Origin of the sequence: Anaerocolumna sp. AGMB13025 (genome assembly GCF_029689925.1) — a bacterium.
Taxonomy (GTDB): Bacteria; Bacillota; Clostridia; order Lachnospirales; family Lachnospiraceae; genus Anaerocolumna.
The window spans coordinates 3,945,243-4,175,928 of record NZ_CP121445.1 but is presented as its reverse complement, the minus strand read 5'-3'; the positions used below and the strand labels follow the sequence as shown (position 1 = coordinate 4,175,928).

Annotated in this window: 197 protein-coding genes, 2 pseudogenes, 2 riboswitches and 1 other annotated feature (2 of these 202 only partly in view); of the genes and pseudogenes, 162 read left to right on the top strand and 37 right to left on the bottom strand. The window is 38.1% G+C overall.

Annotated features, from left to right (window positions below; translation table 11 throughout):
• The 22 genes from QA584_RS17315 to QA584_RS17210 all read left to right on the top strand — a co-directional run.
• Positions 1-145, top strand: the 3' portion of a protein-coding gene (locus QA584_RS17315; protein WP_278270343.1) for a phage tail protein. Its footprint begins 464 nt before the window's first position; the window shows 145 of its 609 coding nt (coding positions 465-609); its start codon lies off the left edge, out of view; its stop codon occupies positions 143-145.
• Entirely contained in the window at positions 142-606 is a 465-nt protein-coding gene (locus QA584_RS17310; RefSeq protein WP_278270342.1) for a hypothetical protein, read from the top strand. Before QA584_RS17315 ends, QA584_RS17310 begins: the two co-directional genes overlap by 4 nt.
• Positions 606-977 carry a hypothetical protein gene (locus tag QA584_RS17305; RefSeq protein ID WP_278270341.1) on the top strand — a complete coding sequence of 124 codons (372 nt, stop codon included), beginning with the start codon at positions 606-608 and terminating at the stop codon, positions 975-977. The genes QA584_RS17310 and QA584_RS17305 overlap by 1 nt, the downstream gene beginning before the upstream one ends.
• 2 nt (positions 978-979) lie before the next feature.
• Positions 980-2,434 (top strand): phage tail sheath family protein, encoded by a 1,455-nt coding sequence (locus tag QA584_RS17300; RefSeq protein ID WP_278270340.1) that lies wholly within the window; start codon positions 980-982, stop codon positions 2,432-2,434.
• 2 nt (positions 2,435-2,436) lie between these two features.
• The gene (locus tag QA584_RS17295) at positions 2,437-2,949 is read left to right on the top strand and encodes a phage major tail tube protein (RefSeq protein WP_278270339.1); all 513 of its coding nucleotides are present in this window, start codon (positions 2,437-2,439) and stop codon (positions 2,947-2,949) included.
• Positions 2,949-3,278, top strand: coding sequence for a phage tail assembly protein (locus QA584_RS17290; protein ID WP_278270338.1), 330 nt, complete (start codon positions 2,949-2,951; stop codon positions 3,276-3,278). The genes QA584_RS17295 and QA584_RS17290 overlap by 1 nt, the downstream gene beginning before the upstream one ends.
• 17 nt (positions 3,279-3,295) lie before the next feature.
• Positions 3,296-3,427 (top strand): hypothetical protein, encoded by a 132-nt coding sequence (locus tag QA584_RS17285; protein WP_278270337.1) that lies wholly within the window; start codon positions 3,296-3,298, stop codon positions 3,425-3,427.
• Positions 3,411-6,809, top strand: a complete 3,399-nt coding sequence (locus QA584_RS17280; RefSeq protein WP_278270336.1) for a phage tail tape measure protein — start codon at positions 3,411-3,413, stop codon at positions 6,807-6,809. Before QA584_RS17285 ends, QA584_RS17280 begins: the two co-directional genes overlap by 17 nt.
• Complete coding sequence (locus tag QA584_RS17275; RefSeq protein ID WP_278270335.1) at positions 6,806-7,006, top strand: tail protein X; 201 nt, start codon at positions 6,806-6,808, stop codon at positions 7,004-7,006. The genes QA584_RS17280 and QA584_RS17275 overlap by 4 nt, the downstream gene beginning before the upstream one ends.
• Complete coding sequence (locus QA584_RS17270) at positions 7,006-8,004, top strand: phage late control D family protein (protein ID WP_278270334.1); 999 nt, start codon at positions 7,006-7,008, stop codon at positions 8,002-8,004. Before QA584_RS17275 ends, QA584_RS17270 begins: the two co-directional genes overlap by 1 nt.
• A gap of 23 nt (positions 8,005-8,027) precedes the next feature.
• Positions 8,028-8,390 carry a hypothetical protein gene (locus QA584_RS17265; RefSeq protein ID WP_278270333.1) on the top strand — a complete coding sequence of 121 codons (363 nt, stop codon included), beginning with the start codon at positions 8,028-8,030 and terminating at the stop codon, positions 8,388-8,390.
• Positions 8,387-9,067, top strand: coding sequence for a phage tail protein (locus QA584_RS17260; protein ID WP_278270332.1), 681 nt, complete (start codon positions 8,387-8,389; stop codon positions 9,065-9,067). Before QA584_RS17265 ends, QA584_RS17260 begins: the two co-directional genes overlap by 4 nt.
• A gap of 19 nt (positions 9,068-9,086) precedes the next feature.
• Positions 9,087-9,374 (top strand): hypothetical protein, encoded by a 288-nt coding sequence (locus QA584_RS17255; protein ID WP_278270331.1) that lies wholly within the window; start codon positions 9,087-9,089, stop codon positions 9,372-9,374.
• Complete coding sequence (locus tag QA584_RS17250) at positions 9,364-10,518, top strand: baseplate assembly protein (protein WP_278270330.1); 1,155 nt, start codon at positions 9,364-9,366, stop codon at positions 10,516-10,518. Before QA584_RS17255 ends, QA584_RS17250 begins: the two co-directional genes overlap by 11 nt.
• On the top strand, positions 10,511-11,071 hold the full coding sequence (locus tag QA584_RS17245; protein ID WP_278270329.1) for a phage tail protein: 561 nt from the start codon (positions 10,511-10,513) through the stop codon (positions 11,069-11,071). The genes QA584_RS17250 and QA584_RS17245 overlap by 8 nt, the downstream gene beginning before the upstream one ends.
• A gap of 3 nt (positions 11,072-11,074) precedes the next feature.
• Positions 11,075-12,043: a phage tail-collar fiber domain-containing protein gene (locus QA584_RS17240; protein ID WP_278270328.1), complete on the top strand. Its 969-nt coding sequence runs from the start codon at positions 11,075-11,077 to the stop codon at positions 12,041-12,043.
• A gap of 12 nt (positions 12,044-12,055) precedes the next feature.
• Entirely contained in the window at positions 12,056-13,174 is a 1,119-nt protein-coding gene (locus QA584_RS17235) for a hypothetical protein (protein ID WP_278270327.1), read from the top strand.
• Between the two features lie 11 nt (positions 13,175-13,185).
• Complete coding sequence (locus tag QA584_RS17230) at positions 13,186-13,518, top strand: hypothetical protein (protein WP_278270326.1); 333 nt, start codon at positions 13,186-13,188, stop codon at positions 13,516-13,518.
• A 14-nt stretch (positions 13,519-13,532) separates the two neighbouring features.
• Complete coding sequence (locus QA584_RS17225; protein WP_278270325.1) at positions 13,533-13,667, top strand: XkdX family protein; 135 nt, start codon at positions 13,533-13,535, stop codon at positions 13,665-13,667.
• Positions 13,668-13,744: 77 nt separating this feature from the next.
• Positions 13,745-14,050: a hypothetical protein gene (locus QA584_RS17220; protein WP_278270324.1), complete on the top strand. Its 306-nt coding sequence runs from the start codon at positions 13,745-13,747 to the stop codon at positions 14,048-14,050.
• A 24-nt stretch (positions 14,051-14,074) separates the two neighbouring features.
• The gene (locus tag QA584_RS17215) at positions 14,075-14,350 is read left to right on the top strand and encodes a phage holin family protein (RefSeq protein WP_278270323.1); all 276 of its coding nucleotides are present in this window, start codon (positions 14,075-14,077) and stop codon (positions 14,348-14,350) included.
• Between the two features lie 2 nt (positions 14,351-14,352).
• Positions 14,353-15,216 (top strand): N-acetylmuramoyl-L-alanine amidase, encoded by an 864-nt coding sequence (locus QA584_RS17210; protein ID WP_278270322.1) that lies wholly within the window; start codon positions 14,353-14,355, stop codon positions 15,214-15,216.
• Between the two features lie 74 nt (positions 15,217-15,290).
• Here the strand turns inward: QA584_RS17210 and QA584_RS17205 are convergent, their stop codons facing one another.
• On the bottom strand, positions 15,291-15,752 hold the full coding sequence (locus tag QA584_RS17205; protein ID WP_278270321.1) for a hypothetical protein: 462 nt from the start codon (positions 15,750-15,752) through the stop codon (positions 15,291-15,293).
• Positions 15,753-15,825: 73 nt separating this feature from the next.
• Positions 15,826-16,266, bottom strand: a complete 441-nt coding sequence (locus QA584_RS17200) for a hypothetical protein (protein WP_278270320.1) — start codon at positions 16,264-16,266, stop codon at positions 15,826-15,828.
• A gap of 407 nt (positions 16,267-16,673) precedes the next feature.
• Here QA584_RS17200 and QA584_RS17195 point away from each other — a divergent pair, with 407 nt between their 5' ends.
• Positions 16,674-17,522: a hypothetical protein gene (locus tag QA584_RS17195; protein ID WP_278270319.1), complete on the top strand. Its 849-nt coding sequence runs from the start codon at positions 16,674-16,676 to the stop codon at positions 17,520-17,522.
• 35 nt (positions 17,523-17,557) lie between these two features.
• Here QA584_RS17195 and QA584_RS17190 read toward each other — a convergent pair whose 3' ends face one another.
• Together QA584_RS17190 and QA584_RS17185 are read right to left on the bottom strand one after the other, a co-directional pair.
• Positions 17,558-18,664, bottom strand: coding sequence for a discoidin domain-containing protein (locus QA584_RS17190; RefSeq protein WP_278270318.1), 1,107 nt, complete (start codon positions 18,662-18,664; stop codon positions 17,558-17,560).
• A gap of 84 nt (positions 18,665-18,748) precedes the next feature.
• On the bottom strand, positions 18,749-19,684 hold the full coding sequence (locus QA584_RS17185; RefSeq protein WP_278270317.1) for a LysM peptidoglycan-binding domain-containing protein: 936 nt from the start codon (positions 19,682-19,684) through the stop codon (positions 18,749-18,751).
• A gap of 523 nt (positions 19,685-20,207) precedes the next feature.
• Between QA584_RS17185 and QA584_RS17180 the strand changes: the two genes are divergently transcribed.
• Positions 20,208-20,669, top strand: coding sequence for a YgaP family membrane protein (locus tag QA584_RS17180; protein ID WP_278270316.1), 462 nt, complete (start codon positions 20,208-20,210; stop codon positions 20,667-20,669).
• A 282-nt stretch (positions 20,670-20,951) separates the two neighbouring features.
• Here QA584_RS17180 and QA584_RS17175 read toward each other — a convergent pair whose 3' ends face one another.
• Positions 20,952-21,434, bottom strand: a complete 483-nt coding sequence (locus QA584_RS17175) for a MarR family winged helix-turn-helix transcriptional regulator (RefSeq protein WP_278270315.1) — start codon at positions 21,432-21,434, stop codon at positions 20,952-20,954.
• A gap of 522 nt (positions 21,435-21,956) precedes the next feature.
• On the opposite strand from QA584_RS17175, the gene QA584_RS17170 reads away from it, so the two are divergent.
• The 14 genes from QA584_RS17170 (at position 21,957) to QA584_RS17105 (ending at position 40,314) form a co-directional block, all read left to right on the top strand.
• The gene (locus tag QA584_RS17170; protein ID WP_278270314.1) at positions 21,957-22,502 is read left to right on the top strand and encodes a glutathione peroxidase; all 546 of its coding nucleotides are present in this window, start codon (positions 21,957-21,959) and stop codon (positions 22,500-22,502) included.
• A gap of 418 nt (positions 22,503-22,920) precedes the next feature.
• Complete coding sequence (locus tag QA584_RS17165) at positions 22,921-24,621, top strand: ammonium transporter (protein WP_278270313.1); 1,701 nt, start codon at positions 22,921-22,923, stop codon at positions 24,619-24,621.
• Between the two features lie 1,028 nt (positions 24,622-25,649).
• Complete coding sequence (gene nifH / locus QA584_RS17160; RefSeq protein WP_278270312.1) at positions 25,650-26,471, top strand: nitrogenase iron protein; 822 nt, start codon at positions 25,650-25,652, stop codon at positions 26,469-26,471.
• Between the two features lie 28 nt (positions 26,472-26,499).
• Positions 26,500-26,826: a P-II family nitrogen regulator gene (locus QA584_RS17155; protein WP_278270311.1), complete on the top strand. Its 327-nt coding sequence runs from the start codon at positions 26,500-26,502 to the stop codon at positions 26,824-26,826.
• A gap of 159 nt (positions 26,827-26,985) precedes the next feature.
• Complete coding sequence (locus QA584_RS17150) at positions 26,986-27,369, top strand: P-II family nitrogen regulator (protein WP_278270310.1); 384 nt, start codon at positions 26,986-26,988, stop codon at positions 27,367-27,369.
• A gap of 16 nt (positions 27,370-27,385) precedes the next feature.
• On the top strand, positions 27,386-28,981 hold the full coding sequence (nifD, locus tag QA584_RS17145) for a nitrogenase molybdenum-iron protein alpha chain (RefSeq protein ID WP_278270309.1): 1,596 nt from the start codon (positions 27,386-27,388) through the stop codon (positions 28,979-28,981).
• A complete protein-coding gene (locus QA584_RS17140) occupies positions 28,975-30,339 on the top strand; it encodes a nitrogenase component 1 (RefSeq protein ID WP_278270308.1) in 1,365 nt (454 codons plus the stop codon). The genes nifD and QA584_RS17140 overlap by 7 nt, the downstream gene beginning before the upstream one ends.
• A gap of 341 nt (positions 30,340-30,680) precedes the next feature.
• Positions 30,681-32,024, top strand: a complete 1,344-nt coding sequence (gene nifE / locus QA584_RS17135) for a nitrogenase iron-molybdenum cofactor biosynthesis protein NifE (RefSeq protein ID WP_278270307.1) — start codon at positions 30,681-30,683, stop codon at positions 32,022-32,024.
• A 54-nt stretch (positions 32,025-32,078) separates the two neighbouring features.
• Positions 32,079-34,751 (top strand): nitrogenase cofactor biosynthesis protein NifB, encoded by a 2,673-nt coding sequence (gene nifB / locus QA584_RS17130; protein WP_278270306.1) that lies wholly within the window; start codon positions 32,079-32,081, stop codon positions 34,749-34,751.
• A 285-nt stretch (positions 34,752-35,036) separates the two neighbouring features.
• Complete coding sequence (locus tag QA584_RS17125; protein WP_278270305.1) at positions 35,037-35,345, top strand: 2Fe-2S ferredoxin; 309 nt, start codon at positions 35,037-35,039, stop codon at positions 35,343-35,345.
• A gap of 53 nt (positions 35,346-35,398) precedes the next feature.
• Positions 35,399-36,370 (top strand): homocitrate synthase/isopropylmalate synthase family protein, encoded by a 972-nt coding sequence (locus QA584_RS17120; RefSeq protein ID WP_278270304.1) that lies wholly within the window; start codon positions 35,399-35,401, stop codon positions 36,368-36,370.
• A complete protein-coding gene (locus tag QA584_RS17115) occupies positions 36,357-37,163 on the top strand; it encodes a homocitrate synthase (protein ID WP_278270303.1) in 807 nt (268 codons plus the stop codon). Before QA584_RS17120 ends, QA584_RS17115 begins: the two co-directional genes overlap by 14 nt.
• A gap of 769 nt (positions 37,164-37,932) precedes the next feature.
• Positions 37,933-38,706, top strand: a complete 774-nt coding sequence (locus tag QA584_RS17110) for a hypothetical protein (RefSeq protein WP_278270302.1) — start codon at positions 37,933-37,935, stop codon at positions 38,704-38,706.
• A gap of 312 nt (positions 38,707-39,018) precedes the next feature.
• Positions 39,019-40,314 carry a cytochrome P450 gene (locus QA584_RS17105; RefSeq protein ID WP_278270301.1) on the top strand — a complete coding sequence of 432 codons (1,296 nt, stop codon included), beginning with the start codon at positions 39,019-39,021 and terminating at the stop codon, positions 40,312-40,314.
• A 751-nt stretch (positions 40,315-41,065) separates the two neighbouring features.
• On the opposite strand, the gene QA584_RS28735 is transcribed toward QA584_RS17105, so the two are convergent.
• A complete protein-coding gene (locus tag QA584_RS28735) occupies positions 41,066-41,191 on the bottom strand; it encodes a hypothetical protein (protein ID WP_278275200.1) in 126 nt (41 codons plus the stop codon).
• A gap of 341 nt (positions 41,192-41,532) precedes the next feature.
• Here QA584_RS28735 and QA584_RS17095 point away from each other — a divergent pair, with 341 nt between their 5' ends.
• The 10 genes from QA584_RS17095 to QA584_RS17050 all read left to right on the top strand — a co-directional run bounded on the left by QA584_RS17095 (position 41,533) and on the right by QA584_RS17050 (position 51,030).
• On the top strand, positions 41,533-42,144 hold the full coding sequence (locus QA584_RS17095; RefSeq protein WP_278270300.1) for a DedA family protein: 612 nt from the start codon (positions 41,533-41,535) through the stop codon (positions 42,142-42,144).
• Positions 42,145-42,360: 216 nt separating this feature from the next.
• The gene (locus QA584_RS17090; RefSeq protein WP_278270299.1) at positions 42,361-42,669 is read left to right on the top strand and encodes a hypothetical protein; all 309 of its coding nucleotides are present in this window, start codon (positions 42,361-42,363) and stop codon (positions 42,667-42,669) included.
• 62 nt (positions 42,670-42,731) lie between these two features.
• The gene (locus QA584_RS17085) at positions 42,732-44,744 is read left to right on the top strand and encodes a V-type ATP synthase subunit I (RefSeq protein WP_278270298.1); all 2,013 of its coding nucleotides are present in this window, start codon (positions 42,732-42,734) and stop codon (positions 44,742-44,744) included.
• Positions 44,737-45,219, top strand: coding sequence for a V-type ATP synthase subunit K (locus QA584_RS17080; protein WP_278270297.1), 483 nt, complete (start codon positions 44,737-44,739; stop codon positions 45,217-45,219). Before QA584_RS17085 ends, QA584_RS17080 begins: the two co-directional genes overlap by 8 nt.
• Before the next feature lie 19 nt (positions 45,220-45,238).
• Positions 45,239-45,835 carry a V-type ATP synthase subunit E gene (locus QA584_RS17075; RefSeq protein WP_278270296.1) on the top strand — a complete coding sequence of 199 codons (597 nt, stop codon included), beginning with the start codon at positions 45,239-45,241 and terminating at the stop codon, positions 45,833-45,835.
• Positions 45,836-45,862: 27 nt separating this feature from the next.
• Complete coding sequence (locus QA584_RS17070; RefSeq protein WP_278270295.1) at positions 45,863-46,831, top strand: V-type ATPase subunit; 969 nt, start codon at positions 45,863-45,865, stop codon at positions 46,829-46,831.
• Complete coding sequence (locus QA584_RS17065; RefSeq protein ID WP_278270293.1) at positions 46,824-47,144, top strand: V-type ATP synthase subunit F; 321 nt, start codon at positions 46,824-46,826, stop codon at positions 47,142-47,144. The genes QA584_RS17070 and QA584_RS17065 overlap by 8 nt, the downstream gene beginning before the upstream one ends.
• 60 nt (positions 47,145-47,204) lie before the next feature.
• On the top strand, positions 47,205-48,974 hold the full coding sequence (locus tag QA584_RS17060; RefSeq protein WP_278270292.1) for a V-type ATP synthase subunit A: 1,770 nt from the start codon (positions 47,205-47,207) through the stop codon (positions 48,972-48,974).
• Complete coding sequence (locus tag QA584_RS17055; protein ID WP_278270291.1) at positions 48,974-50,350, top strand: V-type ATP synthase subunit B; 1,377 nt, start codon at positions 48,974-48,976, stop codon at positions 50,348-50,350. The genes QA584_RS17060 and QA584_RS17055 overlap by 1 nt, the downstream gene beginning before the upstream one ends.
• 14 nt (positions 50,351-50,364) lie before the next feature.
• Positions 50,365-51,030 carry a V-type ATP synthase subunit D gene (locus tag QA584_RS17050; RefSeq protein WP_278270290.1) on the top strand — a complete coding sequence of 222 codons (666 nt, stop codon included), beginning with the start codon at positions 50,365-50,367 and terminating at the stop codon, positions 51,028-51,030.
• Between the two features lie 282 nt (positions 51,031-51,312).
• Here QA584_RS17050 and QA584_RS17045 read toward each other — a convergent pair whose 3' ends face one another.
• The 3 genes from QA584_RS17045 to nagB all read right to left on the bottom strand — a co-directional run bounded on the left by QA584_RS17045 (position 51,313) and on the right by nagB (position 53,717).
• Positions 51,313-51,486: a DUF1540 domain-containing protein gene (locus QA584_RS17045; protein ID WP_278270289.1), complete on the bottom strand. Its 174-nt coding sequence runs from the start codon at positions 51,484-51,486 to the stop codon at positions 51,313-51,315.
• A 380-nt stretch (positions 51,487-51,866) separates the two neighbouring features.
• Positions 51,867-52,997, bottom strand: coding sequence for an N-acetylglucosamine-6-phosphate deacetylase (gene nagA, locus QA584_RS17040; RefSeq protein ID WP_278270288.1), 1,131 nt, complete (start codon positions 52,995-52,997; stop codon positions 51,867-51,869).
• A gap of 9 nt (positions 52,998-53,006) precedes the next feature.
• Positions 53,007-53,717 (bottom strand): glucosamine-6-phosphate deaminase, encoded by a 711-nt coding sequence (gene nagB / locus QA584_RS17035; RefSeq protein ID WP_278270287.1) that lies wholly within the window; start codon positions 53,715-53,717, stop codon positions 53,007-53,009.
• 447 nt (positions 53,718-54,164) lie between these two features.
• Here nagB and QA584_RS17030 point away from each other — a divergent pair, with 447 nt between their 5' ends.
• The gene (locus QA584_RS17030; protein ID WP_278270286.1) at positions 54,165-54,860 is read left to right on the top strand and encodes an N-acetylmannosamine-6-phosphate 2-epimerase; all 696 of its coding nucleotides are present in this window, start codon (positions 54,165-54,167) and stop codon (positions 54,858-54,860) included.
• A 27-nt stretch (positions 54,861-54,887) separates the two neighbouring features.
• Positions 54,888-55,739, top strand: coding sequence for a MurR/RpiR family transcriptional regulator (locus QA584_RS17025; RefSeq protein WP_278270285.1), 852 nt, complete (start codon positions 54,888-54,890; stop codon positions 55,737-55,739).
• Between the two features lie 316 nt (positions 55,740-56,055).
• Here the strand turns inward: QA584_RS17025 and QA584_RS17020 are convergent, their stop codons facing one another.
• The 3 genes from QA584_RS17020 to gpmA form a co-directional block, all read right to left on the bottom strand.
• Complete coding sequence (locus QA584_RS17020; protein ID WP_278270284.1) at positions 56,056-57,372, bottom strand: hemolysin family protein; 1,317 nt, start codon at positions 57,370-57,372, stop codon at positions 56,056-56,058.
• 297 nt (positions 57,373-57,669) lie between these two features.
• Complete coding sequence (locus QA584_RS17015; RefSeq protein ID WP_278270283.1) at positions 57,670-58,254, bottom strand: acetylglutamate kinase; 585 nt, start codon at positions 58,252-58,254, stop codon at positions 57,670-57,672.
• Positions 58,255-58,354: 100 nt separating this feature from the next.
• Positions 58,355-59,098 (bottom strand): 2,3-diphosphoglycerate-dependent phosphoglycerate mutase, encoded by a 744-nt coding sequence (gpmA, locus tag QA584_RS17010; protein ID WP_278270282.1) that lies wholly within the window; start codon positions 59,096-59,098, stop codon positions 58,355-58,357.
• Positions 59,099-59,397: 299 nt separating this feature from the next.
• On the opposite strand from gpmA, the gene QA584_RS17005 reads away from it, so the two are divergent.
• From QA584_RS17005 to QA584_RS16990, 4 genes are all read left to right on the top strand, one after another.
• Positions 59,398-59,532: a hypothetical protein gene (locus QA584_RS17005; RefSeq protein WP_278270281.1), complete on the top strand. Its 135-nt coding sequence runs from the start codon at positions 59,398-59,400 to the stop codon at positions 59,530-59,532.
• 14 nt (positions 59,533-59,546) lie between these two features.
• A complete protein-coding gene (locus tag QA584_RS17000) occupies positions 59,547-59,717 on the top strand; it encodes a hypothetical protein (RefSeq protein ID WP_278270280.1) in 171 nt (56 codons plus the stop codon).
• A 414-nt stretch (positions 59,718-60,131) separates the two neighbouring features.
• Positions 60,132-60,515 carry a hypothetical protein gene (locus QA584_RS16995; RefSeq protein ID WP_278270279.1) on the top strand — a complete coding sequence of 128 codons (384 nt, stop codon included), beginning with the start codon at positions 60,132-60,134 and terminating at the stop codon, positions 60,513-60,515.
• A 179-nt stretch (positions 60,516-60,694) separates the two neighbouring features.
• On the top strand, positions 60,695-60,883 hold the full coding sequence (locus QA584_RS16990) for a DUF6199 family natural product biosynthesis protein (protein ID WP_278270278.1): 189 nt from the start codon (positions 60,695-60,697) through the stop codon (positions 60,881-60,883).
• Between the two features lie 154 nt (positions 60,884-61,037).
• On the opposite strand, the gene cooS is transcribed toward QA584_RS16990, so the two are convergent.
• On the bottom strand, positions 61,038-63,185 hold the full coding sequence (gene cooS / locus QA584_RS16985) for an anaerobic carbon-monoxide dehydrogenase catalytic subunit (RefSeq protein WP_278270277.1): 2,148 nt from the start codon (positions 63,183-63,185) through the stop codon (positions 61,038-61,040).
• Positions 63,186-63,565: 380 nt separating this feature from the next.
• Here cooS and sufC point away from each other — a divergent pair, with 380 nt between their 5' ends.
• From sufC to sufU, 5 genes are all read left to right on the top strand, one after another.
• The gene (gene sufC / locus QA584_RS16980; RefSeq protein ID WP_278270275.1) at positions 63,566-64,318 is read left to right on the top strand and encodes a Fe-S cluster assembly ATPase SufC; all 753 of its coding nucleotides are present in this window, start codon (positions 63,566-63,568) and stop codon (positions 64,316-64,318) included.
• Between the two features lie 13 nt (positions 64,319-64,331).
• The gene (sufB, locus tag QA584_RS16975) at positions 64,332-65,747 is read left to right on the top strand and encodes a Fe-S cluster assembly protein SufB (protein ID WP_278270274.1); all 1,416 of its coding nucleotides are present in this window, start codon (positions 64,332-64,334) and stop codon (positions 65,745-65,747) included.
• Between the two features lie 237 nt (positions 65,748-65,984).
• Positions 65,985-67,079 carry a Fe-S cluster assembly protein SufD gene (sufD, locus tag QA584_RS16970; RefSeq protein WP_278270273.1) on the top strand — a complete coding sequence of 365 codons (1,095 nt, stop codon included), beginning with the start codon at positions 65,985-65,987 and terminating at the stop codon, positions 67,077-67,079.
• Complete coding sequence (locus QA584_RS16965; protein ID WP_278270272.1) at positions 67,072-68,301, top strand: cysteine desulfurase; 1,230 nt, start codon at positions 67,072-67,074, stop codon at positions 68,299-68,301. The genes sufD and QA584_RS16965 overlap by 8 nt, the downstream gene beginning before the upstream one ends.
• Positions 68,291-68,728 carry a Fe-S cluster assembly sulfur transfer protein SufU gene (gene sufU, locus QA584_RS16960; RefSeq protein WP_278270271.1) on the top strand — a complete coding sequence of 146 codons (438 nt, stop codon included), beginning with the start codon at positions 68,291-68,293 and terminating at the stop codon, positions 68,726-68,728. The genes QA584_RS16965 and sufU overlap by 11 nt, the downstream gene beginning before the upstream one ends.
• A 279-nt stretch (positions 68,729-69,007) precedes the next feature.
• On the opposite strand, the gene QA584_RS16955 is transcribed toward sufU, so the two are convergent.
• Entirely contained in the window at positions 69,008-69,199 is a 192-nt protein-coding gene (locus tag QA584_RS16955) for a ferredoxin (RefSeq protein ID WP_278270270.1), read from the bottom strand.
• 269 nt (positions 69,200-69,468) lie between these two features.
• Here QA584_RS16955 and QA584_RS16950 point away from each other — a divergent pair, with 269 nt between their 5' ends.
• The 6 genes and pseudogenes from QA584_RS16950 to QA584_RS16925 all read left to right on the top strand — a co-directional run bounded on the left by QA584_RS16950 (position 69,469) and on the right by QA584_RS16925 (position 78,330).
• Entirely contained in the window at positions 69,469-70,707 is a 1,239-nt protein-coding gene (locus tag QA584_RS16950) for a [Fe-Fe] hydrogenase large subunit C-terminal domain-containing protein (protein ID WP_278270269.1), read from the top strand.
• A gap of 391 nt (positions 70,708-71,098) precedes the next feature.
• The gene (locus tag QA584_RS16945) at positions 71,099-73,573 is read left to right on the top strand and encodes a CoA-disulfide reductase (RefSeq protein WP_278270268.1); all 2,475 of its coding nucleotides are present in this window, start codon (positions 71,099-71,101) and stop codon (positions 73,571-73,573) included.
• 249 nt (positions 73,574-73,822) lie between these two features.
• Positions 73,823-74,524, top strand: a complete 702-nt coding sequence (locus tag QA584_RS16940; protein WP_278270267.1) for an HDIG domain-containing metalloprotein — start codon at positions 73,823-73,825, stop codon at positions 74,522-74,524.
• Between the two features lie 597 nt (positions 74,525-75,121).
• Positions 75,122-76,540: pseudogene (gene pyk, locus QA584_RS16935) on the top strand (pyruvate kinase); the annotation flags it as partial.
• 90 nt (positions 76,541-76,630) lie between these two features.
• A complete protein-coding gene (locus QA584_RS16930; RefSeq protein ID WP_278270265.1) occupies positions 76,631-77,509 on the top strand; it encodes a GNAT family N-acetyltransferase in 879 nt (292 codons plus the stop codon).
• Positions 77,510-77,565: 56 nt separating this feature from the next.
• A complete protein-coding gene (locus QA584_RS16925) occupies positions 77,566-78,330 on the top strand; it encodes an N-acetylmuramoyl-L-alanine amidase (protein ID WP_278270264.1) in 765 nt (254 codons plus the stop codon).
• A gap of 206 nt (positions 78,331-78,536) precedes the next feature.
• Here the strand turns inward: QA584_RS16925 and ilvN are convergent, their stop codons facing one another.
• Genes ilvN through ilvB (QA584_RS16910) form a run of 3 tightly spaced genes read right to left on the bottom strand, consistent with a single transcriptional unit; the run spans position 78,537 to position 81,127 of the window.
• Positions 78,537-79,034 (bottom strand): acetolactate synthase small subunit, encoded by a 498-nt coding sequence (gene ilvN / locus QA584_RS16920; protein WP_278270263.1) that lies wholly within the window; start codon positions 79,032-79,034, stop codon positions 78,537-78,539.
• On the bottom strand, positions 79,031-79,342 hold the full coding sequence (locus QA584_RS16915) for a hypothetical protein (protein WP_278270262.1): 312 nt from the start codon (positions 79,340-79,342) through the stop codon (positions 79,031-79,033). The genes ilvN and QA584_RS16915 overlap by 4 nt, the downstream gene beginning before the upstream one ends.
• Before the next feature lie 18 nt (positions 79,343-79,360).
• The gene (gene ilvB, locus QA584_RS16910) at positions 79,361-81,127 is read right to left on the bottom strand and encodes a biosynthetic-type acetolactate synthase large subunit (protein ID WP_278270261.1); all 1,767 of its coding nucleotides are present in this window, start codon (positions 81,125-81,127) and stop codon (positions 79,361-79,363) included.
• A 67-nt stretch (positions 81,128-81,194) separates the two neighbouring features.
• Positions 81,195-81,458 (bottom strand) — a binding site (T-box leader).
• Between the two features lie 233 nt (positions 81,459-81,691).
• Here ilvB (QA584_RS16910) and QA584_RS16905 point away from each other — a divergent pair.
• The 27 genes from QA584_RS16905 to QA584_RS16775 all read left to right on the top strand — a co-directional run bounded on the left by QA584_RS16905 (position 81,692) and on the right by QA584_RS16775 (position 110,295).
• A complete protein-coding gene (locus QA584_RS16905; protein WP_278270260.1) occupies positions 81,692-83,359 on the top strand; it encodes a S8 family peptidase in 1,668 nt (555 codons plus the stop codon).
• Positions 83,360-83,480: 121 nt separating this feature from the next.
• A riboswitch (glycine riboswitch) is annotated at positions 83,481-83,576 on the top strand.
• 3 nt (positions 83,577-83,579) lie between these two features.
• A riboswitch (glycine riboswitch) is annotated at positions 83,580-83,659 on the top strand.
• A 205-nt stretch (positions 83,660-83,864) separates the two neighbouring features.
• Positions 83,865-84,947 carry a glycine cleavage system aminomethyltransferase GcvT gene (gcvT, locus tag QA584_RS16900; RefSeq protein WP_278270259.1) on the top strand — a complete coding sequence of 361 codons (1,083 nt, stop codon included), beginning with the start codon at positions 83,865-83,867 and terminating at the stop codon, positions 84,945-84,947.
• A 176-nt stretch (positions 84,948-85,123) separates the two neighbouring features.
• Positions 85,124-85,495: a glycine cleavage system protein GcvH gene (gene gcvH / locus QA584_RS16895; protein ID WP_331487656.1), complete on the top strand. Its 372-nt coding sequence runs from the start codon at positions 85,124-85,126 to the stop codon at positions 85,493-85,495.
• Positions 85,496-85,498: 3 nt separating this feature from the next.
• Positions 85,499-86,827: an aminomethyl-transferring glycine dehydrogenase subunit GcvPA gene (gene gcvPA / locus QA584_RS16890; protein WP_278270258.1), complete on the top strand. Its 1,329-nt coding sequence runs from the start codon at positions 85,499-85,501 to the stop codon at positions 86,825-86,827.
• Positions 86,827-88,266: an aminomethyl-transferring glycine dehydrogenase subunit GcvPB gene (gene gcvPB, locus QA584_RS16885; protein ID WP_278270257.1), complete on the top strand. Its 1,440-nt coding sequence runs from the start codon at positions 86,827-86,829 to the stop codon at positions 88,264-88,266. The genes gcvPA and gcvPB overlap by 1 nt, the downstream gene beginning before the upstream one ends.
• A 171-nt stretch (positions 88,267-88,437) precedes the next feature.
• The gene (locus QA584_RS16880; RefSeq protein WP_278270255.1) at positions 88,438-89,436 is read left to right on the top strand and encodes a lipoate--protein ligase; all 999 of its coding nucleotides are present in this window, start codon (positions 88,438-88,440) and stop codon (positions 89,434-89,436) included.
• Positions 89,437-89,668: 232 nt separating this feature from the next.
• Positions 89,669-91,093 (top strand): dihydrolipoyl dehydrogenase, encoded by a 1,425-nt coding sequence (gene lpdA / locus QA584_RS16875; protein ID WP_278270253.1) that lies wholly within the window; start codon positions 89,669-89,671, stop codon positions 91,091-91,093.
• 338 nt (positions 91,094-91,431) lie between these two features.
• The gene (locus tag QA584_RS16870; RefSeq protein WP_278270252.1) at positions 91,432-92,013 is read left to right on the top strand and encodes a TetR/AcrR family transcriptional regulator; all 582 of its coding nucleotides are present in this window, start codon (positions 91,432-91,434) and stop codon (positions 92,011-92,013) included.
• A 185-nt stretch (positions 92,014-92,198) separates the two neighbouring features.
• Complete coding sequence (locus QA584_RS16865) at positions 92,199-92,507, top strand: hypothetical protein (RefSeq protein WP_278270251.1); 309 nt, start codon at positions 92,199-92,201, stop codon at positions 92,505-92,507.
• Positions 92,508-92,518: 11 nt separating this feature from the next.
• Positions 92,519-92,974: an FMN-binding protein gene (locus tag QA584_RS16860; protein ID WP_278270250.1), complete on the top strand. Its 456-nt coding sequence runs from the start codon at positions 92,519-92,521 to the stop codon at positions 92,972-92,974.
• 20 nt (positions 92,975-92,994) lie between these two features.
• Positions 92,995-93,525 (top strand): flavodoxin family protein, encoded by a 531-nt coding sequence (locus tag QA584_RS16855; protein WP_278270229.1) that lies wholly within the window; start codon positions 92,995-92,997, stop codon positions 93,523-93,525.
• 177 nt (positions 93,526-93,702) lie between these two features.
• Positions 93,703-94,173 carry a DUF1648 domain-containing protein gene (locus tag QA584_RS16850; protein ID WP_278270228.1) on the top strand — a complete coding sequence of 157 codons (471 nt, stop codon included), beginning with the start codon at positions 93,703-93,705 and terminating at the stop codon, positions 94,171-94,173.
• 399 nt (positions 94,174-94,572) lie between these two features.
• Complete coding sequence (locus tag QA584_RS16845; protein ID WP_278270227.1) at positions 94,573-95,493, top strand: ArsR/SmtB family transcription factor; 921 nt, start codon at positions 94,573-94,575, stop codon at positions 95,491-95,493.
• Between the two features lie 116 nt (positions 95,494-95,609).
• On the top strand, positions 95,610-96,773 hold the full coding sequence (locus QA584_RS16840) for a galactokinase (RefSeq protein ID WP_278270225.1): 1,164 nt from the start codon (positions 95,610-95,612) through the stop codon (positions 96,771-96,773).
• 30 nt (positions 96,774-96,803) lie between these two features.
• Complete coding sequence (gene galE, locus QA584_RS16835) at positions 96,804-97,796, top strand: UDP-glucose 4-epimerase GalE (RefSeq protein ID WP_278270224.1); 993 nt, start codon at positions 96,804-96,806, stop codon at positions 97,794-97,796.
• A gap of 182 nt (positions 97,797-97,978) precedes the next feature.
• Positions 97,979-99,559 (top strand): UDP-glucose--hexose-1-phosphate uridylyltransferase, encoded by a 1,581-nt coding sequence (locus QA584_RS16830; protein WP_278270223.1) that lies wholly within the window; start codon positions 97,979-97,981, stop codon positions 99,557-99,559.
• A gap of 670 nt (positions 99,560-100,229) precedes the next feature.
• Positions 100,230-100,910, top strand: coding sequence for an L-serine ammonia-lyase, iron-sulfur-dependent subunit beta (gene sdaAB / locus QA584_RS16825; RefSeq protein WP_278270222.1), 681 nt, complete (start codon positions 100,230-100,232; stop codon positions 100,908-100,910).
• 118 nt (positions 100,911-101,028) lie between these two features.
• Positions 101,029-101,901 carry an L-serine ammonia-lyase, iron-sulfur-dependent, subunit alpha gene (sdaAA, locus tag QA584_RS16820; protein ID WP_278270221.1) on the top strand — a complete coding sequence of 291 codons (873 nt, stop codon included), beginning with the start codon at positions 101,029-101,031 and terminating at the stop codon, positions 101,899-101,901.
• A gap of 244 nt (positions 101,902-102,145) precedes the next feature.
• Positions 102,146-103,279, top strand: coding sequence for an ABC transporter ATP-binding protein (locus QA584_RS16815; RefSeq protein ID WP_278270220.1), 1,134 nt, complete (start codon positions 102,146-102,148; stop codon positions 103,277-103,279).
• Complete coding sequence (locus QA584_RS16810) at positions 103,276-103,932, top strand: ABC transporter permease (RefSeq protein WP_278270219.1); 657 nt, start codon at positions 103,276-103,278, stop codon at positions 103,930-103,932. Before QA584_RS16815 ends, QA584_RS16810 begins: the two co-directional genes overlap by 4 nt.
• A 31-nt stretch (positions 103,933-103,963) precedes the next feature.
• A complete protein-coding gene (locus tag QA584_RS16805; protein ID WP_278270218.1) occupies positions 103,964-104,860 on the top strand; it encodes a glycine betaine ABC transporter substrate-binding protein in 897 nt (298 codons plus the stop codon).
• Positions 104,861-105,198: 338 nt separating this feature from the next.
• Positions 105,199-105,828, top strand: coding sequence for a TrkA C-terminal domain-containing protein (locus QA584_RS16800; protein WP_278270217.1), 630 nt, complete (start codon positions 105,199-105,201; stop codon positions 105,826-105,828).
• A gap of 562 nt (positions 105,829-106,390) precedes the next feature.
• Positions 106,391-106,711 carry a PadR family transcriptional regulator gene (locus tag QA584_RS16795; protein WP_278270216.1) on the top strand — a complete coding sequence of 107 codons (321 nt, stop codon included), beginning with the start codon at positions 106,391-106,393 and terminating at the stop codon, positions 106,709-106,711.
• Complete coding sequence (locus QA584_RS16790) at positions 106,712-107,575, top strand: DUF1700 domain-containing protein (RefSeq protein ID WP_278270215.1); 864 nt, start codon at positions 106,712-106,714, stop codon at positions 107,573-107,575.
• The gene (locus QA584_RS16785) at positions 107,572-108,579 is read left to right on the top strand and encodes a DUF4097 family beta strand repeat-containing protein (protein ID WP_278270214.1); all 1,008 of its coding nucleotides are present in this window, start codon (positions 107,572-107,574) and stop codon (positions 108,577-108,579) included. Before QA584_RS16790 ends, QA584_RS16785 begins: the two co-directional genes overlap by 4 nt.
• Positions 108,580-108,592: 13 nt before the next feature.
• Positions 108,593-108,781 (top strand): PspC domain-containing protein, encoded by a 189-nt coding sequence (locus QA584_RS16780; protein WP_278270213.1) that lies wholly within the window; start codon positions 108,593-108,595, stop codon positions 108,779-108,781.
• Positions 108,782-109,077: 296 nt separating this feature from the next.
• The gene (locus tag QA584_RS16775) at positions 109,078-110,295 is read left to right on the top strand and encodes a GerMN domain-containing protein (protein WP_278270212.1); all 1,218 of its coding nucleotides are present in this window, start codon (positions 109,078-109,080) and stop codon (positions 110,293-110,295) included.
• A 195-nt stretch (positions 110,296-110,490) separates the two neighbouring features.
• Here QA584_RS16775 and QA584_RS16770 read toward each other — a convergent pair whose 3' ends face one another.
• Together QA584_RS16770 and QA584_RS16765 are read right to left on the bottom strand one after the other, a co-directional pair.
• Positions 110,491-111,357, bottom strand: coding sequence for a DUF6544 family protein (locus QA584_RS16770; protein ID WP_278270211.1), 867 nt, complete (start codon positions 111,355-111,357; stop codon positions 110,491-110,493).
• Complete coding sequence (locus tag QA584_RS16765) at positions 111,335-111,799, bottom strand: MarR family winged helix-turn-helix transcriptional regulator (protein WP_278270210.1); 465 nt, start codon at positions 111,797-111,799, stop codon at positions 111,335-111,337. The genes QA584_RS16770 and QA584_RS16765 overlap by 23 nt, the downstream gene beginning before the upstream one ends.
• A gap of 268 nt (positions 111,800-112,067) precedes the next feature.
• Here QA584_RS16765 and argS point away from each other — a divergent pair, with 268 nt between their 5' ends.
• The 8 genes from argS (at position 112,068) to QA584_RS16725 (ending at position 121,330) form a co-directional block, all read left to right on the top strand.
• A complete protein-coding gene (argS, locus tag QA584_RS16760) occupies positions 112,068-113,840 on the top strand; it encodes an arginine--tRNA ligase (RefSeq protein WP_278270209.1) in 1,773 nt (590 codons plus the stop codon).
• A gap of 327 nt (positions 113,841-114,167) precedes the next feature.
• Positions 114,168-116,363 carry a methyl-accepting chemotaxis protein gene (locus QA584_RS16755; protein WP_278270208.1) on the top strand — a complete coding sequence of 732 codons (2,196 nt, stop codon included), beginning with the start codon at positions 114,168-114,170 and terminating at the stop codon, positions 116,361-116,363.
• Positions 116,364-116,400: 37 nt separating this feature from the next.
• On the top strand, positions 116,401-117,729 hold the full coding sequence (locus QA584_RS16750; RefSeq protein ID WP_278270207.1) for an ATP-binding protein: 1,329 nt from the start codon (positions 116,401-116,403) through the stop codon (positions 117,727-117,729).
• A 193-nt stretch (positions 117,730-117,922) separates the two neighbouring features.
• The gene (locus tag QA584_RS16745) at positions 117,923-118,135 is read left to right on the top strand and encodes a FeoA family protein (protein ID WP_278270206.1); all 213 of its coding nucleotides are present in this window, start codon (positions 117,923-117,925) and stop codon (positions 118,133-118,135) included.
• Between the two features lie 12 nt (positions 118,136-118,147).
• Positions 118,148-118,372, top strand: a complete 225-nt coding sequence (locus QA584_RS16740; RefSeq protein WP_278270205.1) for a FeoA family protein — start codon at positions 118,148-118,150, stop codon at positions 118,370-118,372.
• Between the two features lie 42 nt (positions 118,373-118,414).
• On the top strand, positions 118,415-120,562 hold the full coding sequence (gene feoB / locus QA584_RS16735) for a ferrous iron transport protein B (protein WP_278270204.1): 2,148 nt from the start codon (positions 118,415-118,417) through the stop codon (positions 120,560-120,562).
• Position 120,563: 1 nt separating this feature from the next.
• On the top strand, positions 120,564-120,704 hold the full coding sequence (locus QA584_RS16730; protein WP_278270203.1) for a FeoB-associated Cys-rich membrane protein: 141 nt from the start codon (positions 120,564-120,566) through the stop codon (positions 120,702-120,704).
• An 83-nt stretch (positions 120,705-120,787) separates the two neighbouring features.
• Positions 120,788-121,330 (top strand): Fur family transcriptional regulator, encoded by a 543-nt coding sequence (locus tag QA584_RS16725; RefSeq protein ID WP_278270201.1) that lies wholly within the window; start codon positions 120,788-120,790, stop codon positions 121,328-121,330.
• A 198-nt stretch (positions 121,331-121,528) separates the two neighbouring features.
• Here QA584_RS16725 and QA584_RS16720 read toward each other — a convergent pair whose 3' ends face one another.
• Entirely contained in the window at positions 121,529-122,578 is a 1,050-nt protein-coding gene (locus QA584_RS16720) for a LacI family DNA-binding transcriptional regulator (RefSeq protein ID WP_278270200.1), read from the bottom strand.
• Positions 122,579-123,043: 465 nt separating this feature from the next.
• On the opposite strand from QA584_RS16720, the gene QA584_RS16715 reads away from it, so the two are divergent.
• From QA584_RS16715 to QA584_RS16660, 12 genes are all read left to right on the top strand, one after another.
• Positions 123,044-124,021 (top strand): ABC transporter permease, encoded by a 978-nt coding sequence (locus QA584_RS16715; RefSeq protein ID WP_278270199.1) that lies wholly within the window; start codon positions 123,044-123,046, stop codon positions 124,019-124,021.
• Between the two features lie 29 nt (positions 124,022-124,050).
• On the top strand, positions 124,051-124,971 hold the full coding sequence (locus QA584_RS16710) for a carbohydrate ABC transporter permease (protein WP_278270198.1): 921 nt from the start codon (positions 124,051-124,053) through the stop codon (positions 124,969-124,971).
• A 122-nt stretch (positions 124,972-125,093) separates the two neighbouring features.
• Positions 125,094-126,596 (top strand): ABC transporter substrate-binding protein, encoded by a 1,503-nt coding sequence (locus tag QA584_RS16705; RefSeq protein ID WP_278270197.1) that lies wholly within the window; start codon positions 125,094-125,096, stop codon positions 126,594-126,596.
• A 148-nt stretch (positions 126,597-126,744) separates the two neighbouring features.
• Complete coding sequence (locus tag QA584_RS16700) at positions 126,745-127,734, top strand: glycoside hydrolase family 130 protein (RefSeq protein ID WP_331487653.1); 990 nt, start codon at positions 126,745-126,747, stop codon at positions 127,732-127,734.
• Positions 127,735-127,844: 110 nt separating this feature from the next.
• The gene (locus QA584_RS16695; RefSeq protein WP_278270196.1) at positions 127,845-130,934 is read left to right on the top strand and encodes an alpha-mannosidase; all 3,090 of its coding nucleotides are present in this window, start codon (positions 127,845-127,847) and stop codon (positions 130,932-130,934) included.
• Positions 130,935-131,482: 548 nt separating this feature from the next.
• Positions 131,483-133,912, top strand: a complete 2,430-nt coding sequence (locus QA584_RS16690; protein ID WP_278270195.1) for a glycoside hydrolase family 3 N-terminal domain-containing protein — start codon at positions 131,483-131,485, stop codon at positions 133,910-133,912.
• A gap of 417 nt (positions 133,913-134,329) precedes the next feature.
• Positions 134,330-135,379, top strand: coding sequence for a LacI family DNA-binding transcriptional regulator (locus QA584_RS16685; protein ID WP_278270194.1), 1,050 nt, complete (start codon positions 134,330-134,332; stop codon positions 135,377-135,379).
• Positions 135,380-136,049: 670 nt separating this feature from the next.
• A complete protein-coding gene (locus QA584_RS16680; RefSeq protein ID WP_331487652.1) occupies positions 136,050-136,988 on the top strand; it encodes an ABC transporter permease in 939 nt (312 codons plus the stop codon).
• Between the two features lie 15 nt (positions 136,989-137,003).
• Positions 137,004-137,909 (top strand): carbohydrate ABC transporter permease, encoded by a 906-nt coding sequence (locus QA584_RS16675; protein ID WP_278270193.1) that lies wholly within the window; start codon positions 137,004-137,006, stop codon positions 137,907-137,909.
• Positions 137,910-137,968: 59 nt separating this feature from the next.
• Positions 137,969-139,591: an extracellular solute-binding protein gene (locus QA584_RS16670; RefSeq protein ID WP_278270192.1), complete on the top strand. Its 1,623-nt coding sequence runs from the start codon at positions 137,969-137,971 to the stop codon at positions 139,589-139,591.
• Positions 139,592-139,776: 185 nt separating this feature from the next.
• Positions 139,777-141,522, top strand: coding sequence for a glycoside hydrolase family 35 protein (locus tag QA584_RS16665; RefSeq protein ID WP_278270191.1), 1,746 nt, complete (start codon positions 139,777-139,779; stop codon positions 141,520-141,522).
• A gap of 6 nt (positions 141,523-141,528) precedes the next feature.
• Positions 141,529-142,464, top strand: a complete 936-nt coding sequence (locus QA584_RS16660) for an AraC family transcriptional regulator (protein WP_278270190.1) — start codon at positions 141,529-141,531, stop codon at positions 142,462-142,464.
• 158 nt (positions 142,465-142,622) lie between these two features.
• Here the strand turns inward: QA584_RS16660 and QA584_RS16655 are convergent, their stop codons facing one another.
• Entirely contained in the window at positions 142,623-145,016 is a 2,394-nt protein-coding gene (locus QA584_RS16655; RefSeq protein WP_278270189.1) for a glycoside hydrolase family 2 TIM barrel-domain containing protein, read from the bottom strand.
• Positions 145,017-145,245: 229 nt separating this feature from the next.
• Between QA584_RS16655 and QA584_RS16650 the strand changes: the two genes are divergently transcribed.
• The 10 genes from QA584_RS16650 to queA all read left to right on the top strand — a co-directional run bounded on the left by QA584_RS16650 (position 145,246) and on the right by queA (position 156,992).
• The gene (locus QA584_RS16650) at positions 145,246-146,196 is read left to right on the top strand and encodes a family 43 glycosylhydrolase (protein WP_278270188.1); all 951 of its coding nucleotides are present in this window, start codon (positions 145,246-145,248) and stop codon (positions 146,194-146,196) included.
• A gap of 177 nt (positions 146,197-146,373) precedes the next feature.
• Positions 146,374-148,383 (top strand): beta-galactosidase, encoded by a 2,010-nt coding sequence (locus QA584_RS16645; protein ID WP_278270187.1) that lies wholly within the window; start codon positions 146,374-146,376, stop codon positions 148,381-148,383.
• Positions 148,384-148,909: 526 nt separating this feature from the next.
• Positions 148,910-150,598, top strand: coding sequence for a S41 family peptidase (locus QA584_RS16640; protein WP_278270185.1), 1,689 nt, complete (start codon positions 148,910-148,912; stop codon positions 150,596-150,598).
• A gap of 53 nt (positions 150,599-150,651) precedes the next feature.
• Positions 150,652-151,017 carry a GntR family transcriptional regulator gene (locus tag QA584_RS16635; protein ID WP_278270184.1) on the top strand — a complete coding sequence of 122 codons (366 nt, stop codon included), beginning with the start codon at positions 150,652-150,654 and terminating at the stop codon, positions 151,015-151,017.
• Positions 151,018-151,084: 67 nt separating this feature from the next.
• The gene (locus QA584_RS16630) at positions 151,085-151,774 is read left to right on the top strand and encodes an ABC transporter ATP-binding protein (RefSeq protein WP_331487651.1); all 690 of its coding nucleotides are present in this window, start codon (positions 151,085-151,087) and stop codon (positions 151,772-151,774) included.
• Between the two features lie 15 nt (positions 151,775-151,789).
• Positions 151,790-152,542: a hypothetical protein gene (locus tag QA584_RS16625; RefSeq protein ID WP_278270183.1), complete on the top strand. Its 753-nt coding sequence runs from the start codon at positions 151,790-151,792 to the stop codon at positions 152,540-152,542.
• A gap of 382 nt (positions 152,543-152,924) precedes the next feature.
• A complete protein-coding gene (locus QA584_RS16620) occupies positions 152,925-153,407 on the top strand; it encodes a hypothetical protein (RefSeq protein WP_278270182.1) in 483 nt (160 codons plus the stop codon).
• Positions 153,408-153,801: 394 nt separating this feature from the next.
• Positions 153,802-154,917, top strand: coding sequence for a cysteine desulfurase family protein (locus QA584_RS16615; RefSeq protein WP_278270181.1), 1,116 nt, complete (start codon positions 153,802-153,804; stop codon positions 154,915-154,917).
• Between the two features lie 14 nt (positions 154,918-154,931).
• Entirely contained in the window at positions 154,932-155,789 is an 858-nt protein-coding gene (locus tag QA584_RS16610) for a tRNA 2-thiocytidine biosynthesis TtcA family protein (RefSeq protein WP_278270180.1), read from the top strand.
• Between the two features lie 171 nt (positions 155,790-155,960).
• A complete protein-coding gene (queA, locus tag QA584_RS16605) occupies positions 155,961-156,992 on the top strand; it encodes a tRNA preQ1(34) S-adenosylmethionine ribosyltransferase-isomerase QueA (RefSeq protein ID WP_278270179.1) in 1,032 nt (343 codons plus the stop codon).
• 142 nt (positions 156,993-157,134) lie between these two features.
• On the opposite strand, the gene aroA is transcribed toward queA, so the two are convergent.
• The 3 genes from aroA to aroF are packed head-to-tail and all read right to left on the bottom strand — an operon-like array spanning position 157,135 to position 160,615.
• Positions 157,135-158,424, bottom strand: a complete 1,290-nt coding sequence (gene aroA, locus QA584_RS16600; RefSeq protein WP_278270178.1) for a 3-phosphoshikimate 1-carboxyvinyltransferase — start codon at positions 158,422-158,424, stop codon at positions 157,135-157,137.
• A 47-nt stretch (positions 158,425-158,471) separates the two neighbouring features.
• Positions 158,472-159,581 carry a prephenate dehydrogenase gene (locus tag QA584_RS16595; RefSeq protein ID WP_278270176.1) on the bottom strand — a complete coding sequence of 370 codons (1,110 nt, stop codon included), beginning with the start codon at positions 159,579-159,581 and terminating at the stop codon, positions 158,472-158,474.
• 20 nt (positions 159,582-159,601) lie between these two features.
• A complete protein-coding gene (gene aroF, locus QA584_RS16590; RefSeq protein ID WP_278270174.1) occupies positions 159,602-160,615 on the bottom strand; it encodes a 3-deoxy-7-phosphoheptulonate synthase in 1,014 nt (337 codons plus the stop codon).
• A 461-nt stretch (positions 160,616-161,076) separates the two neighbouring features.
• On the opposite strand from aroF, the gene fusA reads away from it, so the two are divergent.
• The 4 genes from fusA (at position 161,077) to QA584_RS16570 (ending at position 169,203) form a co-directional block, all read left to right on the top strand.
• Complete coding sequence (gene fusA / locus QA584_RS16585) at positions 161,077-163,167, top strand: elongation factor G (protein ID WP_278270173.1); 2,091 nt, start codon at positions 161,077-161,079, stop codon at positions 163,165-163,167.
• Positions 163,168-164,001: 834 nt separating this feature from the next.
• Entirely contained in the window at positions 164,002-165,651 is a 1,650-nt protein-coding gene (locus QA584_RS16580; RefSeq protein WP_278270172.1) for a DUF1538 domain-containing protein, read from the top strand.
• A 16-nt stretch (positions 165,652-165,667) separates the two neighbouring features.
• Positions 165,668-166,375 (top strand): P-II family nitrogen regulator, encoded by a 708-nt coding sequence (locus QA584_RS16575; RefSeq protein ID WP_278270171.1) that lies wholly within the window; start codon positions 165,668-165,670, stop codon positions 166,373-166,375.
• A 560-nt stretch (positions 166,376-166,935) separates the two neighbouring features.
• The gene (locus QA584_RS16570; RefSeq protein WP_278270170.1) at positions 166,936-169,203 is read left to right on the top strand and encodes a YgiQ family radical SAM protein; all 2,268 of its coding nucleotides are present in this window, start codon (positions 166,936-166,938) and stop codon (positions 169,201-169,203) included.
• Between the two features lie 170 nt (positions 169,204-169,373).
• Here QA584_RS16570 and QA584_RS16565 read toward each other — a convergent pair whose 3' ends face one another.
• Both QA584_RS16565 and QA584_RS16560 read right to left on the bottom strand, forming a co-directional pair.
• Positions 169,374-170,084, bottom strand: a complete 711-nt coding sequence (locus QA584_RS16565) for a gamma-glutamyl-gamma-aminobutyrate hydrolase family protein (protein WP_278270169.1) — start codon at positions 170,082-170,084, stop codon at positions 169,374-169,376.
• A 15-nt stretch (positions 170,085-170,099) separates the two neighbouring features.
• Entirely contained in the window at positions 170,100-170,990 is an 891-nt protein-coding gene (locus QA584_RS16560; protein WP_278270168.1) for an aldose 1-epimerase family protein, read from the bottom strand.
• Positions 170,991-171,226: 236 nt separating this feature from the next.
• Between QA584_RS16560 and QA584_RS16555 the strand changes: the two genes are divergently transcribed.
• From QA584_RS16555 to QA584_RS16480, 16 genes are all read left to right on the top strand, one after another.
• Positions 171,227-171,733: a YqeG family HAD IIIA-type phosphatase gene (locus tag QA584_RS16555; protein WP_278270166.1), complete on the top strand. Its 507-nt coding sequence runs from the start codon at positions 171,227-171,229 to the stop codon at positions 171,731-171,733.
• Positions 171,734-171,803: 70 nt separating this feature from the next.
• Entirely contained in the window at positions 171,804-172,319 is a 516-nt protein-coding gene (locus QA584_RS16550) for a shikimate kinase (RefSeq protein WP_278270164.1), read from the top strand.
• On the top strand, positions 172,316-172,747 hold the full coding sequence (aroQ, locus tag QA584_RS16545) for a type II 3-dehydroquinate dehydratase (RefSeq protein WP_278270163.1): 432 nt from the start codon (positions 172,316-172,318) through the stop codon (positions 172,745-172,747). Before QA584_RS16550 ends, aroQ begins: the two co-directional genes overlap by 4 nt.
• Positions 172,748-172,858: 111 nt before the next feature.
• Complete coding sequence (gene efp, locus QA584_RS16540) at positions 172,859-173,416, top strand: elongation factor P (protein ID WP_278270161.1); 558 nt, start codon at positions 172,859-172,861, stop codon at positions 173,414-173,416.
• Positions 173,417-173,779: 363 nt separating this feature from the next.
• Complete coding sequence (locus QA584_RS16535; RefSeq protein WP_278270160.1) at positions 173,780-174,556, top strand: hypothetical protein; 777 nt, start codon at positions 173,780-173,782, stop codon at positions 174,554-174,556.
• 111 nt (positions 174,557-174,667) lie between these two features.
• Positions 174,668-175,378, top strand: coding sequence for a GNAT family N-acetyltransferase (locus QA584_RS16530; RefSeq protein ID WP_278270159.1), 711 nt, complete (start codon positions 174,668-174,670; stop codon positions 175,376-175,378).
• Positions 175,379-175,744: 366 nt separating this feature from the next.
• Complete coding sequence (locus tag QA584_RS16525) at positions 175,745-175,933, top strand: hypothetical protein (RefSeq protein WP_278270158.1); 189 nt, start codon at positions 175,745-175,747, stop codon at positions 175,931-175,933.
• Positions 175,934-176,339: 406 nt separating this feature from the next.
• Positions 176,340-177,086 carry a hypothetical protein gene (locus tag QA584_RS16520; protein ID WP_278270157.1) on the top strand — a complete coding sequence of 249 codons (747 nt, stop codon included), beginning with the start codon at positions 176,340-176,342 and terminating at the stop codon, positions 177,084-177,086.
• A 910-nt stretch (positions 177,087-177,996) separates the two neighbouring features.
• Complete coding sequence (locus QA584_RS16515; protein ID WP_278270156.1) at positions 177,997-178,629, top strand: hypothetical protein; 633 nt, start codon at positions 177,997-177,999, stop codon at positions 178,627-178,629.
• Between the two features lie 224 nt (positions 178,630-178,853).
• Positions 178,854-179,381 carry a GNAT family N-acetyltransferase gene (locus QA584_RS16510; RefSeq protein WP_278270155.1) on the top strand — a complete coding sequence of 176 codons (528 nt, stop codon included), beginning with the start codon at positions 178,854-178,856 and terminating at the stop codon, positions 179,379-179,381.
• 756 nt (positions 179,382-180,137) lie between these two features.
• A complete protein-coding gene (locus tag QA584_RS16505) occupies positions 180,138-180,815 on the top strand; it encodes a hypothetical protein (RefSeq protein WP_278270154.1) in 678 nt (225 codons plus the stop codon).
• Between the two features lie 545 nt (positions 180,816-181,360).
• Positions 181,361-182,584, top strand: coding sequence for a peptidase T (pepT, locus tag QA584_RS16500; RefSeq protein WP_278270153.1), 1,224 nt, complete (start codon positions 181,361-181,363; stop codon positions 182,582-182,584).
• 154 nt (positions 182,585-182,738) lie between these two features.
• Complete coding sequence (gene ilvD / locus QA584_RS16495; RefSeq protein WP_278270152.1) at positions 182,739-184,409, top strand: dihydroxy-acid dehydratase; 1,671 nt, start codon at positions 182,739-182,741, stop codon at positions 184,407-184,409.
• Positions 184,410-184,501: 92 nt separating this feature from the next.
• Positions 184,502-186,184, top strand: coding sequence for a biosynthetic-type acetolactate synthase large subunit (gene ilvB, locus QA584_RS16490; protein ID WP_278270151.1), 1,683 nt, complete (start codon positions 184,502-184,504; stop codon positions 186,182-186,184).
• A 363-nt stretch (positions 186,185-186,547) separates the two neighbouring features.
• The gene (serC, locus tag QA584_RS16485) at positions 186,548-187,633 is read left to right on the top strand and encodes a 3-phosphoserine/phosphohydroxythreonine transaminase (protein WP_278270150.1); all 1,086 of its coding nucleotides are present in this window, start codon (positions 186,548-186,550) and stop codon (positions 187,631-187,633) included.
• Between the two features lie 21 nt (positions 187,634-187,654).
• Positions 187,655-188,815: a phosphoglycerate dehydrogenase gene (locus QA584_RS16480; RefSeq protein WP_278270149.1), complete on the top strand. Its 1,161-nt coding sequence runs from the start codon at positions 187,655-187,657 to the stop codon at positions 188,813-188,815.
• Between the two features lie 348 nt (positions 188,816-189,163).
• Here QA584_RS16480 and QA584_RS16475 read toward each other — a convergent pair whose 3' ends face one another.
• The 4 genes from QA584_RS16475 to QA584_RS16460 all read right to left on the bottom strand — a co-directional run bounded on the left by QA584_RS16475 (position 189,164) and on the right by QA584_RS16460 (position 194,467).
• A complete protein-coding gene (locus QA584_RS16475; RefSeq protein ID WP_331487649.1) occupies positions 189,164-190,399 on the bottom strand; it encodes a YibE/F family protein in 1,236 nt (411 codons plus the stop codon).
• A 135-nt stretch (positions 190,400-190,534) separates the two neighbouring features.
• Positions 190,535-192,073 (bottom strand): alkaline phosphatase, encoded by a 1,539-nt coding sequence (locus QA584_RS16470; RefSeq protein ID WP_278270148.1) that lies wholly within the window; start codon positions 192,071-192,073, stop codon positions 190,535-190,537.
• A gap of 469 nt (positions 192,074-192,542) precedes the next feature.
• Positions 192,543-194,102 (bottom strand): M56 family metallopeptidase, encoded by a 1,560-nt coding sequence (locus tag QA584_RS16465; RefSeq protein WP_278270147.1) that lies wholly within the window; start codon positions 194,100-194,102, stop codon positions 192,543-192,545.
• Positions 194,103-194,104: 2 nt separating this feature from the next.
• The gene (locus tag QA584_RS16460; RefSeq protein ID WP_278270146.1) at positions 194,105-194,467 is read right to left on the bottom strand and encodes a BlaI/MecI/CopY family transcriptional regulator; all 363 of its coding nucleotides are present in this window, start codon (positions 194,465-194,467) and stop codon (positions 194,105-194,107) included.
• Between the two features lie 284 nt (positions 194,468-194,751).
• Here QA584_RS16460 and QA584_RS16455 point away from each other — a divergent pair, with 284 nt between their 5' ends.
• Positions 194,752-196,002, top strand: a complete 1,251-nt coding sequence (locus QA584_RS16455; RefSeq protein WP_278270145.1) for a DUF1015 domain-containing protein — start codon at positions 194,752-194,754, stop codon at positions 196,000-196,002.
• On the opposite strand, the gene QA584_RS16450 is transcribed toward QA584_RS16455, so the two are convergent.
• Positions 195,995-196,324: a branched-chain amino acid transporter permease gene (locus QA584_RS16450; protein ID WP_278270144.1), complete on the bottom strand. Its 330-nt coding sequence runs from the start codon at positions 196,322-196,324 to the stop codon at positions 195,995-195,997. The two genes, QA584_RS16455 and QA584_RS16450, sit on opposite strands and share 8 nt — an antisense overlap.
• On the bottom strand, positions 196,324-197,013 hold the full coding sequence (locus QA584_RS16445; protein WP_331487648.1) for an AzlC family ABC transporter permease: 690 nt from the start codon (positions 197,011-197,013) through the stop codon (positions 196,324-196,326). The genes QA584_RS16450 and QA584_RS16445 overlap by 1 nt, the downstream gene beginning before the upstream one ends.
• 259 nt (positions 197,014-197,272) lie before the next feature.
• Between QA584_RS16445 and QA584_RS16440 the strand changes: the two genes are divergently transcribed.
• From QA584_RS16440 to QA584_RS16405, 8 genes and pseudogenes are all read left to right on the top strand, one after another.
• Entirely contained in the window at positions 197,273-199,525 is a 2,253-nt protein-coding gene (locus QA584_RS16440; RefSeq protein ID WP_278270143.1) for a YcdB/YcdC domain-containing protein, read from the top strand.
• A 708-nt stretch (positions 199,526-200,233) separates the two neighbouring features.
• On the top strand, positions 200,234-201,166 hold the full coding sequence (gene manA / locus QA584_RS16435; protein ID WP_278270142.1) for a mannose-6-phosphate isomerase, class I: 933 nt from the start codon (positions 200,234-200,236) through the stop codon (positions 201,164-201,166).
• 18 nt (positions 201,167-201,184) lie between these two features.
• Positions 201,185-201,835, top strand: coding sequence for a YesL family protein (locus QA584_RS16430; RefSeq protein WP_278270141.1), 651 nt, complete (start codon positions 201,185-201,187; stop codon positions 201,833-201,835).
• 61 nt (positions 201,836-201,896) lie between these two features.
• Positions 201,897-204,146: pseudogene (glgB, locus tag QA584_RS16425) on the top strand (1,4-alpha-glucan branching protein GlgB); the annotation flags it as partial.
• A gap of 222 nt (positions 204,147-204,368) precedes the next feature.
• Positions 204,369-205,289 carry a mechanosensitive ion channel family protein gene (locus QA584_RS16420; protein ID WP_278270140.1) on the top strand — a complete coding sequence of 307 codons (921 nt, stop codon included), beginning with the start codon at positions 204,369-204,371 and terminating at the stop codon, positions 205,287-205,289.
• 306 nt (positions 205,290-205,595) lie between these two features.
• Complete coding sequence (locus QA584_RS16415) at positions 205,596-207,701, top strand: glutamine synthetase III family protein (RefSeq protein ID WP_278270139.1); 2,106 nt, start codon at positions 205,596-205,598, stop codon at positions 207,699-207,701.
• 401 nt (positions 207,702-208,102) lie between these two features.
• The gene (truA, locus tag QA584_RS16410; RefSeq protein ID WP_278270138.1) at positions 208,103-208,849 is read left to right on the top strand and encodes a tRNA pseudouridine(38-40) synthase TruA; all 747 of its coding nucleotides are present in this window, start codon (positions 208,103-208,105) and stop codon (positions 208,847-208,849) included.
• A 269-nt stretch (positions 208,850-209,118) separates the two neighbouring features.
• Positions 209,119-210,129: a substrate-binding domain-containing protein gene (locus QA584_RS16405; RefSeq protein WP_278270137.1), complete on the top strand. Its 1,011-nt coding sequence runs from the start codon at positions 209,119-209,121 to the stop codon at positions 210,127-210,129.
• A 294-nt stretch (positions 210,130-210,423) separates the two neighbouring features.
• Here the strand turns inward: QA584_RS16405 and QA584_RS16400 are convergent, their stop codons facing one another.
• The 3 genes from QA584_RS16400 to QA584_RS16390 form a co-directional block, all read right to left on the bottom strand.
• The gene (locus QA584_RS16400) at positions 210,424-210,933 is read right to left on the bottom strand and encodes a flavin reductase (protein ID WP_278270136.1); all 510 of its coding nucleotides are present in this window, start codon (positions 210,931-210,933) and stop codon (positions 210,424-210,426) included.
• Positions 210,934-211,613: 680 nt separating this feature from the next.
• Entirely contained in the window at positions 211,614-213,437 is a 1,824-nt protein-coding gene (gene glmS / locus QA584_RS16395) for a glutamine--fructose-6-phosphate transaminase (isomerizing) (protein WP_278270135.1), read from the bottom strand.
• Between the two features lie 193 nt (positions 213,438-213,630).
• Positions 213,631-213,756 carry a hypothetical protein gene (locus tag QA584_RS16390; protein WP_278270134.1) on the bottom strand — a complete coding sequence of 42 codons (126 nt, stop codon included), beginning with the start codon at positions 213,754-213,756 and terminating at the stop codon, positions 213,631-213,633.
• A gap of 508 nt (positions 213,757-214,264) precedes the next feature.
• On the opposite strand from QA584_RS16390, the gene rhaB reads away from it, so the two are divergent.
• Positions 214,265-215,665 carry a rhamnulokinase gene (gene rhaB / locus QA584_RS16385; RefSeq protein ID WP_278270133.1) on the top strand — a complete coding sequence of 467 codons (1,401 nt, stop codon included), beginning with the start codon at positions 214,265-214,267 and terminating at the stop codon, positions 215,663-215,665.
• Between the two features lie 278 nt (positions 215,666-215,943).
• The gene (locus tag QA584_RS16380) at positions 215,944-217,197 is read left to right on the top strand and encodes an L-rhamnose isomerase (protein ID WP_278270132.1); all 1,254 of its coding nucleotides are present in this window, start codon (positions 215,944-215,946) and stop codon (positions 217,195-217,197) included.
• A gap of 289 nt (positions 217,198-217,486) precedes the next feature.
• Here the strand turns inward: QA584_RS16380 and QA584_RS16375 are convergent, their stop codons facing one another.
• Together QA584_RS16375 and QA584_RS16370 are read right to left on the bottom strand one after the other, a co-directional pair.
• Positions 217,487-219,322, bottom strand: a complete 1,836-nt coding sequence (locus tag QA584_RS16375) for a sensor histidine kinase (RefSeq protein ID WP_278270131.1) — start codon at positions 219,320-219,322, stop codon at positions 217,487-217,489.
• Positions 219,319-220,875 carry a response regulator transcription factor gene (locus tag QA584_RS16370; RefSeq protein ID WP_278270130.1) on the bottom strand — a complete coding sequence of 519 codons (1,557 nt, stop codon included), beginning with the start codon at positions 220,873-220,875 and terminating at the stop codon, positions 219,319-219,321. The genes QA584_RS16375 and QA584_RS16370 overlap by 4 nt, the downstream gene beginning before the upstream one ends.
• Positions 220,876-221,392: 517 nt before the next feature.
• Here QA584_RS16370 and QA584_RS16365 point away from each other — a divergent pair.
• From QA584_RS16365 to QA584_RS16325, 9 genes are all read left to right on the top strand, one after another.
• Positions 221,393-222,901 (top strand): sugar ABC transporter ATP-binding protein, encoded by a 1,509-nt coding sequence (locus QA584_RS16365; RefSeq protein ID WP_278270129.1) that lies wholly within the window; start codon positions 221,393-221,395, stop codon positions 222,899-222,901.
• Between the two features lie 15 nt (positions 222,902-222,916).
• The gene (locus tag QA584_RS16360; RefSeq protein ID WP_278270128.1) at positions 222,917-223,912 is read left to right on the top strand and encodes an ABC transporter permease; all 996 of its coding nucleotides are present in this window, start codon (positions 222,917-222,919) and stop codon (positions 223,910-223,912) included.
• Between the two features lie 2 nt (positions 223,913-223,914).
• Positions 223,915-224,925 carry an ABC transporter permease gene (locus QA584_RS16355; RefSeq protein WP_278270127.1) on the top strand — a complete coding sequence of 337 codons (1,011 nt, stop codon included), beginning with the start codon at positions 223,915-223,917 and terminating at the stop codon, positions 224,923-224,925.
• A 90-nt stretch (positions 224,926-225,015) separates the two neighbouring features.
• On the top strand, positions 225,016-226,104 hold the full coding sequence (gene rhaS / locus QA584_RS16350) for a rhamnose ABC transporter substrate-binding protein (RefSeq protein ID WP_278270126.1): 1,089 nt from the start codon (positions 225,016-225,018) through the stop codon (positions 226,102-226,104).
• 213 nt (positions 226,105-226,317) lie between these two features.
• Positions 226,318-226,644: an L-rhamnose mutarotase gene (locus QA584_RS16345; RefSeq protein ID WP_278270125.1), complete on the top strand. Its 327-nt coding sequence runs from the start codon at positions 226,318-226,320 to the stop codon at positions 226,642-226,644.
• A gap of 159 nt (positions 226,645-226,803) precedes the next feature.
• Positions 226,804-227,601 carry a class II aldolase/adducin family protein gene (locus QA584_RS16340; RefSeq protein ID WP_278270124.1) on the top strand — a complete coding sequence of 266 codons (798 nt, stop codon included), beginning with the start codon at positions 226,804-226,806 and terminating at the stop codon, positions 227,599-227,601.
• 30 nt (positions 227,602-227,631) lie between these two features.
• Positions 227,632-228,279, top strand: coding sequence for a GlcG/HbpS family heme-binding protein (locus tag QA584_RS16335; protein WP_278270123.1), 648 nt, complete (start codon positions 227,632-227,634; stop codon positions 228,277-228,279).
• Positions 228,270-229,661 carry an aldehyde dehydrogenase family protein gene (locus QA584_RS16330; protein WP_278270122.1) on the top strand — a complete coding sequence of 464 codons (1,392 nt, stop codon included), beginning with the start codon at positions 228,270-228,272 and terminating at the stop codon, positions 229,659-229,661. The genes QA584_RS16335 and QA584_RS16330 overlap by 10 nt, the downstream gene beginning before the upstream one ends.
• 39 nt (positions 229,662-229,700) lie before the next feature.
• Positions 229,701-230,686, top strand: the 5' portion of a protein-coding gene (locus tag QA584_RS16325) for a zinc-dependent alcohol dehydrogenase (RefSeq protein ID WP_278270121.1). Its footprint extends 220 nt past the window's final position; the window shows 986 of its 1,206 coding nt (coding positions 1-986); its start codon is at positions 229,701-229,703; its stop codon lies beyond the right edge, outside the window.

The window sequence follows — 230,686 nt, the reverse complement described above, 5'->3', positions numbered from 1 at the left end:
AAATTGGCTAAGACTATCCCTTTCGGTTCCGCAGATGATTAAAAATGAAACTATTTATTCAGAGATTAAAAACAGGTCAATGCAGAATCTGCGGCAAAGAGTGGAGCATGAGATTGAATATGAGTTAGGGAGGCTTCAAAGATGATACCATTTTTCTTACAACAGGCGCTGGTGAAAGAACTGAAAGAACTTTTTAAAGGTTATAAACTTTACAATTCAAAGAATGAATTTGTTGATATTAATGTATTCTCTCAGCACCTGCCTTACCGAAAAAAAGAGGATGACAAACCGCCATTTCCATATATTCTGGTATGTCTGGAAGAAGGGGAAATCCCAAATGATGAAGTACATAATGTGCAGATATACCTGGTAATTGGGGTTTATGATTCGAATGAAAATGCCCAAGGTGATATGGAAGTAGTTAATATTATCACTACTATTTATGAGCATCTATTTTATAAAAGAATCATAGATGAGCGGTATGAAATTGATTATCCTTTCAAATGGGTACTACAGGATGAAGATACATTTCCCAAGTTTAAAGGTGGAGCTGAAACGAATTGGAAATTAAGAACGATGAAACAGAAGGAGGATGAGTTCATCTAATGGAAAGAATGAAAAAATTAACGGCTACAACTGAGACAGAGAAGTTAGACGTAACTGTTACAGAGGACGTTTTTGCCGGAAAAGAAGAAGCTGCTACTAAAGCTTCAAAAGCAGAAAGTCAAAAGAAGTCGGTCCATAAAGCGAATGCCGGGATACTGGTTTATTGTGGACCGACCATTAAAGGGATTGCCACTCAGTATGCTCATTTCAACAATGGGCTTCCCAAGAAACTGAATGAGTATTCTCAAGAAAATAAAGATGTTAAGAGGTTAATCGTTCCGGTTGAGAAATTTATTGACACTAAGAGAAATATTCATACAAAAGGAACGATTGAAAACCTCTCTTTTATCAGGATCCAGGAAGGAGATTAAACATGTCTAATTATGAACATGGCATTATATCAAGCGAAGTCGCTACACAGATAGCGAAGCCAACACCGATTACCAGTGCAATTGGCGTTGTAATTGGTACAGCACCGGTTAATTTATTACGTAACCCATATGGTGCGGTTAATGTACCAATTCTGTTATCTAATTTCAATGAAGCTGCCGAAAAGATTGGATTTTCTTATGATTTTAAGAATTATACAATCTGCCAGAGCATCTATGCAAGATTCTTACTATTTAAAAAGGCACCTTTAGTTGTGATTAATGTCCTTAATCCTGCAATACATAAGAAAGATATCGAGCCTGTAAACTTTACGGTTGCCAACGGTAAAATATCAATTGATGTTCAGGGAGTTTTGTTAGATAAAATTAAGGTTCAATCCACGGACGGAACAACCACTTATGCAGCAGGAGAAGATTATGTAGCTTCATTTACTGATGACGGAACAGTTTCTTTAGCAGTTATTCCGGATGGAGCAATGGGAAGTACAGCAAATTTAAAAATAGGCTATACCATGATTGATCCTACCATGATAACGAATAATGATATCATCGGTGGGTATGATACTGAAACAAGGAAAAGAAACGGTATTGAATGCGTAAATATGGTACAACCCACTCTGGGGCTAGTTCCCTGTCAATTGCTTGCACCGGGGTGGTCACATATCCCCACGGTAGCAGCCATGTTAAATGCCAAGGCAAAACTAATTAATGGGTTATATAATGCAATATCTATAACCGATTTAGACACCGAGGCAATTGCATCTATAGATGAATTATTAGAGTACAAAGTAAGCAATGGATATGATGATAAATTTAATATACCATGCTATCCCAAAGTAATAAAAAATGGGTATGAGATGTTTTATTCTGCCATTATAGATTGTGTGATAGCAAGTACTGACAGCCTAAACGGAGGTCCTTATACATCACCCTCTAATAAGTTAATCTACATTGATGGTACCTGCCTTGAAGGGGGCGAAGAGATCTATTTCGATATAACTGAGGCGAATGAAATCAATGCTGCTGGAATTATGACAGCCCTCAACCTGAATGGGTGGAGAAGCTGGGGGAATGAGATGGGGTGTTATCCGGCTAATACTGATGTTAAAGACCGTTTTATTGTATGCAGGCGTGTTTTTAACTACCAGGATAACACGTTTAAGTTAAATTTCTTCGATCGCGTGGATAACCCAACTGATTATAAACTCATCGAAGCAATTGTGAATTCGGAAAACCTTATGTTAGCTACGCTTGCTTCCGAAGGTAAAATTGCCGGCGGCAGTTTAAGTTTTGATAAAGCTGAGAATCCAGCGGAGCAGATTTTAGATGGATATATTATTTTTAGAAGAAAACTGTCACCGTTTACACCGGCTAAAGCAATAGAAACTGTAACAGAATTTGATCCGACGCTTAACAGCGCGGCACTAGGAGGTGAATAACAATGATAATACCTGAGGCAGTACATAGTTACAACGTATACAATGGGACAAACAGAATCATAGGAATTACAGGAGCGGTAGAATTACCAGGCTTCCAATACATAACCAATTCCATATCATTAGCAGGTATGCCAGGAGAATATGACGCACCGGTTCTTGGACATGTTGCGTCCCAGAAGATTAAAATACCTTTTACGATGATTGAACAAGATGGATATTTTGCCATGGTAAAAGGTGGAGACGATATTGTTTTACGTGCCAGTATTCAGACCAAGGAGGCTGAAACAAGTAAACTGGGTACGATCGGCATGGTGGTAACGATAAGAGGTATTACGACTGAGTATAATTTAGGTTCATTGGAAAAGGCGAAACTAATGAATTCGGATATCACCAAAGAAATAACCTATATAAAAATTGTGATCGGCAATGTCGTGTGCCTGGAATACGACAAATTTAATAATATCTACGTAATTAACGGAGAAGACATGTTAGCGAAAGTGAGGGCAAATTTATAATGAATGAAAACGAAGTAAAAGTAACAGAAGAGTTAACGAAGGTAAGAGTAATTAAATTCAAAGTACCCTATACATTTGAGTGCACAGATTATAAGGAAATCGATTTATCTGGCTTGGATAATTTAACAACGGATGACTTGTTACAGGCTGAAACGCTGTATTTACGGACTGGCGGCACCTCGATTAATCCTGAGACAACCATTCTTTACAGCATGATCCTGGCCCACATCGCAAGCGATAAACCATTAGAATTCTTTGGTAAGCTTCCGGCAAAAGAAGCCATGAAGATAAAAAGGGAAGTTTATAGTTTTTTCTACACAAGGGCGTAAATTATGGTACTGGTAAATTGTTAAGTAAGGCCTGTACCAGACTGGCCATGTCCAGGTTAAATGTAAGCCTGGAATTTTTACGAAAGCTGCCCATCGAACAATTAATTGAAATCATGGAGGAGGTAAAAACAGTTGGCAAAAAGAACTGAATATGAACTCCAAATAGCTATCGGTGGAAAGGTAGATAACTCCCTTAGTAAAAGCGTCAGTGAAATTAATAGAAAACTAGATTCTGTAGGATCAACAATGAAAGCAGTAGCGGGTATTGCAGCTACTGCTTTTACATCTATTAAGATTAAAGATTTCTTTGACGAAACAACGGAAGCTTCCAAGGAAATGCAGTCTTCCATGGCTGGCGTTGCAAAGGTCGTGGACGGTCTTAAGGACGCAAATGGCAAGGTAACGAAATCCTATTATGAAATGAAAGATTCCATCCTGGACATGAGTGAGAACCTGCCAAAGACAGCGGAAGATATCGCAGCGATCATGGAAGCGGCAGGGCAATCCAATATCGCAAAAAATGAGCTTGCCGAATTTGCTGAAGATGCTACCAAAATGGGTGTTGCCTTTGATGCCACGGCAGAACAGGCAGGGGACTGGATGGCAGCCTGGAGAACCGCACTAAAGCTCGATCAGAGCGGTGTAGTTACCCTAGCTGACCAAATAAACTATTTAGGCAATACAACATCAGAAAATGCTCTTAAAATAAGTGATGTGGTTACCAGAGTTGGTGCACTGGCCAATACAGCCGGTATCTCCGCCGCAAGCGTAGCAGCACTGTCAGCATCCATGACGAAAGTCGCTCCTGAGGTAGCAGCCACCGGTATAAAGAACTTTTCACTGGCTTTAGTCTCTGGTGAAAGCGCAACGAAAAAGCAAGCTGAAACATTTAAAGAACTGGGCTTGGAAGCCGGTAAAGTTTCAAAAGCAATGCAGACGGATTCCCAGGGAACGATCCTTGATGTTTTAGAGAGAATCAATAAACTGGATAAAGATAAACAGACCGCTATCATGAAGAATTTATTCGGAAGTGAATCACTGGCTTCCATTGCTCCGTTAGTAGCGAATCTGGATAATCTGAAAGAACAATTTAAGAAAGTCGGTGACTCTGCCCTGTATGCCGGCAGCATGGAACAGGAATACATCTCTGCTTCCTCTACGGCTGCCAATGTTGATGTATTAAGAGATAATAAGATTAAGGCAATGCAGATTAAAATAGGTGATACGTTGTTGCCGCTTTCTACAATGGCTTCTGAGACAACCGGGAATTTGGCGAAGATGTTTGGAAACTTTGTGGAAGAGAGCGCACCAGAGATTAATAAAGCGGTGGAAGGCATCACCGATACGTTTCAGGAGTACCTTCCGGATGCAGTGTACGGACTGAAATCCTTTGCTAAAGGTAGTAAGGAATTTTTATCTGGGTTAAAACCAGTCATTCACTTATTGGAGGATAATCCGGATTTGATACCAAACTTTCTTAAATCCACCGGAACCTATCTTGTTACCTATAAATTAGGAAAAAATATTGGCGAGATAGTAAAAAATCTTGATCATGCAGGCAGCCCATTAAAGCTTTTAAAAGGTATCATAACAAATCCATGGGCACTCGCTATTGGTGCGACAGCCGGATCAATCGCATTTCTTGCAACCAGTATTTCCAGTGCAAAAAATGAGTTAAAAGAAGCAAACCTGGATCAAAGATTCGGTGATATAACGCTGTCCCTTGAAGATATTGATACTGCAGCATCCGACATCATAAAAAGTAATAATCTTGGGAAATTATCGGAATCATTAGAAATGTCAGATACCTTAGATTCATTGAAGGATACGATTGATGATTCCATGAAAGAACTAAAGAAATTTAACTGGAAAGTGAATATAGGGCTGGCTTTATCCGAGGAAGAGCAGGGACTGTACAAAAGGGATATCACTGATTTTATCAGCGATACACAAAATTTATTACTGGAAGATCGATATAAATTAGACATTAATATGGATCTGTTTCTGGATGGAAGTAAAGCAGGCGACGGTATCCGAACCAAAATGGATGCATTTTATAATACCAATTATAAAACAGTCCAAAGCCTGGGAGAAGACCTCCAGAAAGCAGTCAATGAGGCATTCTCGGACGGGCTATTAAGTATCGATGAATCCAAAGTAATATCGGATTATATGCAGCAGATGGCTGAGATTAAAGAACAGATGGCAGATGCGAAGCTGGACGCCAAAATGACTGCACTGGAAACTGATTATGGTACAAATCTAACCCCCGAAAGTTTTCAGAATCTTCAAACTGAATTAAATGAACAAGTTGAGGAAACAAAAAAAGGGTATATTGAGGCTTTATCAGATACACTGCAATCATTTTCAGCAGCCTTTAACCAGGGGGATCTTACCAAGGATGAATATGATAATGCTGTCAGTATGGCAAAAGAAAAATATCGTGACCAAGTCGGAGAGCTGGTCGGGAAATCCTTTAACTTTCAGTACAGTACGATAACAAAGGCATATTCGGACATATTTGGGTCTGCATTACCCGACCTAGATAGTTTGATAGAAGAAAACAAAGGAAATTTAAAAGGGTTATATGGAAAAGACCTGGCAGACTTTTATTCAGGCCTTGCGAAAGACGCAGGAAATATTCTTGATGAGGATGACAAGCTCGCTATTAAGCAGTTATTTTCTTCTCTTGAATCGGCACAGACACAGTTAAAAGATTTAGCAGCAGAGTATTCATCTAGTAATGGCTTGATACCGGATGAACTAGATACAGCTATAAAAAATAGTTCTTTCATCGGTGCCCTGACGGGAAACTTAGATCAGGTAAAATCAGCAATAGGAAATTCCTTCGCGGAATCAGAAGGATTGAAAACGCAGACACAAACCTACTGGGATAACATGTCTGATTCGATGAACTGGTCATTAAAAGAAAACTACCCGGAGTTTGAAAAATATGGGACAGATGCAGGAAACCATATCAAAGATTCTTTAAGAGAGCTATTATCAAAACCGCTTAGTGTGACTTTGCCAATAAACATAACGCCTGAGGTAACCACGAACAATAAATTATCAGGTATACTTGATACGATGCAGTCCAAGTCTAAATTACCTTCATGGAAACTGGGGGACGTTAAAAGTAATGCAAAAGGATCCATTGTGACACATCCTATATTAACGACATTTGCAGAAGAGGGTCCAGAAGCAGCTATACCATTAGACGGGTCTGAGAATGCGATAAAGTTATGGTATACAGCAGGTCAAATCCTTGGCATGTTTGACCTAAGCAATGAGTATAAGAACAGAGGAATTTCGATTCCGGAATCGTATCAGCAGTTGGTAAATAGTACGTCATCGAACAGCAGCGTTACCAATGCTCCTACATTTAATATTGAATACAATATTAAAGTAGATAAAGGTGCTGATGCTGAAAAGGTCAAGCAGGCAGTTACAATGTCACAGGAACATTTTAATTATATGATGGAACAATATGAAAAGGGTAAAGGAAGAGTCAGCATGGGAGGTAAACGATGAGTATATATACTACCGTTCAAGGAGATACCTGGGACTTAATCTCTTATAAGGTTTACGGCACATCAAAGCATATCGGATTATTGATGCAGAGTAACTATAATCTTCTGGACACCTTTATCTTTAGTGCCGGAATAGAAATTATGGTACCAGAACTTACCGAGGAAGAAACCGATGAACTACCGGATTGGAGGAAATAATGAACAGCCCAAGGAGAACATCACTGTCACTATCTTACAATGGTAAAAATGTTACAACTGCAATTACTAATCAACTGGAAAGTTTTACATATACAGACGTAGCGAGTGGAGAAATGGATACACTCGCTATTGTTTTGTCTGAAACGAAACATAAATGGATTAACGCTTGGTTCCCAGCCGAAGGGGATTACATTGAATCGACCATACAAATTATAGACTGGAACTCCCCAGGGGACAACAGGCAGCTAAAATGCGGGAAATTCTTAATCGATGACTTTACTCTCCAAGGTCCTCCGGATACCTTTAACCTAAATGCCATTTCCTGTCCAATAGATAGTGACGTTGCATCTACGACCAAAAGTAAAACATGGAGTAAAACCACGTTAAAAGGCATTGCTTCCACAATTGCCAAAACAGCAGGTATCACACTCTATTATGACGCAGAAGCGTATAAAATCGATAAGCTGGAACAGTCCAACGAAACGGATATTTCTTTTTTATTTCGGTTATGTGAAAGCTACGGTCTTGCAAAGAAAATATACAATTCCAGGTTAGTAATCTTTCACGAAGAGAGCTATGAAAAGAAAGCCGCAATCGGAACCATAGATAAAACAAACTGTGAAACCTACAACTTAAACGGTACCTTGGTCGGTAAATACAATGGTGTCACCATAAAATACAAGGTTGCCAAAAGCAATAAAACATTTACCTATAAATACATGGAAACCAAGGGCAACCGTATCTTAAAGATAAATGAAAAAGCAGACAGCCTGGCTGATGCAGAAATCAAAGCAAAAGCCAGACTAAGAAAAAGTAATAAAGATGCACGCACAATAAACCTGAACTTAAAGGGTGATGTGAACTATCTAGCCGGTACCTGCTTTCACATTACCGGCTTCGGAAAGTTCAATGGGAAATATTACATTGACAAAGCAGTACATACACTAACCGGCGGCTACACCGTGAATCTACAGATGCACCAGGTAAAAAGTAAATAAATTGAGATTGTGAGTTGATAAAAATGAATGATTTAATCCGGATCGGTACCGTAACAAGTGTAAATTATGCAGAAGGTACCGTCAAAATTGTACAGGAAGATAGAGATGATTCGGTTTCCTTTGATCTGCCGCTATTAAGTTTTGAATATGCTCCGCCAGCCATAGGAGATATGGTATTGGCTGTATTTTTGGATAATACCCAGGGCTTTGTTCTGGGTAAGCCATTTAACATAAACAATCCCCCAAAAAAGGGTAATAAGAATATTATCCGTAAGGACTATGATGTTGACGCATTTGCCGAATACGATAAGAGTACCAAAACCCTTACCATAAAAGCAGAACACATCATAGTACAGGGGGAATTTAGACAAGAAGGTGGCACATGAGCGTTGGGCATTTTGGAAAAGTCTATTTTACCGTAAGCAGAAAAAAGGCGTATTCCTTCAATAATTTTAAACATACCAGATCAGCGGAATGGAAAGAGCATACCAGGTATAATAACAAACCGTTATCAGAGTTTACCGGTACCGGCCTTGAAACGATTACCTTAGATATATTCCTGGATGCAAGCCTTGGTGTAAAACCAAGGGAAGAAATCGAACGCTGGGGGAAGCTCGTAGACAGCGGGCATCACGACATGCTAGTGATTGGCGGGCAGCAGGTGGGGAAATATGAGTGGAAGATAGAAAGCATATCCGAAGACTGGAAAGACTTTTTAAACAAAGGCGAACTGCTTACGGCAAACCTGTCTATTACGCTATCGGAATATGTAACAGATAACCCCAAAAAGAAAGAAGCATCAAAGACCACGAAAACGAAAACCTATTTAGCTACCCCTAAAGCAACCGTGAGTAGCCTGGTAGTGGGTGGATCCTATAAAGTAGTCGCGTTATTGACCGGATATTACACCTCCATGGAGGCGAAAAACCTGCAAGCCACGAACCGGACCGGAAAAGTGTATCCGGGAACTTATTACATTTTTAATCTGGCAAACGGCATGGTAAATGTTACAAAGGTCAAAGGCTCCCCCGGATCTTGGATTAATCCAAGTAAAAATAAATAGGAGATAATAGGAGGTATCCATGTATGAAGTAGAAGAAATCGAAGCATCGGAGGACATATCCGAAGCAGAAATCAATGATTTGAAAATTCTTTACCAAACTCCGGTCGGATCCATTCCAATGGAACGGGAAAAGGGAATTGACATGGAGTTTTTAAGCATGTCGACTGAGGTAGCAAAGAATATGTTTGCAGTTGAGATCATCAAAAAGACCAGACTTTATTTTGGCTTGAAAGTGACAGACATCCTGTTTAATCAAGATGACGATGGGAAAATTACAGTAAAGGTGGTGATAAGTCGTGGCGAGTGATGTTGAGAAACTGAACAGCCTACCGGATATCAGTTTTATCGATGGCATAACCGCAGATACCGTATTGGATGAAATGATAAACGATTTTACGAACCGGTATTACGAGCTGACCGGAGAATACGAACCCCTGGGGGAACTGGACAAGTTACGGATCCTGATGAATGCGGCATCTTTGAAAATCTATCAGGCATATCAGTATATTGAAAAGACAGGGAAGATGAATTTATTAAGGTATGCCTCCGGTGATTATCTCCTTCATTTAGGGGCAACCCGGGGAGTAGAAATTAATGAGGAAAAGGCAGCAGTTTGCCAGATTAAATTTACCTTAAGTGACCTTCAGACTAGTACAGTTGCAATACCAAAAGGCACGCAGGTAACAGCTGGTGATGGAGTTTACTTTGAAACAGAAGAGTATGCAGAAATCCCGCCAGGCATGTCAGATGTAACCGTAAGCGCGGTGTGTCAGGCAACCGGTACGGTGGGAAATGGTTATACCATCGGACAGTTAAATGTTTTGGTAGAGCCGATTCCTTATGTGGAAACTGTCATGAATACATCGGTATCCGCTGGTGGGGAAGATATCATGTCAGATGATGATTTCCGGCAGAAAATATTCTTAGCCCCCAGCTCTTACTCCACAGCAGGACCGGAGGATGCATATGTATTTTGGGCAAGGCAATACAGTGCTTTGATATCAGATGTAAAGGTAATCACTCCATCGGATGATACAGTACAAGTAATCATCCTGCTAAAAGATGGAGCAATTCCAGATGCCAAATTATTGCAATCAATTGAAGATTACATAAATGACGGCAACAAAAAGCCACTCACGGAAAAAGTCATGGTAACAGCTCCTACTGTGATTGGTTATGATATAGCCGGTACCTATTACATAAACAGCAGTGATAAAAATAATGTAACAGTGATTCAAAGTGCAGTAGAAGCCGCAGTGAGTGAGTATGTAAAATGGCAGAAAGAAAAGATAGGAAGGGATATTAACCCGTTCCATTTGCAGTATTTGCTCATGAAAGCCGGTGTAAAGCGCATGGAACTTACTTCACCGGTATTTGCAACTGTTGATGATACTTCTATCGCAATTGAAGGTACTGTGAACATCACTTACGGAGGGATTGAGGATGATTAGTCTTTATGAAAGCGAACTGGTCAGCATACTTCCGGACTATTTGAAAAAGGATAACCATGTGAAAGCAGTTTGCTATGCAGTAGATAAGCAGGTAAAAAAGATACTGGATAGATGCAAAAGCCTTGAAATATGGTCGAACCTGCCGGAAGTGGATGAAACTTTACTGGATTACCTGGCAGCAGAACTTCGCACGCAGTATTATTCAACGGATCTTAGTGTGGACGTGAAGAGGAACTTAATAGCGAATACATTAATCTGGTACCAGAAGGCTGGGACAGTTGCAGCGGTAAATGAATTAGTATCTGCGGTATTCGGTGGAGAAGTCAGTGAATGGCATGAATATGGTGGGGAACCACATCATTTTAAAATCGTGACAGATAATCCAAATATAACAGGCGATTCCCTTCAGAAGTTTGGTGATGTTATAAGCATGATAAAGCGGAAAACTGCTATCTTAGATTCAGTAGAAATTGCTTTGAGTGCTTCCATGAATATTTATTACGGATTTTCGTTACAAACTGGCGATTATATTACATTAAGACAGGAGGGATAAGGATTGAGTTTTAGTACAATATTGTTTACAGAAAAGGGGCGCGCCCTTCAAGCGAAAGCACAAGCAGGAACGACCTTGAATTTTACTAAGTTAGCTATGGGATCCGGTTCATTAGGCGGGCAAAGTCAAATAACGCTTACCGCGTTAATAGATCCCAAAGTAATACTGCCTATAAATGAGATAAAAAGAAAGCCTAATTATGCAACCATAAAAGGTATATTCAGTAATCAAGATATCAGCACCGGTTTTTATTGGCGTGAGATTGGTTTATTCGCTCAGGATCCGGATATCGGGGAGATACTTTACTGCTATGGAAATGCCGGTACCCTGGCAGAATACATACCACCGCAAACTTCCGAAATCATTGAAAAGGTTGTAAGTATAACAGCTATGATAGGTGATGCTGCCACAGTGACCGCATCAATCGATGAATCACTGGTATATGTGACTAAGCCGGAACTAGATGCAGTTAGCCAAAAAGCAGACCAGGCTTTTCAGTCAGCCAGTAATCCACCAAAAGTAAATAACCATACCGTAGAATCGGATGTACCAGCAAATGCAAAATTTACTGATACGGTCTATACTCATCCTACTAGCCATCCCGCGTCCATGATTACAGGTTTACCTACAAGTTTACCTGCAAATGGCGGTAGTGCAGATTATGCAACCAGCGCGGGTAATGCATCTAATGCTGACAAAGTTGGTGGATTACAACCATATCAATTAGGTTCTCTTGCGCAGGATGGAGGATCACACGGAACTCAGTATGCAGCCACACCTAAATATAATGTTAATGGCGATAATCGATTTAGATTAGATATTTATAATGGTGGTGGTGTTACCCATGGCGTAAGAGTTGGTTATGCTGATGGAGCAGATAATGCCGATACAGTAGACGGTATTCATCTCCTTACATCAACTACTATTCCAACATATCTCCCAAATAATGTATTGTGTATAGTGTATGAATAGGAGGTTCTAACCATGGCAAAAGGGATTTATTTTGGAGTTGGAGGAGCTGCAAGAAAAGTAAGTAAATTATATTATGGCGTTGGTGGGGTAGCACGTAAAGTAAAGAAAGGCTATATAGGAGTTAATGGTGTTGCTAGACTATTTTTTAATAGTGCACCAGAAAAAGTAGCAAGTGTTACACCTTTGTCTGTAGCTTCGGCTGGTACTTCTGTAGCTTTTACTGGCGCCTATGCTGTGGTTGCAAACGGTTCTGATAATAATGGATATCCTACAAAGAGTGTAGATGCTTATAATGCTTCCTTAGTAAAAGTTGCAGCACCTGCATATGATACTAAATATAGATCTGGTATTACTCCAGCTAGTATAGGCGGTTATGCTTGTTTTTATGGTGGTGTATGGACTGACACTAGTTCTAACTATGCTAGTATGATTAGGTATGACCCATCGCTTATTAGAACTATAGCGGCTACTTCTTTAGCTAAAGGAGGAATGGCTGTCGCAAGAAATACCACCTATACCGTTTTTATAGGCGGTAGTACGTATAACGGGGTAACACAACGTACAGCTGATACTGTAGCAGAAAATTTCCTTACACAGACTTTACCCGATGTATCTGCTAATGATATTTGGCAACGAGACACAATGGTGGCAAGTACACCTAATTATGCAGTATTTTCTAAAGACCCATTTAATGTAGCGTATGATAATGCCCGTGTGCAAGTCGCTTTCTCATCACCAGGAAATAAACAAGGTATAGGGGCAACACTTAAGAATTATATACTACTCGCTGGTGGTATTATGTCAAATGCCATAACAAACCAAGTAGCAGCGTATGATTACAATTTAACAAGAATAGCTACAACAACTTTGAATATACCTTTACGATATTCTTCAAGTGTATCTAGAGATGACTATGCTATTATTGCTGGTGGTCAATATGGTAGTGGCCAAATAGATTTAACAGGTGAAGCTTGCTACTTTGATACTTTTTTAGTTAGAGATACTTTACCTAGCTTAATTACTAATATGTATGGTGCTGGTACATTTAGTATAGGCGACTATGCTGTATTTGCTGGCGGTCGTCATCCTACTTTAGGTGTTACTGCAAATGTAGAAGCTTATAAATTTTAAGGAGGATTAACATGAAAAAATATGTGGAGCTTTATGACAATACAAAAACGTATATATTTCCTAACATGGCGGTAGCAACGCCTGATATTGTCGGTATGAACTATGCCGTAGTTAATACAGGTCAACCCGTAGTTATAGAAACAGATGAAAGCCGTATTATGCTATACTCTATAGATTTACTAAGTGCAACAAAAAGTCGTTTAGGTATAGAGTTAGACTTATCCATAGAGGATACTTTAGCTACTATAGAAGAGATTTTAAATGCACCTGTGCCTGAACCAGAACCTGCCGCTGAAGAGAGAATAGCAGCAGCGTTAGAATTTCAAAATTTACTAAGTATGTAAGGAGGTAAGCTATTATGACATTTGAAACAATTAAACGTAACTATGACCGTAAGCTCTGGAATAAGCAAATGGTTAAAACCGCGGTTATTAAAGAAGTGATTACACCAGAGCAATACCAGGAGATCACCGGAGAAGCTTACACAGAGTAGGCAGTTATATTACTACATAGAAGCCCTTATATGGTAAAACATATAGGGCTTTATTATTGAAAAGGAGTTTATTGCCTATGACAATAGAGGTAGCTTTATTAATTTCTGGTGTATCCCTGGCGTATGGGATATATACTGGAATAACAAATCTAAAAAGAAATCAGACAGCTGATGCGAAACAGGATGCCAGTGAGCTAACAACAGTTATTGTCAAGCTGGAGAACATCGGGAACGGTGTAACAGAAATCAAGTCCGAATTGATTAATGTAAAAAATGATGTAAAAGAGGACCGGGAGAGAATTATCCGGGTTGAAGAATCAGCGAAGCAAGCCCATAAACGGCTTGATGTTATGGAAAACTATAAAAGAGGTTTGGACGAATAGTCTTGAAAGTGAGGTTTTAAAATTATGGATTTAACATTTTTAAATCAGTACATCAATTTAGTGGTTTTAGGAATTTGTCTTTGCATTGGGTATGTTATAAAGACAAGTTTAGATTTTATCAATAATAAATACATACCTGTAATTATGTTGGTAGTTGGTACCGGAATTAATATGGCTACTAATTTATCAAATATTAATGCAGCTGTAATCCTGGGCGGTATGATCAGCGGCTTGGCCAGCACCGGTTTATACGAGGCAATGAGAAATTTAATTGATAAAGACGGTAAGAAGGGGGAATAAGTATGGGTTATTTAATTGCAGTTGACAGTGGACATGGAATGGAAACGGCAGGGAAGCGAACTCCTGCCATACCGGAAGCCTGGTTCGGTAAAAAGAAAGGCGAGGTGATTCATGAAAAGGAATTTAATAAACCGGCTGCCGAATACCTTATCGCTGCTTTAAAACGGTGTGGTTTTGATACAATCAATGTTAGTCCAGGAACTGATGATGTACCGTTAAAAGACCGGTATACCGCTGCAAATAATGCTAAGGCAGATGCCTTTATTTCCAAACACTATAACGCTTCAACCGGTAACTGGGGTAATGCCCGGGGAATAGAAACAATCATATCCCAATATGCCGGTGAGGATAGCAAAAAGCTTGCCAGTTTGGTGCAGGCAGAACTGGTACAAGCCCATAAAAGGGAAGACAGGGGTGTTAAGGCAGATATTAAGCAATCAGGTATTAACATAGCTGTATTACGTAATGCCATTATGCCAGCCATACTAACAGAATCAGGATTTATGGATAACCTTACCGAAGCAAAAACCATGCTGGACTCGGAATTTCAGAGGGCGGATGCTGAGGCAACCTGCAGGGGAATATGTAAATACTTTGGAGTTACATATAGGGGGAAAACACAAATGCCAAAAGACAACGTAACCAGAAACTCGCCAAAAGAAGATATTAAGTGGTTACAAGAACAGATTAACAAATCAGGAATTGATTGCCCGTATTTACCATTTAAGATAAACGGGATATATGACGATGGATTAAGAATTGCAGTATTAATGTACTGGAAACAAAAGAGGTGGAATCAAGACGGCAGAAACACAGGGTGGATAGTTGGTCCAGGGACCAGAGAGGCTTTAGTTAAGCGAATGTAATTAAAACTGAAAGGCTGCCTTTCGGCAGCCTTAGGTTAAAGAAACAAAATATAGCTAATAGTTAAATTACATTTCTAATTGGTGTAAAAGAACCCCAAATATTCTTTTACCGCTATAGTATCAGATAAAGCAATTACTGCTAATTGATAATACCCGTCTGTCGGCGTAGCTGGCAACTCAATATAAGTATGTGTTGAATTATAAAATTCATTGCTATAATATACATCATTTACACCATTTCTTAGTATTATGACTTTGTATGAGCAGGGGTATGCAAATGTTATATCAAAGCTAATTTCTTTATCTGCCGGCATATACCACTTATTATCAGATCGTGTTGTATTATGTAATGTTGCAGCGAATCCTGTTTTTACGATTAACGGGGTTGGTTGATATTCATACCCCTTAATCCACCATTCATCAGCAACTAACACTGGCTGTGGTGTAGCAGCCAATGCTGAAGTTGGAGCTGTAAAAAATACAGCAACTAAAGCTAGAGCAAGAATTCGGGATAACATACTTTTGATTTTTTTCATAATAAATAACCACCTTTCTACATTATCTGTAGTTAATTAGTTACACTTCCTTATTTTTATATAATTAAATCAATTAATAAATATCAGCATAATAAGCTGAAATTGATAAATTATCTATAGCTCTTACCCATACACCATACTTTACATCTTTGGTCATCGCTGGTATCCAGCAACCTTCTCCACTGGATACTACTCTATCAAAGACAATACCAAGCCCTTCTTGATAAATGAATACTTCAAAAGTACCTGGCGAATCAAGATGGAATAGGAATTCTTTACCTGCAGGAACTGACCAAAAGCCATTACTATTTGGACCAGTGACGTCAAGTAGGTTTGTGGCATTTCCAGCAGCTACTGCTAATGGAGTAGGTTGATATTGATATATTTTAGAATCCCCATCAGAATATATCAAAACTGGTGTTGATGCTGCTGTAGCTGCCATAGTAGTTGTTGGAGCTGCAAATAATACTGAAATTAATGCGATAGCAATAATTTTCGATAATAATTTTTTCATGTAAAATAACCACCTTTCTACATTATCTGTAGTTAATAAGTTACAGTTCCTTATCTCTATATTAAAGTATCTCCATCCGGATTTAAAATTTAGAGGATACTATAATATCATGATTGAATCACTTATATTTAATAGTTATTTAAGCAAGACAAGACTAACATAATTTCCATAATATATCAATATTATCTGCGTATTCTACATGTTTTTTGTCGATTCTACATTTTTATACTTAATTAAACGCTTTAGCACAAAATGATTCATATTAGTTATGGTCTGAGTCTGGAATATAATACTAACCTTTAATTGTATAATGAATATTTTTTTAATAACAGACTGCTTTTTTTAGTACCCTTATAATATAATTTGGTTAACAAAAATAATTAATTACTTAAACTAAGGAGAAAATCATGAAAAGATTTAAAGGGTTATTAGTTTTTATTTTAGTTTTTATCTCAGTAATTATGGTTTCAAAAACAAAGTATTATGCAGAGGAAACACAGTATACAGATAATGTAATACCAACCATGACAAGTAATACTTCGCCAAGTGGAGAAGTTAATACTAGTAGCTATTATACAGATAGTGATGGATTTATATATTCAGCCTGGAGAGCATTTGATCAATCTAACATATCTTATCATAACGGTTGGGCATCTATAAAAGGTACGACAACAGGTTGGTTAGAATATAAATTTTCATCAGAAAAATGTATAACTAAATATGCATTAACATCAAGAACGTCAGCCGACCACGATATAAATATAAATGAATGTCCGAAAAATTGGACATTTGAAGCTTGGGATGAAGAAATAAACAATTGGGTTGTATTAGATACTCAAAATAATATTACAGATTGGACATTTGATGCAACAAAGGAATTTACTTTTAATAATATAAAAAAATATGAAAAGTATAGAATTAATATAACTGCAAATTGTGGTTATGCAAATTATACTGCAATTGGAGAATTAGAAATGATGGAATCTATTAATATACCTCCTAAAGGTACATGGATCTCAGGAGACAGAGCAATATTAGTAATTACTACAACTTTAGATACCGATAAAGAATATGATTTATCTGCCAGTGAAATAGATGCATTTCTTAATTGGTATGATGCTAAGTCAGATGGAAATGGAAAGGCATATTTTACTATCACTAAGCATAGTATCGTTAAACCTTTCATAAGTAGAAAAGAGTATATAAATTATAATAGTATTGAGAATTTTGAGGTAAAGGACTATTACGAAGAATAAATTTAAAGCCCGGACTATTACGTCCGGGCTAAGTTTTATTGATTATATTCTTTTACTTCAAAGCTTGAAATCTTATCGAATGTCACATATTCTTTAACACTTAAGTAAGGTGCAATATTTGTAGTTTTTGTGAAAGTATAGTAAGCTCGTCCTTCTCCATTTGATCTAATATCATACCAGTATAGAAAAGCATCTAATTCAGCAAGGGATACATTGTAGACTTTATCATCACCATTTGTCATAGTAAGTAAAAGCGTTGCGGTATTACCTGTATGGTCTGGTGGTGTATTTTCTCCAGTGGGGGTAGCTGATACCTCATTGGAATCAGGACTTTCTATTCCTGATATGATAGCACTAACAACAAAATAGTATGTTGTGCCTGGAGTTACATCATTATCAACAAATGTAATAGAGGAGCCAGTTACAGTTGGTTCATAAGGTATAATTTTGTCATATGGTCCGCCAGGTGTTGTAGAACGTTTTATATTATAGTATTGTGAATTTGTAACAGAATCCCAAGATAAATTTACAGCGGAATTATTAACTGATGCAGTGAGGTTTATTGGAGCTGAGACTGTTTCCATCATCTGAATTTCGCCAATAATAACAGGATGAGTTCCATCTCCATTTGCAGTTATATTTATTCTATATTTTTTATAAAGAGTTGTATTTTGAAAAGTAAATTCCTTTGTTTCACCTAGTGCCCAATTTGTGATATTTGATTGAGTATCTAATACAATCCATTTACTTAATTCTTCATTGTATGCTTCGAAAGTCCAATTTTTGGGTAATTCTTTTATTGATGAAACCGGATTCCTTGAAACTAATGAGTATTTTGCAATACATTTATATTCTGGAAAATCATACTCTAGCCATCCATATGGGGTATTGAGTGCAGAGGCCCATGCACTTGAAACTGTTGAACTATCATGATCGAAAGCTAAATAAGCAGGATATGTAGTACCGTTAGAACTATAGATACTACTTGCACTTGCTTTACCGCTTGGTAATGTATTACTTGTCATTGCAGGTATAACATTATCGGTGTACTGTATTACCTCTGCGAAACTCTTTGTGTTGCTAAACATAATTGTTGAAATAAAAACTAATACAAAAATTAATAACCCTTTTAATCTTTTCATAACTTTTCCTCCAATTGTAAATTGTTATTTTGTCTTTGGTGTCATAATTATAAAACGTTCCCATTCTAAGAAACAGTCTATTAATTAAAAAATATTCATTATACAATAAAAGATTGGTATATTAATCCAGTAAAAATACAACCTATATCCTACACGCCCATATGTATACCCCCATTCATATGTCATCAACAAAACAAGATCCGCTATTCCTCCAATAGTAGGATAATCATGCGCAGAATATAATAAACCGGCCTGATCTCCCGAAGTTTTAGGAGCTAAGGCAACAGTTACGATATAACCTTGGGGTTCTAGAGCATTTTTTAGATTGGTTATAAAATCGATAAATAATTGTTTATCTTCCGGTAATACAAACTCGAAATCCACATCTACGCCCTTGTAATTTTTAGCTTTTAGGGTAGATAATATATTCTGGATTAACTGGTTTTGTCCCTGGGGGTTCGTAAACATAGCATGGGCAAGTTCATTGCTAAAGGCACCATTTGCGTCCATTGGTGCAAGTACCATTAAAGGTGCAACGTTAAAATCCAGGGCAAGTTGAATCAGTTCTTCGTCATCCGGTGCTATTAGTTCTCCTTCTGGTGTAAAACCATAGTTAAAAATAGACAAATAAGTAAGGTAAGGCAGGGTTTTCCTTAAAACAGTGCGGTCGATAAAGGGATAAGCATATCCATTAATAGTAATATTACCAAGGTTCTCATCCTTTACAAAACTGATTACGACCAACTGACCGGGAACCAGTCCCTCGGCTTCGCTGATCCAGGGGTTATTCTGCAATATCTGGGTGGGAGTAACTCCGTACTGGTCTGCGATTCCATATAAGGTATCTCCCTGAACCACAGTATGGGTTACATCTGTATATAATATTGCTAAAGCTTGCCCGACAACTAAATTATTAGGGTTTGGCAGTTCGTTATCCGTTATGATTCTATCCTGTGTCACGCCGTATTGATTTGCAATGGAACTTATAGTATCTCCCGGCTGAACGACATGAATTGTCATATAAACCTCGCATTCTCTGGCAGAAATAAACTTTTATAACTAGTATATGCAGGTTGCATCGGGGTGTGAGGATATAAAAGAAATACCCTTAAATTGAGGGCATGCAGCATTGCCCTGGTAAAATGACCGGCATGTTCCGTAATCTGGTCCTGTTTATATTCCTCCTGACCCAAAGCCGGTATTTCATGAATTCCTGAAAAATTATTCTGATGTTTTAAATTAAGTTCAACCAGTGCCTTTTGTGATCCTTTAAAATTAGGTCTTATTTTTGCTGCAAATAACCAACCAGAAAATAAAATCAGAGGTATGGGAATACAAGTCAGCTAAAGATAAGAATGATAAAAATAAGAATAAAAATAAGAATAATTATAAGAATGATATGAAAATATAGGCACATACTAATCCAGACGAATGATAGGAATGTGATTAGGTTAAAAAGAATATATTTTAAACCTTAAAAAGTACAAGAATGTGCTTTTCACTCAATATTTGCTTGCCGTGAATGCGGCAGATGGAGGTTACTATGAAGAAACAAATGAAAAAGATACCGCATACTACCCATAGGGTACCCTTAAAAACTTGCCCAAGTCAAAATAATATGATTAGGAACCAGACAATCTGTAAGCTAAACAGGGCTAAAAATAGCAGCAAAGCTCAGTTATCAAAGCAGATTAAACAGCTAAACTGTGAATGGGATACCGAAAGGGTTTTGGAAGTACATGCAGCTTCCGTAATTCTATTAAGTACACTTATGGGTGTAAAAGGTTCAAGATGCTGGTTTTGTGTAACCAGTATGGTGGGAGTATTTTTATTAAATCACGGTCTTTACGGGTGGTGCCCCTCACTGCCGATTATAAGGAAAATGGGTATAAGAACCGCAGAAGAGATTAATATTGAAAAGACTGTCCTGAAAATGTTAAGAGGAGATTTTGCGAATATCGGTACCGATGTAGTTGCCATGTATAACATGGTGGTTAAACAATAACCATACAGTAGCTTCAAATTTTAGGTCAATCTGACAGAGAAAAAATATAGATTAAAAATACTTATAAAGAATGTAATTTATTACGCTGACTCTGGAGTTATTGTGCAGAATGTCAACAAATTTTGAGAGAGGCATGTCATAGATTACATTTCTTCATAAGTACTCGCTTTATACTGATTATGTTATATTTTTGTGTAAATTATTATACTGATAATGATATAATTACTAGAAAAACTTTAATAGTGGTTTACGATATATTTATATGAAACATTCTTTATAGATTTATGAATCGATAATCTGTTCCATGAACCGATGCAAATTTGTTAAAAGGCTGTAAGCATCGATCGCTTCAAGATGGGTGGAACAAATCAAGTCCTTTGGTATCTGGTAGGCATCAATTTTTAATTCTCTGCCTCTTTCGGTAAGTTTAATTACAACATTCCGTTCATCGGCTGCACTGCGGGTACGTTCTATATATCCCTGAGCCTCCAGTTTTTTCAGCAGGGGAGTTAATGTTCCTGAATCTAAGTATAGTCTGGACCCAAGATCTTTTACCGTCACCCCATCTGCTTCCCATAGAGCTAAAAGCGTGATATAGCCGGTATAGGTCAATCCGTAAGGATCTAAAATTGGCTTATATTTACGTATAATCTCTTTGGAACAGACATATAAGGCAAAACAGAGCTGATTATCCAGTTTTAGCATTTCATCGCCAGAGACAGCAGCTGTTGAATCAGTTATTGGTTTATCGGGTATATTATTCATTTATAGAAATTCCTTTCCGGTGTTATATAATTATTAGGGGTTGTATAAGGTAACCTTTTAATCAATTGTACATTAATATAATGAATGGGATTACGGTATTCTATTCGCTTTTTTTAATAACTTAATCGGTAAACGGCCTTTTTTGAATTAGTAAAATTAACCCCATATTTTTTAATGGATTCTTTTTATATATTTTATACAATTAAATTGTAATAAAGAATTAAAAAAATGTCAAGGATAGTATTGACAAAAGCTTATAAATTGAATACAATTAAATTGAAAACAATGTATAGCTCATTGATTTATATAATCTATGATGAGATGAACTATAATTAATGAATATATTATGAACCAACATTAACAACATTAACAACATTAACAACATTAACAACATTAACAACATTAACAACATTAACAACATTAACAACATTAACAACATTAACAACATTAACGTCATTAACATTATTAAAATCATTCACACTGTTTAAAATTTTTATTATCATTATTTATAGGAGGAAATGTATGAATATTTACGATTTTAAAGTTAAAAATATCAAAGAAGAAGAGGTATCATTAGATCAATATAAAGGAAAGGTAGCTCTGATTATTAATTCCGCTACTAAGTGTGGATTTACACCTCAGTATGACGAATTACAGGATTTGTATGAAAAATATAAGGAAGAGAATTTCATTATTTTAGATTTTCCCTGCAATCAGTTCGGTAATCAAGCTCCAGGCAGCAATGAGGAAATATTAAGTTTCTGTGATGCTAAATTCGGGATTACTTTCCCTATGTTTTCAAAAATTGAGGTGAATGGGGAGAATGCCCATCCATTATATAAGTTTCTGAAAAGCCAGAAAGGATTTGCAGGTTTTGACGAAGGACATGAATTGACCCCTGTGTTAAAGAAAATGTTATCGGAAGCCGATCCGGATTATGAAAAGGATTCAAGCATCAAGTGGAATTTCACTAAATTCTTAATTGACCGTGATGGAAATGTTGTAGAACGTTTCGAACCAACGGAAGCAATTTTTGTTATAGAGAATAAAATAAAAGAGTTAATCTAAGTAGTAGAAATACCATTTAGAGCCGTAAAACTAATGTATTTATGCAAAATACATTAGTTTTTTTTGTGTTTTTTATTAATATTGCAAGAAAAGTCAACTTTTGAAAAGAACTAATTGACAAATGATAATGTGCCAATTATACTAGAACAATAAAGCAAAGGCGCTGCGGATTATGTTCTGCAGCGCCTTTTTTATTTCTAGGTACCAGGCGGGTCACCGTATCAAAAGGAGGGATGTAGTTTGGGAAATCTTTATTTACTATTTTGCAGGTTGAGAGTGGCTGTTACAGGGCGTTGGTATAAAGCCTATTCTTAATTGTAAGAATCAATTGAATATTTTATAACAATACGAAGACGTGTATTTGGAGATATAAAATTATCCGGTATATATGTCTTTTTTTATTAGGAGGGAAAAAATTATGTATTCAGCAGAAAATACGATTTGGGTTTTGGTTGCGGCAGCACTGGTATTCTTTATGCAGGCAGGTTTTGCAATGGTGGAGACAGGTTTTACAAGGGCGAAAAATGCCGGCAACATTATTATGAAGAATTTAATGGATTTTAGTTTAGGTACCCCCATTTACTGGTTATTAGGTTTTGGTATTATGTTTGGTGGAAGCAGTGCACTGATTGGTGGGTTTGATCCAATGGTAAAAGGTGATTATTCATCTATATTACCTTCCGGAGTTCCTTTAATGGCATTCCTGATTTTCCAAACCGTGTTTTGTGCAACGGCAGCTACTATAGTTTCCGGTGCCATGGCTGAAAGAACAAAGTTTTCAGCATATTGTATCTATAGTATGGTTATTAGTGCAATTATCTATCCGGTATCCGGGCACTGGATATGGGGCGGCGGCTGGCTGGCTCAATTAGGATTCCATGATTTTGCAGGATCTACAGCTGTACACATGGTCGGTGGTGTAGCAGCATTTATTGGTGCAAAAATCTTAGGACCCCGTATCGGTAAATATGACAAAAATGGTAAATCAAAAGCAATACCCGGGCACAGTCTTACGCTTGGTGCATTAGGTGTATTTATTTTATGGTTCTGCTGGTTTGGGTTTAATGGTGGTTCCACCGTATCAGCTACCGGTGATGATGTTCTGGCTTCCATGGGTAACATATTTGTTACTACAAATATGGCAGCGGCAGTAGCAACTGTAACTGTTATGTGCATTACCTGGATACGTTACAAAAAACCGGATGTTTCCATGACTCTAAATGGTTCTTTGGCAGGTTTGGTTGCAATTACTGCCGGCTGTGATCTGGTAACTCCTTTTGGTGCAGCCCTGATTGGTATTATTGCAGGCTTTATCGTTGTATTTGGTATTGAATTTATTGATAAGAAGCTTAAAGTAGATGATCCGGTAGGTGCTGTTGGCGTACATGGTTTATGTGGTGCCGGGGGTACTATAATGGTTGGTCTATTTGCACAGGAACAAGGATTGTTTTATGGCGGCGGAGCTTCTCTTTTATTAACACAGGTTATTGGTGTAATAGCTGTAATCGCCTGGGTAACCGTAGCAATTACCATAACATTCCAGATCATCAAACATACAATCGGACTTAGAGTTACAAAAGAAGAAGAAATTCTTGGTCTTGATATTGAAGAACATGGTTTAACAAGCGCTTATGCGGACTTTATGCCTACGGTAGATGTTATTTCTGAAATACAGAATAAACCGTCAGCTCCCTATGCTGCTCCGGTTGAAAGAGCTGTTCCTGTCTCTAAAGTAGGTTACTCAGGACCTAGTGCAGACGGAAGCAAATTTACAACAATTGTAATTATTGCAAAACAAAGCAAATTTGAGGTGCTGAAACAAGCTATGAATGCCATTGGTGTAACTGGTATGACAGTTACCAATGTACTTGGCTGTGGAATACAAAAAGGTGCTACAGAATTTTACCGCGGAGTTCCGCTTGAGATGAATCTGCTACCTAAAGTCAAAGTGGAAATTACCGTATGTAAAGTTCCAGTTGATTTAGTTGTTGAAGAAGCAAAGAAAGCACTTTATACTGGTAATATCGGTGATGGTAAAATCTTTGTGTACGATGTTGAAGATGTAATAAAAGTACGTACCGGTGAAACTGGCTGTGATGCTCTGCAGGATGAGGAGTAATTCAGATTGCCTGAAAAGTAAATTTGAAGTTGCTGGAAGTCTGTTTTAATGAAGTAGAATTAATAAAGAAAAAGTTGTAACAATCAAGAGAGCTGCTGCAAAAATGAAATTACCTATAAGGTAAGACATCTAATTTTTGCAGCGGCTCTTAATGTATTTAGGCAATTGCGAAACACAAATATTGTATTTATATATCCTGCAAATAATACAATTTCAGAGCTGAATCTTGCCCAAAGGGCAACGGAAGCTATGAAATTCTTATTATTTGCAGGATATATTCAAAAAACTATATTGTTTCGCAATTGCCTAAATTAATTTATTGACTGAAAGGAGGATAATTTAGAACAATTAACTGAATAAGGATAGATGGCAGCCCTGTTTGATTTATATAGAAAATCACTGTTTTTTGTTCTTATCTGAAAATAAGAAAAATATTAAATCTACAACTAAATAGAGTAAAAAAGTAATACTCAACAGTAAAGTATTAGTTTTGGTATTTCTACCCCCGACAAAAAATAGTATGGTCATCATAATAATCATTATAATTAATTTACATAATATTATTTTTTTTCGTTTATTCATTAAATTGCCTCCTATAAGCCAATTTTACACTGCTAATATTATATAACAATTTATCCCAGTTATCAATGTCAATTGGCAATACACAATTTTTTTACTGAATAAACCTTGACAGAAATTGTATATCTCCAGTATAATATCTATTAATTTATAAGTGGCATAAAAAGATTCTGTGATTTGATTAACTAATCAAGAATTGATTCTTTACAATGCAATTGATATAAAGTTACTAGTTAATTATGTGCAAAAACATCTCTTATTGAGAAAAATTATTGACAAATCGATGTATTGAATAATTATTTATCCGATGCTAGAATCTTACCTATAGAAATTGCATGCTGAACTTGCATTGCACTCTCTTTGACAGAGACGTCATTACTCCAAGTAATGGCGTCTTTTCTTTGTAACTGAATGATTTAGGTATCAACGTAATTAAGGAGGAATTGATTATGAGACAGGTTGCAATTTATGGTAAGGGTGGAATCGGAAAATCTACCACAACTCAAAACTTAACAGCAGGTTTAGGCGAAATGGGAAAGAACATCATGATAGTAGGATGTGATCCCAAAGCGGATTCCACAAGATTAATTCTTGGTGGTCTGGCGCAAAAGACAGTACTTGATACACTTCGTGAAGAAGGAGAGGATATTGACCTTGACTTTATTATGAAAAACGGATTTGCAGACATAAGATGTGTAGAATCCGGCGGACCGGAACCCGGTGTAGGTTGTGCAGGCCGTGGTATTATTACCTCCATTAACTTACTAGAGCAGCTTGGCGCTTATACGGATGATCTGGATTATGTGTTTTATGATGTATTAGGTGATGTTGTTTGCGGTGGTTTTGCAATGCCCATCCGTGAAGGCAAAGCCCAGGAAATCTATATCGTAGCTTCCGGTGAAATGATGGCACTTTATGCAGCCAATAATATTTCAAAAGGTATTCAAAAATATGCGAATACCGGTGGTGTAAGACTTGGCGGTATCATCTGTAATTCCAGAAAGGTTGATGGTGAAGCGGAATTAGTATCAGCCTTTGCAAAAGAACTTGGCTCTCAGATGATTCACTTCGTACCAAGAGATAACATGGTGCAAAGAGCAGAAATTAATAAGAAGACAGTAATTGATTTTGACGCATCTGCAACACAGGCAGATGAATACAGAGCTTTAGCTACTAAGATAGATGGGAACGACATGTTTGTAGTACCAAAACCAATGAAACAGGAACGACTGGAAGAATTGCTAATGGAACACGGATTAATGGATATCTAAAAATCATGGAAAAAGTGGAGGTAGATTTATGTTATTAGTGAGAGCAATCATCAGACCGGAAAAAGTCGGCATTGTATTATCAGAATTATTATCAGCAGGCTATCCCGCAGTAACTAAAATGGATGTATATGGACGCGGTAAGCAAAAGGGAGTGAAAGTCGGTGAAGTATTTTATGATGAAATTCCCAAAGAAATGTTGTTAATGGTTGTAGACGATGCAGATAAAGATGATGTGGTCAAAATTATCATGAAATATTCCAGAACCGGTGAAAACGGACATTTTGGTGATGGCAGAATATTCGTAAGCCCCGTGGAAGAAGCATATACCATCAGTACCAAATCAAAAGGTCTATAAGCAGGTTCTGATACTCACAATAATTATTAGATTGAAAAATTAATAATAATAGTTCAAATCCTTGTTGGCAGTTCCCGCAGATGGAAGTCTGGAACTAATATAATAATTTTTCAATCTCCTGATTAAGATGTGCCATAGAGTACATGGATTGGAGTTAATATGAAAGAAGTAATGGCAATTGTACGGCAGAATAAAGTCAATGTCACGAAGGAAGCCCTGGCAGAAGCTGGAATCCCGGCTTTTACTTGCAGAAGAGTCCTTGGAAGAGGTAAAAAACTCATTGATATGACATTATTACGTTCCATTGTAGACTCCGGGGAGGTTCCACAAAATTCTACCGGAGAATATTTATCAGAGATGAACCGGTTAATTCCCAAAAGGGTTTTTACCATGATTGTAGAAGATAGTGAAGTAGAAAAAGCGATTACGGCAATAATGGAGGTAAATTCTACTGGCAATCCCGGTGATGGAAAAATATTTATTCTTCCGATTTACGAAAATTACCGGGTACGTAACGGAGAGTTGACAACAGAGGCCTATTAGCAGAAGGAGGATTAGTATGAGTGTAATGGAAAAGGTTCTTGACCAATATAACTCAAGAGTTTATAAAAACCGTAAAGAGCATATGGTCACTGTTAACCAAAATGAAAAGAATGAAATAGCAGCCAATGTCCGTACCATACCGGGTATCATAACACAAAGAGGCTGCTGTTATGCAGGATGTAAGGGCGTTGTATTAGGACCCATTAAAGATGCATTTATCATTACCCACGGACCCATCGGATGTGCTTATTATTCCTGGGGAACCAGAAGACATAAAGGAAAAAAAGAAGAGGGTGTTGATAATTTCTTACAATACTGTTTTTCTACCGATATGCAGGAGCCGGATATTGTCTTCGGAGGAGAAAAGAAGTTAAAGAAAGCCATAGAAGAAGCAATGGATTTATTCCAGCCTAAAACCATTATGATCTGTTCTACTTGTCCGGTAGGTCTTATCGGTGATGATATCCACGCCGTAGCAAAATGGGCAGAACAGGAATACGGTATTAAATGTATCGCTTTTAGCTGTGAAGGTTATAAAGGAGTCAGCCAGTCAGCCGGACATCACATTGCCAATAATCAGTTGGTTAGATATGTAATCGGTGAAGGTGACCGGGAAATCAAGAATAAATTTGCTATTAATATATTAGGTGAATATAATATCGGCGGTGATGGCTGGGAAACAGAGCGGTTATTAAAACGTATTGGTTATGAAGTAGTTTCCACTTTTACCGGTGACAGCAGCATGGAGGATTTAAAAAATTCCCATAAAGCAAATTTAAGTCTGGTACAGTGTCACAGATCCATAAATTACATTGCAGAATTAATTGAATCCAAGTACGGAGTACCCTGGATGAAGGTAAACTTTATCGGAGTAGAAGGCACAATTGAATCCTTAAGAAATATAGCAAAATACTTTAATGATCCGGAACTTACAGCTAGAACCGAAGCAGTAATAGCTGATGAAGTGGATTTAATTGAAGAGGATATGGCTTATTACAAATCCAAGTTAAAAGGTAAAACTGCTGCCATTTATGTAGGCGGTTCCAGAGCACATCATTATCAGACCTTGCTGGATGATTTAGGAGTCCATACAGTATTGGCCGGTTATGAATTCGGACACCGGGAAGAGTATGAAGGAAGGGAAGTCATTCCTTTTGTTAAACCCGATGCAGACAGTAAAAACATTGAGTCTATCACCGTATCCCCTGATCTGGAAAAGTACCATGTATATTTATCGGAAGAAGATGTAAGCCGGTTAAAAGAAGAAAAGCTCCTGGATTATTATGGCGGTATGGTAAAAGACATGAGCGACGGCACTTATATGGTGGATGACTTAAACCATTTTGAAACCGAAGAGTTCTTAAAATTATTAAAACCTGATATTTTCTTCTCTGGAATCAAAGATAAATATGTGGCGCAAAAAGGTGGTACCTTATCCAGACAGCTTCACTCTTATGACTACAGCGGACCCTATTCCTGTTTCCGTGGAGCTGTTAATTTTGCCAGAGATATAACCATGGGAATCTATACTCCGGCCTGGAGCTATGTAAAGACACCCTGGAAGACTGCTCCGATTCTGGAGGGAACCTTAGGAGGTGGTAAAGCATGTTAGATTATACGAAGAAAGAGAAATATGACAGAAGTGCCTTACGTATTAATCCGGCGAAAACCTGCCAGCCGGTAGGAGCGATGTATGCGGCCCTGGGAGTACATGAATGTATGCCCCACAGCCACGGTTCACAAGGCTGTTGTGCTTTTCACAGAATGTTTTTAACCAGACACTTTAAAGATCCTGCAATGGCATCCTCTAGTTCCTTTACCGAAGGTGCATCTGTATTCGGCGGCGGCAGCAATTTAAAGACAGCAGCCAAGAATATATTTGATATCTATAATCCTACCATTATTGCAGTGCATACCACCTGTTTATCGGAAACCATTGGTGATGACTTAAATTCCCTGATTCAGGGAATTGATTTACCCGAAGGCAAGTATATGGTTCACACCAATACCCCAAGCTATAAGGGGTCCCATATTACTGGTTTCTCCAATATGGTAGCTAGTTTTATTAATTATCTGTCCGTATCCTCCGGTAAAAAGAATGGTAAATTAGCCATTATCCCCGGTTTTGTCAATCCTGGTGATATGAGGGAAATGAAACGGCTTGCAGGACTGCTTGGAATTTCTTATACCATGCTCCCGGATACCAGCGGTGTCATGGACAGTCCCATGACCGGTAAATATGAAATGTATCCAAAAGGTGGTACCACCGTAGAAGAAATTATCGGTCTGGGTGATTCGGAATTCACCTTATCCATCGGTAGATTTGCCAGTGAAGCAGGAGCAGAAGCACTGGATAAAAAATGCCATGTTCCTTTTAAAACCTTACCCATGCCCATCGGAATCGGCAGTACAGATAAATACATTATGGAACTCCAGAGTTTTGCCAAGGCAGAAATACCTTACGAAATTGAAGAAGAACGGGGACAGTTGGTAGATATTCTTATTGATATTCATCCTTATACTTATAATAAGAAAGTTGCCATCTTTGGTGATCCGGATACGGTACTCGGTCTTACTGAATTCGTACTTGAAATGGGCATGATCCCTAAATATGTAGTGACTGGTACACCGGGAGAAGCTTTTGAAACTGCAGCAGAAAGCCTGTTTACCAAATTCGGCATGGAAGGCTGCAAAGCGAAAGCCGCCGGTGACTTATATGAACTCCATCAATGGATTAAGGAAGAAGGAGTAGATCTTCTGATTGGCGGAACCCATGGCAAGTATATTGCGAGATCAGAGGATATTCCTTTTGTCAGAGCCGGCTTTCCCATCATTGACCGCTATATCCATTCTTATATGCCCTTGGTTGGCTATAAAGGCGGCATGAGATTAGCAGAGCTAATAACCAATGCCCTTATGGACAGACAGGACAGGGACAGTACGGAAGAAGATTTTGAAATGGTAATGTAATAAATGAAATAAATAATATATATTAAAAACATACATTCTCGCAGGAAGACAAATACGTCGTTTTGCGGGAATTATGTGTTTTTAAGCCATAAACAATCAAAATACTAAATTTTAGCATACGGTAAGCAGTGATAATAATATCACGATAATAATATCACGATAATAATATCACGATAATAATATCACGATAATAATATCACGATAAAGATATCACGATAAAGATATCACGATAAAGATATCACGATAAAGATATCACGAAAAAAATACCACGATAAAAATATCATGAAAGAATATCACGAAAAAAATATTATGAAAAAATATCACGAAAGGAAGTGTATCATATGGAAAATGCAAATGTTTTAGACGAAAGAAAAGATTTCATATTGTATAAACAGGACGGCTGCAGTGGAAATGGAATGAAATGTGATGCAAACAGTGTGTCCGGTTCCATTAGTCAGAGGGCTTGCGTATATTGCGGTGCCAGGGTTGTGTTAAATCCCATAACAGATGCCTTTCATATCGTGCATGGTCCCATCGGTTGTGCCAGCTATACCTGGGATATAAGGGGCAGCTTATCCAGCGGTGAGGATTTATATCGAAACAGTTTCTCAACAGATTTAAGGGAACAGGATATTATCTTTGGCGGGGAGAAAAGACTAACAAAAGCAATAGAAGAAATCGCTGAAAAACACCACCCCAAGCTGATTTTTGTTTATGCCACCTGCATTGTGGGAGTCATTGGAGATGATGTAGATGCAGTCTGTAAGGCTATGTCTGAAAAATATAATATGCGTGTTATACCAGTTAAGTCACCTGGATTTTCCGGTAATAAGTCCGTGGGCTATAAAATGGCCTGTAATGCTATTATGGAGCTGATTTCAAAACATGAGTCAGTTAAGAAGAAAGGTGTCAATATACTCGGCGATTTTAATCTGGCCGGTGAAATGTGGATAATAAAGGATTATTTAAATAAGATCGGTATTCCGGTGGTATCAACTTTTACCGGAGATTCCAGTTATGAGACACTGATTAAAGCCTCTGGTGCCGAGTTAAATATTGTCCAGTGCGCAGGTTCTAGTACCTATCTGGCAAACCGGATGGAAGAAGAAATGGGAATACCCTATATTAAGGTAAGTTTTTTTGGAATTGAAGACACTACAAGTTCCTTAATCCGAATCGCAGAAGCTTTAAAAAATGAAAAGGCAAAACAAAAGGCAATCGATTTTGCGGAATCAGAAACCAGAAAAATCAGGGGGTTCCTAACGCAATACCGAACGAACCTGGCAGGTAAGAAGGCGGCTATCTATGTAGGGGGCGGGTTTAAAGCCATCTCTTTAATCCGGCAATTTCAATCCATGGGAATGGACACGGTAGTGGTTGGTACACAGACCGGTAAAAAAGATGATTATGAAATTATTGAAAGTCTGGTAAGTAAGGATACCGTAATTCTTGACGATACCAATCCAGCCGAACTGGAGAAGTTTATGAAAGAAAAAGGAGCAGATATATTGGTTGGCGGGGTAAAAGAACGACCCTTAGCCTATAAGCTGGGAATTGCGTTCTGCGACCACAACCATGAAAGAAAACACCCCTTATGTGGTTTTGACGGTGTAGTTAATTTTACCAGAGAAATCAATATGAGTATAAATAATCCGGTATGGAAATACATGAAGGAAACACTATAACCGTATTTTATTTGAAAGCAGTAACCATGTATGTTATGCGGAAAAGAGGTTGGTATGAGAGGGACATTAGTAAATTTAAACGTAAATCCTTGCAAGATGTGTATGCCCATGGGTGCAGTGACAGCATTTTATGGTATTAAAAAATGTATGTCCATTCTCCATGGTTCACAGGGCTGCAGTACCTATATCAGAAGACATATGGCGACTCACTACAATGAGCCGGTAGATATAGCCTCCTCTTCCCTGACTGAGGAAGGTACGGTATACGGAGGAGAACAGAACCTGATTAACGGTCTTAAGAATCTGATTAAAGTATATGAACCGGAAGTAATCGCTGTTGAGACTACCTGTCTGGCAGAGACCATCGGTGAAGACATAATACGTATTATTGATAAGTTTTATAAGGAAAACCCGGAATATAAGGATATAACCATCATTCCCGTACCTTCGGCAGGCTATGCCGGTACCCAGTTCGAAGGTTATATGAAGGCTCTCTATCAACTGGTTAAGCATGTGGAAATGGATACCACAAAACACAATAAAGTCAATGTGGTGACCAGCACCTTATCCCCTGCGGATACCAGATATTTAAAAGAGCTCCTTAACAGCTATTCCGTTGACTATATATTATTACCCGATCTGTCTGAAAATCTGGATGGAATCTATAAACCCCAATATGAAAAATTACCTTCAAAAGGTACTGATATAGAAGATGTAAAAAAAATGGCCGGAGCTTCCCTGACCATAGAAATTTCCAGCTTTACAGAAGATAACCCTTCCGTTGCAGAATACCTCTATGAAACTTATGGTGTCCCTTATAAGAAATGTAATCTGCCGGTGAGCCTGCGGGATAATGATTCCTTGCTCAGACTCTTAGGAGAGATTACAAGAAAGGATACTCCTGAACACCTTATGCTGCAACGAGGCAGGTTTTTAGATGCTATGGTTGATGCCCATAAATATAACGGAGAAGCCAGAGCTGCCATCTATGGAGAACCGGATTTTGTATACAGTACCGTCAGGCTTTGTGCAGAGAATGGAATCATGCCCTTAATTGCAGCTACGGGTTCCAAGTGCAGAAACTTAAAATCCATGTTGGAAGCAGAAATAAAAGAGGTGGCAGATAGTTATTTTATTGAAGAATATAAAATACTGGACGATGTGGATTTTCAGACCATTGAAGAATATGCCAGAGAACTTGGTGTTAATGTCTTAATCGGTAATTCGGACGGCAGAAGAATTGCAGAAAAACTGGGAATTGACCTGGTAAGAAGAAGTTTTCCCATCCATGACAGGGTTGGAGGGCAGAGGCTTAAGACCTTAGGTTATGAAGGAGCATTAAGCTTCTTGGATGAAATATCGAATGTGATCTTAAGTAAAAAAGAAACCACCTTCCGTGAAAAACTATATGAAAAATATTATAAACCAGAGATAGAAAGAGAAGTAAATCATCAGAGCAACAGTAATATCATAGAGTTAAATATACATAAGGAGGAAACGGTGTCCGTGGAAAAAACCATTGAAGAAAAAACTGCAACACATCCCTGTTATAATTGCGGTGCCCATGATTATGCGAGAATGCACCTGCCAATCGCTCCAAAGTGTAATATCAGCTGTAATTACTGTGTCCGGAAGTACGACTGTCCCAATGAAAGCAGGCCGGGGGTTACAACGGAAGTCTTATCGCCAGAGGAAGCCTTTCATAAGTATATGGAAGTTAAAAAGCGGGTACCAAACCTTTCTGTAGTCGGGATTGCAGGACCGGGAGATGCCCTGGCGAATTTTGAAGAGACAAAGAAAACCCTGGAAATGATTAGAGAAGAGGATAAAGAAGTAACTTTTTGCTTATCCACTAACGGTCTTATGCTGCCACAGTATGCAGAGGAGCTGATTCGTTTAGGAGTATCCCACGTTACGGTTACTATGAACGCAGTAGACCCTATTATAGGCGGTAAAATATATAAGTATGTGAATTACATGGGAGCATATTATTATGGTGAGGCAGGGGCTGCCATATTAATGGCTAACCAGTTAGCTGGGATAAAGATGTTAACCTTTAAGGGAATTATCTGTAAAGTCAATATAGTTATGTTAAAGGGAATCAATGAAGCACATATACCGGAGGTGGTTAAGAAAGTAAAGGAAATCGGCGGAACTATAACGAATATCATGCAGCTGATTCCGGTACAGGGAAGTGTCTTTGAGGATCTGCCTTTAGTAAATAATCAGGAAATTATGGCTATGAGAAAATTGTGCGGGGAAACCATGCAGCAGATGTATCATTGCAGACAGTGCCGTGCGGATGCCATCGGGACACTGGGCAGTGACCGGTCTATTGAATTTAACGCCTGTCATAAAACAGAGGATTCCAGGATAATATCAGATAAGACCTTCCAGGTTGCCGTAGCCACCAAAAGCGGCATGCTGGTGGATCAGCATTTTGGTCAGGTTTCAGAATTTTATGTATATGAATATAATCAGGGGAATGCCGTATTCAAAGAAAAAAGGAGCATCTCAAAGTATTGTAACGGCAGTGAAGAATGCGGGGATAAAGAAGATAAGATAGAGGCTATTATTAAAACCATAGCTGATTGTGATGCGGTAATTGCAATGCGTATCGGAGAATCCCCTAAAATGAAACTAAGCCAGCGGGGAATACGGGTATTTGCCACCTACGACAGAATTGAAGATTCAGTTAAAAAGGTTGCCTCAGAACTATCCCTATAATAAGAAGAAACCAATGAAATAAAAGAACTTATGAAATAAAAGAACTTATGAAATAAAAGAACTTATGAAATAAGAAGAAACTATTAAAATAAAAAGAATGCAATGGATAAGTAGAATCCAATTAAGTAAGAAGATATCAAGAAAGTAAGAATTATAAATTCCAGGAGCAAATAGTAAAGAATTGTATAGTACCACAGATAAATCGTTCTTTAAGTAGGACTAAGACTTTTTATAAATGGGTCTTAGCATACTTTAATAAATAGTTCATTTGAAAAGGAGAATATTATGGTTAGTCCAAAGTATCACATTTTTATTTGCACCAGCTGCCGCATTAACGGGGTTCAAAAAGGCTTTTGCTTTTCCAAGGATTCGGTGGATATCGTACAAAAGTTTATGGAGGAAGTAAACGACAGGGATCTTTCCAGTGACGTCATGATTACGAATACCGGATGTTTCGGAATCTGTGACAAAGGGCCAATTGCAGTTGTTTATCCTGAAGGAGTCTGGTATGGCAATTTGACAGAGGAAGATGTTGAAACCATTATGGAACAGCATATTGAAGGCGGAGAACCGGTAAAAGAATTAATGATTTAATGGGGATATAAGTAATGGTATGATTCTGTGAAGGCGGAAGGAGAGATGGCAGCATGATTCGTATAATAGATAATACATTAACCGGATTTGATGGAAGACTGCCATCAAAAGGAGAGCTGCATTTATTTTGTAAGCTGTTGACTATAATCGGGGTAGATATGATTGAATTGTCTATAGCCGCATATGAGAGAATGGAGGAACTGCCGGAAGAGGGAAATTATGTGCTGCATATTAATTTTGCCGAAGAGATGGATTTATATCCGGGCTTTTTAAGATATACCTGTCATTATGAAAACAATCAGGATAAGATGATTCATGAAATACAAATTAATGATGTTAGAGAGATAGTAAGGCTAAGAACCCTTAATAATTGTAAGGAACTAAGAATTACAGGACTGGATGATATCATGTGCGGTGCTTATGAAAAAACTATGAATGAAATCAAAAAGTCACTGCCAAACAGCAAAATTAATTTCTGTCCTGAAAATACGTACTGCTGTGCAAGTGCTCTTGCCGTACAATGGCTTTTAAATTACGGCAGTGATGTAACTACCAGTTTTGCAGGATATAAAAACAATGCTGCTACAGAAGAGGTAATTATGGCCTTGCGTCTGGCAGTCAGACATAAACCAAACAGAGATCTGACCGTGCTGCCGGAACTTGCCCAATTGTTTGAAAAAATAACAGGGACCAGGATAAGCAACAAAAAACCTGTTATCGGAAAGAACATATTTAAAGTGGAGGCAGGAATCCATGCCGATGGCATCAGAAAAAATCCGGCTACTTACGAAGCTTACGAACCAGGCTGTGTCGGTGGCAGATCAGAAATTGTAATCGGAAAGCATTCTGGAATGAAGGCCGTTAAATTAAAAATGGAGGAACTTAAGTTAGTTGTTCCAGAAGATGCAGTCGTAGAGAAAATTCTGAATCTGGTTAAGGAGGTCTGTACGGAAAACGGAACCAGTTTAGAGGATGGTGAGTTTGAAAAGCTGGTTTTGGAGGTGATTGCCGATGAAGGAAAATAAATATATTGTAGACACTACCTTACGAGATGGGGAGCAAAGTCCTGGGATAGCTCTTTGTACAAGGGATAAAGTCAAAATCGCTAAATTGCTGGATGAAATCGGCGTTTACGAAATAGAAGCAGGCGTTCCCTGCTTAAGTTCTGTGGAAGCAGATGGAATCTGTGAAATCATTGAGAATACGAAGCAGGCGAAGATATCGGTATGGAGCAGAATGAATAGTAAGGATGTAAAGAATTCTATTGCCTGCAAACCCCATATTATTCATATTGGAACTCCGGTATCCTATATTCAGATCTACAGTAAATTAAAAAAGAATAAGGCCTGGGTCCAGAAGAGTATATTGGAATGTGTTGATTTAGCTAAGAGTAACGGAGTTGAAGTTACGGTGGGATTAGAGGATGCCTCCAGATCCGATTTAGGATTTATATTAAGCCTAATCAAAGAACTGAAAAAAGCTGGAGTAAATATTATCCGTCTTGCTGATACCGTTGGTATTCTAACTCCCAGCCGTACCAAAGAAATCGTAGAAACCATTAAAAGCCACTCCGATATTGAACTTGAGATGCATGTCCATAACGATTTGGGTATGGCAGTTGCTAATTCTATTATTGGTGCCAAGGCCGGTGCTGCATTCATAGACTGTACCTTATTTGGTATAGGGGAGAGAACCGGTAATTGTAATTTTTATGATTTTGTACATGCAAGTGAATCCATATTTAATTTTGCAATGAGTAAAAAGCAGATTCGGCAGATTGAGAAGAATAGTTATCAGGAATTAAAAGGCGCAATGTAGTGCTTGATACAAGGATTTAAAATTATACGGTAATAAAAAGATGCATATTTTGGGGTAACAGTTTGTATGCATCTTTTTATTACCGTATTTTCATTTTAGGTATAATCTCAAACGTTGCAGCTATTATGATTTTGGTACTATCTCTTTTATATATTTATTTGATAAATAAAATAATAAAATTGGAAAAAATATATAGTTAAAATATCAATAAAAAATGGAACTATGGATTTAACATTCTCGTCTAATCAATGTAAAGCATTAAGAAAGGGGGAAATTAAAGTATTCATATAGAATATAGAAGTATCCATGATAGCTTGAAGGTTATCAAATAATTATAAGAGTTTTACTTAAATGACAAATGTAAGAAGAATATAAAGAGCCATAAGATATTAAAAAATCAGAAGACCTTAAACGACTAGAAGACCTTAAACAACTAGAAGACCTTAAAGGCCAGAAGTTATAGTATCATAACTTTACTTTTATATTCTCCTCGGTACCAGGAGAGTATAGGGATTGATAAAAATCATGTCCTTTGCAAAAAACAACAGGGATATTCAAATTGTTAAGATGTGCCATGGATAAAAAGAGTAACAGTTTAAACAATAATAGTTTAAACAATAATACTTATTTAACCCATAATGAGAATTAATTTTAATAATAGAAATATTTAGAGAAGTGTTAAGAAAAGATAATAAAAACGCCATAAAAAAATAACGAAAACACCAAAAAAGATAACCATAAAAAATAAAGGAAAGATGAGGTAGTAATTATGATAAAAACAAAATTTGTGAAAGCTCTTATATTAGGAATATGTGTATCCACCCTGTCTGCCGGAGTTGCATTAGCAGAAACCGTTGATAAGAAAGCAGTAGAAATAACCACTCAGAATGTCACAGCACCAGGCGCCTCAGTAACATCAGATGGAGAGGCATCTGAGCTGGCTGCAGTATCAGGACTGGCACAAGATCCGGAAACAACTGCATCTTCTGATGCAGCAATTGACCCGGCGGCATTAGCTGCAACTTCAGGGTTAGCAGAAGTATCACAAGGTGGAGCAGCACCTTCAAAGGAAGCCGCAGCAAAGGATGATGCTTTCATTGCTAAAGCCGATGAAATAAATAAAATTATTTTTGAAGATAAGATTAAGGATATTGAAAGCAAAGATATCGCAATTATGAGTACGGTTCCTGTAGATGGTGTCGTTGAAATCGGAATCCTTCCCTTTACTAAGGAAAATATTGATTACATTTACAGTTTAACCGGTAAGGATCAGGTGAAAGTAGTAGAAGGGGTAGAGCCTGAATTAATGGCTACCTCAGGTATTGCTACAGACGGTGTTATGACTGCATTCGGTGATAGCGAAGTATTAGAAAACGCTGATGACGGTAATGTTAAAGTTGTAAGTGTTGGCGATAATAATTCTTTTGAGAAGCCTGTAAGCAATGAAAAAAATAGTATAATGACAATGGCAGGAATTGCCGGTGTTGCAGCGTTACTTGGTGGAGCTGTTCTAATGTCACAGAAGAAAAAAACTACAAGATAAGGTCTCTTTTAAAGCAGATAACTTAAAGCAGATAACTTAAAGCAGATATCTTAAAACAGATATCTTAAAACAGATAACTTTAAAGCTTTACTTTCAATATATATTGTACTGATAACCTCTATATAACTTTAAAGTTAAGAAACATACACCCTTACGGATTAGCATTTTCCGGTAAGGGTGTATTTCTTTGATATTGTTTATAAATTTCATAAATAACTGTCTTAATTTATGTATAAGGTATTAATTTTTATTATATACACATAATAACTTCATTCAATTAGAAAATTTAGGATGAAAAACAGGAGACAGAACATGAATGTAATCGGTAGAGTGCCATGGGAAAAAACTCTGGACAGCAGTTTGGCTTTATGGATGGAAGGATATGAATTTATACAGAATCGGTGCAGGAAATATCAATCAGATATTTTTATAACGCGTTTATTAGGTGAAAAAGTTATCTGTATCACCGGAGAAGAAGCCTCAAAACTATTTTATGACAACCAGAAATTTACAAGAAAAGGGGCCGCTCCAAAAAGGATTCAAAAAACTCTTTTTGGAAAAAATGGGGTTCAGGCATTAGATGGGAATGGGCATAAACATAGAAAGGCTATGTTCATGTCCATTATGACTCCCTATAATATAAAACGTCTTGAGGTTATTACGAATAAATATTGGGAAATTTCTGCGAAAGAATGGGAAGGCAAGAATGCGATTAAGAGGATGGCTTTTTTTAATCCCAATCAAATTGTGTTATTTGATGAAGTCCAGAAAATAATGTGCAAAATTGCCTGTGAATGGGCAGGCGTCCCCTTGAGTAAATCTGAGACCGGAAGGAGAGCCGCGGACCTGGGAAAGCTAGTAGATGGCTTCGGAGGCATTGGACTTAGGTACTATGAGGGCTGCCATGCCAGAATGCGTACAGAAAAATGGATTAGGGATATCATCACTAAAATCCGGCATGAAAAAATCCCGGAGACTAAAAATACAGCTGCTTATGCCATTGCCTGGCACCGGAATTTAAAGGGAAAACTCTTAAGTACCCAGGTAGCCGCAGTGGAATTGATAAATATAATCAGACCTATCGTTGCTATTGCCACGTACATTACCTTTGGGGCTGTTGCTATGTATGAACATCCAGAGAGCCGGATTAAGCTTGCCAGGGATGAAAATAATTACGCACTTAACTTTGTACAGGAAATACGAAGATATTATCCCTTCACCCCTTTTGTAGGAGCAAGAGTTCGTAATGATTTTGTATGGAACTGCTGTCTGTTTAAGAAGAATACCTTAGTATTATTAGATGTCTATGGAATTGACCACGATTCCCGCATATGGAAAAAACCTTATAGCTTTCATCCGGAACGGTTTCATAACTGGAATAGTAATCCTTATGGCTTCATCCCCCAGGGAGGCGGCGATTATTACGAGGGACACCGTTGCCCTGGAGAAATGGTAACCATAGAAATAATGAAAGAGAGCCTTAAATACCTGGCTGCTAAAATAAATTATACTGTACCAAGGCAAAATCTTACCTACAGGCTATGCAGAATACCAACCTTACCAAGAAGTCGTTTTATCATGAAAAAAGTAAAAGCAGGGATTCGTTAAAACCCCTGCTTTTCTTTTGTGTCTCACTCAGTATTCAGTTTTCATCCATTAAAAATCTTTTTTACCAACGTCATACGAAATAGAATTTGTTGTGTCTGAATTATACCAGTCCAAGATAACCATCTCCTATAGTTTTGGCAAATCAATTTTTTTGTGTGTTTACAGCTCTGAGACTAAACTGTAAATTTTATTTTTATCTGAAAGGATACTTAACGCATTCATCTTGTGAATCAGATTCATAATATGAATTTGTTTTTTGTATCCATTCATTATTATATCTAATTATTTTTTTTATATACGGATAGCAGGTGGTAATTTCTGTCGTTACTAATTTACTTGGAGTTAACCATTTAAATTATCTTGCAAAATTTAAATAAAAGTTACCGAGTAATTAAGAAGTATGTTAAGCATTAGTTGTAAATGTTAATTGATAAAAGCTAGTTAAATAAAAAATTAGTAAAATGAAAAGTTAGTAAAAATGAAAAGTTAGTTAAATAAATGACAAAAAGCAGGGAAAAACCCTGCTTTTTGAATGTCTCTTTTTTAAGGAAATTGTTAAATCACAATTTCATTTACAGCTTCGAGACTTAAACTGTAATTTGATTTTATATTATAAGGATATGGAAAACAAAACATTAGATTTTTTAACGTCTTTACTAAAAACCAGTTTCAATAAATGACGATACAAATTATAGTTTATTTCCGTATCCAATCATTATTATGGCTGAATACGGATAAAATATTCATCGGGCTAATCTATTTTACAGCCCACACGTTCAATACCTTCAATGATATCTCTGGCGTCAACCGTATCATTATAACCAACTTCAATTGAGCTTTTTAGCAGATCTACATTAATCATACGGACACCATCTATGTCACTGAGGACATTTTTTAACTGGGTTTTTACATGTTCATTAAATAAACCGGATACATTATAGTGTACTTTATTCTTAATACCATTTATTCCTTTCTGTTATTTATCAGTATAAATCTAAAAATGTGAAAGATAACCAAATAAGAATCTGGCAGCATGAATAGTATCTGTTACGGGGACGAATTCTATAATAGAAATATACTTATTTTTAGTAAGCTATTAAAGTGTTAAAAGTTAAACATAATTTGGATAAAAACAAGGTTGTAAAATATGGTACTTTACAATATAATTGATATACAAGGTTAATAAAAATAAAAAGTTTTAGCTTTAAGGAGATCGACATGCAGGAATGGATAGTTAATTTTATGAATCAGTTTGGATATTTAGGAATTACATTTTTAATTGCCTTGGAAAATATTTTTCCGCCGATACCATCAGAAGTGATTCTGACCTTTGGCGGATTTATGACAACATATACAGAACTCACAACATTAGGAGTTATTATCAGTTCTACCATTGGTTCCTTGATCGGAGCCTGTATTTTATACGGAGCAGGGAATATTCTTTCTGCGGAAAGAATGGGTAAAATATTAGATGGTAAAATCGGGCAGATTCTACATTTTAAAAAAGAAGATGTGTATAAAGCCTATGATTGGTTTAACAGTAAAGGCAGAAGTACGGTTTTTATTTGCAGGTGTATACCTATTGTTAGAAGTTTAATATCCATACCTGCCGGAATGGCTAAGATGAAATTCGGCTTTTTCTTTCTGCTCACAGCCTTAGGCTCTTTCATCTGGAATACTATATTGGTTTATTTGGGAGTAGCTGCAAGTTCTTCCTGGGAAAAGATTGTTGCCGGTACAGATTTATATACGAAAGTTACCGTAGTGGTTTTAGGACTGATTGTATTAATAGTTGGTTTTCTTTATCTTAAGAAAAGACTTAAGAAATAATATATAATAAAAAAGCAGAAACAGTAAAAAAGTCAAAGAATTAAAAAGTCAAAGAACTAAAAAGTCAAAGAATTAAAAAGCCAAAAGCACCAATATATCTCGGACAGGCAGTAAATATCACAAATGCGGGGATACTATAAACTAACGTATTTGTATGATATATAAAATTATGGTGATGCTTCATTATATCATCAAATATTATACGGAGGTGAAAAAGTGGCTATCGAAATAGTACAGGCTGTTCGTAAAGCTGAACAGGATGCTTACGGAAAAGAGAAAGAAACATTCCAGCAAGCAGAAGCAATTGTACAAAAAGCGAATGAAGATGCCAAAGTGTTAATTTCTTCAATTACTAAGGAAGTATTAAGTAAGGCTGAGAATGATTTAAAACAGGCAGAACTTCAGGGAGCGGAACTTATGGTAACTGCGGTACAAAAGGCAGAAAAAGAAATTCTTTTACTAAAAGAAATCGTTAAGAGCAAGGAACAGACTGCAATCGAACTGGTTCTTTCTGAAGTACTTTAACCTCACCTTTCATTAGATGGGGCTATTCTTGTTCACAAGGACAACTAGGAGGTGTTTGTAATATGGCAGTGCTGCAAATGCAGCGTATATGTATATGTGCCCTGAAAAATAAGCGTAAACAAATATTAGAACTAATACAACGTATGGGAGTTATAGAGATTAATGATGTAATTCCTGAAGATAGTATTTTCCATAAATCTGATGTATCTGTGTCAGAAACCATATTGGATAAAAATGTTAATGCTGCAAAAGAGGCTCTTTTGATTCTGGAACAATATACACCTGAGAAGACATCCGTTTTAGCTGCATTAAATGGAAGAACAGTTATAACTACTGAAACCTATGATAATTTTGCTGATAGCTATAATAGGGTTGTGCATACGGCTAATAAAATCCTTTCATTAGAAAAGAACATAGCTGAGAATAAAGCGGAAATTTTAAGGCTTAAAGCTCAGGCGGAAGTACTGTTTCCCTGGAAAGGGTTTGACGTTCCGCTCAATTTTACTGGAACGAAATATACTGGCAGTTTTATCGGTACTTTGCCTGGTATGTGGACACTGGAGATGATTTATGAAAAATTGGCTTTGCAGGCTCCGATAAATGTTGAGATTATCAGTGCCTTAAAGGATCAGACCTGTATCTTTCTTCTGTGTCTAAAAGAAAATACAGACGCTGTATCGGAAATCTTACGCTCGATTGGATTTTCCTATCCGGGTTCCCAGATTGATCAAGGGGCGAAGGAATATTTAAAGGTTTTGGAGGATATGATTACAGAAGCTGAATTGAGGATTACTCAGTCGGAAGAAGAAATCAGGTCCTATCAAAATACGAAAAGTGAGTTACGCCTTTTACAGGATTATGACTCTATGAGGTCGGAAAAATATGAGGTTATCAGTCATTTACTCCAATCAAGAAAAGTATTCGTTCTAACAGGATTTATACCGAAAGAGGAAGCCAAAGAACTTGAGGATATCCTGAATCAGAAGTTTGAAGTCGCAATCGATATATCCGATCCGGCTAAAGAGGAGGAGGTTCCGGTTCTTTTACACAATAACGGTTTTTCTAGTCCTCTCGAAGGCACAGTGGAGGCCTTTAGTCCTCCCGGTAAAGATGATGTGGATCCTACTTTTATCATGTCTTTGTTTTATTATATGTTGTTTGGACTGATGCTTTCTGATGCCGGCTATGGCGCTATTATGGCAATTGGGTGTACAATAGGCTTGCTTAAATTTAAAAATACGCTGGAGAACTCCATGAGAAAAACCTTAAGAATGTATTTATTCTGCGGAATTTCCACGATATTCTGGGGAGTTATGTTCGGCAGTTATTTCGGAGATTTATTGGATGTAATAACCGGGACTTTTTTCGGATATAAAGTAACGATACCGCCGGTTTGGTTTATCCCGGTAAATGAACCTATGCGTATGCTGGTATTCTCAATGCTTCTTGGAATCATCCATATTTTTGCAGGTCTTGGGATAAAGCTTTATATATGTATTAAGAAAAAAGATTATAAATCTATGTTATACGATGTTGTATTCTGGCTTTTACTTTTAATTAGCGCGATTATAATTTTATTATCAACTAAGATGATTGGTGATATCTTCGGATTACAGTTAAATGTACCAGGAATTGTAGTAACGATCTGCTCAATTATTGCTGTTATTGCATCCATTGGTATCATATTAACCAATGGCCGCGAATCAAAGAATCCTTTTAAGAGATTTTTAAAAGGGGCTTATGCTTTATATGGAATATCCGGTTATTTAAGCGATGTATTATCCTATTCGCGTTTATTGGCCCTTGGTTTGGCTACCGGCGTTATCTGCAATGTTATTAATAAAATGGCCGGTATGGCAGCAGGTGGAGCAATCGGAATTATTCCCTTCATTCTTATAATAGCTGTTGGACATACCTTAAATTTAGGAATCAACGCTTTAGGGGCATATGTGCATACAAATCGTCTGCAGTATGTTGAATTTTTTGGTAAGTTTTATGAAGGCGGAGGGCGTATGTTCAAACCCTTCAGTGTTAAAACAAAATATTATAAATTCAAGGAGAAAAACAATGGATAAATTAGGAATCGTATTTGCTTTATTAGGAGCAGCTTTGGCTGCACTTATGGCAGGCGCAGGATCTGCCGTTGCAGTTGGTATGGGAGGACAAGCGGCAGCAGGAGTGGTAACAGAAGACCCGTCAAAATTCGGTAAAGTATTAATACTACAGCTTCTGCCTGGTACACAGGGTATCTATGGATTATTGATTGCATTCATTACCTTATCCCAAATTGGCGTTTTAGGCGGCAGCAGCGATATTTCCTTAACAAAAGGTCTTTTATATCTGGCAGCTTGCTTACCTATGGCCTTAGTAGGTTATTTTTCGGCAATCAGCCAGGCCAAAGCAGCCGTAGCCAGTATCGGTATTGTAGCGAAAAAACCGGAGCAGTTCGGTAAATCAATGATTTTCCCGGCCATGGTAGAAACCTATGCAATTTTTGCATTACTCATTTCCATGCTGGCAGTAAATGGAGTATCCGCATTAAACTTATAACAGTTAGGAGAGTTAAACGATGACTGGATTAGAAAAGATACTAAAGCATATCGAAGAGGATGCTGATACTGCTGCAGATAAAATAATAACCGAAGCGAATAATAAGGCCGCTGTAATATTGGCAGATGCCCGAGCAGAAGGTGAAAAAAAGCGTGCTGAAATCTTAGAGCGATCCAAACTAGAGGTTCAGTCATGCTTAAGCCGTGCAGAATCCGCTGCGAATTTACAGGAGAAAAAATTAATCCTGAATGCAAAGCAGGAAATTATCGGTAATATTATTAACCGGGCAAAAGAATCTCTGTTACAGCTTGAGGATACCAAGTATTTTGATATCATCATAAGAATGGTTGGGAAACATGCCTTGGCGCAAAACGGACAGATTTTGTTTTCAGAAGCGGATTCACAACGTTTGCCGATACAGTTTAACGAGACTTTAAAAACTGTTCTTTCACAAAAAGAAGGCGCAGTTTTAACAGCAGGCAAGGAAACGGTTAACATTTGCGGTGGATTTATTTTGTCGTACGGCGATGTGGAAATAAACTGTTCCTTTGATGCTTTATTTGCAGCAGCAAAAGAAAATCTGCAGGATAAAGTAAGCGACTTTCTGTTTGACTAGCCGTTTTGAGAAAGGATGAGTGATAACATGGCTGATAATCAATATATCTATGCTGTTGCCAGGATTCGAACCATGGAACTTTCCTTGCTTGATAAATCCTTTTTAGATCAGCTCTTAGCAAGTAAAAGTTACAAGGACTGCCTGCGTTTACTAACCGATAAGGGTTGGGGTGACAGCGGTGATGAAACGGCGGAACAGCTCTTGGTATCCGAGCGGGACAAAATCTGGGACACAGTATTAGAACTGGTAGGGGATACTAAAGTTTTTGATACCTTTTTATACGGGAATGATTTTCATAATTTAAAGGCGGCTATAAAACAAGCCTACGTAAACCAGGAAGTACCTGGAATCTATATGAATAGAGGCACTGTAGAGCCACAACAAATCATAAAAGCAGTGAAGGAGCATGATTTTTCCTTATTGCCGGAATTTATGAGAGAAAGTGCAGATGAAGCTTATGAAGTGCAGTTTCATACAGGAGACAGTCAGTTGTGTGATATCATTATAGATAAAGCGGCCCTGGAAGCAATTTATGGACAAGGGAAAGCCTCCGGTAATGATTTGCTTTCGGATTATGCGGAATTAAAAGTAGCTGCCTCCGATATCAATATCGCAATCAGAGGTCACAAGACCGGTAAAAGACGGGAATTTTTAGAGCGGGCGGTGGCAGACTGTAAAAGCCTTGACAGTAAGAAGTTAATCGAAGCAGCGCTGGAAGGGGAAGAAGCCATCTACAGTTATTTGGAAAATACCGTATATGCGGATGCAGTACAGGCAATTAAGGAATCACCTTCTGCTTTTGAGAGATGGTGTGATAATCTGATTATAACCCATATCAGACCACAGAAATATAATTCATTTACCTTATCTCCAATCGCTGCATATGTTTTGGCAAGGGAGAATGAGATCAAATCAGTTCGTATTTTACTTTCGGGTAAACGTAACAATCTTCCGGAAGAATCCATACGGGAAAGGCTGCGGGAAATGTATGTATAAAATAGCAGTATTAGGTGACCGTGACAGCATATATGGCTTTGCAGCTCTTGGACTTGATACGTATCCGGTAAAGGATGATCAGGATGCTGCTAAATTGCTAAAGAGCCTGGCAGATGGACAGTATGCGGTTATTTATATAACAGAAGCCCTACAGGCAAAGCTGGAAGTAGAAATTGACCGCTACAGGACAGCAAAACTGCCGGCTATTATACCAATACCCGGAGTTTCAGGCAATACCGGCAAGGGTATGTTAAGCGTTAAAAAATCAGTGGAACAAGCAGTCGGTTCCGATATTATATTTAATAATAATTAATCAGGCAACAAAACTTAATAAAACAGAATTTAATTATATAGAAAAGCAGGAGAAAAGCAAATGAGTAAAGGCACGATTAAAAAAGTTGCCGGTCCTTTAGTAATTGCTGAGGGCATGCGTGATGCCAATATGTCTGATGTGGTCCGTGTTAGTGAGCAGAGATTAATTGGCGAAATCATTGAAATTCACGGTGACCAGGCTTCCATACAGGTTTATGAGGAAACCTCAGGCTTAGGACCGGGGGAACCGGTGGAGTCAACTGGGGCACCCTTAAGCGTAGAACTTGGACCGGGACTGATCGGTAGTATATTTGATGGAATCCAGCGGCCCTTAGTAAGCATTATGAATGCTACCGGAAATAATTTAACCCGCGGGGTTGAAATACCATCTTTGGAAAGAACGAAAACGTGGCATTTTGTTCCCACTGCTAAAATAGGAGATACGGTAGAGACCGGAGATATTATCGGTACTGTCAATGAAACGGAGATAGTACTGCATAAAATCATGGTACCCAAAGGTGTAAATGGTACTATAACCTCAATTTTGGAGGGGGATTTTACCATTGAAGATACGGTGGCACTGGTGGAAACAGATGATGGTGAAGTTAAAAAAGTAACCATGCTGCAAAAGTGGCCGGTACGTACGGGAAGACCCTATAAGGAAAAACTTCCGCCTTCCATGCCCTTAGTAACAGGCCAGCGTGTTATTGATACGTTATTCCCCATAGCAAAAGGTGGCGTTGCATCGGTTCCGGGACCTTTTGGAAGCGGTAAAACTGTGGTACAGCATCAGCTTGCGAAATGGGCGGAAGCCGACATCGTAGTATATATCGGCTGCGGCGAACGCGGTAACGAGATGACGGATGTTTTAAATGAATTTCCGGAATTAAAAGATCCTAAAACAGGACATTCTTTAATGGAACGGACCGTTTTAATTGCTAATACTTCGGATATGCCCGTTGCAGCGAGAGAAGCTTCTATCTATGTTGGTATTACCATAGCGGAATATTTCCGTGATATGGGATTTTCTGTGGCACTTATGGCTGACTCAACCTCCAGATGGGCAGAAGCCCTCAGGGAGATGTCCGGCCGTCTGGAAGAAATGCCAGGTGAAGAAGGTTATCCGGCTTATCTTGGCAGCCGTCTTGCCCAGTTTTATGAAAGGGCAGGCAGAGTTATATCCTTAGGAAAAGAAGGCAGGGAAGGAGCTTTATCCGTAATCGGAGCGGTATCACCTCCCGGCGGTGATATATCAGAACCTGTATCCCAGGCAACTCTGCGTATTGTAAAAGTATTCTGGGGACTGGATTCAAATCTTGCCTACAGACGTCATTTTCCGGCTATAAACTGGTTGACCAGTTATTCCTTGTATGTTGATAGTATGGGAAAATGGTTTAATCATGAAGTGGATGAGAGCTGGATGGCTGACAGGGCTCGTATTATGCGTCTGCTCCACGATGAATCGGAGTTAGAGGAAATCGTAAAGTTAGTTGGTATGGATGCACTTTCCGCACCGGACCGCTTAAAATTAGAAGCAGCCCGCTCCATCCGTGAAGACTTTTTACATCAGGATGCGTTCCATGAGGTGGATACGTATACTTCATTGGATAAACAGTTCAGAATGATGGAACTGGTATTAAAGTACTTTGATGTTGCACTGGAGGCCTTAAATAAGGGGGCTGAGGTTGACGGACTAGTGAAGCTTCCCGTACGCGAGAAGATCGGACGATTTAAATATATCGCCAGTGATAAGATAGAGAAGGAATATGAGGAGATTTTAACTTCATTATACCGTGAAATTAATGTATTAACACAAAAGGAGGAATCCTGATGCCAAAAGAGTATAGATCCATTAGAGAGGTTGCAGGTCCTCTGATGCTGGTTCATGGAGTTGAAGATGTAAAGTACAATGAACTAGCAGAAATCGAACTGGCAAGCGGTGAAAAACGTCGCTGCAAGGTACTGGAAATTGACAAGGGAAACGCACTGGTTCAGTTATTTGAAAGTGCGTCTGGTATTAACTTATCCAATAGTAAAGTAAGGTTTTTAGGCAGAAGTATGGAACTTGGTGTATCCGATGATATGTTAAGCCGTGTATTTGACGGTTTAGGACGTCCGATTGATAAGGGACCTGAAATCCTGCCGGAAAAACGTATGGATATCAATGGTTTGCCCATGAATCCGGCTGCCAGGAATTATCCCCAGGAATTTATACAGACCGGTGTATCGGCAATCGACGGATTGAATACCTTAGTCCGTGGACAGAAACTCCCGATTTTTTCGGCAAGTGGTCTGCCCCATGCTCAGTTGGCGGCTCAGATTGCAAAGCAGGCAAAGGTAAGGGGTACAAGTGAACCTTTTGCCGTTGTATTTGCAGCTATGGGTATAACCTTTGAAGAAGCTAACTTTTTTACAGAAAGTTTTAAGCAGACCGGAGCTATTGACCGTACCGTAATGTTTATTAATCTTGCTAATGACCCGGCAGTAGAACGTATCGCAACACCCCGTATGGCTTTAACAGCAGCGGAGTACCTGGCTTTTGAAAAAGATATGCATGTACTGGTTATCTTAACGGATATTACCAATTATGCAGATTCCCTTCGTGAAATATCTGCCGCCCGTAAAGAAGTACCGGGACGCCGGGGGTATCCAGGTTATATGTATACGGATTTAGCTTCCCTCTATGAACGCGCCGGCAGGCAGAAAGACAAGGCAGGAAGTATCACTATGATTCCTATATTAACGATGCCGGAGGATGATAAAACCCATCCAATCCCCGACCTTACGGGATACATTACGGAAGGTCAGATAATCTTAAGCCGTGAACTATACCGTCAGAATGTGGCTCCCCCAATTGATGTACTGCCTTCTTTATCCCGTCTTAAGGATAAAGGTATCGGTGCGGGTAAAACAAGAGCAGACCATGCAAATACCATGAACCAGTTATTTGCAGCTTACGCAAGAGGTAAGGAAGCAAAAGAATTAATGGTAGTACTTGGTGAAGCGGCACTTACGGATATTGATAAATTATATGCGAAATTCGCCGATTCCTTTGAACAGGAGTATGTATCCCAGGGTTATGAGACTGGCAGGGATATTGAAGAAACCTTAGACCTTGGGTGGAAACTGCTATCTATTCTGCCAAGAACCGAACTTAAGAGAATTAAGGATGAATTTCTGGATCAGTATTATGGCAAGCAGAGCTAGAAGGAGGTGCTTTCATGGCTAAGGCACATATTAATCCGACCCGTATGGAGCTTACCAGGCTTAAGAAAAAGCTGACGACAGCAGTAAGAGGCCATAAGCTCTTAAAAGATAAGCGGGACGAGCTGATGCGCCAGTTTCTTGATCTGGTACGTGAGAACAAAACATTACGCGAAAAAGTGGAAAAAGGAATTGCAGCCGCCAATAATAATTTTGTTTTGGCCCGTGCCGGTATGGAGGATGAGGTGTTAAATGTTGCATTGATGGCTCCCAGGCAGGAGGTATACTTAGATACCCATACCAAGAATGTTATGAGTGTAGATATTCCGGTATTTGAGTATAAAACAAAAACACCGGATGAACATGATATCTATCCCTACGGTTTTGCCTTTACTTCCAGTGATCTAGACGATGCAGTGAAATCTCTTCAGGATATCCTCCCGGATATGCTGCGCCTGGCAGAATGCGAGAAAGCCTGCCAGCTTATGGCCTCGGAAATTGAAAAAACCAGAAGGCGCGTAAATGCCCTGGAACATGTTATGATACCTGAAATGCAGGAAAATATCAAATATATCAAAATGAAACTGGATGAGAATGAACGCAGCACCCAGATCCGTTTAATGAAAGTAAAAGATATGATGTTAGAGCAGGCACATCATTATAGTGAACATGATTATAATTGATTATAACAAGAAATAAGTGATATCGGTGAATTGATATATTGAAATTGATGAATTAACTACAGACCAAATAACATTAAACAAAATATATCAGAAAAAAATACATCAGACAAAAATGCTTCAGACAAAGAAATTTCAGACAAAACAGCATTAGACAAAAAACACAAAAAACATCATCAGACAAAATAACCGGATTGACCTTATATAAACTATGTAAGGTCAATCCGGTTATTTATAGAATCTAAGCCTTAAAGGCACTTATCTTATTTCATACTGACCAGATAATTAAAACGCCTTATTATCTCTTGCGATAAAGGATTCACAGTCGGTGTCTTCGGATTTGGAAGAGACTGATTCTACTCTGCCCACTGAAATTTTATCCAGGGTACAATAATCTTTCTCCCCTGCATGATATCTGCATTCTGAAACAATACATTGAATACTTGGGTTACTATCCATCTTTATTCCTCCTTTCATTTTATCATTGTTTAGCATGCGCGATATAGCAGGATTTATTCATCAAAAGAGAATTACATACTTCCTGAACAGCCATATAATACTGATTTTGAGTAAGAAAGGAGACATTGGAATAAAGAACTATCATTTTGTCTAAATTACTCAAACTTCGCAGTTAATAAACTTAAAAACACTTGATAAAATCAGCCCTAAAACTAAATTGAAAGCATGATTATGCTATGTTTCATTAGTGAATTCCAGGTTCAGAATCCTAAGCTTATGAAACATAGCATAATCAATGCTTTCTTAGTCACCTTCATTGCTGATTTTATCAAGTATACCAAGGCAAAAATAACTGCGAAGTTTGAATAAATTACTATTATTTAGTCTAAGTATAATCCGTCCCTGAATACCTTCTCTATGTTATAATCCTGGTCCATAATGACAAAATCTGCTTTTTTGCCAGCTTCTATGGAACCAATCTCTTTGTCGGCATTAATGGCTTTTGCCGGTATTAATGTAGCACTTAAAACTGCTTCTTCAACAGGAATTCCATATTTTATTACATTTTTAAAAGCTTTGTATACAGTTGTTGTGGAACCTGCAATGGTTCCATCCTCCAGAGTGGCTTTACCGTTGTTAACGTAAACCTTCTGTCCGCCCAGCTCATAGATTCCATCCTCTAACCCGGCAGCACTCATAGAATCAGATATTAGGATTAACTTATCGGAATCGACCTTATACATCAGCCTGATAACAGAAGGATGGATGTGAATACCGTCACAGATGATCTCGGCATGGATATCAAAATCAGATACTGCTCCAACCAGACCCGGTTCTCTGTGATGTAAGCCGTTCATAGCGTTAAAAAGGTGAGTTACATGGGTGGCACCGGCTGCGATGGCTTGTGAGGCCAGTTCATAAGTGCAGCTGGTATGTGCCAGAGAAATAACCTTGTCTTTGCTGTGTTTTTTAATAAATTCCAAGGAACCGGAAAGATTTGGGTCAAGATCGATAATGCGGACATTATTACCGGATAAATCATTTAACTCCGAGTATTTTTTTTCATCAAGGGGCATTAAATACCTTACGTCATGAGCTCCTTTTTTATCTGCTCCCAAAAAAGGACCTTCCATATTGATGCCGATGATTCGGGTTCCCTTTATTTGATTATCCATAATAGTATTGATTCGAACCATTGCACTTTTATAAATTTCATAATCAATGGTCATGGTGGTAGCTAATATTGAAGTAATACCGTTCCTGGCGTAAAACCTGCACATTTTTTCAATATCGTTTGTCTCCGCCGTAGTAAAATCATAACCGATACAGCCATGGGAGTGAAGTTCTATAAATCCTGGTATGATTCGTTTTCCAGAACAATCCATGGATTCAGGGTAGTTCAAAGTAACGGATTCCGGAGCATAAATTGCACCAAAACGTCCGTTTTCTACTGTAAAATCTGCTTTCTTAAAGGTTCCGTTAAGAAAGACTTCTGCATTTTTATATAACATAACTGCCTCCTAATCAAAACAGTACACAACAGTTAAATCAGGATGGAACTGCAATATGGATGCAGGTACATCTGGTGTTACAGGTCCATGTAATGCTTTTTCAATAATCTCTTTTTTATCAGGTCCATTGGCTATTAATAATACCTTTTTAGCCTGCATGATTGATTTTATTCCCATGGTTAAAGCTTTCTTGGGCACTTCATCAATGGTCTGAAAAAATCTGGCATTTGCTTCAATGGTGGATTCATCCAGGTTTACAATATGGGTAGTTTTCTCAAAAGAGACATCCGGTTCATTAAAACCAATATGACCATTGCGCCCGATACCAAGCAGCTGGAGGTCAATACCACCAAGCTCTGCTATCAGTTTATCATAACGGCTGCATTCTTCTTCGTAATCTGCAGCCAGACCATTGGGAACATTAGTATTTTCCAGTTTTATATTAACCTGGCTGAACAAATTCTGATTCATAAAATAACGATAGCTTTGATCATTATCCGGAGATAACCCGCAATATTCATCCAAATTCACTGTTTTTACTTCTGAAAAATCAATATCACCTTTTTCATACCATTCAACTAATTGCTTATAGGTTCCAATAGGGGTAGAACCAGTAGCAAGACCTAATACACAGTCCGGTTTTAAAATTACCTGGGCTGAAATAACATTAGCGGCTTTTCTGCTTAAATCTTTATAATCACTCGCTTTTAGTAAATTCATGTTTTTACCTATTGTATATCGCAGGTTTGCGATATTGCCACATAATAAAATGTGAAAGAATCACATTGTGGCTACCTTTCATTTATATATTTAATTTCAACCTTTTACCTGTACCTTTCGATTTTAAATAAGAAGGAACTCTAAATATAGTATATATCTTATCATTAAAAAATCAAGTTAGAATAAAAATATTTTTCTTATTTGAGTAAAAATTACTGAATGGATATGTGAAATTACATTGACTATTGGTCATATATAATATATTATTTTTAAAAAGAAAAAAATTTTTGTAAATGAAAAGGAAAATATTTTTATTTTATGAATCGAATTGAGAAAAACCAATTCATATCTATTGTAAAAAAAGACCGGAAAGAGTAAAATTAATTTGATAAATGTCTTTTAAAGGATGATTTAAAGCTATTTTGAAAGCAATACATGGAGGTGGGTATGATTAATAAATCTGAGATTTTAGAGCGTATACACGGGGGTCTCATCGTATCCTGTCAGGCATTAGAAGAGGAGCCGCTGTATGGAGCTTCTATTATGGCAAGAATGGCCTATGCAGCCTGTTTGGGTGGAGCTGTTGGGATACGTGCCAATACTCCGGAAGATATTAAAGCAATAAAGAAAGAGGTCAAGGTGCCTGTTATAGGTCTCTTTAAACAGACCTATCCGGATAGCGAAGTATACATAACTCCTGTGGAAGAAGCAGTCGATTCCCTGATGGAAAGCGGTGCAGATATTATAGCAATGGATGCTACAAGGCGGATAAGGCCCTTTGGGGTGAAGCTTGATACGTTTTTCTATAAGATACGGAGTAAATATCCGGATATGTTATTCATGGCGGATTGTGCTGATTTTGAAGATGCCGTCTTTGCGCAGGAACTTGGATTTGATCTTGCAGGAACGACCTTATGCGGTTATACCAGAGAAACAAAAGGGATAACACTTCCCAATATACGATTAATGAAAGAACTTGCTTCTGCTTTGAAGATTCCAATGATAGCAGAAGGCGGAATATGGACACCAGAGCAATTAGCAGAAGCTATGGAGGCAGGAGCCTATGCTGCTGTTGTCGGTACTGCGATTACAAGACCCATGGAAATCACAAGACGGTTTGTTGATGCAATCAACAGAGAATAAACAGAAAATTGTAAAAGGAGTATTGATATGGAAGGAATCTATACCAGAATAGAAAGCGGCTATGCCAAATTTACCAAATCGGAAAAAATAGTGGCGGATTTTGTTTTTGAAAGTCCGCAGAAAATTCTCTATACTTCCATTACAGATCTGGCTGAAATGTGTGGCGTAGGGGATACGACTGTGTTCCGGTTCTGTAAAGCTTTAAAACTTAATGGCTACCAGGAATTCAAAATGCTGTTAGCCCAGGATATTGCCAATAAAAAGGGGAGCGGTAATGCAATAGCAGGTACGATAGAACCGGAGGATGATATTAAGACCGTTTGTCAGAAAACCTTATCGACTAACTTAGCAGCCCTAAATGAAACCTTTCATTTACTTGACTTTGATGCTGTAGTTAAGGCAGTAGATCTGATATCGGCTGCAAAAAGAATTCACTTTTTTGGCATTGGTTCCTCGGGTGTAATAGCACTGGAAGCTAAACAGAAGTTTATGAGAATACTGCCTAATGTTGAATTCGTGGCAGACTGCCATATGCAGTGCATGGCAGCATCACTTCTTGACAGCAGGGATCTGGCAGTTATCTTTTCTTATTCCGGCTCTACTAAGGATATGATTGAAGTTCACAAACTGGCAAAGCAGAATGCCTGCAAATCTATCTGTATAACAAGATTTCCTAAATCAGCACTTACAAATCAGGCTGATGTGGTGCTTTTATGCGGCTCTAATGAAGGACCTTTAGACGGAGGGGCCTCCTCAACCTCCATGGTACAGTTGTATCTGTTGGAAGTTCTGTATATGCAGTATTTTGTGAAGCATTATAACCAATCCAGTGTAAACAAAGCCAGAACTACAGAAGCCATCTCCTCTAAATTATTGTAGTGTATCAAGTAATATTTATAAATTTATTTTCAGTTAAATAAAGCATGTTTATGGAAAGTTATACTCCAGAAACTAAGATATCTTATAGCTGTATGTTCTGTATTACTTTTATATCAGTCAAACTATTAATTTAACTAAAAAGAGCGGATACTGCGAATAGAAGGTTTCGTAAAGAATATAAGGTTTCATAAAGAATTTAAGATTTGATAAAAAAAGAGCAGTTGCAAAATTACAGGAGGAAACTTGGACATTCCAAAGTCATTTATTCTCCAAAGTTTGCAGCTGCCCTATTCTTTATGTGCCCAGAGGCACACTTCTATTCTGGGTTGCCTATATATAATTTAATTTTATCAATTCGTTTCTTGCTCACACTTTCAATCTTAAATACCAGATTATCAATCTCAATCGTACGGTCATCATCTTCATTTGGTATTTCGCCCATAGTATCAATCAGTAATCCGGATATGGTTTCATAATTTTCTGAAGATATATTTAAATCCAGCATATCATTCAGCTCATCAATGGTAAGCAAGCCGTCAATAAGATAGGTATCATTATCAAGCTTCTCGATTTTGGGTACTGAGGTATCATATTCATCCTCAATATCACCCATAACTTCTTCCACCAGGTCCTCCATAGTTACAATACCGGAAAAACCACCGTATTCATCGATTAAAACGGCAATATGATTTTTGGATTTCTGGAGCTCTTTAAATAATTCATAGATATTTTTGCTGTCTGGTACCAGATAAGGTTTTGTCATAATGGAACGGATATCAACATTTTTGTAACCTGTTTTAATTGCTTCCCTCATAAAATCCTTAGAATATAAAATACCGATGACATTGTCTATATCGTCTTCATAAACCGGTATCCTGGAGTACTTCGTTTCTAATAGAGTATCGATATAATCTTCTTTGAGATCTAAAATATTAATTGCAAATATGTTAATCTTAGGAGTCATGATCTCCTTGGCAAGTTTATCATCAAATTCAATAATCGAATTAATCATCTCTTTTTCATTTTCATTGAGGACACCGTGGACTTGTCCTTCTTCCACCAGGGATTTAATTTCTTCTCTTGATAAAATATCCTCAGTAACACCACCTTTTGAACCAAAGAGCTTCATAATCAGGTTAGTGGAGGCTGTTAACAGCCGAATAAATGGTGAAGCCACCTTTGATACAGCTAAAATAGGCTTTACTGCGAACATACTAATTGCTTCCGTATTCTGCAATGCTATTCGTTTTGGCACCAATTCACCGAATACCAGAGTGAAATACGATAATATAACAGTAACCAGAATTAAGGAAATTTGATCACCATATGGAATCTCAAGGCTTTTTAGCCATTGTCCTAATGGACCGGAGAGTCCGGTGGCAGCAGATGCACTGGAAAAGAATCCGGCAAACGTAATAGCGACTTGGATCGTCGATAAGAATCTCGTAGGCTCTTCTATTAATTTTTGAACCAGCTCGGCTTTTTTATTACCTGATTCCGCTAAACGCTTGATTTTGTTTTTGTTGACAGATACAGTTGCCATTTCGGCACATGAAAAGAATGCATTAATTAAGGTTAAAATAATTAGTATTATTATCTGAATAATAATACTATCCCCGTCAGGGTCTACCATTGTAACTTTCCTCCTAAATTTTAATAGTAGTATGATAACATATAATTTTTGATTATGCAAGTTAACTTGGTATAAGTTACACGGCAAACACATGAATAGATGAATAGCAAAGAGGCGGAAGTATTCCGACGGTCCTTTGAATTTAACAAGTTTTAAACCTTTTTTTCTAATAAATGCCGGGTTTGTATTATAGGAATCCAGGAGTAAGAGCAAAGTTTTAGTAGAGACTAAAAGGCTTAGAACCTGCATATTCGATTCAGATATACAACCCGGCTGTTAAGTGAATTATGTTCAGAATTACTGTCTTGCAGTACCGGCAGAACTTAAGAAGAATTGGTTTAAAATTCCGTAAGCCATAAAATCAGCCAATTCAAAAGCCTGTGTTTCTATGGATTCAAATAATTTTACATCCAAACCGTATCTGCCATTTAAACGGTATACAGCTGCTTCCTCAATCATTTTTAAGTGTTCATAAAATAAAGACCGAAACTGTCTGGCCGACCAGTAAGGGTTGACTTCTCTTAAGAAAATACAGATATCTTCGGCATTCTTATACCATTTTCTCCGATCTTCATAAACTTCTTCAGAATTACCTTGTCTGGTATTGTTAATTAGGCTTTCGGCTATTAAAATATGTTCTTTAAACAAACCTTCAAAAGTCCTGGCTTTCTCGGCACCATAAAAGTTCCTGAGTGCAACGGCAAAATCAGTCGGACTCCTAAGAAGCCTTTCCGTAACGGTCGCCAGATCGTCAAGTCCTGAAGTGGTACTTACAATAAAAGACCTGGTCCAGAATACATGCTGAGCCCATAATTTACGGAACATATTAAATACCGTAATCTGATTTTTGCAGCTGGATAAAATGTTGTTGTTAAATTGCATACAATTCACCCTTCATTCTTTTTAGTAATTATATGAGAATAATATACTTCTGATACTAAGAAGAGGTGAAAAACAAGAATGAAATGAAATCAAAACGTTCTTACTTGGTCTTTCCCTGACTTGCCACCTGCTCCATCTGAAACTTAATAGCCTCCTGGTCCCCGAGATAATATTTGCTGATAACCTTAAAATCCTTGTCAAATTCATACACTAAAGGGATACCCGTAGGTATATTCACTTCGATGATTTCCTCCTCAGATAAGTTATCCAGATACTTAACCAGGGAGCGGATTGAATTGCCGTGAGCAGCGATAAGAACCCTTTTTCCGGTTAACATATCTCTTTTAATGGTTTCGTTATAATAAGGGATAACACGCTCAATCGTATCTTTAAGACTTTCACATAAAGGCAGCTCCTCCTTAACAAATTCCCGGTACTGGTGCTGTCTGTGTGGATTCTCATTATCGTTCTCGTCTAACTTTGGAGGACGGATATCAAAGGAACGGCGCCAGATTTTAACCTGGTCTTCGCCGTATTTTTCAGCAGTTTCTGATTTATTAAGACCTTGCAGGGCACCATAATGCCGTTCGTTTAACTTCCAGGTTTTCATTACCGGAAGCCAGGCTAAATCCATTTCATCCAAAACATAATTTAAAGTATGAATAGCTCTTTTTAAGTAAGAGGTATAACAAATGTCAAAATCATAACCGCTTTCCTTAAGAAGCTTTCCGGCTGATCTGGCTTCTTCCCTGCCTTTTTGAGAAAGGTCTACATCTTTCCAGCCGGTAAAGAGATTTAATTTATTCCATTCACTTTCACCATGCCTGATAATTACTAATTTCATAATATTGCCCTCCTTTAAATGATTTTTATTTATTTTACTTCTTTTAAATCCATATGACAAGATATACTTAATCGAACCATATTTATTCTTGCTTTCACCATTTTGTTAATTTTCATCTTTACACATTATTATGATTTTGCACGTTCCTATGAAACATTGCCGCAGAATAAAATGTGACATAAATTACACAATCAATAAAAATGGTATAACCTTATTCTTTGCAATCTTTGAATATGGTTTTTGTATACGGAACATACTTAAGTTGTTAGATAAAATAAAATGGAAAGAGGAGATTAACTATGCCAAAAGACAGTCAGCCGGATAATAAAAAAGCAAGAATGGAAAAAGCCAACGGACAAACTCCAATTACCAGAGAGAATCAGAACCAGAATAGAAACTCAAAAAAGCAATCGATCAAAAATAATGATGTTTAAGGGAGGATGAAAGAATGGCTAAAGCAGGAATGAGACGCCCGGACCCGAGTGAACCCCACGGAACAGAAGGCGGGCAGGGAACCCACATCCCTAAAAATGATGTAAAACCAGTTCCTGAAATCCAGGGGAAAGCAAAAAGTGGTCATGAGAAAGCCAATCCCATCAAGTTTGAGGGAAAGTGGTAAAATGAGGCAGAAGAAAGGAACTGTAAGGGCTGCACGCATTTACTGGTGCTGCCCGTGCTAAATTTATTTCACAGGAGATTCCTATGAATCCCCTGTGAAATAAAATCCTTACCTGGCAGGATACACACTTCTATTAATAAAATTTAACAGGTAAAATTCACACTTACCGGAGCATTCGCCATTTAAACTTTGGAATCAGCCTCTCATTTTATAAATAAGTCTGCTTGAAAACAGAAAATATAATAATAACAGGAAATATATCAATTTCCTCTTGATACTGCGCTGATACGGCATTATACTATTGGAACAGCATATTAATATCCCGAAAAAGCCCGAACAGCATATTAAATACTCAACTAGAATACCGCACCAGCGCTACATACTGCGGACAGGACAGCCTGGATTGGAGGACATATGAAAGAAAAAAGTACAAGAAACAGTATAATAGCCGGAATAACCGTAATGGTTGTAAACTTTATTTTATTAATAGTCGGGGTAAAAATAATAAGAAGCAATAATATAGTACTGCAAAACCTAGCAGCCTATACAATACTATCCGTTATACTGGGGGTTATAACTGCAATATTTTTATATCTGGGCCTAAAAACTGCGGCTCTCATCTTTCTTGTAGGGATTATAATCGGCTTATTCAACCTGTTCACCATGTTTTTAAGCGAAATGAATGGCTGGGAAGACCTGGCCGGATTTATATCCTATCTGGCTTGGATCATAATCGGACTAATCGCCGGATTAATTATTCAATTAATCTTATACCTATACCATAGATGGAAGAAATAATATAGCTGTAGTATTAACATCTTGCCGATGAATGTATATACGGCATCCTATGGTTTATTTGCTGAAATAAATGAATGAAAAGTTGACATCTGCAAAAAATATAGTTAAACTTAAGTAATAAACTAATACATTAAAAATAAAATATGACATGTATTAATATTACTGAGGGAGCGGCATATATGTGGTTATTTGTTATTATATTTGTAATATTTGGTATGATTGGTACCTTATCACCACGAACCTCCTGGTATTTGTCAAATTGGTGGCGGTTTGAAAACAAAACGGATCCAAGTAAAGCATCTTTATTCATTTACAGAATAAGCGGAATTATATTTTTATTAGCGGCATTATTAATAATTTTTGTATAAGAAAAAGAAATTTATTCCAGAAAAAACCATTGATCAGTGACAGGATTATTGAAGGTTAATTAATAGGGTATAGAATGAAAAGGTACACTGTCTGATGAGCGCCGTCAGGAGTTGTACCTTTTCATTTTTACATTTACTATGTCAAAAATGAAACCTAAATCCCAGTAAAAATACTTAACCCCAATTCCTTACGTTTCTTCTCAATATGATCCACGTAAATCTGTATCGTTTTCTCAGCATCCAATTCCACCACAACCTTACCAAGTCCAAGACTTTCAGTGGTTTCAGTTAAGGTTTTTACCACTACATCACTTCCGGTTATGGAAGGTACCGGTGCAACATGGACCAGCCAGCCAAGAGCCACCGCCGTGCAGGCATCTGCCACCGCTTTTTGTTCCAGATACTCAGGAGCACCGATAACAAGAGGTAACTTATTCGTATCAATATTAAGGGCATCGGCTAGTTCCTTAGCAGTATGGGTCATCTTGCCGATATCTACGCAGGCGCCGTAAGAGAGAACCGGGGGGATTCCCAGTTTTTTGCATACAGCTTTTAACCCTTCCCCACATTCCTCCGCGGCTTTTGGATTGGTTAGACCGGTATATTCCATAACGGAGGAGGTACATCCACCGGAAAGGACTAAAATATTATTCTTTATTAATCCCTTAGTAATTTTAAAAATATTACTGCCGCCTTGTCCAAAGCGGGCAGTGGTACAGCCTACAATGGTTGCGATTCCTCTGATATTTCCATTAACAATTTGTTCAAGTAACGGTTCAAAACTACCACCCAGTGCCTTCCTAACGGATTCAGTACTAAATCCAACCGTGCAGTCAGATTTATAAGGAGGAATATAGGTCTTTCGGTTTTCTGCTTTTCTTTTTTTAAAGGTTTCAATGGCCATAGTAAGGGCTTTTGTGGCCTGTTCCTGCATCTTTTCAGGAATAAAATCCAGGGTTTCAGTGCCTTGCAGCTTAATAACCGGATGGGTACTTAAAAGCTTCGTACCAAACCGTTTGGCAAATAGAGGCATGGTCGGTACCGTGCAGTTATAATCAAACATGAACATATCTACAACTCCCGTAGCAAGGAGATATTCCTGGGAAAGCCATTCACCCTCCTGACCGCCATAGCCCTCAGTATCATGGGTACCTTCATAATTCATAAGCTGCTGGCCTTCACAGACATGTCCTAGTATCTGTATGCCTTCGGCACCGGCTTCTTTGGCTTTATTCTGCCATTCCTTTGAGGAAGCCAGGTCAAGGGCAACATGTGCTAGTAAGGGCATATGACCATTGGTTACGATATTTACCATACCTTCTTTTAATAACCCCATATTTTGGCGTTTTTCTGTTATTTCCTGAGTACCCATAAGGATTTCCTGAATAATATCTAAAAGGAAGAGTCCTTGATATTCATTGGCAACACCAAGTCTTACACTATTTAATAAAAAGTCCACCGGATCGGAACTAAAATTCGTCATACAGCGGGTCTGGGCATAAGCAATTTCACTGTATCCGCCCCCGGGAAACAGACCAAGTTCCTTCCATAGGGCTTTTCTCTTAGTAGGCGCAAAGGCTTCAACGGTTTTAGAGGGTTCATAATAAGGCGAATGAATATCATCCATAACCCAGTCGGCAAAGTGGACGGCAAGTTTTTGAAGGGATTGATTGGTATCAAGCCCTGCCATATCCGCATATTTTTTAAGCTTCTCCCCATCCCGGATTTTAAGACCGCTTTCCGGATGTTCCCCGGCAGCTTTTAAGGTTCTGGCAGCTTGTTCGCAATGAAAAATATTGGCAGAAGTACCGATTGTTACATGACGATATACAAAATTTCTGGAAACCATAGTATGAGCATCCACACCGCAGGTACCTCTTGGAACTTTATCATTAATCCTGCAGGGACCATTGGCACATAACTGGCAGGAAAGCCCTTCAATACAAAACTTACACTGGATTGGCTGCTGCTCCTTGAACCGGTCAAATACATTGGTCATACCAGCATCGTGAACCACTTTATACATTTCCCGCATGGCAGGATCAAGAATAACATTTAAGGGATAACCTTCTTTGGACTGGTCGTCTTTTTCGATATGTTCCCGCTGCCATTTATGAACTTCTTTCATGGAGGGAGATCCCTCTATGATGTTATAATTTATCGAAACTCTGCTATGGATATCGGTATGGGTATTAGGATCATTGGAAGCTTCAGCGGTAAGTTTGCTTCCAAAGGTGGTATTGTCACCCCGCATGGTTTTTGCACTTTGTTCAAAAGATTCCAGAATTGATTTATCTGACATAATGTTTCCTCCTAAGATAGTATTTGACCTTAGGTTTTGCTATTTCTGGAATTTTATACTTTTTAAACTGGAATATCAACGCCTAAGAAAGTGCTGTAAAGTACCTTATTGAAAACTTTTTATATATAAGATTCGAGAATCAATAATCAATTTTGTACGAATGAATGCTACCTGATATAGAAACGATGTATCTTGTAAAAAGTCAATAGAAAAAGACAATAGAAAAACCAATAAAAGATTTTTTAAACAGACTATTGCATAAATTATACCCGAGTATTATAATAGGGATTAAATTAGTAGGAATTAATTTAGTGGGATTTAAAATACATATCATAAATCCTTAATATAATTAACAATACGGAAAGGCAAAGGAATAAGATATGACAGGCAACCTATTGGAAATAAAAAATCTGCAGGTCTGTGCAGAAGATAAAATTATATTAAATGACCTAAACTTAACAGTAAGAGAGGGGGAAGTCCATGTAATCATGGGTCCAAACGGAGCTGGCAAGTCAACGCTGGGTTATGCGGTGATGGGACATCCGGGGTATTCCATAAAGGGAGGCAATATTCTATTTGAGGGTGAGGATATTACCGAAGAAAAAGCAGATGTAAGAGCGAGAAAAGGAATCTTTTTATCCTTTCAGAATCCGGAAGAGATACAAGGAGTAACCCTTGAGAATTTTTTAAGATCTTCAAAAACAGCGGTTACCGGAAAGCCCTTGCGGGTAATTGCTTACAAAAAAGATTTATATAAACAGATGGATTCTTTAAATATGGATCAGGATTATGCCACAAGGTACTTAAATGTAGGTTTTTCCGGTGGTGAAAAGAAAAAATCGGAAATTCTCCAGATGCTTATGTTAGATCCTAAATTAGCAATTCTCGACGAAACTGACTCAGGGCTTGATGTGGACGCGGTTAAAATTGTATCAAAAGGGGTTCACGCCTTTAAAAATAAAAAGAACTCTTTAATCATCATTACCCATAATACAAAAATTCTGGAATATCTGCCTGTTGACAAAGTGCATATCCTGCAAAACGGCAGAATCATCAAATCAGGGAATGCCTCCTTGATTGAGCAGGTTAATAAGTCCGGTTACCGGGAATTTATAACCTCAGAACGGCTATAAAGGAGGAATCACCATGGAAGCCACAGAAAAGAATAAAACATATGTAGAGGATATAGACCGCAGTATCTATGATGTAAAAGATCAGTTAAAACCCTCCTTTTCCTCGGGGAAAGGTCTTACCTTTGGTATTGTAAATACCATATCCTTAGAAAAGAATGATCCGAAATGGATGCGGGAATTCAGGCAGAACTCCTTAAAAATATATAATAAGATAGAACTTCCCAAATGGGGACCAAACTTAGATGGACTGGATATGAATAATATCGTAACTTATGTAAGACCGGATTCAAGGCTTAATACTACCTGGGAGGAGGTTCCGGAGGACATTAAGAATACCTTTGAAAGGCTTGGTATACCACAGGCAGAAAGGACCTCCTTAGCCGGAGTGGGAGCACAGTATGATTCCGAAGTAGTTTATCATAATGTAAGAGATGAGGTTAAGAGCCTTGGAGTGATTTATACGGATATGGAAAGTGCTATCAGGGAACATGAAGATATGGTAAAGGACCATTTTATGAAGTTGGTGACTCCAAGTGATCATAAATTTGCAGCCCTCCACGGGGCCGTGTGGTCAGGCGGTTCTTTTGTATACGTGCCTCCCGGCGTATCCGTTGAAATTCCTCTTCAGTCCTATTTCAGGCTTAATGCACCGGGAGCAGGTCAGTTTGAACATACCTTAATTATTGTGGATAAAGGAGCAACCCTTCATTTTATAGAGGGATGTTCAGCACCGAAATATAATGTGGCTAATCTTCATGCAGGTTGCGTGGAATTATTTGTAGGAGAAGATGCAAGGCTTCGCTATTCTACCATCGAGAACTGGTCAAAGAATATGTACAATCTAAATACGAAAAGAGCTGTAGTTGAAAAAGGCGGTACCATCGAATGGGTATCCGGTTCCTTTGGCTCCCATGTGTCCTATCTGTATCCCATGAGTATTTTAAAAGGTGAAAATTCCAAAATGGAGTACACCGGTATTACCTTTGCCGGGAAAGGACAGAATCTGGATACTGGAGTGAAAGTGGTTCATGCAGCACCTCATACCTCCTCCCATATGAATGCTAAATCGATATCCAAGGACGGGGGTTTTTGTACCTTCCGCAGTTCAGTTAAAATAGACAGTAAAGCCAATAACAGTAAGTCATCCGTATCCTGTGAATCCCTTATGCTAGATGGTAATTCCCGTTCCGACACCATACCGGTTATGGATATCCGCAGTGACGAAGTGGATGTAGGGCATGAAGCTAAAATTGGTAGAATCAGCGATGATACCATATTTTATCTGATGAGCAGGGGTATGAGCGAAACCGAAGCCAAGGCAATGATTGTTAACGGATTTGCAGAGCCTATAGCAAAAGAACTGCCTCTTGAATATGCGGTGGAGATGAATCATCTGATACAGCTTGAGATGGAAGGCAGCATAGGTTAGGGAAGCAGTGTGAATTAGAAAAACATTTCACACCCTGATTTAGGCAGTGTCACATCTGCGAGCTGTTGCATGCAATGGGAGCTAGGTTGAAAGAAAATATATGAATGAAAGGATGCCACATTATGATTCTTTCAAAGGTTGAAAGAAAATATATAGATGAAAGGGTGCCACGTTACGATTCTTTCAACCGGTGTGTGGCGGTATCACAAAAAGCTTGTGATATGAATGGGTATGATTATGAATTTAGAATTAAATAATATAAATAAACTTCCGGTAAGAACCTGGAGTTGGCTGGCTGTTAATGATACCTCCTTAAAGAATAGTGTGCCAGATATAAAGCCATATGCAAAAGAACCGTTAAAATCAAGTCTTGAGGTATTTAAATCCATCACATCAGACTATCCGGTCCTGGATATAGAGATGCGTTCTATTCCGACTGGTGCCGGTGAAGAGGCAGTGAAATTTGTGGAAGCGAATAAGAACTCAGGGGTTCGGATTCGTGTGCCGGCCGGTAGTCAGGTTAAAGAACCGGTATATCTGGAATACGATCTGGATCAGGAGAATTCTACTGTTGTAGATTTAAATCATATTATAGCAGAAGAGGGCAGTTCTGTGACTGTGGTCATGGTCTACCGCTCCAAAGAAGATTGCAGCGTGTTTCACAGTGGTTTGACCTACCTATATGCGGGTGAAAATGCAGAGATCAATTTGATTCAGGTGCAGCTGCTAAACGATCAGGCCATTCACCTTAATAATATTGGAGCCAGACTTACAGAGGGTGGCAACATTAATATAATACAGGCGGAACTTGGCAGCTTAAAAGCCGTCAGCGGAATCCAGACCGACCTAAAAGGCGATAATAGCAAGATTGACATAAGTACCATTTTCTATGGAGATAAAAACCGTTCCTCGGACTTTAATTATATTGTAAATCATATTGGAAGGCAGACCATAAGTGAAATGGACCTAAATGGTGCACTCTCGGAGGAAAGCAGCAAGGTTTTTAGAGGAACCATCGATTTTAAGAAGGGTGCTGTAGGGGCCATAGGGCATGAAAAGGAATATACCCTGCTTCTTAGCCCTAAGATTAAAAATGTATCAGCACCTCTTATCTTGTGTGGAGAAGAGAATGTAGAAGGAAAACATGCTGCCAACAGCGGTAAAATTGATGAAAATAAATTGTTTTACATGATGTCCAGAGGACTGGATGAATTAACTGCTAAAAAACTTATACTGGAAGCCTGGTTTGAACCGGTAATCGGGAGGATTCCGGTAGTGTCCCTTAAAGATGATATTACAGAATTTATGAAAGAGAGGTTAAATCATGTATAATAAACCGAGAAATGACTTTCCGATACTTAACAATACTTATAATGGTAAGCCTCTCATTTATCTGGATAATGCGGCAACCAGTCAAAAACCCATTTCTGTACTTAAGGCAGTAGAGAAGTATTATAAAGAAGAAAATGCCAATCCATATCGGGGGCTGTATCAGTTAAGCGTTAAAGCTACTGATGCTTACGAAGAGGCCCGTACCATAACAGCTGAATTCATACATGCTGCCAGTCCCAAGGAAATCATTTTTACCAGAAATACAACTGAGGCTTTAAATCTTATTGCTTACAGCTATGGCAGATCAGTGTTGCAGTCCGGTGATGAGATTGTGTTATCCATATCGGAACATCACAGTAATATCGTGCCCTGGCAGCAGGTGGCAAAAGAAAAAGGAGCAAGTATCTCCTTCTTATATGTAGACCCGCTGGGACATATACCGGAAGAAGAACTAGATAAGAAAATAACAAAACGGACTAAAATTGTAGCAGTTGCCCATGTATCAAATGTACTTGGTACCATTCATCCGATCAAGAATATTATAGAAAAAGCCCACAGTGTAGGTGCGGTTGCAGTTATTGACAGTGCCCAGGGAATCCCCCATTATCCGGTAGATGTACAGGAATTGGAGGCAGACTTTTTAGCGTTCTCCGGGCATAAGATGTTAGCTCCTATGGGAATCGGTGTTTTATATGGTAAGGAAGAATTATTAAACCAAATGCCCCCTTTCCTTACCGGAGGCGAAATGATTGAATATGTCTATGAACAGGAAGCAACCTTTGCAGCCCTGCCTAATAAGTTTGAAGCCGGCACCCCGAATGTCGGAGGTGCGGTGGGGCTTTTGGAAGCTATAAAATATATGAATAAGATTGGTTATCAGACCATAGAGAATATAGAGGAAGATCTTACGGAGTATGCACTTAAGGAAATGAAAAAAATTCCTGACATTAAAATATACGGGGAAACTAATAACAGTAAAACCCGGTGCAGTGTCATATCCTTTAATGTAGAAGGGGTACATCCCCATGATACAGCTTCCATATTGGACGCAGACGGAGTTGCCATTAGGGCGGGACATCATTGCGCCCAGCCCTTGATGAAATACCTGGATCTTGCGGCTACTGCCAGAATCAGTTTTAATTTTTATAATACAAAGGAAGAAATCGACGTATTTACCGATAGTTTAAAGAAAGTAAGGAGGTGGCTGGGTTATGGGAATTGAACAGATTTATACGGAAGTATTAAGAGAACACACGAATTCCAAGCACAATAAGCACCATATCATAAGCCCCACAGCGAAACTAAGTGGAGTGAATCCAAGCTGTGGAGACGAAATTGAACTGGAATTAAGGCTTCAAAACGGTATTATAGAAGATGCCGGTTACACTGGCAAGGGCTGTGCAATCTCACAGGCGTCGGCTTCCATTATGATTGACTTAATAAAGGGTAAACCAGTAGAGGAAGCAATGAAACTAGCGGAGACGTTTTTTGGAATGATAAAACATGAGATAACAGAAGATGAAAAACTGGAAGTATTAGAAGATGCCGTTGCATTAAAAGATATTGCCCATATGCCTGCCAGGGTAAAATGTGCGGTACTTTCCTGGCACACGCTAAAGGAATGTGTGGAGCAGAGTGAAGAAAAATAAATAACGGTTGAATAACTGGTGAAGGGTAGAGAATTACAGTAATAAGTATATATTATTAAACTATAATATCTTTGTTTCCTTATTGAATAAGAAAAGCCTGTTCTAAGGATTGATCATGTATAGGATAAACATGATTAATCCTTAGAACAGGCTCTTATTAATATAAATGTTAGTAGCGGTAACAATATAATTTTTTATTTATACAATTATATCACTTTGTTTCAGGTTACCGGAACAGATATTAGATGTGCACTTGAACTGCACTATGTAATAATTAGGTTATTCGCTTATGGATATCACTGATGACGGACAATTCTCTTTTGCTTCGTTGGCATTTTTTTTGTCCTTGACAGCTATTTCATCCACATACACTTCAGCATATGCTTTATTTGTCATTCGAAATACAGAGGGACAGATATCCGTGCATAAGCCGCATCCGATACAACCTTTTTTTGCAATTACTGCTTTCATAACTAAATCCTCCATTTATTAATTTTATGCCATATGCTGCGGCTGTACCCCTCATCCAAAATGGCACCTTGCATCAGACAAAAACAGATGAGTTTCTCTCTTTTGCAATATAATTTTATCAAAATTCAACTGGCTTTACAATAAATATAATTTGTTAATTTTGATATAATTTGTAAATTATGATATAATAATTAAAAAATAAACATATTAATTGAAGATTTACCAAATTTTATGAAAATTTAATGCTTACATCATTGGGAGGAACCACTATGACAAGTTTTGAAGAATTATACCGCAGGCTGGTGAAGGAAACCATAGACCAAAAAACAGATTTGGACCGGCTTAAGGAGTATGACCCCCATCATCTTGACTGCTTATTACATCCGGATCAATACGCACCGGTCCTTAAAATCGGTAACTGTAACTGTCCCCCGGATAAGCCGTCACCTTGTTCGGAAAGCTGTATCTTTGATGCCATTACAAAAGATGAAGAGGGCAGAATTACGATTGATAAGGATTTATGTACCGGCTGCTATGCCTGTATCGATACTTGCAAGACAGAAAGTTTAACTGCAAGCCGGGACATACTGCCTGCCATGAATGCGGTCCGGACAGCGAAAGGTCCTGTTTATGCTTTAATTGCACCGGCATTTTTAGGTCAGTTCAGTAAAGAAGTAACACCTGGAAAACTGCGCCAGGCCTTTAAGCAGATAGGTTTCTCAGGGATGATAGAAGTTGCCTTATTCGCAGATATCCTTACATTAAAGGAAGCTCTGGAATTTGATAAAAACATAATCAATGAATCCGATTACCAGTTAACCAGCTGCTGTTGTCCCATGTGGATTGGGATGATAAGGAAGATATATAAGGAATTAATGCCCCATGTTCCCGGTGCCGTATCCCCGATGATTGCCAGCGGAAGAACCATTAAAGTCCTTCACCCCAATGCGGTTACTATATTCATCGGACCCTGCCTGGCTAAAAAAGCAGAAGCCCGTGAAAAGGATATTGCAGATGCAGTGGATTATGTCTTGACCTTTAAAGAGGTCCAGGATATTTTTGAATTCGCTGGAATTGAGCCGGCTGGGTTAGAAGAGAGCGAAAAGTATCATTCTTCCAGGGCAGGAAGAATCTATGCCAGAACCGGTGGTGTAAGTGAAGCTGTAGAAAAAACGGTGGAGCGGCTTAACCCGAATCGAAAGATTACTGTTAAAACCATGCAGGCAGATGGAGTACCCGGCTGCAAGGAGATGATTAATCTGTTAAAGGAAGGGAAAACGACTGCTAATTTCTTTGAAGGAATGGGCTGTGTCGGCGGCTGCGTCGGCGGTCCCAAAGTCATGATAGACCGTCAGGAAGGCAGGGAACATGTGAATGAATATGGGGATGCAGCCAGTTATCCGACTCCAATTGACAATCCCTATGTCATTGAACTTTTGCACAGGCTGGGATTTGATACGGTGGAAAGTCTGTTAGAGCATAGTGATATTTTTACCAGGGATTTTTAATGTGTCCCTGGGAATAACAATTTAAAGGGGAAATCTTCCCTCACTTTTAAATAACTGTGACCCGGTCACAGTTATTTTTTTGTCAGAGTGTTAGTATAAATTCATAATTTTTTTGATATTGTTTATTTGGCTATTGCAAAACCATTTAGTATTCTGAATATACTCTACAATTAATGCGAATTTCATAGCTTCAGTTGCCCTCTTGGCAAGATTCAGCTCTGAAATTGTATTAATTACTTGGAATAGATACAATAGTAGAGTTTTGCAATTACCAAGATATTATTGATGAAAGTGAGGATAGGTTGAAAAATAAATTTTTCAACCGCAAGTTTGTGCTTGCGCACCACAAACTTGGTATACGCAAAGAGCGTGCGCAAGAATAGAGGTTAATATGGGTAAAGTTATTATTGTGGGCGGAGTTGCAGGAGGAGCTTCTGCGGCTGCACGTCTTAGAAGACTTGATGAAGATTCTGAAATAATTATGTTTGAACGGGGAGAATATATTTCCTTTGCCAACTGTGGGCTGCCGTATTATATCGGAGGAGATATTAAAGATAAGGAAGACCTTACCTTACAGACCCCGGAGAGCTTTCATGCCAGGTTCCGTGTCGATGTAAGGACCCTCCAGGAAGTTGTTTCAATAAGTCGAGATAGTAAAACAGTTTTGATAAAGAATTTAAAAACGGGTCAGACTTATGAGGAAAGTTACGATAACATAATTCTCTCCCCTGGTGCAGAACCGGTTAAACCTAATATAACGGGTGCCGACAACCCTAAAGTATTTACTCTTCGTAATATACCGGATACTTACAAAATAAAGGAATTTATTAAACGGAATGAAGTGAAAAGTGCCGTTATCGTTGGCGGAGGATATATTGGCATTGAGATGGCTGAGAACCTGAAATCAGCGGGACTTAATGTGACGGTGGTGGAATTTGCCGATCATGTAATTGCACCTCTTGATTTTGATATGGCTGCGGATGTGCATAATCATATCAGAAGCAAAGGGGTAAAACTCATCTTAAAAGATGGAGTAAAAGAAATACACAACTACGAAAATCAGATAAAAGTCGTTCTTGGAAATGGTGAAATAATAACCGATATGGTTATGCTATCTGTGGGAGTCAGACCAGAGGGATCACTGGCTAAGAATGCTGGTTTATCGGTAAATCAAAGAGGTGCCATAATTGTTAACAATCATATGCAGACTTCGGATAAGAATATCTATGCGGTGGGCGATGCTATTGAAATCAAGGATTTCATAACAGGAGATCAGGGATTTATACCGTTAGCGGGACCGGCCAATAAGCAGGGCAGAATAGCTGCCGATCATATCTGTGGGATAGACAGCTCCTATAAGGGAACCCAGGGAACCGGTATATTAAAATGCTTTGATTTAACAATAGCCACAACCGGTATTACCGAAGCACGGGCAAAGCAGCTGGGTATAGATTATGAGAAGTCCTTTACCTATTCCAATTCCCATGCTTCTTATTATCCCGGTGCCGTAAGCATGTCCATTAAGCTGATATTTAGAAGAGATAATGGAAAGCTGTTAGGTGCTCAGGCTGTTGGGTATGAAGGTACTGATAAACGTCTTGATGTGTTAGCAACAGCTATTCGTGCAGGAATGACCGTTTATGATCTGACGGAACTAGAGTTAGCTTATGCACCTCCCTTTTCTTCAGCGAAAGATCCGGTAAATATGGCAGGCTTTACTGCTGAAAATATTTTAACCGGCAAAGTGAATTTATTCCATTGGCATGATGTGGATTCGCTGCCAAGAGACGGCAGCGTTACGTTATTGGATATTCGTACACCACTGGAATATGAAAATGGAACCATAGAAGGTTTTACTAATATATCACTGGATGATTTGCGTGAGAACCTTACTGGACTGGATAAGGAAAAACCAGTGTATGTAACCTGTCAGATTGGTCTCCGCGGATACTTAGCCTGCCGGATTTTAAGCCAGCATGGTTATACGTGTTATAATCTATCCGGCGGGTACCGGCTGTATAACAGCATCTATGGCAGAAACACCATCCTGATTCGTGATGAAGAAAGGAATCAATCGGAAGAGGTACTTTCCGCCGCTTCCGTCAGTCAAAAAAAAAAGAGTAATAAGTTGATTGAAATCAATGCCTGCGGTCTGCAATGTCCCGGACCTATTATGAAATTATCACAGGCGGTAAAGGAAGCAGAGGAAGCTGATACCATTCATATTAAGACCACAGACCCAGCCTTTGCATCAGATGTAGAAGCCTGGTGCAGAAGGACAGGTAACACCTTTCTTGGAATGGAGTCGGATAAAGGAGTTTCAGAAGCAGTTGTCAGAAAGGGCTGTGAAAATAAGGTGGTGGGAAAGGAATGTGCTGATGTACCTTCCGAGGGCAATAATAAGAATATTATTGTATTTTCCGGGGATCTGGATAAAGCAATTGCCTCCTTTATCATTGCCAATGCTTCGGCGGCTATGGGGCGAAAGGTAAGCATGTTCTTTACCTTCTGGGGTCTTAACATACTCCGCAAACCGGAGAAAGTCTCGGTGAAAAAAGATATTATCAGTAAAATGTTTGGTGCTATGATGCCAAGAGGCAGTAAAAAGCTTTCCTTATCCCAGATGAATATGGGCGGCATAGGTGCCAAAATGATCAGACAGGTAATGAAGAATAAAAACGTAGATAGTTTAGAAAGCCTGATAAAGGCCTCGTTAGATAATGGGGTGGAATTAATTGCCTGCACGATGAGTATGGATGTAATGGGAATCAAAATGGAGGAACTGATTGACGGAGTAAAACCCGGAGGTGCAGCTGCTATGTTAGCTAATGCAGAAGAATCCGATATGTCTTTATTTATCTCCTGATTACAGATGATTTAATTAGAAAGAGTTAACTGTTGATTTTGCGCCGGTTGACTAGGTATATTGTTTGCTTTGGAGATAGGCAGCTAAATTGAATCGATATGCTGGTATTCATCAAAATCCAGAATTAATTTTAGCACTTAATTTAAGAGGATATATCAAACATACGTACCCGAGAAAACAGATGTGAGCCATACATACATCTGTTTTTTCGGGTAATACTATTTTTGTAGGAAAGGGAGCAGAGAAAAAATGGAGATTAATTATTTAAGTATTATGAATAAAATTCAGACAACAGAGGAGCCGGATTTTTATGAAAAAATAAATTTATTCATGGAAATTCATCATCACCTATTAGAAGATGAAAGCCCTTCTATTTACTTGAATATTGTATCTGATAACAAACTATTTCAAAAAGCTCCTTTTTCTATGCTAAATAAGTTAAAAGAAACCAGTCAATCCCCGGTGCATCATCCGGAAGGGAATGCCTGGAACCATACTCTGCTGGTGGTTAATGAAGCTGCTAAGAGAAGAGTAAAAAGCCAGGCACCAGAGGTATTTATGTGGGCAGCCCTTTTGCATGATATCGGAAAACCGGATACTACCAGAACCAAAAAAGGGAGGATTACTTCCTATAACCATGATACCCAGGGCGAGGTGCTCGCAAGGGAATTTTTGGAATTCTTCTACTGCAAAGATGAGTTTATTGATAAAGTGGTAAAGCTGGTTAAATACCACATGCATATCCTGTATGTACTTAAAGATCTTACTTTCGGTAATGTTGAAAGGATGAGACAAGAGGTTGACTTAAACGAACTGGCTTTATTGGGACTGTGTGACCGGTTAGGAAGACTGAGGGTAAATCAGGAAGAAGAGGAAGAAAATATCAGAACATTCCTTGCAAAATCAAAGAAAATAGAAAGGTCTGGAACAGAACATGCCCAAAAAAGATAATAAAGGAAGAAATAATATTAATAAAAAGGATCATCAATTAAAGGAAACATCTTTGGTAGATAAAAGTACTTCAGATAAAATTGGGAACGATTCAAAAACCAATATCGTGAAGTGAAAAATCATAGGCTGTCTGGTAAGATTAAATTATAGCACAAGAAGCAATAAGAAAACAGGGTTGACTTTTAAAATTTTTTGAGCTACCCTTTAGGTGTGTTTTTAATCCGATTCAGTCAGCATTTACATAAAATTATGGAATTATAAAGGGTTTTGGCAGTATTGATACATCAGGTATAATGAACGACTTTGTATAATGGAGCATTTCTTATTTTTTTATAGCGTTTTTTTATAGCGGGTTGAGTAAAGTTTTTATAATTTCTGGTTTATTCACCCGAATTCTTGTTAAAATAGTATATAGATTTTTTTTTTTAATAGATTTATTCTATAAATTGGTGTATTATATATCCCGCAGCTTAGGACGAAATGCAATGATAGAATGAAGCAGTATCTGCATTCTGTTTCTGGTAAGGTAAGGAGCAAGCTTATTATAGTATCAGTTCTTTGCCGATTATAAATTTATTAGTATTATAGGAGGAAAATATGAGGAAGACAAAAATTATTTGCACATTAGGACCAGCAACGGATCGTGAAGGTGTTTTAAAACAATTAGCGTTATCGGGAATGGATGTTGCCCGGTTTAATTTTTCACATGCAAGCCAGGAGGAACATTTAAACCGTTTAAATAAGTTAGTTGAAATCAGGGAAGAATTAAATCTTCCGGTAGCTGCCTTATTAGATACCAGAGGTCCTGAAATCAGAATCGGTAAATTTCGTGACGGAAAAATTTCATTAACGAAGGGTCAGACTTTTACTTTGACAACCAGGCAGATAGAAGGAACTTCCTCTTGTGTATATATAAATTATGAACATTTAATTCATGATATAAAACCGGGTGCAACGGTACTAATCGATGACGGTTTAATTGAATTAACAGTAGATAGTTTAACTGATACAGATATTATTTGTACGGTTAAGAATGATGGTAATATATCAGATAATAAGGGCGTTAACGTACCAGGAACCAAATTATCCATGCCCTTTATCAGTGAAAAAGACCGGGAAGATATTATATTTGGTTTAAAGCACGGTTATGACTTTATCGCTGCTTCCTTTACAAGGAGTGCCAAAGATATTATGGAAATCCGCAAGATAATGGCTGAATTCAATAACGATACAGCTAACATAATTGCTAAAATCGAGAATTTAGAAGGCGTTGAAAATATTGATGAAATCATTGCAGTATCAGATGGTATTATGATTGCCCGCGGTGATATGGGTGTTGAAATTCCTTATGAAGATGTTCCTGTTATCCAGAAGATGATTATCAAAAAGGTTTACAATGCGGGAAAACAGGTAATTACAGCTACTCAGATGCTGGATTCTATGATAAAGAACCCAAGACCTACAAGGGCTGAAGCAACAGACGTTGCCAACGCTATTTATGACGGTACCAGTGCAATTATGCTCTCCGGTGAGACCGCAGCAGGCTTATATCCGGTGGAAGCCCTGCAGACTATGGTCCGTATTGCACTAAGAACGGAACAGGATATTGACTTTAAAAAGCGTTTCCGCTTATTGGAACGCATTGAAAATCCTGATATTACAGATGCGATTTCCCATGCAACCTGTACTACTGCCCATGACTTAAATGCGACAATGATTATTACCGTTACCAAATCCGGCAGAACAGCCAGAATGGTTTCAAGATACCGTCCGGCCTGTATGATAATCGGATGCACCACAGAAGAACATGTGTGCAGACAGTTGAATTTATCCTGGGGTGTAACACCAATTCTTATTAATGAAGAAAGGGATACTTTTGAATTGTTTGACCATGCTGTTGCTGCTGTTGAAGAAAAAGGATTTTTGAAAAAAGGGGAATTAACAGTAATAACGGCCGGTGTTCCTTTAAGAGTTTCCGGTACAACGAATTTAATTAAGGTTCATATAGCAGGTAACCAGTATTAGAAGAAGTTTTGAATACTAAATAACCAGTATTAGAATAATTTTGTATAATAGATAATCATTACTAAGATTTAGGGAGCCGGTATGAAAATTCTGCAACTTCATAAGTTAAACAAACAGCAGATAAAAGATGTGGAAGCTTTGGTTTTAGAGTGCTTAAGAGCGGATGGACTAGAGAGAACGTTATATCTTGATAATGATATAAATTTTTATATCAATCTTAATAGTTTTTTTCTGCTCTACGAAGAACAAAGGTTAGTCAGCGTACTGGTGATATTTGAACCTGTTGAAGAGGAAGCAGAAATCAGCGCTTATACCCTGCCTTCAGAAAGAAAAAAGGGACATTTTAAAGCCTTATTTCAAACAGCGGAAAAAGAATTATTACGATTTGACCTAAACCGTGTTTTATTTGTAATAGAGCCTAAAAGTCAAAGCGGTCTGGCTGCTTTAAAGGCTTTAAAAGCTAATTATGGCAAATCAGAATACCTCATGATTTATAAATTACAGGATAAGAAGGGTGAACTTGATTCTTTCAAGACCCTTGTACTAAAGGAATTGTTTATCGAAGAGTTAGAAGCAGCAGCTGATTTAAGCAGCAGGATCTTTCACACAGATTTGGAAGAAGCTCAGGATGTCATCGCGATATCCATGAATTCAAAATACATGAAATGTTATGGTGCGTATGCAAAAGCTAAGTTAATTGGAATCTGCAATATCAGCTATGGAGCGGAGCAGGCATCCATATTCGGCTTTGGCATATTACCGGATTATCAGGGAAAAGGTTATGGAAGGCAGTTTCTGAAACAGATTATTAATCAGATTCAGGAAAAAGGTTACCAAGCAGTTACCCTTCATGTAGGCAGCGAAAATAACCCTGCCTATTCCCTATATAAAAGTGAAGGTTTTGTGATTCAGACACAATATGATTACTATGAATATCTCATAGAAGATCAGGAATTGTAACCCACTCTGTTAAAGCTGCATAGTATAATGTAATATTATTTTTTATAGAGGATAACATGGCATATCGAATTGTAATAGATGCCGGACACGGCGGTTATGATAATGGAGCTATGTACAATGGGCGGCTGGAAAAGGATGATAATTTAAATCTGGCTCTGGCAGTTGGAGAAATTTTAGCCTACAGCGGTATAGATGTAATCTTCACCCGAGTAGATGACAGTTATATTTCACCTCTTGAAAGAGCATATATGGCTAACGAAGAAGCTGCAGACCTGTTTGTATCTATTCACCGCAATTCAAGTCCAACTCCTAATACCTACAGTGGTGTTCAGACTTTAATTTATGATGAAGGCGGAATAACGGAGACGATTGCTGATAACATTAATCAGGAACTGGAAGCAGTGGGTTTTACTAACCTGGGTATTGAGTTAAGAACGGAACTGGCGGTATTACGAAGGACAAATATGCCAGCCCTGTTGGTCGAAGTTGGTTTCATAAATTCTGATGCTGATAACGATTTGTTTGATAATAATTTTAATGAGATTGCCTATGCCATAGCCACTGGTATATTAGACAGTATTCAGCAAGAGGATGAGGAAAATACCACGTACCGGGTCCAGGTTGGTTTATTCCGTGTTTTGACCAATGCGCAAAATCTGCAGAATGCCCTGATCGATGCTGGATATGATGTACTTATGGTACCTCAGGGAGAATATTACGCGGTACAAGTCGGTGATTTACAGACAATGGATGATGCGGTGGAATTAGAGCAGGAATTAAGGCAGCAGGGTTACAGTACATTCATAGTAACCGATAATTAAATGGTATGTATTGTATAGAGGAAAATAATTTAGACTGCAGATTCTATATACATAAGAAAAACCGGGTAATGATAACCGGTAAATATCTGGATTTACATGACCAAAGAGTAATAAATACATGGATTATATTCTGCCTGGCTAACGATAGAAAGATAGCCAGAGCCAAAATATAATCCATTTTATTTTACTGGTAAGTTCTCTGAACGTTAGCGATCGGTCATACTTATAGATTCTATTCCGACGCTGCCGCCTCTTACCACTTCAATCTGTTTAAAACGGCTGACTATAAGTTTGATAAGGGCATCATTTTTAGCTTCTGTCTGAACACACTCAAGCAAGATACTTTCGGTTCCGTAATCAGCAACGGATACATTAAAAACTTCAGCAATCTGAAAAAGTTCAGTTTTGTCCTCTTTGGTGCAGTTCCTGATTTTAATAAACAGAATTTCCTTCATATGGGTGGAGGTATTGGTAAAATCCAACAATTTAATAACTTCCACCATACGGTTCAACTGTTTTTTTATTTGTTCAAAAGTAATATCATCACTGTTTACACCTATCGTCATCCTGGATATGGTAGGGTCTTCAGTAGTTCCCACAGTTAAACTCTCCAGATTATAGGACTTACCAGAAAACAACCCTGAAATTTTGGCAAGCACACCAATATCATTTTCAACAAATAAAGAAATCCATCTTTTTTTCATACTACTATACCTCTTTCCTGCATAAATGCTGCCACAGCATTTACTGCTAAAATAAAAGCGAAGCGAAGCATCGCAAAATCCTCTTTCCTGCATAAATGCTGCTGGCAGCATTTACTGCTAAAATAAAAAGCGAAGCGAAGCATCGCAAACCCCTCTTTCCTGCATAAATGCTGCTGGCAGCATTTACTGCTAAAATATAAAGCGAAGCGAAGCATCGCAAAATCCTCTTTCCTGCATAAATGCTGCTGGCAGCATTTACTGCTAAAATATAAGCGAAGCGAAGCATCGCAAAACCCTCTTTCCTTCATAAATGCTGCTGGCAGCATTTAACAGTCCAGTATCATGTGGTTTAGGGGTTTGCCGCCTTGTACCATGGGCAATACCAGTTCTTCACTATCTATGATAAATTCTAAAACAGTGGGAGCCTGTTTATTTTTCATTGCCTGTAAAAATGCGGATTCGATATCTTTTTCCTCTTCAATCCGGATACCGTAGGCTCCATAGCTCTCTGCAAGTTTTATAAAATCAGGTGAATATACAGGACACTGACTATTAGCACCGCCGCAGTGTTTATTACAGTTTTTTCTCGAACGCAGACAGGTGGAAGAGTAACGATTGCCATAAAATAGTTTTTGCAGCTGGCGTACCATGCCTAAACTGCTGTTATTAAAGATACATAAAATCAGCGGCAGCTCCTGTGCTACAGCAGTGGCCATTTCCTGGATATTCATCTGCATTCCGCCGTCCCCTGAGATGCAGATAACAGGTGTTTTGGGGTTCCCAAGCTTAGCACCGATTGCCCCGGGGAAACCATATCCCATGGTACCAAGACCGCCGGAGGTTAAGAGCTGTTTTCCCTCTTTTAATTGTAAAAACTGTGTAGTCCACATCTGATGCTGACCAACATCCGTAACAATGATGGCAGATGGAAACAGCCCATTAATGGTGTCGATTATTTTCTGAGGAGTAATCCCTTTATTATCAGCCATCCTTAAAGGATGTTCTTCCTTCCAGGATTGTATCTGTAACAGCCAGGAGCCCGCAGTAAAGTTATTACCGGAAGCAAAGTCTGTTCCTTTCTCAGCCTCTTTTATATCAATTTCCTCCAACATTTTTTCGATTGCCTGCTTTGCATCGGCCACAATGGGTATATCCACTACTACATTTTTTGAAATTGAAGCGGAATCTATGTCAATGTGGACAATTTTAGCCTTTGGCGCGAAATCAACAAGCATTCCGGTAATCCGGTCATTGAATCTGGTACCAATAGAGAAGAGAAGGTCACATTCGCTGATTGCCTGATTGGCTGCATAACTGCCATGCATGCCGATATTTCCAACGTAAAGCGGATGGTCTGTATCAATAGCTCCTTTACCCATTATGGTTGTAACGACAGGTACCTTCATGGATTCGGCTAGTTGGGTAAATGCCTTGCGGGCCTTAGCTATCACAACCCCTCCACCGGCTAATAAAACTGGTTTTTCAGCGTTTTTTAGCATATCAAGGGCTTTTTTTAACTGACCGGTGTGTACCTTTTGATTCGGTTTATAACTTCTGATATTTACTTCCTTTGGATAGATATCGCTGCCTTGTTCTAACATGATATCCTTTGGAAGATCAACGATAACCGGACCTGGCTTACCGGTGGAAGCGATATAAAAAGCCTCTTTTATGATTCTCCCTAAATCTTCCCTTTTCCTGACGGTTATGCCGTATTTGCAGATACTTCTGGTAATACCGATTATATCAACTTCCTGAAAAGCATCATTACCGATCAAATGAGTCGGCACCTGACCGGTAAAACATACCAATGGTACACTATCATAGTTTGCCGTTGCAATTCCAGTTACCAGATTGGTTGCACCGGGACCGCTAGTAACTAAGCATACACCGACTTTACCGGTTGAACGGGCATAGCCGTCAGCGGCATGGATTAGAGCCTGTTCATGTCTTGGCAAGATCAGTTCAATATCAGTTTGCTTATACAATTCATCAAATAAATCAATTGCGCACCCGCCGGGGTAACCGAACAAAGTGGTTACACCCTCCTCTTTTAATGCTTTTACGAATAATTTGGTACCTGGCACTTTCATAAAAATACTCCTTTCTGCAATCATTCTGTATAGAATACATAAAAAAAAGCCCTAAGCTGATTAATCAGCTTAGGGCGAACAATTGTGTCCGTGTTACCACCTAAATTCAGGGATTGCTCCCTGCGCTTTGTCAGTACGGGATATAAGTAAGACTATATCTGATACTGCTTTCCTTTTAACGGCGGAAACTCCGGTGAAGCCTACTTAATGTCAAATTGTTCGGTTCACAGCTCAAAGGCTACTTCCAATACTCTCTCCAGGAAGATTCGCACCAACCATCTTCTCTCTGTGCTTTCGGTAAGTATGTACTACTCCTTGTCATCGCTCTTGTTTTTTATATTTTTGTTATTATAACAAGTTCTTTATACAATGTCAAATAAAATTTCAATTTTAATCACAAATAAAATTTTATTTCTCATAATAGGCTTTAATTATTTGATTATTATGGATAATAAACCGAGTTTTTATGTAATTTATGTTAATCAAAAGATATATTAAAATATCGAGTAACATTTCATTTGAACTAACATAGATTACAATAAGAATAAATCTTATTGGTCGAATATGAACGAAAATGAAAGATATAAAATTATAAGCAATGATTTTGCGGATTTATTAGTCGAATATAAGAGAAGTTTGGACTATTTGGAAAAAAATCCGGGGGTATCTTATAATTTCATTAATGATAAATATGCGGTACTGCATATTCCTGTCAGTGAATTAACGGAACAAAGCATGAGCCGCTTCGGATATGTTGCCATTCCAAAATGCTATGGGCTAATGACTTTTTTTCCTGATGATGGCGAAAATGCATATACAGTCCGAAGACTGCCGGAGGATAATATAACGGGCAACGGAGTCTTGGTCGGATTAGTGGATACAGGTATCATTTACACTAACCCGATATTTCGTTATCCGGATAATACCACAAAAATTGCCGCAATCTGGGATCAATCGATAGACAGTGATACCAGTTATCCCCCGAATTATTTTTATGGGACAGAGTATACCAGAGAGCAGATTAACGAGGCTTTAAATTCTCTGAATCCTTTTGATGTTGTACCCAGTATGGATACCATCGGTGAAGGAACAGCAATGGCTGGCATAGCAGCAGGGTTATATGACGAGAATAGCAATTTTGCCGGTGTTGCAATCAATGCAGAGTTATTGATTGTAAAATTAAAACCGGCAAAAGCTAATTTAATGGACTTTTTCGGTATACCTGAGGATGCTATCTGTTTTCAGGAAAGTGATATTATGATGGGGATTAGTTATCTGCTAAGTAAGGCAACCAGCTTGAACCGGCCAATCGCTATCTGCTTAGGAATCGGTTCCTCCCAGGGATCCCATAAGGGAGAAGATATTATGAGTAATTACCTGTTAGAAATTGGGGAGATACCTGGAAATGCAATTGTTCTGGCGGCAGGTAATGAAGGAAGTCAGAGACACCATTATTACGGAGAAATTGTACCGCCTAATTACTATGATATGGTGGAGCTTAATGTAGGTGAGAGAGATAAAAACTTTGCTATGGAATTATGGGGTAACCAGCCTAGTATTGTAACCATGGATATTTATGGGCCTACAGGTGAATTTGTATATAATGTTTCAAATAATTTTGTAGGACAAAGTAATTCGGTTGTTGTCTTTGGTTCAACAACGATTTATATTGATAATTTTGTAAGTGAAGCCTATTCGGAGGAGCAATTAATTTTGTTCCGCTTTAAAAATGTCCTCAAAGGTAAATGGAAGTTTCGCATAAGCGGGACGGATGATCTGGTGAATCGGTTTAACATTTGGCTGCCGATCAGAAACTTTATTTCGGAGGAAACCTATTTTAATTACTCAAATCCATATACAACGATATGTCTTCCAGGAAATGGTTTTAATACCATAACCACAACCTCCTATAATCCGGTTGACCGAATTCTGGATTATGATGCCAGTAAAGGGTTTACCTCGATTAATTTGCCTAAACCGGATGTGGCGGCACCTGGTGTGAATATTTTAGCACCAACCATCGACAATCGGTTTCTGCCTTTTTCCGGTACCAGCATGGCCTCTGCCCATGGGGCAGGTGTTGCTGCAGGACTTTTGGAATGGGGGATTGTAAACGGTTTTTTACCCAATATGAGCAGTACCATAGTCCGTTATATCATAACCAGTACGGCAACCAGATACAATAATTTGGTCTATCCCAATCCGGACTGGGGATTTGGGCTCATTGATTAATTGGATACCTACCACCGTATAGCTGAATCGAAATATTAATTGTTAGTTGCCTAAATGCAATTAGTACTAAAATTATATTGACTTATTGGTCCTGACATATTAAAATTAAATAAAAATTCGGATGAAGGAATTGGGAGAGACTGTGATAATAACTAATTTATCGCAGCGCCGAAGGTGATTCGCAATAACTCTCAGGCAAAAGGACCAATTCTGGACGATACTCTGGAAAGCGATGTGGCACCGACGAAGCAACTTTATGTTTGTAATCCATAGAGGAATCTTTCAGGTAAATCAACAGAGGCGTATTGATTATTCAGTACGTCTTTTTTTATTGCATTTAAATAAAAAGCCTATCCAGGCAGGGGGCATATTCTGTTAAGCCTGCAAACCACATATTCCTTAAGACTATTGAATAATCGGAAATCTTACATAACGCTTCGGAATAAATATAGTATTCCGGGGAATAAGTAAAACCGTGCCGCGAATGCGGCAGATGGAGGAAATTATGGAGTTAAAAACACCTCTTTACGATTGTCATGTACAATGTAGGGGAAAAATCGTACCCTTTGCAGGGTATTTACTGCCGGTTCAATATGAAAGCGGTGTAATCACGGAGCATATGGCAGTACGTCAGGCGGCAGGCTTATTTGATGTGTCCCATATGGGTGAAGTAACACTTACCGGTGAAGATGCGTTACTTAATGTGCAGAGGCTGGTTACCAATGACTGCAGCCAGATGTATGACGGTCAGGTGAAATACAGCCCTATGTGTAATGAAACCGGAGGCGTAGTGGACGATTTACTGGTATACAAATTAAACCAGGAAAACTATCTGTTAGTCATCAATGCCGCCAACCGGTTAAAGGATGTGGAATGGATAAAGAATCATTTGACGGGAAGGGTTACATTTAAGGATATCTCTGAGGAAGTTGCCCAATTAGCCCTGCAGGGTCCCAAAGCAAAAGAAATTATGTTAAAACTTACAGAAGTTTCTGAACTGCCGGTTAAGTATTACAGTTTTGTGGAACAAGGGAAGGTAAATGGTATATCCTGTCTGATTTCAAAAACCGGCTATACCGGAGAAGAAGGCTACGAACTGTATTGTAAGCCGGAAGATGCCAAGAACTTATGGAATGCCCTGTTGGAAACTGGAAGGGAAGACGGCTTGATTCCCTGCGGGCTGGGAGCCAGAGATACCCTTCGCCTTGAGGCTGCTATGCCATTATACGGTCATGAAATGAACGATACGATATCACCCCTTGAAACCGGATTAGGATTTGCAGTTAAATTTGGCAAAGGGGACTTTATCGGCAAAAGCGGAATGGAAGCCAGAGGAGAACTGAAAAGGAAGAGAGTCGGGCTTAGGATTACCGGAAGAGGAATTGCAAGGGAAGAATGTCCTGTTTTTTTTGAGAATAAACAGATCGGAATCACGACCTCGGGTACCCATTGTCCTTATCTTGGATATCCAGTTGCCATGGCTTTAATCGAGTCGGAATATTCTATTACGGGAACGAAACTAAGTATAGAGGTTAGAGGCAGAAAGATAGAAGCAGAAGTAACAGCATTGCCCTTTTATAAAAGATAATAGCTGCAAATGACGAAAAAAGGTAGAAGTTGAAAGCTAAAATAGAAGCATCTTAAAATAGAAGCATCTCCCAAAGTGTTTCTATTCTTAAGACGGGATGTTAATCGAAAATATTAAAATTGAAAGGATGCCACAATACGATTCATCCAACAGGTTTATTGTGGCGGGGTATAAAAATGAAAAACTTATTATTTACAAAAACACACGAATGGGTACAGTTTTTAGATGAAACAACGGCAAAGGTAGGTCTTACGGATTTTGCTCAGAAGGAACTTGGAGATCTTGTATTTGTAAATCTTCCGGAAGAAGGAGATGAAGTAGGGGTAGAAGAAGGCTTTGCAGATGTGGAATCGGTTAAGGCAGTTTCTAATGTATATAGCCCAGTTACCGGAACAGTTAAGGCAATTAATGAAGCGTTATTGGATCAGCCGGAATTAATTAATACCGACCCTTATGAGGCCTGGTTTGTTGAAGTTGAGAATATTACGGAAAGGGAAGAACTTTTAACTGAGGAAGAATACGAGGAATTTATTAAAGAGGAGGAATAAAACATGGGGACATACGTGCCAAATACGATAAAAGAGCAGCAGTCCATGCTAAACTCCATGGGTTATGAGAAGATGGAAGACCTCTTTTGTACCATTCCGGAAGAAGTAAGGTTAAATCGTGCCTTAAAGTTACCGGAGGGTTTAACGGAAATGGAAGTAAGACAGAAACTAACTAAGATTTCCGAGAAGAATAAAGTATTTACCAGTATCTTTAGAGGTAGCGGGGCCTATAACCACTATATTCCCTCTCTTGTAAAACAGATTACCGCAAAAGAAGAGTTTGTAACTGCTTATACTCCTTATCAGGCTGAAATCAGCCAGGGAACTTTGCAGGCGATCTTTGAATTCCAGACTATGATCTGTGAACTTACGGGTCTTGATGTAGCCAATGCGTCTGTATATGACGGTGCCAGTGCGGCAGCGGAAGCAGTTATCATGTGCAGGGAAAGAAAAAAGAATACGGCAGTCATCTCCGGTGCGGTAAATGCAGAGATTCTTGAAACTATAAAAACCTACTGCTGCGGTACAGATACTAAAATCATTGTTGTACCTCACAAAGAGGGAAAGACTGACTTAGAAAAACTAAAAGAATTAACTGGGGAGGACACCTCCTGTATATTGATTCAGCAGCCTAATTTCTTCGGTCAGCTTGAAGATTGTGAAGAGGTTAAAAAGATTGCGGATAGCCAGGGCGCTAAGTTTATTATGAGCTGTAATCCCATTGCACTTGGTATATTAAAAACCCCCGGGGAATATGGTGCTGATATTGCGGTTGGGGAAGGTCAGCCTCTTGGAATACCCTTATCCTTTGGCGGACCATATCTGGGCTTTATGGCTGCAACGGAAAAAATGATGCGCAAATTACCGGGAAGGATTGTCGGTGAAACAAAAGACAGTCAGGGAAGAAGAGCCTTCGTTCTTACCCTTCAGGCCAGAGAACAGCACATCAGAAGAGAAAAAGCATCGAGTAATATTTGTTCCAATGAGGCTTTATGCGCCTTATCAGCCTCGGTGTATTTAAGTACCATGGGTAAGAAAGGACTGACTCAGGCAGCAACTCTTAGTATGTCAAAAGCTCATTACCTGGCAAAGCGATTAGGTGAGCTGGAAGGGTATGGTCTTATTTATAAGGGTGAGTATTTTAATGAATTTGTTACCACCTGTAAAGGTGATACGGCTAAAGTCATGAAGAAACTGGAACAACAGGGGATTCTTGGCGGGTTACCCTTACGGGGTGAGAATGCAGGGCAGATTCTCTGGTGTGCGACAGAGATGAACACGAAAGAAGAGATAGATTCACTTATATCTATTTTGCAGGAGGTGGAAGGTTAATGGAACTGATCTTTGAGAAAAGCGTAAAAGGAAGAGGCTGTGAAGTACTGCCATCCTGCGACGTACCTGTAGTAGAAGCAGAGGGAAAGTATCTGCGTGAGATAGAACTTCATTTGCCGGAAATATCAGAAACGGATATCAGCAGGCATTATACGGAGTTAGCCAGCCGGACTTATGGAATTAATAACGGTTTTTATCCTCTGGGTTCCTGTACGATGAAATACAACCCAAAGATTAATGAAGAAATTTCAAAACTTCCTGGTTTTGCAGGTGTTCATCCCCTGCAGCCGGAACATTCCATACAGGGATGTCTGGAGGTTTTAAAACTTGCAGAAGAATATCTGTGTGAAATTACCGGTATGGACAATATGAGTTTCCAGCCCGCTGCCGGCGCTCACGGAGAATTTACGGGGCTTCAGTTGATACGGGCATATCATAATGAGCGGGGGGATAATAAACGTACCAAGATCATTGTACCGGATTCGGCTCACGGAACCAATCCTGCAAGTGCTGCAATGGCTGGTTATTCTGTTGTTAATATATCCTCTACCAAAGACGGTTATGTTGACCTTGAGGAATTAAAAAAAGCAGTGGGAGAAGATACGGCTGGATTTATGCTTACCAATCCCAATACAGTTGGACTGTTCGATAAAAACATTCTGGAAATTACAAGGATTGTCCATGAAGCCGGCGGTCTGACTTATTATGACGGGGCAAATTTAAACCCAATTATGGGAATCGCAAGACCGGGTGATATGGGATTTGATGTGATCCATATTAATCTCCATAAAACCTTTTCCACCCCTCATGGCGGTGGTGGTCCAGGCGGCGGACCGGTAGGCTGTAAGGCTTTACTCGAAAAATATCTGCCGACTCCAAGGGTAATAGGGACTGACAGGGACGGTGTATTTGGATTGGAACGGTACAAAGAACTGTCAATTGGAAGGGTCAAGAATTTCTATGGTAATTTTTTAGTGGTAGTCAGAGCCTTAACCTATATTCTGACCCTGGGCAGAGAGGGCCTTAAAAATGCTTCGGAAAATGCGGTTCTAAATGCGAACTATATGATGAATCAATTAAAAGATACCTACTATATGCCATTTGAAGGTCCCTGCATGCATGAATTTGTCATGAGTCTGGAGGAACTGAAAAAAGAAGCCAAAGTTTCAGCTCTGGACATTGCAAAAACACTCCTGGATTACGGTATTCACCCGCCGACTATGTATTTTCCGTTAATTGTTCATGAAGCCCTTATGTTAGAACCTACGGAGACGGAATCCAAAGAAACCATGGATAAGGTAATTGCTGTTTTAAAAGAAATCTATGAGAAAGCAAAAAGTGATCCAGGGTCCCTTTTGGAATCTCCGAAAAATACGCCAATAGGACGGCCGGATGAAGTAACAGCAGCCAGAAACCCGGTATTACGCTATCAATTTTAATGTAGTCTGAGCCTGTTTAAGGCAGCCTTTTCGATTGGGTTGGAGGGGATGATGCAATTGCAGATCCTTTGAAAGTGGGCTGAAATCTTAGCCAAGTAAATAATTTTTACTTTTGTATCTGCCTGTTATGTATTTAGTAGGTTTAGATTGGACTTAAGAAAGAGGTAACGAGTGATTAACAATATAAAATATATATACAGTATGGAATATGACCCGCATCATAACCTTGCCCTGGAAGAATATCTGGTTACACATGTGGATGAAGGTGAGGCTATCCTATATTTATGGCAGAATGAGAAAACAGTGGTAATCGGTAAAAACCAGAATCCCTGGAAGGAATGCAGGACAAAGGAGTTAGAGGAGGACGGCGGAACCTTAGTCCGCAGGTTATCCGGGGGCGGAGCGGTATTTCACGACCTTGGGAATCTTAATTTTACCTTTGTGGTAAATAAAGAGGATTATGACCTGGATAAACAACTGGAAGTAATTATAAAAGCTGTTAATAAATTCTCCATACCAGCAGAAAAGACCGGACGTAATGATATAACCGTAGACGGAAGAAAATTCTCCGGCAATGCCTTTTATACAGACGGCAGACATTCCTATCATCACGGTACCATATTAATCCAGGTGGATATGGAAAACCTCTCAAAATACTTAAATGTATCCCGTGAAAAGTTAGTATCAAAAGGTGTGGATTCCGTAAAATCAAGGGTCATTAACTTATCGGAATATAACAGGGAGCTGAACGTAGATACTATGAAACAGGCGTTAATCGAAGCTTTTTCCGAAGTTTATGAAAGAGAAGCAGCTCCTCTTAATACGTCCAATCTTGATAGTTCTGAAATAACAGCTTTGACTAAAAAATATGCCTCCTGGGAATGGAAATTCGGCAGGAAAATAGAATTTAATTATGCATTGGAAAGAAGGTTCCAATGGGGTAACATTGATCTTGAGTTTCATGTTGAAGCAGGTATTATCACGGAGTGCATGGCTTATTCAGACGCTATGGACATCTGGTTGATCGGCAGGCTTACAGAGTGTTTTAAGAATTGCGTGTTCAGTATGGAAAGTATGATTAAGCGCTTAAAGGAACTGGAAGTCAACGAGTCTGTTACGGAAGAAATCAGGGAAGATATCATCGGACTTTTGAAAGATGAAGGCATTTGATTACTAAGTAATGAGTAACTTAGGCTGCGGCAAATTTGTTTTTTGCAGCAGCCTTTTAATAAAGATAATAAAGATAAAGACGGAATGTCAAAAGATATTTTAGCGAGCAATTTTGAATAGATACATCTACATTATTCATTCAAAAGTAATTATTTATCTTTTGGAATTATAAGGCTTAAAAGGCTTAAATGATTAGACCAAGATTAGAAATTGGTTCGGAAAAGAGGAAAGTATGGAAGAAAAATATGATCTGGCGATCATCGGGGCAGGACCGGGAGGATATACGGCAGCCATTAAAGCTTCACAAGCAGGCTTAAAAACAGTTCTGATTGAAAGTCGGGAAATCGGCGGCACTTGTTTGAACAGAGGCTGCATTCCTACCAAAACAATTATGCACAGCTCCCATCTATATCAAGAAGCCCTGAGTTTTGAGAAATTCGGAATCGAGCTTAAAGATGTTCAGCTTAATATGGATAAGATATACGACAGAAAAGAGGAAGTAGTAGGTAAAATAAGAGATGGAATAGGTGGATTGTTAAAGGCAAATAAGATAACTGTAATAAATGGAACCGCCACCATTGCTGCTCCTGGCATTCTCCATATTATGCCAAACAGCGGGGAAGCAGAAAAATCTCCGGAGAGCTATGAATTATCCGCAGATAAAATACTCCTTGCAGCAGGCTCCCTACCCTATCTCCCAGAGATAGAAGGGATAACTTTGCCTAATGTAGTAACCAGTGATGAACTCCTGAATAAACCAGAAAAATTATATAAAAAGCTCTTGATTATTGGTGGTGGGGTTATTGGGGTAGAATTTGCTACTATTTATCAGGAATTTGGCTGCGAAGTGGAAATCCTGGAGGCAGCAGATAGAATACTACCGCTTCTTGAAAGGGAAGTTTCCCAGAGTGTGGCAATGAATCTTAAGAAAAGGGGTATAAAAATTCATGCCAAATCCAAGGTAGTTAAAATCTGGGAGGAGGAAGGATTAAGCTGCAATTACGAAGAAGGCGGCACCTTAAAAACCGTAACCGCAGAGGGTATACTGGTTTCAACCGGTCGTAAGGCTAATACAGACGGTTTATTTAAAGCAGGATTTTCCCTTGAAATGGACAGGGATAAAATAAAGGTAAATACGGATTTTGAAACAAGTGTAAAGGGAATCTATGCTATCGGCGATCTAATTAAAGGTACTCAACTGGCTCATGCAGCCGCGGCGCAGGGAATTGCAGCAGTTGAGAAGATGTGCGGACTTACTCAGTCAATTAATCTGGAGATAATTCCTTCCTGTATCTATACCTCACCGGAAGTAGCGGTAGCAGGTCTTAGCGAAGAAGAAGCGGTACAAAAAGGATATACGGTAAAGACCGGCAAATATCCCATGTCCGGTAATGCTAAAACCCTGTTGTCCATGGACGAAAGAAGTTATGTCAAGGTAATCAGCGACGCCAGCACCCATAAGCTGTTAGGTGCCCAGATCATATGTGCCAGAGCAACAGATATGATCGGAGAGTTCGCATCGGCAATCGTAAATGGCTTAACCGTAAGGGATATGGCCTCTGTCATAAGACCCCACCCTACCTATAACGAAGCCATAACAGAAGCCGTGGAGGATATTGAAGGGATGGCTATTCATCTTATGCCAGCGAGAAAATAATAGAAAAATCATACGGTATCTTTTTATGAAGGTCTTGTAGTGGATTATATACCAATTTCACTCTCAAATAAAATAGGGGACCCATAAGTACTCATAAGTACTAGTGGGAATTTGGGAAGAATTTAACCTTATTAATATAAATCAACAGATAATATTATATAATTAAGTTGAAAGAGGCTTTAAGCAGGTAAAATGTTAAAAGACAGGGTAATGTTTAAATATAATAGAACATGCCCTGTCTTTTATTAGTCGTATTGACATATTACCTTATTTGGGCTATAATATGAATGAAAATAAAAATATTCATTCATTTTTACATCTTAACTGGAGGTCATACTGTGGAAGATAAAAAGAGTGTTATTTATGATAGCGCAAAGAAGTTGTTCAGTACAAAAGGATTTAAGGAAACTAATATTTCTGAAATTACAAAAATAGCCGGTATGGCGGTGGGAACCTTTTATAATTATTATTCTTCGAAAGAAAAACTCTTTATGGACATTTTTCTGGAAGAAAACGCTAAGATGAAACAAGCCTGTTTTCAGTCCCTTAACTTAGAGCAACCGCCTATAAAAGTAATTGACCAGATGATTAAGCTGAATGTTGCAGGAATAAAGTCAAATCCCATTTTACGGGAATGGTACAATAAAAGTGTGTTCGAAAAGCTGGAACAAGTCTATCGGGAGGAAAACGGCATTGATACCGTAGATTTTTTATATGACAATTTTTTAGAACTCATAACACTTTGGCAAAAGCAGGATAAAATTCGCAAAGACATAGACAGCAAGATGATTATGCTGGTTTTTGCGGCCGTCATTAATGTGGATACTCACAAGGAGGAAATTGGTATTGAGTATTTTCCGGAGTTGCTGCATCTTATGACGGAGCTTATTATGAAAGGTCTAATGGACTGTAACGAATAATTAAAGGAGTAGTTCTGTTTTTTAGTCACAATATGAACGAATGACATAATATTCATTCAATTAATTATAGGAGGAAGGTTGAAAGAAAATCTAAAAAATTGAAAGGATGCCACAGCATGATTCTTTCAACCTATTTCATTGTGGCAGTATCGCAGGTAAACCTGCGATATGCAATGGGAGGAAAAATGGAAAACAAGAAAAAAGTGAAGCCTGTTAAACCTCAAGGAATACGCATCGAGGTTACAGAAAACGGTGTTTTGACCACCAATGTACGCATACCTTACTTTATAGCAAAGATGGGACTAAAGTTTGGGCAGAAGGCAGAGCATTCAAAAAAGAAAGGAAGTGCCGAAGATGAGCTGCAACGCTTAAAGGATGTTGATATAGATGGGATTCTTGCTGCTCTTGAAAACGGCGAATTGACCCTGCCCTGCCTCTTGGCAGAGGCAGATGAATCGGACAAAAACCAGCATATAAAAATCACATTGGAATAATGGAGGACAAAATGGCGGCTTTAAAAACAAGTAATAAGAAATTTAAATTCAGATTCGTTTTTTTGATTGTCGCAGTGGTAGCGATACTGGGATTAATAATTGCATTTTTTGCGGATGCTCCTAATCGGCAGGAGCTTAAGTCCCTCGTAATTGGTAAGGTTGATTTTACACAGTTGCGGGATGGAACCTATATCGGTGAATACGCCGGAACGAAAGGAAGTTCAAGAAACGCAACGGTTAAAGTCACTATATCCGGGGGTGAAATTACAGATATAACGATACTAAAAGGTGCTCTGGATAAGGAGGGTAACCCCGCGGAGTTAAAAGATGGAATGACAATGAATGACCTGTTCCAAAAAGTTAAGGAGAACGAAACGTTACAGGTGGATACAATCAGCGGAGCAACATTAACCTCAAAAGCCCATTTAAAAGCATTGGAAAATGCACTAAAACAGGCTGAACAATAATTTGTGAAAGGAAAAATATAATGAAAATAGCAGTCGTTTCTTATTCTTATACCGACAACAATGATAAGCTTGCAGCGTGTGTGGCTCAGGCGTTATCCGTTGAGCACAAAAAAATCACTACGCAAAAACCCATGACAATGGGGAAGCTTATACTGGACATGATTTTCAATCGGATACCCAAAGTAAATCCTGCCCCTAAGGCATTGGATTCGTATGACCTTGTCCTCTTTTTTGCCCCTGTCTGGATGGGGCATATTGCATCGCCCCTTAGGCCTTATCTACGCACTATAAAATCAAGTTCTAAAGCATACGGCTTTCTTTCCATCAGCGGTGGAGCAGACGGTGGAAATCCAAAACTGCTTGCAGAACTTTTGAAACGGACCGGAGCAAAACCTTCCATCCTACTTGACCAACATATCAAGGACTTTATTGATCAGAATACAGACCCTACCCGCAAGGATACTTCCGAACATAAAATCAGCGAAGCTGAAGCAAGTATGCTATCAACAACGGCTGTTAAGGAAATAAATAAACTCAATATACATGTTTGAATTAATCAAACACATACTTTAAGCATGTCGGCTGACCTACATTAAGCCTGGACTACATTAAGCTGACTTACATTAAGCCGCTATATAAAAAGATGATTTAGCTTTTTACACTATACCACACTTCGTTCAGTTATGTTATACTAAGGAATACCTACAAGAAGGGAGAGTGTTCTTAATATGAATCATAAGATTAAAAAGACAAAATACGATATTGCCGTTAATATTATAAGTATGATTACGTTAATAGGGACGTTCCTATACTTAATAATAAACTGGGGCAATATCCCAGATCAAATTCCAGGTCATTATGATTTCACCGGATCAGTTGACCGGTGGGGAAATAAAAGTGAACTATGGGTTTGCCCTATCCTTGCTCTTATTTTATACATAGGTATAACGGTTCTGGAAGCGTTTCCTGGTATTTGGAATACGGGCGTAAAGGTAACCGATAAGAACAGAGATCAGGTATATCAACTATTAAAGCATATGATTGTCACCTTAAAAGGAGTTATTGTAATCATATTCGCTTTTATAACGATTAATTCTTCTATGGCAAAGCCGTTGCAGGTTTGGGGTTTACCGGTAATGTTAATTTTTATTTTTGGTCCTATGGCGGCATTTTTAATAAAACTAAGTAAAGCAAAATAAAGAAGTAATGTAATTAGTTCGCTTAAAGATATGTTTGCCAGTAAATAAAATACCGTCGATGTAAGACTATTAATTTTGAAACAAATTTATTTTTTTATACTGACTCAGTTGAATAAAATCTAAAAGGCGAATACCAATGTCAGAATTAGAGACATGGGTATTCGCCTTTTTTGCTTATAATGCCAATCTATGCAAAATGAATAACTATAACTTTATACCAGATACTAAAATCAGAACATAAAGGCAGAACCGGACTTTTAATTTTAAAGTTTCAAACTCAATATAAAAAAATAAAAACTACTTTTCATTTAAATAAATATGTGATACAATTAAAACAGAAAAATTGATTTATAACAAAAAATCTGTTATAAATGAAAACAATGCAAAGGAGCAAAAAATTTGAATAAAACCCTACAATTGGATTTGGATAATAAAGAACAGCTTGCATTGTTAGCCAGGGCATTGTCGGCAGAGATAAGAATCGATATATTACGGCTGTTATGCAGGGGAGAATTAAATATTAATGAAATCTCAGAACGGCTTAAATTACCACAGTCTTCTGCTGCTGCCCATGTGAAAGCGTTAGAAGAAGCGGGTCTTATAAAGACCAGCTTAAAACCGGCAGTAAGAGGTTCTATGAAGGTCTGCTCCAGGCAGTTAGAGGGTTTTTTGGTGGATTTATCTACCAAACAGGAGGAGGAATCAGAAATCATTAATATGCCCATTGGTAACTTTGTAGATTATTATGTGGAGCCAACCTGCGGCATAGTCAGTGAAAAAGGACCTATTGATGAAGAGGATGAACCCAAGTGCTTTTATAATCCTGACCGGACTAAGGCAAAACTATTGTGGTTTGGCAAGGGTTATGTGGAATACCGTTTTCCTAACAATGTGTTGACAGAACGCAAGGAACAACGAATGGAATTATCTATGGAGCTTTGTTCGGAGGATCATGAATATAATTTTGATTTTCCTTCTGACATAACGGTCTGGATTAATGGAGTGGAAGCCGGTACCTGGAACTGTCCTGGTGACTTTGGCGGCAGGAGAGGTAAATTAAACCCGGAATGGTGGCCAGATAAGAATACCCAGTATGGTGAATTAAAAACCTGGATATTAACGGAGCAGGGAACCTATTTAGATGATAATCGGATCAGCTCTTTATCCATAGGAGATTACCGGCTGTCAGAAAATGCCTATATATCCGTTCGAATTGGGATGAAAGAGGATGCAAAGCACATTGGCGGAGTAAATCTCTTCGGGGATTGCTTTGGGGATTATGCACAGAATATCCGAATGAAATTTGTATTTGCAAAATAGGCAGATAAACTAACTTCTATAGATAATAATAGCTGGCAACAGCTATATAAAACGCCGATAGAAAACAATAAAATAAAACACCAAAATAACACCTAAATAAAATAAAGGAGTATTATATGAAAGAAAAAATATTGGAGAAATTCAGCGAAATATTTGGAAACGATGGAGAAATACAGACTTTTTTTGCTCCGGGACGTGTAAATCTTATCGGAGAACATACAGATTATAATGGCGGACACGTTTTTCCCTGTGCACTTACAATCGGTACTTATGCAGCAGTAAGAAAGAGAAAAGATAAAACCTTGCGCTTTTATTCCATGAATTTTGAACACCTTGGTATAATTACTTCTTCTATATTGGAGCTCACATATAAAAAGGAAGATGACTGGGCGAATTACCCCAAAGGGGTAATCTGGGCATTAAAACACAGAGGATATGAAATAGAAGAAGGTATGGATGTACTTTATTTTGGCAATATACCTAATGCTTCCGGTTTATCCTCCTCTGCTTCCTTGGAAGTTTTAACCGGATATATACTAAAGGAATTATTCCAGTTAAACTTTTACATGCTTGAGCTTGCTTTAATCAGTCAGTTTGCAGAGAACAAATTTATCGGAGTAAACTGCGGAATTATGGATCAGTTTGCAGTGGCAATGGGCAAAAAAGACAATGCCATCTTTTTGGATACCAGTAACCTGGCATGCGAATATGCACCGATCAAATTAGAGAATGCTAAGATTGTTATTGCCTCCAGTAATAAAAAGAGAGGTCTTGGTGATTCTAAATATAATGAAAGAAGAAGCGAATGCGAAGAAGCCTTAAAGGAGTTAAAGACAGTACTTACAATAGAAAGCCTTGGTGACTTAACAGAAGAGGAATTTGAAGCACATAAAAAGGCAATAGGCGACCCGGTTCGTGTGAAAAGAGCGAAACATGCCGTATATGAGAACCAGAGAACCATAAAAGCGGTAAAAGCCCTTAAGGCAAATGACATAGCTGAATTTGGGCAGTTAATGAATGCTTCCCATGTTTCCCTTCGGGATGATTATGAAGTTACCGGTATAGAACTGGATACCTTAGTGGAAACTGCCTGGACACAGAAGGGGGTAATCGGTTCCAGAATGACAGGAGCGGGCTTTGGCGGCTGTACCGTAAGTATTGTAGAAGAAGGGTATGTACAGGAATTTATCGAGAATGTTGGTAAAACCTATGAAAATAAGATAGGCTATAAAGCTGACTTTTATGTAGTTGACATCGGAAATGGTCCGAGCAGAATATAGATTATTATAAAGAAAACAGGAGGTTTTATTATGACAGTTTTAGTATTAGGCGGAGCCGGATATATTGGTTCCCATACCGTTTATGAATTGATTGACCAGGGACAGGATGTAGTAGTTGTGGATAATTTAGAGACAGGATATAAAGAGGCCGTTCATGAAAAAGCCCGTTTTTATCAAGGAGATATCAGAAACCGCTCATTTATAGACAGTGTATTTGAGCAGGAGAAGATTGATGCGGTAATTCATTTTGCTGCTAACTCCCTGGTAGGGGAGAGTATGACTAACCCCCTAAAATATTATGATAACAATCTATGCGGCACTAAAGTACTCTTAGAGTCCATGGTTGCCCATGATATTAAAAAAATCGTATTTTCCTCCACTGCAGCAACTTACGGCGAACCGGACCGGGTTCCGATTCTTGAAACGGATAAAACTGAACCTACCAATACTTACGGAGAAACCAAACTATCCATGGAGAAAATGTTTAAATGGGTAGATAAGGCTCACGGTCTGCGTTACGTATCCTTACGTTACTTTAATGCCTGTGGTGCCCACAAAAGCGGAACTATAGGAGAAGCCCACAATCCGGAATCTCATCTGATTCCTTTAATTCTTCAGGTACCTAACGGTAAGCGGGAATCTATCAGTGTATACGGTGATGATTACGATACTAAGGACGGCACCTGTATCAGGGATTATATCCATGTTACGGATTTAGCGGCGGCTCATATATTAGCGGTTAAGTATCTGATGGAAGGCAAGGAAAGCAATATCTTTAACCTTGGCAACGGTGTAGGTTTTACTGTGAATGAAGTGATTGACGCAGCAAGAAAAATTACGGCTTCACCAATTCCTGCCGTAGTAACGCCTAGAAGAGCCGGAGATCCCGCCAAGCTTATTGCTTCCAGTGAAAAAGCCAAAACAGTTTTAGGCTGGAAACCCCAATATGAAGATATTGAAGAAATTATAGCAGACGCCTGGAAATGGCATAAGTCCCATCCAAACGGATATAAGGCAGACTAATTTAGTAAAGAGATAAGTCAGGTTATAATATATAATGACAAAATAAAGACGCAGAAGTTTATGTCTGATACCGGACCCGAGTAACTTGTGGGGGGCGGATTGATAGGTTATTTATATAACAGTTATTAATCCCCTGCCGTAAAGGTTAGTACGGGTTTTGGCGGAGGGCTGGAGGACAGTACATGATTAATCAATACATAACAGCTCTTGTTCAATATGGTTTACAAACAGAGCTGATAACACAAGAAGATAAGGTATACACCATAAACCAGCTGCTGGAATTATTTCAATTGGAAGAATTTAAAGAGGATTTGTCTTATGGAGAGATCTCTCTGGAAGAAATTTTAAAAGGGCTCCTGGATTATGCTTATGAGCAGAAAATCTTAACGGAAAACAGTATTGTATACCGGGATTTATTCGATACAAAGATAATGGGACTTCTTGTGCCAAGACCTTCCCAGGTTATCGGCTTATTTAGGGATTTATACAAGGAAAGCCCGAAAAAGGCAACGGACTATTATTATAAGTTAAGCCAGGATTCGGATTACATTAGGCGTTACCGAATTAATAAGGATATTAAATGGATAACGAAAACAGAATACGGTGATATTGATATTACAATTAATTTATCCAAACCTGAGAAAGACCCCAAAGCAATTGCTGCCGCCAAGTTAATGAAACAAAGCGGTTATCCGAAATGCCTTTTATGCAAGGAGAATGAAGGATATGCCGGCAGGGTCAATCATCCTGCAAGACAGAACCACAGGGTAATACCGGTACAAATCAATAACCAGGAATGGGGATTTCAATATTCTCCTTATGTTTATTATAACGAACACTGTATTGTATTCAACTCCAATCATACACCTATGAAAATCGATAAGGAAGCCTTCCGCAAATTGTTTGATTTTGTGAAGCTGTTTCCCCATTATTTTGTTGGTTCCAATGCGGACCTACCTATTGTCGGTGGTTCCATACTTACCCATGACCATTTTCAAGGGGGGAATTATGAATTTGCTATGGCAAAAGCACCGGTTGAAACAACCTTTACGATTAAGGGGTTTGAAGGGGTAGAAGCCGGAATTGTTAAATGGCCCATGTCTGTTATAAGACTAAATGCAGAACAACCGGAGCCTTTAATTGAATTGGGAGATTATATCTTAACCAGTTGGCGAGGATATACGGATAAAGAAGCCTTTGTCTATGGTTTTTCAGCTCCTGACGGAGCCCTTTTGACCGCAGAAGAAGTGCAAAATAGTTCTACTGAAGAGAAAAAGGGATATGAACCTCACAATACCATAACTCCGATTGCCAGAAAAGCAGGGGAAGTATATGAACTTGACCTGGTATTACGCAATAATGTAACTACAAAAGAGCATCCTTTTGGAGTTTATCATCCTCATGCAGAACTCCATCATATTAAGAAAGAAAATATTGGACTAATCGAAGTTATGGGACTGGCAGTACTTCCTTCAAGATTAAAAGAAGAGATGGAAGTGTTAAAAGACTATATTCTTTCGGGAACAGACTTAGATTCTAGTGAAATGACGGCTAAACATAAGGCTTGGGTAGAAAAATTCCTGCCTGAATACCCGGATCTATCAAAGGAAACGATTGACGGCATAATAGAAAAGGAAATCGGACTGGTATTTTCTACGGTATTAGAGCATGCAGGTGTTTATAAACGTACGGAAGAAGGAAAAGAAGCCTTTCTAAGATTTATAAGACATCTAAACCGGGACAAAGGATGTCCTGCTAATTGAAATTTTGTATTTACATAATAAAATTAACGTAAAACTCTTATGCTAAGGCATGGGAGTTTTTTTTACTTTTTCATACGAGGAAAGTTCTTAGCACTATTCTGTAAAATAAAAAGCACTCCGGCAGGATGCGCCTTAGCTTTAAGAAGAAGGTGTCACTGATGTGACAGCGCGTCAGCCTAGAGTCTGTTGAGACAGACTCCTTATTTCGATTGCTGAAAAATAGTTTTGATTTTTTAGAGTGGGTGGTCATTGATAAATAATTAGTGGAATGGTAAGATATAAAGGTGAGTTTATTTTAAAGGGATGTTAATCTGGAATATTGTTAGTATGAAATGAAGTTATTTTATAGCAGTAATCCTTTATGTTAGTAACACAAACTTTGCAGTTAATAAACTTAAAAACACTTGATAAAATCAGCCCTAAAGCTAAATTGAAAACATAATATAATCAATGCTTTCTAAACATCTTCCTTGCTGATTTTATCAAGCATACCAAGACCAAAATAACTGCGAAGTTTGATTTGTAACTAATAGTGATTTTCAATTATTATTACGAAAGAAAGTAAAGTTTTTACTCAATGGCTCATGAAAAGCTTGTTTGTGTAAAATACTAGGAATAAGAAAGGAGTATGTTAAAGTTATAATTAATTTAAACTTTAACAGGTCAAAAAATGTACGCATCTAAGGAAATGAGCGTTTTTGATATTATCGGGCCTAATATGATCGGTCCTTCCAGTTCCCATACTGCGGGAGCTTTAAGGATTGCCAGACTGGCTCGGAACATGGTTAAAAGACCCATAAAACAGGTTAAATTCATCCTGTATGGTTCTTTTGCCCAGACTTATCAGGGACATGGTACGGATCGTGCCCTAGTAGCTGGTATGCTTGGGTTTGATACAGAGGATTACAGAATCAAGGAATCCTTTGCACACGCCAAAGAGACCGGACTGTATTATGTATTTGAGACTAATATCGGAAAACCGGACATTCATCCCAATACGGTGGATATTATTATAACTGATGAGGAGAATGAGGAAACCTCTGTCACTGGTATCTCCATAGGCGGAGGCCGGGCAGTTATCAAGAAAATTAACGGAGTTGAAATTGATTTATCCGGTGATTACCATACTCTGGTAATCAGACATAAGGACCTGCCGGGAGTTGTTGCAGGAGTTACCAATATATTAAGTAAATTTGATATCAATATTGCTTTTATGAAATTATATAGAGAGAATAAAGGTACCATAGCATATTCCATTATTGAAACCGATCAGCCCATTGATGAGGATGTTATTGATAAAATTGAGGAACTGAACAGTGTATTCAATGCTTTTTTAATTGAAAAGCTGTAAGGCAGTGCACAAAAGCGCAGAGATGCAAAAGCGCGCAGACGGGAGTAAATCAAAAACAAAGAGCGGTTTTTGACATCCTGAAATTATGCGCGCTTTAGCGCGCAGACGGGAGTTTTGTATGAATTTTAAGTTAGGTCAGGAACTTTTAAAAATATGTGATGAAAAAAATATAACGATCTCAGAAGCAATGATTTTAAGGGAAGTAGAAGATCTTGGAGCTGACAGGGATGAAGTTATGAAAAGAATGGATCATGCCTGGTCCATTATGAAGAATTCTGCTAAGGCTGCCTTAAAGGGGGATATTGTATCCATGGGGGGCTTAATTGGCGGTGAATCTGCAAAGCTTAATGAGAGGAGACTATCAGGTAAAACACCGGTATGCGGAACCCTGATGTCAAAAGCGATCTCATATGCTATGGGAGTCCTTGAAGTGAACAGTTCCATGGGCTTGATTGTGGCAGCTCCTACCGCCGGATCTTCCGGGGTGATACCGGGTGCCTTCCTTGCGGTTCAGGAAGAGATGGAGTTTACGGATGAAGAAATGGTAAAAGCCTTGTTTAATGCCGGTGCAATCGGTTATCTCATTGCCTATAATGCAACCGTAGCAGGTGCGGAGGGCGGCTGCCAGGCAGAGGTCGGATCTGCTTCAGCCATGGCGGCTTCGGCCATAACAGAATTAATGGGTGGATCACCAAGACAGTGCCTGCATGGGGCTACTGGGGCTATCGCAAATCTGTTAGGTCTTGTTTGTGACCCGATAGGAGGTCTTGTGGAAGCACCCTGCCAGCAGAGAAATGCTATGGGGGTATCCAACGCTTTGGTAAGTTCTGAAATTGCACTTAGCAGCATTAAGAACATTGTCCCCTTTGATGAAGCGGTATCCGTAATGTATAGTGTAGGACGCAGTATCCCCCATGAACTAAGAGAAACCGCACTTGGCGGACTGGCGGCGGCTCCAAGTGCCTGCAGCAGATGTCAGATGTGTAAGTAGTGGATTCGGTCTTCACGGAACATAAACGATAATACGTAATTATAATAGTTAATTATAATAGGCTGACTTCTTGACTAAAAGTTCGAGAAGTCAGCCTATTTTGCGTGATTTAGGGCTGTTTGTAATAGCTGTACAGGTGTTACCAAAAGATAAGAAAAAAAGACTAAGTAACAACTTTATTAAAATCAAAGGTTGTCAATTGGCAAAAATAGTGTTATACTCTTGTGAGGAAGGAGCGAGAAATATGATAAAGTTTGAAAACGTCAGTAAAAAATACGGTAGTAGTCCTGCAGCCGTAAAATCCCTGAATTTTGAAATAAATAACGGGGAACTGCTGGTGCTCATTGGTCCCAGCGGCTGCGGTAAGACAACAACTATGAAAATGATCAATCGCCTTATTACTCATTCGGGGGGTAAAATAACGATTGACGGCAAAGATATTGAAACTATGGATCCGGTTAAACTACGCCGCAGTATAGGTTACGTTATTCAGCAGGTTGGTTTATTTCCGCATTACACGATAGAAGAAAATATTGCATTGATTCCGGGACTGAATAAATGGAAAGAGTCTGACATCAAGGAACGTGTCAATCAACTGATGAATACGGTAGGATTGGAACCAGAAAAGTATGCCAAGCGTTATCCAAAAGAACTCTCAGGGGGTCAGCAGCAGAGGGTTGGTGTTGCCAGAGCTCTGGCGGCAAATCCGGATATTATATTGATGGATGAACCTTTTGGGGCCCTGGATCCTATTACCAGAGAACAGCTTCAGGATGAACTGCTCCGTATTCAGTCAGAGATGCATAAAACAATTGCTTTCGTAACTCATGATATGGATGAAGCTTTAAAATTAGGTGATCGGATTGCTATTATGAAGGATGGTGAGCTTTTGCAGCTGGATACTCCGGATCAATTGCTTAGTAATCCTTCTCACGGCTTTGTTGAGGAGTTTATCGGAAAGAAGAGGATTTATCAAAATCCGGACTATATTCCTGTAACCGATATTATGCGGGATAACCCGGCGTTGATTCTGCCCTCTAAAGCACCGTCGGTAGCGATAAACATTATGAGGCAGCGTAAGACAGATACCTTGATTGTTGGAGATGAAAGCGGAAAATTACTAGGGGTGTTATCCGGCTATGAGCTTCAGGCTATGAAAGAACATAATCAGACTTTAAAAGAGCTGATACATCCGGTGGAATTAGTTCTAGGTCATTCAGCTACAGCTAAGGATGCATTAAAGTTGATTGCAAAAGCTGCTTATGGCATTATACCCGTGGTTGATGATACTAACAAGGTAATTGGTATTGTTACCAAAGGTTCACTATTAAGCTTTTTTTCAAATCAATGGTCTGAAGACGGGGGGGAATTCACTTGAGAAACGAATCGATATGGACTCAGATTATATATCAGATTGGCATGCGTTGGACCGACTTACTTCAAGCCTTGCTTCAGCATGTACAACTTGTTTTTATTTCTATGTTAATAGCCATTCTAATCGGCGTTCCACTTGGAATACTAATTACACGGTCAAAAACCCTGGAGGCTCCAATCCTGGGAATAGCCGGTATATTACAAACAATTCCAAGTCTGGCCCTTTTAGGTTTTATGATACCACTGTTTGGTATAGGAATAAAGACCGCGGCAGCAGCCTTGTTCCTATATTCACTTCTGCCCATAATACGTAATACGTTTACAGGTATAAAGGATGTGGATAAATCGACATTGGAGGCGGCAAAGGGAATGGGTATGACAGATTTCCAGATCCTTTTCAGGGTCCAACTGCCCCTTGCCCTTAGTGTTATGATGGCAGGAATCCGGACAGCTACGGTAATAAATGTTGGAACTGCAACACTTGCGGCTTTTATAGGAGGAGGAGGTCTTGGGGATTTTATATTCCTTGGAATATCCAGAAATATTGATGCCCTGGTGCTAATCGGTGCATTTCCGGCCGCACTACTGGCACTGGTATTTGACTGGCTGCTGGGAGTTCTTGAGAAAGCAACAACGCCCAGGGGAATAAAGGCTTAATCTATTAAAATAGTAAAGAAGGGAGATTCATATGAAAAAGAAAATAATACTTGCAGGACTTACTGCCTTACTTGTTCTTGCACTTTATGGATGCAGCGGGAGCAAACCAAAAAACGGAGGCACAATCACCATAGGTTCAAAGAATTTTACTGAGAATATATTAATTGCTCACATGATGGCAGATCTGGTAGAGGCTGATACGGACCTGAATGTAATTCGAAAAGTTAATCTTGGCGGATCGAATGTTGCCTGGACTGCATTAGAAAATAATGATATACAAATGTATCCCGATTATACCGGAACCATCGTAGTTAATTATTATCAGGAAGAAACAGGAACTTCCAAGGAAACGCTTGATAAGGCTGACAGTCTGGTGAAACAAGATAAACTAAAAGCATTGAATCCTTTAGGATTTAATAATACCTATACCCTTGCGGTTACACAGGAAACAGCACAGAAATATAATCTTAATACCTTCAGCGATCTGACAAAAACAGCCGGCCAACTGACCCTGGGCTGCGAATTTGAATTTAAAGACCGTCCGGATGGATATCCAGGACTTCAGTCCGCTTATGATATGAATTTTAAGGAAGTCAAGGGAATGGATCACGGGATTATGTACCGTTCTCTCGCTTCAGGAGAAGTTGATGTAGTTGATGCTTTTGCAACCGATGGGCAGATTAAGGTATTTGATCTTAAAATACTACAAGATGATTTGGAGTTCTTTCCACCCTACGACTGTGTTCCCCTTGTACGCCAGGACATATTGGACCAATATCCGGAAATTGAAGGAGCAATTAATAAGCTGGCTGGGAAGATTGATGAATCAGCGATGCAGGAACTAAATGCCAAAGTAGACGACGAAGGCATGAAAGCAGAAACCGTAGCCCGTGACTTCCTGGTATCTATCGGATTAGTGGAAAAATAATATCAGTAAGCATTGGTTTTATTAATTATCGTTATATGAACCTGAGCTAGAGAATCAGGTTATATTGCTTGAATGTGTTCCGGGTTGTACTTAGGAACGGCTGCATTTTCTTAATATGCACCCGTTCCTTTACCTATATGTAAATGCAAATTTCCGATAAACCAACCGCAATCATTCCTACGATTAGGTCTGTATTCTATTCTGTATTCTTTCTATAAAATAGTTACAAACACTTGGTTATATATTTGTATCTAAATTTATCAAATATATTATTGTCAAAACGTTTAAAATAATGTTATAATTACTGATATTTTGAAAATACTCCAAGAGGATACGATATGAGCCAAAGAATTGATAATCCAAGATATATGAATATTGCCTTAGATTTAGCCGGAAGAATCTGTAACGGTGAATTCAAAGAAGGTCACAGAATTTTCGGTCGTTCAACGTTAGCCAGTGAATATAATGTATCACCGGAAACCATCCGGCGGGCCGTTAATCTTTTGGAGGATATGCAGGTAGTTGTGCCTGCCCAGGGCAGCGGTATCTATATATCCTCATTAAATAATGCTTATTCCTTTGTAAAAAAATTTCAGAACAAGGATACCATTCGTTCTCTCAAGAATGAAATAAAAGCGTTGTTATCTCAAAAGAAAGACATAGAAAATTCTATTAATGAAAAAATAGATACAATCGTTGATTTTTCAGACCGGCTTAAGAATTTAAATGTATTGACGCCCCTCGAAATCGAAATAGATAATGACTCTAAACTGATTGACTGTACCATTTCAGAAACTAAATTCTGGCAAAATACCGGTGCAACAATCATAGCAATAAAAAGAAACGATACCCTGGTATTATCGCCCGGTCCATACGGCGGTTTTGAAAGAGGAGATACCATATTTGTAATCGGCGGGGAAGATGTCCTTGAAAGAATAAAGCAATTTATGAAAGAATTTCAGCGCTGATTTCAGCTGTCTGATGGAATAGAAACAGTACTAAGAAAAATAAGGATTATATTATCGTAAATTTTAATTTAAGTTTACTGGAATAGCTGCAAAAAAGGGATGCAGCTGTTGATTACTAAACTTGGATTGAAATTTTTGATAATATAATCTTTATTTTTATTGAATGTGAAAGAGTCATTTTTATTTCTCGGCAATTCTTATTTTGGAAAAGAGAAAATTAGAGAAAATTAGTATAAAAGAAAAATCGGTATAGTAATAGATATAAGCAGCGTACACAAATATTAATATTTAAAAGACAAAAAAGCATTGACACTAATTAAAAAATAATATATATTATATTTATCAAACAATATTATACGGCATATAATATATAAGATGAAATAATATACAACAGCCAATAATATAGAATGATGAATAATATGGAATAGAAAATAATATAAAAGATGGAATATATAAGATGGAATATATAAGATGCAGGCTATATTAACGGAATAATACTTATTATTTAATTAAGTGGAATAAAGGGTAAATAGGAGTAGTAATTTGAAAGGAAGTAGATTACATGATATTCAATACGGGAGCAGCATTACTCGATGCGATAGTTCTTGCAGTTGTATCAAAAGAACATGAGGGAACCTATGGATATAAAATTACGCAGGATGTAAGACAGGTAATTGAAATTTCCGAATCTACTTTGTATCCGGTTTTAAGACGTCTTCAAAAAGATGACTGTCTGGAAGTCTATGATTTGGCCTTTGATGGACGGAACCGAAGGTATTATAAGATAACCGATAAAGGAAAGATACAGCTTAGGTTATATTATGATGAATGGAAAGCCTATTACAGTAAAATTAATAACATGTTCGTGGGGGTGAATTTTTAGATGACCAAATATGAATTTATGAATGAATTGGAACAATTACTATTTGATATCTCTTTGGAAGAAAGAACAGAGGCACTTAAGTATTATTCCGATTATTTTGAAGATGCAGGACCGGACAGAGAGCAGGCAATCATATCAGAGTTAGGAACGCCGGTCAGTGTAGCAGCCGGTATAAAAGCAGACTTAACTGCCAGCGAGCAGGAAGTGAAAAACCGCGGTTACTTTACGGAAAATGGATATGAAGATGAAAGTTTTAATGAACCTAAATATGAATTAATAAATGGTAAAACAGTTAAGGTAGATAACAACAACTCAAAAGAGACAATAGATACAGATTATAATACGAATACTCAGAATAACGGATATGGCACTGATTCACAAAACGAAGATTATGGATACGCAAATACACAGAACAGACAACATAACAGAACTTATAATAACAGTGAGGATGACGGGTATAATGATAGTCCAGACGGCAAGGAAAACAGGAATGGCTTAAGAGTTATCTTAATTATACTCCTTTGCATTTTTGCAATCCCGGTCGGAATACCGATAATTGCAGTAATTTTTAGTTTGTTTTTAGCTGCAGCTATTACGGCTGCTGCACTGTGGCTCACCTTTGTTATTGTATCCGCGGTTTTGATTATTGCAGGAATTGGTGTTACTGTATATGGTATTTTCAGACTGATAACTTTTCCGGCTTTAGGGTTTTGCTTTACCGGAGGTGGATTAATCCTGTTTGGGATTGGGTTAGTATTTGCCATGGTTACCATTTTACTTAGTTCAAAAATAATGCCGTTAATTATTCGCGGGTTTATTAATTTCTGCAGACTGCCATTTCAGAACAGGAGGGTACCCGCATGAGAGTGTTTTTAAAAAATTGTTTACGGATAGCCGGATTTTCCGTACTAATTGGCATAGTCCTGTGTTTTGTAGCATTCAGCATTGATAATTCCATATTTGATAATTGGAAGAATTTTAGTATTCCATTTGGAGATAATAGTTTTGAGACCGGGTCCTGGCTAGACAGGGATGACTGGGTTGACCGGGATAATCAGGTGGAAAAGGATGTGGAGGTTTCAGAGTATTCCGATTACGAAAACGAAAAGGAACAGAATGAAACCGTAACCTCAGATAGTGGAAAAAGTTTAAGTAAAATTCAATCGCTATCTCTTGATATCACTTATGGAACGGTAACCATTTCAGAAGGTGAGAGTTTTGAGCTAGATGTGGATGGTGTGCCGGATGATGTAGTTAAAAATACCATAGATAATGGAGTATGGAATATTAGTGATACTCTAGATCAATCTGAGGTGAAAAATGAAGTCTCGGTTTTTGGATTTAAGATTTCCTCCTCCAATTCCCATCCTTTTAAATCGGCCAATATTAAATTAACCGTACCTGAGGACTTTGTATTTGATAATCTGGATATTATACTGGATGCAGGTACCATAAAAGCCGATAGTTTAACAGCTAAAAATGCGGATATCAGTGTCGGAGCAGGAAGCTTAAAGATTGATGAGCTTACAGCCAGCAATAAGTCTTCCTACTCCATTGATACCGGAGAATTAATTATAGATAATTTGGAGGCCCGCGATGCAAACATGAATTGCGGTGTCGGAAACCTCAGAGCCTCAGGAACTATTACCGGCGACAATTATGTAACCTGTGGAATCGGCAATGTGGATCTTGATATGGAGGGAGAGGAAGAGGACTACAATTATAGTATTGACTGTGGTATAGGAACTGTTATAATTAATAGTAGCAGTTACAGCGGTGTAAATTCAAAGACGAAGAAGAATAACGATGCAAAAAACAGCTTTACATTAGATTGTGGTATTGGTAAGATTTCGCTTAACATTCAATAAAGGAGGAAGAACAATGGAACAGAAAAAACTATTAAGATCAAATTCAAACAAAATGATTGCAGGTGTATGCGGAGGAATTGCCGAGTATATCAATCTGGATCCAACAGTGGTCAGATTATTATGGGTTATCTTATGCCTGGCAGGCGGTACAGGAATAGTAGCCTATATCGTTGCAGCCATCATAATGCCAAGCCAGTATTAAGATAAATTATTAAAACTTAACGCATGTATCATTTGAACGATATACTTGATAAAATCAGCCCTGGATATAAGGAAAGAAAGTATAGATTATTTATAAATCATAAGCGGATTTTCAGATTCAGAAAAAAGCTTTTATGCAGATATAGAATAATCTACTTTCACTCCGGGTTTCACACTGATTTTATCAAGTATTTTTTCGTTTTTTGAACTGTAAAAAATAAGAGTTCCAGCAGGTATAATTATGAATTATCAGCGCCATATTAAGAGCAGGTAATTATAATCAAACGAGGTGATCATGTGAATAAGAGGCAGAGTCTTTATCAATTCTTTATGTATCAAGTAAAATTGCATTTGTCAAAAAGAAATAAAGTAAAATATTTCGCTGGTGGTAAGAAAAAACTAATTTCAGTGTCGTTGGTAACCTTATCAATCATCCTGCTGTCTTCCTGCCAAAAGAAAGCGGATAGTAATAATACCAATACAACGGATAACGATACTACAGGCAGTCAGACCCAAACAATTGGTGAAACCACGAAGGAGCCAGTATCAACCAATTCAGAAACCGGTCAGGAATCTCAGGGAACACTTAGTATTAAAGATTATTATCCTTTTCAGGATAATGTAGTATACCGTTATGAAGGCTCAGGTAACGAGTATGCTTCTTATGACATATATACGGATTATTTAAAGGGCGAAAGGATTCAACTAAGGAGTAATAACGGCGGAAGTGAAACCGTTCGGGTTTTAGAACTTAAGGACGGACTGCTTACCCAGGTCTTGTTAAAGGAAGAATGTTATTACAGAGAAAATCTTTTAGACAGTTCCGATGGGCAAGGTGAAGTTCTGTTAAAAGAACCTTTGACTCCGGGAACGGAATGGACACTTTCAGATAATAGAAAACGATATATATCCGGAAGTAATGTCAGCGTAACTACCCCCTCTGGAACCTATGAAGCTTTGGAGGTAACAACGGAAGGCAACAATGATAAGTTAACTGACTATTATGCACCCGGTGTCGGATTAGTAAAATCAGTGTATACTACCTCAGACGCAGAAGTAGTCTCTTCCTTAAGCAAAATAGAACAGGATGTACCTTTTAAGCAAAGGGTAAGATTCTTTTATCCGGATGGGGATAAAGAGGTTATTTATGGGGTGGACAAAGAACTTTCCTTTCAAACCAATGATATTACAAGCAGTAAACTAGCAGACGCATTAAAAGAAATAGCGGAAAATAAAGGTGCACCTGTAATCAGTATTAAGACACAGTTAAAGGATTTATATCTGAATAAGGATAATATCGTATATGTTGATTTCTCCAAAGAACTGGTAAGTGATATGAATGCCGGAGCAGCTTATGAAAACCGGATACTGCAATGTATAGCCAATACTCTGGGAACGTATTACGGAGTAGACCAGGTCTGTCTTACGGTAGAAGGAAAACCTTATGAATCGGGTCATGTTACTATGAAAGAAGGCGAAACCATAAAGGTGAATCTGAAGGAAGTAGTAAAGTGATATGGATGGTTAACTAAAAGCAGGCACCAGTGATTCTCAAAAAGGGCTGCTGCCAATTATTCAATAAAATTGAATCCTTATAAATCAAGGCTTCTGCGGAATATAAACTATTCCTTGAATTATAAGAAAATAATGGAGAAAACACAGAAATATTTACTCTCTCTAAAATTGAAGATTGGAGCAGCTCTTAAGTCTTTATCTGTATTCAATCATAACATCATTCCCGTCAAAGTATGTAAAATCACCTTCCGGATAATGCCAAACCGCCTTCAAAACTGTCGGATGGAAGATACCATTGGTTCTTTCATATTCACTGCAAAGTGCGGACCATTCAGAGTATCTGGTGGTACCATCCATATCGATGGAAGCTCGGTCACCGGTTCTAAACGATAGGATAGCCCCGTTTTCATCAAAGGTAAAGATACCACCGGCTGATATTCCATAGTAGGAGATAACAGCTTTCGCATGGGTATCGTCAATACTTTCCCAGGAGATATAATCATTTAGTAAGGTAAACGGAAATAATATGCCATCAGCAAGAAAAGTAACCAGACAAGCCTTGTCCATAGCTTCTCCCCTTTCATCAAACAGAGGGATTACTTTTGCAATAGCACCCTTCATACTGCCAACTCCATTTTCATAGGAATCCAAACCTTCAAAAGGGATACCATGAAATCTTGAATCAATATATGCAAACCGCTGTGGTATATCAGAAAAATTATATTGGGTATAGTTGATACGTATCTCAGAGGGTTTCCCTTTTGTAGTAATACGGAATTTTACGTCTTTAAACTCGGCCTTCATATAGGATCTCATAGGTGTTCCAAGGTATCCGCAGTAACGGAAATACTTTTGAACCGGTGCAGGCAGATTTTTTATTGATTCTTCTGTGATAATTTCATCTTTATCAGTTATTTGAGAAGCATACTGTTTCTGTAATTGATTGAATTTGCTTCGTGTTTTGGAACATGGGATATTAAAAAATATTACGATTACGGCTAAGATAAAAACAATACTGAAAAATACAATCATAAGCACTTTACTCCTTTTCTTCCTGAGCATATTGATTCTCCATTTCTTCTATATTATTGGTTAACTTTATGATACCTTCATACAGGCCATTCATAAGAACCGGATCAAGTCCACGGAATAAAGTGTCTAAAAATACCTGTTCCTTATGTTCCCGATTATCAAAATAATCAGTACACTTTTTTGTAAGTGACAATCGTAGAATTCTGGCATCATGAGAATCTTTAACTAGGGATAAAAAACCTTCCCGTTCCAGAATTAAGGCCATCTTTTTAACATTCTGCCTGGAGTTGCCAATAAGAATGGCAACCTCACTTAAGGTTGGGGCATATTCTGTATAGGTTGAGATACCTGCCAATAAGAGCCATTGTTTAATCGTTATGTTCTTATCGAATTTATCTCCGAGTATCTGCAGGCGGTTGGCTAAAGTAAAAATGGAACCAAATATGAAAGACTTTTCATCAATATTCTGCATTGTATCATCGCTCCTTTCTTTTATAGTAGGTAACTAGTTACATATTATATGCAACCAGTTACCTTTTGTCAACTGATTATTTAATTAAAAATATTGCTAATTATTATGTGTTTCCTTCCCTGTTCCTTTTTAACGTATTTACATCCGAATGTAATTATGGTAGAGTATTTTAATGAAAGAAATGGTATAAGAACAGAGAAATTGGGTTATTTTATTAAGTATTTAAGAATGAGGTAAGACAGGACCCAAGGATAATACGGAGGATTTTATGAAGAAAATAATTGACATGATTGCTGAAGAGTTAATGCAGGCCTTTGAAAAGAATGGGTATGACGGGAAGTACGGGATGGTTACGATATCCAACCGCCCAGACTTATGCCAATATCAATGCAACGGAGCATTAGCTGCGGCAAAATTATATAAAAAAGCTCCTATCATGATTGCCAATGAGGTAGTAGATTGTGTGAAAGACAGCAGTACATTTGAAAAAATTGAAGCAATTATGCCTGGTTTTATTAATATAACGTTAAATACAACCTATATTGCAGATTATCTGAATGAAATGTGTAATCAGGAGCAATACGGAACGGAGAAAGCCAAAAATCCTCAAACCATCGTAATTGACTACGGTGGGCCAAATGTAGCAAAACCGCTTCATGTAGGACACCTCCGTTCGGCAGTTATCGGTGAAAGTATAAAGAGAATCAGCCGTTATTTGGGACATAATGTAATCGGTGATGTGCATTTGGGAGACTGGGGTCTTCAGATGGGCTTGATTATTACAGAGTTAAAGAAAAGGCAGCCGGATTTAGTTTATTTTGATGAAACTTATACTGGGGAATATCCTGAAGCTGCGCCATTTACCATATCGGAACTAGAAGAGATATATCCGGCGGCCAACGAATATTCGAAAACCCACGCAGAATTTAAGGAAGAGGCTAAAAATGCAACTTTCCTTCTGCAAAACGGGAACAGGGGTTATATGGCTCTCTGGAATCATATTTTGAACGTATCGGTAACGGATTTAAAGAAGAATTATGATAACCTGAATGTAAGCTTTGACTTATGGAAAAAGGAAAGCGATGCACAGGCTTATATACCAGATATGATTTCTTATCTGAAAGAGAATAACTATACCAGAATCAGTGAAGGTGCATTGGTAGTAGATGTTAAAGAAGATACGGATACCAAAGAAATCCCTCCCTGTATGATATTAAAGACCGATGGTGCTACTTTATATAATACCACTGACTTAGCTACTATGGTAGAGAGAAGAAAACTGTTTAATCCCGATGCCATAACCTATATTGTGGATAAAAGACAGGAATTATATTTTGAAACGGTATTTCGTTGTGCCAAGAAAACAAAACTGTTAGAGGATAAGGTAAAATTGACTTTCTTAGGTTTTGGCACGATGAACGGTAAGGATGGGAAACCCTTTAAGACCAGGGATGGCGGAGTAATGCGTCTGGAAAACCTGATACAGGGTATTAATGATGCTGTATATGAAAAAATGATGGAAAACCGTGAAATGTCTGAAGAAGAAGCAAAAAGTATCGCTAAGAAAGTCGGTCTGGCTGCTTTAAAATACGGGGATTTATCCAATCAGGCTTCCAAGGATTATATCTTTGATATCGACCGTTTTATATCCTTTGAAGGCAATACAGGACCATATATTTTATATACCATTGTTCGCATTAAGTCAATCTTAATGAAGTATGCAGAGCTAACTGGTAATGCAGAAAAAATAACCTCTCAGATTATTCCTTCAGTAATACCAAGTGAAATCAGCCTGATGTTAGAAGTATCCAAGTTCAATGATGTGATTGAACATAGCTTTGAGGAAAATGCACCTCATAAGATCTGCCAGTATATTTATGACATCGCCAATGAGTTTAACAGCTTTTATCATGAAAATAAAATTATTGCCCAGGAAGACAAGGTAAAGCAGCAATCCTGGATCGCTTTAATTACGCTGGTGCAGGGAATACTTGAAACCTGTATTGAGCTTCTGGGCTTTGATGCACCTGACAGGATGTAACAGGATGCACCGGATTGATTATGTGCTCACTGACGCACCCTACTTATTCCAAGCCTTGGATGGGTTCCTTTATTTATTTGTTAATTTGTAAAAAAAGTTTGTCGAAAAAAACAGATTTATAGTATACCAGGTATATAGGTAGGAAAAGATAACATATTTTTGATTATTTAGTAAAATTTTGATACTAATACACTTGTATTTCCTATTTGTATAGTGTATTATAGGTAAAGGGTCGAGGGAGATATCCATCCGGATATTTCCTTGGACTTTATTTGTTTCATTTTTTATCTATTTCCAGAAAAATACCTACGAAGGAGATGCTGCTGTATGAAAAAAATGGACGTTATAAAAAAAGAAAAACATACAAATAAGGAAAAAAACATGAAAAAACGTAAGTATCAATTTGGTATCCGCCAGAAATTAATAATTGGTTTTGTTATGCCGGTTATATTTATTATTATTTTAGGTATTATATCTTACACAAAAGCATCCCAGGGGCTGATATCGAACTATGAACAGGCTACGATGAATACGATTAATATGGCAACGGAATATATGAGTTTAGGATTAACCTCTGTAGATTCCATTGCCCAACAGTATACCAAAGATTCGGATATTTCTTATTATGCCCAGGGCGTAACCAATAATACGGATTCAGAAAGAGGAATCTTTGTTAAAGCTACAGACAGAAACCTTATGAAAAAGGTTGATTTTGAACAACTTATAGAAGATATACATATCATAACTCCTGCCGGTATTCCGGCTTTAACCAGCGGAATTGATATAGTGGATGGTTTTTATAAGGAATTAACGGAATCAGAGGAAGGTAAACTGTTAACGGATTCCAAGACAGAATATTACTGGAGAGGTCAGCATCCTCTCGTTGATTCCAAATTAAAACTGGATCCTGCTAACTATGCTTTCTCACTGTTTCGGCCCTTTCAGACAAAGGATGCTGGAGTTATTATTGATGTTAGCCGGGACGAGATAATGGAGTTTTTAAACAAACTGGAACTTGGTAAGGGCAGTATTGCAGGAATTGTTACTCCGGATGGTACCGAGATTTTAACCGGGGATAATGAGAATATGTCTACGACAGATCAGGAAGCAGCCAATAAAGACAATGCATTGGCAGACAATGCAAAAGACGATTCTGGCAATGGACATAAAGTAGCAGACGGACGGACCGTGGACTATCAGTTCACCGGACAGAACTATTTTCAGGACAGTTTAAAGTCCAAAGAACCGGCCGGTTCCCGGTATGTTACCTATAAATCCCAGGAATACTTATATCTATACAGTAAAATTGGCAATACCGGTGTCATTATCTGCGGAATGGTTCCCAAAGCCAGCTTTATGAAACAGGCAGATGATATAAAAGTAATAACGTTTATTTTGGTTGCGATAGCCTGCCTTATTGCTGCATCAATAGGTTTTTATTTATCCAATGGAATTGGCAGAAGCTTAAAGAGTATTAACAAGAATTTAAAACAGATTTCGGAGGGGGATCTTACCGTTCAGGTATCCGAAAAACATAAGGATGAATTTACCGTATTAGCCGGTAATACCATTGAAATGTTAAATAACATGAGAGGTTTGATTCAGAAGGTTACTAATGTCAGCGGACTGGTATCGAATTCAGCCGACAGCATTATGCAGGTATCCGGTCATATTGCAGTAGCCAGTGACAACATCTCAACGGCAATCACTGAAATCGGCAATGGAATATCTGTTCAGGCACAGGATTCTCAGAATTGTCTGCTGCAAATGGATGAATTATCCCAAAAAATAACCGTAGTATATGAAAACCTGGAAGAAATAGAAAAAGTTACGGATAATACCAAAAATATGATTTCCAAGGGAATCAGTACTATGGAAGAATTGTCAAAACAATCGGAATCTACGAATAATATTACAAAATACGTGGTGGATAACATCACCGCTTTAGAGACGAAATCCTATTCCATTGACCGGATTATCCAGGTAATTAATGAAATAGCCGATCAGACTAACTTATTAGCGTTAAATGCGTCCATCGAGGCCGCCAGGGCAGGGGAAGCCGGTAGAGGGTTTTCTGTGGTAGCGGATGAAATCAGAAAACTGGCAGAGCAATCCATTAAGGCAGCAGGGGAAATCCGTAAAGTAATTGAAGAGATTACAAAGCAGACATCCGAAACCGTTGTAACGGCGAAGGAAGCAGAAAATATTGTAGAAAAGCAGAACGGAATAGTAGAAAACACCATACTAACCTTCCGGGACATGAACGATGGTGTGGAAAAACTGATTTCCAGCTTAACAGTAATCAGTCTGAACATGAAAAACATGGACAGCGCAAGAACCGGAACTTTAAATGCGGTGGAAAGTATCTCAGCTATTGCTGAAGAAACCCTGGCGAATTCCGATATGGTAGAAGAAACAGTAAATACCCAGACTGCCTCTGTAAAAGCTTTGGAAGACGCTTCACAGATATTAGGTGACAATGCAAAAGAATTAAACGATGCAATAAACATGTTCCGCATCTGATATAAAGAAACCATGATAGAATATGAGGTGACAAACCATGTACAGTAAAATATCAAAGCTGGTTATATACCGTAATTTAGAACAAGACAGTATCTTATTCTCTTTGGCCAAAGCAATAGAAGAATTTAACCTACAAAAGGGAAAGACACAGCTTAAGTCTGACTTAAAGGAAGAAATCACAGCCAAAATATACATCCAGATTAACAGACTTCTTAATTTAGCCACGGAGTATGGATTCGATCAAAACTTATGGCATAACTATCTGGCATATATACTTGCCACCAATGAGAATCCTTTCAGTATTAGCTGTGAAAAGGTAGGGAGCCTTACCGGTACAGTGAATCAATTTGCACTGGGAGATTTTAAGATATTCAAGGAATTATTTGATTATGATTTTAGTAACCTGGAAGATGAATTAGGTATTAACTGTTTTCGTATAATCCTGAATTACCAGGCAGTTGCAAAGAATGGGAAAAGATATAATAAAAATGTCAGTGATAAGGTTCGTATGCTCAGTACCCGAATTGAACAGGCAGCAGATGAGAAAGGAATTTTATCCATTGTTACAGAATTCTATAAAGAATATGGTGTAGGGAAGTTCGGTCTGAATAAGGCTTTTCGTATTAGACACGAGGTAAGTGAGGTAAGTATTTATCCGATTACCAATACAGATGATATCAGGCTTACCGACTTAGTAGGTTATGAACTCCAGAAAAAGAAACTAATTGATAATACAGAAGCCTTTGTAGAAGGAAGAAAAGCGAATAATGTCCTGCTTTTCGGTGACAGCGGTACCGGAAAATCTACCAGTGTCAAAGCGATTTTAAACGAGTATTATGCCAGAGGTCTTCGTATGATTGAAATATATAAGCACCAGTTTGAAGATTTATCCGCCGTTATCGCCCAGGTGAAAAACCGTAATTATAAGTTTATCATATATATGGATGATCTGTCTTTTGAAGAGTTTGAAATTGAATATAAATATTTAAAAGCAGTGATCGAAGGCGGTTTAGAAACCAAGCCGGATAATATTTTAATCTATGCGACGTCCAACCGCAGGCATTTGATTCGGGAAACCTGGAGTGACCGTTCGGATATGTCAAAAGATGAGCTTCATCATTCCGACACCATGCAGGAAAAATTGTCTCTGGTTGCAAGATTTGGTATATCCATTAATTATTCAGCGCCTAGCCAGAAAGAGTTTTATGAAATCGTAAAAGGGCTGTCCAAACAGCTTGATGGTATTACCCTTACGGAGGAAGAACTGTGTGCCAAGGCTAATATATGGGAAATGAACCACGGAGGACGTTCCGGCAGGACTGCCCAGCAGTTTATTAATTACCTGGCAGGACAGATAAAAGAGTAGACATTTTATTACAGAGTGATATAAGCATCTTGTTGAGAATTAGAATCAATAAGATGCTTTTTTTTGGTAATCAAATAAATATACCGATTAATTGATAATAATTTTCATTTACAATATTGACAAGTTTCGCAATTAATCATATAATAATTGCAAATGATAATCATTCCCAACAAGAATAGGAGAGTGGATAACTATGGCATTAACATTTGCAGGAATCGGTGAAACCAAGATAATTGTGGATTTTAAAGGAAAAGAAGATATAAAGAGACATCTTCAGGATTTAGGTTTTGTAAAAGGTGAAAGTGTAAAACTATTATCTGAAAATGACAGCGGGTTAATTATTCTCGTAAAAGGAGTAAGAATAGCAATCAATAGAGCTTTAGCATCTAAAATAATGGTAGCTTAGGAGGAAAAAGACATGACATTAAAGGAATTAAAACCCGGCGAGGAAGGCAAAGTTGCCCGGATTGGAGATAAAGGGCCAATGAGACGCAGGATTATGGATATGGGAGTAACACCTGGGGTTATGATCAAGGTAATTAAAGTTGCGCCACTTGGGGATCCGATAGAAATTAACCTAAGGGGATATGAGTTAAGTCTAAGAAAAGACGAAGCAGCTTCCATTGAGATCGTTAAAAATTAGAAATCAGTTTCTAACCAGATACAAAACCAGGAGGGATAAAAGATGTCGATTAAAATTGCACTTGCCGGTAATCCAAACTGCGGCAAGACAACCATGTTTAATGATTTAACAGGAAGTTCACAGTATGTAGGCAACTGGCCGGGGGTAACCGTAGAAAAAAAGGAAGGTAAATTAAAAGGATATAAAGATGTTATCATACAGGATCTTCCGGGAATTTACTCTCTTTCTCCATACACATTGGAAGAGGTCGTTGCAAGAAGTTATCTGATTAATGAAAAACCGGATGCAATCATTAATATTGTTGATGGTACTAATATAGAAAGAAATTTATATCTTACAACCCAGCTGACGGAAATCGGGATACCGGTAATAATGGCTGTAAATATGATCGATGCCGTGCGTAAAAACGGCGACAGCATTGATATAGATAAATTAAAAGGAGCTATTGGCTGTGAAGTAATTGAAACCTCCGCATTAAAAGGCATCGGCTCAAAAGAAGCTGCCCAAAAAGCAGTTGAAATTGCCATATCCAAGGCGCCGTTTGCGCCGCGTCATACCTTTTCAAAAGAAGTTGAAGAAGCTCTAAGCCGTATAGAAGGTACTATAAAAGGCAAAGAAAATGGAATGAACAGCCGTTGGCTGGCTATCAAGCTTTTTGAACGGGACGAAAAGATAAAAGAGCAAATTACATTTGATAAAGGAACTGAGGAACAGATTGAGGCGGTTATAACTGAGCTTGAGAAAGAACTGGATGATGACGGGGAAGGAATTATTACCAACGAACGTTATAATTATATAAGTAAAGTGGTGAAGCAAGCCGTACATAAGAAAACCCGTACCGGTCAGAGCGGAACGGACAAGATTGACCGGATTGTTACGAACCGCTGGCTGGCACTCCCTATCTTTGCAGCGATCATGTTTTTAGTGTATTATATATCGATTTCAACAGTAGGTACAATGGCTACCGATTGGGTGAACGATGTTCTATTTACCGATATTGTGCCGGGTGCCGTAACTAATTTCCTTACGACAATCGGAACTGCCGACTGGCTTAACTCTCTGATTTTAGACGGTATCGTGGCAGGTGTCGGTGCAGTTCTTGGCTTTATTCCTCAGATGGTAGTATTATTCTTCTGTCTGGCTATCTTGGAAGACTGTGGTTATATGGCGCGTATTGCATTTATCATGGACCGAATCTTTAGAAAATTTGGGTTGTCCGGTAAATCTTTTATACCGATTTTAATCGGAACCGGTTGCGGCGTTCCGGGTATTATGGCTACACGTACCATTGAAAATGATCATGACCGCAGAATGACAATCATTACAACTACATTTATTCCTTGCAGTGCAAAACTGCCTATTATTGCATTGATAGCAGGAGCACTATTCCCAGGATCAGTTTGGGTAGCTCCATCTGCGTATTTCATAGGAATGGCAGCGATTATCGTATCTGGTATCATGCTTAAGAAATCCAGCCTTTTTGCTGGTGACCCTGCTCCGTTTATTATGGAACTTCCTGCTTACCATGTACCTGGGTTAAAAGGCATTTTGATTCATGTATGGGAAAGGGCTAAAGCATTTATAAAGAAAGCTACCACAGTTATTTTGCTGGCAACAGTTGGTGTTTGGTTTTTGAGTTCCTTCGGCTGGAATCTGCATATGGTTGAGATTGAAGATTCTATATTAGCTTCCGTAGGCAGGGTAATCGCTCCGATATTTACTCCTCTTGGCTGGGGAGACTGGAAGCCTGCCGTGGCTACCGTAACCGGTTTAATCGCAAAAGAAAATGTAGTTGGTACCTTTGGTATCCTCTATGGCTTTTCCGAAGTTGGTGATAATGGTGCGGAAGTCTGGGGAAATCTGCATGCTGCTTTTACGCCCCTCTCTGCATACACCTTCCTGATGTTTAACTTACTCTGTGCACCTTGTTTCGCTGCTATTGGTGCAGTCCGCAGCGAGATGGGTTCTGCAAAATGGACGTTATTCTCGGCTGGATATCAGACCTTGTTCTCCTATGTGGTAGCTCTTATTGTATATCAGATTGGATTATTGGTAACCGGAGCCGGATTTGGAATTGGAACAGCAGTAGCATTTGTTTTACTTGCCGTACTTTTATACAGGTTATTTAAAAAGCCCGGCAAAGTAGTTCGTAAATCTGATCTTTCTGTTAAAGTTAAGGAGGTAGCTTAAAATGTCTACACTAATTGTTGGAATCATCGTATTCGGCGGTATTGTATATGCCGGCTATAAAACTTACAAATCCCATAAAGCAGGCGAAAACTGCAGCTGCGGCTGTACCGGTTGTGATAAATCCGCTGCATATCATAAATAACAGGTTTAAAGACGGCCTTTCACCAGCATCTCCGGGGAAGGCTGTTCTTGTACTTAGATTAAGGCAGGGAGAAAGGAGTAATTATGAATGGAGTGCTTAATAAAGAACACTTGTTAGCAAATACAAATAAACGTGAAATTATACTAGAACAGCTGAGAAAAAAAGGTTTCCGTATAACGGAACAGAGGAAACTTTTAATTGATGTAATTTTAGAGGATGAATGTTCAAGCTGCAAAGAAATATACTATAAGGCAGTAAAAAAAGATTCAACGGTAGGAATTGCAACGGTTTACCGGATGGTAAAGACTTTAGAGGATTTAGGACTTATAAACCGTAAGAATCTTTACCAGATTGATTACGGAAACCTGGATTTGGAGGAGGAGAATCAAGTCCTGTACATGGAGGAGAGCTCAGATAAGGTTATGCAGGTTAAGAAGGGCACCTGGTTTGAACAATTGAAACGGACGTTGATTTCTCAGGGGTTTACTGATGTTGATAATATCTCTATACTAATTAAAAGTAAGAACAAAGAAGAGGATGAGGGCTGTGATGAACAGGTATATACCGAATGCCTCTGTGATAATTTAGGTTGTAAATACCATTGCAAGAAACGCGATGTTTCATAAGAAAAGCCTGTCTCGTTCCCTTCGGGGAGTGGAGGCAGGCTTTTCTTATGCAATAGGAAAATGCGTCTTATTACATAAAGAACGCTCCGTTATGGATGAGCACCTCGCGTAGAGGAAGTTATTGCTGTGCAAACTACTCGGGAGCGAAAGTGTCAGTTTACTGACACTTTGTTCTTTGATACAAAACATTCTAAGAAATCAAAAATTAGTTGATTCCCCATATCTGATTTTGGAATAAATATAAGTAACTTCAGGAGGTGAATCGGGATTTGAAATTCGGTATAAAAGCTGTGTAACCAGACGTTTGCCAAGTTCCCTGGTCTGAACCTGTACTGTGGTAAGATAATCCACCTGATCGATATATTCTGTCGTACCGTCATAACCTGATACGGCAATATCCTCCGGTACATTAAAATTATTGGCATTTAAATATTTAATGATAAAATGGGCAACATAATCACTAGCACAGACAAAAGCCTGAGGCATTTGTTTCAGGTTTGACAAAAAATCATTGATTTCTTCTGCATAAGTGTAAATTCCAATGCTGTGAACCAGACAGTACTCTTTTTTTACAGGGAGTGTATATTGGTTCATGGCCGATAAAAAGCCTTCATACCGGTCAAAGTTGGTTTTGGCATATTCGATATCACCGATGAAACCAATTTCAGTACGACCTTTGTTTATAATGGAGGATGTAATTTTATTGACACTGGATTTACCTTCAAATAAGAATAAATCTCCGGTTAAGGAGTCCTCCGGTATAGAAGTAACCATATCCAGAAATACTTTCTGGATCTTAAGATCATTTAACATGTTAAGCAGATCGTAATCGTATACATTTAAAACGATAATGCCCTGTACAGTACCATTTGTTAAAACTGAAGGAAGGCTGTAACCATCTGAAGTTTTTGAGGGCAGATAGGTATACATCAGGTTTATATTAGAACTTACTAATTCTTTGGCGATCTGGTGGATGATATTCATCCAGAACATGGAGGATTCCGGTCTTGATACTACAACAGATACATTCATTTCAGTTTTGGCGGCGGGAATATCGATGGAAACCATATCTTTAGTATCCCGCGAAATTGGTGCTTTTTGCTTTAAATAGCCCATTTCCTGTGCTTTTGTTAAAACTAGATCAATTAGGGCATCGGATACTCCGGGATAATTATTGAATACTTTCCAGACAGTAACTCTTGATATATCCAGAGCATCCGCGATTTCCTGCATGGTTATCTTTTTCATTACAGTACTCCTTTTATGTTATTACAATAGAGAAGTAATTTTAACAAAAACTACTTATCCCTTGCGGTAATAGTCATTACAAAAATATATTACATGTTTTTCTAGTAATTCCTAGTTATTTAATATTATAGCATAGCATTTTTAAAATCACAATGAAATTTTATAATTTTTTATCAAAAGTTTAAAAAATGATAAATAGAATAAATGATAAAATATATTAAAATTGATAAAGTGCAAAATATGTCTGATGATGTCGTATCTGTAGCAGGTTGTTGATTATATACAATCAAAATTGATTAAATAATCAAGAAATATAAAATAAACCTATATTTTATCAATGCATTTTATCATATGATGTAAAAAACATGATAAAAAAATAAAATAAATGTTGCATTAAGATTAAAGACATGTTAAAATAAAAACAGTTAATTGATAAGAAGTTAGTAACAAATGGAGGTTAACAAAATGGAAAAGTTAAATAAAGATAAAAGTGATAACATCAAAAAAGTAAAAACCAGAAAGAAATGGACAAAAGACGATACAGAACTAACTTTGCTGGCATTACCAACAACGATATGGTACATATTGTTTTGTTTTCTTCCTATGTTTGGTATTATCATTGCGTTTAAAAATTATAAAGTATTTCCGGGTCACGGATTCTTTTATAATCTTTTTAACAGTCAATGGACCGGCTTTGATAATTTTCAATTCCTGATAAAATCCAATGTGCTGTTTATACTATTAAGAAATACCATTGCATATAATATTGTTTTTATTGTTCTTGGCATTCTTATACCGGTTACCTTGGCAATCATGATTAGTTTGATTTACAGCAAGCGTAAATCAAAAGTTTATCAGACCATGATGTTTTTCCCTCACTTTATGTCCTGGGTCGTTGTAAGTTATTTTGTGTATGCGTTCCTTAGTATTGACAAGGGTATGTTTAACAGTATTTTAAAGATGATGGGAAAAGATATTGTCCAATGGTATATGGAACCGAAGTACTGGCCCTTCATCCTGGTGTTCATGCAGCTATGGAAAACCGTTGGTTATAGTACGGTAGTTTATCTGGCAAGTATCACCGGTATTGATGGTACTTTATATGAAGCAGCGGTAATTGATGGCGCTACCAAGTGGCAGCAGGTTAAATATGTTACAATTCCAAGTATTAAGACTATCGTTATTATGATGTTTATCTTAAATGTAGGCAGGGTATTCTATTCTGATTTCGGCTTATTTTATCAGGTTACCAAAGAAATACCAAGTTCTTTATATAATGTAGCTTCCACAATTGATACTTATGTATTTAAGGCACTGCAGTCCACAACCCCCATTGGTATGACGGCAGCCGCAACGTTCTTCCAGTCCATTGCATGCTGTCTGACTATACTTTTAGCGAATTGGATCGTAAGAAAAATTGACAACGAAAGTGCAATTATATAATTGGAACAGACAGGAATGGAGGTAACAGAATGAAAAAAGATATGGAAGAAAGTACTTCAAAATTAAACCGGATATCAAAAACAACAAACTTTACATTTAACGTTATATTTATCATATTATCCCTGATTTGTATTCTGCCTGTGGTTTTCGTATTTATGATTTCCATTACATCAGAAAACTCTCTGGCAAGATACGGATACCAGTTCATACCCAAGGAAATCTCAGCGGCATCTTATATTTTCCTATGGAATGAAATTCATACTATCTTAAAAGCGCTGGGAATATCAGTACTGGTAACCGTAGTTGGTACGGTGCTTGGTGTTGCTCTTACTACTACTATGGGATATGTACTTTCCAGAAGCAATTATAAACTGAATGGATTTTTAACTTACCTGGTATTTATCCCTATGATTTTTAACGGCGGTATGATTTCTTCTTATGTTATCAATACCAACCTGCTTGGTTTAAAGGATTCCATATGGGCTTTGATTCTTCCCTTAATGGTATCTTCCTTTAACGTAATTATCTGTAAAACGTTTTTTAGGACAACGATTCCGGATTCTATCATTGAATCTGCTAAAATTGACGGAGCTTCTCAGCTTAACATTTTTACCAGAATCGTAGTGCCCATATCAAAGCCGGTATTTGCAACCATAGGATTATTCTTGTGTTTTGGTTATTGGAATGACTGGTTCCAGTCTTCTTTGTACATTAATAACGCAAATCTGCTTTCCTTACAGGCATTATTAAATAATATTCAGAAGAATATACAGTTTCTGGCAAATAATCCATCGGCAGGCTTATCTTTACAGCAGTATAAGAATTTAATGCCTAAGGAAGGCGCCAGAATGGCAATTGCAATCGTAATTATCGCACCAATTGCATGTGCGTATCCATTTTTCCAGAAGTATTTCATATCAGGACTTACAATTGGAGCAGTAAAAGGTTGATATAAATTCTTCCGTTTGGAGGGATAACTTGCTTTCCATTTGGAGAAGATTTATATAGAGGTTTTAAATGCCAAAGATTATATTTGGTAGAAGGCAAAATGAAAATTATAGGAGGATTAGCTATGAAACTAAGAAAAATTATGGCATTATTAGTAGTATTTGCAATGATGTCAGCTGCTATCGTTGGCTGTTCTAAAACGGGGGATGACAAATCATCAGGCAGCAATACAAGTAATACATCTGAAGAAACAGGTTCTAAAGATGGACAGAATACTTCCTCAAACAATGGAGAAGTGGTAACTTTAAAATGGATTATGGTTGGTAGCGGCATGCCGAAAAATTATGATGCATGGCTTGCTAAAATCAATCCATATTTAGCTGAGAAAATCGGCGTTAATATTGATATGGAAGTTGTTCCCTGGGGTGACTGGGATACCAGAAGAAGCGTAATCGTTAACTCCGGTGAAAATTTTGATATTTTATTTACAGATGGCGGTAAATATACAAGTGAAGTAGGACTTGGAACCTTCCTGGATATTACAGATATGGTTAAGAGTTCAGCTCCTGATTTATATTCCTACATTCCTGCAGATTACTGGGATGCAGTTTCTGTAAATGGTAAGATTTATTCAATACCTACTTACAAAGACAGTTCTGCTACTGAATATTTTGTATGGGATAAAGCTATCGTAGACAAATATTCCATAGACTACCAGAACATCAATACTTTAGCTGGATTAACAGATTCCTTCAAGAAAATTAAAGACGGTGAAGGCACTGCACCAGTTGTACTTGATAAAAGCGGACTTGAAGTTATAACCAGTGTATATGACCAAATGGGCGCAGGTATCCCTGCTTTAGGTGTTAAATTTGATGACGAATCCCGTAAAGTAGTTAATGTACTTGATCAGGAAGATGTTTTAAGCCAGTTAGATGTAATTCATCAGTGGTATAAAGATGGTATCATCAATGCAGATGCTCCGGCAGTAGGAGAAACTCCCAGCTACAGAATGTTCTATGCTGCTCAGGGTTGGTCAGGCGCAGCTAAAACCACTTGGGGTCCTAACATGGGCGCAGAAGCAGTTACTACGAAATTCATCGATACAATTGTTTCCAATAACACAGTTCGTGGTTCTTTAAATGGTATTTCAGCAAGCTCTAAGAATCCTGAAAAAGCTCTTCAATTCTTACAGCTGCTTAACTTAGATACCAAAGTAAGAGATGCATTCTACTATGGTCTTGAAGGTGAAAACTTTAAATATACTGCTGACGGTGAAATTGAGAAATTAAACAACGACTGGTTAATGGCAGGATATACACAGGGTACTTTCTTTACATTATCTAAACTTGCTAATGATGAATTCAATCAATGGGATGAAGTAAAAGAATTAAATGCAAATGCAAAACCTTCTGTATTATTAGGATTTAACCTTGATACTTCAAAGATTGAATCAGAACTTGCTAATTGCCGTTCCGTATACGAAAAATACAGAAGCGAGTTAATGACAGGTGCAAAAGAACCAAGAGAATTAATTAAGCAAATCGATTCTGAACTTGATGCTGCTGGATTCCAGACAATCATAACAGAAGCTCAGTCTCAGATTGACGCTATGTATAATAAATAGTAAATAATAATACCATAGGACTGCTGCAAATTCATAGACTATATTACTTGCCTAGGATAGTTTCTAAGGTTAAGTATAAGACCTAATATTTTGCGGCGGTCCTTTACTTTGTAATAATTTCAGTGTTAGAAATGAGGAGGCTATAATCATGAGTAAAATTATTGGTAATTCTTTGCCGAATATGCCATGGATGGATAAACCGGAAAACTATAAAATGCCGGTATGGCGTTATCCGCAGAATCCTATAATCGGCAGGGATGCAATCGAATGCTCAAACAGTGTGTTTAACAGCGCAGTTGTTCCTTTTGAAGACGGATATGCAGGTGTATTCCGTTGTGACAGCAAATCCGTAAGTATGGATTTATTTCCTGGCTTTAGCAAGGACGGTATCAATTGGGTAATTAATGAAGAACCCTTAAGTTTTGAAGGCGCGGATGAGGAGATATTAAATAGAGAATACCGTTATGATCCGAGGGTCTGCTTTATAGAGGACAGATATTATGTAACCTGGTGCAACGGATATCATGGTCCAACCATCGGTGTTGGATATACCTTTGATTTTAAAACTTTTTATCAGTTAGAGAATGCCTTCCTTCCGTATAACCGCAATGGTGTGTTATTCCCTCGCAAGATTAACGGATATTACGGACTTTTAAGCCGTCCAAGTGATACCGGACATACACCGTTCGGAGATATTTTTTACAGCCAGAGTAAGGATATGGAATACTGGGGTCACCACCGTCATGTAATGGCACCGGTAAAAGGTGATGAATCTGCCTGGCAGTCAACAAAAGTCGGACCTGGACCTATACCTATTGAAACAGAGGAAGGCTGGTTAATGATTTATCACGGTGTTATTAATACCTGCAACGGATTTGTTTACCGTGTAGGCTGTGCTCTCCTTGATCTTGAAGAACCCTGGAAGGTAATATGCCGTTCTAAATATTATATTCTTGGACCTCAGGAATACTATGAATGTGTAGGCGATGTTCCTAATGTAGTATTTCCTTGTGCAGCTTTAACGGATGCTGCTACCGGACGTATTGCTTTATATTATGGCTGTGCCGATACAGTGACCGGTCTGGCCTTTACGACGGTTAATGATTTAATGGATTATATGAAGAAAAACTCATTATAAAAATACATGTTAAAGTGATATACTCCACCAAATAATAAATAATAGATAATAGCAATATTATAGTAATATGATAGTAATTTTAAGCGCAGGTGCGCAGAAGGGAGTTGTAAATGGATTTTCTTGATAGAAGAGTCAACGTTATTTGCAATGAGTTAAAAAAACTGTCTGTAGTTCAAAAAATTCCCGTAGAGAATTGGACTTATAAAAAGGGAAATTATTTTCATCCGGAAGATGCACAGGCATCTGAACAACCCTGGCAGGAATTTGACAGTAAAACCATGCACTGGTATGGACCGGATGAACATTACTGGTTTCGGACTACATTTACAGTTCCAGAATGCCTTGATGGAAAATCCATGTGGATGCACGTTAAGACTCAGATTGAAGAATGGGATGACGGTCGAAATCCACAATTCCTTCTATTTGTAAATGGTGTGGCAACACAGGGGATTGACATGAACCACAGGCATGTGTTATTAACAGAAACTGCCGTGGCAGGTCAGTCCTATCTGCTTGAGTTACAGTCGTATACCGGTATATTACATGCAGAATTCAATCTGATTGTGGAGATGCTGGAAATAGATCCAAGAATTGAAAAATTGTATTATGATATCAATGTACCATTAAGTGCCTTTTCCCGTATGGAGAAGGATGACAAGATTAGAAGAGATATTGAAAATGTCTTAAATACTTGTGTTAACAAACTGGATTTAAGAACCCCTTATTCCAAAGAATTCTATACGACCTTAAGTGAAGCGGACCAATATTTAGAGAAAGCACTGTATGAAGATATGGCCGGTTATGAAGATGTGATTGCTACTTGCATCGGTCATACCCATATTGACGTAGCCTGGTGGTGGACGGTGGAACAGACCCGCGAAAAAGTAGGCCGTAGTTTTGCTACTGTGTTAAAATTAATGGAAGAATATCCAAATTATAAATTTATGTCCAGCCAGCCCCAGTTATATTATTTCTTAAAATTGAGATATCCGGAACTTTATGCACGTTTAAAAGAGCGTGTGAAAGAAGGACGCTGGGAGCCGGAAGGCGGTATGTGGGTAGAAGCAGACTGTAATCTTACCTCCGGGGAATCCCTGGTGCGTCAATTTATGCACGGCAAAAAATTCTTCAAGGAAGAATTTGGTATAGATAATAAAATATTATGGCTTCCTGATGTGTTTGGATATTCAGGAGCACTTCCGCAGATAATGAAAAAAAGCGGAATCGATTATTTTATGACAACAAAGTTAGCCTGGAACCAGTTCAATAAGATGCCGAATGACACCCTGTTATGGAGGGGGATTGACGGAACGGAAATCTTTACACATTTAATCACAACCCTTGGTGTAGGTCAGAGTACCAATGAATTTTTTACCACATATAATGGCATGCTTCATCCTGATTCCATTATGGGAGGCTGGACCCGTTATCAGAATAAAGAAATCAACAATGATATCCTGATTTCTTATGGCTACGGTGATGGCGGCGGCGGTCCTACCAGAGATATGCTTGAAACCTCCAAACGTATGGAAAAAGGTGTTCGGGGTATCCCAAAAGTACGTCAGGAGTTTGCTGGGACCTATTTTACAGAGCTTTATAACAGGGTAAAGGATAATAACCGGCTTGCGGTATGGGAAGGGGAATTCTATTTCGAATATCATAGAGGAACATATACTTCTATGGCTAGAAATAAACGTTCCAACCGTAAGAGTGAATTAGCCCTTATGGATCTGGAATTATTATCTGTATTGGCTATGGATCAAGTAGCATATCCTGCAGAAGAACTGGACTTAATCTGGAAAAATGTTTTGATTAACCAGTTCCATGACATATTACCGGGTTCCTCCATTCATGAAGTTTACGAAGTAACAAAGAAGGAATATGCCGAACTGGCTGAAAAAATAGAAGGCTTAACAAAGGAACGTATTGCTGCATTAACAGAGGCAGGAGACGGTATTACCGTTTATAATACCCTTGGGTTTGAGCGAAGTGATATTGTTGAACTGGGAGATATAAGTGCTGCGGCCTTAGTTGACGGGGAAGGCAATTATTACCCGGTGCAAAAGACTGCTTTAGGAGCAGTAGCTTATGTGGAAGGAATCCCTTCAAAGGGCAGCAAGACATTTGCGCTGGCAGATCAGGAAGCAAAGATTCCGTTTTTGTTAAACGGTTCTGTTCTGGAAACACCTTTTTATCGGATTACTATGAATGAACAGGGTCTGTTTACCTCAATTTATGATAAGGATAATGGCAGGGAAGTATTAAAGGACGGTCAATACGGCAACTTACTGCGTATGTACGAAGATAAGCCTATTTACTATGATAACTGGGACATTGATATTTATTATACGGAAAAGTACTGGGATGCAACGGATATAACCCGTATGGAATGGACAGAAATCGGCACAGTAAGGGCAACTCTTGAAATTGACCGTAAGATCAGTAATTCTGTAATTAAACAAAAAGTTTATTTCTATGCAGACAGCAGAAGAATAGAGTTTAATACTTATGTGGATTGGAAAGAACACCAGCACTTATTGAAGGTTCATTTTCCGGTTAACATCCATTCTGACGAAGCAACTTTTGATATCCAGTTTGGTAATGTTACGAGAAAAGTTCATTCCAATACCAGCTGGGATAAAGCACGATTTGAAAGCTGCGGACAGAAGTGGATTGATTTGTCCGAAGGTCATTATGGCGTAAGTTTATTAAATGACTGTAAGTATGGTCATTCCATAAAAGACGGCAATATGGCAATTACTCTGATTAAATCCGGTATAGAGCCAAATCCTGATACGGATCAGGAAGAACATTTCTTTACTTATGCCTTATATCCTCACGCAGAAAACTGGAGAAATGCAGGCACCGTGAAAGAAGCTTATAAGTTAAATCAGCCGGCTCTTTTTGCTAAGGGCGGAAAACCGGGGATGGAAAAATCCTTTGTTTCAGTTGATAGAGACAATGTTATATTGGAAACTGTTAAATTGGCTGAAGATGGCAACGGTATCATCCTTCGTTTATACGAATGTGAAAATGCTCTGACTAATGCAGTTTTAACGCTTGGCAGGGAGGTCTCAATGGTTGAAGAGTGTAACTTAATAGAAGAAACAGTATGTGATATTCCGGTAACAGATAACAGCATTCAGGTTAGTATTAAACCTTATGAAATCAAAACTTACAGAGTGATTCTGAATAAATAAAGAAGTTAATGAAATTAGAAATAGAATCAATAAGAATAAAGTAATAATAATAAGGAAATAAGCATAAAGAAATAAGTTTAATGAAGTAAGAATAAAGAAATTAGTTTAAAAAAATAAAAATTAATAGAAATAAAGAATGAATGAAATAAAAGAATAAGGCAGATTTAGGTGATAAGGCGGAGGTCTTAACCTGAACTGCCTTATTTTATAAATTTGATTTTTACCTGATGTTGCCAGATGCGGAGTGTTGCTGTATACTGATTTGATATTGGATACTAATTGATATTGTATACGAATTTGATATTGATATTGTAAACCAACTGGTTTGATATTGTAAACTAACTGGTTTGATATTGTAAACCAACTGGTTTGATATTGTAAACTGACTGGTTTGATATTGTAAACCGACTGGTTTGATATTGTAAACTGTCTGATTTGATATTGTATATTGATTTGTATTGCATACTGATTCAGTACAGTATACTTACTTGATATTGCATACTGGTAACTATAACATGAATATACACATGGAAACGGAGGATTAAATTATGGCATATCTTTATCAGGATAAATCCCGTCCCGCAATGGAGCGAGCAAAAGATTTATTATCCCGAATGACGGTAAAAGAAAAAGTAGGTCAGCTGAATCAGCGGTTGTATGGTTTTTCTATTTATGAACGTAGGGGAAGGGAAATTGAATTAACCGATGAATTTAAAGGTGAAGTGGAAAGCTTTGGAGGTCTTGGGGTTTTATACGGACTTTATCGTGCAGATCCCTGGTCCGGCAAAGATTTTAATACCGGGCTTACCGGTACATTAGCTCCGAAAGCCTATAATTTAGTGCAAAGGTATGTAATTGAACATTCCAGACTAGGTATTCCCATGCTGTTAAGTTCAGAATGCCCTCATGGACACCAGGCTCTCTCTGGGTATCTGCTGCCGGTAAACTTATGTGTCGGAGCATCCTTTCACCCGGAGTTGTTAAGAAGTGCTTATCAGGTATGTGGTAAGCAATTAAAGGAAATGGGCGTTCATATGGCATTGATTTCAGTACTGGATGTCTTAAGAGATCCCAGGTGGGGCAGAAGTGAAGAATGTTACGGAGAAGACCCTTATCTTTCCTCAGAATTAGCCAGGGCAGCAGTTAAGGGAATTCAGGATAATGGGATTGCAGCTGTTGCTAAGCATTTTTGCGCCCAGGGGGAAGGTACCGGTGGAATTAATGCAAGTGCTGCCCGCATTGGAGAAAGGGAGCTTCGGGAAATACATCTTCCGGCTGCGAAGGCCTGCTGTGAGGCTTCTGTTAAGGGGATTATGGCCGCTTATAATGAAATTGACGGAATCCCCTGCCATGGCAATAAGAAGCTTTTAACAGATATCCTACGGGAGGAGATGCAGTTTAAGGGTACCGTTATGGCAGATGGAGTAGCGGTAGATCAACTGGATGTTATGACCGGAGATAATGTGTTATCTGGCGCACTGGCACTTAAATCAGGGGTTGATATCAGTTTATGGGATCAGGGATTTGCAAAACTGGAAACTGCCCTTTTAAAAGGCTTCATTACAGTGGAAGACCTTGATAAGGCAGTACTTCGGGTGCTTACTCTTAAGTTTGAACTGGGTCTGTTTGAGAAGCCTTATCTGGAAGAAGAGGCAACCTGGGAAGATTATACTTATGAAAAATATCCCGAAACCCTCGAGCTGGCAAGAGAATCTGTTGTATTGCTTAAGAATGAAAATAATATACTTCCCCTAGATGGGAATAAAATACGTTCCATTGCCGTAATTGGTCCCAATGCTGATGAACTTTACCACCAATTAGGGGATTATACTCCGCCGGTAAAAAAAGAGGAAGGAATTACAGTATTAAAGGGAATACAGGATTTTATCCATAAAAACGGACAAGAGACGGAAGTGAAATTTCATAGAGGCTGCGGTTTGTTTAAAGGAAGCGAGGAAGAAATTAGGGAGGCAGTAAAGTTATCATCTTCCTGTGACTGTACCATTCTGGTACTTGGAGGTTCCTCCAGCCGTTTTGGAGGAGCGGACTTTGATACCAACGGAGCAGCTAAATCAGACGGTACCATCAATATGGACTGCGGTGAAGGAATGGATTGTGCTGATTTAAGGCTTCCCGGTAGTCAGACTAAACTAGCTGAAGCAGTCTTTCAAACCGGAGGTCCGGTTATTACCGTATTGATTCAGGGACGTCCTTATGCGACAGGAGATATTGTAGAACAATCTTCTGGGGCATTGTGTGCCTTTTATCCTGGTATAGCAGGGGGACAGGCTATAGCAGAAATTCTTTTCGGTAAAGTCAACCCTTCCGGTCATCTGCCTGTTTCCATACCACGGCATCCGGGACAGATACCGGTTTATTATAATTATAAGAATTCCTATGCCGGTATGAAGTATTATGATATTGAAAAAACTCCGCTGTATTCCTTTGGCTATGGTTTAAGCTATACGGACTTTTTGTATACTGATTTTTCAGTGGAATATGTTCCGTATGAACCTGGAGATAGAACGGGTAAGAATATATCAGAGAATAATGATGAGGATATAAGCGGTTTCACGACAGGATTAGAGACACCATTAGAGCTGGAGGGGGAGGAGGTTATACTCAAGTGTAAGATATCTTCCCAGAACCTGTCCACAGGGCAGATAAAAATCAACTGTAACCTTACGAACACCGGTGGTTACGATGGGTATGCGGTTCCTCAACTTTATGTGAGGGATCTCCAGGCAAGTACAATACGAAGAGTGAAAGAACTGAAAGCCTTCCAAAAGGTATGGGTTCCCAAAGGTGAGACAAGGAAATGTACACTAATCCTGGATGAAGAAAAACTGTCTATCTGGAATGATAAAATGGAGTTTACTGCTGAGCCAGGTGAATTTGACCTGATTGTTTCAGATGGCAATAACGATATCTGGAAAGGCAGCTTATACCTTTTTGAAAGCCCGGTAAACATTAGGTAAAAGAATCAAGCTTAATTTAAGCCATACACCATGAGCTTATGCTGTGCTGCTGTAAATTTGTAATGGATGCGTGACTTTTAGCCACGGGTTATTCCTCCGGGAAATTTCCATATAAGTTTGCAGCAGCTTTTTTCATTTATAGTTATAAAGTTCTCCGAACTTACCTATAACTATAAATGAAAAAGCCTTCCAGGCAGTATGCACATGCGCGCTCAAGGAAGATGTTCTGTCGTGACAGCGCGTCAGCGCTATTCCTATTATGATTACGAAAGAACGGTTGCATTTCACATATTATAAAGATAACAACCCTGGAATATTGAGAGTACTGAAAGTATTTTAATAAAAATCTTGTAGAAATCGGTTTCATATATTATACTATTGTATTAGATATTAAATCGTCAGTATATGGGAGTAATTATGGGAAAAGAAAGAGTAAGTATTTATCATATAGCCAAAGAAGCCGGTGTTTCACCGGCAACAGTTTCCAGGGTATTAACACATAATGCCAATGTAAGTGATGAAAAAAGAATAAGAGTGGAAGAATTAATTCTAAAATATGATTTTCGCCCCAATGCAATGGCCAGGGGACTAAGCAATACGCAATCAAAAATAATCGGACTCCTTGCTCCGGACATCCGTAATCCTTTCTATGCTAATCTAGCGGTAGAATGTGAGAGGGCAGCAAGTGAAAGTGGTTATATCCTGATGTTATGCAATTCCATGAACAATTTGGTGATGGAAGAATATCATTTGCAGAAGATGTTTGAGCAGCGGGTAGATGCCTTGATTTTAATGGGTGGTAGAGTGGATGAACTTGTTTCTGATGAAGAATATGTTGAAAAGATGAACCAGATTGCAGGTACCACTCCGGTGGTCATTACCGGTAAATTGGATGGCAGTGACTGTTTTCAGGTAAATATTGATGAAGCCCAGGCAATGGATAAACTAATGGAATATCTGATTCATAACGGGCATAGTAACATTTGCCTGATGGGCGGCAGGAAGAATGTGAATTCTACATATTCCAAACGCATCCGGTATCGCGGCAGTCTGAGAAAATACGGTATTCCCTTTCGTACAGAATATATGGTAGAAACCCAGGAATATTCGTTAGAAGCCGGTTACCAGGCTATGAATGACTTGTTTGATAGTAAGATTGAATTGCCGACTGCAATCATTGCAATCAACGATTTAACCGCCCTGGGAATTGTACAGTCAATCAGACAGCACTCCCTTCGGATTCCGGAAGATATCTCAGTGGCCAGCTTTGATAATACCTTTCTTGCGGCTTCTTGTACCCCACGTCTGACCAGTGTGGGCTATAATTATGATAAGTTCGGGGATAAACTGGTGGAGACGGCAATTGCAGCACTGGAGGGGAAAAATCCCGAGAAACTGCAGCTGATACCTCCTGAACTTGTTGTAAGGGAATCCTGCAGGAGTATATTAACAGAAGGATTATACTAGATGAAATGAAGTTTATAGAATAATCAAAAGATAGCAAAAGGATAACATAAGAGTAACCAAAGAATAGCAACAGGCAATAATGAACTGATATAGATAGCAAGAGTAATATAGGATAACAAGAAATATGGGATAACAAGAGATATGGTATAACAAGAAATATGGGATAACAAGAAATATGGGATCACAAGAGATATGGGATAACAAGAGACATGGTATAACAAGAGATATGGGATAACAAGAGACATGGTTAACAAGAGATATGGGATAACAGGAAACATTGGATAACAAGAGAGCATTGGATAATAAAAGTAATATAGAATAGCACGAGTGACATAGGTTAACAAGAATAACATAGAAACCCATAAAACAAGAAACTGGTTTAGCTGCAAAATGCACAATAACAGTTTCTTGTTTTTTTATTTATTCAACTGATTGCACATACATTTATGGGGTAATCAGAAAATATTTGTTGACAAAGTACAATAAAATGTATATAATATTTATATGAAACGGGTTTCAAGAAATAATTTATCAAAATTACTTTTTAATTTGTATAACAATTCGTTAAACTGTTAAAACATAGGAAAGAAAACCTTTGAGATAAATGTCGGAATCCGATTTTTTATGTAACAATATGAAACCGATTTCATGAAATCAGGAGGAGAATGATGTGAAAGTGAAAAAGAACAACTCGAAAAAGCCCTTTTGGAAAACATTGAATGACAACAAAACATTGTTGTTCATGTGCCTTCCACCCATAATATTTTTTGTGGTCTTTTCCTATTGTCCACTGCCGGGGGTCTACATAGCATTTACGAATTACAATTTCAGGGATGGGATATTTGGCAGCCCCTTTGTAGGGCTTAAAAACTTTGAATTCCTGATAAAGTCCGGGCAGCTTTGGCATTTGACCAAAAACACGATTCTTTATAATCTGGTATTTATTGTCCTTGGTAATGTATTGCAGATAACCATTGCAATTATGCTGAATGAAGTCAGGAATAAATGGTTTAAGAAAGTATCCCAGACCATCATGTTTTTACCATACTTTATTTCTGTGGTTTTAATTGGTGCAATTACCTTTAATATACTCAATTACGATACCGGTGCATTAAATACACTTATTAGGCATTTAGGTGGTGAACCGCTGAAAATATATAGTATGGCAGGTGTTTGGCCGTTTATTATTGTTTTCTGCCAGATGTGGCAGCAGACAGGATATGGTTCCGTTGTTTATTTTGCAGCTATCTGCGGGATAGATTCCAGTATGATAGAGGCTGCTGAGGTGGATGGTGCTTCTAGCTGGCAGCGGATCCGATATATCATAATCCCTAGTCTAAAACCTACTTTTGTCATTTTACTGTTATTTGCACTTGGCGGAATTATGAAAGGTAACTTTGGACTGTTTTGGAATCTCATAGGCAATAACTCACAGTTATTTGCTACCACAGATATTATAGAAACCTCGGTTTACCGTATGATGATGTCTCAGAATAACTTTGCAACATCCTCTGCAGTTGGTTTGTATCAGTCAATCTTTGGGTTTACCTTGGTTATGGTAAGTAACTGGCTGGTAAAACGTATTGACCCGGATTATGCATTATTCTAGGAGGTGAGTTTAAAGATGGTAAAAAAAGAAACTAAAATAAAATTTGGCAGAAGTACGGTTGCCTTAAGAGTATTTTCATATGTCTTCATTCTATTATTTACAATATTATGCATTCTCCCTTTTATATTAATTATCTCTGCTTCTTTTAGTACAGAAGGTATCATAAGTAAAGACGGGTTTGGCCTTTTACCGAAAGGACCTACCTTAGCGGCATACAGCTGGGTATTTAGATATCCCAAGATGATACTGGGCTCATATGCCGTAACAATTACCATGACTGCCTGCGGAACCATAATCGGATTGTTCTTAATTGCAATGGCAGGATATGCCTTACAGAGAAAAGATTTTGTTTACCGTAATATATTATCGTTTTTTATTTATTTTACTACCTTGTTTTCTGCAGGTATGGCCCCTACCTTTATCTGGGTGGCTAAATACATGCACTTAAAGGGAAGTTATATGGCAGTATTTTTGCAGCTGCTGATGTCACCCTGGCTGATTATACTTATGAAGAATTTTGCCAAATCAGTGCCATTTGAGATAACAGAATCCGGTAAAATTGATGGTGCCGGAGATTTTAAGATTTTTATCTCGCTTATTTTCCCTATGTTAAAGCCGGCACTTGCAACAGTAGGTCTGTTCCTGGCGTTGGGGTATTGGAATGAGTGGTATCAGTCTTCCCTTTATCTTGGGTCCTCAGTTACCTATAAACCACTTCAGTATTATCTATATAATATCATTAATACGGCGAATGCCTTAAAGGGTTCCGTAGCAGGTGCCAATGTAACCTATACGGATCTGCCGTCTAATACTTTGAAAATGGCTACCGCGGTAGTGGCTACCGGTCCTATCGTTTTTCTGTATCCGTTTGTACAGAAATATTTTATCACCGGTATTACAGTGGGAGCAGTGAAAGGTTGATATGGATTCCATATACAGGATTCGCATATAAAAAACATATAATGAAACGGAGGATTACGATGAAAAAGAAAAAACTGGCAAAACGTATTTTGGCATTCGTCTTGACCGCAATGACAGCGATAAGTCTTGTTGGCTGCGGCGGAGGCGGTACAAAAGGTGGTACTGTGAAACAAGAAACTGGCAGCAATTCCGGAAGTAATGGGGGAACCGGTATTGATACCTCCAAACATGAAGTAATTAATATGTTGGTTCTTGGGGATAAACCAACGAATGGAAGACTGGAGGCTATGCTGGAAAAGCTGAATAAAGCACTTACGGAAAAGGCAAATGCAGAGTTAAAGTTTACCTATGTTGAATGGGCAGATTGGCAGACACAATATAATGTACAGTTACTAAGCGGTGATGATTCCCTGGATATCATAACCACTGCTTCAGACTGGCTGTATGCCTGGGAAAATGCACAAAAAGGTGCTTTTATGCCTTTATCAGAAGAGATGCTTAAAACCTATGCACCTAAAACCTATGAACAGGTAAATGCCAGCGGAGACTGGGATATCTGCAAATATAACAATGAGATTTACTTTATTCCGGAAGATCATTATACCCAGTATACCAATCATGGCATGTACTACCGCGGAGACTGGGCTAAAGAGGCTGGACTTGCTGACGGAACGGTAAAGAAGTTTGATGACTTAACCACTTATTTTAAATATATAAAAGATAATAAGCCGGATGTAATTCCTTGGGATGTTCCAGGAAAGAATAATGCTCCCGGTGTATTAGGGGCTTATATTCAGTCCAATTCAGACTACCGTGTACTGATTGGCTGTAATGCCGGTAACTTTGAATTCTGGTGTACTAAAGCTTCAGATCCTTATACGATAACTTCTCCTTATATGGAGGACGATACAATCTATAAAGCTGCGGATTTAATGAAACAGTGGAATGATATGGGAGTATGGCGTGAAGATGTTTTGAACTTCGACGGAGACAGCAGGGAAGAATTATATGCCGGAACCTCTGGTGCCGATCAGCATCACAGCCAGACGTATTACTCACAGATAAAACCTAATATGGATATCAAACAGCCAGGTTCCGATGCAAAGATGTACTATTGGGGTCAGGAAAACAATAATGTGTCCAAACCTCTGAAAACACATGGTGCAGCGGCAATCAGTGCTAATTCCAAACATCCGGAACGTGCGTTAATGGTTTATGACCTCCTGCGTAATGATGAAGAGTGCTACCGTTATATTAACTATGGTATTGAAGGTACGGACTATATCATCACCGATGACGGAAAACTTGCTTACCCGGAAGGTTATGATACAAGTACGGACGGACTGGGTGCTAACTACTGGTGCGGACGTAATGATGATCTGGAATTGGAAAACAGCTTTAACTGGAGTGGTACCAAAGATATGATCGCAAATCTGAATAAAGTTGCTTATGATTATCCATACGAAAACCTGATTTTAGATAAAAATGCAATCGAGGCAGGTCAGTCAGCCATAGCAAGTGTACTTTCGGAATATATTCCTCAGTTAGCTTATGGCAAATTTGATAATCCTAAGGAAAAGATTGATGAGATGAGACAAAAACTGAAAGAAGCAGGTTATGATGATGTAAAAGCGTCCCTGCAAAAAGATATGGATGCTTATAAACAAAATAACGGTAAGTAAGGTTAAAGCTTTCGGGCCAAAATGCTCTTAAACTGGTATATGTTACACAATGTATATGGGGATACCAAGGTGGACATGGCAGTATGTCAGAATTGGCTGTCCCCATTTATATACCCGGATAAATTTTACTTACAAGGAGATAAAAAGCATATTAGGGCGGATAAAGCGCCCGGATAGGAGGAAAAATGCATCAATTCGAAATTCGGGATGAATTTTATCTTGACGGAAAAACTATAAAGATTATCTCCGGCGGCATGCATTACTTTAGGATTATGCCGGAATACTGGCGTGATCGTTTAGAAAAATTAAAAAATCTGGGGTGCAATACGGTTGAAACCTATATACCCTGGAACCTGCATGAAAAAGAAAAGGGTCAATATAATTTTAACGGGATCCTTGATATTGCCCGTTATGTACGGACTGCACAGGAACTTGGGCTTATGGTAATAGTAAGACCCTCGCCCTATATCTGCGGGGAGTGGGAGTTTGGAGGATTTCCTTACTGGCTGCTAAAAGAGGATGGTATGAAGCTTCGCTGTATGTATCCTCCTTATTTAAGCCATGTAAAAGAATACTTTGAAAAACTGTTTGAAATCATAGCACCCCTGCAAATAACACAAGGCGGCCCCGTTATTATGATGCAGGTGGAAAATGAGTATGGATATTTTGGTAATGATACAAACTACATGGAATTTTTAAAACAGACCATGTTGGACTGCGGCTGCGAAGTGCCCTTAGTAACCTCTGATGGTCCCTGGGGGAATTCCTTTGAGTGTGGTAAGATTAATGGCGTATTACAGACCGGTAATTTCGGCTCCAAAGGAAAAGAGCAATTTGAGTTAATGAGAAAGAAAATCGGTAATAAACCACTCATGTGTATGGAATTCTGGGTAGGCTGGTTTGATGCTTGGGGAGATAAAGATCATCAAAGGGGCAATTTGGAAGAAAATGTGAAAAATCTGGACGAGATACTTTCGGAAGGTCATGTTAACATCTATATGTTTGAGGGTGGAACTAATTTTGGATTTACTAGCGGTTCCAATTATTATGAGGAGTTAAAACCAGATGTGACTTCCTATGATTATGATGCCTTATTAACGGAAGATGGTAGAATTACAGATAAGTACAACGCCTTCCGTGAGGTAATTAGTAAGTATACCGAAATCCCTAATATAGAGTTAACCACGGAAATAAAACGTAAAGCATATGGGACCTTAAGAGTATCAAGAAAAGCAGGACTTTTTGAAAACCTTGACAATATTGCAAGACCCAGTGAGAATGTAGTGCCTTTGCCAATGGAAAAGCTGAATCAGGGTTACGGATATATCCTTTATGAAAGTGAATTAGTCCATGACCGAAGTATAGAGAAGTTCCGCCTCTGGGGTGCCAATGACAGGGCCAAGGTGTATTTGGATGAAGTACCGGTACTCACTTTATATGATAAAGAACTCTTATCAGAGCATGAACTAAGTGACCAGCCAGAAAACCCAAGAAAGCTTCATATCCTCATGGAAAATATGGGACGGGTAAATTTTGGCCCAAGAATGGAAGATCAGAGAAAAGGAATAAATGGTCAGGTCCAAATCAACGGGCATCATCAATATTACTGGAACCATTATTGTCTTCCTATGGAAGATTTGTCAGGACTTGATTTTACACTTCCCTCAAAGGAGAATACACCTGCCTTTTATGAGTTTACGTTTGAAATAGATGAAACCGGGGACACATTTCTTGATCTAACCGGATGGGGGAAAGGATGTGTTCTGATTAACGGATTTAATATCGGAAGATTCTGGGAAGCCGGACCCCAGAAGCGGCTCTATATACCGGCACCTGTTTTAAAGAAGGGTAAGAATACCATTTTAATATTTGAAACAGAAGGAAAACATGAGGAAACAATCGCTCTAAGGGATGAACCGGATTTGGGGTAAGGCGTTATGTATTATGAAATGAATGGAACGATTCTGCCTCAGGTGAGGCTAGTGGACACAGCGGCTTTAGAGCCTCCTTATGTCCATAAAAAAAGACAGGCAGAGGAATATATCTTATATGTCATGAAAAAAGGAACCCTGTACCTTCAGGAAAACGGTATTATTTATGAGATAAAAGAAGGAGATGTTTTGCTTTTGGATTCCGATTTTGTCCATCAGGGAATCAAGGCTTCCAATTGTGAATATTTTTATATCCATTTCCGCCATCCGGAACTTATCCGCAGGCAGGAGGATGGGGACTTCATGGAATATTGTCTTGGAATCAGAAGTGAGTCTCTTCAGGAAGACAGCGGCTCCTTTCACTTATATCAGGCTGCCAGGTTATTGTTTCCTAAGCAGATCAGTCTTTTGACCGGTAACAGTTATCTTCAGGTAATAAAGCTGTTGCAGGAAGCCATGGATCAAAATAAGAATCAGTTGGAAAACTATAAGATTTCCTGCGGCTGTAAGATAATGGAGGCTTTTGTGGAAATTGCAAGAGAAGCCGTATCCTCCAGAGCATTAAAGCAAATGCCTGGTATACCCCAGTCCTATAAAAATATCCATGAACTTCTGAATTATCTGAATGCAAATTATCAAAAGGACATTTCGGGAAAGTTAATTGAGGAGGTCTTTTCCTGTAACTTTGATTATCTGAACCGGGTTTTTAAAAAGAATATCGGAAAGACCATATTTGTCTATCTGAATGAAATCAGGATACATCATGCAAAAGAATTGATTGCTACAACCTCCATGAAGATGTTATCCATTGGATACCGGGTAGGTTTTCAGGATGAGTGTTATTTCAGCAAAGTCTTTAAGAAATATACTGGTATCTCGCCCGGACAATATGAAAAACTTACGGCACATATAGAACTAGAGAAAACTGTTGCAATACACTAAAAAGTGGTTGCAACAGTTTTTTAATTTATAGTTCTAAGAATTTACCTATAAATTAAAAAGCCTTCCAGGCAGGATGCGCATGACGCACTTAAGGAAGATTGTCATTGTCGTGACAGCGCGTTAGCGCTAGAGTCTGGCGAGCCAGACTCTTTGTTCTTTTAGTTTACTTCATTCTGAACCAGTGAGTCCGATAGGATTAAGGAGGCAGTCTTAAGAGTATCACCGCCAACGGTAATCACCGTCTCTTTCGTAACATCGTCTGGTACAGCATATATAATAAGATGACCCATGTAGGTGTTCCGTGAGGAGGCGGAATAATCCGTCACATCAGAAAGATCGCCATTTTCCAGTCCGAGAAGTCTGCCATTTTCTATGGATACCTTAAGTGCAGAGAAACCGGTTAACACCTCATTCCCAAGATGATCGGTTAAGGTTGCCTCTACTTGAAACAGAGGTGTTTCCCAGCAAGCCAGGCTGTTATAATCCCAGCTTTTAAGCTGAATCTGACAGGCACTTCCAGAGGTTTTTAGCATATGTGTATGGACAGAACCGTCCTCTGCTTTTCCGGTGGCGGATAAAGTACCGGGGCGAAATGGTACCGAAAATGAGATACAGTCTTTATTGGCCTCCTTTTGTTTCACACAGATTAACTCTTCATTCAGGTAAAAAGAAACCTCCCTCAGATTGGTATAACATTTGATCAAAATTTCCTCACCGGCAGGATAATTCCAGGAGTCATAAACATAAGTCCATTCCCCTTCCTCTCGTTCTGCAAAGGCGGTAGAAAGGTGTATTACCGGTTTCTCCGACCAGAAACTCTGACGGCGGTAATACCAGGGTTTTTCAAATCCGGCTAGTGTCAAAAGTCCGGCACCGGAGCCATGTATGGGCCACCCCTGGGCTTCACCCAGATAATCAATACCGGTCCAAAGGAATTGCCCGGAGATATAGGGATTATCGGTAACAGCCCGCCAGGCAGCTATACTATGGCTGTTTTCACTGCCCATAAAAGGTTTATCCGGAAATGCCAGATGGCTTTCTTCGTAAAGGTGTTCTTTATAATTATAACCAACCACATCCAAAGAATCTAAGAAGCCAAGCTTAGCAGACAGTTCCGGAAAGGCAGCGGCAAGGGTAACCGGTCTGGTGGTATCAATTCCTTTTACGATTTTGGTTAACTGTTTTGCTATAACCGCAAGACGGCTGGCGTCGGGGCGTTCTGGATTATATACCCGCTCTGCACTTGGTTTATTGGCATCATTATTACCAGTCATGGTATCAAAGGAGGAGTGGCAGTATGGATCATTGGGATAATCGATTTCATTGCCGATGCTCCACAGGATAACGCAAGGGTGATGCCGGTCCCTGCGTATGAGAGCAGTAAGATCCTGCTCATGCCAGGTCGGGAAATCCAGATAATACCCCTCGTGTTTTGGGGGATAGACATTATGTCCGGTGCTCCATTTATTTTTAGGACCCTCCCATTCATCAAAAGCTTCATCAATTACGAAAAATCCCATAGAATCACAGAGGTCATATAGTTCCGGCATATGAGGATTATGACTCATCCGAAGTGCATTACAGCCCATAGCTTTCAGTTTCTTAAGACGGCGGTACCAAACAGCAGGGTGAACAGCTGCTCCTAAGCATCCGGCATCATGATGGACACAGACTCCTTTTAGTACCGTTTGGTGTCCATTCAGGAAAAAACCAAGATCCGGGTCAAATAAGATACTGCGGATACCTACTTTACGGGAATCAGCTAAATAGTCAAACGCAGTGCCGTCTGGCTGCTTTAAGTGAATCCAGGTTTCCAGAGTATATAACGAGGGCTGGTTTGGTGACCAGAGTTTTGGTAAGGGAATCGTACCGTTGGTAATCAGGATCTTTTGGCTGTCTGCTCCAATGGTATCGGAAATTTCGGCATAGAAGCACTCATGTTCGAGAAGCAGTTTATTGGTGAGGGTTATACTCATCTTTGCCGCCTCCGTATTAATAATTTCGTTTTTGATTGTAAAGGAGGCCTGATCTGCTTCAACCATTTCTGTGGTAAAACTGATACCATCAGGAAGCAGATGTACCGGTTCTTCGATAATTAACGTTACTTTCCGTGTGATGCCAGAACCGGTAAACCACCTGGAATCGGAGATATCACGATGATCTGCCTGAATACAGATAAGGTTATCCCGGTCAAAGCGAAACTGATCGGTAATATCATACGAAATGGGAATATAACCGTTAGGTCGTGCTCCCAGATAGTAGCTGTTGCACCATACTTTACTGTTTTTATAGATACCGTCAAACAATATGGATATCCGCTTTCCTATCCAATTTTTGTCCGGCTTGATCCGAAGCCGGTACCAGCCTATGCCTCCGGCCAGGTAACCTGTTCCGCTGGAATATTCCCTTTTAAAAGGTAAGGTAACAGACCAGTCATGGGGAAGAGACACGTCTTCCCAATCACTGTCATTAAACCAGGACTGCCAGGCATTCTGGCAATCACCCAGATAAAATTTACAGTTATTCGTTAAGGTAAGGATTGTTTTATTCAATAAAAGTACCTCCGTGATTTGTATTGTGTATTTATGAACCTATTATAAAAAACTGATGGGAGAAAACAATGTAAATTAGAGAGAGTTATTGTAAATTAGCGACTTTTTGTATGGAATCATTGTAAAAAGAACGTTTCTATAGTAGAATGGAAACATAGATATGAAATCGGTTTCAAAACGATATTCCCATCATTACAATAATAGCAGAGAGCAAAAGGAGAAAAGATAAATGGTTAAAAAAGAAGAGTATATAAAGGCTAAAAAGCCTTTAATTACAGGCTTGTATGCGGATCCTGATATGTTGAAATATAAAAATAAATATTATCTTTATCCCACCACGGACGGATATACAGACTGGAGTGGCAGTGTATTTCACGTCTTTTCCTCTTTGGATAAAACCGTCTGGAAGGAGGAAGGAATCCTGTTAGATGTTGCCTCAAAACAAGTTCCCTGGGCGGTGGGCTCTGCCTGGGCACCTGCGATTTATGAAAGGAAGGGAAAATTTTATTACTATTTCTGCGCAAAAAGAGAGGATGGAATATCCTGTATCGGGGCTGCTGTCAGTGATTCACCGGTATCTGGTTTTCAAGCCGAACCACAACCCATACTCACACCGGAAATTGTGAAAGAGTGCGGGGTATCTATGGATCAGACCATTGACCCTTCAATATATGAGGAGAACGGTGAAGTTTATCTGCTTTTTGGTAACGGAAGACCGGCAATTGTACGTCTTTGCAGGGATTTGCTCCATGTGTGCAAAGAGACTATGAAGAATCTGGAAGGTTTGCAGGAGTTCAGGGAAGCAGTTACGGTTTTAAAAAGAGATGGGATTTATCATTATACCTGGTCCTGCGATGATACCGGCAGTGAGGATTACCATGTGAATTATGGAGTATCGGATAATCTGTACGGTCCTGTAAAATTTCAATACAGGATTTTAGAGAAAAAACCGGAATATGATATTTTAGGCACCGGTCATCACTGCATACTAAAAGAACCGGATAAGGACCAATATTCGATTGTCTATCACCGGTTTGCAACACCTACTAAAAACTACCCGGAGGGAAAAGGTTATCACCGTGAGATAAGTATGGAGAGGTTAGAATTTGATGACAATGGATTTATGAAACCTGTGAAGCTTATTATGGGAAGACCTGAAAACAGCGGCAGCAAGACCTGAAAACAGCGATAGTGAAAGCTTATAATAGAATTGTTAAGGGATTTGGTTCGGTTTGAGAATAAGGTGAGAGTCCTTCGGGTACTGGATATCTGGAAGAATAGTTCAATTACAGCAAGTATTGCAGACAGGTATGCGATTTGAAGCAAGTTAAAAATAATAAAAAGAAGGAGAAGGTTTATGAGATTAAATCTGAAAAATTCTATCCCGAGGGATACGGTTTTTCTTTCCTTGGAGGAGGAAAGCTGCGTTGCAGAATTTGGAGCAGGTGGCGGGGGAATTTCGCTGCCCGAGATAAAGGATTCAGGCAAGCGATATATTGTGGGGGATATTGAGGTACTGGAGGAACACTCAGTTGCTATGATGTTTCGCTTCTATATGCCGGGAGCGGAAAAAGAAAGAATATTTATGCGTTTTGGTTTGTTACCTAAATTCAAAACAAGAATATGCCTTGACTTAAACTGGCTGGATAACAGCACAATTTATACGAACCGAACGCCCGGGACCCTTAAATTGGTCATACATGGCCAGCGTACCGACCGAAGAGAGGTTGAGAGGTTTGAACTGGGAATTGAAGAAACCTTTCACAATGTAAAAGTAAAGCTTGATGATTTTTATCTAACAGATGATAAGCCTGAGGTTTTCCCAATACCCCAAACGAAATTGGTGGACGAGTTCGGACAATGGAAAGGAAAGGATTGGCCAGGGAAGATTCATTCCTTTGAAGAATTAAAAGAAAAACTTAAAGAAAATGAAGGAAAAGCAGAATATCCCTTTACGGAATGGAATCGATGGGGTGGAGATTCCGACAGAAAACTAAAAGAAGGTACGGGTTTCTTCTCTACCTTTAAGTCCGCAGATGGACGGTGGCATCTTGTAGATCCCGAGGGTTGTGAATATTTCTCTATAGGGCCCTGCGGAACCAATCCAGGCGATCCATGCCGTGTGGATTCCTTTGAATCGGTATGTGACTGGCTTCCTGATCTAGCGGATCCTCAGTTTAAGGAATTCTATCAGATAGGGACCAGGCAGCGTACGGCATATATGCCGTTGGACAGTTATAAGACCATTCGTTTTACAGCCCTTAATCTTAAAAGTGTATATGCAGAGAAGTGGCAGGAAAAATGGGAAGAACTATCCCATCATATACTAATGAAAAACGGAATCAACTCCCAGGGTAATTTTCCGGGATTAAGTATTCATAATGACGGCAGCAGACTTCCATATGTAAGAGAACTGCCAGATTTTCCGTCCACAGACATCTTGATTTTCCGTGATTTTCCGGATGTGCTATCACCTGAGTACTCAAAAAGGTCAGAAAAATATGCAAAGAAGCTGCTGGAATGGAAAGAGGATCCTTGGCTTATTGGTTATTTCTTAAGGAATGAACCAGAGTTTAATTTCGTAGAAGATCTATACATTGCCGATGAAGTACTGCATAATCCGGCACAGACCTATTGCCGGCTGGGGTTCATACAGTACCTGAAAGATATATACCAAACAATTGAAGCTTTAAATGAAGCCTGGGATAGTGATTTTAAAAGTTTTGAGGAGTTTTATAAACCGATAGACTGCTGTTCCAAAACATATCCGAAATCACAAAAAGAGATCTATGAATTTTCAAAATACCTGATTAGTGAATATAGTAAGATACCATCATTGGCTTGCAAAAAAGCAGATGGTAATCATCTGAATCTTGGACTGCGTTGGTCAAAAGCAAATAATACTCTGATGATGGCAGGCTGGGAATATTTTGATGTATTCTCTATTAATTGTTATGATTTCAATCCTGTAAAAGATATGGATTTTGTTATGAATGCCGGAGTGGATCTGCCTATTCTTCTGGGGGAATTTCACTGTGGAGCTTTGGACCAGGGATTAACGGCTACCGGACTTAAGGGAGTTTTAAATCAAGAGGAAAGAGGTGTTATGTGGCGTTATTTTGTAGAAAAGGTTGCAGCCCATCCGTATGGTGTAGGTGCCCATTGGTTTCAATATAACGACCAGTTTTGTCTTGGAAGATATGACGGAGAAAATTATCAGATTGGAATGGTAGATATCTGTATGCAGCCTCATAAGGAACTGATGGAAGCGGTACATGAAACCTCAGCGGTACTTTATAAGGTCAAAAACGGGGAGCAGGCACCTTATTCCAGAGAGCCGAAAGCCATTCCGATGATTGGGTACTAACTATTTTAATTAGAAGCTATCAAATACAACAACAAAAGTTGTAGCGCAGTATAAATTATATAAAACACTTGATTATGGTAGAATAAGAAATGACCCTAATAAGTTGGAACTAAAAATCTAACTTATCAGTGGTCATTTTTTATGTAAGTGAATATGAGGGTTACAAGGTTACTCAACATTCCAAACGCAATATTAATCTTATGACACTCAAAACGAATAGGGAATTGCGTCCTATTCCATAAAAACGCTGCACTCCTTGAAAATGTCATGAAGCGTTTAAGGAAGATTTTATAAGGGTGACTATACATTATAACTAAAATCTGATGAGTCAGATATTTTCTTAATGTAGTAAAAAAGGCATCCCGAATATTAGTTGCAGCAAATGTAATAATAAAATAAATTAAAAAATGTTGAAAAAAGGTATTGACATAAATATAAAGTTAGTGTACTATATAACTAGTTCACTGGTGATGAAGCAATAATTAAATATTTAAAAATGAAAAAAATAAATGAGATGGAGGGAAAAATGAGCATTATTCAAAATATATTTGCTTCACTGAAGTGGTTAACAGTTTTCGAATTGCTTATATTTGTATTAGATTTAGTTGTTTTAGTATGGTATGCTGTTCCTATTAAAAAGTATTATAGATGGTTTAATTTTTTACCAAGTTTAGGTGTTATTATTTGCATTATCAGTATTATTTATGGCGATATTACATATTTGTCGCTATCATTTTATATAATAACTGCTTTAATATTCTTATGTACTATACAAAAAGTTTTTAAACCTACTATTAGTATTTCTGCTCCCAAACATAGGATTTTAAGAGTTTTAAGACCTTTGGTTTGTTTTGCTGGAGTAAGCTTAATGATTTTAACCATAATAACTTCTGGAGAAATTAGGTATAATCGAACTAGTGATCTAAATAATATGAGTTACTCCAAAGCCTTTATTCAAATGAACAAACGTATGTCGATTGAATATCCATTTGGAGATTTAAAGAAGATCAAATGGAATGAACTAAAGGATAAATATGAGCCTATTTTTCAAAAGGCTGAAAAAGATAAGGATAAAGTTTTATATTATAAGACTTTAAGAGAATACCTTTATTCTATTGGAGATGGTCACATAAAAATTATGAACGATAATCCAGATATTCGTAAAGCAGAAGTTGGAGGTGGTTTTGGAATAAGTACTATACAATTGGATGATGGTAAGGTATTAGTAAACCTGGTTTTAAAAGATAGTCCAGCAGACAAAAATGGAATAAAGCTTGGCGCAGAGATAGTAACTTGGGAAGGTAAACCAGGAAATGTGGTTTTAAAAGATACTAAATGGACCGACAACCCTGTTGCTACAAATTCTGATAAGCTTTATGAGCAAGGTCGTTATATGGTAAGGACCTCAATAGGAAAAGAAGTTTTAGTTGGATTTAAAAATATGGGTGAAAAAAAAATAAAAGAAGTTACCCTAAAAGCTTATGACGATAATTATGAAACCCTTAACAAGACTAAGTTAAAACTTATAAAAGGTGAAGATCCAGTTGAAGGAAAAATTTTAAGTAATGGTTACGGGTATATAAAAATTAAATATTTTCTTAATACAGATACTTCAAGTCCTGAAAAAGTCATAGAAGAAAAATTAAAAATGTTTCAAGCTAAAAATATTAAGGGGCTAATTATTGATCTTAGAAATAATCCTGGTGGTGATGATGATATTGCTGCTAGCATAGCAGGGCATTTTATAAATAAAATTAAATTCTATGAATATGTAAGCTATTATAATAAGTATACAAAAAAATTTGAAATTAATGATAGTGAAACTCGTAATATAACCCCCTCAAAGCCGTATTACAATGGCAACATTGCAATTTTAATTAATAATAAAACCGGAAGTTCTGCAGAAGGAATGCCAATTATATTAAAGGGATCACCTAACATCAAAATTGTTGGATTTACTTCTACTAACGGTTCCTTTGGGGTTATAACCAGTCCTATAAAATTTAATATGCCAGAAGGATATGTAATTCAAGTACCTGATGGAAGGTCACTAAATAAAGACAAAACCATTCAAGGTGACAGTAATGATACTGGGATAGGTGGTGCCACCCCTGACATTAAGATTCCTTTAAACGAAGAAACTTTTAAAGAAAAATACATGGATGGGCAAGATGTTGAGCTAAATTATGCCATAGCTGCACTAAAAGCAAAATAGATAAAAACAAAAGTTATGAATAAGTTTTATAACAAATGGAAAGGAGGATGTGAATGGAGTTTAATAATAATATACCAATCTATGTACAAGTTATTAATGAAATCAAAAAGGATATGGTAAACGGTGTAGTAGCACTTGGTGAAAAACTTCCTTCAGGAAGGGAACTGGCTTTTAAATATAAAATTAATCCCAATACCGCAAACCGTATATACAAAGAAATGGAATCCGAAGAAATTTGCTACACAAAAAGAGGTCTGGGGACCTATGTAACGGAGGATGTGAATAAATTGAAAAATATCAGAGAAGAAATGGCGAGTTCACTTTTAGAACACTTTATTGAAGGAATGAAACAACTTGGCTTTACGAAAGAGGAGTTAATACAGTTATTAGAGAATAAATATGAGTTAGTCAGTAAATAGGTAACAATTAATATTTTGACGGCCGCCTTTTGCAGTTGTCTAAAAATAAATAATAGGAGTGTGGAATATGATATTACAATGTAATGATTTAGTAAAGAAGTATATGAACAAAACAGCAGTAGACGGCATAAACTTTTCAGTTGAGCCAGGTAAAATCTATGCCCTTCTTGGACCTAACGGCAGCGGCAAAACGACTCTGATGAAGATAATTGCCGGACTTGTAAAGCCCACCAGCGGAACTCTTAATTATCATGGTGAGCCAATTGGGGTTGCCTCTAAGAAAAAGGTGGCTTATATGTCCACTGAACCATTTTTCTATAACTATATGACTGTAGAAGATGTGGGTAAATATTATAAAGATTTTTTTGAAGATTTTGATTCCAAGCGTTATGCAGAATTAATCAGCCGGATGGAACTGGGAATGAAAGATAAGGCAAAGACATTATCTTCTGGTTTAGCGGCTAAATTAAAAATAGCTGCAACTCTTGCCAGAAAAGCAGAACTTTATATGTTAGACGAACCCCTTAACGGAATTGATATTATAGCAAGAGAAAGAATCATCAGTACTATACTAGAAGTTGCAAGAGAAGATGTGACTATCCTGGTTTCCAGCCATTTAGTGGATGAACTGGAAAAAATCATAGATAATGCTGTATTTATCAAAACTGGTAAAATAGTATTAAGCGGTGAAGCAGAAGAAATAAGGGCTTCTCATGGTAAATCTATCGTTGAATTATATAAAGAAATTTATGCATAACAGGGGGATGGAAAAATGTTGAAATTAATGAAATATGAATTTAGAAAGCAGGCCTTTTCAAAGCTTGTTATATTAGCCTTAATCGCATTATTTGAAATTGCATTTTTTTACGGAGTAATAAGAGATAATCAAAATATGATAGGTACAGTTATGGGATTACTAATAGTTTTTACATTAGGAGCGTTATTTTTTCTGGCCTTTGAGTCGATTATAACCTATTCCAATGACTTAAAGCAGAAATGCAGTTATATGCTGTTTTTAACTCCCAATACCAGTTATAGTATTGTAGGTGCTAAGGTACTCTCAGCCGGTATCCAGATTATTTTAGCAGGCGCAGCTTTTTTCGCTTTGTTTGTATTCGATGCGGGTGTGCTTATTGCCAGATATGATAAATTAGCTAATTTCAAAAAGGCCTTCCTGCAATTTCTTGACCAGTTTTATAATATACAAATCGATTTTTCTGATCTTGTAGCAACGGTTTGTTATATAATTGCTTTATGGATTTTTATTATTACACTTGCCTTCTTCTCCATTACCTTAAGTACAACATTTTTGGCAAACAAAAAGTATAAGGGAATTGTAAGCTTTATTATATTTATGGTGTCCAATTATTTATATAGTAAAATCTCTAATCTTATTCTTGATGGCAGACCAGGTATGGGTGATGTAAGTATATTACTTACGTGGCAGACGGTAATTACGGTGGTATTCATTCTCCTTGCTTACTTTGGAACTGCCTGGATGCTTGAAAAGAAGGTTAGTGTATAATCTTAAGTTTTTACCAAAAGTATTTGGAGGAATATAGATGATTATAAAAATAAGCGAAACATATCGTGTTAAAAGACAGAAAAGGAAAAAAGTATTCTTACTCTTTTTAGTAACTATAATTGGCTCGGTCCTTTTTATTGCCGGCAAGGGTAAGAGAGATACTGTAATGACCTGATATATTATCATTTTTATAGAGTCGGAATATAATATAGAAGATAATAAATTATAACTGGTACTATATATATTACGAACGGGCAATTTAAACGTGAATCAGAAAAAAACCTACCGGACAAATCAATTGAATTCAAAAGAATTGGATTGATTTGTCCTTTTTTATCCATTTATCTGTTAAAAACAAATCAATACGGAAGGGGGGGTGGCAATGAATAAGCGATTAGATGGAAATGCAGGAAACAGAAAAGTAACCGACTTTGTAAAACTAAAATACCGAATCCGTATACTGGGTTCCTATTGTTTATTTGCACTGCTTTGTATTATGATTGTTCAGATTAAGGGAAGTACAACTTTTCATTTGAATAATTCAAAAGTAAGTACAGTGGTAATCGTTATGGATAATACCAATTATGCAAAAGATGGAGCCAAGTTTAAAAAAGGGGATATCATTGATTTGAAGCTGACTCTTCCAGTAGAATATGAAGGTAAAAGAATAAAAGTATCTTACTTAGATTCTTCATCGGCCAGTAACCAGATAATATATGAAGGCACTGCAAAGAAGGTGTTATGGGAGAGTTTTACTGTAAAAGAAGAAGGAAGAGGGGTATTTTTTATATATGAAACCTCCGGTCAGAGGAATATTACAGACGAAGCAGAGATATCTTATGAAATTGAACGATCTGTTGAGTAATAAATAGTATCGAATAAAACAAATTAAGATTGTTGTATATAGATTGAATTGTACCATAAGGTAGGTTATAATTAACTTTTGGTATTACAAGTTAAAACGATTTGATTCATGAAACTTTTATTTCTATGGAAAATACTAATGGTATGGAACAGAGCATACCGGTGGGAGAAAGATGATATCAATCATTGCTGCAATTTCAAATAATAATGTACCACAGATGGACAGCGGAGTCTACAGATTAACAGTGAGCAGCAGATGGGATTGACAAATCGTGCTTAGACTCGTATTATAAGATTCGTATTAATTTCAAAGGAAAGTAAGATAAGTCTTTTATTTACTAGGATAGATTTAAAGTACAATAAGAGAAACCGGTTAGAAAGGTATAGGTAATAAAATGGTTTATTTAGATTATGCGGCAAATACACCTGTTGATAAAGAGGTATTGGATACCTTTTATCAGGTGTCCTTAGAATATATCGGAAATCCAAACTCACCCCATACCATAGGAGATCAGGCAAGGGTAAGGATGGAAGAATCCACGAAACGGATTGCTGCGCTTTTGGGGGCCAAGGAAAGTGAAGTAATATACACCTCCGGAGCAAGCGAATCCAATAATATGGCTATTAAAGGCATAGCAAACAGTTATAAACGGTATGGAAAACATATTATTACCACTTATATGGAACATGCTTCTGTGACCGGTCCCATTACTGCACTGCAAAATGAAGGATATGAAGTGGATTTTATTAATCTTACGGAAACCGGCCAGATTGACCTGAATCATTTGAAAGAATTACTAAGAGAGGATACCATACTGGTCTCCGTCTGTTATGTAGACAGTGAAGTAGGGACCATACAGCCTCTGGAAGAAATATATAAACTGGTAAAAGAAAAACCCCACTGCTTTTTTCATACGGATGCTACCCAGGCGGTAGGAAAGATACCGGTTACTTATGATTATGCTGATTTACTTACCTTTTCCCCACATAAATTTTATGGTATCAATGGCAGCGGTGTGTTGTTAAAGAAAGAAGGCATCATGCTGGAACCGTTAATCCACGGAGGATTAAGTACAACCAGCTTTCGCAGCGGTACTCCTGCCCTTTCCTTAGCAGCGGCTGCGGAGAAAGCCCTCACCAAAGCAATAGACAACCTATCCCGTCGTTATGACCAGGTTAAGGCTTTAAACATGAAACTAAGGGAAGCCTTCAAAGCATATCCTGCTGTAAAAATCAATACACCGGCAGAAGGTACCCCTTATATACTTAATATCAGTATCAAGGGTGTAAATACCAACCAGCTTCAGAATGAACTAAATGAAAAAGAAATATATGTGGCTACTAAGTCTGCCTGTTGCGCACCTAATACAGTCTCAAGACCGGTGTATGCCATTACAAAGGACCGCAAACTAGCGTTATCCACCTTACGCATCAGTTTAAGCCACTTAACCTTAGATGAAGAGATAGAGCTGTTCCTCACAGCTTTTCATCAGGCGTTACAGAAGAAATAAGACAGGAGCAGATTATGGAAAATCACATAGATGTTGAAAGAAGTATTATAAAAAGGTTCCGAAAAGAAATATGGAGAAAATTCATTTCCGCTGTTAAGGAATATGAGTTGATACAAGAGGGAGATAAAATTGCTGTCTGTATCTCCGGTGGAAAGGATTCCATGTTGTTAGCCAAGTGTATGCAGGAATTGCAGCGCCATGGCAAATTCCACTTTGAGCTGGTATTTTTAGTAATGAATCCCGGTTATAATGAATACAATAAGCAGGTTATTTTAGACAATGCAGAGTATTTAAATATTCCAATCCATATGTTTGAAACGGATATATTTGATATCGTTGCTACGGTGGAAGATTCTCCTTGTTATTTGTGTGCAAGAATGAGAAGAGGATATCTTTATAAACATGCCAAAGAACTGGGTTGCAATAAAATAGCACTGGGGCATCATTTTGATGATGTCATTGAAACAGTGCTTATGAGTATGCTATACAGCGGTCAGATGAAGGGGATGATGCCAAAACTCCACAGCACCAATTACGAAGGCATGGAACTGATACGTCCGTTATATATGGTTAAGGAAGCAGATATCATCGCCTGGAGAAAATACAATAACCTTCAGTTTATCCAATGTGCCTGCAGGTTAACTGAGAATTGCATGTTAGGGGATAACGGCGGCGGCTCCAAACGTCAGGAAATGAAGGAGTTAATTAAGAAATTCCGACAGACCAGCTCCATCATTGATATGAATATATTCAGAAGTGTCCATAATGTTAATCTGGATACTATGATCGGTTACCAGAAGAAGCAGGTAATGCATAGTTTCCTTGAGGACTATGATTATGTTACGGATAATGTGAATATGGATACTGATTAAGAAATATGGCTAGACAATATAGTGAATAGGTGAAAACATAAGGAAAAAGGAAAATATAAGGAAAAAGGAAAATATAAGGAAAAAGAGAACATATAAGGAGTTAAGTTTTAAATACTATGAATGAAAAAAATCATTGCATAATTACAGACAATGAAAACATTAGGAGATATCATGACAAAACAGGATTTTAATTTTTATTTACCGGAAGAGCTGATTGCCCAGGATCCGTTAAAAGACCGATCCAGTTCCAGACTTTTGGTACTTGATAAAGAAACCGGAGAAATGCAGCACAGGATATTTAAAGATATTGTAGAATATTTAAAGCCAGGTGACTGCCTGGTTATTAATAATACCAAAGTAATTCCGGCCAGATTAATCGGGGAAAGAGAAGGAACTGGTGCCAAAGTTGAGATACTGCTTCTAAAGCGTCAGGAAAATGATATTTGGGAAGCGCTTGTAAAACCAGGCAAAAAAGCCAGAGTTGGTTCAAAAATCTGTTTTGGCGGAGGATTACTGACTTGTGAAATTATTGAAATTGTAGCAGAAGGTAACCGTCTTGTAAAGTTTTACTATAGCGGTATCTTTGAAGAAATTCTGGATCAGTTGGGTCAGATGCCATTACCACCCTATATCACCCACCAATTAGAAGACAAAAACCGATATCAGACAGTATATGCTAAGTATGAAGGTTCAGCGGCTGCACCTACGGCAGGTCTTCATTTTACGAAAGAACTGTTGGAACAGATTGATAAAAAGGGTATTACAATAGCTAATGTAACTCTTCATGTGGGACTAGGAACATTCCGTCCTGTAAAAGAAGATAATATCTTAGATCATCATATGCATTCGGAATTTTACCAGATAGAACCGGAAGAAGCAGAGAAGATAAACCAAATTAAGAAAAATGGCGGCAGGATTATTTGTGTCGGAACCACCAGCTGCAGAACGGTGGAATCGGCGGCTGATGATAATGGCTTTGTAAGGGCAGGCAGCGGAGATACGGAGATATTTATCTACCCGGGTTATAGGTTTAAAGTATTGGATGCTTTAATAACCAATTTTCACCTTCCTGAATCCACTTTAATAATGCTGGTTTCAGCTTTGGCTGGAAGAGAGCATGTTTTAAAGGCTTATGAAGAAGCAGTAAAGGAACGTTATAGATTCTTTAGTTTTGGGGATGCGATGTTTATTACTGGGAAATAGGTTACTAATGTTTGCAAAGATATATCATTTCAGTCATGAGTAAGTACGTAGATAATATATAAATTCTTTCTATAAAAGGAAGGGAGCTGTTGCAACAGCCCCCTTTAAAGTCATATGGATCCAAACAAAAGGTATCTAATATCTATTGTATCAAACCATGTAGATCATTATAAAACCCGGGATAAGATATATTCACGCATTCCGCCCCCAGAATTTCAGTTTCACCCTCTGCTGCCAAGGCTGCTATAGCAAAAGACATAGCAATCCGGTGATCTAATTTACTGTCAATAACAGCACCTTTTAAGGGATAACCACCTTCAATAATCATTCCATCCTCGGTAGCAGTAACCGGTACACCCATCATAGTCAGGTTATGTGCCATAACATCAATTCGGTTTGATTCTTTTACTTTTAATTCGGCAGCGTCTTTAATTATTGTTTTCCCTTTTGCAAAACAAGCCATAACGGCAATAACTGGCAGTTCATCAATAAGAGTTGGAATCAATGCCCCGCCGATTTCGGTTCCCTTTAATTCACTGTGTCGTACCAATAGATCTGAGACGGCTTCCGAATCCGTATTTCTGGGATTTAAGACCTGAACATCAGCTCCCATTAGGCGGCATACCCGTAAGATGCCATCTCTGGTTGGATTGATACCCACATTCTTAATCAGGATTTCAGAACCCGGTATTAAAAGTCCGGCTGCAATAAAATAAGCAGCAGAGGAGATATCACCGGGAACAACAATTTTTTCTCCATGTAAACTAGGATTCGGTTCAACTATAGCCGTAGTTCCTACAGTTTTGATATCTGCTCCCAGCATACCAAGCATTAATTCCGTATGATTTCTGGATACATAAGGCTCTGTCACAGAGGTTTTGCTATCTGCGTATAAACCAGCCAGCAAAACGGCGGATTTTATCTGAGCGGATGCTACCGGTGATGGATAATTAATTCCGCGAAGAGCTTCTTTTACAGGATTTATCAGGAGAGGAGCGCAACCAGTGCCAGCTAAACTGCTTATATCCGCGCCCATCTGTGTCAGGGGTGTTATTACCCTGCCCATGGGTCTCTTTTTAATTGAATCATCACCGGTCATAGTGACAGGAAAGGGTTGACCGCACAGAATACCGGACATAAGGCGCATGGTGGTACCGCTGTTACCCACGTCTAACGTATCCTTAGGCTGAGTTAAGCCGTGAAGACCTTTTCCATGGACCAGAACCCGGTCACTCCTACCGTCATTATCTATATCAATTCCCATACTGCGAAAACAGCTTATGGTTGACAGACAATCGGCCCCCTGAAGAAAATGTGTAATTTCAGTAGTTCCTTTTGCCAAAGCGCCAAACATAACTGCACGGTGGGATATGGATTTATCACCGGGAACAGTTAATTCTCCTTTTAATGCATTTGCTTTCTGTAATTTCATAATCAAACTCCCATCTTGCCGGTTAATTATTTGCACTGCAGTGCGTTTTATCTTTCGTAAACAGTATAACGGTATTTCTTTAATAATTCAACCGCCATTACCAAAGGTTCCTCCTCATAAAATTCAATCCTAAGAACGCCCTGTTCAAACTCACGGTTATGGATAATGCCGATATTTTTAATACTAATCCGATTGGTGCCAAGGAGGGTGGCTATGGTAGCGATGGCACCTGCTTCGTCTATAATATCCAGGTAGATTTCAAATACCTTTTTCATCATTCCAATGGATTTATTCGGGATAGAATCCCGGTATTCGCTGGCCGTATCAAAGAACCGGTAAAGATAAGCTTCGTCCCTTTGGTTTAATGCGGATGAAATCTCTTTTAGATAAGCAATATACTGATTTAGAAAATGTTCTATACTCTCTGTATTGGTTAAACAGATATTCTGCCACATTACTGCGGAAGAGGAGGCAATCCGGGTAATATCTTTAAAACCTCCGGCGGCCAGAGTACGCATCTTATCTTCTGAATCATCGGAATCCTTCACTAAGTTTACCAGACCAGAGGCAATGATATGGGGAACATGACTGATAGCAGCAGTAATGTCATCGTGTTCTTTCGGATTAAGAATTAATGGAAGCGCACCGAGGTCTTTCACGATATTATATAAGCAATTTACCATATCAGTGGTAGTTTCTTTCGTAGGGGTCAAAATATAATAAGCATTCTCTAAAAGCCTGCTATGAGAATTCTGATACCCGGTTTTTTCAGAGCCAGCCATAGGATGACCACCGATAAACCGGCTATCCAAACCTAGCTCCGTAACCGCTTTATGTATATTACCCTTAACACTTCCCACATCCGTTAGAATACAGTCAGGTTTAATAATATCCTTTAGTAAAGATAAATAGGTGATATTGGACAATACGGGAGCGCATAAGAAGATAAGATCACAGGAGGGAAAACCATCATTTAAATCATATGAAATCTGGTTTAACACTTTATCTTCAAGTGCTTCCTTAAGACCGTTACCCAGTTTGTGCTTATTATAATTATAAGCGATGATTGTATTGTTCGGATTCCTATCTTTTAATCCTCTGGCGATAGAGCCGCCTATCAAACCAAAACCAATAAAGCCAACCGTTATATCATTCATAAGTTATCTCCTGACAGGATTTAAAATTTTTTGCCCATAATCGAAGCTAAAGGTCTTAGTTCGGCACATAATTCTTCAAGCTGGGGAAATGTTAGGGACTGAGGTCCGTCTGATAAAGCAATCGCAGGATTTGGATGGGCTTCAATCATAAGTCCGTCCGCACCGGCAGCCACTGCACACATAGCCAGAGGTTTTACATATTTTCTTACACCGGTGGCATGGCTTGGATCAACGATAATCGGTAAGTGGCTCTTGTCTTTAATAACAGGAACCGCACTGATATCAAGGGTATTACGGGTCGCAGTTTCAAAGGTTCGGATCCCCCGCTCACACAGGACTACATTCGGATTACCTTCTGCGATGATATATTCGGAAGCATTTAACCATTCGTCAATTGTGGCGGAAAGTCCGCGTTTTAATAATACGGGAAGACCTGTTTTGCCGGCTTCCTTAAGCAGATAAAAGTTCTGCATATTTCGTGCACCTATTTGAAGCATATCCACATAATTCACAGCAGCTTCAATCGCTGCCAGGCTGGTTACCTCACATACGACTGCCAGACCGGTTTCTTCTCTGGCCTCCTTCATAAACTTTAGACCTTCCTCCTCCAGACCCTGGAAAGCATAGGGGGAGGTCCTTGGTTTGTAGGCTCCGCCGCGAAGTATCTGTGCCCCGGCTTTTTTAATAGCATGGGCAGTTTCAAGGAGTTGAGACCTGCTCTCAACCGCACAGGGACCGGACATAATAATTAATTCATCTCCGCCGATTACTGCATTGCCTACTTTAATAACCGAAGGTTCCGGATGAAATTTTTTATTAGCCAACTTGTAGCTTTCTGTAACAGGTACGATTTTATCCACATCTTCCGCAATTTCAAGATTCTGATCCTGAAGCCTTGTCTTATCTCCGACAACGCCTATAATGGTTACTTCTTTACCGTCAGAAATATGAGCAGTTAAGCCTTTTCCTTCAATTATGTTAATTATGTTCTGGATGGATTCCTTTTTCGCACCGGGTTTCATTACTATTATCATATTGATACCTAAACCTTTCTTTTTGGGAGAACTATCAATCTATGAAGAAGTCTGATCGAACGTAATTCTCCTAATATTATTTTGCATTATTTTGCCGCTATGGTCAATCATTTATGTAAATCTGATGCTTATTTTACCCCAAACCGGCAAGTATGTCAATACTGTAAAACATTAAAGCGTAACAGTTTAAAGCGTAACGGTTTAAAGCGCAAACAAAACGAAAAAAGTCTGAAAAAGTAATAAAATACAATAATGAGTAAAATAAATAAAAATACTTGATTATAATGTTATATCATTTATCAAGAGTAATAAATATATTTGTTAAACTGGTATAAAATAGTTGTAAATTCTAACAACTTTTAGTAAAATATAGACATAGGTACAGGAAAATAATAAGTGCCTTAATTCTCGGAAAACAGTTTTAGGATGTACAAAAATATTAAGTAATGGAGGAAAAAAGGATGAATGTTTACACTTCAGAAAAGATTCGAAATGTTGTATTGTTGGGCCACGGTGGCTGTGGCAAGACGACTTTAGTCGAAGCCATGGCCTACACAACAGGAATTACAAAGCGTCAAGGTAAGATTGAAGAGGGTAATACCATCAGTGATTATGATAAGGAAGAAGTGAAACGTCTTTTTTCAATCAGCACGACGGTGGTACCTGTTATTTGGGAGGATACCAAGATTAATATTTTGGATACTCCAGGTTATTTTGATTTTGTTGGGGAAGTGGAGGAAGCCATAAGTGCTGCTGATGCAGCTGTTATAGTGATTTCTGCCAAAGCAGGAGTTGAAGTAGGAACAACAAAAGCTTGGGATTATTGTGAAAAGTATAATCTGCCGAGAATGTTTTTTGTAACAGATATGGATGATGATAATGCAAGTTATCGTCAGGTTGTTGAAGATTTAACTGAAAATTACGGGAAAAAAATAGCCCCGTTTCATATACCTATACGGGAGAATGAAAAATTTGTAGGGTTTGTCAATGTAGTAAAGATGGCTGGAAGAAGATTTACAGCTATGGGCAAATATGAGGAATGTGAAGTTCCGGATTACTCCCAGGAGAACTTAACAAAGTTCCGTGAAACTCTTTTGGATGCTGTGGCAGAGACTAGTGAAGAATTAATGGAAAAATATTTTGCAGGTGAAGAATTTACTCCGGAAGAGATTTCTCTTGCCCTTAGAAATAATGTAACAGACGGGACATTAGTTCCGGTATTGATGGGTTCCGGATTAAATGCCCAGGGAGCAACCATGCTTTTGCAGGCAATAGAAAAGTATTTCCCATCACCGAATAAAAAGGAAATAACCGGCAGCAATTTAAAGACAAAAGAGGTTTTCGTGGCTAATTATGATGAAAAGCTGCCAATGACAGCAAAAGTATTTAAGACCATAGCCGATCCGTTTATCGGTAAATTCTCATTAATCAAAGTATGCTCCGGAGTTTTAAAATCTGATTCCACCATATATAATGCCGATAAGGATACAGAAGAAAAGATTTCAAGACTTTATATATTAAGAGGAAAAGAGCAAATTGAAGTAACGGAACTCCATGCCGGCGATATTGGTGCTATTGGAAAGTTGTCAGATACGGTAACAGGTGATACACTCTCCTCCAAGACCCAGCCGGTGGAATATGAAAGAGCCGAAATATCAAAACCCTATACGTATCAGCGTTTTAAGACCAGAAATAAAGGAGATGATGATAAGGTTTCCCAGGCTCTGGGCAAACTAATGGATGAGGATCTGACCCTGAAAGTGGTTAATGATAAAGAAAACCGGCAGACTTTGTTGTATGGTATTGGTGATCAGCAGTTAGAGGTAGTTGTGAGTAAGCTACAGACGAAATATAAAGTAGATATTGACATAATGAAGCCCAGAGTACCCTTTCGGGAGACACTGCGCAAAAAGGTACGGATACAGGGTAAATATAAGAAGCAATCCGGTGGTCATGGTCAGTATGGGGATGTGCATATTGAATTTGAACCCTCGGGTAATATGGAAGAGCCTTATGAATTTGCAGAGAAAGTATTCGGCGGTTCTGTCCCAAAGAATTATTTCCCGGCAGTGGAAAAAGGAATTGCGGAATGTATCTTAAAAGGACCGGTTGCCGGTTATCCGGTGGTGGGATTAAAAGCTACTTTAGTAGATGGTTCCTATCATCCGGTAGATTCCTCAGAGATGGCCTTTAAGATGGCTACAATCCAGGCTTTTAAACAAGGCTTTATGGAGGCTTCACCGGTATTATTAGAGCCAATAGCTTCCCTAAGGGTAATTATACCGGATAAATATACCGGTGATATTATGGGAGATTTAAATAAACGCCGGGGCAGAGTCTTAGGCATGAATCCAATTCATGGGGGCAAACAGGAAGTATTAGCGGATATTCCTCTTTCTGAGCTTTATGGATACTCCACCGACTTACGCTCCATGACCGGAGGAGCCGGGGAATTCTCCTATGAGTTTAACCGTTATGAGCAGGCACCTTCTGATATTCAGCAAAAAGTGATTGAAGAAAATGAGAAGGAATTAATAGCAAGTGGTGAATAAAGGAGCTTTATTTACTAATTCGAGAATCCTAAGAACTAATTAAGTCCCTTGTAAGAATTAAAGATTTACCAAATATGTATGGGTAAAGGGCTGCCGTAACTTATCTGATTAACAGGGCTTTGACCGGGGAAAAGACCCTTGGGTGAAGGTCTTATAATCAGATAAAGGCAGTCCTTTTTTTGAGTAAAGTTCGTCCTGTTCATTAAATTCCTCCAAAGGATGTCATGTCGTATCAAGGTATTTAACGCTGAAGTAACAGCGTGTCATTACAGAGAATAGGGGTCAGACTCTTTGAACTCAAAATGATTAATTATAGAAAAATTTCTATTTTTATTGATTATTGTAGCTAAATAGGTTAGAATTAATTGGAAAGGAGGACATATTGAGAAAGATAACTTCTATTCTTATCTCTTAATTTGCCCTTATTATCAAATTACGAATTAGTTTTTGTCAGGATACTTCTAATTTTTACATCTCTTTTGCATATCGTGAGTTTTCTTTGCGATATAGCCACATACTAAACGTGAATAAGTTTCAACGGTTGAAAGAATTCGTTTGGCAGCACCTTTATATTGCAGCTTCCATTCATACTTATATTCTCTTTTAAACTATGATTAAATAATCAATTTTGCTATGTATGTAATATTGTCGGAGACCTCTTAGGAAATTAGAAGCCTCAGCTTATGAATAGATAGGCATATCAATTGGCGATCCCATTTTAATTTTGATACAAAAAACAAACAAATTATGGCAACTCGAGAAGGATATAGAAGATATTTTGTGCAATATCCCGCACTGTAACTAGTTGACAATATGATTTAAAGGCGGTGTTAAATGAATAAAAACTTTGTATTAAAAACCAAAGAGTCCCTTACTTCAGTATTGCCCATTAGCGTATTGGTTCTCATCTTACATCTGACAATTGTGCCAATGCCGTCAGGAGCATTGACCATGTTTTTTATTGGAGCAGTCCTGCTGATATTTGGTATGGGGTTATTTACTTTGGGAGCAGATGTATCTATGATGATTATGGGGGAAAAGATCGGAGCTTATCTAACCCAGTCACGTAAGATTTGGCTCTTGATTCCGGTAACATTTTTAATGGGAGTCATAATTACTATAGCGGAACCGGATCTGCAGGTGTTGGCAAGGCAGACACCGGGTGTTCCGGACCCCGTTCTGATTTGGTCGGTTGCCATTGGTGTTGGCATCTTTTTAGTGGTGGCGTTGCTCCGAACGTTATTGCAGATTAAGTTATCACATATTCTGATTGTCTTATATGGTGCGGTATTTCTAATAGCAGCATTTACTCCATCTAATTTTCTGGCAGTTGCTTTTGATTCCGGCGGAGTAACGACCGGTCCGATAACTGTCCCCTTTATTATGGCTCTTGGTATCGGTATGGCTGCCGTTCGAAGTGATAAAACTTCACAGGAAGACAGCTTTGGTCTAGTTGCACTTTGCTCGGTAGGTCCTATCCTGGCAGTCTTGATTCTTGGTATTTTCTACCGTCCCTCCGGTTCGGAATATGCAGACATATCCATATCAGAAATTAATAACCTGTTTTTAATTATGAAAGAGTTTTTAACTCATATACCTCTTTATATAAAAGAAGTGGCGTTGGCTTTGCTGCCGATTCTTCTGTTTTTTGCCCTGTTTCAGTTTCTGGTGTTAAAGCTTCCCCTTAGGCAGCTGATTAAAATAGGAATTGGTCTGATTTATACGTATCTTGGACTTGTTTTATTTCTGACCGGTGTTAATGTTGGGTTTATGCCGGTAGGGTATTTTATTGGAAGCACTATCATTGGCGGAGCATTTAAGTGGCTGTTAGTTCCTCTGGGAATGGTAATCGGTTTTGTTATAGTATCAGCGGAACCAGCCGTACACGTTCTTAACAAGCAGGTAGAAGATATTACGGAAGGGTCTATCACCGGCAGGCAAATGCAGCTTAGTTTTTCCATCGGTGTGGCCATATCCGTAGGATTATCCATGCTCCGGGTATCCACGGGACTTTCTCTCTGGTATCTGATTATACCAGGTTATCTGCTTGCTATTATCATGACTTTTTTTGTACCTCCGATATTCACCTCTATTGCATTCGATTCAGGTGGTGTTGCCTCTGGTCCTATGACTGCAACCTTTCTTCTGCCGATGGCAATGGGAGCCTGTGATGCCGTTAACGGCAATATGCTAATGGATGCTTTTGGTATTGTAGCAATGGTTGCCCTGACACCGCTTATTACTATCCAGGGACTGGGAATTTTATATAAACTGCGAAGCCGGTCTTCACTGGCTCTTGAGGATATCAATGAACTAGTCAGCGAGGATGATTTTATTTATTTTGATATTGAGGATGAAGTGTTTGAGGATGAGGTATTTGAAGTTGAAAAGGAAGAATTTGAAAAACATGAGTATGAAAAGCTTACCGATAAACTGACAACTGATTCTGAAATCGGTTTTACGGATAAAAAGAATATAATGTAATTTGGAAGGAGCTATTATGGATAATAATAATCCTAAACCTGTAAAAATGAAGGTTTTAATAACAATTGTAGATTGCGGTAGTGAAAGACTGCTTACAGATATATATTTAGCACAGCATGTCCCGCTGCATCTGGTATCCCATGGACGGGGGACTGCCGGCTCTGAAATGCTTGATTTTCTGGGATTAGGCGAGACCAGGAAGAATATTGTAGTTAGTATTATTGCTGAAAACCAAATAGATACTATAATCCAGCAGCTTTATGAGAAGATGGACTTTAAACAGCCTGGAAAAGGAATTGCATTTACCGTACCCTTATGCTGTATGAGCAGTATAATGGCCCGTTTAGATAAAGATCAAATGAATGGAAATATAATAGTCAGAGAATCTGGAGAAGAGGAGAAGCCAATGAAACCGGAAAGAATATATGAACTTATTGTGATAGTAGTAGCCCAGGGTTTTTCAGACCAAGCCATGGAGGCGGCTAAATCAAGAGGAGCTTCCGGCGGAACAATTATACATGCCCGTGGTATCGGTAATTCAGAAGCTGCTAAGTTTCTGGAAATTGCGATTTGGCCGGAGAGAGAACTGATACTGATTTTAGCTAAAAAGGAAGATAAAGAAGGTATTATGGAGGAGGTAAATAAGTCCGTAGGGATAAATACAAAAGCGAAAGGTATTCTGTTTTCACTTCCAGTAGATGATACGGCAGGATTTGAAAGCTGATGCAGCTTAATAATATATTGTATTAACAGATATTAAATAAATGTAAAGCCTGCTTTGTCCAGAATAAAGCAGGCTGATTTTATAAAGTCAATTTTCTTATATATACCGAAAGGTCTCTGATTAATTGGCATCCTTTCAATATTATGTTCCTTTAATGCAGGAATCCTTCCTAAATTAACTATCGACTAATCCTAGTAAATAAGTTATACTATATTGATATGACTGTTATCGGATTCTTTGTTCTGCGGAACTATATCGATTTAAAATATATTATACAGCTGAAACGAACCTCATCACTTCAGCTTAAGGGTAAGATTCTGGTCTGAAAAAATTCGCATTACTTATATGGGATACAGGTATAAGATTGATTCGAGATTCCTGCTTACCTTCTGCCTTGGTAATCGCGAAACTATTTAGTATTCTGAATATACCCTACTATTAATACGAATTTCATAGTTTCAGTTGCCCTGTGGGCAAGATTCAGCTCAATTACCTTCTACCAACGAAAGGAGAAAGAAACGCTTAAAAATTATAATAAGCTGTTTCGTGTAATAATAGATATGATTAAAGATTTTTTGCCAATTAGTAAGGAAGATATGGACAAAAGAGGATGGGACCAATGTGACTTTGTTTATGTAATCGGAGATGCTTATGTTGACCACCATTCCTTTGGTCCTGCTATTATCAGCAGAGTACTGGAAAGCCATGGCTTTAAGGTAGGGATAATCTCTCAGCCTGACTGGAAGGACAGTGCCAGTATAACGGTACTTGGGACGCCAAGACTAGGATTTTTGGTAAGCGGCGGCAATATGGATACCATGGTAAACCACTATACGGTTGCGAAAAAGAGAAGGGCTCAGGATGCCTACTCGCCGGGGGGTGTAATGGGAAAACGTCCCGACCGGGCTACAATTGTATACTGTAACCTGATTCGTAAAACATATAAAAATGCACCCATTATTATCGGAGGTATTGAAGCCAGTTTGCGAAGGCTTGGTCACTACGATTATTGGAGTGATTCAGTAAAGCGCTCCATTCTTCTTGATTCCCAGGCTGATCTCATATCCTATGGAATGGGAGAGCATTCCATCGTTGAAATTGCAGAAGCCTTAGACAGTGGATTAGCAGTTAAAGATATAACTTTTATTGACGGTACGGTTTATAAAGCGAAGGATTTGTCCTCTGTTTATGACGGTGTTTCCCTTCCGGCTTATCAAGATATTTTAGATAATAAGGAAACCTTTGCAAAAAGCTTTTATATCCAGTATACCAATACAGATCCTTACTCCGGTAAGAGATTAATTGAAAAATATAAAGATAGTGAATATGTAATTCAAAACCCTCCAGCGAAACCCCTGACCCAGGCAGAAATGGACCGGGTCTATTCCCTGCCTTTTATGAGAGATTTCCATCCGTCTTATATCCCTTTAGGTGGAATTCCTGCGATTGTAGAATTAAAGTTTAGTTTAACCAGTAACCGCGGATGTTTCGGCGGGTGTAATTTCTGTGCCCTGACCTTTCACCAGGGAAGAATTGTGCAGACTAGAAGTCATGAGTCCATACTGGCCGAGGCAAATCATTTAATCTGGGACAAGGATTTTAAAGGTTACATTAATGATGTAGGAGGACCAACTGCAAATTTCAGACATACTGCTTGTGAGAAGCAAAACAGCAAAGGTGCCTGTATCAATAAGCAGTGCTTATTCCCTACTCCCTGTAAAAGCCTTAAGGTCGAACACAGTGATTATCTATCCCTGTTAAGAAAATTAAGGAATCTGCCAAATGTAAAAAAAGTATTCGTCCGGTCCGGTATCCGTTTTGATTATCTGATTAAGGATAAGGATGAAACCTTTATGAATGAACTGTGTGAGCATCACATCAGCGGACAATTAAAGGTAGCACCGGAGCATATCAGTGATAAAGTGTTGGAGATGATGGGTAAACCTAAGAATTCGGTGTATGAAGAATTTTTAGCAAAATATAAAAAAACCAATGAAAAGCTTGGCAAGAATCAGTTCGTGGTTCCCTATCTTATGTCTTCTCATCCGGGTTCAACTCTAAAGGAGGCTGTAGCACTTGCGGAATATCTAAGAGATTTAGGTTATATGCCGGAACAGGTACAGGATTTTTATCCTACTCCCTCCACCATATCGACCTGTATGTATTATACCGGACTTGATCCCAGAACCATGCAGGCAGTATATGTTCCCAAAACTCCTCATGAGAAAGCTATGCAAAGAGCCTTAATCCAATATCGCAATCCAAAGAATTATGACCTGGTAGTGGAAGCCCTGACCCTGGCTCACCGTACGGATTTAATTGGTTATGATAAGAAATGTCTGATCCGTCCTAAGAATTATGGACACCGTTTAGAGAATAAAGAAGATAAGAGGCAGGAGGGCAGGTCAAGAACTTCTGGTTCTGATAGATACAGTCGTGGAAGATTACCAAAGACTTCCGGACAAAACCAAAGGGGTACGGACGATAGAAGGAGCCGCGACTCAAAAGAATGGAATAAAGATAAGCAGAACCATGAAGGAAAGCAGAACCATGGAAAGCAGAGCTATAATGGTAAAGAAAGCAATACAGGTAGACAAAGCAATGCAGGTAGACAAAGCAATACAGAGAGACAGAACAATACAGGGAAACAGAACAATACAGGAAAACAAAGCGGCACAGTGAAAAACCGTGGAACTGTAGATATGACCTTTGCCAAAAGACAGAAAGCAGAGGGATCAACAAAACGCAATGCCAATAATGGCGGGAAGGTAATCGCTGGCAGAGGCAAAGACAGACAGAATTCGCGGGGTGGAAAGGTAAAAAGATAATTTGGTAATAAAATTGTAGTTTGTACTTTATTTTGTATTGAGTAGAAAATGTCAGAATGCTGCAAATACAAAAACCCTGATTAGGATAATTTCATAAGCATAAAGAGTAAGAACCCTCCATCCGACTTCTTTGAATCAATGGAAGGTTCTTACTTTTTTGAGGGTTTTATCTACATACAAGCATTTACAAATGACTGAAATATTTTTAATGCATCTTCATTGGAACGATACAAATGCTCCGGATGCCATTGCACCCCAAGGAAGAATTTATGTTCCGGAAGATAAACGGCTTCAATCAGGGAATCCATTGATATGCCAGCGGTTTGTAAAACAGGGGCTAAATCTTTGATTCCCTGATGGTGAAAGCTGTTTACTTTAATATAATCCTTACATAAAATATCAGAAAGCAGGGTCCCTTTTTTGACTAAAACACTGTGGCTTAGCACGGAATTACCAGAGAGCTGGGAATGGGCTATGGATAAATCAGACGGAAACTGGGCAGGTATATCCTGATATAAGGTTCCGCCTAAGAATACATTAAGTACCTGAATACCCCGGCAGATTCCTAGAATAGGTTTACCAGATTCCATAACGGTCTGAAATAAATCCTCCTCCATTTTGTCCCGTTCTGGTATAACAACACCGCACTGACTTACGGTCTCTTCACCAAAGCGGAAAGGGTCAATATCCGGCCCTCCCGTAAATAAAAACCCATCACAAACCTTTGACACGGCTTCAAGCTCTTCCTTATCTGCCTGTAATGGCAGCAAGATGGGTACTCCGCCGGCAGCCTTTACAGCTCCCAGATAGTTAGGACCTATCCATACTCGGTTTCTTTCGTAATCATATTGGGGAGTCAACCCGATAATAGGCTTTTTCATGGAATCACGACCTTTCTAACCTATATCAATAGTATATGACGCCTCAAACACTTTGCCAGCGTCCAGATCATTAATCCAGTCCTTATCCTCTAGTCTACCATTAGAACGGCTGCTGTCACAGCGCCCATACCAGGGTTCAATACATACAAAAGGTGCATTCTTACCGGAGGGGGTCCAAAGTCCAAATAAGGGTGCATCAAAACGAAGGGTTACATAAGGTTTTTTATCCGGATCAGCCAGAGAAACAGCATGATACTGGTCATGCTCAATAATAAGGGCATCCTGATCAAAGATATGGGGATCATATTTTAGGAATCCATTCTCCGTAGCAAGGACAGATTGTGCCTCCATAGGTTTCATTACAGCCAGTCCGTTCTCGTTAATAGTGAGATAGCGGACCGGATTCGTATGATCAAAAACGATATAATAATCCTTCTGGTCATGATTATTATATAAGGGAAGCATAAATGCCGGGTGTGCTCCAATGGAAAAATACATTTTTGAGTCTCCGTTATTACTAACCTTCCACATAACATCAATACTTCTGCCCATTAGGCGGTACCCAATCTCCAAAGTGAATAAGAAGGGATAAACTTTAAGGGTTTCTTCATTGGCTTGGATTCGAAACCAGATTTCGGAATCAGTTTCCGATACTACAGTGAATTCTGTATCTCTGGCGAAACCATGCTGAGGCAGATGATATTCCTTGCCATTATACATATAAGTCTGGTTATTAAGACTTCCTACAATGGGGAAAAGGACAGGAGAATGGCGCTTCCAAAAGGTAGGGTCACCATTCCAAAGATAATCTGTGTTTGAATTCGTATCGGTAATAGCAACAAGTTCAGCTCCAAGACTGTTTATTTTTAGAGTGAGTTCTTTGTTTTTTACTATGTGGTCAGACATATGTTCCTCCTAATGATTCCATATAATAACTTCCGTTTCAAAACAACGAAAGTTTAATTAAGTATATTTTTTTTATAATTACGCATATTGTAACACGGGATTACTTGTTTTACCATCCCTGAAAATTAACAAGAGTTTTATTTTACACTGAAAGAAGTTGGTTAGACTTGCCAAGTTCAGCCCGTTTCTGCTATAATGATGTGAAGTAAAATTAACCATAATCCGGAGGTAATGGAATGTTTCAGATATTTTATCCAGATGAAGTGGCAGATTCCGCTTATGACATTGATTATGACGCCCTCTATAAGAAAGGTTACAAAGGGCTGCTTTTTGATATAGATAATACATTGGTCGAACATGGCGCTGATGCAGATGACAGATGCATTAAACTTATGACGAAATTAAAACAGACCGGTTTTTTAATCTGCCTGATATCTAACAATAGTGAGGAACGGGTAAAACGCTTCAATAAAAAGATTCAGGTAAAATACATCTCCAAAGCAGGCAAGCCCTCAACGAAAAATTACAAAAAAGCAATGCAGCTGATGAAATCAAACAGAGAAACTACCGTATTCATTGGTGATCAGTTATTTACAGATATTTATGGGGCAAAACTTGCCGGTATAAAAAGTTATTTTGTAAAGCCCATTGGACCAGAAAAGGAAATACAGATTAAGGTTAAGCGTTATTTGGAAAGAATCGTCCTTTATTTTTACCGAAGAAGCGGCAAAGGGAAACAGTGAAAGGGTAATGTAAAGACCAGATAAATAAAATTAATATTATCGTGACAATGGAGGTAGAAAAGAGGTTGGTATGAGCAACATTGTTTTGATTGGTTTTATGGGTTGTGGTAAGACCAGTGTCGGTAACTTGCTGGCTGCAAGGCTTGGTTATGGGTTTACAGATACGGACCGGTTTATTGAGGATAGCTGTAACCGTACCATTAAGAGTATTTTTGCAAAAGAGGGAGAAGCTTATTTCAGGGATTTAGAAACCAGTACCATAAAAGGCTTTATTGGTAAAATGGACCAGACAGTACTGTCTGTAGGCGGAGGACTGCCAATGAAACCAGGGAACGCGGAGCTGTTACAGCAGCTGGGACAAGTTATATTCTTAAAAGCTACCAGAGCAACGATTCTTATACGACTGGCGGGAGATACAACAAGACCCCTGCTTAGCGGAGACAATCCGGCTAAAAAACTGGAGGATCTGTTTACATCCAGAGCACCTGTTTATGAAAGGGCCGCACATATGGAAGTTAATACGGATGGCAGAAGTTTTGATGATATAATAGATGAAATAATAAAAAGAACAGGAGTTAAGCCATGAAAGTATTAGTAATTAACGGACCAAACCTTAATTTTTTGGGAATCCGCGAAAAGACCATATATGGTAATCAGGATTTTAAATACCTGCTTTCTTTACTGAGTGAAAAAGCCGAAAAGGAGAACATCACCATTGATACGTTTCAAAGCAACAGTGAAGGTGCTATCATTGACCGTATACAAGAGGCATATTTTGATGGAACTCAGGGAATTATAATCAATCCAGGAGCATTTACCCATTACAGTTATGCAATTCGTGACGCCCTTGCTACGATGGATATGCCTAAAATCGAAGTACATATATCCAATGTCCATAAACGGGAGGAATTCAGACATGTATCTGTGACTGCGCCGGTTTGTACCGGTCAGATTGTAGGATTAGGACTAAGTGGCTATATTTTGGCAGTAGATGCGATAATCAGTATGCTGTAATTTAGTAGAATCAGTTGTATATATTTTTTCGTTTTAATAAAAAATAGTTGAAAAAACTTGTCAGATAAGATAAACTATAGAGTAGTTAATTTAAGGAGGAAAATATCATATATGGTATCAGCAGGCGATTTTAGAAATGGCTTAACAATCGAATTAGACAATAATATATTTCAGGTAATTGAATTCCAGCATGTAAAACCTGGTAAAGGTGCAGCTTTCGTAAGAACAAAATTAAGGAATATCAAGAGCGGCGGTGTTGTGGAAAGAACTTTCAGACCAACTGAAAAGTGTCCACAGGCTCACATTGAACGTTCTGATATGCAATATTTATATAAAGACGGAGACTTATATCACTTCATGGATGTTAACACCTATGATCAGTTTGGTTTAAATGAAGATAACATCGGAGATTCCTTAAAGTTTGTAAAAGAGAACGATATGGTTAAGATGCTTTCTCACAACGGACAGGTATTTGCAATTGAACCGCCTTTATTTGTAGAATTAGTAATTATCGAAACAGAACCAGGATTTAAAGGTGATACCGCTCAGAATGCTACAAAACCTGCTATTGTTGAAACCGGTGCAACGGTTTATGTTCCATTATTTGTGGAACAAGGGGACAAGATCAGTATTGATACCAGAACTGGTGATTATTTAAAGAGAGTGTAGTCGAATATCAAGAATTTTATATTGCGCAATTCATGGAAAATCAAGGTTTTCTTTGGGTTGCGCTTTTTTTGTGTATTGCTATAGGCAGCGAGAGATAACGTAAGAACGCTTGAATAAATGTCCGTAGCTAACAAGTAGTTAATAAATAGTAAATGAATTCCAGATATTTTATTATAGTTAAAATTATAAGTTGAAATAATACAAATGGTTTTAACCAAGAGAATAATTTTATATACAAATTAGTGGTAATTTTATATGTAATAATGTATTATATCACATAATGAATAATTATTATGGACAATAGACTTATCGTTATCAATTGAAAGTTGAAAATTTATATTATATGTTGAGGGGAGTATCACCTTGAAAAAGAGCACTATCTTAATTGGGATTATGTTTATATTAATAATGCTACAATGTTTTCCGACAATGGTATATGCAAGTGGAAAAGCAGATTACCAAGTATATATTAAGTATTATAAAAGAAATTCGATTATTGTTGAGTTTCCTCAAATCAGAGGGTTATCAAACTCTAAAGAGCAAAAAGAAATTAATTTTCTTCTTGAACATGAAGTTTTTAATTACATTACGGATTGGTTCAATTTTTGGGAAGATAAAAATCTAAAAGTTAGTGATATTTTGAAGACGATTTCAAACACGAAAGATCAAACATTAGAGTTTAAGTGTCAACCAAGCTTTTCTAATAATCATTTACTGAGTATTAGGTACGCCGTATATGCATATAGTAAAGGCGCAGCGCATCCAAATACTTGGGGATATTCATATACTATTGACTTGGATAGGTTAAAAGTTTTGAAATTAAATGATATAATAAAATTAGATAAATCCATTCTTAAGTACAAAGGAAATGTCATCTTTGATAGAGATTTCGACTCAAAGCCCGAAAAGGGCACTTATAAGCTAATAGATGTAATGAACTATAATGGTCTGTATACCAATAAAGAAGTATTAAATGGGCTGATAAATGAAAACGTTTGCTGGTATTTAACAAAGTCAAAAGAAGTATCGTTCTTTTTTAATACTCAAAACCATGATGAAGAGTTCGTGATTAGTTTTCAAGATATAAAAAAACTTATTAGAGCGCCGTACCTAAACAAAATTTCAAGAAAGATATTTTAATTTATATCTCATATATGTTTAACCCTTTCTTGTTTTGTGATATAGAAGATGAAATGGTTTTGAGTTATTATCATCTTGTAACGTTACAAATTTATATCAGGAGTAATGAATATGGACATTGGAGCATCAATCAAAAAATTAAGAATAAAAAAAGGCATAACACAACATCAACTTGCAGAATATCTAAATGTTAGCATGCAAACGATATCAAGATGGGAAACGTCAGTAACATACCCTGATGTAGTTATGTTGCCGATTTTAGCAAAATACTTCCATGTTACTGTTGATTACTTACTAAACATTGGAGGGAATATTATGAAAACCATTGAATCTAACAGATTATTAGTCAGAGAATGGAGCGAAAGTGACGCAACCGATTTGTTTGAAGTGAAACAAAAATCAAACCATTTTATTGATTATTTGAATTTTAGGACAGTTAATGATAGCTTAGATTCTATCAAAATATGGAAAGAGTATCAAGAATTGTACCCAGTTATTTTAAAGGAAACAGGAAAACTTATTGGAGTTGTTGGTCTTGTTGACATAAACAGATATAAGGGGTATAGAGAAGCGGAAGTTCATATTTGTCATAAGTTTAACGATATAGACTACGTCACTGAGGCACTTAAACTAATATTAGATTATGGGTTTAATGAATTAGGACTATTAGTTGCTTTTGCTTATTGCGGCTGCGACGAAGAAATACTAAAGCAAGCCCTGATAAAAACTGGATTTGTTTATGAAGGGACTTTACGAAGATTTGGTAGAGATATGAGCGATAGAATGAGATATTCTATTATAAAAGACGAATATCGTCCTTAATAAGCATAATCTACTATTTATTTTAATTCACAACTGTGAATTAATGCAAGGCAATATAGAGAAATGAACGTAGTGGACACGTAGCTAACAAAAATGTATGAAATCCCAGTAAAATAAGCATTTCAATATAAAGAGAATGTAGTCGAATTTCAAAGATTACTATTAGTGCAATCCAAGGAAAAGGTTTCCGTGGGTTGCGCTTTTTTGTGATATGATGAAAACAATGAGAGATATTTTAAGATAGAATAAAACGATTTATGTAGCAAACGAATGGTATATAAAGTAAGTGCTTCAAAAGATGACGTAGTGAAAAAGATATACTCATGAGCTACTCTGGGAATAATTAATAAATCCAGGAGGAACTTTATGAATCAGAAATCATTTGAACTATGGAAGCATAGAATTAATGACAGAAAAGCCAGCGGTCTGAACTTCAACCTATGTGCTAGATACATGAGACAGCATCAAAATGATAACTCGTATGAATTTATTGATAACCTGCTTCCATGGTCACAGAAGTTATCGAAGTACTGCCGGTTACCTATACAAAAATAATTTCAGGCTTTGCTCATCAGCAGAGCTTAAATTTTATCGTCAATACACTGTTTATTACATGATTATCCAGTCTTTCAATTAAAAAAGAAAATGCAATTAATCCCAGAATAACAACCGGGACAGTCGCGGAAAGGCTATTGGAAACGTTCTTCTTATCGAATCGGAATTATCTGTTTTTGTATCTTGGTTGATTGGTTAAGCAGATTGGATAAATAAAGTTTTAAGAAGAAAAAAATAAAGGAATAGAAATTAAAAATAGATCCAATTAATAATAATAATGTATTTTCTACTAAATTATGTTTTGTGTTTATAAACATTTATTTACATAATGGAATTTTATGTATATTATTATTTTAAATAACTATTACTTAATTCTAATATAAAATAGAAAGGGGATTATATATTAATGAAAAAATTTAAAAAATTTATGAGTTTATCACTTGCGCTTTACTTGTGTTTATTTATTGGAAATACAGTATATGCAAGTCAAATACCTAGTAATAACTCGACATTAGCAATATCAAACAATACGATCATACTTAATGAGGTTAGCAAATTTAAAACTATGTCAAATGCTGAATTGAATAAATACATAGATGATATGAAAATTTTATCAGAAGAAAAAAATAGTAAATCAGCAGATTTAGTAAATGTATCTAGTGCAGTAGTTTCAGCCACTTTATCTGGCGCAGCAGATCCTATTCAGCTAGCATGGTTGGCAGGAGCACAAATTCTGAAGAATAAAGGTTATACTTGTGCTGGTGAATTACTTGAAGATTCCGTAAATAACATTAACTATAATGAAAATGCTTTAAATGCGAATGGATTGTTTTCTAGTAAAATTGTAACTACAACAGCATATAAAAATTATATTGCTAAAATCAAAGCAAATCAAACACAAGCTGGTATAGAATTTCCATCGAATCAAAATTATGATTTATTTTTAGCACTCCATAATACCGATGCATCAACAGCAGTCACAATGCCAGGGACAATATTTGCTATTTATAACGTAACAATATCAGACACTTATGATTTTTCACCTGCAAGTTATGATAGTATATTCGTAAGCGCAATTAATAACTGGGCTTGGTTATCTCAGCAAGTTGGTTCTCTACATTCTATAAGTATTAAAATTACATTTTTGGGTTAAACATTAAAACAGCTATAGCAAAACATTACAACGATAGAATTAAAATAATAGTTATTAGTAAAGGATGATATCATATGTTAACTGTAACAATTTTATTTGGTATTGGATTTATTATAGGATTAATAGCGTTCATCGCAACAATTATATTCAGAAAACATATGCCACAGTGGTTGATAATTCTTATTATACTTTTTAGTCTTTTAATAATGGTTATGTGTGGTCTTATGGCTCTAAGTTGCGGTTATTTTGCATTGAAAATATTGGAGAATCCACCTACGTAAATATTTATTCATTAATTTTAGATAAGTTCAAAGTAGTTTCAATACATATAACCCTCACTTATGATAAAGGGATTATGTATTAAAACTACTTTGTCTTTTAGATTTAAGCAAAATGACTTTTGTATTCATCTCTACTATTTTTATAATACTTAGTTTTTAATTCTGCCTTTTCTAAGAGCAGTTCATCTAAGCATGTAATTATCAGTACCTTAAAAATAGAACCCAGTCCGAAGAAATATTAGATTATGGGTTTATTGAATTAGGACTATTAGTTGCTTTTGCTTGCGGCTGCGACGAAGAAATACTAAAGCAAGCCCTGATAAAACTGGATTTGTTTATGAAGGGACTTTACGAAGATTTGGTAGAGATATGAGCGATAGAATGAGATATTTTATTATAAAAGACGAATATCGTACTTAATAAGCATAATCGTATATTTATTTTATAAACATTCTTTCACAACAGTAATAATGTAAGGTAATATAGAGCAATGTGTTTTCACCTGGGTATTATTAACTATTATGTAGATTAATTGTATAAAAAGTATTATAATATTTATGATGCTTAAACATGACTATTTTTTTAATATAAAAAATAAATTTATATCTTATATGTTAGGACGTGATTTGATGGGTTGCGATATAACTCTTTTCTGTGAAGGATATATAAATAACAAATGGATTAATATTGACCGTTGGTATCGACGAGATGGTTGGGCTGATTACATGGTTACTGAAAATGAAGGGTTTGGATATACAGATTTAATTAATGGTTATCGTGATTATGGACTTTTCTATTTATTAGCAGGTATTAGAGGAAATGATAATGAAGAAAGTTATTCTCCCATTGCAAGGGCAAAAGGTTTACCAGGTAATATGGACTCGTTGATTAAAAAATATTATGAGAATTTCTATGAAATAAATTTCGAGAATGAGAACATTAATTTTCATCATCCTTCATATCTGACTTTAAGAGAAATCAAAGATAGTGGTTATGCTGATGTTATGCCACTACAAGGTTGGGTCGAAGAGCATGAATTTAATAAAGCAGTAGATTTAATAAAAAACGGTCAAGAATATCAATTACATTTTGTTGATAAAAAAAGTAAAGTCATTCAGCATCAAGGTATGGTACTAAGAGAATGGGATGGCTATTTAAATTTAAATCTTACACATATGAAGAAACAAATGGAACAACTAATAAAGGAACGAGGAATTGAAAATGATGATGAAATAAGAATTGTATTTTGGTTTGATAACTAAGCGATGTAAACAATTCCATGATATGGTAATATGAAAAAAGGAGTATTTTTATGAATACGAGAACGTTCTGGGTGAAAAGTTTCAGTCGTAAGCTCCATGCAGTTCTTTGATATTATGATCAAATGTATGGAGCGCCGACATAGATACAAAATAGAAAACTAATATCAAGAATTGCATTTGAATATAAGCTGGTCATAATCTTATAATTAAAGGAGCAATTCAAAATGAAAATAGAAATTATAGTAGCGGATAATACGAATGGATTTATAATTAAAAATATGTATCCGCTTTATTTACATGATTTAGCAGGAATTCACGGTACCTGTCCTAACGAGTATGGGATATTCGAAGAAGGTCCCATAAGAACACTGATCGAACAATATGATATTCAACAAGCATGGTTTGATAATCCTGACTTATTATATCCATATTTGATTATGGTTGATAAAGTCCCGGCAGGCTTCTGCCTTATAGGAAGCGGTAAATATGCACCAAAAGAGGTAGACTATTATGTATATGAGACTTTTCTTTTAAGCCCCTATAGGGGTAAGTCTATATCATATCAAGCAGTAACTGAAATTTTTGGAAGACATCATGGTAAATGGATGCTTTTTACTCAGGCAGCAGAGAATAACATTCGGGCGAAATCTTTTTGGCACAAGACAGTCGGTCATTATACTGGTAACAACTATAAAACAGAAGAGCAGGTTTTTTATGGGATGCCAAAATTAGTATTCAAATTTGAGAATTAAGTAAATAAGTAATTGACTGATATGTAATATTAGCTGACATGTATTGACACAAAATCGATAAAGCCCTAGTATACTCGTGAGATCCAATAGGAATAGATATGAAGAAAGTCTTATTGAGTTAGATATCTTAATTGGAATTATGAGCAGGATGAAATCCCTAAGAAAGGTTCATAAAATGCTGCAATTCATAAAAAAGAATTACTTATCACAAACGAAATTAGCAAATAATCTTATAGACCTCACAGGGGGCATAACCTTAGCTATATTTTGTGGCTTCTTGGGATTTAATATGAGAGTAAGTTTATGGATTATTACCGTATTCGTTAGTCTGGGTATTGTAAGAGCGGCAATGGCTTTTTTTTGCATTATGAAGTATACTGAAAAAAATAAATCGGAATGATTGTTAAGGCGAGTAAAGATTACATAGTCTATGCTCGCCTTTTTATGCAAAAGAAAATGCGTCTTATCATAAAAACGCTTCGCTATGGATGCACACCTCGCGGAGAGGAAGTGATTGCTGCGCAAACCACTCTGGCGCGAAAGTGTTAGTTTTACTGACTACACTTTGTTCTTATTAGTTCTTGTATGTGTTATCAAGAAGATTAGTTAATGCTGCCGATATCATTTGGTTTAAAAATAGAAAATTATGGGTAGCCTCCACTGATAATATAGTATATAATTAATTATAAATGATCTATAAATATAATTGCATCCTACTTTTCCAAAGTATTAGATGCAACCATAAGGAGACTAACTATGTTTAAGAAAAAGCTAATTATCTCATTCTTAATATTTCTTGTATTTTGTGTAAACGGCAAAACTGTTTTAGCTGCCAATAACACCGAGAAACCAGATAATATTAAAATAAAATCTTCCGGCAAAAGCTTAGAGGATTTTATACCGAAAGATTGGAAAATAATCAGCAAAGTACAAGGAGATTTAAACAAGGATAAACGAAAAGATTATGCCGTTGTAATAGAATATGCAGGAGTATATACAGATGCCGATACTATAGTGTCAGGGCAGCCAAGAATATTCTTTGTAATTTTTAAGCAAAAAGATGGTACCTATAAGCTGTCGGTTCAGTCTAATAATCTAATTATGAGGTCTGGAGAAGGAGGAATATACGGAGATCCCTTTGAGGGAATAGAATATAGCAGAGGGTCCGTGGTTGTATCTTTGTATGGTGGTAGTAGTTGGCGATGGGGATATATCTTTCGGTTCCGTTATCAAGATAAGGACTGGTATCTAATTGGCGAAACGGATTTATCAGGATATACTATTACCGGAGAATCCGCGACAGTTGATACAAACTGTCTGACCGGCGATCAGATAACTACTACCATTGACAAAAATGGTAAGAAAAAAGTCGTAACCAAAAAAATAGAAATAAAGAAATTGGAAAAACTATCAGATTTTAGTAAAGATAGATAATTATCTAAGTAATAAAAGGGGGAAGTAACATGCAAGGAGTAGGTTTGTTCATTGCTGACCCGGAAGGGAATCTCATTGAGATTGGTGATTAAAAGATAAGATAACTCCTGGTGTTTGCTTGTCTACATATGGTATATTAAAAAGCAGTATGCAAGCTAAATAGTTTCATACTGTCTTTTTATATCTTAGGAAGAATAATAATGATTGACCGGATTTTATGCCAGGAATGATTTTTCTATGCCAGTTTCAACTATTTATCATAATAAATATCAGAAAAGTAGATATGATTCATTCTGGTAAAAATATTGCCAATCGTTTATAATATTAGAAAACATTAAAATACTATAGAAATATTAAGTTGAATTACAATTTACAAATGAGTGATAATAAGTAGTATTATGGACAACAAGATAGTAATGAAAAGTAGAAAAACTATTGCATAAAGTATATAGAAGCAAGGGTTTTCAGACAAGCATTTCTCTATTGTACCAAAAAGTACAATAAAAAAATAAACAAATCATTAAATGATAAGAAAAGAGGTCTTTATGAAAAGCGTTACAGAAAGATTTTTAAAGTATGTTAAATTCGACACACAGTCCTTAGATGATATGGAATCTGTGCCCAGTACAGAAAAGCAAAAAAAACTTGCCTTGGCATTAGTAGAAGAGCTAAAGGAAATTGGTGCTCAAAATGTAAGAACCGACGACCACGGCTATGTATATGCAACCATTCCAGCCACCAGTAAAAGGGAACTGCCGGTTCTTGGATTTATCTCCCATATGGATACCTCCAATGCAATCAGCGGCAAGGATGTAAACCCCAGAATCATCTCTGGATATGATGGTAGAGACATTGTATTAAATGATGAATTAAAAATCATCATGGAGACGTCCCAGTATCCCAGTCTAACATCTTATATAGGGCAGGATTTAATCGTTACAGATGGAACCACACTTTTGGGGGCTGATGATAAGGCCGGAATTGCAGAAATAATGTTTGTAGCGGAAACACTGCTTACCCACCCTGAGATTGAGCATGGCACCATTCAGATAGGATTTACTCCTGATGAAGAAGTTGGGCGTGGCGTTGACTTTTTTGATGTGAAGGGCTTTGGAGCAGACTTTGCCTATACAGTTGACGGCGGGGAATTAGGCGAAATTGAATATGAGAACTTTAATGCAGCAGGGGCAAAACTCCAGATACAAGGAATCAGCATTCATCCCGGAAGTGCTAAGGATAAAATGCAAAATGCATTATTGTTAGCTATGGAATTCCAAAGCATGCTGCCGGTAGAGCAAAATCCCAGGTATACAGACAATTATGAAGGTTTCTTTATGCTTGCAGCGTTGGAAGGCTCTGTAGATTCTGCCAAAGCCGCCTATATTATCCGCGATCATGACAGAGCCAAATTTGAAGAAAAAAAGATAAGATTCCAAAAAATTGCAGATTATCTTAATGATAAATACGGTGCCGGTACTTTTCATGTGGATATTAAGGATTCTTACTATAACATGAAAGAAATGATTGAACCACATATTCACCTCATTGATAATGCAAAGAAAGCTATGGAAGAACTTGGTATAACTCCCATTATAGCACCAATCCGAGGCGGTACCGATGGTGCCAGATTATCTTATATGAATCTTCCCTGCCCCAATCTATGTACCGGAGGTGTGAATTTCCATGGAAGATATGAATATATCTCCATCCAGTCCATGGAAAAGGTAACAGACATATTATTGAAGATTATTGAGCTGTATTCGAAATAATAATCTGTTAAATTAACTCAATTAGAAAAATTAATTGATTTTTTAAAGGAAATACGTTATCATATACAGAAACCCGCAATTTTATGCAGGAATATGTAATAAAATTCGCTTAATACAGCTTTAAACACATAAAGTAGAAAAGGTGGTTAGGAATATGAACAGTGATGCAGTAAAAACAGGAATTGGGCAGGCTCCCCACAGATCACTTTTTAATGCTCTGGGACTTACGGGGGAAGAACTTAGAAAACCCATGATTGGTATTGTAAGTTCTTATAATGAAATCGTACCCGGTCATATGAACCTGGATAAAATCGTAGAAGCAGTAAAGCTTGGTGTTGCCATGGCAGGGGGTACTCCCATTGTATTCCCGGCAATTGCGGTTTGTGATGGAATTGCCATGGGTCATACCGGCATGAAGTATTCCCTTGTTACAAGAGATTTAATTGCAGATTCCACAGAAGCTATGGCGGTGGCTCATGCGTTTGATGCCCTTGTTATGGTGCCAAACTGTGATAAGAATGTACCGGGGCTTTTAATGGCTGCGGCCCGTGTCAATATTCCTACCATCTTTGTAAGCGGAGGTCCTATGTTAGCTGGAAGGGTACATGGAGAAAAGACCAGCTTGTCCAGTATGTTTGAGGCGGTAGGAGCTTACAGTGCAGGTAAAATGAGCGAAGAAGAAGTGGAAGAATATGCATGTAAGACCTGTCCTACGGCAGGGTCCTGTTCCGGTATGTATACCGCCAACAGTATGAACTGTCTGACAGAAGTATTAGGCATGGGTTTACAGGGAAATGGTACTATTCCGGCAGTATATTCTGAAAGAATTCGTCTGGCAAAGCATGCCGGAATGAAGATAATGGAATTATATGAAAAGAACATCAGACCAAGGGATATTATGACAGAGAAGGCATTCCTAAATGCCTTGACCGTAGATATGGCTCTGGGCTGTTCCACAAATAGTATGCTCCATTTACCGGCTATTGCCCATGAAGCCGGAATTGAGTTAAATTTAGATATTGCTAATGAAATCAGTGCAAAAACTCCGAATCTCTGCCACCTGGCTCCGGCAGGACATACCTATATGGAGGACCTGAACGAAGCAGGCGGAGTTTATGCCGTAATGAATGAATTAAACAAGAAGAAACTGTTATATACAGATTTAATTACAGCTACCGGTAAGACAGTTGGAGAGAATATAGCTGGATGTGTTAATCGTGATCCAGAGGTAATAAGACCTGTGGAGAATCCCTACAGTGAAACCGGCGGCATTGCAATCCTAAAGGGAAATCTTGCACCGGATACCGCAGTCGTAAAACGTTCCGCGGTCGCTCCTGAAATGATGATACATGAAGGTCCGGCAAGAGTATTTGACTGCGAAGATGATGCAATCATTGCGATAAAGGGCGGTCAGATTGTAGCCGGTGATGTCGTTGTTATCCGGTATGAAGGACCAAAAGGAGGTCCGGGCATGCGAGAAATGTTAAATCCTACTTCTGCCATTATGGGAATGGGGCTTGGTTCCAGTGTTGCTTTAATTACCGACGGACGTTTCTCCGGTGCTTCCCGTGGAGCCTCCATCGGTCATGTATCACCGGAAGCAGCAGTCGGCGGGAATATTGCCCTGGTGGAAGAAGGGGATATCATCCAGATTGATATTAATGCCAATACCTTAAATTTTGTCATCTCCGATGAAGAGCTAAAGGAAAGAAGAGCAAAATGGCAGCCAAGAGAACCCAAAATCACTACCGGTTATCTGGCACGGTATGCCGCTATGGTAACCTCTGGTAACAGGGGAGCTATCTTAGAGATACCAAAAAGATAAAAGGAATGTAATTATTCTGCTTGATCGAAGTTTAAGCATATCAGGCAGAACAATCACAGATAGATCAGGATATTCTATGAAAGAGGTGTAATATGCAGTTAACAGGTTCACAGATATTAGTTGAATGTTTAAAGGAACAGGGAGTCGATACCATATTTGGGTACCCGGGGGGCTCTGTCTTAAATATTTATGATGAATTATACCGGCATCAGGATGAAATACACCATATATTAACTTCTCATGAACAAGGTGCTTCCCATGCTGCTGACGGTTATGCCAGATCTACTGGTAAAGTCGGTGTATGTCTTGCTACCAGCGGTCCGGGAGCGACCAATCTGGTTACGGGAATAGCAACTGCATATATGGATTCCGTACCGGTGGTAGCAATAACCGGTAATGTTGCAGTTAACTTATTAGGCAAGGATAGTTTTCAGGAAGTAGATATTGCCGGAATTACCATGCCTATAACAAAACATAATTTTATTGTTAAGGATGTAAGCAAATTGGCAGATACCCTTAGAAAGGCTTTTAAGATAGCTCAGACCGGAAGACCAGGTCCTGTATTAGTCGATATCGCCAAAGATGTTACCGCCAATAAAGCGGAATACGAAAAAGCAGTGATAGTACCCATTGAACGAGTAAAGGATACTATAATTAAAGAAGATATTGAAATCGCCTTGAAGATGATTCAGGAAGCGAAAAAGCCTATGATTTTTATCGGTGGAGGAGCTGTTATCTCTGATGCAGAGCAGGAAGTCAGGGAATTTGTATATAAGGTGGACGCACCGGTAACGGATACTTTAATGGGTAAAGGAGCTTTTAGCGGTGAGGAACCATATTATACCGGAATGCTTGGAATGCATGGCACAAAAACCGCCAATTTAAGCGTAACCGAGTGTGATTTGTTAATCACGGTTGGAGCCAGATTCAGCGACCGTGTTACCGGTAATGCACAGAAGTTTGCCAAAAATGCTAAAATCCTTCAGATTGACATTGATCCGGTTGAAATCAATAAGAATGTCCTGGCAAACCATTGTATTATCGGCGATGTAAAGGAAGTCTTAACCATTCTGAATAAAAAGCTTGAACAGCATGATAATAAGGAATGGGTGGATCATGTTCTGGAGATGAAGAAGAAATTCCCGTTGACATATCATACAGAATTACTGACAGGTCCTTATATCCTTGAAAAATTGTATGAGATAACAGGCGGTGATGCAATTATAACCACAGAAGTCGGGCAGCATCAGATGTGGTCAGCCCAGTATTTTAAATATAAAAAGCCCAGAACCTTCATTACCTCCGGTGGTCTTGGTACCATGGGCTATGGACTTGGAGCCTGTATAGGAGCTAAAGTCGGCAATCCGGATAAAACTGTTGTTAATATAGCCGGTGATGGGTGTTTTCGAATGAATATGAACGAAATTGCAACGGCAGCCCGTTATAATATACCTATTATACAGGTTGTTTTTAACAATCATGTTCTTGGCATGGTAAGACAATGGCAGTCCTTGTTTTATGGTCAGAGATATTCCCACACCACCCTGAATGACGGCGTGGATTTTGTGAAACTAGCTGAAGCCATGGGAGCAAAAGCTTACCGGATTACCAAAAGAGAAGAAGTTGAACCAGTACTTAAGGAAGCCATTGCGCTAAATGCCCCTGTTGTCATAGATTGTCAAATCCCAAGTGATGATAAAGTATGGCCCATGGTTGCGCCTGGTGCGGCTATTGAAGAAGTATTTACAGAAGAAGATCTGGAAATGAAGAAATAATAAATTAAGTTCATCTGAGTTCAAAGAGGAACATGTAGTAAACGGACACTTTTTGAGCAAATGATATTCGTTTTGTTTCAGTGTCCGTTTTTATACATATAAGATATTGACTAAAATTTAACTAAGTTTTATAATGTAATTTATTAAAGTGGTCAAGTACAAAAATAAATGAATACAATTATTCGTGATTTGCCAATATGAGAGGTATTATATAAATTATTATATGAATGCCATAATTTTTACGGTAACACTTTAATGGATTAATACAAAAAAGTAATGAGTAATTATAAAATTAATATTTACATATTAGTTTTGCTATAATTAACAAGTAGAATCAGTAATATATTAAAGGAGGATATAAAAGTGGGAAGAGTTTATAATTTTTCAGCAGGTCCGGCGGTTTTACCTGAAGAAGTATTAAAGGAAGCAGCAGAGGAGATGTTAGACTACAATGGCACCGGTATGTCGGTTATGGAGATGAGCCACAGATCAAAGGCTTATGAAACCATAATCAAAGAGGCAGAACAGGATTTAAGGGATTTGATGAATATTCCTGATAACTACAAGGTATTATTTTTACAGGGTGGTGCGTCCCAGCAGTTTGCCATGATCCCTATGAATTTAATGAAAAACAAAGTAGCAGATTTTATTATAACCGGACAGTGGGCTAAAAAAGCTTATCAGGAAGCCCAGATATATGGTAAAGCCAATGCAATTGCATCCTCAGCAGATAAAACCTTCTCCTATATACCAGATTGCTCCGAGCTTCCTATCAGTGAAGATGCAGATTATGTCTATATCTGTGAGAATAATACAATCTACGGTACAAAATTCAAACAACTCCCTAACACCAAGGGTAAAACCCTGGTAGCAGACGTATCCTCCTGTTTCTTATCGGAACCTGTTGATGTATCCAAATATGGCGTAATTTATGGTGGTGTTCAAAAGAATGTTGGACCTGCAGGTGTGGTAATCGTAATTATCAGGGAAGATCTTATAACAGAAGATACGTTACCGGGAACCCCAACCATGTTAAAATATAAAATCCATGCAGAGAATGAGTCTTTGTATAATACGCCTCCTGCTTATGGAATTTATATCTGCGGTAAAGTATTTAAATGGCTTAAAAAGTTAGGTGGTCTTTCAGCCATGAAAGAACTCAATGAAAAGAAAGCAGCTATTCTTTATGACTTCCTGGATCAAAGTAAATTATTTAAAGGAACTGTTGTAAAAGAAGACCGTTCCCTTATGAATGTACCATTTATTACCGGAAACGATGAAATCGATGCCAAATTTATTAAAGAAGCCAAAGCAGCCGGTTTTGAGAATTTAAAAGGACATAGATCTGTTGGTGGTATGAGGGCAAGTATTTATAATGCCATGCCAATAAAAGGTGTTGAAAAATTAGTAGAATTCATGAAGAAATTCGAAGAAGAAAACACAAAATAAAAGAATAAAAGGAGTGACATTATGGTTAAATATAATTGCCAAAATCCCATAGCCCCAATTGGTCTGGATTTATTTACAGAAGAATATCAGAAGGTGGATTCCTTACCAGAAGCGGATGCCGTGCTGGTAAGAAGTGCTTCCATGTTAGACACGGAATTACCCGAGAATTTAAAAGCAATTGCAAGGGCAGGAGCAGGTGTTAACAATATTCCTATTGATAAATGTGCGGAAAAAGGAATCGTAGTATTTAATACTCCCGGAGCCAATGCTAATGGTGTAAAGGAGCTTGTAATTGCGGGGTTAATGCTTGCTTCCCGTAATATCGTAGGCGGAATCAACTGGGTTCAAACGATTAAAGACGATGAAGCAGTAGCTAAATTAGTGGAAAAAGGTAAGTCTAAATTTGCCGGCAGGGAAATTGAAGGTAAGAAGTTAGGCGTAATCGGACTTGGTGCTATTGGTGTATTAGTCGCCAATGCAGCAAAGCGTTTAGGTATGGAAGTGTATGGCTGTGACCCTTATATTTCAGTTCAGCATGCCTGGAATCTATCCAGGGATATCATTTACGTAAAGACAAAAGAGGAAATATACCGTACCTGCGATTATATTACCGTACATGTACCTCTATTGGAGGATACAAAAAAGATGATTAATAAAGATACTCTGTCTATGATGAAAGACGGAGTTGTCATCCTTAACTTTGCAAGGGATCTGCTGGTTAATGATGATGATATGGCAGAAGCCCTAAAAGCCGGTAAAGTTGCAAGTTATGTTACGGATTTCCCCAACGCTAAAACAGCAGGAATGGAAGGAGCCATTGCAATTCCTCATCTTGGAGCCTCTACGGAGGAATCGGAAGATAACTGTGCTATTATGGCAGTAAAAGAGATAATGGAATATATGGAATATGGAACCATTAAGAATTCTGTTAATTATCCGGACTGCGATGCAGGGGTTTGTACTTCAGCAAAACGTATCACGATTAATCATAAGAACATACCGAATATGTTAACCCAGTTTACCGGTTTATTCTCTGTGGAGAACATTAACATATCCAACATGATTAATAAGAGCCGCGGTGACTATGCCTATACGGTCCTTGATATCGAAGGAGATGTATCCGAAACCGCAGCTCAGAAGTTAAATGGAATTGAGGGTGTTTTAAAAGTCAGAGTACTTTGATTGTGAAACTCTTATACATAAAAGAAAGTTAATCAGGAGATTACTGACTAAGGAAGTTATGAATCAAAGGAATACTATACAGAAAATGATTAAGGGAAGCTAAATGAGGCTTCCCTTATTTGTGTTATTACTATTAAACAACGTTTATTATTTGTAAACCGAGTTAGAACTTTTACAATGAGTTATGATTATTAACTTTCATTATGACTATAAACTTGCATTATACTATTAATTTGCGACATGGCTATTAATTTGTGGTGAGACAATTAATTTTTTTATGACTACTAAATTTCTACACGACATAATAATTTTATTTTCATAATCGGATTCTTTTTTACAAACACTTTCTTAATCCAAATAGGCTTTCTCAGTGATTATCTGTTCATCTCTTTCAGTCTGGATTATTGCTATATCTATCTTTTTCTTATTTTTATAGGTCAATAAGATACCGCTGGTCAAGGCTGTAAATGGTGCTACGGTCACCAGACCAAAACTTCCTACAATCGTTTCAATAATCTCAGCTGATACATATTTATAATTCAGTATATTATAAATCGGAGTTCCCTGTGCCATAAAGACCATGAGCAGGGCAATATACCCCCCGGAATATGCCAGTAAAAGGGTGGTGGTCATGGTACCCATAGCGGCTCTGCCGACATTCATACCGGATTTAAAGGCTTCTTTCCAGGTAATATCAGGTTTTTTATCAATTACTTCATTTACAGCTGAGGTAATATCAACAGCCAGATCCATAACAGCACCGGAGGAACCGATGAAGATGCTGGCCATAAAAATCTGAGTCAGGTTCAGATTCTGGTATCCGCTGTATAACAGGCTTTCTGAGTTAGGCATAATTGCACCATGGATTTTAAATGCACTGGTAAATATCATACCTAGAATACAGGTAACAAACATCCCAAGAGCAGAGCCGGAAACTGCGGATAAGGTTTTGCGGTTAAAACCATATACTAAAGATATGGTAATTACAATTAATAAGACTGTAATCAGTAAACCGTAATAAATCGGATTGTGACCATTTAAATAAGTAGGAATCAATACCTTCCAGATTAATAAAACCGTGGTGATAAAGGCAAGGATTGCCCGGAGTCCGGTTTTGCCGGCAGTCAGGACTAAGAATATCATAAAGGCTGCAGCCAGGATTGCTTCGTGATGAATTCGGTAATGATCAATGAGATTTACGGATAAAATCTGGTTGTTATCATAACTGATAACGACCAGAGCTTTATCTCCCGGATAAAAGATTTTATCAGATTCAAGAGAACCATTTAATAGATTAAAAGCCTCTGTCTGCTGCCCTTTAAATTTTCCGCCCAGCAATTCCACCTGACAGGTCTGTTCTCCGGAGCGGATTAAACCGGTATCAATGATTGTATCGTTATTCACTGACAGGATACGTGCAGAACAGCGGTCTGTTCCTTTATATATAACTGCATCTTCGTAGCCGGTAGGCAGAATTAACAGTGTAATGATAAACAGCAGGCATACGATAACCGGTAAATAGTATGCAATATCAATTCTTCTTTTTAATTTAGCAAAATGCTTGGGAAGCTGTTTCATCGGCATGATATTTTTAACCCTTCTTTCTATAAGAATGAATGCAGAGGCTGATGTGTCTGCAACAGCCTCTGCCGGGAAAGAAACTGAGGATTTTATAAAACCTCGCTATTAAACAATGATTTCGTAATTGGCGGATAAATCCTATTTTACTTTTAATAATTTAGCCAGATTATGATAAATTTCCGTATTATCATAATAACCCTCAAATAAAGAAGCACCCGTTCCTTGTGCAAATACTCCGACAGGTAAACCAGTATGAGCATAGGAAGAGAAGTTTATACCGGATTTATTGTTTAAAAGGTGGGTGATAGTTACGGTTAAGGGTTCATAGGTTCCGTATAAAATATATTCCTGCTGGGTTCTGTCTGTGCTGGAGGCACTCATGGTCTTATCATAAGCAGCTTTTAACAGGTTGTATTCATAAGGTGTCAAAACCAATTTGGAATCTTTAACAGCAGAACTGTCACCTTCTGCCATTAAGCCGAAATTAGATTTTATGTCCTTTAAAACTTCACTAAAAGGAGTTTTGTTTTCTTTATATTTCTTTACATAAACAGAATCAAATTTGGCATATGATATCTTTTGATTAGTCAGGTTCGCTAAGTAGGTATCATAATCTGTACCAGCATAACCAATTGTTAAACCTCCGGTTTCATGGTCACCGGTTACAAGGATTAAGGTCTCTGAAGGGTGTTTGTAATAGAAATTAATAGCTTCATCCACAGCTTTATCTAAAGCAATTGTATCGGCAATGGTAGAACCTGCATCATTGGCATGGCAGGCCCAGTCAATTTTACCGCCTTCAATCATCATAAAAAAGCCCTTTTTATTATCAAGTACTTCAATTCCTTTTTTTACATAATCTTTTAGTTCCCATTCATCTGCTTTTACATCATTCGAATAGGACAAGGAATCGCTGTCTGCAAGGGTTTCACCAATTACGATAGCTTTACCGTCGGCAGCTGTAAGTTTGTCAGCCTCTTTTTGAGTCTTTATAACTTTATAACCGTTTTTCTGAGCTAAGGTATATAGGTCCTCTTGTGGTTTTGTCTTGTCATCACCAGTTACATTTTTAAGAGCACCTCCGGCAAAGTATTCAAAATTGCTTTTCACCATTTCCACACCGATCGCATAATAATTATTTCTGGAGGATTGATGTGCGTAGAAGGCTGCAGGGGTGGCATGGTTTAAATTAACGGTGGAAATAATACCAATCTTATAGCCTAATTGTTTTTTCAACTTTTCTGAGATGGTTTCATAGGAGATTTTTTGGGTTTCATCCATATTGATGATTCCGCTGTAAGTTTTATAACCTGTAGAAAGGGAAGTGGCAGTTGAGGCTGAATCGGGACAAAAGGAGGTGGAATCAAATGTCACTGCAGAGCCCACTGACGGAAATTTCATAAAATCCAAATATTTATTACCGCTTAATTTTTTTGCGTCTTTGTTCTGACTGACTGCACCAAGATAATCACTAGCCGCTTGGATTTGCGGATAACTCATACCGTCACCGATAAATAGGAATACATATTTCGGGGCGTTTGTCTGCGCCGCCAGGGCTGCTTTGGGATTTTCTGCTGCCACACTGGTAGAAGCAGTATGTAAATTCATGAATGCTGCTGATAATGCCAATGCACTGATTGCAGTGCCTGCTATTATTCTTTTTAATATCTTGTTCATAACGACTCCCATCTGCCTTATGTAAGGCACTTTGATTCATAATCAGGTAATTATTTTTGTGTTAAGGATTTTCATAGTTAACAAAAACTAACTTTTGTTATTTTCTTTTGTTAATAATTAATTAATTAATTAGTTAATGTTTTCCCTCCTTTGCGGTAATAGAATATGTCAAAATTTCGAGCCCCATCATGGGAATATATGGTACAAATTATTAATATCATACTGAAAAAGGGATGGCAATGGGGGGAAGAGAGAATTAACTTAAGATTTACCTGGGAAATTATTACTTTACAAAATTAATATTAACTTTACACTAGGTAAGAAGTCAGAAACAAGATGAGATAAAATATTAGTATTATTCAATTGAACTTATGATTCAAAAGCAAAAGACTGCTCGAAGGTTTTAACCTTTTATACAGTCTTATTTTTATGTGATATGAAAAATTTTTATGTGATATGAAAAATCGCTTTAGTCCTCTATTGGGACGAAAGAGGCTTGAGGAGAGGTGTCTGCCTGCAGTGCATCTATCTTGTAACGATTTACCTTCGAATCCGCATCGTAATAAATAATAATATTCATATCCTCGTCTAATTTATAAACGTCTCCGAATAATCCCGATAGCATGCTATGGGGTTCGCCCATTTTCTTATGAACTTCCTCTCGTGACATGCCGATTATACCCTGCCAGTTCGTTAAGTTCTCCGACGATGGATGGTTCCTTATGAATTCATCTACATTGTTATAGCGGATATCGATACCGCTGTTGCCGCTGTCCCATATTCCTTGCAAGGTGGTAATATCTATCTTACTACCATCTGTTCGTACAAGTAGACGGTAACCACCCTGGACGCGATAGACCATAATATGATAATTGGTGTTTGAACTGGCATCTGCGCCGGTGAAGTCACTTAAGTCTTCAAAGGTTAACTCATTACCCTTTTCCGCAAGTGTTCTGACATCGTTAATAGTCAAAGTGTGTTCATTTATAGTCAAGTTTTGTTCAGCAAAGTCATTAGGAAGCACATTTGCGTCCAAGTCAGAAGAACCACCTGCAGAGGGTCTGTTTGTTGTAAAACCGATAATCAATACAGCAAGGAGCAGGATTGAAACTGCTGTAACCCAAGTGGCGGGTTTTTTATAGTTTAATATGTTTTTTATTCGTCCTGTTAAGCTGCCTTCCCCAAATGCCAGCGGACTTGGGCTTATCTGGCGCTGCCTTGTTGCCAGGGTAAGCAGGGAGGTAGAATATCCATGTTTAATCATGCTGCCCATCTCTTTTAAGACACGTTCATCACAAGACATCTCCATATCTGCGTTCATAAGCAGAAAAGCAGTCCAGACCAACGGATTAAACCAGTGGACACAAACAAGAAGGAAGGCAATCAGTTTTACTATGTGGTCAAAGCGTTTTATATGAGTTTGTTCATGAAGGATGATATAGCTTTTTTCCTCTTCGGAAAGTCCGGAGGGAATATAGATTTTTGGTCGGATAAAGCCGAGAACAAAAGGAGTCTTTAAATTCCAGACTTCATATAAATTACCTCCTATATGAGTAGCTGCATGCAGTCTTAGCTTGAGCAGGAGGGTAGATATTACGCTATAGATCAGCAGCAGGGCAACTCCGATTATCCAGATATAACTTCCAAACATTAGCCATACTTCAAAGTGGTATGCTGATGTGGTGATTGGATTGCCGTCTGCTGTTTTTCCAAGATGTACGGTAATTGTCCCAAGACCACCGTTTGCTGCATCTCCTATGGCTTTTAGTACTGCGTCTGCGGAGGAACGAAAGGTGACCTTCTCACCCAGAGCAGCAGTGTTTGAAATAGGCTGGGACTTAAAAGGCATCAGACTGAAAATACTCTCAATTGAAAATGGAATAGAAAGGCGTAAGCCCGCTATTGTCCAGAGAGTATAAGAAAATATTTTAGGTGCTTTTTTTAGAAATAGCCGTACCAGAATAATAGCTGCTATCACATAGCTTGCTGTTATACTCATATTCAAAACAGAAATAAACAGACTATCCATTACTATTCCTCCTTATGCCGGTCAATCAGTTTTTTTAGTTCCGCTGCCTGCTTGTCACTTAGCTTGCTGTTTCCAAGGAAGGCGGTTAAAAATTTTGGAAGTGAACCTCCAAAGATATCTTCCACAAAAAAACGGCTTTGTTTTCCGTAGAACTCATCTTTCTTAATTATTGAAGTTACAAGGGTATTCGTGTTTTGAAAGATACCTTTGGCACATAGTTTCTTAAGTACGGTATAGGTGGTTGATTTTTTCCAATTCATTTCATTTTCACACAGCTTTACCAGGTCCATGGAAGTAATCGGTTCATGACTCCAAATCAATTCAGCAAATTTTGCTTCACCCTGAGCAAGTTTATATTCATTCATCAATAATTCCTCCAGTCTATTAAGAATCGACTAATAATCTCAGTCTACTCCTTATAGACTAAGATGTCAATAACTAGTATATATTATTCTGTTAAGTTACTCATAGAGCAGGGAGTCACTATTTTAATATAACACATAATTTGTTAGCCTTAAGGTACTTCGGCTAAAGGAAAATTACTTGATTTTTAAGTTATATGAATTATAATGTTATAAAAGATGTGTCATATTAGTGCAGAAAGAAATGCATGAAATACAAAAAACTTAACTTAGGGAGGATTTCGTTCATGGCAGATGTGAAACCGTTTCAGTGTATCAGACCTCAAAAAGAGGTGGCAGGCAAAATAGCGGCGTTACCCTATGATGTATATAACCGGGCAGAAGCAAAGGCAGAAATCATAAGGGAACCTATGTCCTTTCTGCGTATTGACAGGGCAGAGACCCAGTTTAACGATTCGGTGGATGCCAATGATAACAGGGTTTATCAAAAAGCAGGAGACCTATTAAAAGATATGATAGCGGATGGAACTTTAATAACGGATAACGAAGAGTATTATTACGTATATGAGCTGATTATGGATGGAAGGTCACAGACCGGTCTGGTTGCCTGCTCCTCTATTGATGATTATCTGAATAATATCATTAAGAAACATGAGAATACCAGGGAAGATAAAGAACTTGACCGCATATGCCATGTTGATATCTGCAATGCCCAGACCGGACCCATTTTTTTAGCCTACCGTTCCCAGAACAGAATCAATGAAATCATAGGGGGAGTTAAGAGGGAACCGGTTCTTTATGGCTTTACCTCACCGGATGGGATTACGCATAATGTCTGGATTATTAGGGATAGTGAAAAAATTGAAGGTATCCGGACAGCTTTTGCTGGTATCAGAAGCATCTATATTGCAGACGGCCACCACAGAGCAGCTTCGGCGGTGAAGGTCGGATTAAAAAGAAGACAGGAAAATCCTGATTATGATGGTACAGAAGAATTCAATTATTTTCTGTCGGTATTGTTTCCTGAGGATCAGCTTATGATTCTGCCATATAACAGGGTGGTAAAGGATTTAAATGGTCTTGAAGCAGAGGAATTCCTTAACTGTATTTCGGAATATTTCACAGTGGAATTACTTGGCAGTGCAGAATATGCGCCTGAGAAAAAGGGATGCTTTGGTATGTACACGAATGGAAACTGGTATAAGCTTACGGCACATGAAGAGGTCAGAAGTAATACCGATCCGGTGGAAGCCCTGGATGTCTCTATTTTACAGAATTATTTACTGGGAAAAATTCTCTTAATCGGGGATCCCCGTACGGATAAGCGGATTGATTTTGTGGGTGGAATCAGAGGTCTTAAGGAACTTAAAAAGAGGGTTGACGAAGATATGGCTGCAGCATTTTCTATGTATCCTACCAGTATTACAGAATTATTTGCTGTTTCAGATGCTAAGAAATTAATGCCGCCAAAATCTACCTGGTTTGAACCTAAATTAAGGAGCGGTTTGTTTATCCATAGTTTAAGCAGGCTCAAATAAACTGAACCAAAAACATATAAATAACGGTTCCGGCCCCAATGCTTAAAAGGGTGTTGTTTTTCCAAAGATGGAGCAGTACGATAACTGCTATGGAAATCACTTCCGGAAGACCATAAGGCGTTTTGACAAATGAAACGTCCTTTAAACAATAGATAACGAGCATGCCGATAATGGTATATGGCAAAACAGAACCTAAATACAAAATAAATTTAGGAGTTTTCTTATTTTCTGGAAATAATAAAAATGGCAGAGCCCGGATTGCCATGGTGGTCAGACTGATGATTCCAAAAAAGAGTATGGACTGGCTGAAGGTAAAAGACATTATGTATTCCTCGATTCTATTTTCTTTTGAAACACGGTAACAAGGGTAAGGATAATAACCATGGAGGGAATTATAAAATTCGAAGCTCCAAAAATTAATCTGCAGGCAATGGAAGCACTAAGTCCGATTAACACAGGAATATGATTATTGGTGGATTTCCACTGATTTATAAAAATCACAATAAATAATGCGGTTAAGGCAAAGTCGATGCCTTTGGTGTTAAAAGAAATTAAACTTCCAAGGAGATTCCCAAGGACAGAGCCGGTGACCCAATAAATCTGGTCCAATAGGGTTATAAAAAACATAAACCAGCCTTGATCAACGCCCTCCGGTGCTTTAGCAGAACATAACAGGGAAAAGGTTTCATCTGTTAGTCCCAGGATTAAATAAGGTTTTTTCTTACCTGTTCCACGGAATTTAGAAAGCATGGAGATTCCATAAAACAAATGCCTGGTATTTACCATTAAGGTCATAAAACATGCATATAGGGGATGGAAGCCAGCGGCTAAAAGGCTTAGGGATACAAACTGCATGGAACCGGCATAAATAAATATACTGGTAAAGGCTGCCCACAAAAAGGAATAGCCTTTACTGCTTAGGATAATACCGTAAGCAATGCCAAGAACAATATAACCGGTTAATACAGGTACGGTAAAGGGAAAAGCAGCTCGAAATGCTTTGGTTTTCATATTTATACATACACTCCTTAAGTATAGTTTGGCTTTTTTATCATCATATTTATGAATAAATCTAATATAAAATACTGTTGAGAGGTTTTTTGACAGACGAATCCTAATATTAAATATTAATATAAATTCATATATTTGGCAATATTAATCCAGATAAAATTATTTTTCAAATTTTTATAAAAAATAGAAATAAAATGGAACTAAACCAAATTTTACATCGTCTAATGATTGAAAGTAAATGACAAAAGGAGGAATTCATATGTTAAGAAAAAAAATAGTGCCATTGGTTTTAGTTGGATGTATGCTTACTACTGGTATGCCTGCATTTGTTTATGCGGCAGCAGATAGTGCTGCAAGCAGTATCGCATCCATTGATATTCCTGCAAAAGGAGAGGTTGTTGTTACAGGCTCTACATCACAGGAACCGAAATCGGAAGATCTGGAACGTGTCATCAAGCTGGTTAAGGCGAAGATCACAGTTCCTGCAGAGCTCACACAATTTGATTACTATTTTAATGCAAGTAATTATTACGGAGGAGCTGTCTGGACCTTAAATTGGACCACGAAAGATAATACGAAAAATATATCAATCGAAAGTGACCAGAGTGGTAATATTATTAGCTACAATACCGGAGATGATGCATCCGGTAATTATGCGCCTAAATATTTAAAGGCGGATTTAAAATCAACTGCTGATAAATTTATTAAAAAGGTAGCTCCGGACATATCCGGTAAACTCAAATATATTGGTGCAAACGGCTCTTACGGCGGTGTATACAATTATGAATACCAGCGTGTGGAGAATGGAATACCAATGCCGGATAATTCCGTATCAGTAGGCGTTAATTATGAGACTGGAAAAGTTATGTCATATAGTGCCAACTGGCTGTATCAGGCAGAAATCCCTTCCCCTGACACCAAAATTACTAAGGATGAAGCAGCTAAAAAAATCGGCAAAACCATTAAAATGAAATTAACCTATCAAAATGCCTACACACCGGATAGTAATGGTAAAAGCAAGATTAAGGCATTTTTAGTATACAGCCCGGATAATTCTTATGTTTCTGTTGATGCGAAAACCGGTGAGGTGTATACCTCTCAGAACGAATGGATGAAATATTCAGAAAGTCAAACCATGGCAACTGCTGCTATGGGTGATAAAAGTGATACCGGCAGTTTAACACAGGAAGAAATCACCAAAGTTGACGAAATCAAGGGATTAATCAGTAAAGACGCAGCCATTAAAGCAATAACTGAGAATAAGAGCTTACTGCTGGATTCCAACTTAAAATCCATAACAGCATCCTTATATAAACAGAATAATTATTATACAAAGGATGATAAAACCAGATATGCCTGGAACATTACCCTGACAGATCCCAGGGAAATAGATAAAAAGAGCGGGGATAGCTATCGCGCTCATGTTAACGCCTCTGTAGATGCTGTGACCGGCAAGATAATATATTTTAATGCAACAGTAAAAGATTATAACAACATGACTGCAAAAGAATTGGAAACGATTAAAGTAAAATATGACAGGGAACAAGGTCAGAGCATATTAGAAAGTTTCTTAAAAGCACAGATACCGGATAAATTTAACAATTCAAAACTTACCGACGACCAGGGCGGCTATGTGATTGCCTATGATAAGGAAAAAGAAATATACGGCGGTTACAATTATAATTATAACAGAGTAAACGAGGGCATCGAATATCCTTTTAATGGAATCTATGGTGCAGTTGATGGTGTGACCGGAAAGGTAACTTCCTTTAACTATAACTGGAATGAGAATGTAACCTTTGAGGCTCCTAAAAACATCATAAACTCGGATAATGCCTTTAATATCTATATTCAGAATAAAGGCTATCAACTGGTATACGAAATAAATAACATCCATTCCTATGACAGTAAGGGTATGGACATTATCAGAACAGATGCGTATTCCGTAGACAGTAAAGTACGTCTGGTTTATCGTACAGATATTTCACCGAACACGATTTCACCCTTTACCGGTAAACAGATCGATTATAACGGTGATGAATATGTTGCACCGGAGAACTTATACAATTATAAAGACATTAGCAATTCATTGTCTGAACGAAATATCAGGCTCTTAGCTGAAATCGGGATTGGTTTTAAAGGCGGTGAATTTAAACCGGACCAGGCTATTACAACAAAAGAATTAACTGATTTCTTAAATCAGTCAGGCATCTATTATAACAACAATAAATATAAAATAAACAACGATGACACAACATTAACCCGTGTCGCTGCCGCAAAATTTGCAGTACAGGTACTAGGTTATGAAAGCATCGCAAAATTAAAAGGTATCTATAATGCCAACTTTAAAGATCAAAGCCAGATATCCTCAGAAAATCAGGGATATACAGCACTAGCTCAAGGTCTAAACCTGATAACCGGCAACACTGACAACGAATTCAGACCTAATGATAAACTGACCCGTGGTGAAGCAGCCGATTTAATTATAGCGATGTTAAATGTGGAAAAATAAGTAGTAATGAAAAGGAAAAACGACATAGCAATATTCGCGAATTACAATATGTAAATGAATAGTTCAATATAAACAGTCTAAAATAAATAGAGAGTGAGCCGATTACTTTATAAGTTCGGCTCACTCTTTATTTTATGATCCGCCAAGGTGCGAAAAGGTCAGTAAACTGACATTTCGTTTTATCTTAATCTCGGAAAAATCAAAAAACTACTAAGATGTTAGTCTTAAGCACCTCTTTATCTATAGCAAAACACCAAGTTGAAAAAAGTAAAATAATAAATTAAACCCAAACCAATAACAGCTTTTGCATCAAAGACAATATTTACGGAAGAAGGCTGCGGCAGTTTTTTGTGGGCTTGGCATCTAAGGGATTATTGACTTTTGCTTAGGGCAGGGAACCTTACGATCACACAAACGCGCAATAAATTGCGCGAAGAGCTGCTGTCTGAACAAGAAAAACGCGACCATAGGAGCATTTTTCTTGTGAGTTCAGCTCTGTTTTGTGGCTCCAAGTAAGGTTCCTTGCCCTTAGCAAAATCATAATCCTTTACTACCAAGCCCACAAAAAACTGCCGCAGCCTTCTTCCCTCCATACCCCCAAATGCAAAAGCGTCCCTGTCTATAAAGAATTTAGATAATTTTCACTTTTGTATCCACCAAAAATGTGGTAAAATAAAGCCAAGCTTAACAAATACTTAGGAGGCAGCAATGAAAGAAATAATATTTTTAGAACCTATATTTAAGGAAATGATCTGGGGCGGCAACCGGCTTAAGACCGATTTCGGCTATAACATCCCCAGTGATAATACAGGGGAATGCTGGGCAGTCAGCGCACACTCAAACGGAGATTGTACCATCAAAAATGGTGCATATAAGGGTGAAAAATTAAGCAGCCTATGGAAAAACCACAGAGAAATATTCGGCGGTGCGAAAGGAGATACCTTCCCGTTATTAATTAAAATAATAGATGCAAAAGCAGATTTAAGCATACAGGTACATCCCGGCGATGACTATGCAAGCCAATATGAGAATGGCTCTTTAGGTAAAACAGAATGCTGGTATATCTTAGACTGCGATACTGACGGACAGATTGTAGTCGGACACAATGCTAAGGATAAAGAAGAATTAAAAACTATGATAGCAGAACAACGCTGGAATGAGCTGATACGTGTACTGCCAATTAAAAAAGGTGATTTCTTTCAGATCGATCCTGGCACAGTACATGCCATAAAAGCTGGCACAGTAATATTGGAAACCCAGCAAAACAGCGATATTACCTACCGATTATACGATTATGACCGATTATCAGACGGAAAACCCAGAGAACTTCATATAGATAAAAGTATCGATGTAATAAAATGTCCTCATGTGGATAAGAATACCGACAGAAAAGAGATACGAATGGAACAGGCTGTGGTAGAAGAACTGGAAACCTGTCAATACTATACAGTAAAGAAATTAACAGTGACTGGCAGGCAGACATTTGATCAGACGGAACCTTTTACGATTTTAAGTGTAATTGACGGAGAAGGTAAAATTGATGGAACTAAAATAACAAAAGGCGATCACTTTATATTACCGGCGGCTTACGGAACATACACCGTAGAAGGTAAGATACAGCTGATTACTTCACATATTTAAAGGAGAAGGAGATTACAAATGGGTAATTTTTTTAATATGGATAATGGTTTCTTCACTGCCTTAAGCAAGTTTGTGGATATTATTATCATCAGTCTGATATTTCTGATATGCTGTTTACCGATTGTTACAATCGGTCCTGCAACAACTTCACTCTATTACGCGGTTGTGAAAGTAATAAGACGAGAGAGAGGTTATTTGACCCGCGAATTTTTCCATTCGTTTAAGATGAATTTTAAAAGTGGTGTGATTTCAGGTGTTATCGTTACATTATTATTTTTAGTATTATTTTTTGACCGAAAATTTGCAGCCAACATGACAGGCACGAAGGGGTTTGTTCTGTTGAGTATTTTTAATGCGATGCTGTTTTTGCTTGCCTGTGTGACACTTTATGTTTTTCCGGTACTATCGAGGTTCAGTGTGGGAATTAAACAATTGTTTAAGACCTCTTTATATATGGCTGTGAGACATCTTCCGACAACAATACTTATGGCGATTGTTACGGCAGCATTTATATTAGGTACTTACATTATGCCCATTGCAATATTAATAACACCTGCATTGTGTACTCTGGTAACTTCATTTTTAATGGAACGAGTATTTAAAAAGTATATGCCGGAGAAAACTGAGGACGGTGAAACCTCAGGCAAAGATGAATGGTACCTGGAATAATCAAGGATTAATTAAGTGTAAGATTATAGTGGTGTATTAATCAAAACAGGAGGATTCAAGTATGGAGGATTCACTTTATGATTTATTGGACCAGGCGGAAGTCGAAACGATTATATATTCGGAACATGATAATCCGCACAGTCTGTTAGGACCCCATATTACAGATAAGGGGGTTGTGATTAATGCCTTTATTCCCACGGCTGTTGAGATGAAGGTAAGAATAACAAAGACCGGTGTGGAATATCCTATGATCCTTATGGAAGAGGAAGGGTTTTTCTCAGTTCTGCTCCCCGGTAATAAGGTAAATCCCTATACATTTCAAATCACCTATGATAACAACACTACAATGGAAATCGTTGATCCCTATTCCTTTGAACCTATGATTGATCCTGTGGAGCTAACCCGTTTTTCAAATGGAATTCATTATACTGCCTATGATATATTAGGTGCACACCTTATGGAAACGGATGATATCAAAGGTGCTTTATTTGCAGTGTGGGCGCCTAATGCCGTAAGGGTCAGTGTAGTAGGTAATTTTAATAATTGGGATGGCAGACGTCATCAGATGAGACGATTGTATGATTCCGGTATATTTGAATTGTTTATACCCGGGTTAAAATCAGGTGAAATCTATAAATATGAAATAAAAATAAAAGGCGGTCTGATAGTTTTAAAAGCCGATCCTTATGCAAACAGAACAGAACTTAGACCTGACAATGCATCGATTATCTGTGATCTAAAGGAATATGAGTGGCAGGATAAGAGCTGGCTTAAGGCTAGAGCCAAATACCAGTGCGCCATAAGTCCCATGAATGTTTATGAAGTACATTTAGGGTCCTGGAAGAAACCTCCTGTAGAGGAGGAGCGGGAATTTTATAATTACAGAGAACTGGCACCTATGCTGGGCGGTTATGTGAAAGATATGGGGTACACCCATATCGAACTACTTCCTATTATGGAGCATCCCTTTGATGGTTCCTGGGGGTATCAGCTTACCGGTTATTATGCACCTACGGCCAGATACGGGTCACCTGCTGATTTTATGTATTTTATGGACTATATGCACAGTCAGGGAATCGGTGTAATCCTTGACTGGGTGCCGGCCCATTTTCCGAGGGATGCCTTTGGACTGGCGAATTTTGACGGTACCTGCCTGTACGAACATAAAGATCCAAAACAGGGAGCGCACCCCCATTGGGGAACCCTGATTTATAATTACGGAAGACCACAGGTGTCTAATTTCCTCCTTGCTAATGCATTGTTCTGGGTAGAAAAATATCATGCCGACGGCATACGAATGGATGCGGTAGCTTCCATGCTGTATCTGGACTACGGCAAAAAAGACGGTGAATGGATTGCCAATATTTACGGCGGCAACGAGAATCTGGAAGCAGTTGAATTACTAAAGCATCTTAACTCCATATTTAAAAAGAGAGAGGATGGAGCGTTTCTGATAGCAGAAGAATCTACTTCCTGGCCTAAGGTTACCGGTGATGTGACGGATGGTGGATTGGGCTTTGATTTTAAATGGAATTTGGGCTGGATGAATGACTTTACGAATTATATGAAGTGTGATCCCCTGTTTCGGAAAGGTCGTCACGGAGAACTTACCTTTAGCATGATTTATGCCTACAGCGAGAAATTTATGCTGGTATTTTCTCATGATGAAGTAGTTCATGGGAAAGGCTCCATGATTAATAAGATGCCGGGAACAGAAGAACATAAATTTTCCAATTTAAGGGTAGCCTATGGCTTTATGATGTGCCATCCCGGGAAAAAATTATTATTTATGGGACAGGACTTTGCCCAGCCTTCCGAATGGAATGAAGCCAAAAGTCTTGACTGGCACTTACTGGATAAAGGGCTCCATGAAAAATTAAACCGTTATGTAAAGGAACTGAATAAACTATATCGTTCCCATCCTGCACTCTATGAACTGGATTACGAAGAAACAGGATTTGAATGGGTAAGTTGTATGGATGCCGACCATAGTATTATAGCCTTTACCAGAAAGTCGGTTAATAGTGAAATTTTGCTGGTCGTATGTAATTTTACTCCTGTTGTATATAAAAATTTTCAGATGGGAGTACCTTTTCCTGGAAAATATAAAGAAATTTTTAATAGCGACAGGGAACTTTTTGGTGGGAACGGCAATATAAATCCCAGATTGAAGCAATCTAAAAAAATAGTGACAGATGGCAGGGAGGATTCTATCAGTCTGATTGTACCACCACTTGGGGTTGCAGTATTTACTTGTTCACCGGTTATTTCAGAAGAAAACGCGCCTAAAGTGAAAGGGCAGTCAGACAAAGCCAATAAACCGGTTTCACTGTAATATTTAACATAAAACGAGAATAATGAAACTGCAACCAAGATTCCTGCCTCGTTAGCGCTAAAAGGCAGAAATGACGTAAAAGGGCGTACAACTTCGGCATGTTAAAAAGGTTTCAAGAAAATATAAAAATTGAAAGGATGCTGAATATGCTTCTTTCAAGCTGTTTATGAAAGGCACTATCGTAAGGATGCTTGCGATATGCAATGGGTTTTAAATATGAATCAGATTTTTTATCATCTTCCTTTGCTGTTAGAAGCGATGACAGAGAAAGGTTTTAATAATATTAATGCTATACTGGGAGAATATTTTGACAATGGCTTAAAAGGAATCATTAATAACGGGCTTAATTTTGTGGTCAAAATCATAGTTGCAGTAATTGTGCTGATCATTGGAAAAAAACTGATTCGGTTTTTTACCGGATTGCTGGACAAATACTTCAAAAAGTCAAAGCTCGAAGTCAGTGTTTCAGGTTTTTTGCTTGCCATGATCAGGGCAGTGCTGTATGTAGTTTTAGCGGTATTTACCATAACAGGAATTATCGGCATTGCCAGTGCTCCGATTATTGCTATTATCGGTTCAGCCGGTCTTAGTGTCGGTCTGGCCCTACAGGGCAGTTTATCTAATTTTGCCGGCGGAGTACTTATATTACTGTTAAAGCCATTTAGAGTCGGTGATTATATCATCTCAGGAGGCAATGAAGGTACGGTAACTACAATTGATATATTCTACACCAGGCTGCTCACTCTTGATAACAGGCTGTTAGTAATGCCTAATGGTACCCTGTCCAATACGAATATAATCAATGTAACCTCTGAACCGGTACGAAGGCTTGATATAACGGTACTAATTGATTATTCCGAGAACATTAAAAAGGTAAAAGATATACTTACAGATATCACAACGAAGCATGAACTGGTGCTAAAAGACAGGGATAGTTCTGTTTTTGTGAACAGTTTTGATCCCAGTGCCATTAATATCGGCATAAGAGTCTGGGTTTTAAAAGAAAATTACTGGGCATTAAAATGTGAACTTCTGGAACTGATTAAAAATCAATTTGATGAAAATGAGATTACCATTCCCTTTGACCAGCTGGATATCAATATTCGCAATAATTCCTAATACAAAAAACAGACTTTTGCAGTAATATTAGCCCCGTCACAAGGGATGAATCTGGATTAAAATGCCCTTAAGCCAGAACAAGTTATTAAAACAAAAAAAAAATTCCTATTTTTTAAAAAAAAGCTTTCCTTTTTACTAAAAAAGTGGTATTTTATCTTTAGACGAAATATTCGTTAGAGCAAGGGTGTTCTCAAGGTCTTTTTTGAGAACACTTTTTTATTATACAATTATTGGAAAACCTATAGTTGTATATCCTAAATAAATATGTATTTATAATATAAAATGAATGGAAGGAGTTTTATTATTATGGCAGAGAAATTAACTGATATTTTTGGTGTTGACGTGTTTAATGAAACAACTATGATTGAACGTTTGCCAAAGAAAACTTATGCTGCATTGAAAAAAACAATCCAAAACGGAGAGGATTTAGATCCTGCTGTTGCTGATGTGGTTGCCAATGCAATGAAAGATTGGGCAATTGAGAGAGGTGCAACACATTTTACTCATTGGTTCCAGCCAATGACAGGTATCACTGCTGAAAAACATGATTCCTTTATCAGTCCTGCTCCCGGCGGAAAAATTTTAATGGAGTTTTCCGGTAAAGAATTAATTAAAGGTGAGCCGGATGCATCATCTTTCCCTTCAGGCGGTTTAAGAGCAACCTTTGAAGCCAGAGGTTATACTGCTTGGGATTGTACTTCACCTGCATTCTTAAGAGAAGATGCTGCCGGAGTTACCTTATGTATTCCAACTGCGTTCTGTTCTTATACAGGAGAGGCACTTGATAAGAAAACTCCTCTTCTTCGTTCTATGGAAGCTCTCAGCGATCAGGCAGTACGTATTTTAAAATTATTCGGACATGATGAAGTGAAAACCGTATCCTGCTCCGTAGGTCCGGAACAGGAATATTTCTTAGTAGATAAAGCAAAATACTTAAAGAGAGAAGACTTAATCTTCAGTGGACGTACTCTTTTTGGTGCTATGCCTCCTAAAGGTCAGGAAATGGAAGATCACTATTTCGGAAGCTTAAAGGAAAGAATTTCTGCATTCATGAAAGAAGTGAATGAAGAATGCTGGAAACTTGGCATTTTAGCTAAAACACAGCATAACGAAGTTGCACCTGCTCAGCACGAGTTAGCACCTATTTATAATACTGCTAATATTGCTACGGATCATAACCAATTAGTTATGGAAGTAATGAAAAAAGTTGCGAACCGTCATGGTTTAGCCTGCTTACTTCATGAAAAACCATTTGCAGGCGTGAATGGTTCCGGTAAACATGACAACTGGTCTATGGTTACGGATACCGGTAAAAACCTTTTAGATCCTGGTAAGACACCTCATGAGAATGTACAGTTCCTGTTATTCTTAGCTGCTGTATTAAAGGCTGTGGATGATCATGCAGATCTTCTTCGTCTGTCCGCCTCCAATCCTGGTAATGACCACAGACTTGGCGCAAACGAAGCACCTCCTGCAATTATTTCCGTATTCCTTGGAGAACAGTTAGCTGACGTATTAACACAGTTAATTGAAACCGGTGAAGCTACCAGCAGCAAACAAGGTGGTAAATTAAATATCGGTGTTCATACAATTCCGGAATTCAAGAAAGATGCTACCGACAGAAATCGTACATCACCTTTTGCATTTACCGGCAATAAATTTGAGTTCAGAATGGTTGGTTCCTCTATGTCCATAGCAGGACCTAACACTACTTTAAATACAATTGTTGCAGATGTATTAAGTGATTTCGCAGACGAATTAGAAAAAGCAGGCAACTTTGATGTGGCAGTTCATGATTTAATTAAGAAAACTGTAACAGAACATCAGAGAATCGTATTCAACGGAAATGGATATTCTGACGAATGGGTTGCTGAAGCTGAAAAGAGAGGCTTACCAAACATCAAATCCATGGTTGAAGCAATTCCTACTATGGTTTCAGAAAAAGCTGTTAAGTTGTTCGGTAAACACAATGTATTTACAGAAGTAGAACTTCACTCCCGTGCCGAAATCGAATATGAAGCTTACTCAAAGACCATTAACATCGAAGCTAAGACAATGATTGAAATGGCAAGCAAGCTGTATGTTCCAGCCGTAATTAAATATGCTTCCAGTCTGGCTGCTTCTATTAATTCCATTAAAACAGCAGTTCCTGATGCTGATGTAAGCGTACAGGTAGACTTATTAAAAGAAACTTCTTCTCTTTTAGCTTCTGCTAAAGCTGCACTTAGCGCACTTACTGGCTATGTAGCTACAGCAGCAGAAAAAGAAGGCGCTGAACAGGCTGACTACTTTAGAACCGTTGTGTTCCCTGCAATGTCAGTTCTTAGAGCACCTATTGATGATCTTGAATTAATCGTTGATAAGGAATTATGGCCTGTACCTACTTACGGCGATTTATTATTTGAAGTATAATTAAGTACTATTAATTAATATTAATCAGTATGACCATATCGCAATATTTCCGGGCTGCCCAAAAGGCAGCCCATTTTTTACTTCATAAGAAATTACTCTGATTTCTCTATGTGATGTCCTTTCAGATAAATTTCATTTTCATAACATCTGCCAGCACTGGTAATTTGGATGGTGTACACGTCCATGTCCTGTCAATTATGCTGACCACCATCAATGTAGGGGACCAATGCATATTTTGCCAATCCATAACATATTTCTTGCTAATAGTCTGCAATAAAAGACAATAAATTTCTAGGAATATGACTGGACTTTTGAAGCATTATATTAGATAATAATAACAATCTATCAAGCAGGTAAGACTGAGAAGAAGGATTTAACCTAACTTAAAAGGAGCAAAAGAGATGCGTAACATTAAATTGGTATTGGAATATGATGGTTCACGGTATGATGGGTGGCAGAAGCAGGCAGGAAACCCCAAAAGCGTTACAATACAGGACAAGGTAGAAAGTGTATTAACTAAAATGGAACATGAAACGGTGACGGTAATAGGGGCAGCCAGAACGGAAGCAGGAGTACACGCCTATGCACAAATAGCTAATTTTACCACAAATACTGATATGAAATTATATGAGATAAAGCATTATTTAAACCGGTTTCTGCCAAGAGATATAGCAGTGGTGGAAGTAGCAGAAGTACCGGAGCGTTTTCACAGCAGTTTTAATGCAAAAGCCTTTCGGTATGAATATAAGATTACCATGGGGGAAGTGTCGTCTGTTTTTGAGCGGAAATATAATTATTACAGCTTTCACAAGTTAGACATCCTTAAAATGAGACAGGCAGCGAAACATTTAATCGGCAGTCATGATTTTAAAGCGTTTTCCGATAATAAGCGTATGAAGAAATCCACGGTACGAACTATAAATAAGATAGATTTCTATTCCGATATCAATGAAATTGTAATTACCATTGAGGCAGACGACTTCTGGCCTAATATGGCCAGAATCATTGTCGGAACTCTGATTGAGATGGGGGAAGGTAACAAACAACCAGATTCCATGAAAGATATATTAGAAAGTGGAAATCGGGATCAGGCAGGAATGACAGCAGAAGCCAGAGGATTATTTTTACAGGAAGTATTGTATCAATAGATGGTAATAGATAGCTTTAACTGTATCTATTTTTAATCCGCTTTAATATCAGTTAAGTTACAAAAATTATAAATCATGCTAATGCAAAGCACGAATTAACTTATGTTTTAAGTTACTATTTAGTTGATAAACCGGGTTAAAAGGTTTATAATTTTTCATATAAGTTTACGGAGGGCTAGGTTGACAAATTAATTTTTCAACCGCAAGTTTGTGCTTGTGCACCACAAACTTGGTATGCGCAAAGAGCGTGCGCAAGAATAGAGGCTAATATGAAGAATGTAACAATGAAAGACATTGCGGACAAGCTTAATATCAGTACGGTCACAGTATCAAAAGCGCTTTCAGACAAAGATGGTGTAAGTGAGGAATTAAGGGATAAGATTAAAACGATTGCAGATGATATGGGATATCGTTATAATACATTAGCGAAAGGGATGAAGGAAGGAAAAAGCTATAACATCGGGATTCTTATAGCAGACCGCTTCATCCGTGACGATGGAGATGCTTTTTATCTTAAAATGTATCAAAGTGTGGTAAAAGCCCTATCCAAGGTTAACTATTACGCTATTATGGAGATAATAACCTCTGAAGCAGAAAAAAGACTGATAATCCCTAATATGATTACAGATAATAAAGTTGATGGAATCATTATCCTGGGACAGATGGGTATTGATTATGTGAATCTCATTAAATATACTGCTATGCCCCTGGTTTTGCTAGACTTTTACGATGAACAGCTTGATGTTGACTCTATAATTAGTGACAGCTTCTATGGCTCTTATAAAGTAACCAACTATTTGATATCTCAGGGGCATAGGAAGATTGGCTTTGTGGGAAAGATATTTTCAACCAGCAGTATACTAGACCGGTATTTAGGCTATTATAAAGCTCTGATATCAAATAATCTTGATGTAAGGCAGGACTGGATCATAGAGGATCGGAGTGAAGAGGGAGAGTATATTGATTATAATCTTCCAGAACAGATGCCTACGGCTTTTGTCTGCAATAATGACGGAGTTGCGTATCTGTTTATTAATAAACTCAAAAAATTAGGTTATAACGTTCCCAAGGAAATAGCTGTGGTAGGTTTTGATAATGATATATTTGCCAGTATATCTTCTCCTAAATTAACTACGGTAGAGGTTGATATAGTTACCATGGCAGAAACTGCAGTAGATGCAATGATACGTAAAATCAGCGGCGATAAGCATACAATCGGAAGAAAAGTAATCAGCGGAAAACTTATAATAAGAGACTCCGTAAGCGTAGTCATGCAGTAATAAATATAAGTAGTAATGTGCAAGAAGTTAGATAAAAGAGATTTTAGAAAGGACGATACAAAAGGGGCTGTGTAAAGATACTATACAAAGAGGTAAAAAGATACTATACAAAGAAGTAAAATGAAAAAGATATTTGCAAAGAGGTAAAATATAATGAGGTTTTGCAGTGAGTCAAAGAAAAAACGGCTATGCAAGCTGAAAAGCAGAAGAGGCTGCTGCAAAGTAAGAAGAGACCATTAGGTCTTTGATATTGTTTCAACAACCTCTTAATCAATAAAAAATAATGTACCTTTTTTATTCTTTTACCAACACCTTAAGAATTTCGGATATATATAGAATATGATAATCTTTATTCGGATAACAGCTTTCGATTGTCTCTTTTTCAATAAAATTGTTCTCATCAAATTGCTGGGCAAAAAGTTTTTTACATAGAAGTACAGTCTTAGCTTCTGCAAAATATGGAATTCCATCTTCATGTGCTACCGTCAGCCCTGATTTTGCTATTTTATCTTCATGTCTGCCGGAGGCAGTTCCTAAATAACCTAAAACCTTATGTAAGCTGTTATCATAGAAGCTTAATGAAAGGGTATCTGCAAAATCAACAAATTCCCTGGTATAGCGCTGAGGACGTATTGCAATAAATGCAGCATTTTTACCCCACATAATGCCGAAGCCACCCCAGGAAGCGGTCATGGTATTAACTTTGCCTTCTTTTTCTGCTGTAATCAGCATCCATTCGTCCCCAATCATATGGAACGGGTTCCCTTCGAGTTTAGTTACAGGTAATTCTACGAAATTATTCATCTTATTCACCCAATTCATATTACAGTCTAACTGTAATACGGCCACAAATTTTATTATGATGGAATCACTTCGTGGCACCTTTCTCTTTCTGATTTTTTATTTTCTTACTATCATAACGGAATGTAACATAATGCAACTACTATAAAGCAACTACCATAAAGTAACTATAATAACACAAAGCAACTACCATAACCATAAGACAACTGCCATAACATAAAGCAACTACAATAACATGATGTACTGCTGTAACTTGATTTAAACTATATGCTTATCGGTTAAAACATCTTAATCTAAGTTTATGAATATTAATTGAAAAGATTATAATAAAAATATATTACTTACAAACTGTTTTACAGGTTAAGATAATATTTTTACTTTAGTTATAGTATAATACGGAATAATTATCAGAATCAAGTAGAATTTGCAGAATTAAATAATGGGTTTTTATATTAGTTATTGTTTACAGGTCAAATGCGCGAAGCGTGTTATTAATCAGCATTACTGCTGTTATTAGCAGTGGTGTGAACAGTAGCTTATATTACAGTTTGATAAAATAAAAAAGCCTGACAAAACTGATAATATATTATTAAAATATTCACAGTTTTGCCAAGCCTTAAATCTTAGGGGTTATAGTCTAATTAACTGATTTTTGCTACAATAATACACAATACATGTTTCAATTATTCAACCGTTACGGATTTAGCCAGATTACGGGGCTGATCTACGTTTAAACCACGGTGTACAGAGGTATAATAAGCTAAAAGCTGCAATACTACAGCAGTAGTAAAGGGAGCCATATTATCAGCCAGTTCCGGAAGGGTGATGTGATAATCGCAAATAGAAGAATCGACTTTAGCATTCCCATTGGTAATTAAGATAACAAAAGCTTCTCTGGCACGGACTTCTTTAATATTGGAAATCATTTTATTATAAATGCCGGATTGGGTGGCCAGGGCAATTACTGGAATACCGGTGGTTACCAGGGATAGAGTTCCGTGTTTTAATTCACCTGCAGCATACGCTTCTGAGTGGATATAGCTGATTTCCTTTAATTTAATGGAGCCTTCACAGGATAAAGCATAATCCAGTCCCCGACCAATAAAGAATATATCTTCTTTGTCTTTTAGGTTAGCACAGATTTTATTAATATCCTCAGCAAGATCTAAGGTTTTTTCAACAGCAGGTATTACAGACTGCAATTCTTCAATATTAGAAATACATTCTGTTTCTGTAATAGTTCCTTTGATTAATGCAAAATGATAAGCAATCAGGTAAAGGCAGGATAACTGGGCTGTGTATGCCTTAGTACTGGCAACAGCTATTTCCGGACCGGCATGGGTATATAGTACATAATCACTTTCTCGTGCAATGGAAGAACCTTTTACATTGACAACGGATAAGGTAGTAGCGTGATGCTCATTGGCAAGTCGTAATGCTGCTAAAGTATCTGCTGTTTCACCGGATTGTGAAATGGTTATTACTAAGGTAGTTTCATCAATAATCGGATCCTGATACCGGAATTCTGAGGCTATCTCTACGGTAACGGGGATTCTAAGGAGTCTTTCCATCATTACTTTACCCACCAGACCGGCATGCATGGCAGTACCGCAGGCGGCGATTATGACACGGTTAATGCCGTCAAATATCTGTTCTGGTATACCATCAGCACTAAAATCCGGAAGCTGTTTATTTTTGATACGGGGTATAATCGTAGAACGGAGGGATTCGGGCTGTTCATGGATTTCCTTTAACATAAAATGAGGATAACCACCTTTTTGGGCCGCGGTAACATCCCAGTTCACATACAGCATTTTGGGAGTAATTACAGTTTCATTTAAATCCGTTACGGTTATGTTTTCTTTCGTTAAACGAGCAATATGAAGTTCCGGCAGTACGAAATATTCTCTGGAATATTTAATTAAAGCAACCATATCAGAGGCAATAACGGACCCTTCTTTGGCGTGGCAGGCAACTAAGGGGCTGCCGTTTCTTATGCAGTAGATAACTTCTGGCTCCTCTGAAAATAATATACAAAAGGCATAAGCACCATCTAAACGTGCTATGGCTTTTTTTATAGCAGCAATTGCATCGCCTTCATATAAGCTGTCAATTAACATGGCAGCAATCTCTGTATCTGTCTGGGAAACCGGATATTTTCCGGCATCAGCCAGTTCTAGTTCTAATTCATGGTAATTTTCGATAATACCATTGTGAATTAAGGTAACTCTGCCAAAGGTATGAGGGTGTGAATTGGTATCTGTTACACCACCGTGTGTTGCCCAGCGGGTATGACCGATACCGCAGGTACTCATAGTTTCAGCTGATAGTAAAACTTTATCCCGAAGGGAAGATACCTTTCCTGTTGTTTTAATCGTATTAACACGATCTCCGTGAAAGAAAGCAATACCCGCACTGTCATAACCACGGTATTCTAAAGCCTCCAGACCCTCAAGTAATACATTTTTAGCTTCTGAATAACCTGTAAAACCTATAATACCACACATAAAATAATCTCCTTCCTTATTTTCGCAAGACAATAAGACAAGTGATTCTGAATTATTCCGTAAGAAATAAACCTCCTGAAATTTCTTTGGAAGTTTAACTCCATGGTAAAAGGCACTTGGTAATTGTCTGCGAACAGCAATCGATTCACGATTTTACTGTTGATTTTTCAATGTTCTTATACTTTAATATTAGTTAATTCCAGTCAGAATTCATAGCAATGCTAAGCTTCAAGCATTCTGTTGAAGTCAAGGCAGTACCTAATCCTGTTTCTTGGTTATGCCGCTGTTGTGCTCCGGTTACCCGAAGTTTTTTCGACATATCACACATCCAAGCATATGAGAGAGCATCCGCCGAAACCTTCGCTGACTCTCTTCCTCGTTAACCTCTAAAAAACCGGGAGTTTTTTTGCTCCTAAACCCAATAGAGGTGCATGGCGCTAATTTAAACATTTCTGTTAGACTGATCCTGGGCTGATCGTGTGAATGAGTTCCTTTTGTTATCACAAAATTAATATATGTTATTCTACTCCTTTCTGTTACCAGCTGTTTTAAGTATAGGTATTTTTGCGATGTTTAAATGGTAACATGAGACAATAGAAAAGTCAATGATTTATAGGCTAAGAATCACAGATGATTGATTTGTCTCTGCAAATAAGGACGTTGTTTTTAATAAATAGCGTCCTTATTTTTTGAAATTATTCAGGTATAATGATAGTATCAGATGAATTGGAACAGGGGAAATACTACATTATAATTATTAAACAACAATTAAGTTTTATAAAGCAAAAGGTATGGACCAAGCATTTAAAAGGAAGTGAGGATTAGATATGCAGAAGTACTATTTGGCAGTAGATATCGGTGCCTCAAGCGGCAGGCATATTTTGGGGTGTCTGGAAGATGGTAAAATTACGCTGGAAGAAATTTATCGTTTCGAGAATGGAATGGTAAAAAAGGACGGATATTTATGCTGGGAACTTGACCGGTTATTCGGTGAGATTGTAAATGGTTTAAAGAAATGCAGAGAAATCGGGAAAATACCCACCAGTATGGGAATTGATACCTGGGCGGTAGATTTTGTATTACTGGATTCAAAAAACCAGATACTTGGCAATACTGTAGGATACCGGGATAAAAGAACCAATGGAATGGATAAAAAGGTCTATGAAGTAATAAATGAAGATGAGTTATATAGCCGCACTGGTATTCAAAAGCAGATTTTTAATACGATTTATCAGCTGATGGCAGTTAAGACAGAACATCCGGAAGACTTAAAATTGGCAGAGAGCTTTTTAATGATACCCGATTATTTTAATTATCTGCTGACTGGTAATAAACGAAATGAATATACCAATGCCACTACAACTCAGCTGGTCAGCCCTGTTACCAAGGACTGGGATATGGATTTAATTGAAACGTTAGGCTATAACAAAACGATGTTCCATACCATTTCGATGCCAGGAACCTTAATTGGCAATTTCACAGAGCAGATGAAAGAGGCAGTGGGCTTTGACTGTGAAGTTATACTACCTGCTACCCATGACACCGGTTCAGCGGTACTGGCAGTTCCTGCTAATGATGAGGATTACTTATATATCAGTTCAGGAACCTGGTCTTTGATGGGAATCGAGAGAAAGGAAGCGGACTCCTCGATGGTTAGTAAAGCTGCTAATTTTACGAATGAAGGTGGTTATGATTACCGGTTCCGTTACCTAAAAAACATCATGGGCTTATGGATGATACAATCTGTAAGACATGAATTAAAAGATGCATATTCTTTTGCCCGGTTATGCGAATTAGCAAAGGAAACAGACGGCTTTAACTCCAAATTAGATGTAAATGATGATGTTTTCTTATCGCCGGATAACATGGTGGAGGCAATCAAGACCTATTGTAAAGAAACAAATCAGAAAGTGCCGTCTACAGTGGGGGAACTTGCTGCCTGCATCTATAACAGTTTAGCCATGAGCTATGCCGAGACTGTGGAAGAAATTGAAAAAATTACCGGTAAACCCTATTCCAGAATTCATATCGTAGGCGGTGGAGCTAACGCAGACTACTTAAACGAGCTGACTGCAAAATATACGAATAAAGCAGTATATGCAGGTCCGACTGAGGCAACTGCAATCGGAAATATCCTTGCACAGATGCTAAAAGCAAAGGAGTTTGTATCCTTAGAAGATGCAAGGAACGGTGTTTTTCAGTCATTTTCTATTAAAGAATTCAAATAAAGGGAAGCTAAAGTTTTAAACAAATTAAAAAAGAATTATATAAAACTTTTTTTTAACGAATTATAAAAAAGAATTTAAATAAAAAGAATTATCAAAAAGTAAAAAAGAATTATTAAAAAGTATAAATAAGAATTATCAAAAAGTAAAAAGAATTATCAAGAAGTATAAAAAGAATTATTAAAAAGTATAAAGAGAATTATCAAGAAGTATATAAAGAATTATCAAAAAAGAAGTATCAAACAAAGAATAAATAAAGAGGTATAAAAAGGAGAATAACAATGACAACAAAACAAAGATATGAATCAGCGAAGGAAATCTATCAAAACCTTGGAGTAGATACAGATGAAGTATTAAACCGCTTAAGCAGGGCTGCTATATCCATGCACTGCTGGCAGGGGGATGATGTGGCAGGTTTTGAAGGTGACGGACAGTTATCCGGCGGAATTCAGGCAACCGGTAATTACCCTGGTAAAGCCAGAAATCCGGAGGAATTAATGGCAGATATCGATAAAGCTCTCAGCTTGATTCCAGGAACTCACAGAATCAACCTTCATGCTAATTATGCAATTTTTGCCCCCGGTGAATTTGCTGACCGCGACAAACTGGAACCAAAACATTTTGCAAAGTGGGTGGAATTTGCTAAAGAAAGAGGATTGGGACTTGATTTTAACCCAACCTATTTTTCTCATCCAAAAGCAGATGGCTTAACACTGTCACATGAAGATGAATCCATAAGGAAATTCTGGATTGACCATGGTAAAGCCTGCCTGCGGATATCCGAGTATTTTGCAAAAGAGCTAAATAAGCCCTGTTTGATGAATATATGGATTCCAGACGGCTTTAAGGACATTCCAGCAGACCGCTTAAGTCCAAGAGCCAGATTAAAAGATTCCTTAGACCAGATTTTATCAATCGATTACGATAAAGCCTTAGTGAATGTAGCCGTAGAATCCAAAGTATTTGGAATCGGTGTGGAAGCCTGCACCGTTGGTTCTCACGAATTCTACATGAACTATGCAGCGAAAAACAACATACTCTGTCTGCTGGATAACGGACACTATCATCCAACAGAAGTAGTGTCAGACAAAATACCATCCATGCTTTTATTTTCAGAGAAACTTGCTCTCCATGTGACCAGACCCATCAGATGGGACAGCGACCATGTAGTATTATTCGATGATGAACTAAAGGAAATAGCAAAAGAAATCGTAAGATGCGATGCATTGGAGCGGGTACTCATCGGTTTGGACTACTTTGACGCCAGCATAAATCGTGTATCTGCCTGGGTAGTAGGAATGAGAAATATGCAAAAAGCTCTCCTGTATGCTATGCTGACACCCTTCAAAAAACTGGCAGACCTACAAAATGAAAGAAATTTCACAGAACTGATGATGTTCCAGGAAGAATTAAAATTCTATCCATTCTCCGATGTATGGAACTATTTCTGTGAAATAAACCAGGTACCGCAAAAAGAGGACTGGTTTAAAACAATAAAAGAATATGAAGCAGAAGTTCTCTCAAAGAGGATTTAACGGATAACTGTTAAATAAAACTGAGCAAAAAGTGCCTTGAGTAAGAGTTCTGTATTTTTTAGAGCTGAAATTTTCGTATTCGTGTTCGCAACATATAGCATTATATATTAACTCTATACAATCAGCCCCAAAACTGAATCATGAAGCAGGGGGTGGTTATGCCAGGATTTATTAGCTTACTATTCTTCGCCTGAAGTCACGAATGACATAGTATTAAGCGTTTTGAAACCTGCCATAACCACCCCCCTGCTTCTTTATCAACGGAAAAATTGATTCGACCAGTACTCCATCAAGTCCCTCCCGTATTAGAAGGTGCTTTCAATGCGGGAATCCTGATTTCAACTTCCGTATATTCACCTTCCTTACTGCGGTAAGATAATCCAAACTGTGCATCATAAAAAAGCTGTAACCTGTTATGAGTATTTAAAATACCTACACCGCTGCCGGAGGAACTCTTAATCTGACCGGACATTAACTGATCAATTCTTTCTTTTGGGATACCAACACCGTCATCAGATATAAGGAAAACGAGAATATTGTCTTCCATCCAACCGGTAATTACTATATTACCTTCTTTGGATTCTTTGCAGAAAATACCGTGCTGTATAGCATTTTCCACAACCGGCTGAAAAATAATCTTTGGAATGGTAAACTCTAACATCGTATCCGGAATGTCAATGGTAAAATGAATCTTATTATCGTACCGCATGTTCTGCAGCTGAATATAAAGGGATACATGCTCTAATTCTTCTTCAATGGTTACCACAATATTTCCTTTACGCAGTGTCATCTTATAAAACTTTGATAAAGCCTGTACCGCAGTGGAAACTTCTTCATTCAGACCTTTTTTGGACAACCAGTTTATCATATCCAGGGTATTGTATAAAAAGTGAGGATTGATCTGGGCCTGTAGGGCTTTAAATTCTGCGGTTCTTAGTTCACTGGCTGTTTTAACCTGTTCCTCGGACAGGTTATTAATTTCACCAATCATATAATTATACGTTTCAATTAAATCGCCGATTTCGTCATGTTCCGTAGGAGTGTTAAGTGGAGTTGGTTTCGTGGTCTTTACCGATTTCATCTGGTTAATCACCGTAGATATACGGCGGACAATGGAATTAGATAATAATAAGGAAACCATACAGGCAAAAGCTAAAACCAGTATATAAGCCAGCAGAAACTCTACAATAAGAGACTTATTTTCCGACCAGATACTGTTAACCGGGATTACGGAAATCATGTACCAGTTAGCTCCGTTTATTTCCTGATAGGAGATATAACACCGTTCCGAAGAAAAGGATTTGACTTCAAACCGGTTAGTATCCGGCACCAGGGGAGGTATTTCATTGTAATAAACCAGATATTTACCCACTAAATTGTTGCTGGAGGATGCAACGATGGCATCCCGTTCGTTTACTACGTATTTAGCACTACCTGGCAGGGTGGTATATTCTTTTAACATGGAGTTAAGATAGGACTTATTAAAATACACAGATACATAAGCTAGTTCTGAGTTATCTTTACCATTTATTTTCCTTGTAAACGAGATAAGACCAGAATCCTTTTTCTCTTTGGTGGTAAGGTACAAGGTCGGGCATAAAAGCTGCCGCTCCCTTGTACTGGCAAAAATGCCATGCCAGTAAGAATTCTTTATATCGCTGATGGGTTTTAAAATCCCCGTACTGGATAAATCGGGATCCTGATAATATGCTTCATAAGCGGGGCTAAGATAAATCTTGATATCAGTTATGGCAGCCCCGTCAATTTTGGCATTCACCGTCTGGAGAAATGAATATAAAGAGGAATAGAGCTTCTTTTTACTGCTTTCCGTATTGTTATCCGGATTTGCAATCAAGTCTGTAAAAGTTTTATCTTTCACAATTTCACCGGACGCAAAACGGATGTCCTCCACGGTATTCTCAAAGTTACTGACGGTTTCCCGGGACAGGTTTAATTCCGAAGCTTTGGTATTAGATACGATAATATTAAAAAGCTGGCTGTAAAATAAAGCAGTAATAATCAGTATGGGAGCCAGTATTAAAATCAGATGGGAAATTAACAGCTTATGCTTTAATTTCATATCATTGGAATAGTAAAAAATCAGCTTTTTTATTGTAGTCATCATTTTCCAAACCGCTCCCTGTATTCCGATGGTGACATTTCAACTATTTTCTTAAAGGCTTTACCAAAATAATTACTGTCACTGTAACCGACTTTTGCAGCAATGTCCGTAATTTTATATCTGGCATCGATTAACATGCTTTTAGCCTTCTCAATGCGAAACTCAGTAAGAAACTGATTCAGGGTCTTGCCTGTTTCGTTTTTGAATAAGGTGCATACATAAGAGGAAGATAAGAATACATGCTCACCAATATCTTTTACGGACAGGGTATCCTTTCGGTAATTTTTACTTATAAACTCCTTAATTGCATAGATAGATGCACTATCTTTGGATTGTTCGGCTATATAGGAGAAAAACAGACTAATTTTATCTAGGAGTAACTGATGCAGCTCCATTAAATTATAGTCCCTGGATACATATTCAAGGACAGTTGCCGAATCTTCTTCGTAAAAGGCGGGTATACGTAAGTTAGCTGCGGTTTGGATCAGTATGGTAAACAATTTGTAATAAAGGTCCTTGGCATAATTTTGAAGGATTTGCTGATTTTCTTTAAAGCTGTTAAAAAGAGCAGTGACACAGACTTTGACTTCCTCATAATTATGTTGTGCCAATGACTCCCCATAAGCGGTTAAAAGTGTCTGATCTGACACAGCAGCATTATAAGATACATCATCTGCTGCAATGATACTGTTATAGTCGTAAAAAAATGAACTTTGCAGTAAAACCACGGCAGAGTTATAGGATTCATATATGTTTTTAATACCCTTTACACGTTTGCCTACCGCAATATAATATGGATACTTATTTATTAAATAAGAGGAAAGTAAAAGGCAGATATTACGAATTCCGTAATCGCTGCTTTTATTATCAGAAAAAATGTGCAGAATCAAATATTCATCATTTTTAACCGACTGGATATATTCCATATGAAACCTTGCCACAATCTCATCAATATTAGAATATAACTCATTCATAAATGGGTCTGGGATACCTGAGATTGCAGTTTTTAAGGTAATAATTAGTGTGGTAAAATCTGTGGTTGGTTTAATCTGAAAACCTAAATCTTCAAATTGTTTTGTGTAATCTGAATAGTTGGTTTTGGCAGAAGGATAAATGATCTGCAATGCAAGTTTATTCTGGGAATATTTGTTGTGGTGGTCGATATGGATCTGGTTTTTGGCATGGAAGAGTTGTTCTTTAAGGGCAAGTTTGATGGAAGCTTCCAATTCTACACTGTCTATGGGTTTCTCCACATAGCTGATTACTTTTAGCTTAATGGCTTCTTTCAGATATTCCTTATCGGAATATCCACTCATAAATATAATACTTGTTAAAGGCAGTATCTTTTGCACTTCTTTTGCCATTTCGATCCCATTCATTCTTGGCATACGAACGTCGCTTAATATGATATCCGGTTTATGGAGTCTGCAAAGCTCAATTCCGTTAATACCGTCATCTGCCTCATAAATTTGGTCTATACCAAGCTGTTTCCAATCAAAATCAGAAATAATACCTTCTCTGGTCAGTTTTTCATCATCTGCAATTAATAGTTTCATGGCAGCTCCTGCTGATATCCGGGGAAAAATTCCGGACTAAGTATGAATCTTAAGGTTCATAAACCTAAGACAACTAATAGGTAATATGGATCTGACATTCGTAACCCCCAATACATAATACAAATGTCGTTTGTGAAAGATAAGGACATTCCTAGGACAAATTTGTCCACTTTCTTTCTGATTCCTTTATTTTAGCAAAGAAAAGTTAAAAAAGCAAATGGCAACAAACTCCGCAAAAGTATATGTAAGTTAAAAGAAAAGATCAAGAAACCCAATATAATTGCGGTTTTTTTAAAAACAAAATAACAAAAAACCATAAAATACAAGAAAAACACAGTAATATAATACCCTGCTTCAAACAAAATTACGGTAGGTTTTCAGTAGGTGTGATGATATCATTAGGATATATTAAGGTTGAAAGAAAGGTTGAAAGAAACTGCAAGAATTGAATAGAAGCCTAGTAAAGAGACAGAGAAGAGAAGAAGGAATCTGCAAAACATATGGAAGGAGAATGAACATGTCTGATTATGTTCTTGAACTAAAAGGGATAACTAAAATATTTCCGGGTGTGAAGGCTTTAGATAATGTGCACTTTCAATTAAAGAAAGGTGAGATTCATGCTTTGATGGGAGAAAATGGAGCTGGAAAATCCACTTTTATCAAGGTAATTACGGGGGTACATAAAGCGGAAGAGGGGACGATGTTCCTGGATGGAAAGGAAGTTAATTTTAAAAACCCAAAGGAAGCGCAAGCAGCAGGAATAGCGGCGATCTATCAGCATGTAACAGCTTATCCCCATCTTACGGTTACCGAAAATATCTTTATGGGTCATGAAAAGGTTCAAAAAGGTACCGGCAGGATCCTTTGGAGTCAGATGCATACAGAAGCTAATGAATTATTAAAACAATTAAGCGCTGATTTTGATGCTGCCACAGAAATGGGAACCTTAAGTGTGGCACAGCAGCAGATGGTTGAGATTGCAAAGGCCTTATCCATGAAAGCGAGAATTATTATTATGGATGAACCCACCGCAGCACTAACCAAAAGGGAAAGCGAAGAATTATATAAAATTGCAGAGAAATTAAGGGATGATGGAGCATCCATCATATTCATCTCCCATCGGTTCGAAGATATGTATCGTTTGGCCACCAGAGTTACCGTATTCCGAGATGCCCGGTATATCGGCAGCTATGATGTAAATGGCATCACCAATGAAGATTTGATTGTTGCCATGGTAGGAAGAGAGATTACCCAGCTGTTCCCAAAACCTGAAATAAGTATCGGGGAAGAAGTACTGAAAGTAGAAAACTTAAGCCGTACCGGTTATTTTAAGGAGGTCAGCTTTCACGTTAAGAAAGGAGAAATTTTAGGACTTACCGGTTTAGTTGGTGCCGGACGTACGGAAGTTTGTGAAACCATATTCGGTGTTGAAGCGAAGGACGGAGGAAAAATATATCTCAATGGCAGAGAGGTAGATGTGAAAGGACCGTTGGACGCCATGAACCTTGGAATTGGATATCTGCCGGAGGACAGGCAGAAACAGGGGCTGATACTGGACTGGGGAATCGGTCAGAATATTACACTTACGATTATTAATAGTCTTACCAAATATGGAATCATAAACGGGAAGAAAGAAAGAGAATTGGGTAAACTCCTTGCTGAAAAAGTAGATACCAAAGCAGTTACCATTTTTGATAAAGCAAGTTCTTTATCCGGAGGTAATCAGCAGAAAGTCGTAGTTGCCAAACTCTTAGCCTCAGATTTAAAACTTCTTATATTGGATGAACCTACCAAAGGAGTGGATGTCGGTGCGAAAGCGGCTATCTATGAAATTATGGGTGAGTTAGCCAGCCAGGGATACGCCATTATTATGGTATCCTCTGAAATGCCGGAGATTTTAGGCATGTGTGACCGTATTGTTGTAATGTGTGAGGGCAGGGTAACGGGGGAACTCTTACGCAGTGAAGCCACCCAGGAAGCGATACTGGAAAAAGGTATGGCTAAGACAGCTCATAGTAAAGGTTAAGTGAGGTGATAAAGAATGGAAAAAAGTAAATTTAACTTAAAAAACATAACTGGGACAAGAGAAATGAGCCTGATAGTAATATTAATAGTCCTTTGTATCTTCATACAGGCAAGAAATAATTCTTTTATGTCAATTACCAATATTAATGATCTGGTAACCAATGCGGTAATGATGAGTATTCTGGCTGTTGGTATGATGTGTGTATTATTAATCGGCGGAATTGATATTTCCATCGGCTCCACCATAGCCTTTTCCGGAATGACGGTGGCATTATTATTAAGATCCCATCCCGAAATTCCAACCATCATATCCTTTGTGCTTGGAATCCTGGTAGGAACCCTGTGTGGACTCTTAATTGGATTGATTATTGCAAAAGGTAACGTGATTCCCATTATTGCAACCCTTGGTTTAATGAATGTTTACAGAGGCGCTACTTATCTAATCGCCAATAATCAGTGGGTTGCTTCTTATCAGCTTCCGGCGGGCTTAAAGGCTTTTGCAACTGGTAAGTTCTTAGGAATCAACAATATGATTGTTGTCGCAATCCTTATCTATGTCATATTTGCTTATTTTATTAAATTCACCAGGACCGGCAGAAAAATTTATGCCGTGGGAAGTAATGTGGAAGCAGCAAAAATAAGCGGTATTAATATAGACCGTATCAATATTTTGGTTTATTCCATTATGGGTGGTTTATCCGGTCTGGTCAGTATTCTCTGGTTATCAAAGTATGCTTCTGCCCAGGGCGATGCAGCAAGCGGACTTGAGATTGATATTATAGCAGCCTGTGTTATCGGCGGTGTCAGCTTAAATGGCGGTAAAGGTACCGTATTAGGTGTAATATTAGGAACTATTACTTTGGGTATATTAAATAATGCGCTGCCATTAATTAATATCTCACCATTCTGGCAGGATGCAATCAAAGGTTTGGTTATAATCTTAGCAATTATCATCAATACAACATCCCAGAGATCCATAGACAGGAAAAATCTGAAAAGGAGGGAACTTTAATTATGGGAAAGTCAAAACGAGTCATCAGTGCAGAACAGAAGTTTTCCTTAAAAAAATTTTTCTTTCAGTGGGAATGGTTTTTAGTACTGTTATTTATCGGAATTAATATTATGAACTCCAACTTATCACCTTATTATATGAATGGTGATGGTCTGCTTAATGCTACTTCTTCTTTTCTGGAAAAAGCGTTCCTGGCATTACCGATGGCATTTGTACTAATCCTCGGGGAAATCGATATATCCGTAGGTTCTACGGTTGCTTTGTCTTCGGTAGTCATGGCAGTTTCTTATAACAATCTTGGTGTTCCCATGGGAGCGGCCGTTATAATCTGCTTATTAACCGGAACCTTTTGTGGTTTTATGAATGGTTTTATCTTAACAAAATATAAAGAACTAGCACCTATGATTGTTACCTTAGGAACTCAGATTTTATATCGCGGTATAGCTACCATGATATTAAAAGATCAGGCCTCCGGCAATTTTCCTGCCTGGTTTAGTGATATTTACTGGGGATCCATTGGAAGTATTCCTTACATGCTTATTATCTTTATAATATTGGCAGTAATCTTTGGGGTTGTCTTACATAAAACCACCTTTGGCAGAAGAGTATTTGCAATTGGCAGCAACCGGGTAACCAGCAGGTATTCCGGTATCCAGGTTGACAGAATCCGTCTCATTATCTATACCGTAACCGGTACGATGGCTGCAATTACTGCTATTTTCCTGACCTCCAGGATGGGAAGTACAAGACCAAACATTGCTATGTCCTATGAATTGGATGCAATTGCAATGGTAGTACTTGGTGGTATCTCTACAAGCGGTGGGAAAGGAAGATTTATTGGTGCAGTTATTTCTATCTTTATTATTGGTTTCTTAAGATATGGTTTGGGTTTAATCAATGTAAGTTCTCAGGTCATGCTGATTATTATCGGGTGTCTTCTCATTGGAGCAGTTATGATTCCCAAATTAAATTTTATGAAATTTTTTAAAAAGGAAGTAGCAAAAGAAGCATAAATGGTGTTAAAGTATCTTTTGCTGACATGATTAACATTGTTACAGATAGCGAAAGCTGTTGATGTATAAAAATATTTTAGGAGGTTTACAATGAAAAAAATGAAGAAGGTTTTATCTTTAGTATTGGTATTTTCCATGGTATTAGCGTTATTTACTGCCTGTGGAAAAAAAGCACCGGATGCACAGACACCAGCACAGGGAGGCAGTACAGGAACTACGGATTCTGCAGGAGCAGATTCAATGGCAGGCAAGAATTTTGCTATTTTAGTAAAAAGCGCCGGAAATCCTTACAATGAAAAGGAAAGCTCAGGCTTTAAAGAGGTTATTGAAGCAGCAGGTGCTACTGCGATTTTAAAAGCACCGGAAGCTGCAACTGCAGAGGCACAGATTACTATGATTAATGAATTAATTGCCCAGAAAGTAAGCGCCATTGCCATTGCCGGTAATGATTTTGACGCCCTTCAGCCAGCTCTTAAAAAGGCTATGGATCAGGGCATCAAAGTATTATCTTTAGATGCAGCTGTTAATAAGGACAGCCGTATGGTTCATATCAATCAGGCAGACAGCGAGAAAATCGGTCGTACATTAATCCAGGCAACGAAAGAAATGGTTAAGGGAGAAGGACAAATCGCCATTCTTAGTGCTACAAGCCAGGCAGCTAATCAGAACACCTGGATTGAATGGATGAAGAAGGAACTGGAAGAAGGAGACTATAAAGGTATTGAATTAGTAAAGATTGCTTATGGTGATGACGAATTCCAGAAATCTGTTGATGAAACAGAAGCATTGCTGAAAAACTATCCTGACTTAAAAGCAATTATTGCACCTACAACGGTAGGTATCGCAGCAGCATCTAAAGTTGTTACCGACAAAGGTTTAATTGGTAAGGTGGCAGTTACCGGTCTTGGACTTCCAAGTGAAATGGCCGAGTATATTGCTAACGGCTCCTGCCCTTGGATGTACTTATGGAATCCGATTGATGTAGGCAGTTTGGCAGCCTACGCTTCCATGGCACTTGTTAAAGGTGATATTACCGGTGCTGCAGGGGATAAATTTGATGCGGGTTCCCTTGGCTCTTATGAAGTTATATCCGCAGCAGACGGAGGTACCGAAGTCCTTTTAGGAGCACCATTTAAGTTTGATAAGGATAATATCGACGAATGGAAAACAGTATACTAAAATAAGATTTGGGCTGATGCAAAAATTAAAGTTATTAACTTATGCAGAATAAAAGTACTTGGTACTTTGCGGTTAATGTAAGCTTTTGATTTTGCATCAGCCCTTTTCTTATTGGTTAACAGGATAGGAGTGCAGACAATAAAGCAAGTGATAGGAAAAATAAAATTAGTAATAAAATTAATAATATAAGCTGCATTTTAGGAGGAAGCAAACATGGAAAAAAGTAATAAATATGCCTGGACCTGGAAAGTGAAAGAAGAGTTTTTGGAGGAATATGTAAGGATGCATTTGGAGCCCTGGACTGAGATAATGGAGGAACATACAAAAGCTGGGTATAGGAATTATTCTATATTTCAGAATGGAAATCAGTTTTTTTATTGTTTTGAGTGTGAGGATATAGAAGCGGCTAACGCTTATATCGCTAAAAGTGAAGCCTGCAACAGGTGGAATGCGATTACCTCTCAAATGGTGGAGGGTTCCTTTGATTTTAATGAAGCAGAACCGATTAAATTTATGAAAGAAGTATTTTATCTCAAATAAGAAGGGAAAGCCTGGCATCCATATAACTACAAACAAATAAAAAACAACAAAAACAACAAATAACTTAATTTATAAGTTGACTTAGGCTATAATAAGTGTTACAATACAGTCAAACAAACAAAAAACAACTAAAAACCACAACTATAAAGGAGAATATTTATGACATCTGAATACGAAATCAAAAAAGAAATATGCGAAATTGGTAGAAGAATCTATAATAAAGGAATGGTTGCAGCTAATGATGGTAACATTTCAGTAAAAATCAGTGAGAATGAATTTTTATGTACACCTACTGGTGTCAGCAAAGGATTCATGACTCCCGATTATATATGTAAAGTTGACAAGGAAGGTAAAGTAATTCAGGCTAATGGCAACTTCAAACCATCCTCCGAAATCAAGATGCATATGCGCGTTTACAAAGAAAGACCAGATGTGGTATCCGTAGTACATGCTCATCCTATGTATGCAACCGGCTTTGCGATCGCCGGAATTCCATTAACTCAGCCCATCATGCCAGAAGCGGTTATTACACTTGGCTGCGTTCCGATTGCTGAATATGGTACACCTTCAACGGAAGAAATTCCGGATGCAGTGTCAAAATATCTTCCGTATTATGATGCGGTTTTATTAGAAAATCACGGTGCTCTTACTTATGCAGACTCTCTTTTGGCGGCATACCACAAGATGGAATCCGTTGAGTTCTATGCCCAGTTATTGTTCATTGCAAAGCAACTTGGCGGACCACAGGAATTATCCGAAGCTCAGGTTCAAAGATTGTATGAAATCCGCAGACAGTTTGGCATGACTGGGAAACATCCCGCAGATCTATGCCAGAATAATAAAGAAGGTAAAGCAAGCTGCTTTAACTGTAATGAAAAAGGTTCCCACACTCCGGATACTACAGAATTAGTGTCTGAAATTACAAAGAGAGTGATCGAACAATTAGGGTTAAAATAATCGAGTCACTTTAAGAAAAGAGAAATGATTATGTCCGATCATAATGAAAACAATAATAATCTTTTGGAACTATATCAGGATTTAGACAGATTAGCGGGATTTATTGACGGTATTTTAGATAAATCAAAAAGTACGGAATTAACTGATAATCTCAGACTAATGAAACATAAATTACTTAAAACCAGGACTCAGATGATTGAAGAAGCAGTAAAAAAGGCATTAATGGAATATCTTCCTCCGGTCAAGGAAGAGGTCAGGTCAGATATCAGCCTTAACCAGGCGGTGGCTCTGATTCAGGCAGTAGAGAAGGAAGCAGTAAGACGGGGTATCAAGGCTGTTATCGCTATTTATAACAGTGCAGCCCGTCCGGCAGCCATACATTGTATGGACGATGCTTATATCGCAAGCTTTGATGTAGCAGAGAATAAAGCATATACCTCAGCAGCCTTAAAGATGTCTACTGCCGTACTTAAAGACTTAAGTCAGCCCGGGCAGGAATTATATGGTATCCAGCATACAAATCAAGGCAGAATTGTAATCTTTGGCGGAGGAGAACCTCTTATCTGGCAGGGAAAAATCATCGGGGCTCTTGGAGTCAGCGGCGGTACAGAGGAACAGGACAGAGAACTGGCAGCTTTTGGCAGTACTAAATTAGAGGAGGTTATGACGTGGCAGTAAGTGAGGCACAAGTGAAAGACATTGTGGAAAAAGTTCTATCACAGTTAAAACCTGAAGCAGGAATTAGCGGTAAGAAATTATCCGGTGTCTTTGAAGACATGGAAGAAGCAATAAAAGCATCAAAAAAAGCACAGGCAGTTATGCAGAAACTATCCATGGACTGCCGTGAAAAGATTATAAACAACATCCGTAAAAAAACCATGGAAAGTGCGGAAATCATGGCAAAAATGGGCGTAGAAGAAACCGGTATGGGTAATGTAGGACATAAGATATTAAAACACCAATTACTGGCGGAAAAGACTCCCGGGACGGAAGACATAGCAACCATAGCCTGGTCCGGCGACAGAGGACTTACCCTGATTGAGATGGGACCTTTTGGAGTAATCGGTGCCATAACACCCTGCACTAATCCAAGCGAAACCATTCTCTGCAACAGTATTGGAATGATAGCAGGGGGCAACACCGTAGTTTTTAATCCCCACCCAGCAGCAATTAAGGTTTCAAACTTTGCAGTAAACCTGGTGAATGAAGCCTCTGTAGAAGTTGGCGGACCGGATAATATAGCAGTATCTGTCACAAAACCTACCCTGGCTACCAGTGACATTATGTTAAAACATAAAGACATTCCCCTAATCGTTGCAACCGGAGGTCCTGGTGTAGTAACCACAGTGCTTTCCTCGGGAAAACGCGGTATTGGAGCCGGAGCCGGCAATCCCCCGGTACTAGTAGATGAGACAGCGGATATTAAGAAAGCAGCTATGGACATTGTAAACGGCTGTACCTTTGATAATAACCTTCCATGCATTGCAGAAAAAGAAATTGTAGCGGTAAATGAAATCGTAGACGAACTGAAACATTACTTATTAGAAAATGACTGTTATGAAATCTCGAAGGAAGAACAGGATAAATTAACAGCCGTGGTTTTAAAAGACAATAAATTAAACAGAAAATGTGTCGGTAAAGATGCCCGTACCTTACTTTCCATGATTGGTATTAATACACCGGATAACATAAGATGTATTATCTTTGAAGGTGAAAAAGAACATCCCCTTATTGCAGAGGAATTAATGATGCCGATTCTTGGTATTGTAAGAGCAAAAGATATTGATGACGCAATTGAAAAGGCAGTTTGGTTAGAGCACGGCAACCGCCACTCCGCACATATGCACTCCAAGAACGTTGATAATATAACACGTTTCGGTAAAGCAATTGATACGGCAATCTTTGTTAAAAATGCACCTTCCTATGCAGCATTAGGCTTTGGCGGCGAAGGTTATTGTACTTTTACTATTGCCAGCAGAACCGGCGAAGGTCTTACCTCAGCCCGTACCTTTACAAAGCAGAGACGATGTGTTATGTCGGACAGCCTTTGCATCAGATAATAACGTTCATTTGGAACAAAGTAAATTGGAGGATTTGTCATGGATGTAAATTCATCAAAAATTGAAGAAATAGTAAAACAGGTTCTAAAAGAAATGAAAAGCGCACCGGCTGAGAAAGCCCCTGGGACTGCCGCTGGAACCATACCTAAGACCAGCAGGGCAGCTCTTCTTTCAAAATTAGAACAAATTGAAATAAAAGAATATCCCATTCCAGAACTTGGTGATGATGATATTTTAGTTAAGGTTGAAGGCTGTGGTATCTGCGGAACCGATGCCCATGAGTTTAAAAGAGATCCATTTAGTTTAATACCAGTGGTATTAGGACATGAAGGTACCGGAGAAATAGTAAAGCTTGGTAAGAATGTGAAAAAGGACAGCGCCGGTAAGACATTATCCGTAGGGGATAAAGTAGTATCCTGCATGATATTTAAAGATAATCCGGACATTACCATGTTTGACTTGAATAAGCAAAACGTAGGCGGAGCAGATGTTTATGGACTTTTACCCGATGACAACGTACACCTTAATGGGTGGTTCGCAGATTATATTGTAATCCGCGGCGGTTCCACTATATTTAATGTAAGCGATTTGGATTTGGATTCCAGAATCTTAATCGAGCCTTGCGCAGTATTAATCCATGCGGTGGAAAGAGCGAAAACCACAGGAATCTTAAGATTTAACAGCAGAGTAGTAGTTCAGGGCTGCGGACCGATTGGTCTTATCTGTATTGCAGTACTTCGTACTATGGGTATAGAGAATATCGTGGCGGTGGACGGTGAACAGAAGAGACTGGATTTTGCAAAAGAGATGGGTGCTAACAGTTCCGTGAACTTTAAAGATTTTAACGGAATCGAAGCCCTGACAAAAGGTGTGGAAGATGCTTTTGGCGGACATTTGGCGGATTTTGCATTCCAATGTACGGGTTCTGCTGTAGGTCACTCCAATATCTATAAATTCATCCGCAACGGCGGCGGGCTTTGCGAACTTGGTTTCTTTATCAATGGCGGAGATGCTACCATCAATCC

Excerpts from the sequence above, each read along its gene's own strand:
- QA584_RS16505 (WP_278270154.1), top strand. The coding sequence starts at position 180,138 with ATGTTTAAGAAAAAGCTAATTATCTCATTCTTAATATTTCTTGTATTT.
- QA584_RS17125 (WP_278270305.1), top strand. The coding sequence starts at position 35,037 with ATGGTTAGTCCAAAGTATCACATTTTTATTTGCACCAGCTGCCGCATT.
- QA584_RS16815 (WP_278270220.1), top strand. The coding sequence starts at position 102,146 with ATGATAAAGTTTGAAAACGTCAGTAAAAAATACGGTAGTAGTCCTGCA.
- QA584_RS17080 (WP_278270297.1), top strand. The coding sequence starts at position 44,737 with ATGGATAAATTAGGAATCGTATTTGCTTTATTAGGAGCAGCTTTGGCT.
- QA584_RS16400 (WP_278270136.1), bottom strand. The coding sequence starts at position 210,933 with ATGAATAATTTCGTAGAATTACCTGTAACTAAACTCGAAGGGAACCCG.
- QA584_RS17085 (WP_278270298.1), top strand. The coding sequence starts at position 42,732 with ATGGCAGTGCTGCAAATGCAGCGTATATGTATATGTGCCCTGAAAAAT.
- nifH (WP_278270312.1), top strand. The coding sequence starts at position 25,650 with ATGAGACAGGTTGCAATTTATGGTAAGGGTGGAATCGGAAAATCTACC.
- rhaS (WP_278270126.1), top strand. The coding sequence starts at position 225,016 with ATGAAAAAAATGAAGAAGGTTTTATCTTTAGTATTGGTATTTTCCATG.
- QA584_RS17230 (WP_278270326.1), top strand. The coding sequence starts at position 13,186 with ATGAAAAAATATGTGGAGCTTTATGACAATACAAAAACGTATATATTT.
- QA584_RS16715 (WP_278270199.1), top strand. The coding sequence starts at position 123,044 with ATGGAAAAGTTAAATAAAGATAAAAGTGATAACATCAAAAAAGTAAAA.
- QA584_RS17070 (WP_278270295.1), top strand. The coding sequence starts at position 45,863 with ATGGCTGATAATCAATATATCTATGCTGTTGCCAGGATTCGAACCATG.
- nifB (WP_278270306.1), top strand. The coding sequence starts at position 32,079 with ATGAGAGGGACATTAGTAAATTTAAACGTAAATCCTTGCAAGATGTGT.
- efp (WP_278270161.1), top strand. The coding sequence starts at position 172,859 with ATGGTATCAGCAGGCGATTTTAGAAATGGCTTAACAATCGAATTAGAC.
- QA584_RS16755 (WP_278270208.1), top strand. The coding sequence starts at position 114,168 with ATGAAAAAAATGGACGTTATAAAAAAAGAAAAACATACAAATAAGGAA.
- QA584_RS16670 (WP_278270192.1), top strand. The coding sequence starts at position 137,969 with ATGAAAAAGAAAAAACTGGCAAAACGTATTTTGGCATTCGTCTTGACC.
- QA584_RS16840 (WP_278270225.1), top strand. The coding sequence starts at position 95,610 with ATGAAAGAAAAAATATTGGAGAAATTCAGCGAAATATTTGGAAACGAT.
- QA584_RS16930 (WP_278270265.1), top strand. The coding sequence starts at position 76,631 with ATGAAAATTCTGCAACTTCATAAGTTAAACAAACAGCAGATAAAAGAT.
- QA584_RS16580 (WP_278270172.1), top strand. The coding sequence starts at position 164,002 with ATGAATAAAAACTTTGTATTAAAAACCAAAGAGTCCCTTACTTCAGTA.
- QA584_RS16785 (WP_278270214.1), top strand. The coding sequence starts at position 107,572 with ATGAGAGTGTTTTTAAAAAATTGTTTACGGATAGCCGGATTTTCCGTA.
- ilvB (WP_278270261.1), bottom strand. The coding sequence starts at position 81,127 with ATGAAAGTGCCAGGTACCAAATTATTCGTAAAAGCATTAAAAGAGGAG.
- QA584_RS17235 (WP_278270327.1), top strand. The coding sequence starts at position 12,056 with ATGGCAAAAGGGATTTATTTTGGAGTTGGAGGAGCTGCAAGAAAAGTA.
- QA584_RS16865 (WP_278270251.1), top strand. The coding sequence starts at position 92,199 with ATGGAAAACAAGAAAAAAGTGAAGCCTGTTAAACCTCAAGGAATACGC.
- cooS (WP_278270277.1), bottom strand. The coding sequence starts at position 63,185 with ATGTCAGATAAATCAATTCTGGAATCTTTTGAACAAAGTGCAAAAACC.
- queA (WP_278270179.1), top strand. The coding sequence starts at position 155,961 with ATGACAAAACAGGATTTTAATTTTTATTTACCGGAAGAGCTGATTGCC.
- QA584_RS17170 (WP_278270314.1), top strand. The coding sequence starts at position 21,957 with ATGAATATTTACGATTTTAAAGTTAAAAATATCAAAGAAGAAGAGGTA.
- QA584_RS17295 (WP_278270339.1), top strand. The coding sequence starts at position 2,437 with ATGATAATACCTGAGGCAGTACATAGTTACAACGTATACAATGGGACA.
- glmS (WP_278270135.1), bottom strand. The coding sequence starts at position 213,437 with ATGTGTGGTATTATAGGTTTTACAGGTTATTCAGAAGCTAAAAATGTA.
- QA584_RS16790 (WP_278270215.1), top strand. The coding sequence starts at position 106,712 with ATGACCAAATATGAATTTATGAATGAATTGGAACAATTACTATTTGAT.
- feoB (WP_278270204.1), top strand. The coding sequence starts at position 118,415 with ATGTCGATTAAAATTGCACTTGCCGGTAATCCAAACTGCGGCAAGACA.
- QA584_RS16405 (WP_278270137.1), top strand. The coding sequence starts at position 209,119 with ATGAAGAATGTAACAATGAAAGACATTGCGGACAAGCTTAATATCAGT.
- QA584_RS16720 (WP_278270200.1), bottom strand. The coding sequence starts at position 122,578 with ATGAAAAAGATAACCATGCAGGAAATCGCGGATGCTCTGGATATATCA.
- QA584_RS17095 (WP_278270300.1), top strand. The coding sequence starts at position 41,533 with ATGCAGGAATGGATAGTTAATTTTATGAATCAGTTTGGATATTTAGGA.
- gpmA (WP_278270282.1), bottom strand. The coding sequence starts at position 59,098 with ATGAAATTAGTAATTATCAGGCATGGTGAAAGTGAATGGAATAAATTA.
- QA584_RS16710 (WP_278270198.1), top strand. The coding sequence starts at position 124,051 with ATGAAAAAAGATATGGAAGAAAGTACTTCAAAATTAAACCGGATATCA.
- QA584_RS16555 (WP_278270166.1), top strand. The coding sequence starts at position 171,227 with ATGTTTCAGATATTTTATCCAGATGAAGTGGCAGATTCCGCTTATGAC.
- ilvD (WP_278270152.1), top strand. The coding sequence starts at position 182,739 with ATGAACAGTGATGCAGTAAAAACAGGAATTGGGCAGGCTCCCCACAGA.
- QA584_RS16860 (WP_278270250.1), top strand. The coding sequence starts at position 92,519 with ATGGCGGCTTTAAAAACAAGTAATAAGAAATTTAAATTCAGATTCGTT.
- ilvB (WP_278270151.1), top strand. The coding sequence starts at position 184,502 with ATGCAGTTAACAGGTTCACAGATATTAGTTGAATGTTTAAAGGAACAG.
- aroQ (WP_278270163.1), top strand. The coding sequence starts at position 172,316 with ATGAAAGTATTAGTAATTAACGGACCAAACCTTAATTTTTTGGGAATC.
- QA584_RS16725 (WP_278270201.1), top strand. The coding sequence starts at position 120,788 with ATGAATGGAGTGCTTAATAAAGAACACTTGTTAGCAAATACAAATAAA.
- QA584_RS16520 (WP_278270157.1), top strand. The coding sequence starts at position 176,340 with ATGAAAAAATTTAAAAAATTTATGAGTTTATCACTTGCGCTTTACTTG.
- sufD (WP_278270273.1), top strand. The coding sequence starts at position 65,985 with ATGAATTTAGAATTAAATAATATAAATAAACTTCCGGTAAGAACCTGG.
- QA584_RS16575 (WP_278270171.1), top strand. The coding sequence starts at position 165,668 with ATGGATAATAATAATCCTAAACCTGTAAAAATGAAGGTTTTAATAACA.
- QA584_RS16740 (WP_278270205.1), top strand. The coding sequence starts at position 118,148 with ATGACATTAAAGGAATTAAAACCCGGCGAGGAAGGCAAAGTTGCCCGG.
- QA584_RS16780 (WP_278270213.1), top strand. The coding sequence starts at position 108,593 with ATGGAACAGAAAAAACTATTAAGATCAAATTCAAACAAAATGATTGCA.
- QA584_RS17110 (WP_278270302.1), top strand. The coding sequence starts at position 37,933 with ATGATAAAAACAAAATTTGTGAAAGCTCTTATATTAGGAATATGTGTA.
- QA584_RS16610 (WP_278270180.1), top strand. The coding sequence starts at position 154,932 with ATGGAAAATCACATAGATGTTGAAAGAAGTATTATAAAAAGGTTCCGA.
- QA584_RS16370 (WP_278270130.1), bottom strand. The coding sequence starts at position 220,875 with ATGAAACTATTAATTGCAGATGATGAAAAACTGACCAGAGAAGGTATT.
- QA584_RS17020 (WP_278270284.1), bottom strand. The coding sequence starts at position 57,372 with ATGGTAGACCCTGACGGGGATAGTATTATTATTCAGATAATAATACTA.
- QA584_RS16675 (WP_278270193.1), top strand. The coding sequence starts at position 137,004 with ATGGTAAAAAAAGAAACTAAAATAAAATTTGGCAGAAGTACGGTTGCC.
- QA584_RS17050 (WP_278270290.1), top strand. The coding sequence starts at position 50,365 with ATGGCTAAGGCACATATTAATCCGACCCGTATGGAGCTTACCAGGCTT.
- QA584_RS16465 (WP_278270147.1), bottom strand. The coding sequence starts at position 194,102 with ATGGATAGTCTGTTTATTTCTGTTTTGAATATGAGTATAACAGCAAGC.
- QA584_RS16855 (WP_278270229.1), top strand. The coding sequence starts at position 92,995 with ATGAAAATAGCAGTCGTTTCTTATTCTTATACCGACAACAATGATAAG.
- QA584_RS17220 (WP_278270324.1), top strand. The coding sequence starts at position 13,745 with ATGACAATAGAGGTAGCTTTATTAATTTCTGGTGTATCCCTGGCGTAT.
- QA584_RS16615 (WP_278270181.1), top strand. The coding sequence starts at position 153,802 with ATGGTTTATTTAGATTATGCGGCAAATACACCTGTTGATAAAGAGGTA.
- QA584_RS16565 (WP_278270169.1), bottom strand. The coding sequence starts at position 170,084 with ATGAAAAAGCCTATTATCGGGTTGACTCCCCAATATGATTACGAAAGA.
- QA584_RS16420 (WP_278270140.1), top strand. The coding sequence starts at position 204,369 with ATGCAATGGGTTTTAAATATGAATCAGATTTTTTATCATCTTCCTTTG.
- sdaAB (WP_278270222.1), top strand. The coding sequence starts at position 100,230 with ATGTACGCATCTAAGGAAATGAGCGTTTTTGATATTATCGGGCCTAAT.
- QA584_RS16805 (WP_278270218.1), top strand. The coding sequence starts at position 103,964 with ATGAAAAAGAAAATAATACTTGCAGGACTTACTGCCTTACTTGTTCTT.
- QA584_RS16650 (WP_278270188.1), top strand. The coding sequence starts at position 145,246 with ATGGTTAAAAAAGAAGAGTATATAAAGGCTAAAAAGCCTTTAATTACA.
- nagB (WP_278270287.1), bottom strand. The coding sequence starts at position 53,717 with ATGAATTTACTAAAAGCGAGTGATTATAAAGATTTAAGCAGAAAAGCC.
- QA584_RS16450 (WP_278270144.1), bottom strand. The coding sequence starts at position 196,324 with ATGTCTTTTACCTTCAGCCAGTCCATACTCTTTTTTGGAATCATCAGT.
- QA584_RS16795 (WP_278270216.1), top strand. The coding sequence starts at position 106,391 with ATGATATTCAATACGGGAGCAGCATTACTCGATGCGATAGTTCTTGCA.
- QA584_RS17165 (WP_278270313.1), top strand. The coding sequence starts at position 22,921 with ATGTATTCAGCAGAAAATACGATTTGGGTTTTGGTTGCGGCAGCACTG.
- QA584_RS16510 (WP_278270155.1), top strand. The coding sequence starts at position 178,854 with ATGAAAATAGAAATTATAGTAGCGGATAATACGAATGGATTTATAATT.
- QA584_RS16630 (WP_331487651.1), top strand. The coding sequence starts at position 151,085 with ATGATATTACAATGTAATGATTTAGTAAAGAAGTATATGAACAAAACA.
- QA584_RS16925 (WP_278270264.1), top strand. The coding sequence starts at position 77,566 with ATGGCATATCGAATTGTAATAGATGCCGGACACGGCGGTTATGATAAT.
- manA (WP_278270142.1), top strand. The coding sequence starts at position 200,234 with ATGAAAGAAATAATATTTTTAGAACCTATATTTAAGGAAATGATCTGG.
- gcvPA (WP_278270258.1), top strand. The coding sequence starts at position 85,499 with ATGGGGACATACGTGCCAAATACGATAAAAGAGCAGCAGTCCATGCTA.
- QA584_RS17310 (WP_278270342.1), top strand. The coding sequence starts at position 142 with ATGATACCATTTTTCTTACAACAGGCGCTGGTGAAAGAACTGAAAGAA.
- QA584_RS16750 (WP_278270207.1), top strand. The coding sequence starts at position 116,401 with ATGTACAGTAAAATATCAAAGCTGGTTATATACCGTAATTTAGAACAA.
- QA584_RS16850 (WP_278270228.1), top strand. The coding sequence starts at position 93,703 with ATGAATCATAAGATTAAAAAGACAAAATACGATATTGCCGTTAATATT.
- QA584_RS17180 (WP_278270316.1), top strand. The coding sequence starts at position 20,208 with ATGAAGAAACAAATGAAAAAGATACCGCATACTACCCATAGGGTACCC.
- truA (WP_278270138.1), top strand. The coding sequence starts at position 208,103 with ATGCGTAACATTAAATTGGTATTGGAATATGATGGTTCACGGTATGAT.
- QA584_RS16995 (WP_278270279.1), top strand. The coding sequence starts at position 60,132 with ATGAAAGAAAAAAGTACAAGAAACAGTATAATAGCCGGAATAACCGTA.
- QA584_RS17265 (WP_278270333.1), top strand. The coding sequence starts at position 8,028 with ATGAATGATTTAATCCGGATCGGTACCGTAACAAGTGTAAATTATGCA.
- QA584_RS16690 (WP_278270195.1), top strand. The coding sequence starts at position 131,483 with ATGGCATATCTTTATCAGGATAAATCCCGTCCCGCAATGGAGCGAGCA.
- QA584_RS16530 (WP_278270159.1), top strand. The coding sequence starts at position 174,668 with ATGGACATTGGAGCATCAATCAAAAAATTAAGAATAAAAAAAGGCATA.
- QA584_RS16915 (WP_278270262.1), bottom strand. The coding sequence starts at position 79,342 with ATGAAGGAAAGAGGGTTTTGCGATGCTTCGCTTCGCTTATATTTTAGC.
- QA584_RS17150 (WP_278270310.1), top strand. The coding sequence starts at position 26,986 with ATGAAAGAAGTAATGGCAATTGTACGGCAGAATAAAGTCAATGTCACG.
- QA584_RS17300 (WP_278270340.1), top strand. The coding sequence starts at position 980 with ATGTCTAATTATGAACATGGCATTATATCAAGCGAAGTCGCTACACAG.
- QA584_RS16360 (WP_278270128.1), top strand. The coding sequence starts at position 222,917 with ATGGAAAAAAGTAAATTTAACTTAAAAAACATAACTGGGACAAGAGAA.
- QA584_RS17260 (WP_278270332.1), top strand. The coding sequence starts at position 8,387 with ATGAGCGTTGGGCATTTTGGAAAAGTCTATTTTACCGTAAGCAGAAAA.
- sufB (WP_278270274.1), top strand. The coding sequence starts at position 64,332 with ATGGAAGCCACAGAAAAGAATAAAACATATGTAGAGGATATAGACCGC.
- QA584_RS17155 (WP_278270311.1), top strand. The coding sequence starts at position 26,500 with ATGTTATTAGTGAGAGCAATCATCAGACCGGAAAAAGTCGGCATTGTA.
- argS (WP_278270209.1), top strand. The coding sequence starts at position 112,068 with ATGAAGAAAATAATTGACATGATTGCTGAAGAGTTAATGCAGGCCTTT.
- QA584_RS16645 (WP_278270187.1), top strand. The coding sequence starts at position 146,374 with ATGAGATTAAATCTGAAAAATTCTATCCCGAGGGATACGGTTTTTCTT.
- QA584_RS16430 (WP_278270141.1), top strand. The coding sequence starts at position 201,185 with ATGGGTAATTTTTTTAATATGGATAATGGTTTCTTCACTGCCTTAAGC.
- fusA (WP_278270173.1), top strand. The coding sequence starts at position 161,077 with ATGAATGTTTACACTTCAGAAAAGATTCGAAATGTTGTATTGTTGGGC.
- QA584_RS16620 (WP_278270182.1), top strand. The coding sequence starts at position 152,925 with ATGAATAAGCGATTAGATGGAAATGCAGGAAACAGAAAAGTAACCGAC.
- QA584_RS17140 (WP_278270308.1), top strand. The coding sequence starts at position 28,975 with ATGTTAGATTATACGAAGAAAGAGAAATATGACAGAAGTGCCTTACGT.
- QA584_RS16570 (WP_278270170.1), top strand. The coding sequence starts at position 166,936 with ATGATTAAAGATTTTTTGCCAATTAGTAAGGAAGATATGGACAAAAGA.
- QA584_RS17270 (WP_278270334.1), top strand. The coding sequence starts at position 7,006 with ATGAACAGCCCAAGGAGAACATCACTGTCACTATCTTACAATGGTAAA.
- QA584_RS16340 (WP_278270124.1), top strand. The coding sequence starts at position 226,804 with ATGACATCTGAATACGAAATCAAAAAAGAAATATGCGAAATTGGTAGA.
- QA584_RS16455 (WP_278270145.1), top strand. The coding sequence starts at position 194,752 with ATGGCAGATGTGAAACCGTTTCAGTGTATCAGACCTCAAAAAGAGGTG.
- QA584_RS17175 (WP_278270315.1), bottom strand. The coding sequence starts at position 21,434 with ATGAATAATATACCCGATAAACCAATAACTGATTCAACAGCTGCTGTC.
- QA584_RS16765 (WP_278270210.1), bottom strand. The coding sequence starts at position 111,799 with ATGCAGAATATTGATGAAAAGTCTTTCATATTTGGTTCCATTTTTACT.
- QA584_RS17000 (WP_278270280.1), top strand. The coding sequence starts at position 59,547 with ATGGCTAAAGCAGGAATGAGACGCCCGGACCCGAGTGAACCCCACGGA.
- QA584_RS16475 (WP_331487649.1), bottom strand. The coding sequence starts at position 190,399 with ATGCCGATGAAACAGCTTCCCAAGCATTTTGCTAAATTAAAAAGAAGA.
- QA584_RS16445 (WP_331487648.1), bottom strand. The coding sequence starts at position 197,013 with ATGAAAACCAAAGCATTTCGAGCTGCTTTTCCCTTTACCGTACCTGTA.
- QA584_RS17275 (WP_278270335.1), top strand. The coding sequence starts at position 6,806 with ATGAGTATATATACTACCGTTCAAGGAGATACCTGGGACTTAATCTCT.
- QA584_RS17290 (WP_278270338.1), top strand. The coding sequence starts at position 2,949 with ATGAATGAAAACGAAGTAAAAGTAACAGAAGAGTTAACGAAGGTAAGA.
- QA584_RS16365 (WP_278270129.1), top strand. The coding sequence starts at position 221,393 with ATGTCTGATTATGTTCTTGAACTAAAAGGGATAACTAAAATATTTCCG.
- rhaB (WP_278270133.1), top strand. The coding sequence starts at position 214,265 with ATGCAGAAGTACTATTTGGCAGTAGATATCGGTGCCTCAAGCGGCAGG.
- QA584_RS17005 (WP_278270281.1), top strand. The coding sequence starts at position 59,398 with ATGCCAAAAGACAGTCAGCCGGATAATAAAAAAGCAAGAATGGAAAAA.
- QA584_RS16625 (WP_278270183.1), top strand. The coding sequence starts at position 151,790 with ATGTTGAAATTAATGAAATATGAATTTAGAAAGCAGGCCTTTTCAAAG.
- QA584_RS16440 (WP_278270143.1), top strand. The coding sequence starts at position 197,273 with ATGTTAAGAAAAAAAATAGTGCCATTGGTTTTAGTTGGATGTATGCTT.
- QA584_RS17120 (WP_278270304.1), top strand. The coding sequence starts at position 35,399 with ATGATTCGTATAATAGATAATACATTAACCGGATTTGATGGAAGACTG.
- QA584_RS16560 (WP_278270168.1), bottom strand. The coding sequence starts at position 170,990 with ATGTCTGACCACATAGTAAAAAACAAAGAACTCACTCTAAAAATAAAC.
- QA584_RS17190 (WP_278270318.1), bottom strand. The coding sequence starts at position 18,664 with ATGAAAAGATTAAAAGGGTTATTAATTTTTGTATTAGTTTTTATTTCA.
- QA584_RS17255 (WP_278270331.1), top strand. The coding sequence starts at position 9,087 with ATGTATGAAGTAGAAGAAATCGAAGCATCGGAGGACATATCCGAAGCA.
- QA584_RS17210 (WP_278270322.1), top strand. The coding sequence starts at position 14,353 with ATGGGTTATTTAATTGCAGTTGACAGTGGACATGGAATGGAAACGGCA.
- QA584_RS17305 (WP_278270341.1), top strand. The coding sequence starts at position 606 with ATGGAAAGAATGAAAAAATTAACGGCTACAACTGAGACAGAGAAGTTA.
- QA584_RS17185 (WP_278270317.1), bottom strand. The coding sequence starts at position 19,684 with ATGACAATTCATGTCGTTCAGCCGGGAGATACTATAAGTTCCATTGCA.
- QA584_RS16460 (WP_278270146.1), bottom strand. The coding sequence starts at position 194,467 with ATGAATGAATATAAACTTGCTCAGGGTGAAGCAAAATTTGCTGAATTG.
- QA584_RS16665 (WP_278270191.1), top strand. The coding sequence starts at position 139,777 with ATGCATCAATTCGAAATTCGGGATGAATTTTATCTTGACGGAAAAACT.
- ilvN (WP_278270263.1), bottom strand. The coding sequence starts at position 79,034 with ATGAAAAAAAGATGGATTTCTTTATTTGTTGAAAATGATATTGGTGTG.
- QA584_RS16965 (WP_278270272.1), top strand. The coding sequence starts at position 67,072 with ATGTATAATAAACCGAGAAATGACTTTCCGATACTTAACAATACTTAT.
- QA584_RS16355 (WP_278270127.1), top strand. The coding sequence starts at position 223,915 with ATGGGAAAGTCAAAACGAGTCATCAGTGCAGAACAGAAGTTTTCCTTA.
- QA584_RS16990 (WP_278270278.1), top strand. The coding sequence starts at position 60,695 with ATGTGGTTATTTGTTATTATATTTGTAATATTTGGTATGATTGGTACC.
- QA584_RS16770 (WP_278270211.1), bottom strand. The coding sequence starts at position 111,357 with ATGCTCAGGAAGAAAAGGAGTAAAGTGCTTATGATTGTATTTTTCAGT.
- QA584_RS16595 (WP_278270176.1), bottom strand. The coding sequence starts at position 159,581 with ATGAATGATATAACGGTTGGCTTTATTGGTTTTGGTTTGATAGGCGGC.
- QA584_RS17015 (WP_278270283.1), bottom strand. The coding sequence starts at position 58,254 with ATGCAATTTAACAACAACATTTTATCCAGCTGCAAAAATCAGATTACG.
- QA584_RS16955 (WP_278270270.1), bottom strand. The coding sequence starts at position 69,199 with ATGAAAGCAGTAATTGCAAAAAAAGGTTGTATCGGATGCGGCTTATGC.
- QA584_RS16525 (WP_278270158.1), top strand. The coding sequence starts at position 175,745 with ATGAATCAGAAATCATTTGAACTATGGAAGCATAGAATTAATGACAGA.
- QA584_RS17115 (WP_278270303.1), top strand. The coding sequence starts at position 36,357 with ATGAAGGAAAATAAATATATTGTAGACACTACCTTACGAGATGGGGAG.
- QA584_RS17055 (WP_278270291.1), top strand. The coding sequence starts at position 48,974 with ATGCCAAAAGAGTATAGATCCATTAGAGAGGTTGCAGGTCCTCTGATG.
- QA584_RS16375 (WP_278270131.1), bottom strand. The coding sequence starts at position 219,322 with ATGATGACTACAATAAAAAAGCTGATTTTTTACTATTCCAATGATATG.
- lpdA (WP_278270253.1), top strand. The coding sequence starts at position 89,669 with ATGGAAGAAAAATATGATCTGGCGATCATCGGGGCAGGACCGGGAGGA.
- QA584_RS17225 (WP_278270325.1), top strand. The coding sequence starts at position 13,533 with ATGACATTTGAAACAATTAAACGTAACTATGACCGTAAGCTCTGGAAT.
- QA584_RS16480 (WP_278270149.1), top strand. The coding sequence starts at position 187,655 with ATGGTTAAATATAATTGCCAAAATCCCATAGCCCCAATTGGTCTGGAT.
- QA584_RS16745 (WP_278270206.1), top strand. The coding sequence starts at position 117,923 with ATGGCATTAACATTTGCAGGAATCGGTGAAACCAAGATAATTGTGGAT.
- QA584_RS16515 (WP_278270156.1), top strand. The coding sequence starts at position 177,997 with ATGGGTTGCGATATAACTCTTTTCTGTGAAGGATATATAAATAACAAA.
- QA584_RS17065 (WP_278270293.1), top strand. The coding sequence starts at position 46,824 with ATGTATAAAATAGCAGTATTAGGTGACCGTGACAGCATATATGGCTTT.
- QA584_RS16335 (WP_278270123.1), top strand. The coding sequence starts at position 227,632 with ATGTCCGATCATAATGAAAACAATAATAATCTTTTGGAACTATATCAG.
- QA584_RS16950 (WP_278270269.1), top strand. The coding sequence starts at position 69,469 with ATGACAAGTTTTGAAGAATTATACCGCAGGCTGGTGAAGGAAACCATA.
- QA584_RS17075 (WP_278270296.1), top strand. The coding sequence starts at position 45,239 with ATGACTGGATTAGAAAAGATACTAAAGCATATCGAAGAGGATGCTGAT.
- QA584_RS16940 (WP_278270267.1), top strand. The coding sequence starts at position 73,823 with ATGGAGATTAATTATTTAAGTATTATGAATAAAATTCAGACAACAGAG.
- QA584_RS17045 (WP_278270289.1), bottom strand. The coding sequence starts at position 51,486 with ATGGATAGTAACCCAAGTATTCAATGTATTGTTTCAGAATGCAGATAT.
- nifE (WP_278270307.1), top strand. The coding sequence starts at position 30,681 with ATGGAAAATGCAAATGTTTTAGACGAAAGAAAAGATTTCATATTGTAT.
- QA584_RS16730 (WP_278270203.1), top strand. The coding sequence starts at position 120,564 with ATGTCTACACTAATTGTTGGAATCATCGTATTCGGCGGTATTGTATAT.
- QA584_RS16390 (WP_278270134.1), bottom strand. The coding sequence starts at position 213,756 with ATGTCGAAAAAACTTCGGGTAACCGGAGCACAACAGCGGCATAACCAA.
- sufC (WP_278270275.1), top strand. The coding sequence starts at position 63,566 with ATGACAGGCAACCTATTGGAAATAAAAAATCTGCAGGTCTGTGCAGAA.
- gcvT (WP_278270259.1), top strand. The coding sequence starts at position 83,865 with ATGGAGTTAAAAACACCTCTTTACGATTGTCATGTACAATGTAGGGGA.
- QA584_RS17215 (WP_278270323.1), top strand. The coding sequence starts at position 14,075 with ATGGATTTAACATTTTTAAATCAGTACATCAATTTAGTGGTTTTAGGA.
- pepT (WP_278270153.1), top strand. The coding sequence starts at position 181,361 with ATGAAAAGCGTTACAGAAAGATTTTTAAAGTATGTTAAATTCGACACA.
- QA584_RS16945 (WP_278270268.1), top strand. The coding sequence starts at position 71,099 with ATGGGTAAAGTTATTATTGTGGGCGGAGTTGCAGGAGGAGCTTCTGCG.
- QA584_RS17245 (WP_278270329.1), top strand. The coding sequence starts at position 10,511 with ATGATTAGTCTTTATGAAAGCGAACTGGTCAGCATACTTCCGGACTAT.
- QA584_RS17025 (WP_278270285.1), top strand. The coding sequence starts at position 54,888 with ATGGAAGGAATCTATACCAGAATAGAAAGCGGCTATGCCAAATTTACC.
- QA584_RS16905 (WP_278270260.1), top strand. The coding sequence starts at position 81,692 with ATGAACGAAAATGAAAGATATAAAATTATAAGCAATGATTTTGCGGAT.
- gcvH (WP_331487656.1), top strand. The coding sequence starts at position 85,124 with ATGAAAAACTTATTATTTACAAAAACACACGAATGGGTACAGTTTTTA.
- QA584_RS16550 (WP_278270164.1), top strand. The coding sequence starts at position 171,804 with ATGAGCAACATTGTTTTGATTGGTTTTATGGGTTGTGGTAAGACCAGT.
- nagA (WP_278270288.1), bottom strand. The coding sequence starts at position 52,997 with ATGTTATATAAAAATGCAGAAGTCTTTCTTAACGGAACCTTTAAGAAA.
- QA584_RS16415 (WP_278270139.1), top strand. The coding sequence starts at position 205,596 with ATGGCAGAGAAATTAACTGATATTTTTGGTGTTGACGTGTTTAATGAA.
- QA584_RS17195 (WP_278270319.1), top strand. The coding sequence starts at position 16,674 with ATGAAAAGATTTAAAGGGTTATTAGTTTTTATTTTAGTTTTTATCTCA.
- sdaAA (WP_278270221.1), top strand. The coding sequence starts at position 101,029 with ATGAATTTTAAGTTAGGTCAGGAACTTTTAAAAATATGTGATGAAAAA.
- QA584_RS17060 (WP_278270292.1), top strand. The coding sequence starts at position 47,205 with ATGAGTAAAGGCACGATTAAAAAAGTTGCCGGTCCTTTAGTAATTGCT.
- sufU (WP_278270271.1), top strand. The coding sequence starts at position 68,291 with ATGGGAATTGAACAGATTTATACGGAAGTATTAAGAGAACACACGAAT.
- QA584_RS16640 (WP_278270185.1), top strand. The coding sequence starts at position 148,910 with ATGAGCATTATTCAAAATATATTTGCTTCACTGAAGTGGTTAACAGTT.
- QA584_RS17200 (WP_278270320.1), bottom strand. The coding sequence starts at position 16,266 with ATGAAAAAATTATTATCGAAAATTATTGCTATCGCATTAATTTCAGTA.
- QA584_RS16635 (WP_278270184.1), top strand. The coding sequence starts at position 150,652 with ATGGAGTTTAATAATAATATACCAATCTATGTACAAGTTATTAATGAA.
- nifD (WP_278270309.1), top strand. The coding sequence starts at position 27,386 with ATGAGTGTAATGGAAAAGGTTCTTGACCAATATAACTCAAGAGTTTAT.
- gcvPB (WP_278270257.1), top strand. The coding sequence starts at position 86,827 with ATGGAACTGATCTTTGAGAAAAGCGTAAAAGGAAGAGGCTGTGAAGTA.
- QA584_RS17030 (WP_278270286.1), top strand. The coding sequence starts at position 54,165 with ATGATTAATAAATCTGAGATTTTAGAGCGTATACACGGGGGTCTCATC.
- QA584_RS16705 (WP_278270197.1), top strand. The coding sequence starts at position 125,094 with ATGAAACTAAGAAAAATTATGGCATTATTAGTAGTATTTGCAATGATG.
- QA584_RS16695 (WP_278270196.1), top strand. The coding sequence starts at position 127,845 with ATGGATTTTCTTGATAGAAGAGTCAACGTTATTTGCAATGAGTTAAAA.
- QA584_RS16470 (WP_278270148.1), bottom strand. The coding sequence starts at position 192,073 with ATGAACAAGATATTAAAAAGAATAATAGCAGGCACTGCAATCAGTGCA.
- QA584_RS16660 (WP_278270190.1), top strand. The coding sequence starts at position 141,529 with ATGTATTATGAAATGAATGGAACGATTCTGCCTCAGGTGAGGCTAGTG.
- QA584_RS16380 (WP_278270132.1), top strand. The coding sequence starts at position 215,944 with ATGACAACAAAACAAAGATATGAATCAGCGAAGGAAATCTATCAAAAC.
- aroF (WP_278270174.1), bottom strand. The coding sequence starts at position 160,615 with ATGATAATAGTAATGAAACCCGGTGCGAAAAAGGAATCCATCCAGAAC.
- galE (WP_278270224.1), top strand. The coding sequence starts at position 96,804 with ATGACAGTTTTAGTATTAGGCGGAGCCGGATATATTGGTTCCCATACC.
- aroA (WP_278270178.1), bottom strand. The coding sequence starts at position 158,424 with ATGAAATTACAGAAAGCAAATGCATTAAAAGGAGAATTAACTGTTCCC.
- QA584_RS17205 (WP_278270321.1), bottom strand. The coding sequence starts at position 15,752 with ATGAAAAAAATCAAAAGTATGTTATCCCGAATTCTTGCTCTAGCTTTA.
- QA584_RS16700 (WP_331487653.1), top strand. The coding sequence starts at position 126,745 with ATGAGTAAAATTATTGGTAATTCTTTGCCGAATATGCCATGGATGGAT.
- QA584_RS17105 (WP_278270301.1), top strand. The coding sequence starts at position 39,019 with ATGAATGTAATCGGTAGAGTGCCATGGGAAAAAACTCTGGACAGCAGT.
- QA584_RS16345 (WP_278270125.1), top strand. The coding sequence starts at position 226,318 with ATGGAAAAAAGTAATAAATATGCCTGGACCTGGAAAGTGAAAGAAGAG.
- QA584_RS16685 (WP_278270194.1), top strand. The coding sequence starts at position 134,330 with ATGGGAAAAGAAAGAGTAAGTATTTATCATATAGCCAAAGAAGCCGGT.
- QA584_RS16800 (WP_278270217.1), top strand. The coding sequence starts at position 105,199 with ATGAGCCAAAGAATTGATAATCCAAGATATATGAATATTGCCTTAGAT.
- QA584_RS16830 (WP_278270223.1), top strand. The coding sequence starts at position 97,979 with ATGATTAATCAATACATAACAGCTCTTGTTCAATATGGTTTACAAACA.